Raw genomic sequence first — 229,524 nt, forward strand, 5'->3', positions numbered from 1 at the left:
CTCCGACACCGTGCTCGTGCGGGCCACAGAGGCCGACGCGTACCTCGACGGCATCCGACGTATCGATGTGGCGACGCTCTCCGGGACGGATCTGGCGCGGGTCGGCGCACGCGCGCTCGCGGCCGGTCGCACCCTCGCCGGCGACGAGCCCCTCTACATGCGTCACCCCGACGTCACGCTCCCCGGCGCCCCGAAGAAGGTGGGCACATGACGCTTCGCCACGCCACCGTCGAAGACCTCGACGCGATCATGGCGATCGAGAACCGGTCGTTCCCGTCGGACGCCTGGAGCTCGGAGACCATGGCCGCCGAGCTGGCGAGCCCGCACGGACGGTACCTGGTCGACGAGCATGAGGGGGCGGTGGTCGGGTACGGCGGGGTGCGCGCCCTGCAGGGAAGCGCCGACGCCGACGTCCAGACCATCGCGTTGCTCGCCGAGTACCGCGGCCAGGGGCGGGGCAGGACGCTGCTGCGGGCGCTGCTCGCGGCGGCCTCGGAGCGTGGTGCGCGCGAGATCTTCCTCGAGGTGAGGGCCGACAACCCCTCTGCCGAGGGGCTCTACCGGGCCGAGGGTTTCGAAGAGATCGCCCGCCGCCCGCATTACTATCAGCCCGACGACGTCGATGCGATCGTGATGCGTCGAGAACTGCCAGGTCACCCGGTGCCGGGCACCACGGCCGAGGAGGCGAAGTCATGAGCGAACCGCTGGTCCTCGGCATCGAGACGAGCTGCGACGAGACGGGCATCGGCATCGTGCGCGGACGTACCCTGCTCTCGAACACCATCGCCTCGAGCATGGACGAGCACGCGCGATACGGCGGCGTCGTGCCCGAGGTCGCCGCCCGAGCGCACCTCGAGGCGCTGCAGCCGGCGATCGATGCGGCACTCGCCGAGGCCGATGTGCGCCTGGACGACCTCGACGCGGTCGCCGTCACGAGCGGCCCTGGGCTCGCCGGGGCCCTGATGGTCGGCGTCGGCGCGGCGAAGGGCCTGGCGGTCTCGCTCGACAAGCCCCTGTACGCGGTGAACCATCTGGTCGGGCACATCGCCGCCGACATCCTCACCGCCGACTCCGCTCCGCTCGAATATCCGACCGTCGCGCTGCTCGTGTCCGGTGGACACACCTCGCTGCTGCATGTGCGCGACCTCACCACCGACGTCGAGCTGCTGGGGGAGACGATGGACGACGCGGCGGGAGAGGCCTTCGACAAGGTCGCCCGCCTGCTCTCGCTGCCGTATCCCGGCGGACCGGAGATCGACCGCGCAGCGGCCGACGGCGACCCGAACGCGATCCGGTTCCCCCGCGGGCTGTCCCGTGCCTCCGACCTGGCGAAGCACCGCTACGACTTCTCGTTCTCGGGGCTGAAGACCGCGGTGGCCCGTTGGGTCGAGCGCTGTGAAGCCGAGGGGGTCGACGTCCCGGTCGCCGATGTCGCTGCGAGCTTCCGGGAAGCGGTGGTGGACGTTCTGGTCACGAAGGCGCTGGCCGCCTGCGCCGACCTCGGTGTGCCGCGGCTGCTGCTCGGAGGCGGCGTGATCGCCAACCGGCGTCTGCGTGAGGTCGCTCTGGAACGGGCCGGAGCCGCGGGGGTCACGGTGCGCATTCCGCCACTGTCCTTGTGCACCGACAATGGCGCGATGATCGCGGCGCTCGCCGCCGAGCTGATCTCGTCCGGCCGCCGTCCGTCCACCCTGGACTTCGGTGCGGACTCGACGCTTCCCGTGACCGAGATCCAGATCGCGGAGGCGGTGTCGGCATGAGCGACGTTTCCGGCTCTCCCGAGGCGACACCCTCGACGACGCCGGCGGCGCGCATCGAACGTCCCAGCGGCGAGGTCGAGCATCCGGCCGGGAACGCTCGTCTGCCCGGCGCCCGCCGTGACGGCTACACCAAGATGCCGACCGGGCCTGTCGGCATCGAACCGGTCGTCGCGACCGGTCCGGACATCGATGCGCCCGATGACACGGAGTGGGAGCCGTCGACGGGATCCGTGCCGATCGACGACACCCGTCTCGCTCCCTGGGCGCTGTTGGCCGCGATCGTGGCTCTCGGGGCATCGTTCTTCGTCGGCTGGGGTATCCCCGTCGCGGTGGTCTCGGTGATCGCGGCGATCATGTCGCTGCGTCGCCCTGTCGAGAGCCGGGCGATCGCGCGGTGGGCGCTCGTGCTCGGTCTCTGCGCGACGGTCTACAGCCTGGGCTGGCTGGTCTGGGCCGGCATGCAGTTCGAGAGACTCGGCTGACCGGTGCTGGACGCGGCGGAGCTCGAGGAACTGCGCTCCCTGCAGGCGCGGGCTTATGCCCGGGACTCCTCGCTCACGGGCGCCGACGCGGCCAGACTGCGCGAGCTGGAGGAGCGCCGGGTCGCGCGTCCGATCGCGCCGCGCGGCGAGGCGTCACCCGTCGATGCCGTGACCTCCTCCGCGTCGGAGGCGGCTGGACGATCCCCGGTCGATCTCCCGGACACCGGAACCGAGCGCCAGGGCACACATGCCGCCGAGGTATCGGATGCGGAGACGTCGCTTGCGGCGGGGACGGCTGCCGACGACGCAGCCTCGCACGACATCGCCCCGCGCGTCCTCCCACTGCTGCGCGTGCACTGGCGGGCGGCCGCGATCGCCGTCGCGGTGCTGCTGGTCGTCGGTGTGGGATGCGGCTGGATGCTCTTCGGCAGATCCGGCACCGCTTCGGTCGCCCTGACCGCGCAGCAGCAGGAATGGCAGAGCGCCCTGATCGCGGGTGGGCGCTACGATCAGGGATCCCTGCGCGCCCTCGCGGTGGAACAGGGCGCGGTCATCTGGGCGGCGACCAAGGACGACGGAGAGAGCACGTGCCTGCTCGTGGCGACATCCCCGTCGGCCCTGCCCACCTGCGAGCGTACCGAGTCGGTCGAGAGGACGGGGCTCTTCGGCGCGGTCACGCTGGAGTCGAAGGACGAGATCAGACGCGAGCTCAATGTGCAGCTGATGTTCGCCCCCTCCGGGGAGCCCGCCGTCGCCGTCCACACGTCGGAGTACGGTCCCGGCACCACCAACGGGGTCATCTACGAGAACGCCGAGGAGGCGGAGAAGGCGAAGCGGATCGCCGGGCAGGGGTTCGAGATCAACTCGCTCTGGGTCATCGGCTACGACGGAGAGGTGCCGGTGTGGACGGGGATGGAGCTCGAGGGCTTCCAGACCTGCCTGATCTACGACGGCTCGGACGACCGCTTCCCGCGCGTCTGCGCGGATGCACTCACGATGCAGGAGCAGGGTGCCACGCTGGTGCTGAACGTGCTCGACGATGCGAGCGACGAGCTCGTGCGCCTCGAGCTTCCGACCGCGAGCAACGGGAACTCCTCTCTGACGATCAGGCGTGAGGGGGGTGCTGGCCGTGCAGGGGGAGGCTGACGCCGACGAGCTCCGCGCGCTCCGGCGCAGGGCCTACGCCCGCGACGGTGTGGTGACGGATGACGAGCTCCGGCGGTTGCGTGAGCTCGAGGATGCTCGACGATCCGCGATGTCGACGAGCACGCCGACTCCTGCGGAGCCACTCACGGTGAGCATCGGCCCGGAGCGTCCTCTGTCTGAGTCTGAGCCGGTGGATGCGCCTGAGCCTGAGCCTGAGCCTGAGCCTGAGCCTGAGCCTGAGCCGGTGCCGGTGCCGGTGCCTGAGCTTGAGCCTGCGCCTGAGTCTGAGCCGGTGGATGCGCCACGGTCATGGGGCGCGGTTCGCCGTGCCCTTCGGCGCTATCGGTGGGGCGTGTCGGCGCTCGCCGTCCTGCTTCTGGCGCTCGGTACCGCCATCGGTGGGGCCGTTTTCGCGCCACGAGACGGGAGCATCCCGCTCACGGCAGCGCAGCAGGAACGCCGCGAGGTGCTCGCCGCGGCCGACTTCGACCCCGGCTCGATCCGCGCCGTCGCTCGGGACGAAGAGGCCCTGGCGTGGTACGCGACCAAGGACGACGGCAGCATCGTGTGCGTGATCCTCGATGCGGGCGAACAGTCGCAGTCGAACTGTCTGCCGGTCGCCGACACCGGACGCGGCCTGAGCGTGTCGTTTCCCGTGCCGCTCGCCGCGCCGGACGACGACCCGGACGGCGACCCGCGTGGCGTAGGGGGTGTGAACGCCACGATGCTCGTCTCGACGACGGGGGAGCCGATGGTCGTGCTCCAGCACTGGTCGATGCCCTCCACGGCGCCCTCGCAGTTCGCGGGCGACGAGCGCACGCGGGCAGAGGAACTGGTGGATGCGGGGTTCGCGTTCACGATCGAGATCGTGGGTTACTTCCGCACGGCCCCGGTGTGGGTCGGCGACCGTCTCTCTCACGAGGGCGAGATCGAGAAGTGCCTCGTCGTCGACGCCGTCGATCTGACGGCGTGCGCATCTCTCGACGCGGCAGCGGAATCCGGGATCGAAGCGCGGATCGATGACGTCGACGGGGCTTCCGGCGGGGTCGTCGGCTCCTCGGTGCTCGAGGCGCGGTTCACGAGGTGGCAGACGCCCTATCTGACCATCACCGACGCGCCGGTGACCGGCGCGGAGCCGGGGGATACCGTCCGGGTCGACGCGCCTCCCGGCGACCCCATCGTGGTCGAGCCGCCGGGTCGCGACGCGGAGCGTTGAGCGGGGGTCAGTTCGCTGCGGGCACCCGGTCGGCGAGGATCGCGCGGCGCTGATCGCCGATGCGGGCCAGGATGAGTGTCGCCTCCTGGTCCCCACGCAGCGTGAGCTTCTTGCGGAAAGCGGCGGGATCCACGTCGACTCCGCGCTTCTTGATCTCCAGACGCCCGATGCCCTGCGCCTGCAGGGCGGCGTTGATCGCCTTGGGGTGGGCCGGGAGGGTCTCGCGCACCCGGAAGGACTGCACGAAAGGACTCGTCAACGCCGCGTCGGAGGTCAGATAGGCGATGTGCTCGTCGAGCATCCCCGCCTCCAGGCTCCGGGCGACCTCGCCGATCAGCCGCGCACGGATCACGGCGCCGTCCGGTTCGTGCACGAACGCGCCGAGCTCGCGCACGGGTTCATCGGGGGCGTCCGCCGGCGCCGTCAGCTCGTGCGAGCGCTCGTCGCGGATCACGAGGGCCGCACGCCGCACCCCTTCCCGGGCGAGCGCGCCGCTCCAGACGACCAGTTCGACCACGCTGCCGTCGGCGCTGACCCACTGTGCCTCGGCGTCGTCCGGCAGGGCGTCGCGGTCGTGCGCCGGTCCGAGCTTGATACCGGTCGGATGGTGAGCCGCCACCTCGAATGCCCAGTCCAGCGAGGGGGAGTAGTCGTCGGCCGAGACGCGTCGGGTCTCGCTGTGACCCGAAGTGCGTCTGGCCGGGTCCATCCAGACCGCGCTCCCCGGGTCCAGCGACGAGAAGGCGTCTTCGGCCGTGCGATGGTCGACGACCGCGCTGTCGCCGAACGGGGCCAGGTTGTAGGCGGCGATCGCCGAGGTCACCTCGTCGGCGTCGACGGCGCGCACATCGAGTCCGGCGCCGGCGAAGGCCAGGGCGTCACCGCCGATTCCGCAGCCGAGGTCGGCGACACGGGTGAAACCGGCGTGACGGATCCGCTGCGCATGCCGGGCTGCGACGCCCAGCCTCGTCGCCTGCTCCAGCCCCGCGCGGGTGAACAGCATGCGTGCGGCGAAGGGCCCGAACTTCGCGGTGGCCCTGGAGCGCAGGCGGGCCTGGCCGACGACGGCGGAGACCAGCTCGGGGGAGTGGTCGCCCGCGCGCAGCCGCGAGACGGTGCGGGCGACATCGGCGGTCGATTCGATGGGCCCGACCGCGTCGAGCAGTTCGAGACCGGCGGGGGTCAGCAGGGCGCGCAGCTCGGACATCTCCACCCGCTCAGCCTAATTGCCCGTGCGAGTCGTCGAACTGCGGCGCGCACTGGCACTCGCATTGCGTGAGTGCCAGCCGAGCGCCTAGACTGGATTAGCACTCTCGGGTTGAGAGTGCGAACAAGTCTTTCGTGTCAGCGTCAAGAAAGAAGAGGTAGACCGTGTCGGTTTCCATCAAGCCGCTCGAGGACCGCATCGTCATCAAGCAGGTCGAGGCCGAGCAGACCACCGCGAGTGGCCTGGTCATCCCCGACACCGCCAAGGAGAAGCCCCAGGAGGGCGAGGTCGTGGCGGTCGGCCCCGGCCGCATCGACGACAACGGCAACCGTGTTCCGCTCGACGTCGCCGTCGGCGACCGCGTGCTCTACAGCAAGTACGGCGGCACCGAGGTGAAGTTCGGCGCAGACGAGTTCCTCGTCCTGTCGGCCCGCGACGTCCTGGCGGTCGTCGTCCGCTGATCTGCGGAACCTGATTCCCGTCTCTCCTGAGGGGCGGGCAAGGTCATCGAAGGGGCCCGGATGCGTATCGCATCCGGGCCCCTTCTGCATCCGCCAGCGAGCGTCCGATTCCTGCCGAACTGCGATCGACGGGCCGGCGGCGCCGTTCGCGACGCCGCCGCGGGCATAGGGTTGTGCGGTGCCACCACAGACCACCCGCGCCGCGCAGACCGCCGGCGTCGCCTACGCCGGTGGGGCCTACCTCCTCTGGGGTGTGCTTCCCCTCTACTTCCTCCTCCTGGTTCCGACGGGGCCGTGGGAGGTCGTCGCCTGGCGCGTCCTGCTGTCGTTCGTCTTCTGCCTCCTGCTGCTCACGGTCATGCGCGGCTGGGCGGCGTTCGGCGTCATCATCCGGCAACCCCGGCTGCTGGGCTGGACGGCGCTCGCGGGGCTGCTGATCTACGTCAACTGGCAGGTGTTCCTGATCGGAACCCTCAGCGGCAACGTCGTCGAGACGAGTCTGGGCTACTTCATCAACCCGATCACGACCGTCCTGCTCGGCGTCTTCGTGCTGAAGGAGCGCATCCGCCGATTGCAGTGGGCGGCGATCGGCATCGCCGCGATCGCCGTCGTCGTGATCGTCGTCGCCTACGGGGAGCTCCCGTGGATCGCGCTGTCACTCACCGCGTCCTTCGGGGTCTACGGACTCATCAAGAAGAAGATCGGCCCTGCCGTCGATGCGGTCAGCGGTCTGACGCTGGAGTCGTTCTGGCTGATCCCCATCGCGGTGATGCAGCTGATCGTCGTCGCACAGACCACGGGGATCACGATGGGGGCGAACGGTTGGGCGCATGCGCTGCTGCTGGCCTTCGCCGGTGTCGCCACGGCCGTCCCGCTGCTGCTCTTCGCCGCGGGGACCCGACGCATCAACCTCACCGTGATCGGCATGATCCAGTTCATCACCCCCGTGATGCAGTTCCTCATCGGCGTCCTGGTGCTGCATGAGCCGATGCCGGCCGAACGCTGGGCGGGCTTCATCATCGTGTGGATCGCGATCGGCGTCTTCATCGTCGACCTGCTGCTCGCCGCGCGTCGGGGGCGCAGGATTCCCCGGGCCGAACCCGCCTGATCCCCGGATTCATCCGCCGAGGGACCGGGTGTCGGATCGTTAACGCACCGAGATACTTGCGACCCCTGTGCGCGGGACTCACGCCCTAGTGTTAGAGCACCCGATTGTGGCCACAATCCACGTTCAGTTACGCAAGGGAGCATCATGAACGCATTGAAGGGCTCGCGCACAGCGAAGGTCTTCGCCGGGATCGCACTGATCAGTGCATCCGCCATTGTCATCGCCGGCTGCAGCAGCACTCCGAGCTCGGAGAGCGGCGGCAGCGACAAGCCCGCCGCCGATCTGACGCTCAAGCTCGGTTCGCTGCTTCCGCAGACGGGTTCGCTGGCGTTCCTCGGCCCGCCCATGGAGTCCGGTGTCGGGCTCGCCGTCCAGGAGGTCAACGACGCCGCCGCCGGCGTCACGATCGACCTGACGGCCGAAGACGAGGGCGACACCGACACCAAGGCCTACGAGACGTCGATCACCAAGCTGCAGGGCGCGGGCGTCTCCGCCATCGTCGGCGCCGCGGCGTCGGGCGTCTCCAAGCTCATCCTCGACGGCAACGTGAGCGCAGGCATCCTGCAGATCTCGGCGTCGAACACGTCGCCCGACTTCACCACGTGGGATGACAACGGCCTGTACTTCCGCACCGCCCCCAGTGACCTGCTGCAGGGCGAGGTGCTCGGCAACCTGATCGCCGAGGACGGCGCGAAGACGCTCGGCATCATCTACCAGAACGACGCGTACGGCACCGGCCTCAACGACGCCATCACGAAGACGTTCGAGAGCACCGGCGGCGAGGTCGTCGAGTCGGTCTCGTTCAACGTGGGCGACGCGCAGTTCGACGCGCAGGTCGAGTCGATCAAGGCGCAGAACCCCGACGCGGTCGCGATCGTGTCGTTCGACCAGTTCAAGACCATCGCACCGCTGCTGGTGAACGCCGGCATCTCGGCCGACAAGTTCTACATGGTCGACGGCAACCTGTCCGACTACGGCACGGAGATCCCGGTCTCGCTCGAGGGCGCGCAGGGAACCAAGGCCGGTCCTGCGCTCGCGGACGACTTCACCTCGCGTCTGCAGGACTACTGGACCGGCGAGGGCAACCCCGAGGTCAAGGACTTCACCTACGCGGCTGAGGCGTACGACGCCGTCATCCTCGTGGCTCTGGCGTCGCTGGCGGCGGGCTCCACCGAGGGCGCGGACATCGCGGCCAAGATGCAGGAGGTCTCGGGCGGTTCCGGCGACGGCAAGAAGTGCACCAGCTTCGCCGAGTGCGCCAAGATCATCAACGACGGCGGCACGGCCGACTACGACGGCTACTCCGGCGACATCACCTTCGATGAGGCCGGCGACCCGCAGGGCGCATCGATCGGCATCTACAAGTACGGTGCCGACAACATGATCACCCGCACCAACTGATCAGACGATCACATGACGAAGGCCCCGGATCCGATCCGGGGCCTTTGTCGTGTGATGTCCTGTCGTGGTGTCGCCGCGTCGGCGTCGGCGGTTCAGGCCGCGTCGGTGCCGAGCGTTCCGAGGTAGAGACCGATCACCTTCGGGTCGTTCAGCAGATCCCGCCCGGTGCCCTCGTGGGCATCCTTGCCCTGATCGAGCACATACCCGCGGTCGCAGATCTGCAGGCAGCGTCGGGCGTTCTGCTCCACCATGATCGTCGTGACGCCGGCCTTGTTGATGTCGGACACCCGGATGAACGCGTCATCCTGACGCACGGGGGAGAGGCCGGCCGACGGCTCGTCGAGCAGCAGCACCGACGGATCCATCATCAGCGCGCGCGACATCGCGACCATCTGCCGCTCGCCGCCGGAGAGGGAGCCTGCGCGCTGCTTGAGCCGCTTTCCCAGTTCGGCGAAGATGCCGGTCACGAATTCGAGCCGCTCCGTGTAGATCTTGGGGTTCTGGTAGAGCCCCATCTGCAGGTTCTCCTCGATCGAGAGAGAGGGGAAGACGTTGTTCGTCTGCGGCACGAAGGCGACTCCGCGCCGGACGAGCTTGTCAGCCTTCAGGCCCACGATGCTCTCGCCCTTCACCGTGATGTCGCCGCTGCGCACGTTCACCAGACCGAAGATGGCCTTCAGCAGGGTCGACTTGCCGGCGCCGTTCGGGCCGATAATCCCGATCAGTTCCCCCTGGCGGGCGATGAGGTTCGCACCGTTGAGGATGTTCACTCCGGGGAGGTACCCGGCATGGACATCGGTCAGCTCGACGACGACGTCGTCCTGCGGTATGGCCTGCGGTGCGTTCGTCGGCGTCTCCGCGCTCATGCGCTGCCCTTCCCCTCGGTCCCGGAGACCGGATCGCTCGCTTCGAGCTCGGCCTCCGCTTCTGCTTCGATCTTCTCGCGGAGTCTGATCGCCGCGGCGTCCTCGAGCACGGGGATGCGCCCGGTGACCGCTCCCAGGTCGAGGTCCTGATGCGCACCGAGGTAGGCATCGACGACCGCCGGGTTCTCCATGACCTCGTCGGGAGGCCCTTCCGCGACGACGCGGCCCTCGGCCATCACGATCACCCAGTCCGCGATGTGGCGGACCATGTGCATGTCGTGCTCGACGAAGAGCACGGTCATCCCCTGCTCCTTCAAGTCGAGGATGTGGTCGAGGAGCGACTGTGTGAGGGCGGGATTGACGCCGGCCATCGGCTCGTCGAGCATCACCAGCGTCGGATCGCTCATCAGCGCTCTGGCCATCTCGAGGAGCTTGCGCTGACCTCCCGAGAGCGATGCGGCGAAGTCCTTCTCCTTGGCGTCGAGCTTGAAGCGTGTCAGCAGTTCCCGCGCCTTGCCCTCGATCTCGGTGTCCTGCGCGCGCCAGAGGAAGGGGAACAGGCTCGACCAGAAGCCCTCGCCGCGCTGATGCGGAGCGCCGAGCTTCATGTTCTCGAGGACGGTCAGCAGCGAGAGCGACTTGGTCAGCTGGAACGTGCGCACCTGCCCCATCCTGGCCACCTTGAACGACGGCACTCCGGAGAGGCTGGTGCCGTCGAACGACCAGGTGCCGCTGTTGGGCTTGTCGAATCCGCAGAGCAGGTTGAAGAGCGTCGTCTTGCCCGCGCCGTTCGGGCCGATCAGAGCGGTGATTGCGCCACGGGGCACTTCGAGGTGATCGACGTCGACGGCGGTCAGGCCACCGAAACGACGCTGGACCGCGTCGACGACGAGGATCGGATCCACCTTGGCGACGCCGGGCTTGACCTCTCCCTTGGTCAGGCCGGTCGTCTTCGGGCGGCGGATGCTCCCCGTGGACGGCGCAGCCGTCGCGGCGTCATCGCCGGGGCCGGGGACCTGTTCGGGGGTCAGTTCATTTGACAAAGGTCATCTCCCTCTTGTCGCCGAGGATGCCCTGGGGGCGGAAGATCACGAGCAGCATGAGCGCGATGCCGACGAAGACGAACACCAGCGTCGATGCCTGGCTGTCGGACATCGGCAGCAGCCCTGCTTTCGCCATCGAGGGGAGCAGGTTGGCCATGAAGGCGAACACCACCCAGAACAGCACCGCACCCAGCGTGGGCCCGAACACCGTGGCCGCGCCGCCGAGAAGGAGGATGGTCCACAGGAAGAACGTCAGCGACGTCGAGTAGCTGCCGGGGACGACCGCGGAGGGGAGCACGAAGATGATCCCGCCCGCGGCGCCGATCACACCACCCACCACGAGCGCCTGCATCTTGTAGGCGAAGACGTTCTTGCCGAGCGACCGCACCGCGTCCTCGTCCTCGCGGATGCCCTTGAGTACACGACCCCACGGGCTGCGCATCAACGCCCACACCAGGAGGATGGCGACCGCCAGGACGATCACGCCGAAGACGCGGTTCCAGAGATCGTTCGCGCTGTACATCCAGGGGCCGAACCCGTAGGTGCCCGTGGGGATGGGGTTCGCATCGCGGAATCCGCCGTTGTACTGCGCGAGGCCGTCGGCGCTGTTGGTCCATTCGTCGAACAGCTGCGTCGTGAACAGGAGGCGGACGATCTCACCCGCCGCGATCGTCGCGATCGCGAGATAGTCGGCACGCAGGCGCAGCGTCGGGATGCCCAGGAGGACGGCGAAGAACGCGCCGCCGAGCAGACCGATGAGCATGCCGATCCACCAGGGCAGGCCGAAGCTCAGCACCGAGATGGCGTAGCCGTAGCCGCCGATGGCCATGAAGGCGGCCATGCCGAAGTTGAGCAGACCCGCGTATCCGAAGTGCACGGCGAGGCCGGTCGCCGCGAGGGCGTAGGCGATCGTGACCGGGCTGAACAGGTAGACGGCCGTGTTCGAGAAGATGCTTCCGAAGTCCATGGTGATCAGCCCAGCCTTTCCCTGCGTCCGAGCAGACCCTGCGGTCTCACGAGGAGGATGACGATGAGCACCACGAGGGCGCTCGCATACTTCAGGTCCGACGGGATCCAGAGGGTCGAGACCTCGACCGCGATGCCGACGATGAGGGAGCCGACGAGGGCGCCGAACGCCGTGCCGAGACCGCCCAGCGTGATGGCGGCGAAGATCAGCAGCAGCATCTGCATGCCCATGTCCCACTTCACACCCGGGCGGAAGTAGGCCCAGAGGATGCCGGAGATCGCGGCCAGTGTTCCGGAGAGGATCCAGACATAGCGGATGACCCTGTCGACGTCGATGCCGGAGGCGGCGGCGAGCTGGGGGTTGTCGGAGATCGCTCGCGTCGCCTTGCCGATCCGCGTGCGTGTCAGGAAGAACGCCACCGCCAGGATCACGACGATGCTCACGCCCATCGCGATCATGTCGATGTAGGACAGCGAGATCGGACCGAACTGGATCGGCGTGGGGCTGGCGCCGGGGAGCTGGTACGTGCCTCCGCCGATGATGAACTGGAATGCGTAGCGGAGGGCCAGGGAGAGTCCGATGCTCACGATCATGAGCTGGACGACACCGAGCCCACGTCGCCGCAGCGGACGCCAGATCCCCGCATCCAGCGCCCAGCCGAACAGGCCGCCGCCGATGACGGCCGCGGCGATGCCGAGCCAGAGCGGGAGATGCCAGAACGTGGTCGTGACCAGGGCGACGAGACCGCCCCACGTCACCATCTCCGCGTGCGCGAAGTTCGACAACCGGGTGGTGCCGTAGATGAGCGCGGCACCCATCGAGGCGAGTGCGAGCAGGAGACCGAAGTTCAGTCCGCCGACCAGTCGCGAGAGCAGCTGGTCGATGAAGGAGACCGTGACCCGCTGGCCCTCGCCGAGGAACAGATTCATGATCTTGGTCCCGGTGAGACCGAACTCGACCTCGAAGGAGGCTGTCGTCCCCGCGATCGGCTGCGTTCCCTCCGGCAACTGGGTCGCGTCGACGATCACGCCCTCGGGCAGGGTCGACTCATCGACCGTCAGGGTGTACTTCTCCTTCTCGGGCACGTAGAGACGCCATTTGCCTTCGGCGTCGGTCTCGGTCTCACCCTTGAAGCCCTTGCCTTCGATGGACATGACGACGCCTTCGACAGGTTGATCGTCGAAGGTGACGACACCGGCGAAGTAGAACTCCGTGACCTCCTGCCCGTCGTCCGTCGTCTCGGCCGAAGCCGATGAGGGGGGTAGGAACACGAACGCGGTGAGCGCCATGAGGATAGCGAGCAGCGCGACCACCCAGGGGCGCTTTCGCTGCACGGCGATTGTTGTGGGTCCCACGCAACCTCCACTTTGAGTGCTGTGTCTCCGCGGTGTCGGGTCGACCGCGGGGATGGACGACGCACTTGAGCGTAATGCGCGATCGGCGATTCGCCTACGGTCCCTGCCAACAGTCCGGTAACGACGGGGCTCTGGGAATGTTCTCGGGCGTGTCTCGCTTAGAATCTTCATACGGGCCGCGGCCCCGCACCGGCCGACGTCGACCACCCCCTCGCACTCGGACATGCGCGACTCGCGCAGAAGGAGAATCCATGGAACAGCACGATCCCTTCGGCTTCGTCGGACTGACGTACGATGACGTGCTGCTGCTCCCCGGGCACACCGACGTGATCCCCAGCGAGGCCGACACCTCGTCGCGGATCACGCGCCGCATCTCGGTCGCCACCCCGCTGCTGTCGAGCGCGATGGACACGGTCACCGAATCCCGCATGGCGATCGCCATGGCCCGTGAGGGCGGCATCGGCATCCTGCACCGCAACCTCTCCATCGCCGACCAGGCCGCGCACGTCGACCGCGTCAAGCGCAGCGAGTCGGGCATGATCACCGACCCCATCACGACGACGCAGGATGCGACCGTCGAAGAAGTCGACAACCTCTGCGCGAAGTACCGCATCTCCGGTCTTCCGGTCGTCGACGACGAAGGAAAGCTGGTCGGCATCATCACGAACCGCGACATGCGGTTCGTCTCGGGCTTCGAGCGTCAGACCACCTTCGTCAAGGACGTCATGACGCGGGAGAACCTCGTGACCGCTCCCGTCGGCGTCGCCGCGGGCGAGGTCATCGCGCTGTTCGCCAAGCACCGTGTCGAGAAGCTGCCGCTCATCGACGGCGACGGCAAGCTCGCCGGCCTCATCACCATCAAGGACTTCGACAAGAGCGAGAAGTACCCGCTCGCCACCAAGGACGACCAGGGCCGCCTGCGCGTCGGTGCCGCCATCGGCTTCTTCGGCGATGCCTGGGAGCGTGCGGAGGCGCTGCGCGACGCCGGTGTCGACGTGCTCGTGGTCGACACCGCCAACGGGCAGTCGCAGGGCGTCATCGACCTCGTCCGCCGTCTCAAGGCCGACACCTCGTTCGAGCACATCGACATCATCGGCGGCAACGTCGCGACCCGCGAGGGCGCCCAAGCACTGGTCGACGCGGGCGTCGACGCCGTCAAGGTCGGTGTCGGTCCCGGGTCCATCTGCACCACGCGCGTCGTCGCCGGTGTGGGCGTCCCCCAGGTCACCGCGGTCTACGAGGCGTCGCTCGCCGCGCGTCCCGCGGGGGTTCCGGTGATCGCCGACGGCGGACTGCAGTACTCGGGTGACATCGCCAAGGCCCTGGTCGCCGGTGCCGACGCCGTGATGCTCGGCTCGCTCCTGGCCGGAACCGACGAGTCCCCGGGCGAGATCGTCTTCCAGTCCGGCAAGCAGTTCAAGCAGTACCGCGGCATGGGCTCGCTGGGCGCCATGCAGACCCGTGGCAAGCAGACCTCGTACTCCAAGGACCGCTACTTCCAGGCCGACGTCCCCAGCGACGACAAGCTGATCCCCGAGGGCATCGAGGGGCAGGTGCCGTACCGCGGTCCGCTCTCCGCCGTGGCCTATCAGCTGGTCGGCGGACTGCGTCAGTCGATGTTCTACGTCGGCGCGCGCACCATCGAAGAGCTCAAGACGCGTGGCAAGTTCGTGCGCATCACCTCGGCGGGGCTCAAGGAGTCGCACCCGCACGACGTGCAGATCGTGGTCGAGGCGCCGAACTACAAGAAGTAGCCGCCACAGACGACGAGAGGGACCGGATGCGTGTCGCATCCGGTCCCTCTCGTCTTCTCGTCGGGGGTGGCTCAGCCGCACCGGTAGGTGACGCCGTCGACCTCCCATACGCCGGTGCCCAGCTCGGCACACATGCCGATGAGGCCGGCGATGACCGTCGCGAACAGGATGATCCCGATGATGCCGGCGATGGTCAGGATCGCGCCGATGATGATGCCGGCGATCGCGAGTCCCTTCGGCTGCCCCGCCTTGCCGAGCTTCACGACGGCGACGATGCTCAGGATGAGGCCGATCGGTGCAGCCACGAACGCGAGGACGAGGCCGACGATGGACAGCACGCGTCCAGGAGGGGTCGGTTCCGGCTGCGGATACGCGGGTGCTGCGGGAGCCGGGTATCCGGAGGCGGGTGCCGCGCCCGGAGCGGTATCCCAGGTCGGTGCCGAGGCGGGCGGAGGCGGAGTGGGGGCGGCTGCGGGCGGCGGCACCGGGTTCGAGGAGTCGGGCGCTGGCGGTTCGGGGAACGGGGGGTTGGTCATGTGCTTTCCTGTCGACGAGGCGGGAGGGAACGCACGGGCGGCCCCGGTTGCCCCCGAGCGTAGCGACCGCCCCACGACCGCACCATCCCCTCCGCGCCGTGGACCTCCGGTCGGCCTCTTCCGTCTGCGTGCGGGGCGGCGTAGCGTTCCGGTATGTGTCGGAACATCGTCCCGTTGAACAACCTCGAACCCGCAGCGACCGATGAGGAATGCCACGACGCCGCCCTGCAGTTCGTGCGCAAGATCGCCGGGACCACGACCCCGTCGAGAGCCAACCAGCCGGCGTTCGACAGCGCCGTCGGTGAGATCGCCGTGGTCGTCAGCCGGCTCCTGAGCGAGCTCGTCACCACGGCGCCGCCGAAGAATCGCGAAGACGAAGCGGCGAAGAGGCGGGCCCGATCCGCTGAGCGGTACGAGGCGATCCGGGTCTTCCAGGAGGAGAAGCGCGCGGCCCGCGCCGGAGCATAGGAGAGGCACCGTCGCCAGGACGGTGCCGTATGCCAGAATCGACATACCCCGCTCGACTTTCCCTGCGGACCCGGTGTCGAAGGGCATCGAGATCGCGTGACCGACCCCCATCGGTCAGGGAACCTCCCCAAGGAGAGCTGTACATGGAGGAATCCCCTCGCGTTCTCGTCGTCGATGACGATCCGGACGTCGCCCTGCTCGTGAAGACCGTGCTCGAGCGGCGAGCCGGCTGCATCGTCGACGTCGCCGAAGACGGCCGTTCGGCTGTGGAGCGCGTCGCCGAAGTGCGTCCGGACGTCGTCGTCACCGACATCGAGATGCCGGGACTCAACGGGCTCGAACTGCTCGCCGAGTTGCGGAAGACGGTTCCCTCGGTTCCGGTCGTGGTGATGACCGCCCACGTCTCGGTGGAATACGCCGTCTCTGCTCTGCGGGCGCAGGCGGATGAGTTCCTCACCAAGCCGCTCGACAACGGCAAGCTCGTGGAGGCGGTCACCCGTCTCGTCGAAGAGGGGCGGCGACGCCGTGAAGAGGCGCGCAAGCCCGAGCGGGTGCTCGCGATCGGTGCGCACCCCGACGACGTCGAGATCGGCGTCGGCGGGCTGCTCGCGGCGCACGCCGCGGCTCACGATGAGATCACCATCCTCACGCTCTCCCGTGGGGCCAGAGGGGGCGACGCCGACAGCCGTCAGAACGAATCCCTGGCCGCGGCCGACATGTTGGGCGCCCGTCTGTTCCTGAAGGACCTCGTCGACACGGAGATCTCCGGAGGCGGCTCCACGGTGCGGATCATCGAAGAGGTCGTGCAGGAGATCCAGCCGACGATCGTCTACACGCATTCGAGTCACGACCGCCATCAGGATCACCGCGCCGTGAGCGAGGCCACCATCGTCGCGACGCGGCGCGTGGGCACCGTTGCCTGCTACCAGAGCCCGTCCTCCACGATCGACTTCCGTCCCACGAGGTTCGTGCGCATCGACCACTACCTCGACGAGAAGCTGCGGCTGCTGGAGCGCTTCGGATCGCAGACCGCGAGCCGCGACTACCTGGCGCCCGAGTTCGTCACCGCAACGGCCCGGTACTGGTCGAGGTTCGGCGGAGGCACCGCGGTCGAACCTCTCGAAGTGGTCCGCGAGACCGCCGAGTTCATCGGCGCCCACGAACTCACGCGACGGGAGAGCTGATGACCAAGCGGGTGCTGGTGACCGGTGCCGGGGGACCGGCAGGAGTGGCGGTGATCCGGTCGCTGCTGCGCCGATCCGATCTGACCGTGTTCGCCGCCGACATGGACGGCTGGGCGAGCGGCATCTACCTGGTTCCACCGGCGCAGCGGCGTCTGGTGCCGCCGGGAAGGGACGCCGACTTCGTGCCGGCGATCGCCCGCCTGGTCGCGGAAGACGGCCTCGACCTGGTGATCTCGACCGTCGACGTCGAGCTCATCGCGCTCGCCGAGCGTCGGGAGGAGCTGGCCCCCGCTGTCCTGGCCGCTCCGTCGGCGGACACCCTGAACACCGCGCTCGACAAGCTCGCGCTCGCCGAGCGCTGCGCGCCGACCGGACACACCCCGCGCACGGTTCTCGCCGGACGTGACGCCGAGGCCGTCGACTGGGAGTTCCCGGTCTTCGCCAAACCGCGTCAAGGCGCGGGAAGCCGTGGCGTGCGGCTCGTCCCCGATCGCGCGGCTCTCGAGGCGCTGCCGACGGACGAGGGACTCATCGTGCAGGACTTCCTCCCGGGGGAGGAGTACTCGGTCGACGTCATCGCGGATGCCGCCGGCAACGTCGTCGCGGCCGTGCCCCGGACCCGTGCCCGGGTCGATTCCGGCGTGGCGATCGCCGGGCGCACCGTCCGCGACCCGGAGCTCGAGGAGACGGCGGCATCGATCGCGCGTGCGATCGGACTGGTCGGCGTCGCAAACGTGCAGCTGCGGCGCGATCGCACCGGTCGTGCCGTGCTGCTCGAGGTCAATCCGCGCTTTCCCGGGGCCCTGCCGCTGACGATAGCCGCGGGCGTCGACATCCCGTCGCTCGTGGCCGACCTGTTCCTGGGGCGCGAGCTGCCGGTGCAGGTACCGTTCCGTGAGGTCGCTTCCGTGCGCTTCCTGGAGGACGTGATCGTCGAGATCGAAGACGTGCTGGTCTCCGCCCATGCAGGGCATCAGGAGGAGCTGTGAGCCACGCTCTGCTTCGCGGCGATCACCACGTCCACTCGACGTTCTCGGACGATGCCGTATCGACGCTCGCCCAGAACGTCGAGGCGGCAGCGGCCGCGGGACTCACCACCCTGCGTCTGGTCGATCACGTGCGACAGGGCACCACCTGGGTGCCGGAGTACCTCGCTGCGGTGCGGGCCCTCCGGGTGCCGGATGGTCTCGCGGTGCTCACGGGAGTGGAGGCGAAGATCCTCGACGCCGCGGGAACGCTGGACATCCCGACGCTCCCGGACGGGATCGACCGCATCCTCATCGCCGATCATCAGTTCCCCGGTACGGCCGGTCCTCTCGGGCCCTCGGCGGTCCGGGAGCGGATCGCCGCCGGCTGGGCGACCGACGATGTGCTCGATCAGCTCATCGAGGCGCTCGTCGCCACGATGCGCCGGTACCCGGGGAACCAGCTCGCGCACTGCTTCTCGATCCTGCCGAAGATCGGCCTGTCTGAAGACGATCTCGGCCCGGAGCGGACGGAAGCCTGGGCCCGGGCCGCCGCCGAGACCGACACCCTCGTCGAGGTCAACGAGAAGTGGGGGTGCCCCGGCGTCCCGGCACTGACCGCCCTGCGGCGCGTCGGCGGCGAGATCGTCGCCTCCACCGACAGTCATGACGCCTCGGAGGTCGGCCGATACTCCCGGGTGATCGCGTTGCTCGACGCGATGGAGGTGTCGTGATGACGGATCTCTCGGTGCTGGAGGCCGTGCTGGTCATCGTCCTCCTGCTCTGCGTGCTGGTGGGAACGCTGCCCGTGATCAATACCGGGCTGCAGTTCCTCGTGCTGCCGCTGCACGCGTTCCGCAATCACTACGGCAAGGCGGCGCCGTACCACCCGCACGTCGCCGTCATCATCCCGGCCTGGAACGAAGGCGCGGTGATCGGTCCGGCCATCGAACGACTGCTGCAGCTGGAGTATCCCGCCGAACGCCTCCGGGTCTTCGTCGTCGACGATGCGTCCACGGACGACACCCCGGCGATCGTCGGCGCGAAGGCGCAGGCCCATCCGGGTCGCGTCGTGCACCTGCGTCGCGAGAAGGGTGGCGAGGGCAAGGCGCACACGCTCAACCACGGTCTCGATGTGGTCCTCGCCGACTCGTGGACCGAAGCGGTGCTCATCATGGATGCGGACGTGATCTTCGCGCGCGACTCGCTGCGCAAGCTCACCAGGCACCTCGCCGACGAGAAGGTCGGCGCGGTGACGGCGTACATCGCTGAGGGCAGCCGCGACCGCAACTACCTCACCCGGTTCATCGCGATCGAGTACGTGATCGGCCAGCTCTCCGCCCGCCGGGTGCAGAACGTGGGCGGTGCGATCGCCTGCCTCGCCGGTGGCGCGCAGCTGCATTCGCGGGCGAACCTCGAGGCCATCGGGGGACGCATCCCGACGGGCACGCTCGCCGAAGACACCATGACGACCTTCGAGGGTCAGCTCAAGGGACGTCGGATGGTCTTCGAGCCGCACGCGGTCGTGCTGGCCGAGGAGCCGCGCACGATCGACAGCCTGTGGAAGCAGCGGTTGCGCTGGGCGCGGGGCAACGTGCAGCTGACCTCGATCTACCGCAAGCTCTGGTTCCGCCCGAGCCGCGAACACAACCTGGGCAGCTTCGGTTTCGGGCTGGCCTGGTTCACGATCCTGCTGCTGCCCGCCTTTATGCTGCTCGCGGCTGCGGGGATGCTCGCACTGCTCGTCCTGCACAGCGACATCGCCGAGTTCGTCTTCCGCTTCATGTGGATCTCCGCGGCCTGCATCTACCTCTTCTCGATGCTCTACTCCGTGCAGCTCGACCCGCGGACCGGCAGACATTCCTGGCGCGAGGCGATCATGTTCCCGGGGCTCGGTGCCCTGATCCTGATGGCGATCGCCCTCTTCCCCTGGGCGTTCGAATCGCTCCTGACCGCCGTCGGGCTGGGGCTGACGGATCAATCCCGCTTCGTCTGGGCCGTGATCTTCTACCTGTGGGGCCCGATCTCGATGCTCGGTATCTGGCTGGCGCGCGCGGTGGAGCCTCTTCCCGGTGGACGGTTCTTCGCCGGTCTGCTGCTGTACATCTGCGGCTACGGGTCGCTGCTGTGTGCGATCACCGTGGACTCCTACATCAAAGAATGGCGTCGAGCCGACGCCTCCTGGATCAAGACCGAGAAGATCGGACGTGTCGACTCATGACCGCAACCCCGTCGCACGATGCCGAAGTCGAGGAGATCGCCGCGGACGCCCGACGAGAGCGGCGACTGATCCCTCAAGCCCTGCTCGCCCTGGTCGTCGTCGTCATCATCGTCGTCGTGCGAGAGCTGTTCCTTCGATGACCGGGAGGCCGCTGGCCCTCGTCGTCGAGGACGCTCCCGACCAGGCCGCCCTGCTGCGTCGATACCTCGATCGTGAGGGCTTCGACGTGTTCATCGCCCGCGACGCGGAGTCGGCGATCGCGGCGTTCCCCGAGATCGATCCCGTGCTGGCGGTGCTCGACCTCATCCTTCCCGGCATCTCGGGTCAGGAGTGCGCGCGGCTGGTCCAGGAGCGGTTCCCCGAGTGCTTCCTCGTGATCAGCTCCGTGCTCGACGCCGCCGACTATCCGCCGGCCGATGCCGCCCTGCCGAAGCCGATCACCGGCTCCGACCTGCACGCCATCGTGGGGACGGTGCGGCGATGAGGGCGACTCCGCTCGACCGGGCGGAGAACCGCTGGTATCAGGTCTTCGACAACCCGAGCCCGCTGCTCAAGCAGGCGCCGACGGTCATCGCGACCGTCATCGCGGCGATCTTGACCTGGTGGGTCCCCGACCTGCCGATCACGCACGTCGCACCAGCCGTGGCGGGAATCGCGGTGGTCCTCGCGGCGACCGCGTTCGCCGCGGTGCTCACCGCGCGCGGCACGACCGACGGGTGGGCCGTCCTCCTCATCCCCATCGTCGACATCGCCGGGCTCGGCCTCTTCCGCACCGGCACCGGCGGCGCCACCTCGCTCTTCTCCTCGCTCGTGCTCCTCCCCGTGGTCTGGCTGGCCGCGGCGCCCGGAATCCGCTGGGTGTTCGTGGTCGGCGGGCTGACCTCGATCGCCCTGCTCATGCCGTACTTCACCGACCCGCCCGAGACCTCGGTCGAATGGCTGCGCGGCGTGGTCGGACCGCTCGTGTTCTCGGCGGTGGCGGCGGTCATCAACCAGCTCTCGAGACAGCAGCGCATGCGCGTGGAGCAGGCGGAGGAGCTCGTCGCCGAACGCACCAGGGCGCTGTCGGAGAACGTCGCGATGATCGTGCAGCTGCGCGACAAGGAGCGTCAGTACCGTGAGCTGCTCGACTCGTTCGAGAGCCTCTGGTCGTCCATCACGGCACAGGCGGTGATCGCCACGGATCGGCGCGGCATCGTGACGGCGTGGAACCCCGGCGCGGTGCGGCTTCTCGGGCTGCCGGTCGACGAGGCGCTCCGCGACGTGCGCATCGATCGCTTCTTCTCCACCGCCGTGCTCTCGATGCTCGCCGCGGAGAACGCGCAGGACGCGCAGGTCGTGCGGGGGAATCCTCCGCGGGATGCCGAGCTCGCCGCCGGGATCGAAGCGCTGTTCGCGCAGGCCGATGCCGGGTCGACGGTGGACAGCGACATCGAGGTGGTCACGGCAGGGGGCACCACGGTTCCGGCACGCGTGACGGTCAGCCCGCACAAGGACGGCGCCGGCGCACAGCAGGGCTACCTCTTCGTGCTGACCGACGAGACCAGGGCCGTCGAGGTCGCCCGCATGAAGGATGAGTTCGTGGGGATGATCTCGCACGAGCTCCGCACGCCTCTCAGCGCGATCATCGGCTTCCTCGATCTGCTCCAGAACGATCCGGGGCAGCCGCTCACCGATGACCAGCAGGAGTTCGTCGGCATCATCGAGCGCAACGCGCAGCGTCTGCTCACCCTCGTGGGCGACCTGCTCTTCACGGCGCAGGTCGAGTCGGGGCGGTTCCCGCTCGAGCGCGAGGAGACCGACGTCGCCGAGTTGGTGCGATCGGCCGTGACGTCGGCCGGGCCGCATGCGCAGCGCGAGGGCATCGATCTCGTGGCCGAAGTCGGGACGGATGCGATCCCCGTCTTCGTCGACGCTGGTCGCATCGGGCAGGCCATCGACAATCTGCTCTCGAACGCCATCAAGTTCACGCCGCGAGGCGGTACGGTCACCGCTCGGGTGCGGACGCTCGACGGAGGCGTGGAGTTCTCGATCGCGGACACCGGAGTGGGCATTCCGGAGGACGAGCAGGGGATGCTCTTCACCCGCTTCTTCCGTGCATCGACCGCGACGCGCAACGCGGTGCCGGGGGTGGGGCTCGGCCTCACGATCACCCGGGCCATCGTGCTGGCGCATGGGGGGACGATGGACGTGACGAGTCAGGAGGGTGTCGGGACGGAGTTCCGTTTCTTCCTGCCGGCAGCGCCTCGCACCGAAGTGCTGATGAGCCTGAGCCGGCCCGACTGAGTCCCTCATCGAGCTGGAGGGTGGTACTCTCGGGGCATGGGTACCACATTCGTTGCACCGATGGGCGACCGTGGGCGCCTGGTGGTCCCTGCCGAGCTCCGTGCCCGTCAGCACTGGGAGCAGGGGGTTCCCCTGCTCATGATCGAGACGGCGGGAGGCGTGATTCTCGTCACCCGGGAGCAAGCCAAGGCGCTGGTGAGGTCACAGCTGGAAGGGAAGGACGCTCTCGAGTCCCTTCTTGCAGAGCGACGCAGATCAGCGAACTCCGAGGACGCGGCTGCGTGATGGTGGTCGATGCGTCAGCGCTCCTCGCGTTCCTGCAGGGAGACCCGGGCGCCGATCGGGTCGAGGAAGTCCTCGATGAGTCGGTGATCGGAGCGGCGAACTGGTCGGAGGTCGCGCAGAAGGTGCGCGCATCCGGTGCCGATTGGGGGGTCGCTTCCGGTTTGCTGCTCAGCTATCGAGTGCGTGTGGAACCCGTGTCTCAGCGCGACGCCGAAGCCGCCGCGGAGTCATGGGAGCGCGGGAGCGGACTCTCACTGGGAGATCGGTTGTGCCTCGCACTCGCGCGACGTCTCGACATGCCCGTTCTCACGGCGGACCGCGCGTGGGGCGAGTCCGAGCGCATCGAGCAGCTGCGACGCTGACCCGAGCGGAGAACACCTCGGCGTCGTGACGCTGCGTGTCCCGGTGTGAAGCCGGATGACGAATGGCCGGCAGCGCACGCGGGATGGTCGCTACCGTCGGGCCATGACTCTTCTCCAGGACCAGCTCGCCGGTGTCGCCGATGTCACAACCCACGAGCGCGCGCAGCGCCTCACCGACGCCGGATCGGCGTGGAACGACCGGATCGCGGCGGACGACGCCAATGCCCGGCTGACGTATCGGGTCAGTGGGCGCGGCATCGGCTCCGTGGCGACCGAGATCCGCGCAGGCAAGCACCGCTTCATCGTCGACGAGCCGGGCGCGCTCGCGGGTGACGACGTGGCGGCCAGCCCGGTCGAGTATGCGCTGGGTGCGCTCGTCTCGTGTCAGGTGGTCGTGTACCGGCTCTACGCCCAGGCTCTCGGGCTCACGATCGACGGGATCGAGATCACTGCGGAGGGTGACCTCGACGTGCGCAAGCTGTTCGGCATCGACGAGTCGGGGCGTGCAGGATTCCACGGCGTGCGGGTGGCGGTCGACATCACCGGCCCGAACACCCCCGAGGAGTACGAGAACCTGCGTACCGTCGTCGACGCGCACTGCCCCGTGCTCGATCTCTTCGCCGCTCCCGTGCCGACGTCGAGCGTTCTGGTCTGACCGTTCGGAGCATCTCCGGACGCGGTGTGGAGCATGCCCGCTCCTGCTGATAGCCTGGTCGGCTCGGCATGCGCGGGCGGAAGGACGGCCACGCACCGTGGGCTCTATCGATGTATCCAGCGTCTCCTTGACGCTCCCCGACGGCAGACCTCTTCTCGACGAGGCGAGTTTTCGCGTCGGCGCCGGCTCGACGAGCGCGCTGATCGGCCCGAACGGCGCGGGCAAGACCACCCTGCTCCGCATCATCCGCGGCGATCAGACGGCCGATGACGGCGTGGTGACGATCGACGGCGGACTCGGCGTGATGGACCAGTTCGTCGGTCACGGCGAGGCGGGCGAGACCGTCCAGCAGCTCCTGGTGCGGGTCGCTCCTGCACGCATCCGCACGGCGGCCGAAGGGCTCGAGGCGGCGGAGAACGCGCTGATCGAACGCGATGAGCACGACACGCAGATGGCCTACGCGTCGGCGATCGCCGAGTACGCGGATGCCGGAGGCTACGAGCACGAGACCGTCTGGGACCAGTGCACGATCGCTGCCCTCGGGGTGCCGTACGAGCGGGCGCGGTATCGCGAGCTCACCACGCTCTCCGGGGGTGAGCAGAAGCGGCTCGCGCTCGAGGCGCTGCTGCGGGGGCCCGACGAGGTGCTGCTGCTCGACGAGCCGGACAACTACCTCGACGTGCCCACCAAGCGCTGGCTCGAGGAACAACTGCGTCAGACGCCCAAGACCGTGCTGCTGGTGTCGCACGACCGCGAGCTGCTCGCTCGTGCGGCCGATCGGCTCATCACCCTCGAACCCGGGGGAGCCGGCGCGACGGCCTGGGTGCACGGTGGCGGCTTCGGCACCTACCAGCAGGCGAGGATCGACCGGATGGACCGGCTCGACGAGCTGCGCCGGCGCTGGGACGAGCAGCACGAGAAGCTGCGCACCCTGGTGGCGAACCTCAAGGTGAAAGCCTCGGCGAACGACGGTTTCGCGTCGCGGTATCAGGCGGCGCAGACCCGTCTGCGCAAGTTCGAGGAAGCCGGCCCGCCTGAGGAGCGGCCGCCCGCGCAGGAGTTCGACATGCGACTGCGCGGCGCGCGCACGGGCAAGCGGGCGGTGGTCGCGCAGCGGCTGGAGCTGACCGGGCTCATGCGTCCGTTCGATGCCGAGGTCTGGTACGGCGACCGGGTCGCCGTGCTGGGCTCGAACGGATCGGGGAAGTCGCACTTCCTGCGGCTGTTGGCGCGCGGCGGCAGCGATCCCGATGCGACGCTCGGCCATGTCACCGCGACCGGCGAGCAGCTGAGCGCGGTGGAGCACACCGGCACAGCCGCACTCGGTGCGCGCGTGGTACCCGGCCTGTTCGCGCAGACGCACGCGCATCCGGAGTTCGTCGGACGCACGCTGCTCGAGATCCTGCACCGCGGCGACGATCGACGCGCCGGGATGCCGCGTGATGCCGCGAGCTCGGCGCTCGACCGGTACGGCCTCGTGCGGCAGGCTCAGCAGACGTTCGATTCGCTCTCGGGTGGACAGCAGGCGCGGTTCCAGGTGCTGCTGCTGGAGCTCTCCGGGGCGACGCTGCTGCTGTTGGACGAGCCGACAGACAACCTCGACCTGGAGTCGGCCGAGGCGCTCGAACAGGCGCTCGCACGATTCGAGGGCACCGTGCTCGCCGTCACCCACGACCGCTGGTTCGCGCGGTCGTTCGACCGGTTCCTGGTGTTCGGATCGGACGGGGACGTGTACGAATCCGACGAGCCCGTGTGGGACGAGAAGCGGGTGGCGCGCACACGCTGACTTTCGGCGCGGATCAGGGCAGCCGGAAGGGCGCAGCGGCGCGCGCGGTGGGATCTATCGTGAGGTCGGCGAGGATCCCGCCGACGCCCGGGGCGAACTTGAAGCCATGACCGGAGAATCCGGCGCCCACCACGATCCGGCCTCGGCGATCCAGCACGAACGTCCCGTCGTCGGTCGAGGTGTACGTGCAGCTGATCGGCACGGCGGATGCGGCGTCGAGCCCCGGCATCCACTCGCGCACGTAGTCCGCCAGCGCGCGTTGATGCGTGGGCAGGTGCGGTCGGGCGTCCGGGTCGACCTCATCTCCCACGCGGTGGAAACCCACCTTCACGCCTTCGCCGGGTGTCGGCATGCCGTAGACGGTGGCAGGGTATGCCGCGGGATCGACGTAGTGATTGAACGAGGGCCAGGTCGCGTCGGTGAGCGGCCGGAAGTGCGCCGGCGTCTCTTCGGTGACGGCGAGTCGCGGCAGGCCGAAGCGGGCGAGGAGCTTCTGCGTCCACGCGCCGGCGGTCACGATGACGACCTCCGCACGCAGCCGGCTGCCGTCGGCGAGATCGACCGCGGCGCCGTCCCGGTGCTCGTCGATGTGCGCGACCGGCGTGTTCCAGCGCACCTCTGCGCCCCCGGCGACGATCCGCCGTTCCAGCTCGCGGAGTGTTTCCGTCGCGCGCACGACCCCGGCGTCGGAGGACCACAGCACGTCGCCGTCGAAGCGCATCCCCGGCCACCGGGCGCTCGCCTCGGCGGGGGAGAGTACCGCGCTCGGGATGCCGCGAGCGTCGAGCCCCGCGTGCACCGCGGCGAGGTCGGGGTGGCCATGGGTGACGAGTCCGTGCAGGCGCAGGAGCGGCTCGCCGTCGACGTCGCCCAGTGCATCCCACCCGGCGCGGGCGCGCACGAGCAGATCGAGGTAGTGATCCTCGTCGTACGCGTTGTTGAAGTTGCGGGTCGCCCCGTGCGAAGCGCCCTCATGATGGCCGCGTGCGAACCGGTCGACCACGACGGGACGACGTCCTCGTCGCACCAGCTCCCACGCCGTCGCCAGCCCCATCACGCCGCCGCCCACCACAACGACGTCCACGGTCTCGGTCCTCATGTCGTCCTCCCGGTCTCGGAGCCAGTCTTCCAGCACGGGCCCGTCCGGCCGCCGGGTAGGCTGGTGGGGTGACCATGGAGATCGAGCTCGGCCGAGGAAAGCGTGCACGCCGCGCGTACACGTTCGATGACATCGCGGTGGTGCCCTCGCGGCGCACGCGCAACCCGGAGGACGTGTCCACCGCCTGGACGATCGACGCCTTCGGCTTCGAGATCCCGGTGCTCGGCGCGCCGATGGACTCGGTCGTGAGCCCGCAGACCGCGATCATGCTCGGTCAGCTCGGCGGACTCGGGGTCCTCGACCTCGAGGGCCTGTGGACGCGTTACGAGAATCCCGAGCCGCTGCTCGCGGAGATCGCGGGTCTCGACGATGCCGGGGCGACGGTGCGGATGCAGGAGCTGTACTCCGAGCCGATCAAGCCCGAGCTCATCACCCGTCGCCTCGCCGAGGTCCGCGAAGCGGGCGTCACGGTCGCAGGGTCCCTCACCCCGCAGCGCACTCAGGAGTACTACGACACCGTCGCCGCCGCCGGCGTCGACCTCTTCGTGATCCGCGGCACCACGGTGTCGGCCGAGCACGTGTCGAGTGTCGCAGAGCCCCTCAACCTCAAGAAGTTCATCTACGACCTCGACGTGCCCGTCATCGTCGGCGGTGCCGCGACCTACACCGCGGCCCTCCACCTGATGCGCACGGGCGCCGCCGGTGTGCTCGTCGGCTTCGGCGGGGGAGCGGCGTCGACCACGCGCGCCACCCTCGGCATCCACGCGCCGATGGCGACGGCCGTCTCCGACGTCGCCGCCGCTCGCCGTGACTACCTCGACGAGTCCGGCGGACGCTACGTGCACGTGATCGCCGACGGCGGCGTGGGCACGTCCGGCGACATCGTCAAGGCTCTCGCGATGGGCGCCGACGCGGTCATGCTCGGCGTCGCGCTCGCCCGTGCCACCGACGCACCCGGCCACGGTTTCCACTGGGGGCCCGAGGCGCATCACCCCAAGCTGCCGCGCGGCCACCGTGTCGAGGTCGGCGGCATCGGCACGCTCGAAGAGATCCTCTACGGCCCGGCGCCCGTGGCAGACGGCACCGCGAACCTCATCGGTGCGCTGCGCAAGTCGATGGCGACCACCGGATACTCCGACCTCAAGGAGTTCCAGCGGGTCGAGGTCGTGCTCGCACCGTACGAGGCCTGAGGGTCCTGCGCTCCACCGTGACCACTCCTGCTCTGTTTCCCCCGACTCTCCGCGAGGTCATGCTGCGGGGACGCTGGATCGGGATGCTCCTGCTCTGCCTCCTCGTCGCCGGGATCTTCGCCTGGCTCGGACAGTGGCAGCTGGAGCGCGCGATCGAGACCGATCCGCCCGCTCCCGGTGCCACCGAGCAGGTCCAGCAGCTCACCGACGTCCTCGAGCCGGGCGCCTATCTGCCCGAGCCGCTCGTGGGTCAGCGGGTCGAGACCACCGGCACCTGGGTTCCCGGGGACTTCATCGTGGTGTCGAGCCGCTTCAACGACGATGTCGAGGGCTACTGGGTCACCGGTCAGCTGCGGGTCGCCGAGCGCACCTCCATCGCCGTCGCGATCGGCTGGGCTCCCGATCAGCAGACGGCTGACGCGGCCGTGGAAGAACTGGAAGCCGGCGCCGACGGCTCCGAGGTCGACGTCACCGGACGCATCATCTCGGACGAGGGCCCCCGTGTACCGCCGCACTCCGATCCGCAGCGGCTGGATCGCATGTCGCCGGCCGCGCTCCTCAGCCGTTGGCACGATGTCGAGGAACTCGACGTCTACCGTCCCTACCTCGCCTCGACCACGGCGACGGCAGGATTGGTCGACATCTCCTCGCCGGCACCCGATGAGATGTCTCCCGTCAACTGGCTCAACGTCTTCTACGCGGTCGAGTGGGCGATCTTCGCAGGCTTCGCGTTCTATCTCTGGTATCGCCTCGCGAAGGATGCCTGGGAGCGCGAGGTCGAGGAGTTCGAGGACGAGGCGCAGGGCCACACCGTCGCCTGATCTCACGCGCATCCGCGCGCGTTCATGTGCGCAATTGTGCGCCATCGTGTGTGGGTAGTGACCTTCGTCAGGGGTCGTTCCGGCCATCCGGTGATCGCTCGATGACGAATCGGAAAACTCCGTTGAGGATGTCCGGACCGCTCCGTATGCTCGCAACCATGTGAGCACGCTGGGAGTTTCCCCTGTGTGCCGTGACAGTCCTGAGAAGTGTCGAACCCGACCGAGGAGACCGCACCGATGATGTCCGCTCCAGACGAGGGGAACCGCATGGCTCCCGTCTCGCACCGTAGAAGTCGAGGGCGCATCGGCGCTCTCGCCGTGACCTGTGTCGCCGCGCTGAGCCTCGGCTCGCTGGCCGCCGTTCCCGCCACCGCCGACACCTCGGGCACAGGGGTGGTGATCAACGAGGCGTATCTCTCCGGCGGCAGCGCGGGAGCGGCGTTCAAGAACAAGTTCGTCGAGCTGTACAACCCCACCTCGGCTCCGATCACCCTCGACGGCATGTCGCTGCAGTACCGCTCGGCGAACGGGACGGCCGCGTTCAACGGCGTGGCTCCGCTCACCGGCGTCATCCCCGCCGGCGGCTACTACCTGGTGCAGGGCAACAGCAACGGCGCGAACGGTGCCGAGCTGCCCGCACCGGATGCCGTCAGCACCCTGACCCCGAGCGGTACCAACGGTACGCTCGCGCTCGTCGAGGGCACCGCGGCCGTGAGCCTCACGCCGGGCTCGGCCGTCGGCGTCGACGGCGTCGTCGACCTGCTGGGCTACGGCACCTCGAACACCTTCGAGGGCACGGCGGCCACCGCGCCCTCCGGCAACACCGACGTCAAGTCGCTCAACCGCACGGGCGGCGTCGACACCGACGTCAACAGCGCCGACTTCACGCTCTCGCCCACGATCACCCCGCAGAACTCCGGCGACACCGACCCTGGCACCGGTCCGGGCACGGATCCGACCACGGCCACCATCGCCGAGGTCCAGGGCACGACCGACGTCTCGCCGCTGAACGGGCAGACCGTGCAGGTCGAGGGCGTGGTCACTGCCGACTACCGCACCGGCGGTTACAAGGGCATCGTCATCCAGACCCAGGGCTCCGGCGGCGCGACCGACGCGACGCCCGGTGCCTCGGATGGCGTCTTCGTCTTCCTGAACGCGCTGAACCCCACCCTCGCGATCGGCGACCTCGTCTCGGTGACGGGCTCTGTGAGCGAGTACTTCGGACAGACGCAGATCAACCCGGCCGCGGCCGCCGACGTCTCCGTCGTCACGGCAGGCGTCGGTGTTCCCGCCGTCACACCGCTGCCCGCCGCGGTGCAGGGAGCCGACCGCGAGCAGTTCGAGAACATGTACGTGGCTCCGGAGGGGACCTACCGTCTCGCCTCCAGCCACCAGCTCTTCAACTTCGGCACGCTCTGGCTGAATGCCGGTGACGCACTCGCCGTGAAGAGCACCGAGACCACGCGTCCCGGCGCCGAGGCTGCCGCGATCGCCGCGGCGAACCGGGCGAACCGCATCCTGCTGGACGACGGCTGGTCGATCCAGGTGTCCAACAGCGGCCACCCCGGCGAGCAGCCCTACTTCACGAAGGACACGGTGGTCCGCAACGGCGACACCGTCGACTTCGGCGACAACGGCTACGTGCTGCAGTGGGGCTTCAACGATTGGCGCCTGCAGCCGGTCGTGCCGATCGACGACTCCTCGTCGGCCGACCTCAAGGTCGGCTTCGAGGCGACGAACCCGCGCACCGACAGCGCGCCGTCCGTGGGCGGCGACGTCCAGGTCGCGTCCTTCAACGTCTACAACTACTTCACGACGTTGAAGAGCGAGAACTCCAACGCCCGAGGCGCGGCGAACGCGGCGCAGTTCGCGATCCAGAAGTCCAAGATCGTCGCGGCGATCAACGGGCTCGACGCCGAGATCGTCTCGCTCATGGAGATCGAGAACTCGGTCAAGCTGGGCAAGCCCGTCGACACCGCCCTCAAGGACCTCGTCGCCGGCCTCAACGCCGACGCCGGCAGCGACGTGTGGGGCTACGTGCCCACTCCCGCCGCCTTGAACAACGCGGCGACGACCGACTTCATCACCAACGCGATCATCTACAAGAAGGATGCGGTCAAGCGGGTCGGAGACAGCGTCACCGTCACCGACGAGACCGTGTGGGGCAACGCCCGCGAGCCGATCGCGCAGGCGTTCGACATCGACGGCCGCGTCGTCACCGTCGTCGCGAACCACCTGAAGTCGAAGTCGCCGCCCGAGGGAGCAGGAGCGGAGCCGGCCGACGGACAGGGCTTCTTCAACGCCGACCGCGTGAAGCAGGCGAACGCCATCCTCGCCTTCACCGACCAGCTCGAGCAGACGACCGGCAGCGGTGACATGCTGCTGATCGGCGACTTCAACGCCTATGGCAAGGAAGATCCGATCGACGTGTTCACCTCGAACGGGTGGAGCGACCTGGTCGCCGACAAGGCCTCCGGCCAGTACACGTACTCGTTCGACGGCGAGCTCGGCTCGCTCGACCACGTGATCGCGTCGCCGTCGCTCGCCTCGTCGATCACCGGTGCGGGCGTGTGGGGCATCAACTCCCCGGAATGGAGCGACCGCGGCTACGCGTTCGGCGCCACCGAGCAGGGAACGCCCTACCGCTCCAGCGACCACGACCCCATCATCGTCGGCGTCTCCTCGGAGATCCCGCCGGTGAGCATCGACGTCGTCACGGTCAACGACTTCCACGGTCGGATCGAGGCCGACGGCGCTGCGGCGGGTGCGGCGGTCCTGGCCGGTGCGGTCAAGCAGTTCCGTGAGGCGAACCCGAACACGATCTTCGCCGGTGCCGGCGACCTGATCGGCGCGTCGACGTTCACCTCGTTCATCAACGACGACAACCCCACGATCGACGCGCTCAACGCGGCCGGCCTCGACGTCAGCGCGGCGGGCAACCACGAGTTCGATCAGGGCTGGGAAGACCTGCGTGATCGCGTGCAGGAGCGCGCGGACTGGGAGTACATCTCCTCGAACGTGTTCGTCACCGAGACCGGCGAGCCCGCGCTCGCACCGGCCTGGGTGAAGGAGCTCGACGGCGTGCGGGTCGGCTTCGTCGGTGCGGTCACCGAAGACCTCGATTCGCTCGTCTCGCCCGAGGGCATCAAGGACCTCGAGGTCCGCAGCATCGTCGATTCCGTGAACGCGGTGGCCGACGACCTGCGCGACGGCGATGAGTCCAACGGCGAGGCGGATGTCGTCATCCTGCTCGTGCACGAAGGCGCGTCCAGCGTCGAGCTCTCCAGCATCACGCCCGACTCGCCCCTCGGCGAGATCGTCTACGGGGTCGATGACGACGTGGACGCCATCGTGTCGGCGCACACCCACCTCGCCTACAACCACGTGATCGACGGCCGCCCGGTCGTCTCCGCGGGTCAGTACGGCGAGAACCTGGGCCTGATGAACATCAAGGTCGACCCGAAGACGAAGGACCTGATCTCGATCACCAACGAGATCAAGCCCCTCACCGCTGCGGGCAAGCCGCTCTACCCGGCCGTCCCCGAGGTCGCGGACATCGTGGCCAAGGCGAAGGCCGAGGCCGATGTGCTGGGTGCGATCAAGGTCGGCGACATCACGGCCGACTTCAACCGCGCGCGTCAGACGAACGGATCCGAGAACCGCGGTGGCGAGTCCACCATCGGAAACTTCGTCGCCGATGTGCAGAAGTGGTCCACGGGCGCTGATGTGGCGATCATGAACCCGGGCGGCATCCGGGCGAACCTCACGTACGCGTCGGCCGGCGCGTCCGACCCCGACGGCAACGTCACCTACCGTGAGGCGGCGACGGTCCAGCCGTTCGCCAACACGCTCGTGACGCTGACGCTCACGGGGGCGCAGCTGAAGGGCGTGCTCGAGGAGCAGTGGCAGCCGGCAGGCTCGGCTCGTCCGTTCCTGAAGCTCGGAGTCTCGAAGGGATTGGTCTACACCTACGATCCCGCCGCAGCGCAGGGTTCGCGGATCACCTCGATCACCCTCGACGGCGCCCCGCTCGATCCGGTGAAGAACTACACGGTCGCCGCCAACTCGTTCCTCGCGGCCGGTGGAGACAACTTCTCCACCTTCAAGGAGGGCACGGGCAAGCGCGACACCGGCAAGGTCGACCTGCAGTCCATGGTCGACTGGTTCGACGCGAACAAGACCGCGAGCCCCGACTACGCCCAGCGCGCGGTCGGTGTGGCGGTCAGCCCCGCGGATGCCGACGGATACAGCGCCGGCGACCAGGTGACCGTGTCGCTCTCCTCGCTGGCCTTCAGCGCGGGCGAACCGGCTCCGGGTGAGGTGTCGCTGTCGCTCGGCGGCACGCAGCTCGCGGCCGGTGCGGTCGACCCGGCGGTCGTCGACACCACCGACGAGGGCGGGCGCGCCAGCCTGACCTTCACGGTTCCGTCCGGTGTCTTCGGCGAGCAGGTGCTCACCGTGAACGTCGCCGGTACCGGAACCACGGTGCAGGTGCCGTTCACGATCGCGGGAGAAGCCGAGTTCGCCGGCACGATCGCCCTCGGCTCGTCCAAGGTGACCGCGGGCAAGAGCCTCAAGGTCACCGGTGAGGGCTACGTGCCCGGCGAGACCGTGTCGATCGAGCTGCGCCCGAAGAAGGGCAAGCCGGTGCAGGTCGGCACCGTCCAGGTCGGCGCCGACGGCACGTTCAGCACCTCGGTCACCGTGCCGAAGAGCGCCCCGTCGGGCAAGTACACCGTGGCGGCGTCGCAGGCCGATGGAGACGCGGCGACCGCCACGGTCACCGTCAACCGTGCCGGCGGCATCATCGGTGCGATCCTCGACTGGCTCTGGGAGTTGCTGACCCGGTGGTTCTGATCGGGTAGGGGATGACACAGGCGAAGGCCGTCGGGACTCTCCCGGCGGCCTTCGCCACGTCGTCCGGGATTCAGGCGTCGACTGCGACGGGAGCCCACACGAATCCGTCGGGGTCGACCGCAGCGCCGAGCACGCCGTTGACCGTGATCCGATGCGAGCCGGATCCTTCGGCGGGCACGCCCGCGTCCTTCGCGAGGGATGCGTGCCGGTACAGGCCGAGGCCGATCGGGCCGGCTCCGGTGTCGAACTGCACATAGCTGCGGCCGAAGCTCTTGCCGACCGGGATGCCGCGCTCCGTGTAGAAGGTCTTCGATGCGACGACGTCGTCCGCTCCGAGCAGGAGGATGATCTCGTCGACCGCCCGGCTCGGGGGAGCGGTGTCCTTCTTCGCCGAGGTCGCGACCTTCCAGATAGCGCCGTCCGGGGCCTGGATCGTGCCGCCGACGCCCCACAGCGACTTCGACACGGGCTTGATCACCGTGGCGCCGGCGGTGACCGCGGCATCCACGAGTGCGCGCACATTCGCAGGCTGGGAGACGACGAGCGACAGGGTGTAGCCGCGGAAGCCGGTGGTGTCGGCATCCGCGGTGCGGAATCGCAGGCGATCGCCGAGGTCGAACGCGTGCGCGTAGAACGAGCGGGCGGCGTCCACGTCGGGGACGTCGAGGGTGAGGGAATCGATCGTGGTGTTCATGTCGACGACGCTACGAGCGCGTCTTCCCGCGTGCTTCTCGATTCCTGACCGATGCGCAGCGCTCTCTCCGCACGATGGTGCCCGGAATCGACACGATTTCCCGGCGGCTAGACTGGACGCATGCCCGAACCGAAAGTCGCCAGCTTTCCGGCGATCCGCGGTGCGCTGAAGTTCTACCAGATCGCGTCGATCATCACAGGAGTCATGCTGCTCCTGCTGCTGACCGAGATGGTGCTCAAGTACACGCCGATCCACCTCGAGCTCTTCATGGGAGGCTCCGGAGGACCGCTCTGGTTCGCCGGCGTGCTCGCCGGGCCCGACTGCCAGTGGTGGTCGCTGTTCGCCCCGATGACCAACTCCTGCGAGATGACCTCGCTGGGCGACGGATTCAACCTGTCGCTGTTCATCCTCGTGGCGCACGGTTGGTTCTACGTCGTCTACCTCTTCGCGTGCTTCCGCATGTGGAGCCTGATGCGCTGGCGGTTCCCGCGCTTCATCCTGCTCGCGCTCGGCGGCGTCGTGCCGCTGCTGTCGTTCTTCATGGAGGCCGTCGTCGCCCGTGAAGTCAAGACCTATCTCGCCACCAGAGAGGCCGCCGAGGCCTCCGCCCCCGCCCCGGAAGGTGTCCGTTGACCGAACAGTCCGAGACCCAGCAGCGTCCTGCGCTCGTCGTCGACTTCGGCGCGCAGTACGCGCAGCTGATCGCCCGCCGCGTCCGCGAGGCGGGTGTGTACAGCGAGATCGTGCCGCACACCGCCACGGCTGAGGAGATCGCCGCCAAGAACCCGGTCGCGATCATCCTCTCCGGAGGCCCCTCGTCGGTGTACGAGGAGGGAGCGCCGAAGCTGGACCCGGCGGTCTTCGACCTCGGGGTGCCGACCCTCGGCATCTGCTACGGCTTCCAGTACATGGCCCAGACGCTGGGCGGCGAGGTCGCGAACACCGGTCTGCGCGAGTACGGCGCCACGGATGCCGTGATCACCGGCGACGGCGGGACGCTGCTCGGCGGTCAGCCGGCCGAGCAGAACGTCTGGATGAGCCACGGCGACCAGGTCGCCAAGGCCCCCGAGGGCTTCGACGTGCTCGCGACGACGGATGCGACCAAGGTCGCGGCGTTCGCGAACGAGGAGCGCGGCTTCTACGGCGTGCAGTGGCACCCCGAGGTCAAGCACTCGGACCATGGTCAGCGCGTGCTCGAGAACTTCCTGCACAAGGGTGCGGGCCTCGCGTCCGACTGGAACAGCGGCAACGTGATCGCCGAGCAGATCGAGCGCATCCGCGAGCAGGTGGGTGACGCCCGCGTCATCTCCGCGCTCTCCGGCGGTGTCGACTCCGCCGTCTCCACGGCACTGGTGCACAAGGCCATCGGCGACCAGCTCACCGCGGTCTTCGTCGATCACGGCCTCCTCCGCAAGGGCGAGCGCGAGCAGGTCGAGAAGGATTACGTCGAGTCCACCGGCGTGCGCCTGATCACGGTCGACGCGGCAGAGACCTTCCTCGGCCACCTCCAGGGGGTGACCGACCCGGAAGAGAAGCGCAAGATCATCGGACGCGAGTTCATCCGTGCGTTCGAGAAGGTGCAGCTCGACCTGGTCGCCGAGGCCAAGGCTTCGGGCGGCGCTCCCGTGAAGTTCCTCGTGCAGGGCACGCTCTACCCCGACGTCGTCGAGTCCGGTGGCGGTGCGGGCACGGCGAACATCAAGTCGCACCACAATGTGGGCGGCCTTCCCGATGACCTCGACTTCGAGCTGATCGAGCCGCTGCGCGCCCTGTTCAAGGACGAGGTCCGCGCGATCGGTCGCGAGCTCGGCATCCCCGAGGCGATCGTCGGACGCCAGCCGTTTCCGGGGCCCGGCCTCGGTATCCGGATCATCGGTGAGGTCACCGCTGACCGTCTCGAGATTCTGCGTGAGGCCGACGCCATCGCCCGCGAGGAGCTGACCAAGGCCGGCCTCGACCAGGAGATCTGGCAGTGCCCCGTCGTGCTGCTCGCCGACGTGCGCTCGGTGGGTGTGCAGGGCGACGGCCGCACCTACGGCCACCCGATCGTGCTGCGCCCGGTGTCGAGCGAAGACGCCATGACCGCCGACTGGACGCGTCTGCCGTATGACGTGCTGTCGAAGATCTCGAACCGCATCACGAACGGCGTGCGCGACGTCAACCGCGTCGTGCTCGATGTCACGTCGAAGCCGCCGGGAACGATCGAGTGGGAGTAGGGAGCGCCATGCTCCCCGATGCGGCGCCGGTGCTTCCCGACGCCGAGTACGTGGTGCTGTCCAGTCGGTTGATCCCGGGCATGGACGGCGGCTACACGATCGCGACGCTCACACGTGCCCGGCAGCTCGCCGAGGCCGGGGTCGCGAAGGGGGCGGGTCCGCAGCTGCTCACGTTCGACCCGGGGGTGGCTGCCGATCATGCCGCGCACCGTCGGACCTTCGCGGAGCAGGGGGCGCTCGTCGACCCCTCACGTATGCGCAACCTGTTCGACGAGGCCACGGGTTCCGGCGGGGGAGCGGCCGATTGGCTGCGCGCTGCCGCCGACCCCGCGATGACCGCCGACCCCGCGATGACCGCCGACCCCGACGTCGAGTACCGCGTGCTGACGGATGTCGACGGCCGGCCTTTCGCCGCGCTACCGATCATCCCCGGCAATCCGGACTGGCATCTGACCGAGGAACCCGTTCTCGTCTACGACGCCGCAGGCGAGGTGGTCGGGGCGCTGCACGGGTTCCGCGGGCTCTACCGGGCCTGGCTCGAGCACGTCGCGGACGCGTTCGGTGATCGCCTCATCGTCGTGATCTGCGAATCCCGGCAGCTCGGCGAGCTCATCGCCGACTGGTCCGATCCGCGTGTGCGCATCGTCCACCCGATCCACACCATGCACGTGGAGGCGCCGTACACCCCGGATGCTCCGATGAACACGCTCTGGACGCGCTGGTTCCGGCTGACCGACCGTTTCGACGCCGTCATCTGGCCGACCACCACCCAGCGCGACGATGTCGTGGCGCGTTTCGGCTCCGCGGCTTCTCATGTCGTGGTGCCGAACCCGATCGCCCCGGTGGAGCATCGGGACGACCTCCGCGAAGACGGGCTCGTCGTCGTGCTCGGTCGTCTCGCGCCAGGCAAGCGCATCGATCAGGCGATCCGGGCGTTCCTCGCCGCGGACGTCGCCGGAACCCGGATGGAGATCTGGGGCGGCGGGCCCGAAGAGGATCGGCTGCGCGCGCTGATCGAGGAGCTCGGCGCGGGGGACCGCGTGCTGCTCGCGGGTTACACCGATTCGCCCGGCACCGTGCTCGATCGAGCGTCGATGATCGTCACGGCCACCGCCTTCGAGGGCCAGCCGTTGTCGATCGTCGAGGCGCTCCTGCATGGGACCCCTGTCGTGTCATACGACGCCCGCTACGGCATCCGTGACGTTCTGGAACAGGGCGGTGGCGTCCTGGTCCCGAGCGGCGACGTCGAGGCGCTGGGCGAGGCGATCCGCGCGCTGCTGACCGACCCCGATCGGCTCGCGACGCTGAGCGCCGAGGCCCCGTCGGTCGCTGCGGCCTGGAGCCCGCAGCGTTCGCTCGACGCCCTGACCGCGGCGATCGCCGACGTCGCCGCGCGCCCGTCCCGTCGCGTCTGACCGCGTCGCCTGACCGCGTCGCCTGACCGCTCCGGTCGCACTTTCTGTCGCCTCACGGCGGCCCGCGCGGCAGGAACTGCGACCGGAGCGTGATCTAGAGCAGCTTGAGCGCCTCGCGGCGGGAGAGCGGCGACAGCTCGTGCGACTCGACGAAGGCTCGCACCCACGCCGGGTCGGTCTTGCCGAGCTCGCGCAGTGCCCAGCCGATGGCCTTGCGGATGAAGAACTCGGTGTCGGCGAGGTTCGGTTCGATCACAGTGGCGAGCAGCTCGCGGTCGGTGGCACCTCTGCGTCCGAGCTGGGAGATGATGCTCGCCCGGCGCACCCAGAAGTCGTCGTCGCGCGACCACGTCCGCAGCACCGGCGTCATCTCGGCAGGGTGCGCATCGAGCGTCTCGGTGAGCCGATGCGAGACCTCGTCGACGTGATCCCACCACGCTCCTGTGCGGATCATCTCCTCATGCACATCGAGCATGTCGAGTCGGGCTCGCACCGGACGCAGAGCCATCAGAGCACTGGCGGCGTAGCGCTCCTCGCGAAACGCCGCCTCCCGCCACAGCACGAGTGCCGTACCGCGCAACACCGCCGTATCCGTCACCTCGCGCGCGAGCCCACGCGTCACGGCTCGCACCCCGGGAACACGTACGCCGAGGAAGGGCAGCGCCGACTTCATGTACGCCTGCTGCGCGGGTGCCAGCTCCGGATCGGCCTCATCACGGAGCGCGGATCGGATGCTCTGCACGAGGTCTGCGGCGGTCACGGGAGCGAGTCTACGACCGCCCCGAGAAGTTCTTCAGAAAGAATTCCGGGATGATGTCGATCCGAGTCGTTCCCGTTCGACGTCATTGATGAGAGGGTCGAGAGACGGCCCTTCGAACAAGGAGAACATCATGAAGTTCATGCTCATCATGCGCGCGACCGACGAGGCCGTCGAGGCCTACAAGGACATGCCCTTCGAGCAGGTCATCGAGGCCATGGGCAAGTACAACGAGTCGATGATCAAGGCCGGAGTGCTCGTCGCGGGCGAGGGCCTGACCGATGCGGCCGAGGGTTTCGTGGTCGACTTCAGCACCGAGAAGCCGCTCATCACCGACGGCCCCTACGGCGAGACGAAGGAGTTGTTCAACGGCTTCTGGATCATCGAGGTCCCCACGCGCGAAGAGGCGGCGGAGTGGGCGAGTCGCGCACCTCTCGGACGTGGGTCGTACCTCGAGGTGCGTCGCGTGACCGGCGTCGAGGACTTCCCGGCGGACAACGAGTGGATCCAGAAGGAAGAGGGCTGGCGCGAGGAAGCAGCTCAGCGCGCGGCACGGCAGTGATGGCACGGCAGTGATGGCACAGCAGTGACGGACTCTTCCCCACACAGCGAGACGGCGCGTTCCGCTCCCGATACCGGGTCTGCGGAGCGCGCCGTCGCCGCCGTGTGGCGCATCGAGTCCGCCCGCATCGTCGGAGCTCTGACGCGCATGGTCGGTGACTTCGGCCTCGCGGAGGACCTGGCTCAGGAGGCGCTGGTGGATGCGTTGCGGCAGTGGCCGGTCGACGGCGTCCCGCGCAAGGCCGGGGCCTGGCTGACCGCGGTCGCGAAACGCAAGGCCATCGATCGGTGGCGTCGACAGGAGCGTCTGGACGAGCGGGTCGCCCTTCTCGCACACGACCTGGAGCAGGAGCAGCGGGAGGGGCGAGACCTGCTGTGGGATCCGGACGCCGTCGATGATGACGTGCTGCGCCTGATCTTCATCTCCTGCCACCCCGTGCTCTCGAAAGAGGCGCAGGTCGCCCTGACGCTGCGGGTGGTGGGTGGGCTTTCCAGCGAGGAGATCGCCCGCGCGTTCCTCGTGCCGACCGCCACCGTGCAGCAGCGCATCGTGCGGGCGAAGAAAACGCTCTCCGCCGCCAACGTCCCGTTCGAGGTGCCTTCGCGCGAGGAGCGTGCGCCGCGCATCGGTGCGATCCTCGGCGTGCTGTATCTGATCTTCAACGAGGCCCACGCCGCGAGCAGCGGACCCGACTGGATGCGCCCCGAGCTGAGTGACGAGGCCATCCGTCTCGGGCGCGTGCTCGCCGCGCTGATGCCGCAGGAACCCGAGGTGCACGGCCTGCTGGCGCTGATGGAGCTGACGGCCGCGCGGTTCGGGGCGCGCGTGGATCGACACGGCGACCCGGTGCTGCTGGCCGATCAGGACCGTCGGCGCTGGGATCGTGGCCGCATCTCGCGTGGACGTGCATCGCTGGCGACCGCCGATGCTCTCGGACGCGGGCGCGGTGCCTACGGGCTGCAGGCGGCGATTGCCGAGTGCCATGCCGTGGCGGCGTCTGTCGAGGAGACCGACTGGGAACGGATCGTGCTGCTCTACGAGGCGCTCGGGCGGCTCTCTCCGTCGCCGGTGGTCGAGCTCAACCGAGCGGCTGCGGTGGCGATGGCGACCGGGCCGGCGTCCGCTCTGCTCATCATCGACCAGCTGTCGAGTTCGGGCGCCTTGCACGGCTATCACCTGCTGCCCGCGACACGCGGCGAACTGTTGCGTCGGCTCGGGCGCGAGGAGGAAGCCCGGAGCGAGTTCACCGTCGCCGCCGGACTCGCCGGCAATGATCGGGAGAGATCGCTGCTGGAGCGGAAGGCACGAGGGGCACAGAAATGACCCGCCCCCTTCGGGTGCACGAGGCATCCGAAGGGGACGGGCATCAGGGTGACGCGCGTGGCGTCGACGGCGGATGCCGTCAGCTGCGCGCCTTCTGGCCGCGACCGGCGATCAGGCCGTAGATCAAGAGCACGATGATGGAACCGGCGATGGCGAGGAGCCAGGTGCCGAGGTCCCAGAACTCGGTGAGCGGACGGTTGAGGATCAGACTGCCGAGCCAGCCGCCGAGCAGCGCGCCCACGACGCCGAGGAGCAGCGTGATGAACCAGCCGCCGCCCTGCTTGCCGGGAAGGATCAGCTTGGCGATGGCTCCGGCGATGAGGCCGAGAAGAAGAAAGCCGAGAAAACTCATGGTCAGCTCCTGTGGATCGGGAGCCCCGGGGTGCCGGGGCTTCTGGTATCCAGAGTGCCGACATCGCTGCTCGCGTGCCAACCCCTTGCGCACACATGCCTGGATGTGCGAAGAGGCCCGCCTCCCCAGGGGAGTCGGGCCTCTCGACGCGGTCGGATCGGTTCGCGGTCAGTTGTTGCCGCGGACGATCGCGATGATGCGCAGGATCTCGACGTAGAGCCAGACGACCGTGACCATGATGCCGAAGGCGCCGAGCCAGCCGTACTTGCGGGGAGCGCCGTTGCGGACGCCCTGCTGGATCTGATCGAAGTCGAGCACGAGCGAGTACGCCGCCATGATGACGACGAGCACGCCGATGATGACACCGAGCGGGATGCCGAAGATGTTGGCGCTCAGCAGGCCGAAGGCCTGGCCCTGGGGCAGCACGCCGGTCCACATGAGGACCAGGTTCAGCAGCGAGAAGACCAGGTAGCCGATCATCGCGATCATGAAGATCTTCGTCGCCTTCTTCGACGCGCGGATCTTGCCGCTCGCGAAAAGAGCCAGGGTCACCCCGACGACCGAGACGGTCGCAAGCGTCGCCTGGAAGACGATGCCGGGGTAGATGACCTCGAAGAACGCCGAGATGCCACCGATGAAGAGGCCCTCGAACGCCGCGTAGGCGAAGATCAGCGCGGGCCGGACCTTCTTGCGCGACGTGAAGGTGATGACCATCGCGAGCACGAAGCCGCCGAGGGCGCCGACGATCCACGGCAGCATGCTGACGGGCGCGGGGTTGTACGGGTCATATCGCGGCACGTCCAGGCCGCCGAGCGTCAGCACCCAGCCGATCGCGGCGGTGACGAGCAGGATGCCGAACAGGCCGGCCGTCTTCCAGACCGTGTCCTCGACCGACATGCGGTCGGTCTCGATCGCTCCGGCCGGCGGGGCGGCGTACATGCCCTCGAGCTGTGCGTTGGCCGCAGCGTCCATCGCTCCGTGCTGGAGCGAGGCGTTCTGCGCGCCCTGGGCAGCCTGAGGTCCGCCCGGGTACGTCGCGACGTTGCGCGGGTCCTGCTGCTGGAAAGCAGGGTTGTTGAAAGCGAAGTTGCTCATTGGTGGGCCTCACTCCAAAGGGGGGTAGTAGGTCTCTTTCCTCCACGATACTCGGGAGGGCGCACCGCCGGGGTGTTCTACGCTGAGAGCGTGCCCAGGAAATCACCCCTCGTCATCGGGCACCGCGGTGCGCCCGGCTATCGCCCGGAGCACAGCCGCTCCTCCTATGAGCTCGCTCTCGCCATGGGGGTGGATGCGGTCGAACCCGACGTCGTGGCGACCAAGGACGGCGTGCTCATCGTGCGGCACGAGAACGAGATCTCGGGCACGACCGACGTGGCGGAACATCCGGAGTTCGCCGACCGCAAGACGACGAAGCGCGTCGACGGGCAGGCGCTGACCGGATGGTTCAGCGAAGACTTCACCTGGGACGAGCTGTCGACCCTGCGCATCCGCGAGCGGCTGCCCGAGGTGCGGGCGTCGAGCGCAAGCTTCGACGGCGCCCAGCAGATCCTGCGCCTGCGCGATGTGCTCGACATCGTGCGCGACGGATCGGCGGAGCATGGACGCGAGGTCGGCGTGGTGCTCGAGGTCAAGCACGCCACGTACTTCGCGAGCATCGGCCTGGACCTGGCCCCCCTCATCGACCGCGAGCTGCGCGACGCCGGATGGGCCGAGGGGGAGCTGCCGCTGGTGATCGAGTGCTTCGAGTCGACCGTGCTCGGGCAGCTGCGGGAACGCGAGATCTCCGCATCGTACATCTACCTGATCGAGGCGTCGGGGCGTCCGTACGACCTCCTGGTGGCCGAGGGCACGCACGCCCGCACGTACAGGGAGACCGTCACCCCGGAGGGGCTCGACGCCCTCGTCGGACAGGTCGACGGCATCAGCGTGAGCAAGAAGATGCTGCTCGACCGGGGCAACACGATCGTCGCGGATGCGCATGCACGAGGTCTGCAGGTCTTCACATGGACGTGCCGGCCGGAGAACGCCTTCCTCGCGGCGGAGTTCCGCGGCCGGGGTGGGCGCGGCGCCTACGGCGACTACGAGGCGGAGTGGGGCGTCATCGCACGTCAGGGCGTGGATGGCGTGTTCGTCGATCATCCGGATCTGGGCGTCGCCTTCTTCCGCAGCTGACGCGGTCGCGCAGGTCCGCGGCGTCAGAGCGGTCCGAGCACGCTCTGCACGTCGCTCTCGAGCATCAGGGCGCGCAGGGGCTCGAGGATCTCGCGTTCCTCGAAACGGAAGTGGGATTCCATGATCGCGGCGATCCCGTCGAGGTGACCGCCGATCGTGATCGCATCGTCGCCGCGCTCGGCTGCACCGCGCAGCGAGGCGAGCAGGTGGGCGAGCATCGAGTGGTCCTGCATCAGCTTGTCGATGATCCCGCCGAGCTCCGGATGCTCCGCGCGCAGAGCAGGGAAGAGCTGCCGATCCTCGGCGCCGTGGTGGCCGTCGAGGGCGGCGCAGAATCCGACGCAGTAGAGCACGAGTTCCGATGTGGCATCGGGGACGTCCGTGCCCTGGTCGAGGGCGTCGCGCGTGGCGGCGAGGGCGGCACGCAGACGGGAGTGCGCCGACCGGAGCTCCTGATCCCAGGCGATCAGACGGGCGGCATCCATCGGCCCAGTGTAGAGGGGCCGGTGTGGATGGGGCCGGTGTGGATGGGGCCGGTGTCGGCGGACTCCCGCTCAGAGGGTGCGGTCGAAGGCACCGCGGCGGGTGGAGACGATCTCCTTGCCCAGCGGCATGAGCGAGATCGGGACCATCTTGAAGTCGGCGATGCCCATCGGGATGCCGATGATCGTGATGCAGAGCAGGATTCCGGACACGATGTGTCCGATCGCGAGCCACCAGCCGGCCAGGATCACCCACAGCACGTTCCCGAGGAACGACCCGACACCCGCGGTGGGCTTGCTGATGACCTCGCGGCCGAATGGCCAGATCGCGTAGGCGGCGATGCGGAACGAGGCGATCGCCCAGGGGATCGTGATGATCGGGATGCACAGCAGGATGCCGGCGAGGACGTACCCGAGGAACAGGGCCCAGCCGGCGAGGATGACCCAGATGATGTTGAGGATCGTGCGCATGAGCTGATTGTGTCACCCCTCTGCGGCCGGGCCTGAACATCCGCCCCGAGGTCCCGGAGGCGACGGACTCCGGATGCCAGACTGACCGCATGACCGGAATCGTGGTGCAAGACGTCAGCAGAGCGTTCGGGACGGTGCAGGCGGTGAGGGGCGCCACTCTCCGGGCCGAGCCCGGCCGGGTCACCGGCCTCGTGGGGCCGAACGGAGCAGGCAAGACCACTCTGCTGCTGATGCTCGCCTCCCTCCTCGCTCCCGACACCGGGACGATCAGCATCGGAGGCGTCGACCCCTCCGTCGATCCGCTGGCCGCACGACGCCTGCTCGGATGGATGCCGGACGCTCTCGGTGCGTGGCCGTCGCTCACCGCACGGGAGACCATCGTCACGACCGCCCGCCTGTACGGCATCGAGAAGCCGCAGGCCGCGGTCCGTGCGGAGCAGCTGCTCGCCCTCGTCGGGCTGACCGAACTCGCCGACTCCCCGGCCAAGGTGCTGTCGCGAGGGCAGAAGCAGAAGCTGGGCCTGGCACGCGCGTTGGTGAACGACCCGCAGGTGCTGCTCCTCGACGAACCGGCTTCCGGTCTCGATCCGGAGGCGCGGGTGCAGCTGCGGGTGCTGCTGCGCCGTTTCGCGGCGGAGGGGCGCACCGTGCTGATCTCGAGCCACATCCTCTCGGAGCTCGAAGAGGTCGTCGACGACGCGGTCTTCCTCGTCGCCGGTGCCGTCGTCGATGCCGCACCGGCGCGGAGCATGCTGCGCGCGTGGCGGGTGCGTCTCGCCGGTGCCACCGAGGATCGGATGAAGGCCGATGCCTGGCAGGTGGCCTCGAATCTCGGTATCGCCCCCGAATCCCTCTCGCAGGATCGTGGAGCGGTGCTCGTCGGATTCGAGGGAGAGGATGCCGCAGCACAGGCCCTTCGACATCTGATCGAGGCGGGGCTCCCGGTCGTGGAGTTCGCTCCGGCGCAGAACCAGCTGGAGCACACGTTCCTGAACCTGCATCATGCGACACCACCCCAGGCATCCACCGGAACGGAGGCGGGCGCATGAGCCTCGCGAACATCGGCATCATCGCCCGACTCGAACTGACCCAGCGCCTGCGCAGCGTGGGCTGGTATGTGCTGCTCGGGGTCTTCGCCCTGGTGCTGCTCGGGGTCACGGGGCTCTCGTTCGCCGTGTACTCCTGGGGCGATGCGGTCGGTGCCGGCGTCTACTCGATCGTCGTCAACATCGTGCTGCTGCTGGTCGTGCTGGTGTCGCCGACGCTCAGCGGCAACGCGATCAACGGGGATCGCGATGCCGCGACGCTCGCGGCCGTGCAGGTGACCGCCGCGTCGACCGGCGACATCATGCTCGGCAAGCTCGTCGCGGCCGTGGCGACCGGCGGCGCCTTCCTGGTGGTCGCGGTGCCGTTCCTGGCCCTGTCGTTGCTGGGCGGGGGAGCGAACCCGGCCGTGCTGCTCATCTCCCTGCTCGTGCTCGCGGCCGAGATCATCATCGTGGCCGCGATCGGAGTGGGGTTGAGCGGACTCATCGCGCGTCCGCTGTTCTCGGTCGCGACGACCTACCTGGTCGTCGCCGCGCTCGTGTTCGGAACGCTCATCGTGTTCGGACTCGGCGGCATGGCGGTGCGCAGCGAAGCGACCGTGTACTCGCGCCCGTACGACGCGAACGGCACGCCGGACTGTGATCGCTGGGAGGTGAACAGCACCCAGGATGTGCCTCGGTTCGATCTGGTGTGGTGGACGCTCGCCGCGAACCCGTTCGTCGTGCTCGCCGACGCGACCCCGACCGAGTACGCGACGGGGGGTTATCCCGTCGACATGTTCGGTCAGATCAAGTACGGATTGCGCAGCGCGCAGCTCTCGCCCTTGGAACAGCGCTGGGACGAGTGCGACCCCGGTGGCGGGTACCGCACACCCCAAGAGGTGATCGACTCGACGGTGCCGAGCTGGTTCGTCGGCCTGGGGGTGCAGATCGTCATCGCGGGTTCGCTGTTCGCGGGGGCATGGGCGCGCACGCGGACGCCGGCTCGCCGGCTGCCCCCGGGCACGCGCATCGCCTGAGGCTCTTCCCCTCGGGCACGTTCCGGTCGCACCACCCGCCGTTCCGGACGCTCTGATGCGGCGGCAAGTGCGACCGGGACGGGAACCGGGAACGGCGAAGACGTGGGCAGCGGATGGCCACCTTCCGTTCATCTGCCGTGCACTCGGCGGATCCTCTGCGGCCACGTGGGGTCGGTGGTCTGGGCGGGTACCCGACTGAGTCCCCCCTCCGGTCCGGCCCTGCACCCTGGGGTCTGCCGGCCCAGCCACCCAGGAGTCCTCCATGCCCCGCCTGCACCGTGCAGCGGCGGTCACGGCGGTGTGCGCCTTGAGCGCCGCCGCCCTGCTCGCCACTCCCATCGCCGCGATCGGCGCCGACCCCGGCATCCGCCCGTCCGTGGCGACGTCGACCGCTCCGAGTCTCGTCCTGAACGAGATCGTCTACGACGACGCGGCGACCGGCCTCGCCGACCAGGTCGAGATCTACAACGCCGGGACCGAGGTGGTCGATCTCGCGGGGTGGAAGATCGCGGACGAGAAGCGCGACACCTTCGGCGCGGCCCCGGATGGCACGTCGCTCGCCCCGGGGGAGTTCCTGGTGCTGGTGAAGGACGTCGACTTCGCGTTCGGGCTCGGCAAGGGCGACGAGGTCGTGCTCTTCGACCCGGACGGCACCGAGGTCGACTCCTATGCCTATGCGAACACCGCGCCGCTGTCGGTGTGGGCGCGCTGCCCTGACGGCACGGGTACCTGGGCGCCGGCGACGCAGGTGACGCCCGGCGCTGCGAACGATTGCGAGGTTGCTCCTGTCGCCGGTTCCATCGTGATCAACGAGGTCGACTCGCAGCCGGCCGACTGGGTGGAGTTCTACAACCCCGGCACCGCTGCGCTCGACATCTCGGGCTACGAGATCCGGGACAACTCGGACGATCACCGCTGGCAGTTCCTCCCGGGAACGCAGATCGGCGCGGGACAGTTCCTCGTGGTCGAAGAGGGTACGGTCGGGGTCTCCGGAGGCGTCGAGGCCGCATTCCGCGAGCCGATCGGCATCGGCAGCGCCGACCGCATCCGCCTCTACGACACCTCGGGCGCGATGATCGACGACACGCTCCCGTGGCAGGGGCACGCGGCGATCGACGGCGACTTCGCCGCGGCCACCCTGGCGCGCTGCCCTGACGGCGTCGGCTCCTTCGTGCTCGCGCACCCGACCCCGGGCGCCACGAACTCGTGCGTCATGCCCGACGTCGTGATCAACGAGATCGAGTCGAACGGCGACACCACAGATTGGGTCGAGGTCGTCAACACCGGCAGCACGGCGGTCGACCTCTCCGGCTGGACCGTGATGGACAGCGACCCCGTCGGCCACGCCGGTGAAACCACTCCGTTGCCCGCAGGCACGATCCTGCAGCCCGGAGGCTACTTCGTCTTCGACCAGCCCACGAACTTCGTCTTCGGTCTCGGCAACGGCGATACCGTGTCGATCCGCGACGCGAACGGCAACACGGTCGATGAGCACGTGTACGCCGCGCATGCCGCAGGGGTCCTCGCGCGTTGCGCTGATGCCACCGGCGACTTCGTCGACATCGCGGTCTCGACCAAGGGGCTGCGCAACGCCTGCGGCAACCCCGTGCGCATCAACGAGGTCGAATCCGACGGCGGCTCGCCCGACGACTGGGTGGAGCTCGTGAACCCGACGAGCACGGCGCTCGATGTGTCGGGCATCGTGGTGAAGGACGACGACGACACCCACGCGTACGCGATCCCGGCCGGTACGTCGATCGGTGCGGGGGAGTACCTCGTGATCGAGCGGGCGCAGCTCGGCTTCGGCCTCGGCGCTGGCGATGCGGTGCGGGTGTTCGACGGCGACCTGCTCGTGGACGAGACCACCTGGGGTGCGGGCCACGCCGCCACCACCTGGGGGCGTTGCCCCGACACGAGCGGCGCGTTCGCCGTCACCGCAGCGCCCACGAAGGGCACCGCGAACGTGTGCACCGGTGAGGTTGCCGTGTCGCCGTGGCCCGGCTCTGCCGAGGTGCGCGTGGTGGACAGCATCCCGACGTTCCTCGAGGACAGCTCGGGGCTCGACGTGCAGGAGACCGCCGACGGCGCGTTCCTCTGGGCGGTCGACAACGGACAAGGCCGTATCTGGAAGCTCGAGGCGCACGCCGACGGCTCGGTCGAGAAGGTCGACGGCTGGGATGCGGGCAAGCGTGTGCGCTTCCAGAAGGACGCCGCGAACCCGGGCGCCGCGGGCCCCGACACCGAAGGCATCACGGTCGACGGAGACGGCTTCGTCTACGTGGCGTCCGAACGCGACAACAGCGCCAAGGGCGTGAACCAGAACGTGGTGCTGAAGGTCGACCCCGAGGCCTCGGACGGCGATCTCGTCGCCCAGCAGGAATGGGATCTGACCGCGTTGCTTCCTGCCGTCGGGGCGAACCTCGGCATGGAGGCCGTGCAGTGGGTGCCGGATGCCGCGCTCGCCGGAAAGCTCTTCGATGACAGGACGGGTGCGGCGTACGACCCGAAGGACTATGCCGGTCACGGTGACGGGCTGTTCTTCGTCGCGGTCGAGGACAACGGTCACGTCTACGCATTCGCCCTCGGGGCCGACGGCTCCGCGACGCTCGTGTCGGAGATCGCTCCCGGTCTCACCGGAGTCATGGCGCTCGACTACGACACCGTGCGCAACACCCTGTGGGCCGTGTGCGACGACGGCTGCCAGGGCCGCTCCGCCGAGATCACGCTGAACGGCACCGGGCAGCCGAGCCTCGTGCACTACGCCCGCCCTGCCGGGATGCCCGACATCAACAACGAGGGCTTCGCGACCGCGCCGGCCTCGCTGTCGGTCGACGGACAGCGCCCGGTGTGGTGGTTCGCCGACGGGTTCGCCTCCGAGGCGCTGCGCACGGGAACGCTGCCGGGAGTCGACGACGGCACCCCCGGCGGCGAGACCCCGCCGCTCCCGGGCACCGGCCTCGTCGACGACAATCGCCACGGTCTGACGGTGGACCCGTCGGTCGCGACCCGCGGGCAGAAGGTCACGATCACGGTCGGGGCCGGCGGCACGGGAACGGACGTGTCGGTGTGGATGTACTCCGACCCGACGCGGATCGCGTCGGGGACGCTCACGGACGCGGGCACCATCTCGGTGACCGTCCCGGCGGACGCTCCGCTCGGCGCGCACAGGATCGCGGTGTTCGACGCGAGCGGCGCGCTCCTCGGTTGGGCGGACCTCCGCGTCGCGGCGGGTAACGGGGCCGGGGCCGGGGGAGAGGCCGGGGCAGGGGTCGGTGGGCTGGCGACGACCGGTGCGGAACTCCCCGTCGCCGCCGTCGCACTGGCGCTGATGCTGCTCACCGCCGGTGCGGTGGCCGTGCGGCGCAAGCGCACGGCATGAGCCATGGGAGGGGGCGCGCGCGTGCGCTCGTGTGCGCCCTCCCATGGCCGGACGGTCACGTGCCCGCCGCTCCGCGTGAATCATCTGCAATGGAGGATGCGCGCGGGCCCCGGCACCGCTAGACATGGGGGAGGCGCGGAAGGACCGCACGCGGAGGGCCGTCGATGAGCATCGCATTCCTGCTGACCACCCTGGTGATCGTCGCGACGCCGGGGACCGGTGCCGTCTACTCGATAGCGGCGGGCATCTCGCGAGGACGCCGAGCGGGCGTCATCGCCGCGTTCGGCTGCACCCTCGGTGTCATCCCGCACATGATCGCCGCGATCACGGGGCTCGCAGCGATCCTGAACGCCTCCGCGGTCGCGTTCGAGACCATCAAGTGGCTCGGCATCGCCTATCTGCTGTTCCTCGCCTGGCAGACCATGAGGGACAAGTCGTTGATCCAGGCCGACGAGAGCGTCGCCCCGCTGTCGTCCTGGCGTGTGATCCGCACCGCTGTCCTCATCAACGTGCTCAATCCCAAGCTCACGATCTTCTTCTTCGCCTTCCTGCCCCAGTTCGTCCCGGCCCAGACGCCGAACGGCACCTGGCAGATGGTCGGGCTCAGCCTGGTGTTCATGGCGCTCACGTTCGTGGTCTTCGCGCTGTACGGCGTCTTCGCGGCCACCATGCGCGCCCAGGTGCTGGGGCGACCGAGGGTCATGACGTGGCTGCGCCGCTCCTTCGCCGCGACGTACGTGCTCCTGGCCGGACGTCTCGCGCTGGAGACCCGGTAGCCTGCTCGGGACGCCGCGTCGTGAGCAGGCCTCCGGACGGCGCGAGGCCGTGCCGCGGTGTCGGTGCCGACGCCTAGACTCATAGGGCCATGACCGAAGCTCCTCTCATCGTCCCCTCCACCGCCGGTCCTCGCTCGTCGGGAGCCCCGGGGCAGGACGATCTCCTCGCCGGCCTCAACCCTCAGCAGCTCGAGGCCGTCACCTACCGCGGCCCGGCGCTGCTCATCGTCGCGGGCGCCGGATCGGGCAAGACGAGCGTGCTCACCCGCCGCATCGCCTCGCTGTTGCGGGCCCGAGAGGCATGGCCGAGCCAGATCCTCGCGATCACCTTCACCAACAAGGCCGCGGGCGAGATGCGCGAGCGTGTCGAAGGGCTGATCGGCGATGCCGCCCGTGGCATGTGGATCTCCACGTTCCACTCCGCGTGCGTGCGCATCCTGCGTCGCGAGGCCGAGCAGTTCGGGTACACGAAGTCGTTCACCATCTACGATTCGGGCGATTCGCGGGCTCTCCTCAAGCGCCTGGTCAAAGAGCACGAGGCCGATGCCTACGGGCTCACACCCGCGTCCGTGCAGTCGCGCATCTCGAAGCTGAAGAACGAGCTGTCCGACGCCGAGTCGTATGCGCGTCAGGCCAACATGAGCGACCCGGCCGAGCGCGTCTTCGTCGAGGTCTTCGCCGACTACCAACGGCAGCTGCAGAAGGCCAACGCCTTCGACTTCGATGACCTCATCGGGCAGACCGTGTATCTGTTCCGAGCGTTCCCGCAGGTCGCCGACACCTACCGTCGTCGTTTCCGTCACATCCTGGTCGACGAGTACCAGGACACGAACCACGCGCAGTACTCGCTGATCCACGAGCTCACGCGCCCCGTGTCCGGTGCTGCCGGTGCCGCGCCGGATCCGTATGCCTCCAACGGCATGATGATCTTCGAGCCCGATCCCGCCCCCACCGCAGACGCCGGCGAACCCGGTGCCTCGCTCACCGTGGTCGGCGACTCCGATCAATCGATCTACGCGTTCCGTGGTGCGGACATCCGCAACATCAGCGAGTTCGAGCGTGACTTCCCCGGCGCCCGCGTCGTGCTGCTCGAGCAGAACTACCGCTCGACGCAGAACATCCTGTCGGCGGCGAACGCGGTGATCGGCAACAACTTCGATCGCAAGGACAAGAAGCTCTGGAGCGACAAGGGCGACGGCGATCCCATCATCGGTTTCACCGGCTACTCGCAGCACGACGAGGCGCAGTTCGTGGCTGACGAGGTCGAGGCCCTGCACCGCGCCGGCATGCCCTACTCCGAGATGGCGGTGTTCTACCGCACCAACTCGCAGTCCCGTGCGCTGGAGGAGATCTTCATCCGCTCGGCGGTGCCGTATAAGATCATGGGCGGCACCAAGTTCTACGATCGCGCCGAGATCAAGGACGCGCTCGCCTACCTCGTCGCCGTCGCGAACCCGGCCGACGAGATGTCGGTGCGCCGCATCCTGAACAAGCCCAGGCGCGGCATCGGCGACGTCACGGAGACGGCCATCGCACGGTTCGCCGAGGAGCACGGGATCAGCTTCCGCGATGCGCTGTCGATGCCGGGTCAGCTCGGGGTCGGGCCGAAGATCCAGGCGGCGATCGGGCAGCTCGACGCGGTGCTCGCTGAAGCCGCCGCCATCCTGACCCCCGCGAGCGGCGAACTGCCTCCCCCCACCGCGGTGGCCGACGGCCTGAGCTTGTTGCTGGGCAAGAGCGGATACCTGGACGCCCTGCGTGCGAGCCGCGACCCTCAGGACGAGGCGCGCGTGGAGAACCTCGACGAATTCGTCGCGGTGGCTCGTGATTTCGCGCGCAACAACCCGGAGGGCACGATCGTCGACTTCCTCACCGAGGTCGCTCTGGTCTCGGATGCCGATGACCTCGACGACGAGTCGGGCTCGGTCTCGCTCATGACCATGCACACGGCGAAGGGCCTGGAGTACGACGCCGTGTTCGTCACGGGCGTCGAGGAAGATCTCATCCCGCACCGCATCTCGGCCGGCGAGCCCGGGGGACCGCAGGAGGAACGCCGTCTCTTCTATGTGGGCATCACGCGTGCGCGCAAGCGTCTGCACCTCTCTCTCGCGATGACGAGGGCGCAGTTCGGCGAGGTCACGGTGGCGATGCCCAGCCGCTTCCTGCAGGAGATCCCGGCGGGCCTGATCGACTGGCGACAGTCTCCGGGCGACGTGAACTCGCGCGGGGGGATGCAGTCGCGCGCACTGAACGCGCGTCGCCAGGGCGGCTTCGGCGGCTCGGGCTCGGGCGATCGTTTCGCGGTGAAGTCGCTGCCGGGTCGAGACTCCCTGAAGCCGCTGTCGACGGCGATGGACAAGTTCCCCAACCGGGTCACGGCCAAGATGCGCGACAACGGTGATCTCGAGCTCGCCGCCGGCGACCGCATCCGTCACGTCGACTTCGGCGAAGGGCGGGTGGATGCGGTGACGGGCGAGGGGGCCAAGCGCATCGCTCACGTGCGATTCGACTCGGCGGGGCAGAAGAAGCTCCTCATCAAGGTCGCGCCGATCGAGAAGATCTAGCCCACCGCAGGTGTTTCCGCCTCGGCGAAACACCGAGCGGATTGCCGGTTAGGCTGGCTCATATGGCCCTCTTCTCCCGCCGCAAGAAGTCCGGTGACGATGTCGTCGCCCCCACCGCCGAGGCTGTCGCGAGCGATAGCGCGCCGAACGACACCACACCGAACGACACCACGCCGAACGGTGCGGGCGCGGTCGCCGGAGAGCACACGACGTCAGAGAGCCCGACCGCCGAGCAGCCCGTCGAAGCGCCCTCGATCGGGATCTCGGTGCAGGCGTTCCGGGGCGTCGGTGCTGAGGCCGGCCCCGAGGTCTCCCTTCCGACGTCCGACGGCACTTCGAACTCCGACGCCCCGTCCGTCTCTGCGGCGCCCGCCGCGCCGCAGGCTTCTCCCTCTCCGCCCGTTCAGCCCGAGACGCCCCAGGAGCGGCGCCTGCCTCTGGCCTCCGTGCTGCCGCCGGAGCAGACCGAGACCGTCGCCGGCATGAAGGACAATGTCCTCCTGCGTGAGGCCCTCAGCGAGATCGAGGCGGGCGCGACCAACGACCAGCTCCTCGGCGTCATGCGTCAGGCTCTTCAGGGACACCTCTACATCCGCGTGAACGGCGATGCGCGTGCCCAGATCAGCGAAGGGAAGGCGCTCTCCGTCGCCGTCGTCCGCGACAGTGAAGACAACCAGTACATGCTGGCGTTCAGCTCGGCCGGCGCGGTACGTGATTCCGTGCAGCTCGAAGCGGACCCGTCGTCGACCTCGGCGGTGGCCCAGCCCGTCACCTCGGTCCTGCAGCAGGTCGTGTCCGGAGATTTCGCCGGCCTCATCGTCGACAACGCGTCGGCCCCGCATCGGGTGGTGTTCCCGACGGAGCTGCTGCAGAAGACGCTCGAGCAGGCCGATGTCGACATGACGGTGAAGAGCATCCTCGCCGCTCCCCGGGAACAGGATTCCGTCGTCAAGGTCGGCGAAGCCCTTGCGACCACGCGGATGTGGGTCGCGGTCAACGACGGCTCCGGCGGTGGCCCCGTCGGCATCGCCGAAGCGCAGACGACCGACGGACGTCGGTTCCTGCAGCTGTTCTCGCACCCGCTCGAGGTCATCGCGCTCGGACGCGGTGACCGTCCGCTCCCGTTCGCGCCGGAGCAGCTGGCGAAGGTCCTCACGAGCCACGCCGACATCGCCGGAGTGATCGTGGACTCGGCCGGTCCGTCGATCGTCGTCGAGCGGGCTGCGCTCACGCCGGTCCTCGTGCTCGCGGTCGACCTCGGCGACTGAACCGACCCGGACACGGACGATCCGGACTCCGCGCACTGTCCGCGTCGGCGGGGTTCCGTCTGTCCGGGCGGCGCTCTAGGGTCGGAGCATGGCCTCAGAACGCGTGACCCTGACCGTCGCCGACTCCGATGGAGAACGCGAGGTCGCGCTGTCCAGCCCGAACCGCGTGGTCTGGCCCGACCTCGGCATCACCAAGGCGGAGCTGGCCGAGTATGTGCAGCTCGTCGCGGTGCCGTTCCTGGCGGCGAACGGCAACCGCCCGGTCTCGCTCGAGCGGTTCCGTGACGGCATCGGACCCGCAGGCGGGGCGCGGGCCGAGGGCTTCTTCTCGAAGAACCCGCCCAAAGGTACCCCGGACTTCGTCGACGCGGTGACGGTGACATACAACAGCGGGCGCCAGCATCCGCAGATCGTGTTGAACCGTGCGAGCGCGATCGTGTGGGCCGTGCAGATGAACACGATCGTCTTCCACCCCTGGGCGTCGCTCGCCACTGACGCGGACAACCCCGTCGAGCTGCGCATCGACCTCGATCCGCAGCCCGGTACCGACTTCGCAGATGCGGTCACGGCCGCGCACACCCTGCGCGAGGTGCTGCGCGAGGCGGGTCTGGAGGCGTTCGCCAAGACCAGCGGCAACAGAGGATTGCACGTGTTCGCGCCGATCGAGCCGACCCACGAGTTCCTGGAGGTGCGGCACGCCGTGATCGCCGCCGGGCGCGAGCTGGAGCGACGGATGCCGGAGCAGGTCACGACGAACTGGTGGAAGGAGGAGCGGGGCGCGCGCATCTTCGTCGACTTCAATCAGGCCAACCGCGACCGCACGATGGCCGGTGCCTACAGTCCTCGCGCGCTTCCCGGAGCGACCGTGTCGACGCCGGTGGCCTGGGACGAGCTCGACGGTCTCGATCCGAAGGTGTTCACGGTGCGCAGCATCCCGAAGCGTCTGGGCGAGGTCGGCGACCCGTGGGCGTCGATGCCGCACAACCCTGGCCGCATCGACACGCTGCTGGAGTGGTGGGAGCGTGACACGCAGAACGGTCTCGGCGAACTGCCTTTCCCTCCGGAGTTCCCGAAGATGCCGGGTGAGCCGCCGCGCGTGCAGCCGAGCAAGAAGGTCGCAGCGAATTGGGACGAGGACGGCACCCCGGCCGAGAAGGAGTGAGGGCTCCCGCTCAGCTCAGGACATCGGCGAGGTCGTAGCCTGCGACCGTGTCCAACTGCTCGTAGGTGCAGGAGCGGGCGTCGCGATCGGGGCGCCAGCGCTCGAACTGCACGGTGTGGCGGAAGCGGGATCCTTCGAGCTGGTCGTAACGCACCTCGAGCACCCGTTCGGGGCGCAGCCGTACGAACGACACATCCTTCGATCCGCTGAATCGCGACCGCTCGCCCTCGGCGGTCACGGCGTCGCCCGACTCGTCGCGCTCGACCAGCGGGGAGAGCTCTTCGACGAGCTCCTGCCGACGGGCATCGCTCCACGCGGCCACGCCGCCGACCTGGTGGAGCTCTCCGTCGTCGCCGTACAGCCCGACCAGCAGGGAACCCACTCCCGATCCGGACTTGTGGATGCGATAGCCGAGCGCGACGACGTCGGCGGTGCGGGCGTGCTTGATCTTGAACAGAGCGCGCTTTCCCGGCGCGTAAGGCTGGTCGAGCGGCTTCGCGACGACACCGTCGAGCCCTGCCCCTTCGAACTCGGCGAGCCAGCGCACAGCGGCCTCGCGCTCGCGGGTCGTGCGGGTGATGTGCAGCGGATGTCCGACGCCCTCCATGAGGGTCTCGAGGCGTGCGCGCCTCGTCTCGAACGACTGTCCGAGCAGGTCCTCGATTCCGACGGCGAGCAGATCGAACGCGATGAACATGGCTGGGGTCTCGACGGCGAGCTTCGCGACGCGTGAGGCGGCGGGGTGGATGCGCTGGCTGAGGGCCTCCCAGTCCAGGCGCTGCGAGCCGTCCGGTCCGGTGGCGACGACGATCTCGCCGTCGAGCAGGCACGGTTCCGGAAGCAGCTGGGGGATCACGTCGACCAGTTCGGGGAAGTAGCGGGTCAGGGGCTTGGCGCCTCGTGACCCGATCTCCACCGTCTCCCCGTCCCAGGCGATGAGTCCACGGAAGCCGTCCCACTTCGGCTCGTACAGCAGTCCGCCCGGCGTCTTCGCGGGGTCGGGGACGGCCGGCGCCGCCTTGGCGAGCATCGGCGCGGGGATGTCGTAGCGCATGCTCCCATCCTGGCCGCCGATGATCCGCGGCGGAAGGGGAGGACGATCAGCCGAAGAGGTCGGTCACGGTGGCGGGTTCTCCGGCATCCCGCAGCGCCGTGCGGGCGGCATGCCAACCGGCCATCCCGTTCACGGAGGGGCCGGGGGGTGTCGAGGCGGACGCCAGGTACACGCCACGCATCGGCGTGCGCCACGGGGAGGGGGAGGGAACCGGGCGCCGGAGCGCCTGGCGCATGTCGAAGACGCCACCGGAGATGTCGCCACCGATCTCCGTGGGGTTGATCGCCTCGCGCGACGACGCCGGGACGGCGTGGTGCGCGAGGACGAGGTCGCGGAAGCCCGGAGCGAAGCGCTCGACCTGGGCGGTGATCAGCTCGGTCGGGTCGAGGTCCGAGCCCGGGGGCACGTGGATGTACGCCCAGAGCACGGCCTTCCCCGCGGGGGCGCGTGAGTCGTCCAGTACCGATGGCTGCACGGCGAGCACGTACGGGCGCTCATCCACGCGTCCGGCGGCGACGGCGTTCTCACTCGCCCACACCTCGGCACGGGTGCCGCCCAGATGCACGGTCGGGGCCGCTGCCACGTCGGCGTTCGTCCACGGGATCGGGCCGTCGAGGGCGAAGTCGACCTTCGCGGCTCCGGGCCCGTACCGGTACGAGCGGAGGGCCCGTGCGTAGCCTGCGGGCACGTCGGGATGCGTGAGGGCGAGTCGCGGCGAGGTGTTGAGCAGCAGCAGGTCGCCCTGCTGCGGGTCGCCCCAGTCCAGGGCACCGAGATCGGAGACGGGGGTGCCCGCCTCGATCGTTCCGCCGTGCTGCTCGATGTCGGCGACCATCGCGTCGGCGATGCGCTGCGCACCTCCGCGCGGGTACGGCCAGCCGCCTGCGTGTCCGAGCGCGGCCAGCAGCAGCCCGGCCGCCGCGCCCGCGAGGGAGGGCTGCGGCGAGTTGGCGTGCGCGACCACCCCGGAGATGAGCGCCGCCGCCTCCTCCGTGCGGAAGGCGCGAGCTGCCAGGGGAGTGCCCTGGTCCAGCATCCGGATCGCGAAACGCGCGGCGGTCACCGGGTCGTGGGGGATGCGGAGCAGCTGGTTGCCGGTGAAGTCGACGACCCCGTCGATGTGGCTGCTGAGTGGACGCAGGCGAGAGATCCAGGCGGATCCGTCTACTCCGAGATCCGCCGCCGTGCGCCCGATGTCGCGCCAGGCGATCGCTGCGCGCCCGTCGTCGAGCGGATGCGCGTACGAGGCGTCGGGACGGATCCACTCGATCCGCCGGTCGAGGCCGAACGCCTGGAAGAACGGGGAGGAGAGGGCGGCCGGATGCACGGCGGAGCAGAGGTCGTGCCGGAACCCCGGAAGCGTGGATTCGCGTGTGCGCACCCCGCCGCCGATGGTGTCGGCGCCCTCCAGAACTCGCACCCGATAGCCGGCGCGCGCGAGCGTCACTGCGGCAGCGAGCCCGTTCGGGCCGGAGCCGATGATCGTCGCCTGGGCCATGACGTCAGTTTGGCACGTATACAAGCGGAAAACGGTCGGCTGTACCCCTCTGGGCGTGCGATCCTGGAACTGATGAAAGAAGTACAGGGGCCGACCCCCGCAGGCACCTCCCGTCCATACCGTTCGCTCCCGGAGGCGTTGCGCGCGCACCGCATCGATCCGGCCAACCACGCGTTCATCACCGCCATCGTCGAAGAGATCGGGATCAGCTCGTTCATCGACCGCGGTCGCTACATCGAAGCGATCCGTCGAGGTGAGGGCGCCCCTCTGCACATCGGGCGCACCTACACGAACGGCTTCACCGAGGACGAGCGCCTCGTCGTCGGTTCCGCTCCGCTGCGTCTGCAGCCGAGCGAAGGCCGGGCGCCGTACTTCTACGTGAGCCACCCCAGCGAGTTCATCCCGCTCACCCCGCCGCGCGCGGCCAAGCGCACGACGACTCCTCGCGTCTCCGCCCCGCGGGCCGAGAAAGCTCCGAAGCCGGTCGAGGATCGCGACTACGGCGTGTGCGACGTGTGCTTCATGGTGAAGACGCCGTCCGGCGGCTGCGGCTGCGACTGACCGTGAGCGCCGAGGCGGGATCCGGGCTCGACCGACCGTCGATCCGGCTCGCCGACCTGACCGGACCCGACGCACTCGAGGTCGGTGCGGCTGTGCGTGCGTATCTGCTGCAGACCGAGCGGGAGAAGAGTCTGCAGGAACACGGATCCGAGCGCGATCCCGCCGTGCCGCTGCTCGACCGCTATCTCCGCGAGGTCGATGACCCGGCCGAGGCGTACGCCGCGCATCGAGTGCGGGTCGCGCAGTTCGACGAACGCATCGTCGGGGTCGTGGTGCTGTCCGTGCACGACGGTGTGGCGGAGATCAAGCGATTGTGGGCGCAGCCTGACGTGCGCGGCCGCGGGGTGGGTTCGGCGCTGTTGGACGCGGCGGTGGCCGATGCGGTCGATCTCGGTGCGTCGCAGGTGCGGCTGTCGGTGTGGGAATGGCGGGACGGCCCCGTGCGTCTCTACGAATCGCGAGGCTTCGAGCGGGTGCCCTCGTGGGACGATCGCGAACGCCTCGTGTGCATGGCGCGCGTGGTCTGAGCCGACCGCAGTCGTGGTCCTTTCCCTCACGCGGTCGGTTGCGACAGCCGGTATCGGCCGGGGGTCATCCCGACGAGCGGTGTGAACTGCTCGATGAACTGACTGGTCGTGGCCCACCCGCATGCGGAGGCCGTGTCGGTCACCGTGGCGCCGTCGGCGAGCAGGACAAGTGCCCGATGCACGCGCAGTTGCAGGCGCCACTGCCGGTACCCCATGCCGGTCTCCTGCTGGAACAGGCGGCTCAGCGTCCGCTCGGCGGTGCCGGTGCGTGCGCCGAGTTCTCCGAGCGGCACGGGCAGGGCGAGGTCATCCTCGACGATGCGTGCGGCACGGCGCAGGCGCGGATCGTGGGGCTCCGGGAGATGGAGCGGCTGCTCGGGCGCGGTCACGACTTCGTCGACGATCACGCGACGCAGGTGGTCCAGGGCTTCGTCGCTGCGAGTGCGGTCGGACGTCATCGACAGCACGGCTTCGCGCGCGAGTGGCGTCGCGACGAGCACCGCAGGGGAGGCCGGGAGCAATGCGGCGAGCTCGTCGGTCAGATGGACGATGCGCATGTCCGTGCGCCCGTGCGCGCGATGACGATGCTCGGCGCCGGCGGGCACCCAGGCCATGCGGGTCGACGGCGCGATCCAGGCACCCTCGTCGGTGAGCAGCGACAGCACTCCGGAAGCGGCATGCACCAGGTGTCCGAGCGGGTGGGCGTGGCGGGGGGAGGTCTCGGCGTGCGCGAACCGGTAGGCGCCCTCCATGGGCAGGGCCGCCAGGGAATCGAAGTCGACCAGATTCAGGTCGACCATTCGCGAGGATTGGCGGGTATTCGACATCAAAATGCAGCGTACGTGTTTCCTGACATACCGGGTGAATGCTGGACTCGATGCATGACCACGATGCAGGAACCGTTCGACACCGCGCCGACCCCGTTGACCAGGCCGTCCACCCGGCGCGGCGGCATCCTCACCGGGATCTACGTGGGCACCGGCCTGCTGCTGATCGCGCTGAACCTGCGCATGGGCGTCGCTTCTGTCGGACCCGTCCTCCCCGCGATCGAGCAGGACCTGGGGATCCCAGCAGCCGCGGCAGGGCTCCTGACGACGATCCCCGTGTTCGCCTTCGGCGCCTTCGCGTTCTTGACGCCCGCGCTGACACGCTGGATCGGACTGCATCGGCTGCTCGCGCTGACGATGGTCGTGGTGGCACTCGGCATCGGCATCCGCCTGCTTCCCTCACCCGTGGCTCTCTTCGGCGGCACGGTGTTGGTGGGGGCGGGCATCGCGGTCGCGAACGTCTGCATGCCCGCCGTGATCAAGCAGGACTTCGCGCACCGTCTCGGTCTGATGATGGGGCTGTACTCCACATCGCTGTTCCTGGGTGCCGCCGCGGCGGCCGCATTCACGGTGCCGTTCATGATCGCCCTGGACGGGTCGTGGCGTGGCGCGCTGGGGGTCTGGGCGATTCCCGCCGCACTCGCCCTGGTGGTCTGGCTGCCCCGGGCGATGCGTCGGGTCGTCACCTCCCCGGCGGTGGCGGGCGTTCCCGTCGATGCGATCACGGAACCCATCGACGAGCCGCGGATGTCGGCGCTGTTGCGGGACCCGGTCGCGTGGGCGGTCACCGCGTTCATGGGGTTGCAGAGCCTGAGCTACTACGCGGCCCTGACCTGGATTCCCACGATGCTGCAGGACGGCGGGGTCTCGGTGTCGGATGCCGGGGTGCTGCTGTCGTACTCCAGTTTTCCCGGGATCGCGGCGGCGCTCCTCGTGCCGACGGTGATGCGCCGCATGCGGCCGACGTGGCTCCCCGTCGTGCTCTCCGCGCTGCTCTGCGCGGCGGGGCTGATCGGCCTCCTCGTCGCGCCCGGTGGAGCCGCGCCCTGGCTCTGGATGACGCTGCTCGGTCTCGGGCAGGGGGCCGCCATCTCGCTGTCGCTGACGTACATCGTGCTCCGCGCGCCGGATGCGAGGCACACGGCGCACCTGTCGACGATGGCGCAGGGAGTCGGCTACCTGCTGGCCGGCTTCGGTCCGCTCGGCCTCGGCATCCTGCACGCCGCGGTCGGTGGGTGGGTCGTCCCGGTCCTGGCGCTCGTGCTGCTCCTCGCGGTGCAGGCGGTCGCGGGGTCGGCGGCGAGTCGAGAGCGCCACGTGAGCGCCCGACGCCAGTGAGTCGACTCCGGGGATCCGACCTCAGGCGAACGCGCTCATCCCGGTGATGTCGCGCCCGAGGAGCAGGGCCTGAACGCTCTCGGTGCCCTCGTAGGTGTGGATGGCCTCGATGTCGGCCATGTGCTGCATCACGCCGTTCTCGAGCAGGATGCCGTTGCCGCCGAGCAGATCGCGGGCGGTCGAGGCGATGCGCCGCGCGGCACGCGTGTTGTGGAACTTCGCCAGCGAGGCCTGGGTCGGGCGCAGTTCACCGGCGGTCTCGAGGTCTGCCATCCGCCGGCAGTACAGCTGCATGGCGGTGAGGTCTTCGAGCATGTGGGTCAGACGCTCCTGGACCATCTGGAATCTGGCGAGGGGCTTTCCGAACTGCACCCGCTGGGTGGCGTAGGCGAGGGCGGCCTCGTAGCAGGCGGTCGCGTGTCCGAGCGCCGACCAGGCGACACCGGAACGGGTCGCGTACAGCACGATCGAGGCGTCCTTGAAGCTCTTGGTCCCCGGCAGCACCGCATCGAGGGGCACCCGTACGTCGTCCAGCACGATGTGTGCCTGGTGGATCGCGCGCAGCGAGGCCTTTCCGCGGATGACGCTGCCTGTGTAGCCCGGGGTCTCCTGCTCCACGAGGAAGCAGCGCACGGCGCCATGCTCTTCGGCGCCCTCGTCGTCGATGCGCGCCCAGACGAAGGTGATGCCGCCGGAGGCGCCGTTGCCGATCCACTTCTTCGTTCCGCGGAGGCTCCAGCCGTCGCCGTCGCGGCGGGCCACGGTCTCCAGCGAGACGGAGTCGGAACCGTGATCGGGCTCGGTCAGGGCGAACGATCCCAGCACCGAGCCGTCGGCGAGGCCCGTCAGCCACTTCTCCTGCTGCGCGGGGGAGCCGAACAGGGCCAGGGTGCGCAGTGCGAGTCCGCCCTGCACCGCGAGGATCGTGCCCAGGGAGCCGTCGCCGCGGGAGATCTCCATGTTCACCAGTCCTGCGGCCAGTGGCGACAGGCTCGTGAGCGACGGGTGCTGCACCCCGTCGACGACGAGGTCCATCTCGCCCATCCGACGCGCGGCATCGAGCGGATACTCCGCGCGGTCCCAGGCGTCGGCCATCTGCGGGGCGACCTCGTCGACGTAGGCCTTCGCGCGGTCCCACGCCTCCCGATCGGCGGCGGGGATGTCGGTGAAGACGGCGTAGTAGTCGCTGTCCTGACGTCCGGTGATGTCGTATGACGAGACGCGCTCGCCGGGGAAGGGGGAGGCTGCAGTGCTCATGGGACTCCTTCGTGGCACCAAGTATCGTACTCCTCGATACTCGGTTCCACGACCCGACGGCACGTCGAGCTAGTCGAGCTGTGACTGCAGCCTGCGGCTGACCTCGGCGATCGGCATGGAGCGGGGGAACACCGCGACCACCATGTCATCCGGGGCGGTGGCCGCCTCGCCCGCGACCCCGTAGCGACGGCGGACGTCGGCCAGCGCCGTCTGCAGTGTCGCCAGCGGCACCTTCTTGCGGCCACGCAGCAGCTGGCGCAGCACATGGTTGTGCACGGCCGTCACCAAGGCGGCGAAGCCGACCGCGTCCAGGGGATCCACGCCGGGGAGCGCCCCGCGCAGGTAGTCGTCGAACAGTCGCTCGTAGCGGAAGACCGTGATGATCTCGCGCTCGCGCAGCACAGGGACCTGTCGCACGATCTGATAGCGGCGCCTGGCGAGTTCCGGGTCGTGCGCGAAGTGGGCGAAGACCGACTCCGAAGCCGCGCACACCGCGCCCCACGGGTCATCGTGCCCCTCGTCGAGGAACTCCCTGAGCTGTTCCAGAAGCACCTCGTGATCCGCGAAGACCACGTCCTCCTTGCCGCCGAACTGGCGGAAGAAGGTCGAGCGGGAGACGCCGGCGGCCTTGGCGATCTGCTCCACCGACGTCTGGTCGAACCCCTGGGCGCTGAAGAGTTCGAGCGCTGCGGCGACGACGCCGGTGCGCAGTTCTGCGGATTCGTGCATGGCGAAAGCCTAGACCTCGCCGGGCGGAGACGCCGAGGCGTCGCCGTCATACTGAGGAGCGTGAGAGATGACGGGATTCCGGCCGGCTGGTTCGACACGCGGCGGCGCGGGACGCGGCGCTGGTGGGACGGCACGCGATGGACCTCGCACATCTCGGTGCGCGGGCGCGAGACGACCATGGCCGAGGACAGCGCATCGGTGCGCCGCCAGCTCCTCGTGTGCGAACTTGTGCTCGGTGCCGTCATGATCGGCGCGATCCTCATCGCCCTGTGGGGCTCGTTGCCGGTGGTCGTGGTGCGCCCCGTGATCGTCGCCACGGGCACGGCCCTGGTGGTCATGCCGTTCCTGATCACCCGACAGCTTCGACGGGTCGCCCTCCCCGCGCGTGGAGCCGGAGTGCCGACTCGACGCTGAGCGGTCGAGGCGCCGGGGCCGCAGGAGCGCTCAGTTCGGGGTAGTAGGCTGGGGGACTGGTCGATGTCTCGACATCGAGAGAATTACCAGACAGCAGCCCAGTGAAGGAACCACAGTGGATCTGTACGAGTACCAGGCACGAGACGTTTTCGAAAAGTACGGAGTGCCGGTCCTCGCCGGCATCGTCGCGGACACCCCTGAAGAGGTGAGGGCGGCTGCCGAGAAGATCGGCGGAGTGGTCGTCGTCAAGGCTCAGGTGAAGACCGGCGGCCGTGGAAAGGCGGGCGGCGTCAAGGTCGCCAAGACGCCCGACGAGGCGTACGAAGCAGCGAAGGCCATCCTCGGCCTCGACATCAAGGGCCACATCGTCAAGCGCGTCATGGTCGCGCAGGGTGCGCGCATCGCCGAGGAGTTCTACTTCTCCGTGCTGCTCGACCGCGCCAACCGCTCCTACCTGAGCCTCTGCTCGGTCGAGGGCGGCATGGAGATCGAAGAGCTCGCCGTCGAACGCCCCGAGGCGCTCGCACGCGTCGAGGTCAACCCGCTCACGGGCATCGACAAGGAGAAGGCCGTCGAGATCGCTCGCGCGGCGAACTTCCCCGAAGACCTCATCGAGAAGGTCTCCGATGTCTTCGTGAAGCTCTACGACGTGTACAAGGGCGAGGACGCGACGCTGGTCGAGGTCAACCCGCTGGTGCGCACCGAAGAGGGCGACATCATCGCGCTCGACGGCAAGGTCACGCTCGACGACAACGCCTCCGAGATCCGTCACCCCGAGCACGAAGCGCTCGAGGACAAGGACGCAGCCGACCCGCTCGAGGCCAAGGCCAAGGAGTCGGGCCTCAACTACGTGAAGCTCGACGGCGAGGTCGGGATCATCGGCAACGGCGCGGGTCTGGTCATGTCGACGCTCGACGTGGTCGCCTACGCGGGCGAGAACCACAACGGCGTGAAGCCTGCCAACTTCCTCGACATCGGCGGCGGCGCCTCGGCCGAGGTCATGGCCGCCGGCCTCGACGTCATCCTCGGCGACCCGCAGGTCAAGAGCGTGTTCGTCAACGTCTTCGGCGGCATCACGGCGTGTGACGCCGTCGCCAACGGCATCAAGGGCGCCCTCGAGACACTGGGCGCCACGGCCTCCAAGCCGCTCGTCGTGCGCCTGGACGGCAACCGCGTCGACGAGGGTCGCGCGATCCTCGCCGAGTACGCACACCCGCTTGTGACCCTGGCCGCCACCATGGACGAGGGCGCCGACAAGGCCGCCGAGCTCGCCAACGCCTGAGACTGAAGGACGAGAAGAATGTCGATCTACCTCAACAAGGACTCCAAGGTCATCGTCCAGGGCATCACCGGCGGTGAGGGCACCAAGCACACCGCACTGATGCTCAAGGCCGGCACCCAGGTCGTCGGTGGCGTCAACGCCCGCAAGGCCGGTACCACGGTCTCGCACACCGACAAGGACGGCAACGCCGTCGAGCTGCCCGTCTTCGCCTCGGTCGCCGAGGCCATGAAGGAGACCGGCGCCGACGTGTCGATCGCTTTCGTGCCCGGTGCGTTCACCAAGGACGCGATGATCGAGGCCATCGACGCCGAGATCCCCCTGCTCGTGGTCATCACCGAGGGCGTGCCCGTCGGCGACTCGGCCGAGGCCTGGGCCTACGCGCAGAGCAAGGGCAACAAGACCCGCATCATCGGCCCGAACTGCCCCGGCATCATCACGCCGGGCGAGGCGCTCGTGGGCATCACGCCCGCGAACATCACGGGCAAGGGACCGATCGGCCTCGTGTCGAAGTCGGGCACCCTGACCTACCAGATGATGTTCGAGCTGCGCGACCTGGGCTTCTCCACCGCCATCGGCATCGGCGGCGACCCGGTCATCGGCACCACGCACATCGACGCGCTCGCGGCGTTCGAGGCCGACCCCGAGACCAAGGCGATCGTGATGATCGGTGAGATCGGTGGCGACGCCGAGGAGCGTGCCGCCGACTACATCAAGGCGAACGTCACGAAGCCGGTCGTCGGCTACGTCGCGGGTTTCACGGCTCCCGAGGGCAAGACCATGGGTCACGCCGGTGCGATCGTCTCCGGTTCGGCCGGCACCGCTCAGGCGAAGAAGGAGGCACTCGAGGCCGCCGGCGTCAAGGTCGGCAAGACGCCGTCCGAGACGGCAGACCTGATGCGCGCGATCATCGAAGCGCTCTGATCTGAGCTACGCTTGATCTGAAGGCCCCGGACTCCACTCCGGGGCCTTCTTTCATGCCCGTTCGGTCGGTCCGGCGGCTCGGCGGCGGGCAGCGAGTATCGCTGCCCTCAGGATGTCGAGCTGTCCGGTGTTCCAGCCCAGCTCACTCAACACGTGGACGTAAATCGCGAGCAGGCTGCGCCGGTTCTCGCCGACTTCGTCGTCGAGCCCGCGATCGGTCAGATTGCTGTCAGCGAGGGCGCTGATGCGTCGACACTCTGCCGTGACGGAGGCGATATCGTCGGTGCGCCGCACTTTCCAGGAGTTGGCGGTGGCCACCGGCAGGCCGATCTCGGCCCGGGGGCGCCCGGTGATCCTCTCGTCGAACCAGACGCCCTCCACGTACGCCGTGTGACGCACGACTCCCAGCAGACTCGGAGCGCCGGGGATCGGCGCGGACCGCGCCTCCTCTTCGGTGAGGCCTTCGAGGCTGGCCAGAATGAGCTCCCGGTACTCGAGGAGGCGCCGGTCGACGTCCCGTCTCAGGTCGAACGGGTGGTCGTCGCGGTGTCGGTGATGCACGGGATCTCCTCAGGGTCGGGACTCCACCCTCGACGCCGGTCGGTGCGCTGCGCCGTCGGCGCGCCGCATCGCCCTCAGCTGGGCGGGACCACGGCATCCAGGATGCGCTCGAGTGCCACGTGCGCTTCCGACCGCGCGTCGGCGTCATCGGGGTGCGCGGCGAGCCACAGCGCGAGCTCGTTCATCGCTCCGGAGAGTGCGGCGGTGAGCGGATCCACGAGCGCGGGGGAGACGCCGGCTTCGCGTAGGCCCGTGCGCAGCTCCTGCTCCGGTCCCTCCGCGTCGAGTCGGCGCCACTGCTCCCCGCCGAGCACGGCGGGACCGTCGACGAGCAGCACGCGTGACGCCGCTCCCCGGGTGATCGCGTCGAGGAACGCGTGACTGCCGTCGCGGAGAGCGGCATCCGGAGCACTGTCTTCCGTGGCGTCGCGGATCGCGTCGGCCACGGACTGCTGCTGGGCGGCCGCGACGTCGCGGAAGAGCAGCGGCTTCGACGTGTAGTGGTGGTAGACCGCACCTCGTGTGACTCCGGCAAGGCGGGCGATCTCGTCCACGGATGCGGTGGCGTACCCGTGCGCCGCGAAATGGGTCGTGGCGGTCTCGAGAACTCGTCGCGCGGTCTCGGCGGCGTCGGCCGCGGATGCTCGGGGCATGACTCTTTCCTTACGTACAGGTTGTATGTATCCTAGTCACGCAGAATACAAACACGCTGTATGTAAAGGAGAGACGAATGCGGATCACGAGCTTCTACCCGGTGCTGATGGTCGAAGACGTCGCAGCGAGCGCGCGGTTCTATAAAGAGGAGTTCGACTTCGAGGTGGTGTTCGAGGCCGACTGGTACGTGAGCCTGCGCTTCGATGGCGGTGAGCTCGCGATCCTCGACCGTTCGCACGAGACCATCCCCAAGGGATTTCGTGAGCCCGTGCGCGGGCTGCTGCTCAACGTCGAGGTGCCGGATGCCGCTGCCGAGCATGCGCGCCTGGTGGGGGAGCGGGGTCTGCCGGAACGGCTGCCGCTCCGCGACGAGGCCTTCGGTCAGCGCCACTTCATCGTCGAGGCGCCCGGCGGTGTGCTGATCGACGTGATCGAGCCGATCGAGCCGTCGCCGGAGTTCGCTGCCGCCTACGCCTGAGCCGCGCGAGGTGGCCGTCTTCGTCAGATGCATGACCTCTCAGCGGATGCATGGCCGCTCGGGGCGTGTGTTCCTGCATCCGGCCGATGCACATGCATGTGACGGCCGCGGCGGCGGGAGGTACGGAAGAGGGGCGGATCCCGCAGCACCCGCCCCTCTACCGTGACCTCCGATCGGCGTCAGATCCCGACGCCGAAGAGCGCTTCGATCGGACCTCGGGCGAAGAAGATCAGGAAGCCGGCGCCCACGACCCACAGCAGCGGGCTGATGGACTTGGCCTTGCCGGAGAACGCGTGGATGAGCACCCAGCTGACGAAGCCCGCGCCGATGCCGTTCGCGATCGAGTAGGTCAGCGGCATGACCGAGACGGTGAGGAACACCGGCAGCAGCACGCGGAAATCGCTGAAGTCGATGTAGCGGATCTGCGCCATCATCATCGCACCGACGATGATCAGCGCGGCAGCGGCGATCTCGGTCGGGACGATCGACGTCAGCGGGGTCAGGAACATCGCGATCAGGAACACGACGCCGGTGACCACGTTCGCGAGTCCGGTGCGCGCACCCTCGCCGATACCGGCGCCCGACTCGATGAAGACCGTGCTCGAAGACGAGGAGGTCGCGCCACCGGCGATCGCGCCGACACCCTCGACGACCAGCGCCGACTTGATGCGGGGGAAGTCGCCGTTGTCGTCGGCGAGGTTCGCCTCCTTCGCGAGGCCCGTCATGGTGCCCATGGCGTCGAAGAAGTTCGTGAAGAGCAGCGTGAAGACGATCATCACGATCGCGACGAGGCTGACCTTGCTCAGATCGAAGCTGAAGTCGACGGCGCCGATCAGGCTGAGGTCGGGCACACCCACGGGGGAGCCGTCGAGCGCGGGAACCGTCAGGCCCCAGCCGCCCGGGTTGACCACGTTGCCCTCGTCATCGAAGCCGCGGGCCCCGATGTGCCAGATCGCCTCGACGATGACTGCGAGCACGGTGCCGCCGATGAGTCCGATCAGCATGCCGCCCTTGATCTTGAGGGCGACGAGGATGCCGGTGAGGAGGAGGGTGATGACGAACAGCAGGGTCGGAACGGTCGCGACCGATCCGTTCACGCCGAGGCCGACCGGAGGAGACGAGGCGCCGGTCGCCGTGACGAAGCCGGAGTTGACGAAGCCGATGAACGCGATGAAGAGGCCGATACCGACCGTGATCGCGATCTTCAGCTGGAACGGCACCGCGTCGAAGATCGCCTTCCGCAGCCCGGTGGCGGCGAGCAGCACGATGACGACACCGTTGATCATCACCAGCGCCATGGCCTCGGGCCAGGTCACCTGGCCGACGACCGAGAACGCGACGAAGGCGTTGATGCCGAGGCCGGCGGCGAAACCGAACGGGAGGCGCGTGACCAGTCCGAACAGGATCGTCATCACACCGGCGGTCAGCGCGGTGGCGGCGCCCACGGCGTTGAAGCTGAGCATGTCTCCGGCGACATCGGGCTTGCCGGAGAGGATGATCGGGTTCAGGATCACGATGTAGGCCATCGTGACGAATGTCACCAGACCCCCTCGGATCTCGGTGCCGATCGTGGATCCGCGCTTGCTGATCTCGAAGAAGCGGTCCAGGGAGTTCTTGGGTTCGGTGGATGCCGGGGCGGGCGGGGCAGTTGTCATCGGGAAACCTCCGGAGAAACGCTATCGTGTCGCCGACCCCACGCGCGCCCCCAGGGCTTCGTCGACAACTCGTCGTAGTCTCGAAACGCTATGCAACGCCTCCTCGTCGCGCTCCTCGCCGCCTTCGACGCCGCCATCGCTGCGGCCGTCGGTCTCGTCGTGCTGCTCGCGCCGCTGACGCTGCTGTGGACGCTCGCCTTCGGGGTCACGGCCGACTGGGGCGCGCTCTGGCCGCTCACCGGCACGCTCTGGGAGTTCGGCCACGGCGTGACCCTCGAGGTCACGATCCCGGACGAGCTGCTGGTCGCTCTCGCGATCCCCCCGCAGGCGGCCTCGTTTGCGGTCTCGATCACTCCACTGGCGTTCCTGCTCTTCACCCTGCTTTTCGCCGCCCGCTCGGGTGCCAGGGCCGCGGCAGCCGGAACGTGGCTGCTCGGCTCAGTGTCCGGGACGGTGGTGTTCGCGGCCATCTCCACCGGCGTCGCTTTGACCGCGCGACTGGATGCCGTGCAGACCCCCCTGGCCCTCGCGATCGGGCTCCCCACCGCCGTCTATCTCGTCGGTGCGGTGTGCGGGGCTGTCCGGGTCGCATGGGAAGAGGGGGATGGCGGAGTCCTCGACCGTCTGCACGACCGCATCGACGCCCGCGAGGATTGGGCGCCCGTCCCCGTCGCGATCGTGCGCGGCACGGCCTTCACCCTGGTCGGCGTGATCGGAGCGGCCGCTCTGGCCCTCGCCGTCATCACGCTGTTCCGCGGTGGCGAGGTCGTGGCGCTGTTCCAGGCTGCCCGTGTCGATGCGCTCGGCGCGACCGTGATGACGCTGGCGCAGCTCGTGTATCTCCCGACCCTGATCGTGTGGGCGGCGTCCTGGCTCGCCGGCCCCGGCTTCGCCGTCGGCGTCGGAACCGCGGTCTCGCCCGCCGGTACGCAGTTAGGAGTCGTTCCGGGCATCCCGGTGTTCGGGCTGCTGCCCGAGAACAGTTCGATGTGGATGCTGATCGTGGTGCTCGTCCCGATCGCCGCCGGTGCTTTCGCCGGCTGGGCGGTGCGTTCGCGCCTCGTCTGGGAGGGCACGCCGTTGGGGACGATGCAGCGGGCGGCGATCGCGGTGGGGATCGCCGTCGTCAGCGCAGGGGTCGCGGGCCTCGCCGCGGTGCTCGCGAACGGCTCGATGGGTCCGGGAAAGCTCGCCGATGTCGGTCCCGCGGCTCTTCCGTTCATGCTGGCCCTCGGACTGGAGGTGCTCGTCGGCGCCGCGATCCTGCTGCTGTCACCGCGTCACCGCGATGAGCTGGCCGAGGAGCGTACGGACCGCTGGATCGCCGAGATGACCGAGTTCGACCCGAGCCTCGCATCGGCGCGGACAGCGCCCGGTATCCCCTTCTCCGAGACGCCGACGTTCGACGACACGGCGCCCCTGGACGATGTCCGCGGCTTCGCCCCGCCGCGTCACGAGCGCGATTGACGTCCACCGCCCGTGAGCGGAAGCCGGGCGGAAGAGGGCTTCGCGCCCCGGTAGACTGGGCGCGTGCTCACGGTCGCCGTTCTCATCTCGGGCACCGGCTCGAATCTTCGCGCCCTCCTCGAGGCCGCTCGTCACCCCGATTTCCCCGCCAGGGTGATCGTCGTCGGTGCTGACCGTGAGGCGGACGGACTCGCCCACGCCGAGGAGTTCGGCATCCCCAGCTTCACCGTGCCCTGGCATGAGCACGAGAGCCGCGAAGCCTGGGGGGAGGAGGTCGCCCGCCAGCTCGCCGTCTGGGCCCCCGATCTCGTGGTGCTCAGCGGCCTCATGCGTCTGCTTCCTCCGTCGCTCGTCGCGCAGTACTCGCCACGCCTCATCAACACCCACCCCGCGTACCTTCCCGAGTTCCCCGGGGCACACGGCGTCCGTGACGCCCTCGCCTCCGGCGCGGCCGAGACCGGTGCCAGCGTGATCGTGGTCGACGACGGTGTCGACACCGGGCCGATCCTGGCGCAGGAACGTGTCGCGATCCTCGAGGGCGACACCGAGCACAGCCTGCACGAACGGATCAAACCCGTCGAACGTCGACTCCTCATCGACGTCGTCCGCGGGATCGCCACCGGCGCGCTCGTCCTCGACCCCTCTTCCTGACCCCCTCCACCCGACGCCCCCCCGCACGAAGGAGCCCATCATGGCCGGCCCCCGCCACGACCCCACGCTCTACCGCGATCGCGACACCGTGCCGATCCGGCGCGCTCTCGTCTCGGTGAGCGACAAGACCGATCTCCTGGTCCTCGCCGAGGCTCTCGCCGACGCGGGCGTCGAGATCGTCTCGACCGGCTCGACGGCATCGACCATCCGCGATGCGGGTTTCCCCGTCACCGACGTCGCCTCCGTCACGGGGGTCGCCGAGATGCTCGACGGTCGCGTCAAGACGCTGCACCCGAAGATCCACGGCGGTCTGCTCGCCGATCTGCGCCTCGAGGATCACGAGCGCCAGCTCGCCGAACTCGACATCACCCCGTTCGAGCTCGTCGTCGTGAATCTCTACCCCTTCGTCGAGACCGTCGCCTCGGGCGCCGTCGGCGACGATGTCGTCGAGCAGATCGACATCGGCGGGCCCGCGATGGTGCGTGCCGCCGCGAAGAATCATGCCAACGTGGCGATCGTGGTCTCACCGCAGTCGTACCCCGGCATCATCTCGGCCCTCGCCGACGGCGGCACATCGGTGTCGCAGCGCCGCGAACTGGCCGCCCGCGCCTTCGCGCACACGGCGGCCTACGACACGGCGGTCGCGTCGTGGTTCGCCGAGGGGACGCTGCAGGATGACGGCGACCTCCCGACCCACCTGACGATCCAGGCCGAGCGCCTTGCCACGCTCCGCTACGGCGAGAACTCGCACCAGCGCGGCGCGATCTACACCCGTGCCGGCGGCCACGGCATCGCCCAGGCGACGCAGCTGCAGGGCAAGGAGATGTCGTACAACAACTACGTCGACGCCGACGCCGCGCTGCGTGCCGCCTACGACATGGTCAAGCCGGCGGTCGCGATCATCAAGCACGCCAATCCGTGCGGCATCGCGACCACCGCGCCGAACGCTCTCGACCCGATCGCCAGCGCCCACCTGCGCGCGCACGAGTGCGACCCGGTCTCCGCATACGGCGGGGTGATCGCGGCCAACGGTACGGTCACCCTCAAGATGGCCGAGAACCTCAAGGACATCTTCACCGAGGTCATCGTCGCGCCGTCGTTCGAGCCGGCCGCGCTCGAGGTGTTCAAGGCGAAGAAGAACCTGCGTCTGCTGCAGCTGCCCGAGGACTGGCAGCAGGAGCGCATGGATGTGCGTCTCGTCTCCGGTGGACTGCTGCTGCAGGACGCCGACCGCTTCCCCGACGACATCGTCTCCGTCGCGAAGAACTGGGAGCTCGTCTCCGGCGAGCGTCCGAGCGACGAGGAGATGGAGAACCTCATCTTCGCGTGGAAGGCGTGCCGCGCGGTGAAGTCGAACGCGATCGTGCTCGCGAAAGACAACGCCACGGTCGGCGTCGGCATGGGCCAGGTCAACCGTGTCGACTCGTGCCGGCTGGCGGTCGAGCGCGCAGGCGACCGCGCCGCGGGATCGGTCGCGTCTTCCGATGCGTTCTTCCCCTTCGCGGACGGCGCCCAGGTCCTGATCGACGCCGGAGTCACGGCGATCGTGCAGCCGGGCGGATCCGTGCGTGATGAGGAGGTCGTCGACGCGGCTCGCAAGGCCGGCGTCACGATGTTCTTCACAGGGGAGCGCCACTTCTTCCACTGAGTGCTCTCCGCGCTCGCACCTCGAGACCCACTCTCCACGTCGAGACCCGCACGCGCCGCTCCGGCGACGTGGGGGTGGACGAGGCGGGTGGGTCTCGGCGTTCCCTACTCGACAGCCGTGTCCGATTTCCGCCAGTCGGCGTCGAGGGAGCGTGACAGAGTGGAGGCATGAGCTTCCCCGTGACCGACTTCGACGAGCGCTACCGCGCGATCAGCGCGCGCGACACCCGTTTCGACGGGCAGTTCGTGACCGCCGTCCGCTCGACCGGGATCTACTGTCGTCCGAGCTGCCCCGCCCGCACGCCCAAGCCGCAGAACGTCACCTTCTATCCGACGAGCGCCGCGGCTCACGAGGCCGGGTATCGGGCGTGCAAGCGATGCCTGCCCGAGGCGGCGCCCGGTTCTCCCGCGTGGGACATCCGCGGTGACACCGCCGCGCGGGCGATGCGCCTGATCTCGGATGGCGTGGTGGAGCGCGAGGGCGTTCCCGGGCTGGCTGCGCGCCTGGGATACTCCAGCCGGCACCTCACGCGGCTGCTGACCACCGAACTCGGCGCCGGGCCGCTCGCACTGGCGCGAGCACACAGGGCGCACACCGCGCGCATGCTCCTCGTCGGCACCGACATGCCGATCTCCGATGTCGCGTTCTCCGCCGGATTCGCCAGCATCCGACAATGCAACGACACGATCCGCGAGGTCTTCGGACTCACCCCGGGCGAGCTCAGGGCCCGACGAAGGCTTCCGGCGTCCGCGGTTCCCGGCGCGATCGACCTCGTGCTGCCCTACCGCGGCCCGCTCGACGCGAGCGGCATCTTCGCCTGGATGGCGGCACGCGCCGTTCCCGGTATCGAGGAGACGACGTCGACGTCGTTCTCCCGGCATCTGCGGATGTCGGGAGGACCCGCCTGGTTCGACGTGCGTCAGGACGATGCGTCTCGTCTGCACCTGCGCGCCCGGGTCGCGCGGCTGGGCGACCTGGCCCCGCTCGTGTCGATCGTGCGGCGCATCTTCGACCTCGATGCCGATCCGCAGGCGATCGACGAGGCGCTCTCCGCGCACACCGAACTCGCCCCGCTCGTCGCGCGCACCCCAGGCATCCGGGTGCCGGGTTCGGCCGATCCGCATGAGATGCTCATCCGCGCCATGGTCGGTCAGCAGATCACCGTGGTCGCCGCCCGGACCGCGCTCACAGCGCTCGCCGAGGCGTTGGGGGAGCGCACCGAGAACGGGCTGCTCTTCCCGACGATGACCGCGATCGCCGCCCACGGAGCCGAGGTGCTGCGAGGGCCGGCCGCCCGCATCCGCGCCATCACCGGCGCTGCGGCCGCTCTCGCCGACGGCTCCCTGACGCTCACGGTCGGAGACGACGGTGTCGACCAGCGCGCTGCTCTGCTCGCGATGCCGGGAATCGGACCCTGGACAGCCGACTACGTGCGCATGCGTGTGCTCGGCGATCCCGATGTGCTGCTCCCGGGAGACGTCGCGCTGCGCGCCGGCGCTGCGGCCTCCGGCCTGCCGGGCGAACCACGTGCGCTCACCGCCTGGGCCGAGCGCACCGCCCCCTGGCGGAGCTATCTCAGCGCGCACCTGTGGCGCGCAGCACCTGTACGCCCCGTGGGTCCTCGACGCGCCTCGGCTGCGGCACGTCCCACCCCCGCGGAAGACACGACGACGAAGGAGACCTCATGACCGCCCTCATCCAAACCATCGAGACGCCGGACGGCGCGTTCACGATCCTTGCCGACGACCGGCAGCGCGTACTGTCTTCCGGATGGACCTCAGACGTCGAGGCGATCCTCGGCAGGCTGTCCGCGGCGCACCGACCGGAAGATCTCCGAGACGGTGAGACCGAGGCCGCCGAGGCAGCGCTCGCTTACTACGCCGGCGACCTCTCCGCGATCGACGATGTCGCCGTGAAGCAGACCGGAACAGCCCTCCAACTCGCCGGCTGGTCGGCGCTGCGGTCGATCGAGCCGGGCGAGCCTCTGACGTACACCGGTTTCGCGACGCGGCTCGCCAATCCCCGCGCCGTGCGCGCGGCGGCATCCATCTGCGCGCGCAACGCACCGGCGCTGTTCGTCCCGTGCCACAGGGTGTTGCGCACCGACGGCACCCTCGGCGGATTCGCCTGGGGGATCGATGTCAAGGAGAGCCTGCTCGCGCGCGAGAGTCGCGCGGGTTGAGTCGCAGGCACCACGACGGGCGGTCGACATGGTGCCCGTCGACGAAGCATCCCGACCGACGCGGCCATAGGCTCGTGCCGTGACCGCCAACGATGCACTCGCCCTCCACCGCCGCGCCGTCGTCGCCGACGCACACAACGATCTGCTCTGCTCGGTGGCGAGCCGCCCCGCGGACGAGTGGTCGGACTACTTCCGCGCCCAGTGGCTTCCCCAGCTGCACGAAGGTGGTGTCGGGCTGCAGGTGCTGCCCGTGTTCATCGATGACGTGTATCGCCCGGAGGGGGCGCTGCGTCGCACCCTCCGCATGATCGAGGCCGCGCATCGGCTGGCGGAGGGCAACGCAGACACCGTCGGTCTGTGCGGGGATGGCGACGACATCGATCGGGTGATCGGCGAGGGCCGCATCGCGCTGGTGCTCGCCCTGGAGGGGATGCCCGGCATCGCCGACGACGTCGAGCTCCTCGAGACCGTGCATCGCCTCGGGGTGCGGATCGGCTCGGTGGCGCACTTCGGGCGCAGCGCGTTCGCCGACGGCAGCGGCGAAGACGCCGCAGGCAGCAGGCTGACGCGAACCGGGGTCCGAGCGGTCGCCGAGATGGAGCGCATCGGCATGATCTTCGACATCAGCCACCTCGGAGCGGGCGGGGTCGACCACGTGCTCGAGCTCGCCACGCGCCCGGTCATGGCCACGCATTCCTCGGCCCGTGCGCTGTTCGACCACCACCGCAACCTCACCGATGCCCAGATCGCCGGGGTCGCCGAGAGCGGGGGAGTCGTGTGCGTCAACTTCTTCGCTCCGTACCTGCATGAGAGCGCGTACACGATCGACACACTGATCGACCACTTCGAACGCGTGGTGTCGGTCGCCGGAATCGAACACGTCGGGATGGGGCCGGACTTCGTCCGCGAAGTGCTGGAAGACACCACGGCACCGTGCTGCGTGCAGACGACGATCGAGGGCGTGCCGGCCGATCGATACCTGCCGGGCCTCGAGGGCCCGGCAGGTCTCCCGCTCGTGACCGAGGCGCTGATGCGTCGTGGCTGGCGGGAAGAGGAGATCCTCGCCGTCCTCGGCGGCAACCTGCAGCGGTTCCTCCGATCCGGGCTCGGAGCCGCAGCCCTCGCCTGAGGCTCCCGGCGTCCCCCTCCGCGGTCGTCGAGAGCCGCGGTCGACGAATCGGGAATGACTCTTGCTTTCAGCTGGTTCACAGCAATAGGCTGGTGGGCTGTCGCGCCAACCGGACGACATCGCCGAGCCCCTGAGGAGGACACCATGACCACGATCGCCACCGCGCGGATCGCAGCTCTCGGCTCGACCCCGGCGCGTCCGCTCTCCTAGAGCCACCCCGCCCCTTCTTCGTCGGATACCGGACTCCACGAGTCCGCTCTCGTATCCGTCCCCTTCCGCAATCGCTTTCCATACGAAACTCGTCTGAGAGACATGTCTTCCTCGCCTTCCGTGCAGAATCCCTCGCCTTCATCGACCCTTTCCACTCCGGCCGCACTGTGGCGCCTGAAGCCCTTCGTGAAGCCCGTCATCTGGCGGCTCGCCGGCGGTGCCGCCAGCGCGCTCATCGCCGCCGTCATCGCCCTGATGATCCCGATCGTGCTCGAGCAGATCATCAGCGGACCCGTTCGCTCCGGTGAGATCAGCGCCATCGTCTGGGGTGCCGTCGCCGTCTTCGCTCTCGCCCTCGGCGAGGCCCTGATGGTGTGGCTGCGACGCCAGTTCGTGCTCAACCCCTCGACCGAGGTCGAGTACAAGATGCGCACCGAGCTCTACTCGCGCCTGCAGACCCTTCCGGTGTCGTTCCACGACCGGTGGGGCTCCGGACAGCTGCTCAGCCGCATGATGCAGGACATCGGCCTCATCCGCCGCTGGCTCGCGTTCGGCCTCGTGCTGCTGGTCGTCAACATCCTCACGATCATCATCGGCTCCGTGCTGCTGTTCCGCTGGCACTGGCTGCTGGGCACGATCTTCCTGGTGACCGCGATCCCGCTGTGGATCCGCGGTTACCTGTTCGAGAAGCGCTACGGCGCGCTCACCCGTCGCAGCCAGGACCAGGCCGGCGACCTCGCCACGAGTGTCGAGGAGAGCGTGCACGGCATCCGCGTGCTCAAGGCGTTCGGTCGTGGCAAGCACGCTCTCAGCCGCTTCAGCCGCCAGGCCGAGACGCTGCGCGAGACCGAGATGAGCAAGGCCGGCGCGATCGCGTCGATCTGGTTCTGGCTCGACCTCATGCCGCAGATCGCCTTCGGTCTCAGCCTGATGTCCGGCATCTGGCTGATCTCCGTGGGGCAGATCGACGAGGCACAGCTGTTTGCCTTCTTCGCGATGGCGGTCGTGCTGCGGTGGCCCATCGAGTCGATCGGCTTCCTGTTCTCGTTCATGCTGGATGCGCGCACGGCGACCGACCGCGTGTTCGACATCTTCTCGGAGACCAACACCATCACCGACCCGGAGAACCCGGTGCACATCGAGAACCCGCGTGGGGAGCTCGCGTTCCAGAACGCGCACTTCCGCTATCAGGACGCCGGTGCCCACGAGCGAGATCTGCTCGACGGTATCGACCTGGTGCTGCGCCCGGGTGAGACCATGGCGCTGGTGGGCCTGACCGGCAGCGGCAAGACCACTCTCACCACGCTGCCCACGCGTCTGTACGACGTGACGGGCGGCAAGGTGACGCTCGACGGTGTCGATGTGCGGGATCTCCCTCTCGCCGAGCTCCGTCAGCACATCGCCATGGCGTTCGAGGACGCGACACTGTTCTCGGCGACGGTCCGTGAGAACGTGCTGCTCGGACGTGCCGAACTCGATGTGCACAGCGACGAAGGCGAGCGCGTGCTCCGCGAGGCCCTCGACGTCGCCCAGGCGTCGTTCGTCGACGCGCTGCCCGACGGCGTCGAGACGGTGATCGGTGAAGAGGGGCTCAGCCTCTCCGGCGGCCAGCGTCAGCGGCTCGCCCTCGCCCGTGCGGTCGCGGCGAAGCCGAAGGTGCTCGTGCTCGACGACCCGCTGTCGGCTCTCGATGTCGACACCGAGGCCCTCGTGGAGGAGGCCCTGCGACACGTGCTCGCCGACACCACGGCCATGATCGTGGCGCACCGGCCCTCGACCGTCGCCCTCGCCGACCGCGTCGCCCTGCTCGAGGCGGGTCGTGTGACGGCGGTGGGGACGCACTCCGAGCTGCTCAAGTCGAGCCGGCACTACCGCCACGTCATCTCGAGCCTGGAGGCCGAGGAAGCGGCGCGCACCGGCGCGATCCCCGTGATCCGCGATGAGCAGGCCGAGATCGACGAAGAGGTCCGCGAGGGCCTCGGGATGCAGGCCGCCGACGAAGACCCGACCACCGAGAAGGAGGTGCAGCGATGAGCTCCGCCGTCACCGGAACCCAGAACGAGGATCGTTCCGAGTACACCCGCGAAGAGAGCCGGGAGATCCGTCGTCGATCCCTCCGACTCCTCGGATCCCTGGTCAGCCCGTTGAAGCCGAGGATCGTCCTCGCCGCCGCGGTGCTGATCGTGTCGACCGCTCTCCAGGTCGCCGGCCCTATCCTCATCAGCATCGGCCTCGATCGCGCGCTGCCCGCGGCCATCGATCGGGCCGACTGGATGCCGACGTTCATGATCGGCGGCATCTATCTGCTGGCGGGTGCGCTCGCCGCCGTGCTGATCGCGTGGTACGTGATCATCGCGGCCAAGCTCACCCAGGCGGTGCTGCTCGATCTGCGCAAACGCATCTTCCTGCACACCCAGCGCCTGAGCCTGGAGTTCCACGAGTCGTACACGTCCGGGCGCATCATCTCGCGCCAGACGAGTGACCTCGACTCGATCAAGGAGCTCCTCGACGGCGGTCTGAACGAGCTCGTCTCCGGCGTGCTCTTCGGGCTCTTCACCTTCATCGCGCTGTGCTTCTGGGACTGGCAGTCGGGTCTCATCCTGGCGATCGGCGGCGTGCCGCTGTTCTTCCTGATGAAGTGGTTCTACTCGCGCTCGCAGTTGGTCTACCGCGAGTCGCGGGTGATCAGCGCGAAGGTGATCGTGCAGTTCGTCGAGACGATGACCGGCATCCGGGCCGTGAAGGCCTTCCGCAAGGAGCCGCGCAACGACAAGGCGTTCCAGGAGATCGCCGGTGACTATCGCGACGTCAACCGTCGCTCGATGCTGCTGTTCGGCACGTTCGAGCCCGGGCTCATGGGTGTCGCGGCCCTCGTGCTCGGAATCGTCGTGCTGTGGGGTGGTATCCGCGTCTCAGAGGGGGCGCTGACCGTCGGCGTGCTGCTGTCGGCGGTGCTGTATGTGCGCAACTTCTTCGCCCCGATGCAGGAGATCGCGATGTTCCTGAACTCCTACCAGTCGGCCACGGCCGCGCTGGAGAAGGTGTCGGGCGTGCTCGAGGAGGTGCCGACGGTTCCGGATCCCGAGAAGCCGATCGACCTCTGGGAAGCCCGCGGGCACGTGGAGTTCGACGAGGTGACGTTCGGCTACAACGGAGAGAAGACGATCCTCCCGAACTTCTCCCTCGACATCCCGGCCGGGCAGACGATCGCTCTGGTGGGCACGACCGGCGCGGGCAAGTCGACACTCGCCAAGCTCATCTCCCGGTTCTACGACCCCTCCGATGGGCGGGTCACCCTCGACGGCGTCGACCTGCGCTCGCTGCACCCGAAGGACCTCCGCCGCGCGATCGTCATGGTCACGCAGGAGGCCTACCTGTTCAGCGGGACCGTCGCCGACAACATCGCCCTCGGCAAGCCGGAGGCGACGCTCGACGAGATCAAGGCGGCGGCGCGGGCCGTGGGCGCCGACGGGTTCATCTCGTCGCTCCCCGACGGCTACGGCACCGATGTGAACAAGCGCGGCGGTCGGGTCTCGGCCGGTCAGCGTCAGCTCATCTCGTTCGCCCGGGCCTTCCTCGCCGACCCGGCGGTGCTGATCCTGGACGAGGCCACGGCGTCGCTGGACATCCCGTCGGAGCGACTGATCCAGGATGCCCTGCAGACCCTTCTCAAGGACCGCACGGCGATCATCATCGCGCACCGCCTGTCGACGGTCGCGATCGCCGACCGGGTTCTCGTGATGGAGCACGGACGCATCATCGAGGATGACACCCCTGCCGCGCTCATCGGCGGAACAGGCAAGTTCGCCCAGCTGCACGCGGCGTGGCAGGAGACGCTCGTCTGATCGCCCTCTCGACTGCTGCGACCACGCCCGCCTCATCGTCCCGGCGAGGCGATCGCGGCCGCAGCAGTCGAGACCTCGGGCGAACGTCCGGGGGCGCGCATCGAGCGCGGTGCGTGGGTAGCATCGAGGTATGGACCCGTTGCTGCTCGTTGCCGAGTGGTGGTGGATCGCGCCGAGTGCGGTCGCCGCGGGGACGGTGGGGGTGATGGGAATGCGTCGTCGCAACAGCACGGTGAGCGGACGCCGCCTCGCAGTCGATGCTGCGCGTCATGATCTCAGGGAGGCGCAACTGGCCGCGGCCGAGAGGCGCACCGCCTGGAAGATCGCACGCGCCGACCTGGCTCGCGTCACCGCTGAGCGGGCGGCGCAGCGGGCGACGGCCGAACAGGTGGCCGGTGCGCGACGGATGCTGAAGGAGCGGGAGCGTGATGCGAAGGCCGCCTCGGCCGATGTCCGCGCGCGTCAGGTGCGTCTCAACGCGGCGCGGGCCGCGGTGCCCTCGGCATCGGAGCCCCGTCCCTTGGAGCGGCTGCACGCCGCTCACGATGCTGTGACGGCGCGGTGGATGCGGTACGAGACCGATCCGGCACTGCAGATCTCCTATCCGGCGATGACCGACGTCAAGAGTCCCGAGACGGCGGCCTACTTCCGTGCTGCCGGCCACGCGACGGACATGCGCCGCGCGGCGGCCGGACGCATCACCCCGGCGGAGTTCGCCGCCTATCGCGATGCCGTCGCCGAGCTCGAGCGCGCGTTCGAAGCGGCCGAGCACGCCGCGAAGGTGCAGGCGGGGGAGGCGCCGACCACGGCAGCGTGGCAGGACGCTGCGCAGGACATGCTCAGCCGCTCCGCGGAAGCCCTCGACCGAGCGGCCGGTGCGGCTGCGGCCGCCCTCACGTCGTGGACGAATCGGCGCAAGCCCGGCGGTGGCAAGCCGGACGAACGCCCCTGAGTCACGAGGGGGACGCCACGACAGTGCGTCACGTGAGGAGGTCGTGAGAGCGCTCCCCCGGAACCCCGTGAAAGGGCGACGAGGTCTCGATGGGGGAGGGGATTCGAGACCCCGCCGCCCGGCCTAGGTCGTGACCCGGATCTCGGCGATGACCTCGCCGTAGGCGGTCTCGCCCACGGGGGTGAAGCCGACGCGGTGGAAGAAGGTCTCCGGACCGCCCTCGCCCGCCTCGTAGATCACGTTGACGTGGTCGACGCCGCGCGCGCGGGCCTCATCGACGAGCGCCTCGACGGCGTACCGGCCGACACCGCGGCCCTGGTCGTCGGCATCGACGTTGATGCGCCACAGCACTGAACGGAAGTGCTCTTCCGGTGCCTCCGCGTCGAAGTTGGCGCTGACGAAGCCCACGACCTCGTTGCGGTCCAGGATCACCCGCTGCCAGGAGGTCTGCGGGTTGATGACGGTCGCTGCGATCCCGTACGAGACCGGAGCGAGGAACTGCTCCTGCCCGGGCTTGAGCGACAGGTTGTTCACGGCGACGATCGTCGCAGCGGAGAGTTCGACCATGCGCAGTTCGGACATGGACCCAGGCTAACCCCTCCCGGCAGGCGCGACACCTTTCCGGACAACATTTCGCTGCGCTCTGGCCGTTCGTCGATATGGGGTGGCCACCGGTCGTGGGCCGAGGCCGCAGGGCCAGACCGGCTCAGGTATCTTGGTATCGAGACAAATTTCCCCGCGAACGGAGTACCTCCCGGTGACCGACGACGCCATCATCTACACGTACACAGACGAGGCACCGGCGCTCGCCACCGCCTCGTTCCTCCCGATCATCCAGGCATTCACCGGCCAGGCCGGTATCGAGGTGGAGACGCGCGACATCTCGCTGGCAGGCCGCATCCTCGCCGCCTTCCCGCAGAAGCTCACCCCGGAGCAGCAGGTGGGCGATTCGCTCGCCGAGCTCGGCGGTCTCGCCACGCTCCCGGAGGCGAACATCATCAAGCTGCCGAACATCTCGGCGTCCATTCCGCAGCTGAAGGGGGCCATCGCCGAGCTTCAGAAGCAGGGCTACGACATCCCCGACTTCCCGGACGAGCCGTCCTCGCTCGAGGAGAAGGACGTCCGCGCTCGTTACGACCGCATCAAGGGGTCCGCCGTGAACCCGGTGCTGCGTGAGGGCAACAGCGACCGACGTGCCCCATTGGCAGTGAAGAACTACGCGAGGAAGCACCCGCACCGCAACAAGCCCTTCGCCTCGGGCTCCAAGACGCGCGTCGCGACTCTCGGTCACGACGACTTCAAGCACAACGAGCGCTCCTGGGTCGCCGCACACGACGACGTGCTGAGCTTCCGCCACACGGCGGAGGACGGAACGGTCACGATCCTGAAGGAGGGGCTCAAGGTCCTCCCGCGCGAGATCATCGACGCGACGTTCCTCTCCGCCAAGGAGCTCGACGCGTTCCTCGCCCAGACGCTCGAAGAGGCCAAGGCCGACGACGTGCTGTACTCGGTGCACCTCAAGGCGACCATGATGAAGGTCAGCGACCCGATCATCTTCGGTCACGTCGTGAAGGCGTTCTTCGCAGACGTGTTCGCGCAGTACGGAGACAAGCTGGCCGCTGCGGGCCTCAGCGCGAACGACGGGCTCGGCTCGATCCTCTCGGGTCTCGCGAACGTGGCTGACGGCGCCGAGATCGCCGCGGCCTTCGACAAGGCCATCGCCGAGGGTCCGCGCCTGTCGTACGTGAACTCCGACAAGGGCATCACGAACCTGCACGTGCCGAGCGATGTGATCGTCGATGCGTCGATGCCGGCACTGGTGCGCAACGGCGGCAAGCTCTGGGGCAAGGAGGGCGAAGAGGCCGACACGCTCGCCGTGATCCCCGACTCCTCGTACGCGAGCGTCTATCAGGCTGTGATCGACGACGTGATCGCGAACGGTCCGCTCGACCCGGCCTCGATCGGCACGGTTCCCAACGTCGGGCTGATGGCGCAGGCGGCTGAGGAATACGGCAGCCACGACAAGACGTTCGAGATCGCGGCAGACGGCATCGTCCAGGTGCTCGACAGCGAGGGCACCGTGCTCATCGAGCACACGGTCGGCAAGGGCGACATCTGGCGCGCGACGCAGACCAAGCACATCCCGGTGATGGACTGGGTCAAACTCGCGGTGACCCGTGCCCGTGCGACCGGCGACCCCGCCGTCTTCTGGCTCGACGCGAACCGTTCGCACGACGCGCAGATCATCGCCAAGGTGCACCAGGGTCTCGCGACCCTCGACACCAAGGGCCTCACGATCACCATCCTCGCGCCGGAGGAGGCCACGCGTTACACGCTCGCTCGCATGCGTCACGGGCTCGACACGATCTCGGTCACCGGCAACGTGCTGCGCGACTACCTGACCGACCTGTTCCCGATCCTCGAGGTCGGTACGAGCGCCAAGATGCTCTCGATCGTGCCGCTGCTCGCCGGCGGCGGCCTGTTCGAGACCGGTGCCGGAGGCTCGGCGCCCAAGCACGTGCAGCAGCTCGTCGAGCAGAACTACCTGCGTTGGGACTCGCTCGGTGAGTTCTTCGCGCTGGCTGCCTCGCTCGAGCACTTCGCCGACCGCACCGGTAACGAGAAGGCCCGAGTGCTCGCCGAGACGCTGGACGCCGCGACCGGGACGTTCCTCGAGGAGGACCGCTCGCCCGGTCGTGCTCTGGGCACGATCGACAACCGCGGCAGCCACTTCTACCTGAGTCTGTACTGGGCTCAGGAGCTGGCGAAGCAGACGAAGGACGCCGACCTCGCTGCGGCGTTCGCACCGATCGCCGCGACGCTCGCGCAGAACGAGGAGGCCATCGTCTCCGAGCTCAACGCCGTGCAGGGCGCGCCCGTCGAGATCGGCGGCTACTACCGTCCGGACGACGCGTTGGTCGAAGCGGTCATGCGTCCGTCCGCGACCCTGAACGGTATCGTCGACGCACTACGCTGAGCAGTCGACGCATAAGTCGACAGAAGGGGGCGGACGCCGCGGCGTCCGCCCCCTTCTGCGTACCCGCGCGGAAGCCCGCGTCGTGTCCGCGCGGAAGCCCGCGTCGTGTCCGCGCGGAAGCCCGCGTCGTGTCCGCGCGGAATGCCGCGCCGGGCGCGCGGGTGCTCGGGTGGCGCGTCCTGTCTGCGGACTCGACCTGATCGCGTGATGCCGGAGCGCGACGATGCGGTCGTCGGCAGCGGGGGACGCGTCTGTCCCTCCACGTGCGCAGAGGGACAGCGCTCGTCAGTAGTGGACGGAGACCTCGAGGCCCTTCGGGGACCAGTCGTAGACGTACTTGGCGAGGTCGATCGGCAGGTTGACGCAACCGTGGCTCATCCGCTGGCCGAAGTTGTTGTGCCAGTAGGTGCCGTGGAAGCCGATGTTCGGGGCGAACCAGGTGATCCAGGGCACGTCCTTGGTGCAGTACGGGGCACCTTCGTAGCAGCCCATGTCCTGGATGCGGGTGTGCGCGAAGACCGTGAAGTTGCCGGTGGGCGTCAGCGTTCCGGGAAGGCCGGTCGACACGGCCCACGAGTTCACGACCACGTTGTTCTCGTAGAGAACGGCGCGCTGCGAGCTCAGGTTGATGTCGATGCGGCGGAACAGGCTCACCGTCTCGAACGGCGTCTCGGTGACCGAAAGCGCGAAGGCGCCGTTGCCGGCGGCGAGCTGGTCGGCGAACTTCTCTGCGATGCCGGAGGTGTCTCCGAGCGCTCGCCCCGCGACGCCCTCCTGCTCTGCGCGCAGCACGGTGCCGGCGGAGTTGACGATGTTGGTCGCATTGACCGGCGCGCGGTCGACGAGAGCGGGAAGACCGTCGACGGTCGCCTGGATCGCCTGCGGATCGGCGTGGATGCGCAGCTGACCGTCGTCGTCCGAGACCGTGAGCCAGGTGGCGACGACGGCGGGATCCACCGGTACGGTGCGCTCCTCGCCGACATAGAACCCGACGGTGGGGAGCATGGTGTTGAGAGCCGTGGCCGTGGCGGTGGCATCGTCGTCCGAGACGGCGGGCAGGGCCTCGGCGGCGTCGCCCGAGTACTCGAGCGTGGTACGGCCTTCGCCGACCGCCTCGGTGAAGGCGGCGTTGAGCGCGGTGAGGTCGATGCCGGTTCCGGTTTCGGCCGGGGTGATGACGAAGGTGCCGCTCGCGGCATCGAAGACGACACCCGCGTCCACGGGGTCGTCGAAGCTGGTCGGTACCGCGTCGCGCAGTGCGGTGGTCGCCTTCTCGGCGTCGAATGCGATCTCCGCCGGCACGGGCTCGCCCATCCACGCGCCGAGGTTCCACAGCGGGTGCTCGGCGAAGGCCTTGTCGGCGAGAGCGGTCGCGTCGACGGTGACGCCGAGGTCGGCGCCGGTCAGGACAGTGCCGTCTCCGTCTCCCGTGAGGGCGATCTCGGTCTCGGCCAGGTGGGAGTCGATCGCGTCGGCTGCGGCTCCGGGTGTCATCCATCCGACGGGAATTCCCGCGACCGTGGTGCCCGGTGCGATGAGGATCATGGATGCGGCGCCGGCGCCGAGTGCGACGACGCCCAGGCCCAGTCCGATCCAGAGGCCGAGGCGGCGCTTCTTGGGAGACGGCTCGATGGGCGCCCAGGCCAGGGGCTGGTCGCCTGTGGTCGGTGGAACGGTCTCGGTGGGAGCGTCCGTGGGAGTGAGCACTGCAGTGGGCGCGGAGTCATCTCCACGCGCCTCGGCTGCTGCGCCCGGCGCAGAAATCAGATCGGTCACGAACTTCACCCCCCGGTTCTCAAACGTGTCCTGACGTCCAATGGTACGGGATGGGAGGTAACGGGGAGGCAACGGTCCGTGATAGCGTTCCTCCCCGCTTCGCCCCGGTCAGTCGACGATGGCGATGCCGTCGATCTCGACCAGCATCTCCTCGCGCGGCAGGCCGGTGAAGACGGTGGTGCGCGAGGGCAGCACCCCGTTCGTGGTGTGCGCGGTCACGAACTCCCCGTAGGCGTCGTTCATGATCGGGAAGTCCTCGCGCTTGGTCAGGTAGACGCGCAGCATCACGACATCGTCGAACGTCGCGCCGGAGGCTTCGACGATCGCCTTCACGTTCTCGAGCGTGCGGGTGGTCTGGGCGGCCACGTCGCCGGGGAACAGGTACTCGTTCGTCGTCGGGTCGACGGGGCCCTGACCGGACACCTGCACGAACGGGCCCTTGCGGATCCCCTGCGAGAACGTGTGGGCGGGGGCGGGGGCGGCATCGGTGGAAACGCGGATCTTCTCGGTCATGCCGTCAAGCCTAGTAGCATTGTTAGATGCCTCTACAAATTCCGGATCCCGTTCTCGGCGCCTGGACGAAGGGCTTCCCGGCGCATGCTGCGGGACTGCGTCTCGCCGAGGTGGCCGAGGCCGGCCTGCACCTCTCCGATCTGGTCACCCCGGTCCTGACGGTGCATGAGGGTGCCCTCGCGCACAACGAGGAGACCGTCTTCACCTGGGCGAAAGACCGTGGCGTGCTGCTCGCTCCACACGGCAAGACCACCATGGCGCCGGCCCTGTGGCAGCGGCTGCTCGACGCGGGCGCGTGGGGGATCTCGGTCGCGACGCCCTGGCAGGCCGAAGTGGCCGTGGATGCCGGCGTCTCGACCGTGCTCATCGCGAACGCCGTCACCGATCCCGCGGCGGTGCGCCGACTGGGATCCCTGCTCGGTGCGGACGACGGGCTGCGTGTGCTGTGCTGGGCCGACTCCCTCGACGGCGTCATGATCCTCGCGAACGGCATGCGCGATGCGTCGCGTCCGCTCGACGTGCTGGTCGAGCTGGGCGGCGCACACGGTCGAACCGGCGCGCGCACGGTGGCGGAGGGGGAGCGCATCGCGCAGGCCATCGCCGCCGCCCCGGGACTGCGCCTCGCGGGCGTCACCGGATACGAGGGGCCGTTCGGGCCGGACCGCAGCGATACCTCCGTGGCCGCGGTCGACGCCTACCTGGAGATGCTCATCGAGCTGCACACGCGGCTGGAGTACCCGGACGACGTGCGCCCTGTGCTGAGCGCCGGCGGCAGTTCCTTCCCCGACCGGGCGGCGGCGGTGCTCGGGACGGTGGGCGCCGAGGCGGATGTCGTGCTGCGCTCCGGCGCCTTCCAGATCCACGACGACGGCTTCTACTCCCGTATGTCGCCCTTCGGGCCGCTCACCGGGACCGCACCGCTGCGTTCTGCGATGCACGCCTGGTCGCGCGTGGTGTCGCAGCCCGAGGACGGCCTCGCGCTGCTCGACGCCGGTCGTCGAGACGTGCCCTTCGATCTCGACCTGCCCGTTCCCCAGAGCGTCGCGGGTGCGATCACCGCGCTGAACGACCAGCACGCGTTCCTGAGCCTCGCGGATGACGCGAGGGTCGCCGTCGGCGATGTCGTGCGGCTGGGACTCTCACATCCCTGCACGGCGTTCGACAAATGGCGGGTGGTCGCGGTGATCGACGATCCGGACGCCGCCGACCCGCGGGTGATCGGAGCGGTGGCGACATGCTTCTGAGCGCGGAGAAGGCGGCCGCCGGCCTGGTCCGGGTCTATCGCGGAGCCACCGTCATCGACGGGACGGGCGCGCCGAGGTATGTCGCCGACGTCGCCGTGGAGGGGAAGAGGGTGGTGGCGATCATCCCCGAAGGGGCATCGGAGCCGGTGCTCGCGCTTCCCGACGGGGCTGTGGAGGTCGGAGCCGACGGCCTCGTGCTGGCCCCCGGATTCATCGACATGCATGCGCACAGCGAACTCGCCGTGTTGAGCGGTGCCGCGCACGACGCGAAGATCCGCCAGGGCGTCACGACCGAGGTGCTCGGTCAGGACGGGCTCGGGTACGCGCCCCTCGACGATGCGGCGGCCGCGGTCATCCCCGCGCAGATCGCCGGATGGAACGGCATGCCCGCCGAGGTGCCATGGCGGACGATGGACGATCTGCTCGTGGCGATCGACGCCGCAGCGGTCGCGAACGCCGCTGTCCTCGTACCGCAGGGGAACCTGCGGATGATGGTCGTCGGTCATGAGAACCGTCCGGCGACGTCGGCCGAGGTGTCCGCCATGGCCGACCTCCTGGGCGAAGCGCTGGATGCGGGAGCGTTCGGGATGTCGAGCGGACTCACCTACACGCCGGGGATGTACGCCGACACCGCCGAGCTCGAGGCGCTGTGCCGCGTCGTCGCCGAACGCGGCGGCTACTGGGCGCCGCACACCCGCAGCTACGGGGGAGGGGCGCTCGAGGCATACCGCGAAGCGCTCGACATCGGCCGTCGCACGGGATGCCCCGTGCATCTGACCCATGCCACCATGAACTTCGCTCCGAACCGGGGTCGCGCGCGTGACCTGCTGACTCTGGTCGACGAGGCGATCGCGGATGGCGTGGACGTCACGCTCGACACGTATCCCTATCTTCCCGGCGCCACCACCCTCTCCGCACTGCTGCCCAGCAGGCTCGCAGCCACCGGCGATCTGCTCGGTGCCATCGCCGGGCTCGACAGTGCCGGCCGAGAGGCCGTGCGCGTGGAGCTCGAGGAGGTCGGCTGCGACGGCTTCCACGGTGAGAAGGCCGATTGGACGCAGATCCAGATCTCCGGCACCGCCGATCCGGCCCTGGCCGATCTCGTCGGACGCACCATCGCCGAGATCTCCACCACGACCGGCCGCCGCGCCGTCGATGTGGTGCTCGACACGATCCTCGACGATGCCGGGGCCACCGGGATCCTGATGCACATCGGCGACGAGGAGAACGTCCGCGCGATCATGCGGCATCCGCGGCACGCGGGCGGAAGCGACGGGATCCTGATCGGTGCCCGGCCGCACCCGCGCGGGCGCGGCACATTCCCGCGATACCTCGGGCACTACGTGCGCGAACTCGGCATCCTCACCTGGGAGGAAGCCGTCCGTCACCTCTCCGGAACTCCGGCCAGGCGTCTGGGGCTCGATCGCGGCGATGCACCCCGTGGCATCGTCACGCAGGGTGCGACCGCGGACCTGGTGCTGTTCGATCCGGAGACCATCGCGGCGGGAGCGACCTTCGAGGCGCCTTTCACCGCCCCGCAGGGCATCGTCGAGGTACTGGTCGACGGCGTACCGGTGGTGTCGGACGGTGACGTCACCGGACTCATTCCCGGCCGCGCGCTGCGGATGCCGCCGCCGCCGCACCGTGCAACGGTGCCGCGCGTCGATGCTCGTATCGATCCGGCCGCCCCGGGATTCCTGTGGACGGAACGGACGCCGATCCGCACCGCTTCCGGTATCACCGCTTCCGGTATCACCGCTTCCGGTACCACCGCTTCTGGTCTCACCGCCGCTGATCTCCGCGCATCCGTGGCGCGCCTGGGCGGCGAGGGAGGCGACGGCGAACTCTCGCCGATCCGTCTGGTGATCGACGAGTCCCTCGGCGCGGATGCCGCCGTCGCCGGCCGCATCGGCGACGAGGCCTTCCGGGTGACCGTGAGCGCGTCCGGGATCGAGGTCAGGGGCGCGAGTCCCGTGGGCGTGTTCCGGGGCGCGACCACACTGCGACAGCTCCGGGACTCGGATGCCACGACGGCGCTGATCCCCGCGGGGGTCTGGCAAGGGGCGCCCGCGTACAGCTGGCGCGGAGCCATGCTCGACGTCGCCCGGCACTTCCGGAGCGTCGAGGAGGTCCGCCGGTTCATCGACCTTCTCGCCGACCATCACCTGAATGTCCTGCATCTGCACCTCACCGACGACCAGGGTTGGCGTTTCGAGGTGCCCGGCTTCCCCCGGCTCACCGAGGTGGGCGGGCGGCGGGAGGCGACACAGCTGGGACACGGTCCGTCGTCGACCGTCGTCCCCGGTGTGCACGAGGGGTTCTATACGACGGCGGAACTGCACGATCTGGTCGCTTACGCTCGCGAGCGATTCGTGACCCTCGTGCCGGAGGTGGAACTGCCGGGGCACATCCAGGCGGGCCTCGCCGCGTACCCCGAGCTCGGCAACCTCGACGTCGGGGAGCCGGCGCCCTCCGCCTGGGAGCGCTTCGGGGTGAACCCGCGCACCCTGGCGCCCACGGATGCCGCTCTGGCCTTCGGACGTGCGGCGATCGATGCGCTGTGCGATGCCTTCGATTCGGAGTGGATCGGGATCGGCGGCGACGAGGTGCCGGTCACCGAGTGGGCGCAGAGCGCAGCGGCCGGCGCGCGGATGCGTGAGCTCGGCCTCGCCACGCCGCATGACGTGCAGCCGTGGTTCACCGCGCACTTCGTGGCGCACGTGCGTTCCCGGGGGCGCACCGCGCTTGCCTGGGACGAGGTTCTCGAAGGGGATGTCCCCGAGGGGGTGCGCATCCTCGCCTGGCGCGGCCCGGCGGCGATGCGCGAGGCGCTGCGTCTCGGTATCGAGGTCGTGGCGTGCCCCGACCTCGAGGTCTATCTCGACTACCCGCAGTCGGAGTCCGAGGAGGAACCGATCAGGGTCGGTCCGCCGCTCACGATCGAGCGCGCCTACACGCTGCGCGTCGTGGATGGCGCAGTGGGGGGACAGGCGAACGTGTGGAGCGAGCATCTGCCGACAGCGGATCGCGTCGACTTCGCGGTGTTCCCGCGTCTCTCGGCGATCGCCGAGAGACTCTGGGAAGGAGGCGACGCCGCACCGTATGCCGGCTTCGGACGCCGCCTGCCGACCCATCTGCGCCGGCTCGCCGCCGCCGGGGTGCGGTATCGTCCCCTTGACGGTCCGCAACCCGCTCAGCGCCGTCCCGGCGTGCCGGGGAAGCCGCTCACGATCGAGGCGCGGGAGCAGATCGTCGCGGGCCTGGTGGAGCGTCTCCTCGAGCGCTCGAACACGGTCGCCGAAGACGATCGAAAGTAATGTAACGTTTCGGTAACCCTGCTCGCGCGTCCGCGGGTAGAGGTTGCGCAAATTTTGTTCGTAAGGTCTACTAACAAACATGTCCGTTTCGGATGAACAGCGTTCCGCATCGCCGTCAGAGTACGTCGGTGCGAATGCGCACGCCTTCGGCCCCGGGCGCCACCTGCGCTCACGATCCAAGGTGCTGCCCGAGCACGCACGAGGGCACAACCGCGCCCTCGTGCTGCAGACGCTCTACCACGCCGGCGCGATGAGTCGTGCCGACCTCTCCCGGGAGACCGGACTCACCCGGGTCACCATCTCCGACCTGGTCGCAGAGTTCATCGCCGACGGCATCGTGATCGAGATGGGCGTCCGTGAGGCCGTCGGCCCCGGCAAGCCGCCGATCCTCATCGACATCGACCGCTTCGGGCATCAGATCGTCGGTCTCGACCTCTCCGGACCGGACGCCTTCACCGGTGCGGTGCTGAGTCTCGACGGAGATGTGCTCGAGCGGCGCGAGGTGGCCCGCCCCGCATCGCCCGACGGCGAGGCGGCCTATGCGGCACTGCGTGAGCTGGCGGACGCCCTCGTCGCCGCATCGACCCAGCCTCTGCTGGGTGTGGGAATCGGCACGCCCGGTGTGGTGCGTCCCGATGGCCTCGTCCTCAGCTCGCCCAACCTCGGCTGGACGAACTTCCCGCTCGAGGCGAAGCTCGGCGTCGACCTCGACCTTCCCGTCCTCGCCCGAAACGACGCCAACGCAGCGGTGCTCGCGGAGTACACCTTCGGTGACGCCAAGGCCGACTTCATGCTGATCAAGATCGGCAAGGGCGTCGGCGCCGGTCTCATCACCGGCAGCCAGCCTCTGCTCGGCAGCCGCTTCGCCGCAGGGGAGATCGGTCACGTCGTGGTCGGAACCGACGGCGGACCGCGCTGCGCGTGCGGCAAGGACGGCTGTCTCGAAGCGTGGCTCAGCGTGAGCCGCCTCGGCGCGGCGATCGCTGCGGACCCCGATGCGCGAGACGAGATCCTCCGTGATGCCGGAACGCGGATGGCCATCGCGGTCGCCCCGATCGTCGCGGCGCTCGATCTCTCCGAGGTCGTGCTCTCCGGACCGGCCGAGCTGCTCGACGGCATCCTGATCGACGCCGCCATCGAGACGCTGCACGCGCGGACCCTCGAGGGCGTCTTCGAGGATGTCGTGGTACGGCTGACGCACCAGGAGGACATCGTCCTGCGAGGAGCCGCCGTCATGGTGCTCTCCGGACAGCTGGGAGTGTCGTGATCGTCGACGCCACCATCACCGTCACGGCAGGGAGCAGCATCCGATGATGGGTGCCGGCAGTGCCGACCGCTCCGGTCGGCCCATTCGAGTGGGCCTGGACGTCGGCGGTACGAAGATCGACGCGGTCGCCGTCGATCCGTCCGGAGACATCCGGGGGAGACTGCGCCGACCGACCGGCTGGGGTGACGACGCCGTCGTCGAGAGCATCGTCGCGGCGGTCACCGCCCTCGCCGTCGAGAGCGGATTCGCCCTCGACGACGTCGGATCCGTGGGGATCGGGATCCCCGGACTCGTCGACGCCGAGGCCGGCCGCGTGGATCACGCCGTCAACCTCGGGGTGGAGTCCCTGGACCTCGCTGCCACGGCCGAGCGTGCACTCGGTGTCCCCTTCCGGGTGGAGAACGACGTGAAGGCCGCGGCGCTCGGAGCCGCGGTGCTGAGCGGAGTCGCCGGGTCCATGGCCTACCTGAACCTCGGAACGGGCGTCGCCGCCGGAATCGTGATCGACGGGCGCATCTGGCGCGGCGCGCGGGGAACGGCCGGCGAGGTCGGTCACCTCTCGGTCGATCCGCGTGGACGACTGTGCGGCTGCGGACAGCACGGCTGCGTCGAGACCTTCTGCGGTGGGGGCGCGCTGGCCAAGGCGTGGGGTCGCCCCGGTGCGCTGCCGATCCGGGACATCTTCGACGCGGCGGACGCCGGCGATCCGCTGGCACTCTCCCTTCGCGACGACCTCTACCACGGAGCCGCAGCCGCCGTGCGGGTTCTCGTGCTCTCCGCCGACGTCGAGACGGTGGTCATCGGGGGAGGACTCACCGCTCTCGGAGACCGGCTCGAGAACGGCATCCGCGCCGCCCTGCACGCGGGCGCCGAGGCGTCACCGTTCATGCGGTCGCTCCGCCTGGATGAGAGAATCGAACTGCTCCCCGCGGGTTCTCCCGCCGCCGCATTCGGCGCCGCACTCGTCGGCGCTTCCATCACCGAGAAGGAGATCGTTCCCCATGGCTGAGGTCGTCATCGTCGAGAATGCCGAGGCTGCCGGTGCGTTGGTCGCCACCGAGATCGTGGAGCTGATCGCGCGTCGTGCGGATGCGGTCCTCGGCCTCGCCACCGGATCGACACCGCTGCCGGTGTACCAGGCGCTGCGCACGCAGCTCGCGGGTCACGACGTCTCGCAGGTGCGCGGCTTCGCCCTCGACGAGTACGTCGGGATCGACCCCGCGCACCCGGAGAGCTACCGCTCCGTCATCACCCGTGAGGTCGTCGAGCCGCTCGGCCTCGACCCGCAGCGCATCCATGTCCCCAACGGTGCGCAGGCGACGATCCAGCACGCGGGCGATGACTACGAGGCGGCCATCGATGCCGCCGGGGGCGTCGACCTGCAGATCCTCGGCATCGGCACGGACGGACACATCGGCTTCAACGAGCCCGGATCGTCGTTCGCGTCCCGCACTCGCGTGAAGACGCTCACGGAGCAGACGCGCGAAGACAACGCCCGCTTCTTCGACTCGATCGACGACGTTCCCATGCACTGCATCACCCAGGGGCTCGGAACGATCCTGAGGGCGCGTCACCTCGTGCTGCTCGCCTTCGGCGAGGGCAAGGCCGAGGCCGTCGCCGGAGCGGTCGAGGGACCGCTCACGGCTCTCCTGCCCGGTTCTGCGATCCAGCTGCACCCGCACGCCACGATCGTGGTCGACGAAGCCGCGGCGTCGCGCCTCGCACTCGCCGACTACTACCGCTACACGTTCGCCAACAAGCCCGCCTGGCAGGGCATCTGAGGCCTGCCCGAGCGCCGCGCCGGCGCGCTCAGCTCGCCGGCGCGGGCCAGGCGATCGGGAGCAGGTGCTCGACGCTCAGCGGCGCCAGCGGAAGCGTGGCGACGTCGGCCGGGGTGATCCACCGCAGCTCGGCGAGCTCTGCCTGAACACTCACCGCCCCGGGGTCGACGGAGGTCGCGAAAGCCTCTGCGACGACCCGGTGCCCCGGTTCGTTCGCTGCCGCGGAGACGAACGTGCCGAGAGGCTCGAGGTCGGCTTCGTCGAGGACCAGCCCGAGTTCCTCGTCGAGCTCGCGGATCAGCGTCTGCGCGGCGGACTCGCCGGCCTCGGGCTTGCCGCCCGGCTGCATGAACATGGTCGTGCCCTGCTTGCGGACGACCAGCACGCGTCCGGACTCATCGACGATCACCGCCGCGCTCACATGGATGTCAGGCATCGGAGGCGAACACCTTTCCGGGGTTGAGGATGCCGAGCGGATCGAACACGGCGGCGATCTGACGTTGGAGCTGCCATTGGTCGTCACCCAACTCCTCGGCGAGCCAGCGCCGTTTCAGGACTCCGATGCCGTGCTCGCCTGTCAGGGTGCCGCCGAGACGGATGGCGGCGCGGAAGAGCTCGTCTGCTGCCGCCCACACGTGCGGCGGCGTCTCCGTCCCCTCGAAGATGAAGTTCGGGTGCAGGTTGCCGTCGCCGGCATGGGCGACCGTCGGGATCACGATGCGGTACTCGCGCTCGATGCGCGCGATCTCGTCGAACATCGCCGGCATGGCGCTGCGCGGTACCGAGACGTCTTCGATCAGCGTCGTGCCCAGCGATGCCATCGCTGCGTGCATCGACCGTCGGACGGCGAGGAGGCGCTCGCCCTCGTCGCGGTCATGGGAGACGATCACCGCCCCCTCGTGATCGCGCAGGATCGCGGCGATCGTGTCCGCTTCGGCGGCAGCCGCCGGGCCGTCCGTCTGGATGGTCAGCTGGGCCGCGCCCTCCAGGGAACAGCGAGCGCGAGGAGAGCATGCACGGCGGAGAGGCTCGCGGCGTCCATCAGCTCCATGATCGCCGGCTGGACGCCGGCAGCGGTGACGGCGGCGGAGGCGGCGGCCGCGGTGCGTACGCCGGGGAAGGTCGCGGTGACGGTGCAGATCTCGCCGGGGACGAGACGGCGCAGCTTCAGGGTGGCCCCGACGACGACTCCGAGCGTTCCTTCCGAGCCGACCATCAGTGCGGTGAGATCCAGTCCAGTGACGCCTTTGACGCTGCGGTGCCCGAGGTGCATCAGCCGCCCGTCCGCGAGTACCACGTCGACCCCGAGTACCGCGTCGCGCACGACGCCGTACTTGGCGCAGAGCAGACCGCCGGCGCCCGTGGCGATGTTGCCGCCGACGGTCGAGATGTCGCGACTGGCGGGGTCGGGCGCCCACCACAGCCCGTGCTCGGAGAGTGCGGCGTTGAGGTCGGCGTTCAGGATTCCGGGCTCGACCACGGCGAGCAGATCATCGGGACGGATCTCGTTGATCGCTGTCATCCGGCGCAGCGACAGCACGATCTCGCCGGTTCCTGCGTTCGCGGCGCCCGCCAGCCCGGTTCCGGCGCCGCGGATCACGACCGGAGTGCGGGTGGCGGTGGCGATGCGCATGGTCTGCTGCACATGCTCGATCCGCTCCGCGTGGACGACGGCGAGTGGACGGCCCACTGCGGCATGACCGGAGCGGTCGGCCCTGGCCTGTTCGAGCGAGGCATCGTCGGTGTCGACGAGCGCTCCGAGGGATTCCTGCAGGAGGGAGAGGGCGCTCATGATGGCGTGCTCACGACGGAGTGCTCACGAGAGAAGCCTTAAGACAGCGCGCGTCGGCCGCTGAGCACACCGGCGGCCACCGCGACGAGGGCGAAGGCCGTGCCGATGAGCGCCTGGCCCATCGACCACCAGGCGATGGTGACTCCGACGTAGATCAGCAACTCGACGGCGGCGCGGAGGAAAGGGTGCACGCGCAGGACCGGACGCGGCGACAGGAACAGCGCCCAGATCAGGATCACGACGACGGGGGCTCCGACGCCGATGACGACGTTCCAGGGAAGATCCCAGCTCGCGAAGCCCCAGAGGGCGAGAGAGGCCACGGCGACGATGAGGACGACGGCGCGGACGATGTCGAGAGCGGTGATGACCGGGCGGTCGACGCCGGGGACAGGAGCTGGATCCGAGGACATGGATCCAGTCTATTCGGCGGCGGGGGCGTCCTCAGCCGGGGCAGCGGCGGCCTCGGTCAGAGGCGCAGGTGCGGGTTCGGTCGAGTCTGCGGGGACAGGCGTGGCCTCGACGGGCGTGGCCTCGACGGGCGCGGGATCGACGGGTGCGGGGTCGACGGGTGCAGGTGCGGGAGCCGTCACAGGGTCGGCCACCGACGTCGGCTCGGACGCCGCAGGTGAGGTGGTCGACACATCGCTCGCGGTGTCCGGCGTCGCGGTGGCGGACACGATCGGAGCCTCCTCTTCCGGACCCTCGGGACGGTTGGGCTCGAGCTCGAGCAGTGTGGTGACCGTGGAGGGGCTGGTGCCCGACGCGAGGACGTAACGGAAGGTGACGGTTGTGATGTCCGCGTCGACGAACTGCCAGAAAGTCGGGCGGAGATCGATGACGCCGAAGCCGGACTCGTCGAGCAGGATGCTGTCACCGCCGCCGGTGCTGTCGTCGAGAAGGGCCTCGACCCTTTGACCGGCCATTCCGGTGATCGGAACGCTGTAGTGGACCTGGAGGCCGTTGAACCAAATGGTGGCGGTCTCCCACGCGGGAGCCTCCGTGGGGACACCCGGGTCGACCGGGTCCACGGGGTCGACCGGGTCCACGGGGTCGACCGGGTCCACGGGGTCGACCGGGTCCACGGGTGGCACCGTGACCGGAGGGGGCGTGACGGGAGGGAGGGTGGCGGGAGGCGCGGCGGCGGCCGGACCCACCTCATCTGCTCCCGGCACCGGATCCACGGCCGGCGGCGCAGGAGGCTGCTCCGGTACGGTGACCGGCGGCTCGATGACGACGGGCTCGTCGAGGCTCAGCTTCTCGTCCGGTCCGACGTCCGCCGAGATCGACGACGGGTCCTCGTCCCCCGCGCTCGGAAGCGAGGTCGCCGGGTCGGCGCCGGCGAGTCCGGGAAGGATCGTGGCGGCAGCGACGACACCGGCGACCACCAGAGCGGCCGATCCCACACCGACGAGCGCGCCGATCCCGGTGAACACACCACCCGCGGATCCGGCACCGGCGGATGAGCCGGCGGTGCCTCCCGCCGAGCCGCCGGCCCCGCCACCGGAACCTGAACCACCGGTCGCAGCGAGGCCCGTCGCGGCGTGTGAAGCACCGGGGTCACCGGCGAAGACGGCTCCGGGAATGCTCGACGGCATGGCCGCCAGCGCGACGATCGGCGTGCCGGCGCCTTGCAGCGTGGCGAGGTAGCCGGCGGCGCCGGTGACGCCGAGGACGAGAGGCAGGAGCACCAGGGCGAGACGCTTGGAGACATCTTTCGCCTCGGCCGCGACGATCATGCATCGAGCGCACTCATCGAGGTGCAGCTCGAGCCGCTTGTGGTCGCGCGTGCTGAGGTTGCCACGTGAGTAGGCGCCCAGGTGCTCGATGGTCCACTGGCACTCGGAGCCGTCTTCGGCGCTGCGCAGATGCGCCTGGATCCAGGCTTCGCGCAGACCCTCGCGGGCGCGGAAGGCCAACTGCGACACGGCGCCGGCCTTCATCCCGAGGAGAGGGCCGACCTCCTGCGGCTTCATCTGCTCGATCTCGGTGTACCAGAGCACCTCCTGCCAGCGGGAGGGGAGACTGCGGAAAGCCTGCGCGGTGAGGCTGCGGTCGAGTGCCTCGCTCGCAGCCTGATCGGTGGTGTCGGGGTCGGCGACGGTGTCGAGTTCATCGATCGCGGTCTCGCGGCGGGCGCGTCCCCAGCCTGCCGCCGTGTTGCGGATGCTCGTGAACAAGTAGGCGCGGAAGGATCCGTTCGGCCCGCCCCCTTTGATGATCGCCTGATAGATGCGCGTGTACGACTCCTGCACGAGGTCATCGGGGTCGATCGACGAGGTGACCGAGCGGGCCACGGAGAGACCCGACGGGTAGTGTCGTCGCCAGAGTTCACCGAACGCCTCCGTGTCGCCCGAACGGGTGCGGAGGATCAGGTCGGCGTCGCCGATCGCTTCGTCGTGTGTCGTGTTCTCTTCGTGCACAATCATCCATCTGTCGCCGGGCGCAGGTGCGCCTCCACGGGAAGAGACGCATGAGAGCGCCTCTCATCACGCGACTTCTCCATTCTCTCGCGAATCTCCCAGGGAAGCCACCCTTTCCCGGAACTCCAAGGCGATGCCCGGGTTCGCCAGAGGTGCCGCTGGAGCCGGATGTCGGGGGTCCCCGAAACTCGTACGAAGGAATTTCGAGAAGTCGCGTAATGAATCGGGAGGAGTGTCGTCTCATCCCATGTAGACAGCCGTGAGGATTCCACCGGGGGGCGGGATCCAGGCGCTGGTGCGGGGGGTATTCGCACTGGTCGGGCAGGTCGGGATCCTCGGGGGAGGAGAACCCGGCCGCCCGTCTCACGAGAGGGAACGAGGCCGCCGATCTGGGGAGCGGCGGCCTCCCGCACGTTCGATCCGAGGATCGGGAAGAACTTCTCGAAGGAATTTCGAGAAGTCGCGTAATGAATCGGGAGGAGCGTCGTCTCATCCCATAGAGACAGCCGTGAGGATCCCACCGGGGGGCGGGATCCAGGCACTGGTGCGGGGGGCATTCGCACTGGTCGGGCAGGTCGGGATCCTCGGGGGAGGAGAACCCGGCCGCCCGTCTCACGAGGGGGAACGAGGCCGCCGATCTGGGGAACGGCGGCCTCCCGCCCCGTCACACATGCATGACCGGAGAGCGCAGAGCTGCGCGTCGCGCGCGGCGCCGTCTCAGACGAGCAGCCGGGGTCCTGACCACACGCGCGCGACGCGCAGTTCCGCATCCAGGAGCACGGCGTCGCCGAGCATCCCGTTGCGCAGACCGCCGAGAGCGGAATCGCGGCCGATCGCCCGTGCCGGCGTCTCCGTGAGCGCGCGGACGGCCTCGGGCAGCGACACGCCTGCCTGCACCGTCCGCCGCAGGGCCACGTCCTGCGTCAGCGTCGATCCGGCGATCGATCCGGTGTCGTCAGCCCTCGCCACGCCGTCGCGCACCGTGACGCTCACCGCGCCGAGGTCGTAGTGGCCGTCGGCACTCCCGGCGGCCGCCATCGCATCGGTGATCAGCGCGACCCGCCGGGGGGCGGAGTCGAAGACGAGCTTGACGACGTGCGGGTCCAGATGCACGTTGTCGGCGATGGCCTCGAGCACCACACGATGATCGGCCGCCGCCGCGAGAACCGGCCCCGGAGCGCGGTGATGGATCCCCGGCATCGCGTTGAACGCGTGGGTGAGGATGGAGGCTCCCGCCTCGAACGCGGCGATCGCCATGGCGGCATCCGCATCGGTGTGGCCGACGGCGGCCGCGGAACCCGCTGCCACGATCTGTCGGATCGCGTCGATCCCGCCGGGGAGCTCCGGCGCGATGGTGACCTGACGGACGGTGCCGCGGCCGGCATCCAGGAGGCGGGAGACATCCGCGGCCGCCGGATGGCGGAGAAGCGAGGGTTCGTGGGCTCCGTGATGCCCGGGGTCGAGGAAGGGCCCCTCGAGGTGCGATCCCAGGATGTCGGTATCCGTCTCGGTCAGATCCGCGATGAGCGCGACACTGCGGGCGAGGGAGTCCAGCGACGCGGTCACGAGCGAGATGACCGCGCGGGTGGTGCCGTGCGCGCGGTGCAGGTCTCGTCCGGTGCGGATCGCCTCCATGCCGTCGTCGAACGCGGCACCGGCGCCTCCGTGCCCGTGGATGTCGATGAAGCCGGGAGTGAGCAGGGCGCCCGCGCCGGCGACGGCGGTCGCGTCGACGATCTCGTCCGCCGGCGTCCACTCCGATCCCGTCCCGCGGTCCGTCACGACACCGTCCTCGACCCGGATCCAGCCGTCCTCGACGATGTCGCCGCGATCGATGATCCGCGCGGAGTGGATGACCAGCGAACCGGTCGAAGAGGAGTGGGTGCTCAACGTGCGCTCCAGGGGATCTCGTCTGCGGGGTGGAAATCGACCCCTTCAGCCTTCCACAGCGGCGCCAACGACCCGACCCGCAGGCGGAACGACTCCCACGTGCGCTCCGGTGCCTCTCGTGGCGACCAGGCGACCTCGGCCTGCGCAGCGGCGCGCGGGAAGACCAGCTGCTCGACCTCGTCGATCGTGCGGGTGGTCTCCGACCAGAGAGGGGCCTCCACACCGAGGATCGCGGCCTCGGGGACGTCGAGCACCGCGGTGGGCTCCCACTCGTAGGCGGAGCGGACGTCGATGATCGCCGCCCAGGTGAGTCCGAGGGGGAAGTCCTCCGTGTACTTCATGTCGAGGTAGGTGACGTCAGCCGCCGACATGAGGAGAGCACCGCCCCGCTCGACGAAATGGGCGGCCTCCTCGGCGTGAGTGCCTTCGGGCGTGGTCTTCCCCCAGTACTGCCCGACGGTGCCCTCGGCGATGTTCGCCGCGGAGCCCATCTCGTGCCAGGCCATCGGGATCTTCCCCTCTTCCACGACGATCGAGGTCGCGCGCGCGGCGAACAGATCGAAGTCGTCCTGGGGAGTGCCGAGCGACTCGTCGCCGCCGATGTGGATGTACGGCCCCGGCGTCATCTCGGCCAATTCGCGGACGACGTCGCGCACGAACTCGTACGTGCGCTCCTCGTGGATGCGGACGCTGGAATGGCCGACACCCCAGCCGAGGTAGGTCTCGCCGGCGACGGGCAACGGCTGGCCCAGACGCGCGGAATCCGCGATGAGGTTGTCGTTCAGCACCGGCGCCTCGACGAGCTCGGGGTAGGCCACGCCGATCGCGTGGGTGTGCCCGGGCAGGTCGATCTCGGGGATCACGATCATGTGGCGCGAGGCGGCGTACGCCACGAGCTCGCGGTAGTCGTCTTTCGAGTAGAAGCCGCCGGGGTCGCCGTTCGCCGACGTGCCGGAGGCGCGCTCGGTGAGCAGCGGCCAGGAGTCGATGTGCACGCGCCACCCCTGGTCGTCGCTCAGGTGCAGGTGCAGGTGGTTGAACTTGAGCGCACTCGTGCTGTCGATGAACCTCTTCACATCGTCGACGCCGAAGAAGTGCCGGGCGACGTCGAGCATGACGCCCCGTCGCGGGAAGCGCGGGGAGTCCGCGACGTCGGCGCGGAGCAGCGCCCAACCGGAGTCGTCCTGGCGCAGCAGCTGCAGCAGTGTCTGCACGCCGTAGAAGAGCCCTGCCTCGTCGGCCCCGACGACGATGGCCTGATCGCCGATCTCGAGTGTGTAGCCTTCCGGCGCCGAGGATTCCGGGTCGACGATCAACTCGATGTCGGCGGGGGCCTCGTCGACGACGGAGAGCCGGATGCCACTGCGGCGCTCGACCGCGTCGATCAGCTGGGCGGCTGCGGGGGAGGAACCGCGCACGCGCGTCTTCGCGGTTATCGGCATCCGTCCCTCTCGTGCGACGGCGGACACGGGCACGGGAACGAGCGGAAGAGGATGAGGAAGGACCATGAACAAAACCTACCCGTCGGTGCCGCTCAGCGGAATGGCAGAACTCGAATCGATTCTGTGACCGCCATGAGACGGCAGCGTGCGCGGCGGCTCGCATCGGCTATGCTCGTAACCGTCGCGACTGGCGTCTGGGTGGACTACCACCGGGGAGCGACTGACCACGGAATTCGACCGCGCGCCTGGGCCGATAGGAACACCCCTTTCGAATCCGTTGTCAAAGGAGCACGTCATCATGACCGACCGTTACTTCAACGCCCCGCTTTCCGAGGTCGACCCCGAGATCGCTCAGGTCCTGGATCGCGAGCTGAAGCGTCAGCAGACCTTCCTCGAGATGATCGCGTCGGAGAACTTCGTGCCCGTCTCGGTGCTGCAGTCGCAGGGCTCCGTGCTCACGAACAAATACGCAGAGGGCTACCCCGGACGCCGCTACTACGGTGGCTGCGAAGAGGTCGACGTCGCGGAGTCCCTCGCGATCGAGCGGGCCAAGAGCCTGTTCGGTGCGGAGTTCGCGAACGTGCAGCCGCACTCCGGCGCCTCCGCGAACGCGGCGGTCCTGCACGCGATCGCCCGTCCGGGCGACACCCTGCTCGGTCTGTCCCTCGACCAGGGCGGCCACCTCACGCACGGCATGAAGATCAACTTCTCCGGCCGTCTGTACGACATCGTCGCCTACGGTGTCGACCCCGAGACCTCGACGATCGACATGGCGGAGGTGCGTCGCCTCGCGATCGAGCACAAGCCGAAGGTCATCATCGCCGGCTGGTCGGCCTACCCGCGCACGATGGACTTCGCCGCGTTCCGTGAGATCGCCGACGAGGTCGGCGCGCTGCTCTGGGTCGACATGGCGCACTTCGCCGGTCTGGTCGCCGCAGGTCTGCACCCGAACCCGGTGCCCCACGCACACGTCGTCTCCTCGACCGTGCACAAGACGATCGGCGGCCCGCGCTCGGGCTTCATCCTCACCAACGACGCCGAGCTCGCCAAGAAGATCAACACCGCGGTGTTCCCCGGGCAGCAGGGCGGACCGCTCATGCACGTGATCGCGGCCAAGGCCACGGCGTTCAAGCTCGCCGGCACCCCCGAGTTCAAGGAGCGCCAGGAGCGTGTGCTGCGCGGGGCGAAGCTCATCGCCGAGCGCCTGTCGCAGCAGGACGTGAAGGACGCCGGCATCTCCGTACGCTCGGGCGGCACCGACGTGCACCTGGTTCTGGTCGACCTGCGCGACGCCGAGATCGACGGCAAGCAGTCCGAGGATCTCCTGCACGACATCCACATCACCGTGAACCGCAACGCCGTCCCGAACGACCCGCGTCCGCCCATGGTGACCTCGGGCCTGCGCATCGGCACGCCCGCGCTCGCGACCCGCGGCTTCGGCGATGCCGAGTTCACCGAGGTGGCTGACATCATCGCCCTCGCGCTGCTCCCGGGGGCCGACGTCGAGGCCCTGCGCGCCCGCGTCGACGCCCTGGCCGCCGCGTTCCCGCTCTACCCGGACCTGCAGCAGTAATTCCGCAGCACCTCCCTCTCGCGAGTGCACGGGGTACTGCCGAGCGCACGGCTTGTCGACGTGAACAAGCCGTGCGCTCGACGGGAGACCGTGCACTCGGCGGTGACGACGTAAGGAAGACACCATGACCGCGAAGATCCTCGACGGGAAGGCGGCTTCGGCCGCGATCCGGGCCGAGCTCACCGAGCGCGTCGCCGCGCTGAAGAGCAAGGGGGTGACGCCCGGGATCGCCACCGTGCTCGTGGGCGCCGACCCCGCGTCGCAGCTGTACGTGGGTATGAAGCATCGGCAGTCCGAGGCGATCGGGATGAACTCGATCCAGCGCGAGCTGCCGGCGGAAGCGACCCAAGCCGACGTCGAAGCGCTGATCGACGAGCTCAACGCCGACCCGGCCTGCCACGGTTACATCGTGCAGCTGCCGCTGCCCAAGCATCTGGACACCGACGCGATTCTCGAGCGGATCGACCCGGCCAAGGATGCCGACGGCCTGCACCCGACCAACCTCGGGCGCCTGGTGCTGAACGTCAACAGCCCGATCCACACGCCGCTGCCATGCACGCCGCGCGGGGTCATCGAACTGCTGTTGCGCAACGACTACGACCTCAAGGGCAAGCATGTCGTGGTGGTCGGGCGCGGCGTCACGATCGGACGCTCGATCGGACTGCTGCTCACCCGGCGCGACCTGAACGCCACGGTCACCCTCACGCACACCGGCACCGTCGACATGCCGCGCTACCTGCGTGAGGCCGACGTGATCGTCGCCGCGGCCGGCGTGAAGCACCTGATCCGCGCGGAAGACGTGAAGCCCGGCGCGGCCGTTCTCGACGTCGGTGTGACGCGCGAGACCGACGAGGAGACGGGGAAGAGCCTCGTGTTCGGCGACGTCGCCCCCGATGTCGCCGACGTGGCGGGCTACATCTCCCCGAACCCGGGAGGTGTCGGCCCGATGACGGTCGCGCTGCTCATGACCAACGTCGTGGAAGCGGCCGAACGGTCGCTCTGACGACGACCCTTCGCGCAGGAAAGGCACCCTCCCGGTGACGGGAGGGCGCCTTTCCTCGTTCCGGGCGCGTACCGCCCGGATCAGCCCAGCTCGTCGAGCATCCGTCGCTGCTCGGGCGTCAGCCCGTCACGGAGCTCGTCGCGGGCGGCGCGGGTCTCCGGTGACTCCGGCGGCGCGGCGGGCGCGGAGGATGGGGCCTTCGCGCCTCCCTGCACGCGTGCCTGCACCGAATCGTAGATCTCGCCCGCCTTCGCCCGCAGTCGATCGTCGATCTGGTCGTAGATCATCCAGCCGAACAGCAGTGCGAGCGGCGGCAGCACGAACGCCCAGAAGCCGGAGGCACGCACGCCGCTCAGCCACACCGTGAGCACCCAGATGATGAGCTCGACGAGATACACCAGGACGTACTGCACGACCTTCTCGCTGGTCCTGGTGCGCTCGGCGGCCGACTTCGCGGCCGACGTGCGGAAGGCCCCGGCGAGCAGCGGCTTCACGAACAGGGCGGCGAGGGTCAGGATGACGGACGCCCACAGTGCGTTCAGACCGACCGACACACCGGGCAGCAGCAGGCCGATCAGCAGCAGCACGGCGACGTCGAACACGTAGAGCGCGGCGAACCGGACGATTCCGTTCTTCATGCGCCCAGAATCCCACACATCCAGGGCGGATCACCCCTGAGCCTGCCCGATCACCCCTGACTGTGCCCGGTCACCCCTGAGCGTGCCCGATCACCCCTGCGCGTGCCCGATCACCCCTGCGCGTGCCCGATCACCCCTGACTGTGCAGTGTGCTCTCGATCCCGCTGATGCGGGCCTGCTCGTCGAAGCGGAACGTCGCGGTTCCCGTGGCATCCGACACCGTCGCCCCGGAGAACGCCTCATCGGTCCAGGTGAGCGTCCAGCCCGCGAGGCGGGCGAGGTCCCAGACCGCCGTGCGTGCATCGGGCAGGACGGCGGCGGAGAGCACGCGGGGGAGCGCGATGACCGCGTCGGCCACCGTGAGCGGCGCGAGCGGAGCGTCGAGCAGGAAGACCGCCCGTGTTCCGTTGCCGACCGGGGCGGAATAGTAGGGGGAGCGCCCGGTGAGCTCCACCGCGACGCCGCCGACCGTGTGGGCCGCCTGGGCGATCCATTCGTCGTCGCCGGAGACCTCGGCGGGGAACGCGACCTCGGCGGTGGTGAGTTCGGCGATGCCGTGCTCATTGCCGTATGCGTGCAGCTGAGCGGCGACTCCCTGCGGGTCGCCGCTCGGGTGTGCCCAGGCCCACAGCAGCGACCGGGGTCCCGGTGCGATCGTCGCGATCAGGTGCGCGCGGGCCACGAGCTGGCGGGACGGATCGGCGTCGGCCGTGAAGGTCAGCGTGCCGGCAGCCAGGTCCGCGTCCCAGCGGTGCTCGCCGAGGGCATCGGCGGCGGCGGAGAGAGCATCCTGACGGAGTGCGACGAAGAGGGCGGCACGATCGGCGAGGGGCTGGAGCGCGGCGAAGGTCATGCCGACAGTCTCGCGGTCGATGCTATGAATCCGCTAGTTCACGCGGAGATCGTCGCGGCTTCCGGGCGTCCCATCCGCCAGACGCTCGGCACCATCAGGGTGGCCAGCGCGATCACCGCGTACACGGCACCCGAGGCGATGAGCACGGTCGCGGGGTCGGCATGCGTGATCAGCCAGCCGTACACGAGCGTGCCGATCGGCATCACGACGAAGCTGCCGAGCATGTCGTAGCTCGACACCCGCGAGAGCTTCTCGCCGGGGATGTTCTTCATCATCGCGAGGTTCCACCCCGTGCTGAAGACCTCGGCCCCCGCCCCCGCGATGAACGCGGCCATGGCGAGCAGGACCACCGCGGGATGCACGCCCAGGATCGTCACGGGGATCGCGAAGGCGGCCATGCCGATCATGCCGTAGCGCAGCGGCCGTCGCAGCGGGAACCACATCAGCAGCAGCGTCATCAGCAGCACGCCGGCGCCCTCGGCGCTCACGACCCAGCCCCATCCGGTGATGCCGAGCAGATCGTTGTTCTTCGCGATGTACGGGCCCACGACACCCCAGGCGCCGACGTGGATGGCGTTCATGACCATGAAGGCCAGCACGATCGTCCACAGCCATGAGCGACTCCAGAACTCCCGCCATCCGATGCGGAGGTCGTGGAACATCGTGGTGCCGCCCGCGTGCGACGGGGGAGGGAGCTTCACCAGGGCCAGCACCGGGATCGCGATCACCCATCCGGTCGCCTGCACGACCATCACCCAGGCCGGGCCCGCGGTCGCCACCAGGACGCCCGCGATGATCGGGCCGCCGATGGTCACGGCTGAGCGCACGAAGGACAGCATCGCGTTCGCCTGCTGCAGATGCTCGGGAGTCGTGAGCTGCGGGATGATGCCCTGCATCGCCGGCAGCACGAACGCCGTCGAAGCGCCGTTGACGATCGAGAGCATCACGAGGAGCGGGATCGTGGCGTTGCCGGTGAACAGGAGCGCGGCGATCGTGCCGATCGACAGGATGTCGACCACATAGCAGGCCTGGATGATCAGCGCCCGGGGGAGTCGGTCGGCGATCACGCCGCCGAACAGCACGAACACGATGTTGCTCACCGTGAAGGCGGCGAGCACGAAGGACAGCGATCGCGCGTCGTTGTCGATCTCCAGGACCGCGAAGGCGAGGGCGATCGAGGACATCGACCCGGCGATCATCGTGATCGCCCGGGCGAGGAAGAACCAGCGGAAGTTGCGGTCCTGCATCGCGGCGAGCCCGCGGCTCACCTCACGACCTCGCTCCTGTGCACCCGGCTATCCTGCCACGGGCGGGAGTCGTTCGAATCGCGCAGACGGTTGCATCCAGATCCTGGACACAGCCACGTGCGCGATTCGAAAGGTCAGTAGCTGGCGCGGGAGGAGTCGTCGGTGGCGATGAAGCGCGCGGCCAGAGCCTCGGACGCCCGTGCGAGCAGAGCGACATCCGCCCCGACGGCCACGAAGTCGGCACCGGCGGCGAAGTAGGCGTCGGCGGTTGCAGGGTCGAACGCGTTGACGCCGACGGCTTTACCTGCCGCCTTGACCGCGGCGAAGACCTTCTCGACGGCAGCCGTGACCTCGGGGTGGGTCTGCTGGCCGAGCAGGCCCATCGACGCGGACAGATCGGAAGGGCCGACGAAAACCGCGTCGACGCCGTCGACCGCGGCGATGTCGGCTGCGGCCTCGACGCCCGCCGCCGTCTCGATCTGCACCGTGAGCGAGATGTGCTGCGCCGATTCCTGCAGGTAGCGATCGACACGGTTCCAGCGCGCGCTGCGGGCGAGGGCGCTGCCCACTCCGCGCACGCCCTCGGGCGGGTAGCGGGTGGCCGCGACGGCGGCGCGGGCCTCGTCTGCGGAGGAGACCATCGGCACGATCAGGTTCTGCGCTCCGAGGTCGAGGATCTGCTTGATCGCGACGGTGTCGTTCGACGGCACCCGCACGAGCGGGGCGACCGGGTACGCGGCGACAGCCTGGAGCTGCACGAGCACGGACTCGAGCGTGTTCGCCGAGTGCTCCATGTCGATCAGGAGCCAGTCGAGTCCCGACCCCGCGGCGACCTCGACGAGCAGCGGGCTGCCGGAGCAGACCCACATGCCGACGAAGGGGCGATCGGAGTCCGCGATCTGCTCGCGGAACGAAGGGGCTAGACGAAGCGGCATGCAATTGTTCCCATCGGTCCGTAATCGCACAGCACCTCGTCGCCACGCGACACCCACATCGGGCGTGTGAACGATCCTGCCAGGATGATCTCTCCGGCCTCGAGACGCGCGCCGTGCTGATGGAACTTGTTCGCGAGCCAGGCGACCCCGGTGGCCGGGTGACCGAGCACCCCGGCGGCGACACCGGTCTCCTCGATCTCACCGTTGCGGGAGAGGACACCGGGAACCCAGCGCAGGTCGATCTCATCGGGGCGCTTGCGCACGGTGCCGAGCACCATCGCGCCGTACGCCGCGTTGTCGCTGATCGTGTCGACGATCGTGCGGCCCTCGAGCTCGATGTGCGAGTTCAGCACCTCGAGCGCGGGGACGGCGTAGTCGATCGCCGCGAGAGCGTCGTCGAGGGTGCAGTCGGGGCCCTCGAGCGGGGTCTTCAGCACGAAGGCGAGCTCGACCTCGATGCGCACGTTCGAGAAGTGGTCGACCGGGATATCGGCTCCCGAGTCGTAGACCGTGTCGTCGAACATCACCCCGTAGTCCGGCTCGGTGATGCCCGTGGCCTGCTGCATCGCCTTCGAGGTCAATCCGATCTTGCGACCGACGAGTCGACGGCCCGCGGCGATCTGCGAGTCGCGCCAGACCCCCTGGATCGCGTAGGAGTCCTCGACCGTGGCCTCCGGGTACCGAGCCGTGATGCGCGGGATCACGGAGTGCGTGCGGTCGGCCTCCGCGAGTTCCGCCGCGATCTGCGTGATCGTCTCTGCTGACAGCATCCGTGCCCCCTTAGAGCTGGTGGCCCAGCTTGTACTCGCCCTGCTTGTACTCGGGCATGTCCTTGTCGTCGTCCGCACGCGTGTACGAGAAACCATCGGCGCCGATCGTGACCGCCATCTCGGAGTCGTCGGTACGGGCCACGACCGGCTGCGGGTTGCCGTCGAGGTCGAGGACCAGCGAGGCATCCGTGTACCAGGACGGGACGACGGGGTTGCCCCACCAGTCGCGACGCTGGTTGTCATGGACGTCCCACGTGATGACCGGGTTGTCGGGGTCGCCCGTGTAGTAGTCCTGCGTGTACACCTCGACGCGGTGGCCGTCGGGGTCGCGCAGGTAGAGGTAGAAGGCGTTCGAGACGCCGTGACGCCCGGGGCCGCGCTCGATCGAGTCGGAGCGGCGGAGCGCGCCGAGCTTGTCGCAGATCGCGAGGATGTTGTGCTTCTCGTGGGTCGCGAAGCACACGTGATGCATCCGGGGGCCGTCGCCGCCGGTCATGGCCGTGTCGTGCACCGTGGGCTTGCGGCGCATCCAGGCGGCGTAGACCGTGCCCTCGTCGTCCTGGATGTCCTCCGTGACGCGGAATCCGAGATCCTGCATGAACCCCACGGCGCGCGGCACATCGGGGGTGACCTGGTTGAAGTGGTCCAGCCGCACCAGCTCGCCGGGGATGTGCAGGTCGTAGCGCCATGACATCCGCTCGACGTGCTCGGTCGCGTAGAAGAACTCGTAGGGGAAGCCGAGCGGGTCGACCACGCGCACCGAGTCTCCGATGCCCTTGACGAAGCCGTTCTCATCGCGTCGCACATCGCAGCCCAGCTCGGTGTAGAACTCCACCGCGCGGTCGAGGTCTTCGGGAGTGCGGACCCGGTACGAGAAGGCGGCCACGGCGGCGATCGGGCCCTTGCGCAGCACCAGGTTGTGGTGGATGAACTCCTCCGTCGACCGCAGGTAGATCGCCTCGTCGTCCTCCGCGGTCACGTACAGGCCCAGGATGTCGACGTAGAACTGCCGCGAGGCCGCGAGGTCGGTGACCACGAGCTCCATGTACGCGCAGCGGAGGATGTCCGGCGGCGAGCTCTGCGGCGTCGCGATGGGGTTCTCGGAGCGGATCGGCGCCTCCTGGGAGACGTAGAAGCCGGAGGAGGTCAGGGTCATGTCGTCGCGGTGTGTCATGTCAGCGTCCTTGCGTGAGGTTCCGGTCGCACTCTCTGTCGCATCCGCGTCGGTGGGGCGGCGGAGAGTGCGACCGGAACGAGACAGTGGGTCAGTTCTTGCCGAAGGTCGGGTTGTGGGCGGGCCCGAGCGTGATGTGCACGCTCTGCTGGTCGGTGTAGAAGTCGATCGAGCGGTAGCCGCCCTCATGACCGAGACCCGAGGCCTTCACGCCGCCGAACGGGGTGCGGAGGTCGCGCACGTTGTTGCTGTTCAGCCACACCATGCCGGCCTCGACCGACTGCGCGAAGTTGTGCGCCCGCTTGAGGTCGTTGGTCCAGATGTAGGCGGCGAGTCCGTACTTGGTGTTGTTCGCGAGCGACAGCGCCTCCTCGTCGGAGTCGAACGGCGTGATCGCGACGACGGGTCCGAAGATCTCCTCCTGGAAGATCCGGGCGTCGGGGGAGACGTCGGCGAACACGGTCGGCGCGACGAAGTTGCCCTCCTCGAAACCCTCGGGACGACCGCCGCCGGCGACGAGGCGGCCCTCGGTCTTGCCCATCTCGACGTAGCTCATGACCTTCTCGTAGTGCTCGGGGTGAACGAGGGCACCGACCTCCGTGGCGGGGTCGTGCGGGTAGCCGACCTTGACGCGCTTCGCCTGAGCGGCGTAGCGCTCGACGAACTCCTCGTAGATCGAGCGCTCGACGAGGATGCGGGATCCAGCCGTGCAGCGCTCGCCGTTGAGGGAGAAGACGCCGAAGATCGTGGCGTCCACGGCGGCCTCGAGGTCGGCGTCGGCGAAGACCACGGCGGGCGACTTGCCACCGAGCTCCATCGACAGCCCCTTGAGGAACGGCGCGGCGTTGCCGAAGATGAGCTGTCCGGTCGAGCTCTCACCCGTGAAGGAGATGAGCGGCACGTCGGGGTGCTTCACGAGCGCGTCGCCCGCGTCCTCGCCGAGGCCGTTCACGAGGTTGAAGACGCCCTTCGGCAGCCCCGCCTCCTCGAAGATGCCTGCCCAGAGGGACGCGGAGAGCGGCGTGAACTCGGCAGGCTTCAGCACGACCGTGTTGCCGGTCGCGAGCGCGGGACCGAGCTTCCACGACTCGAGCATGAAGGGCGTGTTCCACGGTGTGATGAGCCCGGCGACGCCGATCGGCTTGCGGTTGACGTAGTTCATCTGGCGCCCTGGCACCTTGAAGGCGTCGTCGGACTGCGCGACGATCAGGTCGGCGAAGAAGCGGAAGTTCTCGGCGGCGCGACGGGCCTGACCCAGTGCCTGCGTGATCGGGAGGCCCGAGTCGTACGACTCGAGCGCGGCCAGACGCGCATCGCGCGACTCGACGATGTCGGCGATCTTGTGCAGCACCCGCGACCGCTCGCGGGGGAGCATGCGCGGCCAGGGGCCCTCATCGAACGCGCGCTTCGCGGCGGCGACGGCGAGCTCGATGTCGGCCTTCTTGCCCGCTGCGGCCGTCGTGTACGCCTGGTTGGTGACCGGGTCGAGCACGTCGAACGTGTCTCCATCGACGGAGTCGACGAATGCGCCGTCGATGTAGTGCTGGATGTGGTCGGGGAGGTCGGCGGGGATGCGCGAATCGGTCATGAGAATTCTCCGGTCGTCTGGGCAGAAGTCGTCTGGTCGGAAGTCGTCTGGGTGGAACGGGCGTGCAGCGCGTCGAGGAACGCGTCCATGGTGCGCCAGCGGTGGTTGCGGGCGGCGAGTTCGATCTCGAGAGGGTCGGCACCCGCGCGGATGAGATCGAGGATCTCGGTGTGCTCCTCGACCGAGTGCTGGGCGCGTCCGGGGATCGATGCGAACGTCGTGTCGCGGATGCCGGAGAGCCGCGACCAGCCGCGGTGCACGAGATCGAGCAGATGCGGGTTGGGGCACGGCTCGAACAGCACCGAATGGAACTGGCGGTTGAGCTCGGTGAAGGCGTGGGCGTCGAGTTGGTCGAGCATCTGCGCCATCCGCTCGTTGATGCGGGTGGCCTCATCGAGGGCGGCGTCGTCGAGAAGGGGAGCGGAGAGCGCGGTGGCGCAGCCTTCGACGAGGCCGAGCGTCTGCATGGTGTGGGCGTATTCGCTCTCGTCGACGAGGGTCACGCGTGCGCCGACGTTGCGCTCGAACGTCACGAGTCCTTCGGCTTCGAGGCGGCGGATGGCTTCGCGCACCGGGACGACGCTCATCTGGAGGTCGTCCGCGATGGATCCCAGCACCAGACGATATCCAGGGCTGAACATATGACCCGTGATGCGGGAGCGGAGCCACTCGTAAGCCACCTCGGACTTGCTGGCCGCCGTCGTGGTCATCGTGCGCTCCGATCGCCGGCGCTCCGGTCCGAGATGGCCTCCTCGTAGCGGGCTCGCCACTCGGCGTTCAGAGGGAACAGCCCGTCGACGGGGTGGCCGGCGGCCACCTGCTCGGCGATCCAGGCGTCTTCGATCTCCTGCGCGACGGCGCTCGCCGCGACCTCGGCAGCCAGCGCCGGGGGGATGACGATCACGCCGTCGCTGTCGCCGACGATGATGTCGCCCGGCTGCACGGTCGCGCCGCCGCAGGAGATCGTGACGTCCACATCCCATGGCACGTGCTTGCGGCCGAGCACGGACGGATGCGCGCCCTGCGAGAACACGGGGAGACCGATCTCGGCCACGGCGTCGAAGTCGCGGACGCCCCCGTCGGTGACGACCCCGGCCGCTCCGCGGACCTTCGCGCGCAGGGCGAGGATGTCGCCGAGGGTGCCGGTCGTGGCATCCTCTCGGGCTTCGATCACGATGATCTCGCCCTCTTCCACGGCGTCGAACGCGCGCTTCTGGGCGTTGTAGCCGCCGCCGTGGGAGGCGAAGAGGTCTTCGCGGAACGGCACGAAGCGCAGCGTCTTCGCGGTGCCGACGATCTTGCTGCCGGGGATGTTCACGGACACGCCGTCGATGAAGCAGGAGTGGTGTCCACGCTTGCGGAGCTGCGCCGACAGACCGGCCGTCGGCGCCTCGAGGAGCTGGGCGCGCAGCTCGGGGGAGAGCCCGTGCGTCTTCTCGAGGGGAGGCAGGCCTGCCTCCTCGCGAGAGCCCCACGCTTCTGTGCGCTGCAGGTCGTCGACGGCGGGGAGCGATCCGAGGTCGCCGTCGAAGGGCATCTCGCCCTGCGTGACGGTGGTGATGAGACGGCCCGAGGTCGGAGCGCCGGGGGCCTCCGGGGCATCCACCTCGACCTCGACGACGTCGCCAGGGACGATGACCGAAGAACCGGCGGGAGTGCCGGTGAGGATCACATCGCCGGGCTCGAGCGTGAAGTGCTGGGACAGGTCGGCCACGAGCTGCGCGAGCGGGAAGATGAGGCCGGCGGTGGTGTCGTCCTGACGGAGCTCTCCGTTCACCCAGGCGCGCACCCGGAGGGCGGCGGGGTCGACCGTGCGGGCGTCGATGAGGTCGGGGCCGAGCGGCGTGTATCCGTCGCCGCCCTTGGAGCGGACGTTCGAGCCCTTGTCGTTCGCGCGCAGGTCGTACAGGCCGAGATCGTTCGAGGCGGTGACCCAGCCGACGTGGTCCCAGGCGTCGTCGAGCGAGACCCGGCGGGCGGGAGTGCCGATCACGAGAGCGATCTCGCCCTCGAAGGCGAGCAGCTCGGTGCCGGCAGGGCGCTCGACGGTGCCACCGGAGACGCCGACCGAGCTGGCCGGCTTGAAGAAGTAGGAAGGGGAGGCAGGGCGCCTGCCGCGCTGGTCGGCGCGCGAGGCATAGCTCAGGTGGATCGCGATGATCTTGCCGGGGCGGGTGATGGGGGCCGTCACGGGGCGCCTCCTTGCGCTCGTCTGCGATGTCGTGCGTGACGCCTTGTGCGTCGTATTCGAAATCATATATCATCGGTTCACCCCTCGGCAAGCACTTCGGATCCGCTCCGCTGCACGCCGTGACAATGCGGTCACAACCAAAGGAGACACCCCATGAGCGGGCAGTCACAGGCTGGGTTCACGCCCACCGGAACCATCGCGACAGCGGCCGATCGGCGCCGTGTCGTGTTCGCCACCGTCGTCGGCACCACGGTCGAGTGGTACGACTTCTTCATCTATGCCACGGCCGTCGGGCTCGTGTTCGGTCAGCTCTTCTTCGCCCCGCTCGGCGAGAACAGCGCCCTGATCGGCTTCGCCACGGTCGGTGTCAGCTTCCTGTTCCGTCCCCTCGGCGCCTTCCTCGCCGGCCACTACGGCGACAAGCTCGGGCGCAAGGCCGTGCTGATGTGGACGCTGATCCTGATGGGTGCGGCCACCGCCCTCATCGGCATCCTGCCCACGTACGAGACCATCGGACTGATGGCGCCGATCCTGCTGGTGCTGCTGCGCATCGTGCAGGGCATCTCGGCGGGCGGTGAGTGGGGCGGTGCCGTGCTGATGGCCGTGGAGCATGCGCCCCGCAAGAAGCGCGGCATCTTCGGTGCGTCCCCGCAGATCGGCGTGCCTCTCGGCCTCCTGCTCGCCTCCGGTGTGATGGCGCTCATGACGGTGATCGCCCCCGGCGACCAGTTCCTCGCGTGGGGCTGGCGTGTGCCGTTCCTGCTCAGCGTGGTGCTGATCCTCGTCGGGTACTACGTGCGCCGCAAGGTCGAGGAGAGCCCGGTCTTCACCGAGCTCGCCGCGCGCAAGGAGAAGGCGCGGATGCCGATCGCGCAGCTGTTCCGCAAGCATCTGCTGCTCGTGATCATCGCCGCGTTCGTGTTCGCCGGCAACAACGCCGTGGGCTACATGACCACGGGCGGATACATCCAGGGGTACGCCACGGACCCCGCCGGCCCCATCGGCCTCGAGCGCGGCCCCGTGCTCTGGGCGGTCGCCGGATCCGCGGTCACCTGGCTGCTCACCACGCTCCTCGCGGGGTGGCTGTCCGACCGCATCGGCCGCCGCACGACGTACATCGTCGGCTGGGCGCTGCAGCTGGTCGGCGTGTTCACGCTGTTCCCGCTGGTCAACACCGGCGAGATCGGCCTGCTGTTCGCCGGGTTGGCGATCCTCACGATCGGCCTCGGATTCACCTACGGTCCGCAGGCGGCGCTGTACGCCGAGCTGTTCCCCGCGAGCATCCGGTTCTCCGGTGTCTCGATCTCGTACGCGATCGGCGCCATCGCCGGCGGTGCGTTCGCCCCGACGATCGCGACGGCCATCGTGAAGGCGACCGGCTCGACGGGGGCCGTCACCTGGTATCTGGCCGGAATGACCGTACTGGGTCTCGTCGCGACCCTGCTGCTCCGCGACCGCTCGGGCATCCCGCTCGGACCGGATCATGAGGAAGAGCAGTCCGTCAGCCCGATCTACGGACTCGCCAAGGCCTGACCTCGCGCGGATGGCATGACGTGCTCCCGTCGCGCTTCCTGTCGTCTGCCATACGGCGACGACAGGAAGCGCGGCGGGAGCTTCGTCTCGAGGGCTGCGCGCGCGTCAGCCGTCGAGAGCGTCGCGGATGTCGGACGCCGCCTGTCGGAGTCGCGCGGCGATCTCGGCATCGTCGAGGTCTGCTGCCACGTGCACGACGGCGATCGCGGCCGGGCGCTGTCCGCGCAGGGTGAGCGGGACCGCGACGGACTGGACGGTGGGGATGACCTCGTCGTGGCTCGTCGCATAGCCGCGGGCACGCGCCGCATCGACGTCGGCAGGAAGCGATGCGGGAACCTCCTCCGGCCATTCCGCGACCGGCACCTGCGCGAGGATCGCTTTCCCTGGGGCGCCGACCGACACCGGGTGTCGGGCGCCGGGGCGTTGGGCGACACTCGCGACCGCGTGCCGAGGCTCGACGCTGGCCAGCGTGATGCACTCGGTGCCGTCGAGGACGGCGAGGAAGCATGTCATGCCGAGTTCGTTGGCGATCGCCGTGAGCTCGGGAAGCGCCTCGGCCTGCAGGTCGTGCGCGACCCCGGCCGCGAGTGCTGCCATGCGCGCCCCGAGACTCACCGCTCCGGAGGCGTCGCGCGTGACCAGCCCGTGGTCTTCGAGCGTGCGCAGCAGGCGATACGCGATGGAGCGGTGCACACCGAGACGGGACGCGATCTCGTCGATCGTCAGGGGGCCGCGGGCATCGGCGAGTACCTCGAGGATGCGGATGCCGCGACTGAGAGTCTGGGAGGCGGGCGAGGGGATCGTGCTGTCGGGCATGCGGGTGCTCCCTTGCGATCGCGGACGGCGCGGTTTAGGCTGTGTTCAATAGTAGAACGGTGTGTTCGAATATAGAACACGATGGCGTCGGGTGCAAGACCCGATGAACCACCTCCGACAGACACACCCGACGATGACGTCCGGAAGGAATCGACGACGATGCAGTTCCACCACCACGGCTACGTCTCCGCTGACCCGCGCGTGCAGGGCGCCGCCGGCATCGGGGTTGCGCGGCCCGCCGACCTCCCCGACGAGATCGATGTGCTCATCGTCGGGTCGGGGCCTGCGGGGATGCTGCTCGCCGCCCAGATGGCGCAGTATCCCGACATCTCCACCCGCATCATCGAGAAGCGCGACGGGCGCCTTCCGCTCGGCCAGGCCGACGGCATCCAGCCGCGCAGTGTCGAGACGTTCCAGGCGTTCGGTTTCGCCGAGCGGATCATCGCCGAGGCGTACAACATCGGCTGGATGAACTTCTGGGGTCCGAACCCGGACAAGCGCGACGAGATCGTCCGCACCTCGCGCACCTCCGACTACGCCTACGACATCTGCGAGTTCCCGCACCTCATCGTCAACCAGGCCCGCGTGCTCGACTACTTCGCCGAGGCCGCGGCGAACGGGCCCGGCCGGATCGTGCCCGACTACGGGGTCGAGTTCACCGGCCTCACGGTGCACGTCGAGGGGGAGTACCCCGTCGAGGTCGGCATCCGCTACGTCGCGGGGGAGCGCTCGGGCGAGGAGCGGACCATCCGTGCCAAGTTCGTCGTCGGCTGCGACGGCGCCCGCAGCGGTGTGCGTCAGGCGATCGGCCGCACGCACGTGGGAGCCTCGGCCGCGCACGCCTGGGGTGTCATGGACGTGCTCGTCAACACCGACTTCCCGGACTGGCGCACCAAGTGCGCGATCAACTCCGAGGCGGGCAACATCCTGCACATCCCGCGGGAGGGCGGATACCTCTCGCGCATGTACATCGACCTGGGCGAGGTCGCAGACGACGATGACCACCGCGTACGGCAGACGCCGATCGAGGAGATCATCCGCCGCGCGAACGAGATCCTGCACCCGTACACACTCGATGTCCGCGAGGTCGCCTGGCACAGCGTGTACGAAGTCGGACACCGGGTCACCGACGGCTTCGACGACGTGATCGACGGTTCGGGACGCACGCCCCGGGTGTTCCTCACCGGCGACGCGTGCCACACGCACAGCGCCAAGGCGGGCCAGGGCATGAATGTGTCGATGCAGGACGGCTTCAACCTCGGGTGGAAGCTCGGCTCTGTGCTCTCGGGCCGTGCCCCGGAAGCCCTGCTGGCCACGTACGGCGCCGAGCGGCGGCCCGTGGCGCAGCAGCTGATCGACTTCGACCGCGAGTGGTCGAGCCTGATGGCGCGGAAGCCCGAGGAGATCTCCGACCCCAACGAGCTGGCGACCTACTACCTCGCCACGGCAGAGTTCCCGTCGGGGTTCATGACGCAGTACACCTCGTCGATGATCACCGGAACCGACCGGCACCAGGATCTGGCCGTGGGTTTCCCGCTCGGGAAGCGCTTCAAGTCCGCCGAGGTCGTGCGCGTGGGCGACGGCAACGTGGTGCACCTCGGGCACCACGCGAAGGCCGACGGCCGCTGGCGGGTGTACGCGTTCGGCGACCGCACCGGTGAAGGGGTCGCCACATGGGCGGAGGCGGCCGAGCCGCTGTTCGCGCGCTTCACGCCGGAGGACGCCGAGGTCGATGCCGTCTTCGATGTCAAGGCGGTCTATCAGCAGCCGTTCGAAGAGGTCGAGGTCACCTCGGCTCCCGCGCTGTTCCAGCCGAAGACCGGGCCGCTCGGACTGACCGACTGGGAGAAGGTGTACGCGGCGGGCCCCAGCAAGTGGACCGAGACCGACATCTTCGCCGCGCGCGAGCTGTCGCGCGACGGCGTGGTGGTCGTGGTGCGGCCAGACCAGTACGTGGCAGCGATCCTGCCGCTGCATGAGACGACCGAGCTGGCCGGCTTCCTCGAGGGGGCGCTGCTTCCGGCGCGTTGAGGTCGCGGGCTCCGCTCCGCGTCGGGCGGAGACCCCCTCGACGGGCGGAGCGTCGGCCCCGGTCGTTCCGCCCGAGGGTGAGTTCTCCTCCCGGGGCGGCGGGGCTCCTGGACATGACATGTGTCACGTCCAGGAGATGACACCGCCCTCCGGCGCCACCGCCCGCATCGGACGAGGCTGGAGGCATGAACAACTCCTCCGTGGACGGGACGGCGACGCGGGCCTCCGCTCGACCGGTAACCGCCGCCCCGACCGATGAACCCGTGGTGCTCGAGCTGAGCGCCGTGAAACGACACTTCGGCACGGGCGACCGCCGGGTGCAGGCTGTCGACGGGGTCGACCTGTCGATCCGACGTGGCGAGGTCGTCGCGCTGCTGGGACCGAACGGTGCGGGCAAGACCACCACGCTCGACATGCTTCTCGGGCTCACCGAGCCCAGCAGCGGCACCGTGCGGGTGCTCGGGACGACACCGCAGCGCGCCACTTCCAGCGGTTCGATCGGGGCGGTGCTGCAGACCGGGGGCCTGCTCGGCGACCTGACCGTCGGAGAGACGGTGCGGCTGATCGCTTCTCTCCACGGTGCCGACGCCCTCGACCGGGTGGACGATGTCATGGCCCGCGCCGACCTGGAGCATCTCGCCCGCCGAAGGGTCTCGAAGTGCTCCGGTGGTGAGCAGCAGCGCGTGAAGTTCGCGCTCGCGATGGTGTCCGACCCCGACATCCTGGTGCTCGACGAGCCCACGGCGGGAATGGACGTCACGGCCCGGCGGCACTTCTGGGATGTCATGCGGGCGGATGCGGATGCCGGGCGCACGATCGTCTTCGCCACCCACTATCTCGAGGAGGCCGAGCAGTTCGCACGCCGCACCGTGGTGATGCATCGCGGGACGGTCGTCGCCGACGCCCCCACCGCGCTGTTGCGCGCCAGTCTCGGAGAGCGGACCGTCTCGGCGACGGTCGACGAAGACGCGGCCGCGCTCGTCGCCGTTCTGAGCGCGGCTGATGGTGTCGCCGGCGTGCGGCTCGACGGCGATCGTCTCAGCCTGCGTACCGCTGACTCCGACGCCGCCGCCCGCATCCTGCTCGACAACGGTGCCCATGACCTGGAGATCGCCGCGCCCACCCTCGAGACCGCCTTCACGGCACTGACGGAGAACTGACATGCTCGTCTCACCCACCATGCTGCGCATCGAAGGCCTCCGCCAGCTGCGCAACCCCTATACGCTCGCGTTCACTCTGGCGATGCCGGTCGCGATGTACCTGCTGTTCGGTGCCGGAATGGGCTACGGCTCGCTCTCTGCCGGTCACGGGAACGTCTCCTTCTACGTGATGACCTCGATGGCGGCCTATGGCACGGCGGTCGCCATGAGCTCGCTCACGTCGCTCGCCGCGACGGAGGCCAAGCAGGGGTGGGGACGCCAGCTCGCGATGACCCCGCTCACGACGGCCGGATACGCGGCGACGAAGCTGCTCACCGCGGTCGCCTTCGCGGCGCTGGCGCTGGTGGCGGTGTTCACCGCCGGGATGATGACCGGTGCCGAGGCGGAAGACGCCTGGCGCTGGGTCGCGACGGCGGGCATCATCCTCGGGATCGGCCTCATGTACGGACTCTTCGGTCTCGGCGTCGGACTGTTCTTCAGCTCCGACTCGGCAGCGGCCCTCGCCTCGATCTCGATGACGTTCTTCGCGTTCTTCGGCAACGTGTTCATGCCGCTCGACGGTGTGATGCTCGACATCGCGCGCTTCACCCCCCTGTACGGCTTCGTCGCCCTGAGCCGGTGGCCCCTCACCGACGGGACGCTCACGACGGGACAGACCGATCCGCTCTGGATGCTGTTCCTCAACGTCGCCGTCTGGCTCGTGCTGTTCGCCCTCCTCGTCATGATGGGGATGAAGCGCTCGCGGGCGCGGCAGTAGCGGCCCCGACGGCGGCACAGGGCGACAGTAGGTTGGACGGATGACGCGACACACGAACCCGGAGAGTCCAGAGACGCCAGGGTCCGCCCGCGAGGCCGCGTCGTTCGCGGCGGCGGGCGCGGCCCCGGCGGCATGGGCGGCTCCCGGAGCGCGCAGCGCTACGGGGAAGGACCCGTGGGCGCGGTTCGGCTGGCTGATGGCCGTGATCTGGCTCGTGTTCCTCGTCTATCCGGTGATCGCGCTGCTGCGCTCGGAAGCGCCGGTCCCGTGGGCCGTGGTGGGGTGGGCTGCACTGGTCGCGTTCGTCGTGCTGTACGTCACCGGTTTCATGCACGGGATGCGGGGCGGCGGCGGACTGGGTCGCGCACCCTCGCGGAGGCAGTGGATCACGTTCGTCGCACTGATCGGGTGCGTCGTGATCTCGATCCCGGCGGAGGGAGGATCGGCGCTCAGCTTCCTGCCGTTCCTCATGTCGTTCGCCTCCTACGGGCTGACGCGCCTGTGGCACTGGATCACGACGATCGCCGCGGTCACGGTGACGGCGTTGTGCGTCTTCCTGCTTCCTGGGGGGATCAGCTATCTGTCCGTGCTCGCGATCGTGGCGCTGCTCGGCGTGGTCAACACGGTGTCGACGTGGCTCATCCTGCGTTCGGCGGAGGCGGAGAGGCTCGGCCTCGAGCTGGCGACGAGCGAGGGGCGTGAAGCGGTGGCCCGCGACGTGCACGACCTGATCGGGCACTCGCTGACCGTCGTCGGGCTCAAGGCGCAGCTGGTGCGGCGGCTGATGGACTCCGATCCCGAGCGGGCCAAGGCCGAGCTGGCCGACATCGAACGGCTCACGGCGGAGGCGATCGCGGGCGTCCGCTCGACGGTGGCCGGCGCGCGAGGGACCACGCTCGTGGAGCAGCTCGCCTCTTCTCGCGACTCGTTCCGTGCGGCGGACATCGCTCTGCAGGTCGAGGGGGAGCCGAGCGCGCTGTCGCCGGTGCAGGCGATCACCGCGAGCTGGATCCTCCGCGAGGCGACCACGAACACGCTCCGGCATTCTCGTGCTCGAACGGTTCGGGTGAGGTTGCTCCCCGGACGCCTGGTGGTGGAGGACGACGGAGTGGGTGTCGGCCTGGTGGAAGGCAACGGCATCCGCGGTATGCGTGAACGCGCGGCGGCGGCCGGTGCGTCGTTCGTCCTGGGGCCCGTCGGCGACGCGGGCACACGCGTGGAGGTGACCTGGTGAACGCATCGAGCCGCGACATCGGCATCCGCTTGCTGATCGCCGACGATCAGGCTCTCGTGCGGGGCGCGCTCGGGGCGTTGCTCGAGTTGGAGCCCGACCTCACCGTGGTCGGCATGGCCGCGGATGGGGCGGAAGCCGTGCGGCTCGCGGAGGAGCTGCGACCGGACGTGTGTCTCATGGACATCCAGATGCCCGGGGTGGACGGAATCGATGCGACGCGGCGCATCCGTGAGGTGAGCACGGGGACGCGCATCCTCGTCGTGACGACGTTCGCGCGTCCCGGCTACCTGCGCTCCGCTCTGGACGCCGGTGCCAGCGGCTTCATCGTGAAGGACACCCCCGCCGAGGAACTGGCCGAGGCGGTGCGACGCGTGCAGTCCGGACTGCGTGTCCTCGATCCGGCGCTCGCCGCAGACAGCCTGTTCGACGGTGCGAACCCCCTGAGCGATCGGGAACGACAGGTGCTGCGACTCGCCGTGGACGGCCGTTCCGCCGCGATGATCGCCGCCGAGGTGTTCCTGTCAGCGGGAACCGTGCGCAACCACCTCTCCGCGGCGATCGGGAAGACCGGGGCGGCGAACCGTGCGCAGGCGGTGCGGATCGCGCTCGACAAGGGGTGGATCTGACGGGCGGTTCGCTCACTGTCGAATGTCGCTGGTCGAATGTCGCTGGTCGAATGTCGCTGGTCGGATGTCGGTGCTCACGCGTACCGTTGGCGGCGACGGGCGACGGCGCCCGACAGGAGGAGCACCTGATGGACTGGAAGATCGAACTCATCTTCGTGCCGGTCACCGACGTGGACCGCTCGAAGGCCTTCTACGAGAAGATCGGCTTCAACGCCGATTGGGACCAGACGCCCACCGAGGGACTGCGCTTCGTGCAGATGACGCCACCGGGGTCGGCATGCTCGATCGCGTTCGGCACCGGCCTGGGCATCGACCTCGAGCCGGGCAGCCAGAACACGATCCAGGTCGTGGTCCCGGATGCCGATGAGGCGCTCGCCCACCTGCAGGGTCTGGGCGTCTCCGCCCGCGGGGTGCAGGAGCTGGACTGGGGGCGGTTCGTGTCGTTCGACGACCCGGACGGCAACGCCTGGACGCTGCAGCAGCTCCCCGACTATGGAGCGTAGGACCCGGCGTCGGCGACGATCTCGATCTTGAAGCCGGAGGCGTTCTCGAGCCACCCGGCGTAGTGCCGGTCGCCGCCGGCGTGCGGATAGCGGTCGGCGTAGAGCGGATCCCAGCCGTGGGCGGGTGCTTGCGCCATGAGCGCATCGACGGCAGCGCGCGCACCGCCGTGGAACGCGAGATGGTTGAGTCCGGGACGTCGGCGGTCGTGCGTCGGGCCCGACAGATTCGGAGACGTCGTGAGAGTGAGGTAGGCGCTGTCGGCGACCCACGATTCACCGCCGGGCCATTCGCTGTCGAGCGTGAAACCGAGGCGCTGCAGGATCCAGCGCCATTCCGCGCGTACCGCGTCGAGATCGACGATCCACAGTTCGACGTGATGGAAACCCGGCATGGTCCGAGTCTGCCAGGGGAGAGCCGGCGGAGCGGACGATGCCCGTGGTGGTTCGAAGCTCCCGCGACGACGCTCCGGCAGCCGTTCTCCGTGGCACCCTCCACCGGCATTCACCTCGAGGTCACGAGCCGGTCATCCGACGCCCGTACCGTCGCGACGGACCGCGCTTCGAAAGGACCTCCTCGCAATGACCTCCCCCTCCCTGCCGAAGCGAGGACGACTCGCTCTCCTCGGCGCCGCCATCGCTCTCGCCGGAATCCTCGTGGCCCCGCCCGCGCATGCGGCGGACGGATCGCTCGCGGTCGACTCCCCGAGCATCGCGATCGACGAAACCGTGACCTTCACGTTCGATGCCGGCACGGCTGTTCACGACCGCAACTGGATCGGGATCTATCGCGACGGCGTGGTGCCCGGTGGTCCGGCGTCCCTGGACTGGCGATACGTACCCACCGCGGCGGGTGAGGTCACCTGGAACCCTTCGACGCGTGAGGGGTGGACCCGCAACTCGTCGACGATGGGAGCGGGGGAGTACGACGTCTATCTCCTCGAGGACGACGGCTACAACGTGCTCGCCGGACCCATCGACCTCACCGTCACGGACGATGACGCCGAGCCGCCCGTCACGCCTGCTGAGCCGAAGCCGGAGATCGAGGGGAAGAGCGGCCTCAACGTGCTGACGTTCAATGTGTGGCACGGCGGCACGCAGGTCGCCGACGGGGCACGGCAGATCGCCGACATCATCACGCAGACCGATGCCGATGTGACGTTCCTGCCCGAGGTGGGTCAGGCTCCCGCCCAGGTCGCGGCACTGCTCGGGTATCAGCACCTCACTGCGACCGACACCGGCATCGTCTCGCGGTATCCGATCCTCTCGACCGACACGGTCGGGCGCTGGTGGTCGAAGGCGGTGCTCGATGTGAACGGCTCCGAGGTGGTCGTCTACGGCGGTCACCTGGAGTACCGCTGGTACACGACCTACCTTCCGCGGGGGTACGGCGGCGAGGTCCTCGGCGACTGGCCGACCGGCTGGAACACCTGGAGCAAGCTCGGCGCTCCCGTGACCGATGTCGAGGCGATCCTGAAGGCGAACGAGCAGTCCGGCCGCCCCGCTGCTGCTGCGGATCTCGTCGCCGACATCGACGCCGAGCGAGCGGCGGGACGACTCGCCATCGTGGGCGGAGACTTCAACGAACCACCCTCGCAGGACTGGACGGCTGCCACCGCCGGTCTCTTCGACCACAACAGCGTCGTCGTCCCCTGGCAGACGACCCAGAGGCTGCTCGACGGGGGACTGGTCGACGCCTTCCGCACGGTGCACCCCGACCCCGTGGCGAACCCGGGCTTCACCTGGCCTTCGGACAACACCCTGTTCCCCACGTCATCGCTCACCTGGGCGCCGGAAGCGGATGAGCGCGACCGTATCGACTACATCTTCGCGACGCCGGACCGGCGGCTCTCGATCGACGGAGCGGCCGTGGTCGGCCCACAGTCGACCATCGTGCGCAACGCCCGCGTCGTCGACGACAGCGCCGATGAGATCTTCACTCCGGATGCCGTCTGGCCCTCCGATCACAAGGCGGTCCTGGCGAACTTCACGGTCTGCGACGAGGGGTGCGCGAAGCCCGAGCCCGAGCCCGAGCAGCCGAACGTGCAGCTCGGCGCGGCCTCGGTCGCTGCCGGAAGCGACGTCACGATCTCGGGTACCGATTTCCCCGCCACGACCGCGCTGCGGATCGAGCTGCGTTCGACTCCGATGCCGCTCGGGACGGCGACGACGGATGCGTCGGGCGCGTTCCGTGCGACTGTCACCGTTCCCGCGGGCGCATCCCCCGGGGCTCACAGCATCGTCGTCATCGACCCCGATGGTGCGGAGACGACCGTCGCGCTCACGGTGACCGCTTCTATCGGTGGCGAATCGCCAGGGGGTACCCCGGGCGGCGCACCCGGCACCGGGGGAGCCGCAGCCCCCGGATCCGGGGGCGGGACGGTGAAGAGTGACAGCCTCGCCACGACCGGCGCCGACAGCACGCCGTTGATCCTCGGCGGAGCGCTGCTGCTCGGCGTGGGGCTGGGCCTCGTCGTGTGGCGACGGCGTCGGCGTCACGGTTGATCCGACGGGCGGTGCCGGCCCGGCCTCGGCGGCGTGCCGGCATCGCCCGATCCCGATCCCGATACCGATCCCGGAGCAAATGCGCCGAGGTCAGGAGTTCACGCGGATGATCTCCTGCTGGTAGGGCGCGATCACGTCGCCGGAGATGCGCAGATCGAGGAGCAGGAAGGGGCGCGTCGCCGGGTCCTCTTCCGCCCAGCTCGCGAGGCGTTCGAGGTCGGAAAGCGCGCGCACCACCACGCCCTCAGCGCCGACCGCAGCGCCGAATGCCGCGAAGTCGACCTCGGGAATGCGCATCGGGCCCTCCGCCAGCCCCTTGAGACCGTAGAGGTTCACCTCGGCACCGTAGGCGGCGTCGTTCCAGACCACGGCCATGCCGCGGCCGCCGGCAGCACGCACCGCGGATTCCAGATCCGCGATCGCCATGAGCCCACCGCCGTCGCCCGATGTCAGCACCACGGTCGATTCCCGTCGTGCCAACGCCGCACCGACCACGCTCGGCCAGCCCTGCCCGATCGACTGGAACGCGGTGCCGACCATCATCATGCGGTCGGGAGCGGCGACCGGCCAGTACATGTTCGCCCACCCGATGAAGTGCCCGCCGTCGGACACCACGACGCGGTCTTCCGGGAGCAGCTCGGCGATGCGGCGGGCGGCGGAGCGCGGGTCGAGGCGTCCGTCCGGCGCGAGCTCGTCGCCGGCATCGTACGTGCGCGCGGACGCGACATCGACCGTCTCGCGCCACGGGCTCGCCGATCCGGCCGACCCGATCCTGGCGGCGAGGTCCTCCGCGGCCAGACGGGCGTCGGCACGCACGAAGCCTCCGACGTGCGCGTGTGTCGCAGCCGGTGCGATGTCGATCTGGAAGACGCGCGTGCCCGGAGCGAACAGTTCGCCGAACCGCATCGTGAACTGGTTCAGCGCGGCACCGAACACGACGACGACGTCGGCGGAGCGCACGAGCTCCATCGCGCCATCGGCACCGAAGCCGCCGGTCACACCGAGGTCGTAGCGCGTGTCGGGGAACACCCCGCGGCCGAGAGCCGACGATGCGGTGAGGGCGCCCGTCACGGCCGCAAGTTCTCCCAGCGCGGCGCTCGCTCCGGACAGCCACGCGCCGCGACCGGCGAGCAGGAACGGCCGCTCGGCACCTGCCAGCGCGGCGGCGATCTCGTCGAGCATCGCGTCGGCGAACTCCCCGCGCGGGGGGAGCGGAGCGGGGATGCGCGGAGACGGCGCCTCCGGGACCTCGCCCGCCTCGAGCGCCGCGACGTCGTACGGGATCGCGAGGACGACGGGCACCCGGTAGGTGAGGGCGTGCTCGATCGCGATGACGGTGGTGGCGGCGGCGTCCGCACGCCCCACGGTATAGGTGCGGGCACCCACGGCAGAGGCGAGAGCGATCTGGTCGACGTCCCAGGGGCGGGGACCGGATGTGGGTTCGTCTCCGACGACGAGGACGAGCGGCACGTGCGCCTGCACGGCTTCTGCGAGCGCGGTCAGGGTGTTCGTGAAACCGGCGCCGTACGTCGACGTGCCGGCGGCGATCCGACCCGACGCCCGGAAATGGGCGTCGGCCGCGACCACGGCGCCCTGTTCATGGCGGACAGCGGTGAACACGGCATCCGTCTGCGTCTCGATCGCATCGAGGAAGTAGGCGTTGCCGTTGCCCATCACCCCGAACACGGCGTCGATGTGCTGGGCGAGAGTGAGGGCGACGTGCGCGGACACGGTGGGCATGCGAAAGCCTTTCGAGACAGGGACGGAGGTAGTGCGGAATCCGTATGTGTCTCGCCTCTGCGTCTTCGCGGAGTGCTTCGTGCCTCTTTTTCAGGCACCGGCCGGGCCGGACCCGCTCAGTCTACCGGCGGGAGACCTTTGCGGAATGCGGGAGAATGCAGGAATGACTGATGCAGAGATCGAGCGCGAGACACTCACCTGGGACGGCTTCGGAGCGGCGACGCGCGATCTGGCACGGAACATCCTCGACAGCGGCTTCATGCCCGAGGTCGTCGTGGCCATCGCGCGCGGCGGACTCCTCCCGGCAGGCGCGATCGCCTACGGTCTCGGCGCCAAGAACTGCGGAGCGATCAACGTCGAGTTCTATACCGGCATCGGCACCGTGCTCGACGCACCGGAGGTGCTGCCTCCCGAGCTCGACATGGCGTACCTGGACGGACGCCGCGTGCTGCTCGTCGACGATGTCGCGGATTCGGGTCGCACGCTCGCCCTGGCCGTGCAGCTGCTGAAGGACAAGGGGGCCGACGTGCGGTCGGTCACGATCTACACCAAGCCGTCGACGATCATCCAGCCCGACTTCGCCTGGAAGGACACCGACCTCTGGATCGACTTCCCGTGGTCGTTCCGTGGAACCGTCCGCGAAGAGGATCAGGGGCTCGCGCCCTCCGCCTGAGCCTGCTGCGCGGGGGTCACGCGTGCAGCAGCGAACGCAGCGTCTGGATCGTGTCGGCCTCGACTGCGGTTTTGTCGGTGCGGTATCCCTTCACGCGAGCGAATCGCAGCGCGATGCCTCCCGGGTATCGCGGTGAGCGCTGCACGCCGTCGATCGCGATCTCCACGACGAGCTCGGGGCGCAGGAACACGGTCGACGCGGTGCGGTGCGACTCGTGCTCGGGAACTCCGCGGTCTGCCACCTCAGCAGTTCATCGGTGAGCCCCTTGAACGTCTTGCCGACCATGACGAACCCGCCGGGCTCGCCGAACTCGCCCTCCGGGTCGCGGGCCCCCAGGTGCAGGTTCGAGAGCCAGCCGCGACGGCGGCCGGAACCCCACTCCGCGCCGAGGACCACCAGATCGAAGGTCAGCACGGGCTTGACCTTGACCCACGACTTGCCTCGGCGACCGGCCGCGTAGGGCGCGTCGATCGCCTTGACCACGACACCTTCGTGGCCCGCAGCGAGGGCCTCGCGCGAGAGACGTTCGGCGGCTTCGGCATCGTCTGTCACTATGCCGGGCATCCGCCAGTCGCCGGCCACGCGTTCCAGTTCGGCCAGCCGCACGGACAGCGGCTCGTCGATCAGGTCGCGTCCATCCACGTGCAGCACATCGAAGAACCATGGCCGCAGCACCAGCTCCCGCGAGACCTCGGCGCCGAACCGTGACATGGTCTCCTGGAACGGGCGCGGCCCGCCGTCCTCGTCGAGCGAGAGCGTCTCCCCGTCGAGGATGACATCCGTGACGGGGAGCGCGCGCACGATCTCGACGAGCTCCGGCACCCGGTGGGTGACGTCGGCGAGGCTCCGCGTGTAGACGCCGACCTCGTCGCCATGACGGTGCACCTGGATGCGGGCGCCATCGAGCTTGTACTCGACCGACGCCTCGCCGGTGATCTCGAGCGCGGCGGAGGGAGTCGGCGCGGTGGCCGCCAGCATCGGGAGGACCGGGCGACCGACCTGTAGCCCGACCGCGTCGAGGTCGCCCACGTCTCCCGTGAGCGCGATGCGGGCGGTCTCGCCGAGGTCGCCGGAGAGCATGGCTGCGCGCCGGACGGTCGCCGGCGCTCGATCGGAGGCCCGGGCGATCGCGTCGAGCAGCACCCCGGACAGAGCGCCGGTGCGCAGCTCGCCGAGCATCGCCCGGACGAGGAAGTCCCATTCGGGGGCCGTGGCGCGGGAGGCGAGTTCGCCGAGGATGCTGCTCCGGGCGGAGGTGGAGCCGGAACCGGACGTCGCCGCCAGCGAGTCCAGGGCCCGGTCGACGTCGAGCACGGACAACGTCGGACTCTCGGTGTGCGTGATGTCGAGGGCGGCGATGCCTCGCCACCCGACCCCGAGCTTGCCCTGGCGGGGAGCCGCGAGGAGAAGACCCATGACCGCGGCGATCTCGCTCGGTTCTGCCTGCGTGAGCAGGTCGGCGAGGGCCTCGATCTTGGCGAGCCGGGACGACGTGGCTCCGACACGGTCGGTGGTGGAGACGAGCTCTGCGAGCAGCATGTGGGCATTCTCGCACCGGGGTACGACACTCGGGTGGCAGGGGGCTCCCACCTGGTGCGCTGACGGGCCCGCTCAGCGCCCGCGGAACTCGGGCTTCCGCTTCTCCTGGAAGGCCGCGAAGCCCTCGAGGTAGTCGTCGGTGTCGCACAGCGCGGCCTGGGCGGCGTTCTCGATGCCGACCGCATCCCACAGCGCGAGCCGCTCGTCGCGGATGCGGGCGATGAGCTCCTTGCTCGCCAGGAACGCCGCCGTGGCGCCGCGCGCCGCCGTCGCTGCAGCATCCGTCGTCGCCTGCACGACCTCGTCATCCGGGAACACGCGCGAGAACAGGCCCGATGCCACGGCCTCCGCGCCACTCATGAGGCGGCCCGTGTAGATCAGGTCGAGTGTCTTGTGCGCCCCGAGCCGATCGAGGAACAGGGCATGGCCGCCGGAGTCGAGTGTCGCGCCGAGTGCCGCGAACGGGGAGCCGATCTTCGCAGACTCGGCTACGTACACGACATCGGTCGCGATCAGGAGGCCGAGGCCGACCCCGAGGCACGCTCCGTGCGCGACGGCGAACGTCGGCGCGGGAAACCGGGACATCCTCTGCAGCAACGGCGTCACGAGGCCGCCGAGGTAGCCGAGCACATCGTCATCCCGCGGGTCGACGCCGGAGATATCCCGCCCAGCGCAGAACCCGCGTCCTTCGCCACGGAGCACGAGGGCCCGCACGCCCGCCGTCGCCGCCTCGATATACGCGGTGTCGAGTTCCGCCAGCGCCTGTTCATCGAGGGCGTTCCGCTTCGACGGCGCGTTCAGCACGATCGTGGCGACGTCGTCGGCGATGGTGAGGTCGATCATGGGCACTCCGGGGTCAGACGTCGTAGTCGACGACCACGCGGTCGCTGGTCGGGTGGGACTGGCAGGTGAGCACGAATCCGCGTTCGAGCTCGTCGGGCTCGAGCGCGTAGTTCTCGGTCATGGTCACGCTGCCCTCGATCACGCGCGCGCGGCACGTGCCGCAGACGCCGCCCGCGCAGGCGAACGGAGCGTCGGGCCGCACGCGCAGCGCCGCGTTGAGCACCGACTCGTGTGCATCCACCGGGCTCTCCACGGTCGAGGAGACACCGTCGAGCGTGACCTCGATGCGCACGGTCTTCTCGCCGGCGCGCACCTGCACCGGCCGGGCCGCACGTGCCGGTTCATCACCGGTCGTGAACAGCTCGAAGCGGATGTGCGAGCGATCGACCCCGACATCGGCCAGCACCTCGCGACAGAGGTCGACCAGCGCGAGAGGTCCGCACAGGAACCATTCATCGACGGTCGCGGGCGGGATGAGGGTGCCGAGGATCGTGCGGAGCTTCTCCTCGTCGATGCGTCCGGACAGCACAGGAGCCGCCCGCTGCTCTCGGGACAGCACGTGGTGGAGCACGAGCCTCGTCGGGAAGCGGTCCTTGAGGTCGGCCAGATCTTCCAGGAACATCACGTCGAGCGTCGCGCGGTTCGTGTAGAGCAGGGTGAACCGCGACGTGTCCGACCGGTTCAGCACCGTGTGCGCGAGTGCCATCAGCGGCGTGATGCCGGAGCCGGCGGCGATCCCCACCACATGGCGGTCGTCGAGGTCGTCGAGCGCCGAGGTGAAGGTGCCCTGCGGGCTCATGACGTCGATCTCGAAGCCGGCGTGCAGGCCTGTCTGCGCCCACGTGGAGAAGAGTCCGCCCTCGTCGCGCTTAACGGCGACGCTCAGCCGGGTGTCCTGTCCGTCGTCGCGATGCTCCGGTGCGCGGCACAGCGAGTAGGAGCGCCGCACCTCGACGCCGTCGAGGGTGGTGCGCAGGGCGACGTACTGACCGGGAAGGTGGTCGTATTCGTCGGCGAGCGCGGCCGGGACCGTGAACGTCACTTCCACGGCATCCTCGGTGAGCGGACGCACGTCTTCGACGACGAGGGTGTGGAAACGGGCGCGCTTCCGGGGGGAGGTCGCGCGTGCGGCGGTCGTCCGCGGCGAGGGCGCGGGCGCCGAGGTGAAGAGCGACATGTCAGTGCACCTTGAAGTGGTCGAAGGGCTCGAGGCAGGCGCGGCACTCGAAGAGCGCCTTGCACGAGGTCGAGCCGAAGTGGGAGACCTCGCGGGTGTCGAGCGACCCGCATCGCGGGCAGCGCACGCTCAGCGCCAGGCGGATCGGCCCGGTCGAGACGGCGGCGCGGCCGGAGGGCGGCGCGATGCCGTACTCCGCGAGCTTCGTCTTGCCGGCTTCCGTCATCCAGTCCGTCGTCCAGGCGGGCGAGAGGACCAGCCGCACATCGACCCGGTCGAAGCCGGCGGCGGTGAGGGCGAGGATCACATCGTCTCGGATCGTGTCCATCGCGGGGCAGCCGCTGTACGTCGGCGTGATGTCGACGTGCACCCGGGTGCCGTCGACCTCGACCGCACGGAGCACGCCGAGGTCCTCGATCGTGAGGACGGGGACCTCGGGGTCGGGAACGGAAGCGGCGATCCGCCAGGCGGCCTGCGTCGGAGTGAGAGTCACCATGTCGCCCCCGGATGCCGTCGCGCGAGCACCTGCATCTCGGCGAGGATGTGGCCGAGGGGGGTCGCGTGCGCGCCGCGACGCCCGCCCGCCGACGACGACATGACGTCGGGAACCGTCAGCTCCGCCTCGGTGAAGACGGTCGCGACCACGCCGTCGAACCCGGGACGCAGGTGCGACGGGGACACGGCCGCATCGCCGAGTCGCTCGATCAGCTCATCGTCGCGGAACAGCTCGTCGACGTACGGCCAGACATCACCGATCGCCCGGATGATGCGGGTGCGGGACTCCTCGGTGCCGCCCGCGAGGCGCAGCATCCACTGCACGGCGTGATCGCGGTGGTAGTCGACCTCCTTGAGCGATTTCTCGGCGATCGCGGCGAAGGTCTCGTCGCTGCTGCCGCGCAACGCCGTGTAGAGCTCGAACATGTAGGTCGCCACGACGAACTGTCGGGCGATCGTCTGGGCGAAGTCGCCGTTGGGCTGCTGCACGATCCACGCGCAACGGAACTCGGGCTCGTCGCGGAAGAAGGCGAGGTCGTCTTCGCTGCGGCCGTCGTACGACCCCGCGTAGTGCAGGAATGAGCGCGCGTGGCCGAGCAGGTCGAGGGCGATGTTGCCCAGGGCCACGTCCTCCTCCAGCTCCGGGGCCCGCGAGATCCAGGCGCCCAGCTGCTGGGAGAGGATGAGGGCGTCGTCTCCGAGGCGCAGTGCGTACTCGGCGATGTCGGCGGACGTGGCCACCGCGCCGGTGCCGGAGAGTTCCTGCGAGAGGTGGAGTTCGTCGACCGAGACGTCGCCGTGGATGTCGCCGTGGACGTCGACGTCCTCGGGCGCGGTGGTCGGGTGCGGTGTGCTCACAGGTGCGGCACTCCCTCGGAGGCCGTGTAGTACACGGCGTGGCGGTAGTTCTTGCCCGCGGGGCTCTCGAAGTATGCGCCCTTGGCGTCGGGATCGCTCGTGGTGATCGCGTCGGCGGGCGCCACCCAGATCGACACGCCCTCGCCGCGGCGGGTGTAGAGGTCGCGCGCGTTGCGGATCGCCATCTCGGCGTCGGGCGCGTGCAGCGAGCCGACGTGCACGTGGCTGAGCCCGCGATTGGCGCGCACGAACACCTCCCACAGCGGCCAGGGTTCGCGCTCATCCGCGCCCGGTGTCGCCATCACGCCACCGCCTTCGTCTCGAGGGACTGCTTGCGGGCATACTCCGCGGCGGCCTCGCGCACCCAGGCGCCCTCTTCGTGGGCCGTGCGTCGGCGCTCGAGTCGCTCGGCGTTGCACGGCCCGTTGCCGCGCACCACCTCGAAGAACTCGTCCCAGTCGATCTCGCCAATCACATACTGGCCGGTCTGCTCGTCGAAGCGCAGATCGGGGTCGGGCAACGTCACCCCGAGGATCTCCGCCTGGGGCACGAGCATGCCGACGAACCGCTGGCGCAGCTCGTCGTTCGAGAACCGCTTGATCTTCCACTTCATCGACTGCGCCGAGTTCGGGGACTGGTCGTCGGGCGGCCCGAACATCGCCAGGCTCGGCCAGTACCAGCGGTTCACGGCATCCTGTGCCATCTCGCGCTGCTCCGCGCTGCCCTGCATCAGCGTGAGCAGGATCTCGAAGCCCTGCCGCTGGTGGAACGACTCCTCCTTGCACACGCGCACCATGGCGCGGCCGTACGGACCGTAGGAGGCCCGGCACAGTGGCACCTGATTGCAGATCGCGGCACCGTCGACGAGCCAGCCGATCGCGCCCATGTCCGCCCAGGTCGGGGTGGGGTAGTTGAAGATCGACGAGTACTTCGCCTTGCCGCTGATGAGCTGATCCATCATCTCGTCGCGCGTGGTGCCCAGGGTCTGCGCCGCGGAGTAGAGGTAGAGACCGTGGCCGGCCTCGTCCTGCACCTTCGCCATCAGGATCGCTTTGCGCTTGAGGCTCGGCGCGCGTGTGATCCAGTTGCCCTCGGGTTGCATACCGATGATCTCGGAGTGTGCGTGCTGGGAGATCTGCCGCACCAGCGTCTTGCGGTAGGCATCGGGCATCCAGTCGCGGGGCTCGATGCGCTGCTCGTTCGCGATGAGCTCGTCGAAGAGACGCTCCTCATCGGAGAGCTCGCCCAACAGGGACAGGTCTGCGGGACTGGTCATCGTCGACTCCTCGGCCTCCGGCCAACTTTACTGACCGATCGTTAGGTAATTCTGACACAGAGCACGGCCGGTTTCAAGGCACCTGCTCAGTGCGAGCGCGAGATCAGCTCGAGGAGCGCCCGGCCGTAGGCCTCCGAGGGATCGGGGTGCTCGAAGGCGATCACATGGCCACCGATCTCGACGTCGACGCGAAAGGCGTCTTCGAGGCGCACCAGCGCGCGGAAGGTGCCCCGGAGCAGGTCGCGCAGCTGATCCTCCCGCGGCAGCCACACCGCATCCGCGAGGGTCACCGCGTCGAGCGCCCATTCCGTGGTGCCGTTGAACGCCAGATCGGTGCCGCTCGGCGTCTGGCGGGCCTCGATCGTCATCTCGCTGACCGTGAAGACCTCGGCCTCCGCTTCGAGCTCGACCTCGTCCGGCAGGTCGAGCTGGAAGCGGTCGCCCTCGGCGGGATGCCAGACGAGTCCGGAGTCTCGCAGGGCGACGGCGAGCTCGCGTGTGATCATCTCCTCACGCTAGACGACCGGACTCGCCGACGGCTCGGCGAACCTGTGGATGACGGCGTCGTCGTGTCGGCGGCGTGGGGCAGAGTGGGGGGCATGACAGCCGCAGCTCCCGCCGACACCCGCGAGGTCGCACGCGCGGCGCTGCGCGAACTCGTCGGCCGCGCCGACGCCGACTTCCATGACGGGCAGTACGAGGCGATCGAGGCGCTGGTCGAGGGGCGTCGGCGCGCGCTCGTGGTGCAGCGCACCGGCTGGGGAAAGTCCGCGGTGTACTTCGTCGCCACCCTGCTGCTGCGTCGACAGGGGGCGGGGCCGACCGTGCTGGTGTCGCCGCTGCTCGCGCTCATGCGCGACCAGATCGCCGCGGCCGAACGTGCGGGGGTGAGGGCGGTCGCGATCAACTCCACCAACGCGCACGAATGGTCCGAGGTGCTCGGGCAGCTCGACCGCGATGAGGTCGATGTGCTGCTGGTCTCGCCGGAGAGGCTGAACAACCCCGCGTTCCGCGAGCAGCAGCTGCCGGCGCTGGTGCGTCGCATCGGCATGCTCGTCGTCGACGAGGCGCACTGCATCAGCGATTGGGGACACGACTTCCGTCCCGACTACCGGCGGCTGCGCGACCTGATCGCGCAGATGCCCGCCGACGTGCCGGTGCTGGCGACCACCGCGACGGCGAACAGCCGGGTCGTGGCAGACGTCGCCGAGCAGCTCGGCAGTCTCCAGAGCGGTGACCGCGACGCCGAGCCGGTGCTCACCATCCGCGGCCCGCTCGCCCGCACCTCATTGCGTCTGGGGGTGCTCCGCCTGCGCGATTCGGCGAGTCGTCTCGCGTGGCTGCTCAGCCACATCGACGATCTTCCCGGATCCGGCATCATCTACACGCTGACCGTCGCGGCCGCCGTCGACACCGCCCGGCTGCTGCGAGACCACGGACACGACGTGCGGGCCTACACCGGACAGACCGACACCGATGAACGCGCCGAGTCCGAGGGGATGCTCAAGCGCAACGAGGTGAAGGCGCTCGTCGCCACGAGTGCGCTCGGCATGGGCTTCGACAAGCCCGATCTGGGATTCGTGCTCCACCTCGGTGCGCCCTCGTCGCCGGTGGCCTACTACCAGCAGGTCGGCCGTGCCGGTCGCGCGAGTGAGAGCGCCGACGTGCTGCTGCTCCCCGGCGTCGAGGATCGCGATATCTGGCATTACTTCGCGACGGCGTCGATGCCCGACAAGGAGCGGGCGGAGCGGGTGATCGGTGCGCTCGGCGATGCTCCGATCTCGACGCCGGCGCTCGAAGCGATGGTCGACATCCGCCGCACGCCGCTCGAGCTGCTGCTGAAGGTCCTCGACGTCGACGGCGCGGTGCGGCGCGTGCAGGGCGGCTGGGTCGCGACCGGCGAGCCGTGGACCTACGACGCCGAGCGCTACGAGCGCATCGCCGCCGAGCGTCTCGCCGAGCAGCAGCACATGATCGAATACGAGCAGACCGACGGCTGCCGTATGGAGTTCCTGCAGCGTGCCCTCGACGACGACACGGCCGCGCCCTGCGGAAGGTGCGACAACTGCGCGGGCGGATGGTTCCCTCGTGAGATCGGAGAATCCGCGAGCTCGCAGGCCGCGGAGTCGCTCGACCGTGTCGGTGTGCCGATCGAGTCTCGTCGTGCCTGGCCGACCGGAGCCGATCGGCTCGAGGTGCCGGTCAAGGGGCGCATCCCCGCCGACGAGCAGGCTGCCGAGGGGCGAGCACTGGCGCGCCTCACCGACCTGGGCTGGGGAGGGGCGCTGCGCGAGATCTTCGCCGCGGGCGCGCCCGACGCCGCGGTGACACCGCAGCTGCTCCAGGCCTGCGTCCGCGTGCTCGCCGGATGGGGCTGGGAGGAGCGCCCGGTGGCTGTCGTCGCCATGCCCTCGCGTTCGCACCCGCTCCTGGTCGACTCGCTCGCCCGCGGGCTCGCCGACGTCGGCCGTCTGCCCTCCCTCGGCGCGCTCGAACCCGTCGGTGGCGGGCCCTCCGGTGGGCCGGGCGGGAACAGCGTCTTCCGTCTCGCCGGACTCTGGGACCGCTTCAGCGCGCAGCACCTCGACGTGCCGTCGGGGCCGGTGCTGCTCGTGGACGATCTTGTCGACAGTCGATGGACGATGACGGTCGCGGCCCGGGCGCTCCGTCAGGCCGGGGCGACCGCGGTCCTGCCGTTCGCCCTCGCGCTTCGCGGCTGAGTGGATTCGCGGCTGAGTGGATTCGCGGCTGAGCGGATTCGTGGCTGGGTGGAGGAGGCGTCGGCGAGCGCCGGTCCGTCGGGCGAGTGCTGATCCGCCGCACCGGATCGGACGCGCGGATGTCAGTCGTCGGCGGGCGCCACGCGCGGTGGCCAGGTGGTCGCGCCGAGTTCGCGGGAGACGTTCCGTGCCGTCTCGCGCAGGGCATTGAGGATCGCGTCCGAGGCGGGTGTCTGCGATGTGGGCAGCACCACGGCGACCGCGGCGACGATGTCGTTCGACGCGTCGGCGACGGGGGCGGCGATCGAGGACTCGCCGAGCACCGCCTCGTCGAACTCTCCGGCCGTGCCGCGTTCGGCGATGGCCGGCAGCTCGAGGGTCAGCCGAGCGACGTCGGTGATCGTGTCGCCGGTGAGGCTGCGCAGCGGCTGTTCGAACACGCTCTGCTGGAAACCCAGGTCGTAGGCGAGGAGGACCTTGCCCATCGCCGAGGCATGGGCGGGGATGGCCACCCCGGTCTCGAGCATCTGCTGGCTGTCGTCGGGTCGCAGGTTGTGATGGATGACGAGCACGTCGGTGAAGTGCGGTGCGCCCAGCCGTACCGAGAGGTTGGTGCGGCGCGCGAGTTCCTGCGTCCATCTCATCGCCCTGGCGCGTACGTCGAGGGTGTCGAGGTAGACGTTGCTCAGGCGCAGGAGAGTCGGACCGAGCATGTAGCGCTGGCCGCCCCGCTCCTTCGCGACGAGTCCGTGCGACCGCAGCGACTTCACGATCCCGTGCACGGTCGACGGCGGCAGGCTGAGTGCCGCCGCGAGGTCGGTGATGCCGAGGTGGCGTGCTCCCTGGAGCAGTTCGAGGATCTTCGCCGCGCGGTCGATCGCCTGGATCACGGGGAGGCCTCCTTCCGGTGCGTCGTCGAGCCGGAGCCGATGGAGCCGGGCTTCACGATTGATCTTGACAACCCGGCAGGGTCCGAGCATATTCGACATTAACGAATTGCTTTCGGATTTTTTGCGAAAGAGACCTCGAAGGATCAAAGGAGATCGAATGATGAAGAAGCTCATCAACGCCCCGGAAGACGTTCTCGTCGAATCGTTGAAGGGTGTCGCCCTCGCTCATCCGGAGCTCTCCGTCGACCTCGAGAACCATGTCATCACCCGAGCCACGCCCAAGGCCCAGGGCAAGGTCGCGATCGTCTCCGGTGGCGGCTCCGGCCATGAACCGCTGCACGGCGGGTTCGTCGGCACCGGGATGCTGGATGCGGCGGTCGCCGGCGAGGTCTTCACCTCCCCGACCCCCGATCGCGTGCAGGTGGCCACCCAGGCCGTGGATCGCGGCGCAGGTGTGCTGCACATCGTGAAGAACTACACCGGCGACGTGTTGAACTTCGAGATGGCCGCCGAGCTCGCCGCGATGGACGGGATCGAGGTCGGGAGCATCACCGTGGATGACGACGTCGCCGTGCAGGACTCGCTGTACACCGCCGGTCGCCGCGGGGTGGGCCTCACCGTGCTGCTCGAGAAGATCGTCGGAGCGGGCGCGGAAGAGGGGCGGGATCTCGCCGCCGTCGTCGAGCTGGCCAAGAAGGTCAATGGACAGGGGCGCTCGATGGGCATGGCTCTCACCAGTTGCACCGTGCCCGCCGCAGGCAAGCCCACGTTCGACCTTCCGGACGATCAGATGGAGATCGGCATCGGCATCCACGGCGAGCCCGGGCGTCACCGCGAACCCCTCGCTCCGGCATCCGAGATCGCCCGGCAGCTGGTCGAGCCGATCCTCGCCGATCTCGACGCCGCAGGACCCGCGATCGTGATGCTCAACGGCATGGGGGCTACGCCGCTCATCGAGCTCTACCTCATGTACGGCGAGGTCGCGGCGATCCTCGAGAAGTCGGGCGTGCAGATCGCCAGGAACCTCGTCGGCAACTACATCACGTCGCTCGACATGGCCGGGTGCTCGGTCACCCTGCTCAAGGCGGACGATGAGCTGCTTCGGTTGTGGGATGCCCCGGTGAACACCCCCGGTCTGCGGTGGGGCGTCTGATGGGCGCGGTCGACACCGTCGTGCTCGCCGACTGGGTCTCCCGGTTCGGTGCCGCCGTCACCGAGAAGCGCGACTGGCTCACCGAACTCGACTCGGCCATCGGCGACGCCGACCACGGAGCCAACATGGCTCGCGGTATGAGTGCCGTCGGCGAGAAGCTCTCCGCGGGCGCTCCCGGAAAGGTCGACGAACTGCTCAAGACCGTCGGCATGACCCTGGTGAGTTCCGTCGGCGGGGCCAGCGGACCCCTCTACGGCACCTTCTTCCTGCGGACGGGAATGGCGGCCGGGCCGGTGTCCGAACTCGACGGCCCCGCTCTTGCGGCTGCGTTGCGGGCAGGACTCGACGGCATCGTCGCACGCGGTAAGGCGGAAGCGGGGGACAAGACCATGTTCGACGCGATGGCGCCGGCGGTGGACGCGATGGACGCGGCACTCGCCGCGGGATCCTCCGTCGCCGAGGCGACCAGGGCCGCCGCGGACGCCGCGGCAGCCGGACGCGATGCCACGCTGCCGCTGGTGGCCCGCAAGGGCAGAGCGAGTTACCTCGGGGAGCGCAGCGCGGGGCACCTCGACCCGGGGGCGGCCTCCACGGCGATCCTCTTCGACACGCTCGCCGCAGCGGTCGCGGGCACGGCCTGATGATCGGCATCGTCGCCGTCTCCCACAGCGCACGGCTCGGGGAGGCGGCACTGGAGCTTGCCCTGCAGATGGTGCACGACGGCGGAGTGCGCGTGCAGGTCGCGGCCGGAGCGGGAGTCGACGCCGAGGGGGCACCGATCCTCGGCACCGATGCCGTCGCGGTGGCAGCGGCCATCGATGAGCTCGCGGCGGAGTGCGAGGGCGTGCTCGTGCTCATGGATCTGGGATCCGCCGTGCTCAGCGCCGAGCTCGCCCTCGAGCTGCGATCGAGTGCGGTGCCGGTGCGGCTCGCCCCGGCACCGTTCGTGGAGGGACTGCTCGCCGCCGTCGTGTCCGCTGCTGCGGGCGGGACGCTGGATCAGGTGGCTGCCGAAGCCACGGCGGCGCTCGGGGTGAAGACCGGCGCGCTCGGCGCCGGGGAAGACCAGATCGCCGACGCACCGGCTGTGCCGCAGGCGGATGGTGACGTGCAGGTGCGTCGGGTGCGCGTCCGCAATCCGCTCGGCGTCCATGCGCGTCCCGCTGCCCTGATCGCCCGGGCCGCCGCCGGGGCCGACGTACGCCTGCGACGGCTTCCCGACGGCCCCGATGCGGCCGCCGCGAGCCTGACGCGCCTGCTCGTGCTCGGCGCGCGCCAGGGCGATGAGCTGGAGCTGACCGCTCGCGGCGATGACGCGACGGAGGCACTGGATCGGCTGGTCGCTCTGTTCGACGACGGGTTCGGCGAGGGGACGGAGCAGGCACCACCCGAGACGGCGGTCGCACCGCCTTCCGGGGTGACCGGAGCCGCAGAGGCATCCGCGGTCGATGCGCCGTCGTCGCGGGAGGGGGAGCCCGCGCGTGCGGTCCCGCCCGGCACGGTACTTCGCGGACGAGGAGTGAGCTCCGGCCGCGTCGCCGCGCCCGTGGTCCACCTCGCGCCCCCGCTTCCCGAGCCCGACCCGACCACGGTCGTCCCCGAGGCCGACCGGGACTCCGAGGTCTCCGCGATCGAGTGGGCGGCCGTCGCCGTGGCCGATCAACTCCGCTCGCGCACCGCGCAGGCGACGGGGGAGACCAGGGCGATCCTCGACGCTTCCCGGCTCCTGGCGTCCGATCCGGAGCTGGTGTCCGAGGCCACGGCGCTCGTGCGATCGAAGGGACGCAGTGCGGCCCGTGCGGTCTGGGAGGCTGCTGTCGTCCATGAGAAGGCGCTCGCCGCGCTGGGAGGACGGATGGCCGAGCGCATCGCCGACATCCGTGATGTGCGCGACCGGATCATCGCCGAGATCCTCCAGGTCGACATGCCGGGCGTGCCCGAGCGCGATGAGCCCTTCGTGCTGGTGGCGACGGATCTCGCCCCCGCCGACACCGCGCTGCTCGCGGGTGGAGGATGCATCGCCCTCGTCACCGCGCAGGGCGGGCCGACCTCGCACACCGCCATCATTGCGCGCTCCCTCGGTCTTCCCGCCGTGGTCGGTCTCGCGGACGCGGAAGCGATCCCGGCCGGAGTCACGGTGCTCGTCGACGGTGACCGGGGAACGGTCGAGGTCGAGCCTGCGCCGTCCCGTGTCGCCGAGGCGCGAGCGTCGGCGACGGTCGTCGAGTTCGACGGGGCAGGCGCGCTCGCCGACGGGCAGCGCGTCCCGCTCCTCGCGAACGTCGGGGGTGCGGCGGACGCGACGAACGCCGCTTCGGCCCAGGCGGAGGGCATCGGCCTCTTCCGCACGGAGTTCTGCTTTCTCGATCGCACGGACGCCCCGAGCGTCGACGAGCAGATCGCCGCCTATCGAGGGGTGCTGGCGGCCTTCCCCGGACGCAAGGTCGTGGTGCGCACCCTCGACGCCGGCAGCGACAAGCCGCTGCCCTTCGCCAACGCGGACCGCGAGGACAACCCGGCGCTCGGGGTCCGCGGTCTGCGGATCGCCAGACGTCGGCCGCAGCTTCTCGACGACCAGCTGCGGGCTCTCGCACGGGCCGCCGCCGAGGAGGAGGCCGTGGTCGAGGTGATGGCGCCGATGGTCGCGACGGTCGATGAGGCCGCGGAATTCGCCGACCGGTGCCGGGCGGCGGGGCTGGGCCGGGTCGGCATCATGATCGAGACCCCGTCGGCGGCTCTGCTCGCGGCCGAACTCTTCGAGGTCGTCGACTTCGTGAGCCTGGGTACCAACGACCTCGCGCAGTACACGATGGCGGCCGACCGACTGCTCAGCGAGTTGGGGGATCTGAACGATCCGTGGCAGCCCGCGGTGCTTCGTCTCATCGCCGCCGTCGGCGAGGCAGGCCGTGCGGTGGGCAAGCCGGTGGGGGTGTGCGGCGAAGCCGGCGGTGACCCGGCACTTGCTCCCGTACTGGTCGGACTGGGCGTGACCTCGCTATCGATGGCTCCACGGTCGCTGGGTCGGGTGGCGGCGAAGCTGAGCGAGCTGTCCTCGGTGGAGTGCGCACGGGCCGCGGCCGCCGCGGTCGGCGCTCCTTCGGCCGATGCGGCACGTGCGGCTGCTGCCGCCGCGCTCGTCGACGGGTGAGCGAACGACGCCATGACCTGCCGACCCGTTGACTAACTGAACGATCGGTCGGTTAGTATGAGCGGATCGGGTGCTGCAGGTGCGCATCCGACCCGCTCGACGAGGAGGTCGACGATGACGAAAGCGACGACGCAGACGCCGGATGCCGTGCGCCCGAATCGAGCCATGATGGAACGTGACCGCGCATCGGCCGCACTGGGGCTCGTCGTCGAACGAGACGATCCGGGCCATGCGGTCGTGTCGATGCGCGTGCGGGATGACATGACGAACGGCTTCCACATCACGCACGGCGGCTTCGTGTTCGCCCTCGCCGACACTGCCTTCGCGATCGCGTGCAACGAGGACGACCGGGTGACGGTCGCGGCGGGTGCGGACATCTCCTTTCTCAAATCGACCGTCTCCGGCCAGACGCTCACCGCGACGGCGGTCCGACGGACGCGCACGGGCCGCTCCGGCATCTATGACGTGAGCGTCGTCGACGAGCAGGGTGATCCCGTCGCCGAGTTCCGCGGACGCTCCCGCACCACCAACCAGACCTTCTGATCCCCACCTCCGGAGCCCCTCGTGTCGACGACGACCGCAACGCCCTCCCGTGTCCGCCCTCCCGCAGCCGACGAGCTCGACGCCGAAGAGCGTATGAGTCGCGAGGAGATCGCGGCTCTCCAGCTCGAACGGCTTCAGCAGACCGTTCGCCATGCGTACGCGAACGTCCCTCTCTACACGCGCAAGTTCGATGATGCGGGTGTGCATCCGGATGACATCCGCACCCTGGATGACGTGCAGCGGCTGCCGTTCACGACCAAGGCGGATCTGCGCGAGACCTATCCGTTCGGGATGTTCGCGGTGCCGATGTCCGACGTCGCCCGCATCCACGCATCCAGCGGCACCACGGGCCGGCCGACGGTCGTCGGCTACACGAGGGGCGATCTCGACCGGTGGGCTTCTCTGGTGGCGCGTTCGCTGCGGGCGAGTGGCATACGCGCCGGCATGAAGGTGCACAACGCCTACGGATACGGACTGTTCACGGGGGGACTCGGCGCGCACGCGGGCATCGAAGCGCTCGGTGCGACCGTCATCCCGATGTCCGGTGGCCAGACGGCCCGTCAGGTGCAGCTGATCCTCGATTTCGAGCCGGATGCGATCCTGTGCACTCCGAGCTATCTGCTCACGATCGCCGACGCGATGGCGGCGCAGGGGGTCGACCCGCGCTCCACGTCGTTGAAGGTCGCTGTCCTGGGCGCCGAGCCGTGGTCGAACGAGATGCGCCACGAGCTCGAACAGCGTCTGGGAATCGACGCTCTGGACATCTACGGACTCAGCGAGGTCATGGGGCCCGGGGTGGGAAATGAATGCCTCGAGACGAAGGACGGCCCGCATCTGTGGGAGGACCACTTCCTGCCGGAGATCATCGACGGCGAGAGCGGGGCGGTGCTGCCGGACGGGGAGCTCGGCGAACTCGTGTTCACCTCGCTGACGAAGGAGGCCTTCCCCGTGATCCGCTATCGCACCCGCGACCTCACCCGTCTGCTGCCGGGGACCGCGCGTGCGGGGATGCGCCGCATGGAGAAGATCACGGGCCGCAACGACGACATGATCATCCTGCGCGGGGTGAACCTGTTCCCCACCCAGATCGAGGAGCTGGTGCTGGGGATCGAACAGCTGACGCCGCACTTCATCCTCGAGCTGTCGAAGGACGGCCGGATGGACACGTTGAAGGTGCGGATCGAACGCCACCCCGACCTGTCCGTCGAGACCTGCCAGAGCGCCGCGGAGGTGCTCGCGCAGCGCATCAAGATCTTCGTCGGGTCGACGGTCGCCGTCCAGCTGGAAGAGCCGGGGATGCTGCCGCGAAGCGAGGGGAAGTACAAGCGGGTGTACGACCTGCGGTGACGACGGACGACACCCGGATCGCCTCGCGGCCGGCGATCCGGCCTGTGCGGCTGATCGAGTGCGAGACTGTGGGGTGATGTCCGAGATGCAGAGCACACGACGCGGCCGCCCCGGCTACGACCAGCAGGGGATCCTCGGCGTCGCCGTCGCCGCCTTCAACGAGCACGGGTACGACGCGACGTCGATCGGCATGCTCGCCGAGCGGCTCGGCCTGTCGAAGTCGGCGATCTATCACCACTTCGGATCGAAGGACGAGATCCTCGACCTCGCGCTCGACGCGGCGCTCAGCGGCCTGGAAGCCGTGGTCGAGAACCCGCTTCCGGAATCGGAGGATGGACCGGAGGCCTCGAACGCGGTGGACCGCCTCGAGCATGTGCTGCGCGGTGCCGTCCGTGTGCTCGTGGAGCAGCTGCCGGCCGTGACGCTGCTGCTGCGCGTACGGGGCAACACCGACGTGGAGCGCAAGGCGCTGATCCGCCGTCGGGCCTTCGACCGTCGGATCACCGCGCTGGTGTCGGAGGCGCAGAGCGAGGGCGCGTTGCGTGCCGACATCGATGCGAGCGTGGTCGCGCGTCTCGTGTTCGGGATGATCAACTCGATCGTCGAGTGGTACCGACCCGGGGGGCGCGAGGGCGCCGACCGTCTCGCCGACGACGTGGTCGCGATCGCCCTCGACGGGCTGCGCACGAACGACGACGCCGGAGTCCCTGCCGTCTGACCGGGATCCGGCGGTCGTTGCGACGCCGCCGTCAGACCTGCGCCTTCTCCTTCGCGACCAGCGTGAGCACATCGTAGGTGGCCACGATGTCGTCGTGCTGGTTCTTCAGCACGGCATCCCAGCGCACCTCCCCGTACTCGTCGGTCTCCCGCGGAGTGATCTGCTTGGCGGTGAGCTCGACGCGGATGTCGTCGCCGGGGGAGACCGGCGTCACGAACCGCAGGTTCTCGAGCCCGGAGTTGGCGAGCACGGGGCCGGGCGCCGGGTCGACGAAGAGCCCCGCAGCCCACGACACCAGCAGATAGCCGTGGGCGACGCGTCCCGGGAAGAACGGGTTCGCTGCGGCCGAGGTCTCATCCATGTGGGCGTAGAACGTGTCGCCGGTGAATGCGGCGAACGTCTCGATGTCCTCGAGGGTGACGGTGCGGGAACCGCTCGCCACCTGGTCGCCCACATGGAGCTCGGCCAGCGACTTGCGGAAGGGATGCACTCCGTCGCTCTGCTCGTACGGGCGTGAGGTCGCTCCCTGATGCCAGACGCCGGTGAGGGCGGTCATCATCTCGGGCGAGCCCTGCACCGCGGTGCGCTGCATGTGGTGCAGCACGGCGCGGATGCCGCCGAGCTCCTCGCCTCCGCCCGCGCGCCCGGGGCCGCCGTGCACGAGGTTCGGGAGCGGGGAACCGTGCCCGGTCGAGCTGCGCGCATCATCGCGATCGAGGAAGAGCACGCGCCCGTTGTACGCGGCCATGCCGGTCGCGAGTGCGACAGCGACCTCGGGGTCGTGCGTGGCCACACTCGTCACGAGCGACCCTCCGCCCCGGGCCACGAGGGCGCTCGCCTCATCGAGGGTGCGGTAGCCGACGATGCTCGACACCGGGCCGAACGCCTCGATCTCGTTGACCGCCGCGCTTTCCGGGTCGGGGAACCGCAGCAGCATCGGCGCCACGAACGCACCGTCGGGGGCCGGCCCTTCGCTGCCGTCGCCGTGCCGGACGGTCGGTGCATCGGTCGTGCCGATCACGAGCTCTCCTCCGCCGGCCTGCAGGCGGCCGACCTGACGCAGCACCTCCTCGCGCTGCGCGATCGAGGCGAGCGGACCCATCGTCACGCCCTCGGCGCGGGGGTCGCCGAGGACGACACGTGTCGAGAGGCGTTCCCGGACTGCGGCGATGACGTCGTCGACGGCAGTCGTCGGCACGATCGCGCGGCGGATCGCCGTGCACTTCTGGCCGGCCTTGGTGGTCATCTCGGCGACGAGCTGCTTGACGTACGCGTCGAACTCGGGCGTGCCGGAGACGGCATCCGTCCCGAGGATCGAGGCGTTGATCGAATCGGTCTCGCTCGTGAAGCGCACACCTCCCGTCTGCACGGAATCGTGAGCGCGCAGCTGCTCGGCCGTCGATGCCGAACCGGTGAAGGCCACGAGGTCGCCCAGCCGCAGCTCGTCGAAGAGATCGGGCACGCTGCCCGAGACGAGCTGCAGCGAGCCGTCGGGAAGGAGCCCCGACTCCACCATCACGCGCACCATGGCTTCGGCGAGGTACCCGGTGGGGGTGGCGGGTTTCACCAGGGTCGGGACGCCGGCGAGGAACGCGGGCGCGAACTTCTCGAGCGATCCCCAGACCGGGAAGTTGAAGGCGTTGATCTGCACGGCGACGCCGCGGAGCCGCGTGTAGATGTGGCGGCCGAGGAAGGAGCCGTCCTTGGACAGGTTCTCCACGCCTCCGTCGACATACACCTTCGCGTTCGGCAGCTCGCGTCGGCCTTTGCTCGAGTACGCGAACAGCACGCCGATCCCGCCGTCGATGTCCACCCAGGAATCCTGCGCCGTGGCACCGGTGCGGCTGGAGAGCTCGTACAGCTCGGCCTTGCGCTCCGTCAGGGCGAGAGCCAGCTGCTTGAGGCGCACGGCACGCTGATGGAAGGTGAGCTCTCCCAGCGAGACCTGGCCCACGGTGCGGGCGTGCTCGAGTGCGGCGCCCAGATCGAGTCCGTCGGTCGAGACACGGGCCACGACCTCACCCGTCGACGCATCCCGGACCTCGGTGGTCTTCGCGTCGGACGACGGCGTCCACCACTCTCCCTGGACGTAGCTGGGGAGGGTCTCGATCATCTCTGTTCCTTTCATGTGGGTTCCTTTCATCAGGGTTCCCTTCATGAGGCGTCCCATTCGTAGAAGCCGCGTCCGCTCTTGCGGCCGAGGTGTCCCTCGGCGACCAGTCGACGCAGCAGGGCGGGAGGTTCGAAGCGCTCGCCCAGATGCGCGGCGAGGTACTCGGCGATGCCGAGCCGCACGTCGAGGCCGACGATGTCGGTGAGCCGGAGCGGGCCGACCGGGTGCTTGTATCCGAGCGTCATCGCGGCGTCGATGTCCTCGGCGGAGGCGACGCCTTCCTCGAGCATGCGGATCGCCTCGAGGCCGACGGCGACGCCGAGTCGGGAGGACGCGAATCCGGGGGCATCTGCCACCACGATCGGGGTCTTGCCCAGCGCCTCCACCCAGCTGCGGGCGGAATCGAGGAGCGGGGGAGCGGTGGTCGCACCCCGCACGATCTCGACGAGCGTGGAGGCCGGCACGGGGTTGAAGAAGTGCATGCCGAGGAAGCGTGAGGGGTGATCGAGCACGGCGGCCAGCTCATCGATCGAGATGGAGGAGGTGTTCGAGGCGATCGCCGCGTCGGGCGTGATCGCCGCCTCGACGCGTCGGAGCGCATCGATCTTGAGGGCGAGGTCTTCCGGCACCGCCTCGACGACGAGCGCGCTCGACGCGAACAGCGCCGGATCCGTGCCCGTGGCGAGACGCTCCCGGTACCGGTCGACGGATTCGCCCGCCGTGCCTCTGGCGATCGAGGAGTCGACGGATTCGAGCACGCGGGCCGATGCCGATCTGGCCGCATCGGGATCGCGTTCGACGACGGTGACGCGGGAGCCTGCCAGCAGGAATGCGTGGGCGATCCCGGCGCCCATGCGTCCGCCGCCGAGCACCCCCACGTGTCGCGGGGCCGGGGAACTGCTCTCGGTCATCGGTCTCTCCGCTCCAGGAAGTCGGTCATCCGCCGGAACTTCTCCGGACTCTCGAAGAGCTCGGCCTGCGCTTCCAGGTCGACGGCGGGGTGGTGGTCGCGCGGCGCGCGGAAGACACGCTTGGTCGCGATGGTGGCTGCCCGGTCGTTGCGGGCGATGCGATCGACGAGGGCATGGGCGGCGGGCAGCAGCTCCGCGGTCTCATGGATCGCCGATACGAGACCGATGCGCAGCGCCTCATCGGCCTTCACGGTGCGACCGGTGAGCAGCAGCTCGATGGCCCTGGCGTCGCCGATGATCTCCTTCAGGCGCCACCCTGCCCCCGCTGCGGCGAGGATGCCCAGCCCGGTCTCGGGGTTGCCGATGGCGAGCGATGGCGTGGCGATGCGGATGTCCGCGGCATAGGCGAGTTCGGCTCCTCCACCGAGGGCGTACCCGTCGATCGCGGCGATGACCGGCATCGGCAGCTCGGCGAGCCGGATGAACGCGTGGGCGTTGATCCCACGAAGCGCATCGGCCGCACGGCGCTCGCGCAGCTCGGCGATGTCGGCGCCCGCGGCGAACACTCCTCCGGCCCCGGTGAGGATCAGCGGGCGCGGCACGGCTTCGAGTTCGGCGCACAGCACGTGGATCGCGTCGATCGTGGCCTGGTCGATCGCGTTGCGCTTGTGCGGTCGGTGGAGCGTCGCCACCACGCGGTCGTCGTGACGCTCGACGACGAGCGGTCCGCTGTCGAGGGGGCCGGCGGCCATCAGACCTTCTCCACGATCACGGCTGCGCCCTGCCCCACGCCGACGCACATGGTGGCGAGTCCGTATCGAGAGCCTTCGCGCTCCATGCGGCCGAGGAGGGTGACGAGCAGACGGGATCCGGAGGAGCCGAGTGGGTGGCCGAGGGCGATGGCTCCGCCGTCGGCATTCACGCGCGCCTCATCGAGGCCGAGGCGTCGGATGCAGGCGATGGACTGGGTGGCGAACGCCTCGTTGAGCTCGATCGAGCCGATGTCGTCGATGGAGAGCCCGGCCCGTCGCAGCGCCTTCTGCGTCGCAGGAACCGGGCCGAGGCCCATGATCTCGGGAGCGAGGCCCGCGCTGGTGCCGGTGACGATGCGGGCGCGCGGGACCAGACCGTAGCGTTCCACGGCCTCCGCACTCGCGACCGTGATGGCGGAGGCGCCGTCGTTGAGGGCGCTGGAGTTGCCGGCGGTGACGACCTGACCGCCGGCCACGACGGGACGCAGGCGCGCAAGCCCCTCGAGGGTCGTCTCCGGACGGGGGCCCTCGTCCACGCGGACCTCCGCACCGGCGCTGACGGCGGCGTCGAGGGGGACGCCGACGATCTCCGCCTCGAAGCGTCGGTCGGCGATCGCCGCGGCGGCGCGCTGCTGCGATCGCAGTGCGAACGCATCCGCTTCTTCGCGGGTGATGCCGTCGACGCGAGCGACCTCCTCTGCGGTCTCCGGCATCGTGAACGTCGCCTTCTCTCGTGCGAGCAGGCGGGGGTTCGGGAATCTCCAGCCGATCGAGGTGTCGAAAGCAGCGCCCGGCTTCGCCCAGGCCTTCTCCGGTTTGGCCTGCACCCAGGGGGCGCGTGTCATCGACTCGACGCCGCCGGCGACGATGAGGTCGGCATCACCGGCGCGGATGGCCTGCGCTGCCATCGTGACGGCCGACATCCCCGAGGCGCACAGCCGGTTGACCGTGATGCCGGGCACGGTGTCGGGGAGGCCCGCGAGCAGGACGGCCATCCGGGCGACGTTGCGGTTGTCTTCCCCGGCCTGGTTGGCCGCACCGAGGATCACCTCGTCGATCTCCGCCTGCAGGGGGTCGATCCCCGCGCGCCGCACCGCTTCGCGCACGACGATCGATGCGAGGTCGTCGGGGCGCACGGAGGCGAGGGCGCCGCCGTAGCGTCCGACCGGGGTGCGTACGCCTCCGACGAGATATGCCTCGGTCATGCGGAACTCCTGACTTCGTTGTCTCGACGGCGACCGTCGTCCGGCTGATCGGTCTGTCCGGACGATCGGCCCGAATTACTGACCGATCGTCCGGTAATTATGGCACAGGCGCGGTGACCACCGCGATCCCGCGTCGTCGATCGGCTCGTCAGGTGTGCAGATCCACGCCCTTCGTCTCTTTGACGAGCGAGACGCCGATGAGCGAGATCACGGCGGCCACGGCGATGTAGACGCCGATCGTCCATGCCGCGTGGAACTGGTTCATCAGAGCCTCGGCGATCATCGGTGCGAAGGCTCCGCCGAGGATGGCGCCGAGGGCGTACCCGATCGAGACGCCCGAGTAGCGCACGTTCGCGGGGAACATCTCCGCGTAGAGGGCGGCCTGAGGGCCGTACGACAAGCCGAGGGCGAACGTCATCACGAACAGCGCCACGAAGTACCAGAGGATGTTCGCGGTATCGATCAGGAACCACATCGGCACCGCCCAGAGCGCGAGCGCCACGTAGCCGATCTGGAAGGTGCGGATGCGGCCGAGTCGATCGGAGAGATGTCCGCCCCACAGGGTGAAGATGAGCCAGCCGAACGAGGCGAGCGTCGTCGCCAGCAGCACCGGCGGACGTTCCATGCCCAGCGTCGTGACGGCGTAGGTCGCGAAGAAGGCGATGAGCAGGTAGCCCGCCGCGTTGTTCGCGATGAAGATGATCGCGGTCAGGACGACCTGCTTGGTGTTCTGGCGGAACAGGCGGCTCAGCGGGGCGGAGGCCTCCTTGCGGCGACGTCGCAGATCCTCGAAGACCGGGCTCTCGTCGACCGCGCGACGGATCACGTAACCGACAGCGATGAGCACGATCGAGAGCAGGAACGGGATGCGCCACCCCCACTCGAGGAAGGCCTCCGGCGACATCGAGCTGGTGAGCACCCACAGTGTCGAGGTCGCGAGGATCATGCCGACAGGCACGCCGATCTGCGGAAAGGCCCCGAAGAGCCCTCGTCGGTTGTTCGGTGCATGCTCGACTGCCATCAATGCCGCGCCGCCCCACTCGCCACCCGCGGAGAACCCCTGCACGATGCGGAGCAGGATGAGCAGGATGGGCGCGGCCACGCCGATGGCCGCGTACGTCGGCAGGAGACCGATCAGAGACGTGGACAGTCCCATCATGATGAGTGTGAGCACGAGCATCTTCTTGCGCCCGAGCTTGTCGCCGAGGTGGCCGGCGACGATCGCCCCCAGGGGGCGGAAGAGGAACGAGATGCCGATCGTGGCGAAGGAGAGCACCTGCGCGAAGCCGGGACTCTCCTCGGCGATGGGGGCGAGGAACAGGGGCGCGAGGACCAGCCCTGCGGCCTGGGCGTAGATGAAGAAGTCGTACCACTCGATCGACGTACCGACGAGGGTGCCGGCGAGCACCCTCCGTTCTTCGGCGGGCATTCGTGCGGACGAGGTGCGGTCGGACACTGCTGACGTCATGCGAACTCCGTTGTTCTGCGATTCCGGGGGGAGAGGGCGATGAAGCACTCCGGTTATTCATGACCGAATGGTCGGTCAGTAATCGCCGAGCGTACCGCATAGCGCGCAGTGTCGGAGGGTGAGTGGTCTGGTCGGTATATGTCCGATAGGGCATGCGACTTATATCGTTCTGATCTCGACCCGCTCCTCCGTATTACGCCATCGAGTGGGGAAACTCTACGATCGCTGTCAGGGGCACCAGGGCGGTGGTCAGTACAACTTGACGGAGGTTCGCATGGCGCGCTCCAGGTTCGCACGCATCAAATTCAGTGGTGTCGTTCTGACCGCACTTCTCGCGCTCACGGCATGCACCCCGGGGATGGATCCGGAACCGACACCGACAGCTGCTCCGGAGACGCCATCACCGGAGCCGTATGCCGGACCAGCCATCTTCACCGGCGATGAGTTGAACGCACTTCTGTTCACGTCCGACGAGATCGCTGCTCTGCTCCCCGGTTCGACGGAGATCGGCGAACCCTCCTCTGTTCTTGCGCAGATTTCCGACGGCGGGGGTCCGCTGCCGATCCCGGAGATCTGCAGCGTCCTCTTCGTCGAGCAGTCGCTGTGGAGCATCGGGTCGCGCAATGTGCGCTGGACGACGACAGCTGATTCGGACTATCGCTTCGGCGCCATGATGGCTCTGCAGTTCGCCGACGAGGCCCACGCCCAAGCGCGCATGGACCAGCTCGTCGAGGCATCCTCGCAGTGCGCGAACTTCGATTTCGCCGGCGCCGCGACATTCGAATCGGTCCGGCCTGTGGAATCGGACGACGTGCGAGCGGTTGCCGGCACGGTGACGCTGCCGGAGAGCGAGGGCGGAAACTCGACATTCCTGGGATATGCGGCCGTGGGCAACGTGCTCGTGCAGGTGTCTCAGTCGATCAACGGTGAGGCCATCCCCGACGCTGAGGTGATCACGAAGAAGCTCCACGAACGTGCGGAGGAAGCTCGGGCCGCGCTCACGCAGGAATTCACCGCGAACCCTCCGACACCCGATGCCGAGGCTGAGACCGATGAATCGGCGCCGTGGAGCGAGTGGGCGATCTCGGCTGGTGGTGTCGGGCTGATCCACCTGGGAGATCCGATCGCCGATGCGGTCGCCGCAGGGCAGGCCGCTCGGGTTATCGAACCCGCAGGCGCGGGCTATCCGTGGAAGCTTGTGAACGCAGAACGTACCGGGTCGATACTGGTCGCCACGACGGATGACGGTTCCGCCGTGGCATCGATCACCGTCGGCAATGAGCGTATCTTCGACGAGGATGCCCAGGACGGCGCCGCGCTCCCCCTTCGAGGCGGCGTTCGGGTGGGTGCTCCGATCGCCGACGCGATCGCGGCATTTCCCGGTGGGACGACGGTCACCGTCGCCTCGTCCGGAGACGACTGGTACGACGTTGCGACGCGCGACGGCCGTCTCTTCCGATTCCACACCGATCGTGACGTCGTCGACCCCGGTGCGGTGATCATCGGAATCACGGTGGAGGACGCGACAAAGCGCCCTCTCAGGTTCTCGTGATCGGAGTCTGAGTCCACCGCACTGCGGCAGACTCAGACCCTCCCGAACGCGCGCAGCGGATGCTCGATGAGCTCGGTCACCCGCCGCAGGAAGCCCGCGGCGTAGCCGCCGTCGCACACCCGGTGGTCGAACGCGAGGGAGAGCTGCATGATCCGGCGCGCCACGATCGCCCCCTCCACGACCCACGGTCGCTCGATGATCCGCCCGATGCCGAGGATCGCCACATCGGGGTGGTTGATGATCGCGGCCGAGCCGTCGACCCCGAGGCCGCCGTAGTTGTTGAGGGTGAACGTCGATCCCCGCAGGCGCTCCGGCGGCATCGTCCCGGAGCGCGCCGTGGCGGTGAGCTCGCGCAGCGCCGTGTCGAGCTGCGCGACCGTGAGCGCGTGCGCGCGGGGGACCACCGGAACAAGGAGCCCCCGTTCGGTGTCTGCCGCGATGCCGAGGTTCACGCCGTCGAACGAGATGATCTCGTCCCCGCTCTCGCTGAGGCGCGATGCGAGCACGGGATAGTCCTCGAGGGCGAGCAGGACGAAACGTGCGAGGAGCGCGGTCACCGACGGAGCCTTGCCTCCCGCCGGTGCCATCTGCGAACGCAGGTCCCACAGCGCGGTGGCATCGACGTCGACCCAGACGGTGGCCTCGGGGATCTCGGAACGACTGCGGGAGAGTTTCGCGCTCACGGCCTTGCGCAGTGGCGACATCCGCTCGCGGGAGCGCACGCCGAGACCGTCGACCGTCTCGGCGAGCGGGTGTCCGGGCGTGCCGCCGCCTGCGGTGGAGCCGTCATGGTGTGCAGCGGCAGCGTCCACGGCAGCGTCCACGGCAGTGTCCACGGCAGTGTCGACGGCGTTCTCGACGGCGGCCCGCAGCACGTCTGCGCGCGTCACGGCGCCGTCGGTGCCGGTCGCGGCGATCGAGTGCACGTCGAGACCGAGGTCCCGAGCGAGTCGGCGAACGAGCGGGGAGCGGACAGCGACAGGTCTGCGGTCGGCCGATCGCGACGGAGGAGGAGTCGCGGGGGTGCTCGGGGCGGAAGGGACCGCGGTCGGCATGGGGATCGATGCTGTCGCCGGTGCCCGAGACGCAGACACCGAGGCGGCTGACGGACGGCGTCGCCCCATGGCGGGACGCGCGGTGGTGCCGTAGCCGATGAGCACGTTCCCCGAACCCGCGCGCTCCTCTTCGCGGTAGGCCTCGTGCTCGGGCTGCGCCGGTCCGGCGGTGGGCGCGGCCGGAGACGGCAGGGAGTCCGCCACCTCGAGCACGGGGGCACCGACGTCGATCGTGTCGCCGGCGATGCCGTGCAACGCGGTGACGATGCCGGCGAACGGCGACGGCAGCTCGACGATGCTCTTCGCGGTCTCGACCTCGGCGATCGGCTGATCGGTCGTGATGGTGTCTCCCACCGACACGAGCCACTGCACGAGTCCGGCCTCGGTGAGGCCTTCGCCGAGGTCGGGCAGGAGGAACACCTGCGTGCCGGCATGCGGCTTCAGCGGGGTGCTCATGCGTCGTCCTCCCAGTGCAGCGTGTCGATCGCGTCGAGCACGCGATCGACGTCGGGCAGGTACCAGTGCTCGAGCTTCGGCGGGGCATACGGAGTGTCGAAGCCGGTCACCCGTCGCACGGGAGCTGCGAGGTACTCGAAGCAGCGCTCGAAGACGCGAGCCTGGATCTCGGATGCGACGCTCACGTATCCCGGGGCCTCGGCGATGACCACGGCGCGGCCGGTCGACTTCACGGCGGCCGTCACCGTCGCATCGTCGAACGGCGAGAGCGAGCGCACGTCGACGACCTGCACGCTGCGCCCCTCGGCGGCGGCGACGTCGGCGACGTCGAGCGCGAGCGGAACCGATGACCCGTATGCCAGGAGCGTCACGTCGGAACCCTCACGGGCGATTCGGGCCGTTCCGAGGTCGGCGGTGACCGAGGTGTCGACCTCCCCCTTGGCCCAGTAGAGCTTCTTCGGTTCGAGGAAGACCACAGGGTCGGGGGAGGCGATCGCCGCACGCAACAGCGAGTAGGCATCCTGCGGAGTGGACGGGCTGACGACCGTGAGGCCGGGCGTGTGCGCGTAGTAGGCCTCCGACGAGTCGCAGTGATGCTCCACCCCGCCGATGCCGCCGCCGAAGGGGATGCGGATCACCAACGGCATCCGCATGCCGCCCCGGGTGCGGTTGCCGAGTTTGGCGACGTGGCTGACGACCTGCTCGAAGGCGGGGAGGGCGAACGCATCGAACTGCATCTCGACCACGGGACGAAGGCCGTTCATGGCCATGCCGACAGCGGTGCCGACGATGCCGGATTCCGCGAGCGGGGTGTCGAAGCAGCGCTCTTCGCCGAACCGGGCGGTGAGACCGTCGGTGATGCGGAAGACACCGCCCAGCGCGCCCACGTCTTCGCCGAACACCACGACATCGGGATCGGACTCGATGGCATCGGCCAGGGCACGGTTCAACGCGGCGGCCATCGTCATCGTCGTCACCGTGGCGGCTTCGCTCTCGGTGCGGGTGTCGTCCTGTGCGATCGTCATCGGCGTGCTCCGTTCATCGCGGCTCCGGCTCCGGCTCCGGCTCCGGCATCGGTGAGACGCGACCGTTCGATCTCGCCGCGCAGCAGGTCCCACTGCTCGTCGAGCTGAGAGGATCGGGTCTCGGTCACGAAGCGGAACAGGTCTTCAGGGTCGAGAACGGTGTCGGTGTTCAGCGCGGTCCGCATCGCTGCGGCGATCTCCTCGGCTCCCGAAGCGAAGCGCTCCTCGGTCGCGGTGTCGAGCGCACCGGTGGCGGTCAGGTGCGCCCGAAGGCGCAGCAGCGGGTCACGGGCGATCCAGGCCTGCACCTCGTCGCGCTCCCGGTAGCGGGTGTCGTCGTCGGCGTTGGTGTGCGCCTGCATCCGATATGTGTGCGCCTCGACGAGGCTCGGCCCTCCGCCGGCGCGGGCGCGAGACATGGCCTCGTCGAGCACGGCGACCACGGCGGCGACGTCGTTGCCGTCGACCCGCTGCCCGGGCATCCCGTAGCCGATGGCCTTGTGGGCGAGCGAGGGGGCGGCCGTCTGGCGAGAGAGCGGGACCGAGATCGCGAACTCGTTGTTCTGCACGAAGAAGACCACGGGGACGTGGAACACCGCGGCGAAGTTCATGGCTTCGTGGAAGTCGCCCTCACTGGTGGCGCCGTCGCCGCAGAGCGCGAGGACGACCGTGTCCTCGCCCCGATGCTTCGCCGCCTGGGCGAAGCCGACGGCGTGCAGCAGCTGGGTGGCGAGCGGAGTGGCCTGCGGGGCGACGCGGTGGGCGCGCACGTCGTACCCCGAATGCCAGTCGCCCTTGAGGAGCACCATCGCATCGGCGGGGTCGACACCGCGCGCGATGACGGCGACCGAGTCGCGATAGGTGGGGAACAGCCAATCCGTGGCGCCGAGCGACATGGCGGCACCGACCTGGCAGGCTTCCTGCCCGTGCGACGACGGGTAGACGGCGAGGCGGCCCTGGCGCACGAGGGCTCCGGCCTGATCGTTGATGCGCCGGCCCTCGACGAGCCCGCGGTACGCCGCGAGCAGCGTGTCCGAATCGGGGAGCGCATACCGCTCGTCGGCGACGGCCGTTCCGTCTTCGTCGATCAGTTGCACCGCGGTGTCGCGCGGGAGCAGGTCGGTGTGCAGCATGCGTTCGCCCTCCTTGCCGAACTCGATGAGGACAGCATGCCTCTGGGGCGTCACTCATCCAAGATCTTTTGCGGAATCGTGGATGAAAGCTCGTCACATGAGGCATTCTTGAGCGAAGTGTCAGAAATTCTGCATCGAGGAAGGGGTCGCATGGTCGCTCTGGATGAGACGGATCGGGCAATCCTCGAGGAACTGCGTCAGGATGCGCGCGCGTCGATGACTGCGATCGCGGATGCCGTGCACATCTCGCGCGCCGGTGCGCACGCGAGGATCAAACGGCTCACCGACACAGGCGTCATCACGGGGTACACGGTGCGCACCGACCCTGTGCTGCTCGGGCACCACGCCAGTGCCTACGTGACTCTCGCGATCGAGCAGGCGACCTGGCAGGCGGTAAGCGAACGGCTGCGCTCGATACCCGAGATCGAGCACATGGCGCTGGTCGGTGGCGACTTCGACGTGATCCTGCTGGTGCGCGCGAACGACGCCCGCGATCTGCGTCGCATCGTGCTGGAGGACATCCAGGCGATCCCCTCGATCCGCTCGACGAGGACGACGCTGATCTTCGAGGACTATCCGCGGAACTGAACGAACGACGACACGACGACGATCCCGATGCACAGGACCCCGAATGCCGTTGCGAGAGCGGTGAGGGCGACGAGCAGCCCTCCGCCGGGCGCCGTGATCCGCGCCGAGCCCGGCGGCGTCGCGCCCGGAAGTGTCGAGTGCAGCCATGCGGTCATCCGCAGCTGACGTCGGCGTGCCGCGAACCAGAGGGCGCAGGCCGCCACGAGGCCGACAGCACCGGGGACGAACCCCCACGCGGTGAAGGCGGGCGGTAGCAGCAGAGGGAAGACGCGCAGCGACACCAGCGAGCCGATGGCGATCGCGAGGGCCGTGCGGCGCCAGGCGAGTTCGGTGCGCTCGGGTTGCAGGCCCGGATCGAAAGGCCCCTGTGCGTGTCGCCCCGGAGCATCCGGTCGTCCGGCATCCGACCTGCGAGCCGTCACCGCCAGAGCACCCCGGCCAGGACGAGCAGGCCGACGACCGTCACCACGATCGCGAGCACCACGGCAGAGAATGCTCCGGGCAGTGGGCGGGAGCGACGCATCGCACGTTCGGCGCGCATCCACTCCCACCAGGCCAGCGGTGCGACGGCAGTGCCGGTGACGATCAGCACCAGCGAGGCTGCGAGACGGAAGCCGGCGTGGAGGTCGAGGCCGAGCACCTCGAGGGCGACGCCACCGGCGATCAGCGCGAGCCCGGTGCGCGTCCAGGCGAGAAACGTCCGCTCGTTCGCGAGGGAGAAGCGCGGATCGGGCTCCTCACCGGTTTCGTAGACCGAGGCGGGGAAACGTCGCATCGCCTCATCGTAGCGGCGCGGGCAGATCGTGAAGGGTCGGCGGGAGGAGCGGGCGACGTCAGCCGATCGTGAGCTCGAACCCGTCGGCCGTGGGGGAGACAGCGACCTGGGAGAGGTCCGTGACCAGGACGGTCGGGTGGTGGACCGCGGCGTGCGTGCCCACGCCGACGACGCGCATTCCCGCAGCGAGGCCCGCCTGGATTCCCGCACCGGAGTCTTCGAACACGACACAATCCGCCGGAGCGATCCCGAGCAGTTCTGCCGCGCGGAGGAACCCTTCGGGGTCGGGCTTGGAGGCGGACACATCCTCGGCCGTGACCTTCTGTGCGGGAACGGTGAGGCCCGCGGCCCGCATCCGTGCGGTCATGAGTGCGACGTTCGCGGAGGTGACGATCGCGTGTGGGAAGGGCAGCAGCGCATCGAGCAGCGCACGTGCGCCGGGGATCTCGATCACTCCGTCGACGTCACCCGCCTCGTTCGCGAGCATGATGTCGTTCTCGTGGAGGTTGATCGCATGATCGCGCTCCGGAAGCATGATCGCCATGCTCTGATGGCCCTGTCGCCCGTGCACGGTGCGCAGCACCGTCTCCGGATCGATGCCGTGCGGCTCTGCCCATGCGAGCCACAGCCGTTCCACGACGGCGGTCGAGTCGACGAGGGTGCCGTCCATGTCGAGGAGGGCGGCGCGGGCGGCGATGGTCTGGGTCACCCGTCCAGGCTAGTCGCACACGCGACGAACGCCCGGGCGCGCAAGCCGGTGCGCGGCGTGCGCGGCTTCTAGGATGTGGACCGGGAAGGACGAGGATGAACGCACTCGCGAGCAGGGTGATGCAGGTGCTGCGTCAGGTGCGCGGCCCGGCGACGGCGGAGGCCGTCTTCGAGGCGACGGCGCTGATCGTCGGCGCCGGTTTCTTCGTCTCAGGATTCCTGATCGGACTCCCGGTCTTCTGGGGCCACGACCTGGCGATCAGCGGCAGCGGCTCGATCGGAGTCTTCGCGGCGTACGGGGGCGCGATCACCGCCGTCATCGCCTTCACCCTCGGGCGCGTCGCCGTGCGACCCGCGCAGCCCGACCCCCGCGCGGCGCGCGACGGTTTCAGCGTGCCGGGGGATCGGCTGCGGTGGTACGACCTCACCGCCATCGCCTTCGCGCATGCGGCCATCGCGTACCTCGGCTGGCTCGGCGTCGCCGAGCTCCTCGAGCGGAGCTTCACCGATGCCCCGGTGTTCCCGTTCCCCGGCGCCATCCTGGTGGCGGTCGCCTTCGCGCTGACCGGATACGTCTGTTTCCTCAGTGCCGTCGCCCTGACCCCGATGGTGCTGTCGCTGGTGCTCGCCGTCTTCCTCGTGGTCGGCGCATTCGCCAGCATGCTCGCCTCCAGCGACGTGCACTGGTGGCGCGACAACCTGTCAGCGCTCGGCATGAGCACCAACAGCGCATCGGTCGCGTTCAATGTGACGCTGGTCATCGCCGGGGTGATGATCACGACGATCTCCCGCTACGCGACCGCGGGGCTCCCGGCCGAGAGCCCGGAGGAACGGCGAGGACGCTTCATGGTGCGCGGCGGACTGATCCTGATGGGCATCTTCCTCGCGTGCGTCGGTATCTTCCCGGTGGACGAGTTCTTCCTCCTGCACAACACCGTCGCGACGGGTATGACCGTGGTGTTCGGGATCGTCGTGGTCGGCCTGCCGTGGTTCCTGCCGACCATCCCTCGTGTGTTCGTGGCCTTCGGGTGGATCTACGTGCTGGTGATCATCCTGCTCGCGGCCTTCTTCGCGGTCGGCTACTACAACCTCACCGCTGTCGAGCTGATCGCCGCCGTGCTGATCTTCAGCTGGATCATCGTGTTCCTCCGCACGGCGGGGTCGGTCACCGCACCGGCCGTCTCGGCCGATGCATCGACCGAGACGGGCTGACGAGACGGGCTGACGAGGCGGTCGCGCCGGGGCTAGTCCCAGATCGGATCGTCGGGGTCGGGGGAGTCCGTGCCGTCGGCGTCGGTCATGATGCGCGCTTCGGCGATCCACGACGTCAGAGAATCGTCGTGGAGCATATGAGGTCGTGGCGGGCCGAGAAGCTCGGGGATCGTCACGATGCTCAGCGGCTCGTCGCTCGCGAAGATGACGACGTTGCCCAGTGGCCCTTCATCATCCTCCGGTTCGGCGTCGAGGACGACGGCGACGTGGTCGAACACGGTGCGCAGGGTGGCCGCCTGTCGCCGTGAGTACTCGAACGGGTGCCCGTCGAGCAGGTTCACGGCCACGACGCCCGCCGCGGCGGAGCGTGCGGCGACGCGGCGGTAGAACTCCTGGCTGGCCACACGATGTCGGATGACCGCGGCATCCCACAGATCCACGACGGTGAACTGCGCATCCACCCAGTCGGTGTCGATCGCGGTGCTCTCCGCTGCAGCCGCGGCGACCGCGGGGACAGAGGACGAGGGCGCCGACGAGCGCTTCTCGTCGGGGAGATCCGCGTCTGCGACCGCTCGTGCATCGCCGAAGATGACGCGCAGATCGGTGCCGGAGGGCAGCGGCAGGGCGGCGACCACCGCGGTGTAGAGGGCGGGTTCGAACTCCACCGCGAGCTGCGGGGACCCGGCACGCGTGGCCGCGACGTAGCGAGCCAGCGTGAGTGCTCCGGCGCCCAGATGCACGGTGAACAGCGGGGCACCGGGCTCCGCCGCGGCGTCCATCGCTCTGGCGATGTGCTGGATGTAGGCGTATTCGAGCGCGGTGGGATCGGTCATCGAGACGACGGACTGCGGAATCCCATCGACGCTGAGCTCGAAGCGACCGGGTCGTCTCTTCGACTCCATCAGCTTCGCCTTGCGATTGTCGAGCATGAGCGAGAACACCCGGCGATTCCTTGGCACCCGTCGATCCTAGATCGGGCGACGTCCGTCGGAGGCAACCTTCCGGGCAACGGCCGGACGGTTCGTCGCACGCGGCTACCCTGGAAGGAACATGGCACATCTTCTCGGGGCTGAAGCCCTCCACCTCGAATATCCGACCAGGGTCGTCTTCGACTCCGTGACCCTCGGCATCGAGGAGGGCGACCGCATCGGCATAGTCGGCCGCAACGGCGACGGCAAGTCGAGCCTGCTCGGAATGCTGGCAGGCATCAAGGAACCGAACTCCGGACGCGTCACGGTGCGCGGAGGAACGCGGATCGGCGTGCTCGATCAGGCCGACAACCTGCCAGACGACCTCACCATCAGTGCGGCGGTCGTCGGCGACACCCCGGAGTACGAGTGGGCGGGCGATGCGCGGATCCGCGACGTCATCGAAGGGCTGCTCACCGACCTCCCGTGGGATGCCGAGATCGGTTCTCTCAGCGGTGGGCAGCGGCGTCGGGTGTCGCTCGCGAAGCTCCTCACCGGAGACTGGGACGTCATCGCCCTCGACGAGCCGACCAACCATCTCGACGTCGAAGCGATCACCTGGCTCGCCGGACACCTCAAGAAGCGCTGGTCGCCGAACTCGGGCGCCCTCATGGTCGTGACGCACGACCGATGGTTCCTCGATGAGATCAGCACCGAGACCTGGGAGGTGCACGACCGCATCGTCGAGCCCTTCGAGGGCGGCTACGCGGCGTACATCCTGCAGCGCGTCGAGCGCGACCGGATGGCGGCCGCCACCGAGGCGAAGCGTCAGAACCTCGCCAAGAAGGAGCTCGCGTGGCTCCGCCGTGGCGCTCCGGCCCGCACGGCCAAGCCGAAGTTCCGCATCGACGCGGCCAATGAGCTCATCGCCGACGTCCCCGAGATCCGCGACAAGGTGTCGCTGCAGTCGCTCGCCGTCTCGCGACTCGGGAAGGACGTGGTCGACCTGCTCGACGTCGGGGTGACCTACCCGACGGCGGACGGCGGCGAGAAGGTCGTGCTGCGCGACATCGAGTGGCGCATCGCACCGGGGGAGCGCACCGGGATCCTCGGTGTGAACGGCGCCGGCAAGTCGACGCTGCTCGGCCTCATCTCCGGCACCGTGGAGCCGACCGTCGGACGGGTCAAGCGCGGCACGACGGTGAAGGTGCAGACCCTCACACAGCGGCTCGACGAGCTCACCCAGCACTGGAACGACCCGGTGCGTGTGATCATCTCGGGCCTGCGCACCTCCTACACGATGGGGGCCGGCTCCAAGGCGCAGGACCTCACGCCCGGGCAGCTGCTCGAACGGCTCGGGTTCGACTCCGCCCAGCTCTCCACTCCGGTCAAGGATCTCTCGGGTGGACAGCAGCGTCGCCTGCAGCTGCTTCTCGTCCTGCTCGACCAGCCGAACGTGCTGATTCTCGACGAGCCGACCAACGACCTCGACACCGACATGCTCGCCGCGATCGAGGACCTTCTCGACTCCTGGTCGGGCACGCTCCTGGTCGTCAGCCACGACCGGTACTTCCTGGAGCGCGTCACCGACCAGCAGTACGCGATCCTCGACGGTCACCTGCGTCACCTCCCCGGCGGGGTCGACGAGTATCTGCGACTGCGTCACCTGCAGTCCTCCACCGGGTCGAAGCAGACCGCGACGGCCGCAGCGACGGCGACGGCCACAGCTGCCGCGAAGGGGCTCGACGGTGCGGCACTGCGCACGGCGCAGAAGGAGGTGTCCGCCCTCGAGCGACGCATCCAGAAGCTCACGCAGCAGGTGAACGCCGCCAAGACCGCGCTGGCGGACCACGACCAGTCCGACTATGCGGGTCTCGGCGACCGGATGAAGAAGATCAGCGACCAGCAGGCCGAGATCGAGGAGCTGGAGCTGCGCTGGTTCGAACTCACCGAGGAGATCGGCTGACGGAGGAATATCCTTCTCCCAACGCTGTTGGGAGGTAGGGATGGAAGGCCTCGAAGTAACTGTCCTGCTCGGACTCACGATTCTCGTCGGAACCCTGATCGCCCCGCGCGTGCGTCTCGCGCTGCCCCTCGTCCTCGTCATCTTCGGACTGCTGCTGGGCTTCGTGCCTCAGCTGCGCGAAGTGCAGCTGCCTCCCGAGACGGTGCTGCTGCTGTTCCTGCCGGTGATGCTCTTCTGGGAGAGCCTCACCACGTCTCTGCGGTCGATCCGCCGTGACTTCCGCTACATCCTGCCGATGAGCACAGTGCTGGTCGTCGCCTCGGCGTTCGCGGTCGCCGGTATCGGAGTGCTGTTCGGGATGCCGTGGGAGATCGCCCTCATCCTGGGTGCCGCGGTCGCGCCGCCGGATGCCACGGCCGTCGCCGCCCTCGGGCGTCTGCTGCCGCGCCGCATGTTCATGAAGCTCAAGGCCGAGAGCCTGACCAACGACGGCACGGCGCTGGTGCTTTACGCGATCGCGGTGTCGCTGGCGCTCGGCGGCCAGATCACCCCGCTGTCGGTCACGCTCGACGTGCTGGTCTCCTATGTCGGCGGCATCGCGGCCGGTGTCATCGTCGCGGCTCTCGGGTACCTGCTGCTGCGGCGCACGTCGTCGACGATCGTGATCAACGTCGCTCTGCTCCTGATCCCCTTCACGGCGTTCCTCGTCGCCGAGATGGTGCACGCCTCCGGTGTGCTGGCGGTCGTGGTCGGGGGTCTCATCGTCGCCTACGTGTCGCCGAGGGTCACGACGGCCTCTTCCCGGCGGCAGGCCGATGCGGCGTGGCCGTTCGGCGTCTTCCTGCTCAACGGCGCCCTGTTCGTCCTGATCGGGCTCGAGGTGCAGTACGTCGTGCATGAGATCTCCGCGGCGGCGATCGGTCGCCTGGTGCTCATCACGCTCGCCGTCTGGGCGACGCTGCTGGCCGTGCGCTACCTGTTCCAGCTGGTGAACGTGCTGTTCCAGCGTCAGGCCGGGCCGAGACCCGCACGCGGCGCCAGGGCACGGGCCAGAGTCGTCTCCACCGTCGCCGGTATGCGCGGCGCCGTCTCGCTCGCGATCGCGCTGTCTGTCCCCACGAGCATCACAGAGGGTGGGGCCATCAACGGACGCGATGAGATCGTGTTCGTGACCGCCGGCGTCATCCTGCTGAGTCTGCTCGTGCAGGGGCCGCTCCTGCCCGCGATCGTGCGGTGGGCGCGGTTCCCCGTCGACCACGTCGAGGACGAGGAATACGAACTCGCCGAGCGGGCGATCTCCGGGGCGGCGCTCGCCGCTCTCGACGACCTCGCGGCTGAGCACGGCGTGGGTCAGGAAGTCCTCGATCGCGTGCGGTCGGAGGGCTATCAGATGCTCGAGTTCGCGAACGCCCGGTCGTTGGCCCGCGAGCAGGCCCTCGTCGACGCGGAAGCCGATGCTCTCGACGAGATGCTCGGCGAGCCCGACCCCCTCGGTGCCGGAACCGCCGACATCGGAGACGACCCCACCACGGGAGGCGGAACCTCGCAGGCGACGGAGGGGGAGGGCACCGACGGCACGGTGCTGCAGATGATCGCGACCTCGACCGATGTCGACCTCGCGCAGCGCTCGCCGCTGATCCGGCATGAGGAGCACACGCGACTCAAGCTCGCCCTGATCGACCGCAAGCGTGAGGTCCTCCTCGGGCTGCGCGGCGCCGGCACGGTCGACGACATCGTCGTGCGCCGCATCTCCGCCCGACTCGACCTCGAGCAGGTGCGCCTGCAGGGGATCGAGGAGTACGACTGAACACCCGAGCGGACGACACCGCCGTCGGAGCGCATCGAGACGACGGCGCGCACCCGCCAGAACGATCCGCCTGAGAACGAGGAGACCGATGCCCACCATGATGAGAGCCATCATTCTCGATCGATTCGGCGACGAGGGGGAGCTGCGTGAACAGTCGGTTCCGATCCCCGCGGTCGGCGAAGGTGATGTACTCATCCGCATCGATGTCGCCGGCATCGGGTCATGGGATCGGGAGGAGCGCGAAGGCCACTACGAGGGAGCTTTCGGCGTGCCGTCGACCTTCCCCTACATCCTCGGGTGGGAAGGGGCGGGAACGGTCGAGGCGGTCGGCGCCGACGTGACGCGCTTCGCCCCGGGGGATCGGGTGTACGCCGCGTCGACCCCCGTCCCGCGAGGCGGGTTCTACGCCGAGTATGCGGTGGTCGACCAGGAGCATGTCGCCCCGGTGCCCGCGCGGCTGACCGACGAGCAGGCCGGAGTGCTCGCCTGGGACGCACTGACGGCCACGAGCGGACTCGACACGATCGATGCGCGCCCCGGAGACGCCGTGATGATCTTCGGCGCGAGCGGAGGGATCGGTCACCTCGCGGTGCAGCTCGCCAAACACCGTGGACTCCGGGTGTTCGCGGTCGCCTCAGGACAGGACGGCGTGTCGCTGGCCGGGGACCTCGGCGCCGATGTCGTCGTCGACGGGAGGCGGGACGACGTGATGGCGGCCATCGAGAGCTTCGCTCCGGAGGGCCTCGACGGCGCACTCGTCACCGCCGGAGGTCGGGCGGCCGAGGATGCGCTGCGCGGGGTGGCACCGTCGGGGCGCATCGCGTGGGCGCACGGTGTGAATCCGCCACCGTCGGCCGAGGTCGTCGAGCGTGTGTCGTTCTACGACGGCGACCGCAGCCGAGCGGCGCTGCAGCGTCTGAACGAGGTCATCGAGTCCAGTCTCATAGCCCCGCACGTGGCGCAGGTGTTCGACGCGGCCGAGGTCGCCCAGGCGCACCACGCGCTGCGAAGCCATTACGTGGGAAAGCTGGCGTTGCGCGCACCGCGCTCTTCGCGCCAGCTGTGACGCTGTGTGCCGCACGCTTCCGCGTGTGAGGTGAGAGAAGGGTCCGAGTGTGCGAACACTGCTCGGACCCTCCTCACCACGGGATCAGATACCGGACAGGTCGACCCAGTGCGTCAGCTTCAGCCACGCACTGCCCGTCCCCGAGAGCTGGTACTTCACCTCGGCCAGCACCCGTGGGGAGGTGAGAGAGTTCTGCGGTGGCTTGATCTGGAAGCCCCATCCGGTGTTGTAGCTATAGCTGTTCGCCGTCGGCGCCTTCTTGATGATCGACGGCACTCCACCGCCGCTGTAGATCTCCACCTTCCGCTCTTTGAGTCCGAACCCCGGGTCGGGCGTCCAGCTGCCCGTGACCTTCTCTGTCCGAATCTGATCGCCCTTCAAGGTGTACTGGATCGTGATCGACGACTTGACCGAACCGTTGTCGTGATTCCCGCCGACGGAGGACCGCGGGGCGATGATGCCCGGCTCAGTTGGAGCAGCTGATGATTCGGTCGAAGGGATCCGCGCCTCGATCGTGGCCGACGTGCCGTTCGTATCCACAGGGATCTGCTCCGACTGCTGATACACGATCGCTCCGGTCCTCACATCCGTGACGACGACTGTCGAGTTCGCGTACAGATGCTCCTCTGTCGCCGCGTGAGCGGCGGCGGGCAGCGAGAAGGACAGAAGTACCGCGGTGGCCGTGGCGAGTGCGACTTTCTTTCGTGTTTTCATGACGTCTCCGGTCGTTGGATCGGTGCCGGACGGCACCGACACTCTTTCGAGTGCGTCGAGCAGAACACACGGTGCGATTGCTGTCGCCGACTGTGTCCTGCTGTCGCCGACTGTTTCTCGCCGTCGCCGACTGTGTCGTTCGATGACGCACGGCCAGGGCACAGGCGTGCGCGGTCGATCCGAGTCGGGTGAAGACGGTCGACCTGTCGCTGTGACGCCGTGTGACACTCGATTCCGCGTGCGTCGCGCGGCCTGCCTAACGTATTCGAGTCCCCCAAGAGAGGAACTCCTTCACATGTCACGCCGTACCACTTCCATCCTGGCCGCGCTCGCCGCGGTCCCGCTCTTCGTCGCACTCACCGGGTGCGCCACGGGGTCGTCCGATGCCGGATCCGGCAGTGAGGGATCGTCCGAGAACGAGGTCGTCAAGATCGGCGTCGTCGGCGAGAGCGATCCGCAGTGGCCCGCGTTCGTGGATGCGGCTGCGGCGGAAGGCATCACGGTCGAGCTCGTCGATTTCGGTTCGTACGAGCTTCCGAACCCTGCGTTGAGCGAGGGCGAGGTGGACCTCAACCAGTTCCAGCACATCGTGTATCTGGCTCAGTACAACGAGGCATCGGGCGATGATCTCGCGGCGATCGGATCGACGCAGATCTACCCGCTGGGTCTCTATTCGACGAAGTACGATTCCGTGAAGGACATCCCGGAAGGCGAGACCGTCGCTGTACCCGATGATGCTTCGAACCAGGCCAGGGCGCTGCTGGTGCTGCAGGCCGCCGGACTCGTCGATCTGAAGGACGGCGGCACCGCCTTCTCGGATCTCGCTGACGTCGATGAGAGCACGTCCAAGGTCAAGGTCACAGCGCTGGAAGCGGCCCTCACCCCTGAAGCCCTGCCCGATGTCGCAGCAGCCGTCATTAACAACGACTTCGTGGAGGACGCGGGGCTCTCGTTCGACGACGCGCTCTTCACCGACGACCCCGAGGACCCGAGTGCGCTCCAGTACGTGAACATCTTCGCGTCGCGCGCCGAAGACGTCGACAACGAGACCTACCTCAAGCTGGTCGAGATCTTCCAGACCGACAAGAACGTGCAGGAGGGCCTGGCGAAGTCGTCGGGCGGCACCGGCGTCACGTTGCAGACGCCGGCCGACGAGCTGGCCTCGCTGCTCAAGGACGTTCAGAAGGACGTCGCGGCGAACAGCTGATCAGGTCGACCTGAGAGAATCGGGCGACGCGCGAGCGTCGCCCGATTCGTCGTCTGCAGGTCGACCACGCCCTTCCTTTCCCCTTCAAGACCGGAGCACTCCATGCCCATCGTGTCCCTCGAGAACGTATCGAAGAGATACCCGTCCCCGGCTGGGGCTGACGAGCAGATCACGGCGGTCGACGGCGTCACGTTGCAGATCGATCAGGGAGATGTCTACGGCATCATCGGATACTCCGGCGCAGGCAAGTCGACGCTCGTGCGTCTCATCAATGCTCTGGAGCCTGCCTCCGAGGGGCGGATCACTGTCGATGGCGTGGAGATCACGGCTCTCGCGGAGCGCGAACTGCGCCGGGTGCGCAGTGGAATCGGAATGGTCTTCCAGCAGTTCAACCTCTTCTCGTCGAAGAGCGTGCGGGCGAACGTCGCGTATCCCCTCAAGCTGGCCGGGTGGTCGAAGCTCGACATCGAGGCGCGTGTCACCGAGCTGCTCAGCTTCGTGGGGTTGAGCGACAAGGCGCGCTCATACCCCGAACAGCTCTCCGGCGGTCAGAAGCAGCGTGTGGGCATCGCCAGAGCCCTCGCCACGAGGCCGGCCATCCTCCTCGCAGACGAGGCGACCAGCGCACTCGACCCGGAGACCACGCACGAGGTGCTGGCACTGCTCAAGAAGGTGAACGAGGAACAGGGCGTGACGATCGTCGTGATCACACATGAGATGGATGTCATCCAGACGATTGCGACGAAGGTCGCCGTCATGGACCGCGGTCGCGTCATCGAGCACGGCGACGTGTTCGAGGTCTTCTCCAACCCACAGCACGCCGCTTCGCAGCGGTTCGTCGGCACGGTCGTGAAGGGGGTGCCCTCTCCGTCTGAACGGGCGGTGCTCCGTGAACGTCACGATGGACGCCTCGTGACGTTCTCGTTCCGTGACGGCGGTCCGTCCCAGGCGCAGGTCTTTCTCCAGCTCGCCGACGCGGGACTGGAATTCGAGCTCGTGTTCGGGGGCATCAACGACATCCGCGGGCGTGCCTTCGGACACCTCACTCTCGCGATCCGCGGTGAGGACGGTGTCATCGAGCAGACGCTCGCGAGCATCGCCCCACATGTCGACGTGTCCGACATCGACAGCGAGGAGGTGCGCTGATGGATCGTCTCATCGAGCTGGGGCCCGAGTTCTGGACGGCTGCTGTCGAGACTCTCTACATGGTCTCTCTCACGCTGGTGCTGGGCGGCCTGCTGGGCGGTCTGATCGGCGTCGGTCTGTACCTCACCAGGCCGGGAGGGATGCTGCAGAATCGGGCGGTCTCCGCAGTCCTGAACCTCTTCATCAACTTCTTCCGCCCCATCCCGTTCGTGATCCTCATCACGGTGCTGATCCCGTTCTCGCGTTTCATCGTGGGCAGCGGCATCGGCACGAACGCCGCAATCGTGGCGCTCGTCGTGGCCTCGATGTTCGCGATCGGCCGCATCGTCGAACAGCATCTCGTCGGGGTCTCACCCGGAGTGATCGAAGCCGCACGCGCCATGGGGGCCGGCCCCTGGCGGACGCTCTTCACCGTCGTGATCCCGGAGGCCCTGGGGCCGCTCATCCTCGGGTACACGTTCGTCATCGTCGCCCTCATCGACATGACCGCGATGGCGGGTTACATCGGTGCAGGCGGTCTCGGAAACTTCGCACTGACCTACGGACGTCGCCAGTTCGAGCCCGTGGTGATGTGGGCGGCCGTGCTGCTCATCGTCGTCTTCGTGCACGTGGCGCAGACGCTCGGAACCCGCCTGGCCCGCAAGGTCATGCGCCGCTGACGGGGCTCTCGACCGGGTTCTCGTCGGCAGGCGCCTCCTGCAGGGTGCGACGAGTGGTGAACACCCGCTCCGTCCCGCTCAGCGGATCGATGAAGCGCAGTTCACGAGCGAGCAGCTGCAGCGGGCGGTCGAAGTCGTCGGGCAGGTCGTCGAGCAGCTCCGGGTAGAACCGGTCGTTCAGGATGCCGATGCCGAGGGCGGCCAGGTGCACGCGCAGCTGATGCATCTTGCCGCTGTGCGGGCGGAGCAGCGTATGCACCACGCGATCGTCGCTGCCGATCAGCGCGATCAGCGTCTCGGCGTTCGGCTCCCTGGCATCGTCGACCTGCACACGCACCTGGGCGCGGGGCTTCTCGATGTGGTTGCGGTAGACGAGTGGGAACGAGGGGAGCTCGCCGTGATCGGGGAGCGCCGACACCGCCTCGTACACCTTCTGCACCTGCCGCTTCTCGAACATCAGCTGGTAGGCGCCGCGGGTCGCCGGTCGTGTCGAGAACATCAGCAGGCCGGCGGTCGCGCGATCCAGCCGGTGGATCGGCGCCAGGTCGGGATTGTCGAGGAGGTTGCGCAGGCGCACCAGCGCCGAGTTCTGCAGGAACTTGCCGCCGGGAGTCGTGGGCAGGAAATGCGGCTTGTCGACGATCACGAGATGCTCGTCCTGGTGCAGGATCTCGATCTCGAACGGGATCCGCGTCTCCACGGCGGGTTCGCGGTAGTACCAGACGAATTCGACGCTGCCGAGCGGGGCGTCGCGAGGGACGGGGGAGCCGTCGGCCCGCACGATCTCGCCGCGGTCGAACCGCTGGAGAAGACGCTCGGGGTCGAGGTGGAAGAAGCGCTCGACCATGTAGGCGGCGACGGTGGGCCACGAGCCGGAGAGGGGCACGTGCAATCGTGTCGCTCCCACGCCGTCGCGCACGGGGAGGGGGGAGGGCATGCCCATCAGATGCGGCCGGTCACGAGTCGAAGCTCAGGCTCAGCTTGCGCAGCAGCCCCGCGAGGCGATCCCGATCCGAGCGCGAGAGGGCCTGCAGCAGGTCGGCCTCCACGTCGACGAGACGCGTGATGGCGGCATCCACGCGGATGCGCCCATCGTCGGTGAGCGTCACCAGCACGCTGCGCCCGTCGCCGGGGTCGGCCTCGCGGCGCACGAAGCGGCGGCCGACCAGACGGTCGATCCGGTTGGTCATCGTGCCGCTCGAGACCAGAGTCTGCTGCAGCAGCTGCTTGGGGGAGAGCTGGAACGGCGCCCCTGCTCGGCGCAGCGCCGAGAGCACATCCCACTCCCAGTGCTCCAGGTCGCTGCGGCGGAACACGTCGCGTCGGGCACGGTCGAGGTGGCGTGACAGTCGGTCCATCCGCGACAGCACCTCGAGCGGGGAGAAGTCGAGGTCGGGGCGCTGGGTGTTCCACGCGCCGACGATCCGGTCGACCTCATCCACCTCGCTCATCCGCCCATTATCGCGTGTGCGGCTCGGGATCAGGACGCCGCCGGCAGGTCGATCGTCATGAAGGTGCTGTGCGGGTCGAGGACGTAACCGCCGAAAGGGCCGCATTCGCGGAAGCCGGCGGCGGAGTAGAGGGCGCGCGCCGGGACGAAGAACTCGGCGCTCCCGGTCTCGAGCGAGACGCGGCTGATGCCGCGCGCGTCGGCATCCTCCAGGAGGAAGGCGAGCATGGTGCGTCCGAGCCCGCGCCCGCGCAGCGCGGGGTCGGTGCGCATCGACTTGATCTCCTCGTGCCCTTCCTCCACCGTCGCCAGGGCGCCGGTGGCGACAGGGCGGCCGTCGAGGTGCCCGGCGAACAGCCGCACTCCCGGGGCGAGCAGACGCTCGAACACCAGGGCATGACGGCTCTCCGGTGGAGCCGTGTGCTCCAACTCGGCGTGGTGGGCGATCAGGAACTCGGCGAGGGCGGGGTCTGCGGTCTCCACCCGTTCGATCACGATGCTCATGACGCCAGCATCCCAGAGCGGTGTTTCGGGTGGATGACGCACGGGGTGTCAGCAGAACCGGGGCTCGGGCATGGCAGACTTGATGCCGCGGCGCCCTCGTGGGCGGCGCGGTCCGCCGTGGTGTAATGGCAGCACGACAGCCTTTGGAGCTGTGAGGTCTAGGTTCGAGTCCTGGCGGCGGAGCATGACTGGGAACAATCTCGCCATCATCGTCCTCGCCGCAGGCCAGGGCACTCGCATGAAGTCGCGCCTGCCGAAGGTGCTGCATCCGATCAGCGGACGTCCACTGGTGGGGCACGTGCTCACCACCGCGGGGCGGCTGCAGGCCGCGCACGTCGAGGTTGTCGTCCGTCACGAGCGCGACCAGGTGGTCGCGGCGCTCGCGGTCGATTACCCCGATGCGGTCTTCGTCGACCAGGACGACATCCCCGGAACCGGTCGTGCGGTGCAGGTGGCCGTCGATGCCCTCCCCGCCGACTTCGACGGCGACGTGCTCGTGCTCTCTGGCGACTGCCCGCTGGCCGATGTCGACACCCTCTCCGCGTTCCTGGCGGAGCACCGCGCCTCCGGCGCACCGGCCACGCTGATGACGGCGCTGGTCGACGATCCGACCGGCTACGGACGCGTCGTCCGCGATGCCGACGGGGGAGTCGACCGAATCGTCGAGCAGAAGGACGCCACCGCCGAGGAGGCCGCCGTCCGCGAGATCAACGCCGGGATGTACGTGTTCCGTGCGGCGACGCTTCGGGCCTACCTTCCGCGGGTCGGCGTCGACAACGCCCAGGGCGAGATGTACCTGACCGACGTGCCCGGCCTGCTCCGCCGTGACGGCGACCGGGTGGCGGCATCCGTCGTCTCCGATATCTCGGTCACCTTCGGCGTCAACGACCGCGCCCAGCTGGCCGAGGTCGGGCGCCTGCTCAACCAGCGGATCGTGCGTCGCTGGCAGCTCGAGGGCGTGACCGTGATCGACCCCGCCACCACCTGGATCGACGACGACGCGAAGCTCGCACCCGACGTCACGATCCTCCCGAACACGCAGATCCTCCGCGCCACGGTGATCGCCTCCGGTGCCGTCATCGGTCCGGACACGACACTCGTGGACTGCGAGGTCGGGGAGGACGCGATCGTCCGCCGCACCGATGCCACGCTGGCCGTGATCGGTGCCGAGGCGACGGTCGGCCCGTTCTCGTTCCTCCGCCCCGGCACGATCCTCGGAGTCCGGGGCAAGATCGGCGCCTACGTCGAGACCAAGAACGCCGAGATCGGCGAGGGCAGCAAGGTTCCGCACCTCTCCTACGTGGGCGATGCGACGATCGGCCGCGGGGTGAACCTGGGCGCGAGCACCATCACGGCGAACTACGACGACGTGAACAAGCACCGCACCGAGATCGGTGACGAGGTGCACACCGGGTCGCACACGGTGCTCGTCGCGCCCGTTAGGCTGGGAGCCGGTGCGAAGACCGGTGCAGGCGCCGTCGTCCGCAAGGACGTCCCCGCCGGCGCGCTGGCCATGAGCGTCGCCCCCCAGCGCAACATCGAGGGCTGGGTCGAGAAGAACAGAGCAGGGACGGGCGCGGCGGATGCTGCGTCCCGCGAGAATTCGGCGGAATAGGCGGACATGGCGCGCAAGAAGAAGACGGTCGATCTGGATCGCGACAACGGCGTGGCCCCCGGGATCATCGCGAAGACCAAGAAGCGGCTCGTCGTCGCCGGTGGACGTTCGCATCCCGAACTCACCGCAGCGGTCGCCGAGGCCCTCGGCACGGAGATCGCACCGGTCGAGCACCGGACGTTCGCCTCGGGCGAGATCTACGCCCGCTTCGAGGTCTCGATCCGCGGTGTGGATCTCTTCCTGATCCAGACCTTCGGCGAGCCGGTCAACGAGTGGCTCATGGAGACGCTCATCATGATCGACGCCGCCAAGCGCGCGTCGGCCAAGCGCATCACCGTCGTCGCGCCGTACTATCCGTATTCGCGTCAGGACAAGAAGGGCCGCGGTCGTGAGCCGATCAGCGCCCGTCTCGTCGCCGACCTGCTGAAGACCGCGGGCGCCGACCGGGTCATGAGCGTCGATCTGCACGCCGCGCAGATCCAGGGCTTCTTCGACGGTCCCGTCGACCACCTGTTCGCCAAGCCCGTGCTCCTGGACTACTTCGAGCGCACGCTGTCGCCCGAAGACCGTGAGATCCTCACCGTCGTCTCGCCCGACATGGGCCGCGTGCGCGTCGCCGACACCTGGTCGGACAGCCTCGGTGCACCGCTGGCGATCATCCACAAGCGGCGCGACCCGAAGGTCGCGAACCAGGTCTCCGTGCACGAGATCGTCGGTGCCGTCGACGGCCGCACCTGTCTCCTCGTCGACGACATGATCGACACCGGTGGCACGATCGTCAAGGCCGCCCAGGCGCTCAAGGCGAACGGCGCCCACCGCGTCATCGTCGCAGCGACGCACGCGATCTTCAGCGACCCGGCGTCCGATCGGCTGCAGGACTCGTCCATCGACGAGGTCGTCATCACCGACACGATCCCGCTCACCGAGTCGCGTCGCTGGGACAAGCTGACCATCCTCCCGATCGCCCCGCTGCTGGCGCGCGCGATCCACGAGGTGTTCGAAGACGGCTCGGTGACGAGCATGTTCGGCGGCGACGCGTAACGCATCGTCACGGCACAGCCCGCGCATAGCCGGGGTGCTTACGGTCGAATGGCCGACGAGCGCGTCGGCCGACACCGAGCCGGGAGGACCACCATGATCCGCACGACCGTACCGACCTCTGTCCGCAAGGGAACCGCACTCCTCGGGATCGCGGGACTCTTCGTCCTCGCCGGATGCTCCGGAAACGCCGACGCCGAGGCGCCCGCCGACAACAGCAGCACCCCGGACGCCGGTTCCTCCTCGTCCTCCGGTGGCGACTCCACGGGAACCTACGCCGACGGCACCTACACCGCCGAGGGCTCGTACCAGACGCCCGAGACGGTGGAGCAGATCTCCGTCACCCTGACCCTCGCCGACGGCGTCGTGACCGATGTCGAGGTGACCGGCGACCCGCAGGCCCCAGAGAGCAAGCAGTACCAGGGGCAGTTCATCGACGGGATCGCCGAGCAGGTCGACGGCAAGGCTCTCGACGACCTGAACGTCAGCCGCGTCGCCGGCTCGTCGCTCACCAGCGGTGGGTTCAACAAGGCCGTCGAGGCGATCAAGGAGCAGGCCGCCGCCTAGGCGCCTGATCCACCATGGCCAGTTGGCGTTTCGAGGCCATCGGGACGCAGTGGGAGATCGAGACGACGGAACCCCTGCCGGAGTCGGCACGCGCCGCGGTGATGGCGGAGATCGACCGCTTCGACCGCGAGTGGTCCCGATTCCGTGCAGATTCGGAGGTCGTGCGCCTCGGACGTGAGGGGGGCGGCTTCGCCTCCGTCGATGCCCGGCCGATGCTCGACGCGTACCGTGGGCTCTCCGCCGCGACCGGAGGCGCCGTCAACCCGCTCGTCGCGGACAGCCTCGACGCGCTCGGGTACGACGCCGACTACTCCCTCGTGCCGGGTGAACCTGTGCGCGCCCCGGCGGCCTGGGAACAGGACGTGTCCTGGACGGATACCGATGTCACGGCCTCGGCGCCTGCCCTGATCGATGTCGGCGCGCTCGGCAAAGGGCGTCTCGTCGACCTCGTGGCGGCGGCGTTGGCCGCGGTGCCCGGAGACCTCGTGGTCGACGCCGGTGGTGACATCCGGGTCCGCGGCTCCGGTGTGCGCATCGGCCTCGAGCACCCGTACGATCCGACGAAGGCGATCGGGGTCGTCGATGTGCACGACCAGGCGCTGTGCGCCTCGGCGATCAACCGGAGGGCGTGGGGGAGCGGGCTGCATCATGTGCTGGATGCCCGCACCGGGATGCCCGTGCGCACGTGGGCCGCGACCTGGGCATGGGCGCCGGAGACGATGACGGCCGACGCCGTGGCGACGGCTCTCTTCTTCGACGGCGGTGTCGAGCTCGCAGCGATGTGGAACGTCGAGTGGGTGCGCATGAGCACCGACGGGCGCGTGCAGCGCTCGCCCGGATGCCCGGCCGAACTGTTCGTCACCGCGGGGCCGTCGCACCCCTCAGGTCGGAATTAGGGAAGAGTGGAGAAGTGATCACCTCATTCGCCGCCGCACGACAGCGGGTCCTCGCGGTGCTGGGATCGTTGTCGATGTACCGCCTCGTGCTGTTCGCGCTCGTCGCTCTCGCGGTCATCGCCTTCGTCCTGTCGCTCTTCGGCGTGATCGTCTCGCCGACCCCGCTCGAGCTCGTGGCCTCGTTCCTCGTGCTCGCGGTCGTCATCTCCGCCGTCGACGCGGTGGCGCAGCGCATCCTCCGGCTGCCCTGGCGCGTCGAATCGTCACTGGTGACCGCACTCATCCTCCTGTTCGTCCTCCGGCCGGGCATCGAGCCTGGCGCGCTCCTCGGCCTCGCCCTCGCCGGTGCCGTCGCGAGCGTCTCGAAGTATCTGATCGCATGGCGTGGGCGGCACATCTTCAACCCCGCCGCGTTCGGGGCGGCCGTGGTCTCGATCCTCGGCGCTTTCGGAGCGTTCGAGTGGCTGGGGACCTCGTCGTCGTGGTGGGTCGGCACGCCGGTGCTCACGATCCCCGTGGCGGTGCTGGGCCTCGCCGTGCTGTGGCGCACCGAGAAGATCCGGATCGTGCTGGTGTTCCTGCTCGTCGCCGTCGCCACGTCGGTCGTGCGTCAGATGGTGCAGGCCACAGAGTTCGACATCACGTTCGACATCGTGACCGCCCTGCAGTTCGCGGTGCTGCAGTCGCCTTTCCTGTTCCTCGGGGCGTTCATGCTCTCGGAGCCGCTGACCCTCCCGCCGCGCCGTCGGCAACAGCTCGTCGTGGCCGTCGTGGTGGGTCTGCTCGCGGGGTGGCCGATCTCGGTGGCCGGGCTGTTCACCCTCGGTCAGGAGCGTGCGCTGCTGATCGGCAACCTGGTGGCGTTCGCGTTCGCCCTGCGCGGTTCGGTGCGGCTCGTGCTCGAACGGCGTGAGTTCATCACCCCGACCGCGCAGGAGCTGACGTTCCGTGCCAAGGGGCGCGTGCGCTTCCTTCCGGGGCAGTACCTCGAGCTCGACGTTCCGCATCATCGCCCCGACGCCCGCGGAACCCGGCGGGAGTTCAGCATCGTGTCGGCACCCGCCGATCTTCCGACGTTGCGCATCGCGTACAAGAACGGCGACCAGAAGCATCCGTCGAGCTACAAGCGCGCTCTCGCCGCCGCAGAGCCGGGGGCGACCTTCGCGGTGACCGGCACCTGGGGGGATTTCATCCTTCCTCGCGGAGACCAGCCGGTGCTCATGGTCGCGGCCGGCATCGGAGTGACACCGTTCGTCTCGCAGCTGCGGCAGTTGCAGGCGACTGGTCAGCGCCGCGATGTGGTGCTCGTGTATGTCGCCTCCGACGCCTCCGAACTCGCCTTCCGCGATGAGCTCGCCGCGACGGGGGTGCCCACCGTGGTGTTCACGCGTGACGAGCCTGGCGACCTGCCCGCGCACTGGTCCTGGGCGCGAGGCGCACGTCTGGATGCGGAGACCCTGGAGCGCGCCGTCGCCGACCTGGCCATGCGTCATGCGTTCATCTCGGGCCCGCCGCGGCTCATCGCCGACCTCGCCCCTGCCCTGCAGAAGGCCCGCAGCCTCACCACCGACGCGTTCGCCGGATACTGAGCCGAGGGACCCGTCGGGTCAGGCCTCGGCGGTGTCGTCGTCGGCTGCCGCCGGGTTACGCGGGATGCGGACGGTGAAGGTCGTGTCACCGGGTTCGCTGGTGACGGTGATGAAGCCATGGTGCCCTTCGACGATGGCCTTCGCGATCGCGAGTCCGAGGCCCGTGCCGCCGGTCTGCCGGGCCCGCGAGCTGTCTCCACGGGCGAAACGGGCGAACAGCTCGTCACGGATGGCGGGGTCGATGCCCGGACCGTCGTCGTGCACGCGCAGCACGGCATCCTCACCCTCCTGCGCGACGCTCAGTGTCACGGTCGTGCCGGCTGGCGTGTGGGTGCGGGCGTTCGCGAGCAGGTTCGCGACGACCTGATGCATGCGTCCGGCGTCTCCCACGATCGTGACGGGTTCGTCGGGCACGTCGATGTTCCAGTGGTGGTCGGCCGCGGTCGGGCGTGCGTCCGAGAGGCCTTCGAGGGCCAGCTGGGTCAGGTCGACCGTGCCGTAGACGAGCTCCTGGCCTTCGTCGAGTCGGGCCAGCAGCAGCAGGTCCTCGACGAGGCGGGTCATCCGCAGCGACTGGGCCTGGATGCGCTCCAACGACGAGGTCGTGCCCTCGATGACCTCGGGACGCTCCGCCTGCGCGTTCGACTGACGCAGCGCGCGCAGCGACAATTCCGAGTATCCACGGATGGAGGCGAGCGGGGTGCGCAGTTCGTGGCTGGCGTCGGCGACGAAGCGCCGCATCCGCTCCTCGTTCTTCTGGCGGGAGGCGAGCGACGTGTTCACATGATCGAGCAGCTTGTTCAGGGAGGCGCCGACGATCCCGGTCTCGGTGCGCGGATCCGCCTCGGACGCCGGCACGCGCTCGGTGATCGTCACCTCGCCGCGATCGAGCTGCTGGTTGGCGACCCTGGTCGCGGTCATCGCGACAGCACGCAGCGGTCGCAGACTCACTCTGATCGTGATCGCAGTGGTCAGCGCCAGCAGGATGAGCCCGCCGATGGTCGCGAGGGCGATGACGGTGAGCAGTTGCGTGAGCTGGTTCTGGATCTCGTCACGGGGGAGTCCGGTGACAACCACGACGCCCGTGCTCGCAGGGTTTGCGACGACCCGGTAGGAACCGAGCCCCGCGAGCGAGACGGTCGCCGGCGTGCCGCTGCCCAGAGCGCTGATGAGTTCGTGCAGCTGATCCGCTGTGAGAGCCTGGGATGTTCCGCCGAGGTCGCCGTTCGAGTTGTCGAAGGCGATACCGGTTGCCCCGGTGACAGGACTCGCGACGGCGAACAGCAGGCCGGGAATCTGCGGGTTGCCGCCCTTGAGGATGTTGTCGACCGTGGCTCGTTCAGCCGGGACCTGTTGGACGAGCTGCTTCGTGATGCCCGCGGCATAGCTCTCGACCTTCTCGTCGAGCTGCCGCTCCAACGTGCTGCCCAGCGTCGCGCTGGTGATGACGGCGACGATGATGAGGATCAGCGAGACGAATCCGATCACGGCGGTCATCAGCCGTGTCTGCAGGCTCATCGGCCGTCTCATCACCGTCGCTGAGCTCACTGCGGAGCCTTGATCATGTAACCGACGCCCCGGACGGTGTGCAGCAGCGGTGTGCGGCCGGCATCGATCTTCTTGCGCAGGTAGGAGATGTACAGCTCGACGACCGACGACTTGCCGCCGAAGTCGTAGCTCCACACCCTGTCGAGGATCTGCGCCTTCGAAAGCACACGGCGTTCGTTGCGCATCAGATAGCGCAGCAACTCGAACTCGGTCGCGGTGAGCTCGATCTCGGTGCCGTCGCGCACGACCTCGTGGCTGTCCTCGTTCAGGGTGAGGTCGGCGACGCGCAGGATCGACTGCCCGTCGTCGGCCGTGGCGTGACCGGTGCGCCGGATGATCGCGCGCAGGCGGGCGATCACCTCTTCCAGGCTGAACGGCTTCGTGACATAGTCGTCGCCGCCCGCGGTGAGCCCGGCGACGCGATCGCCCACGGCGTCCTTCGCGGTGAGGAAGAGCACGGGGACGAGGTTGCCGGACTCGCGGAGCCGCTTGAGCACGGACATCCCGTCGAGATCGGGCATCATGATGTCGAGTACCAGCGCGTCGGGCTCGAACTCGCGCGCCACCTGGAGGGCTTCCATCCCGGACGAGGCCGTGCGCACCTCCCAACCCTCCATGCGCAGGGCCATGGCGAGGAGATCGGTGAGCATCTGCTCGTCGTCGACGGCGAGGATGCGCAGGGGGGAGCCGTCGGGGCGGCGCAGTTCGGGCAGGTCGCTGGTCATGTCCCTATTCTGCGGAATCTCCTATGCGATTTCTATGGAGAATGCTATGTGTTCTCTGAGAAATGCCGCGTCGGCGAGGAGATGACATGCTCACGCGATGCGCTCGTCGGGAAGCGCGAGGAAATCCATGCCGTCCTGCAGGGCGAGTCGGTCGGACAGGACGCCGACCGGTCCGTCGAGGTGACCGCCTGCGCGCACCCCGAGCCTCTTCGGGCCCGACAGCGCGTGATAGACCGCGAACTGCCCGCGCGGGTCCACCGCGGGGTCGAGCACCGCCGCGCTGACGTGCACGGGTATGCGCAGGCGCCGTGCGGCGGTCGCCGCATCGAAGTAGTCGAGCACCGGCCGCACCTCCGGGTGGTGACGGAGGTGCTGGCGAACGGCCTCTCCGCTCCCGGTGCAGTGCCGCGAGAGGCGCACATCGTGGTTCCCGAAGCTCGGCACGTCGAGAGCCGCACGGCGGAACCGGGCATCCCAGGGGAGCGCCAGGGCGCCGATGCCACCGCCGAAGCTGCCGCCGCTGAAGTCGAGAGCTGTCGCCGCCGACGGCGCCATCTCGAGGAGGACCGTCGCCGCCCGCCAGATGTCGGCTGCGCTGAACCGATGCGAGTACGTGTCGCGGTGTGCGATTCCGGCCAGCACGTGTTCGTCGGGCGAGGCGGGGAAGCGGCTGGCGGTGCCGACGTGCGTCCCGGGGGCGACGGGGAAGATCGCCGCGGTGCGGGCGGGCACCCGTTCGATGTCCGGTCCGGTCCGACCGCCGTATCCGTGTCCGACGACGAGGCCGCTGCGGACGTCGGCGGTGGCGTGCGGCAGCATCACGAAGGCGGTGGCGTCGTCCCCGGCCGAGGAGCGGAAGCGGATCTCCGTCACGCGATGCGTCGCGGTCGCGGGGTGCTCCAGTGCGACCTTCCACGCCACCGGTCCGACGCCGAACTCCTGGAATGTCGCCTGCCAGAAGTCGTCGAAGTCCTCGGGCTCGTCCGGCGATGCGAGCGGCGTGAGCAGGGCGCCCAGCGAGTACTCGGTCATCTCCTCGGGAGGGTTGTGGGTCACCGCGGGCGTCCTTTCGAGATGGTCTGCCTCGATGACGCTACCGGCGCCGACAGGGGGAGAAGCGCGCGTGATCGGCGAGGCGGATCCATTGACATGATCGCATATGAATTGCATTATGTGCATCATGGATTCAATAGATGGCAACGGAGCCGAAGACCATCCCCTGCTGTGGAGCCGCCGCTCCGTGCTGCGCATGCTCGTGATCGCCGGTGTGCTTCCTCCGGTGCTGGGCTCGCCCTACGGCTCGGCCCCCGCCGCCGCGACAGAACTCACGACGTCGGGAGGGGTCTACGCCGATGCCCTCCGTCGCCTGGACAAGCCGAACCTGGCATTCACCCAGGTCGCACAGCTGGTCGGGGACGACCACCGCATGACGTTCTTCCAGGCCACCTGGGACGGCGGGGCGACGATCGTGCGCGATCTCGAGGTCAAGCGCAACGACGGCTGGCTGGCGATCACCGATCCCGCCCACCGGTTCGACGAGCAGTGGCTGGTGCTGGAGGGGACGCTGCCGTCGGGGAGCGCGCCGGAGCTGTACGGACCGCTCACGCCCAGCTGGCTCGGATTCACCTCGTTCCAGGTGCTCGGGCCGCAGGCGATCGAGCTGACCACGAGCACCGACGATGTCGACCTGGTCGTGCGGTGGCGCCTGGAGGGCGCCCATCCTGAAGCGCACTACGTGGTGACGGCCAAGACCGCGGGGGACTACATCGTCGGCTATCAGAGCCAGGATGCGAAGTCGCTCGACGACCTCGACGAGGTGCTGTGCGGTTCGTACCAGCACGCGCTCTCGGTGCTCGACGGTTCCGCGCCCCTGGGAGCGTGGGAGCTCTTCGCTCCGATGGCGCTGACGCAGTATTCCGTGGGCGACGTCGCCGTCACCTCGGGTGTGTACCTGCCGTCGGAGGTGGCCGAGTTCGTGCACGAACGGCAGCTCATGTCGGATCGGCAGCCGTACGGCATGAGCCTGCGCAACGACAGCCTCGACATCGTGCCGTCCATGTACTCGCCGCAGCCCGGGCTGCGCACGGCCATGACGGTCGGACAGCAGCGCGGCTTCGCCTTCGGCATCGCCGCTCGAGCCGACACCCTGTACGGCACGTACACGCAACTGTGCCGGAACGAGTACGGCCTCACCGCGTATCGGCGCAATGTGTACGACCGATCGCTGACCGACGCGGTGCACGCGATGACCGCCCTGATCGCGGTCGAGCCGAGCGGCGACGATTCCGTCGACTACGTGCCTTCGTACTCGGGTTGGTGGAACCGCGCCAAGGGATTCGTCGACGTCGAGAACGAGGATGCGGTCCGCACGGCGGCCAGCGGAGTCGTGCTCGCCGCGCACTACCTGACCGGGACCGCCGACAGCACGCTCTACGACCGTCGTGCGCGTCCGCTCGTGGAGTACCAGCTCTCCCGCAAGGGCATCGGGCATACGCCGATGATCGGCAGCCCGGTGTACAACGACAAGACGCAGTACCGGATCGGGAAGATCCCCACCGATGCCGTGAACCTCGCGTCGCTCTACCAGCTCACGCACGGCCGCAACGCCGGCATCCAGCGGCTTGCGGTGCAGGCGACCAAGGCGGGCGTGGTCGGGCAGAGCAGGGCGCCGTTCTCGAACGCGCTGGCGACCTACCGCGTCACGGGGGATCCCGCCTATCTGGCGGAGGCGACGCTGATCGCCCGGAGGTATGCGCAGGAGCAGATCCTCACGCCGTATCGCAGCAACGGCCAACCGCCGGGAGGCTTCGCCTACAGCTTCTCGAAGTACTGGGTCGACCTTCTGGAGATGTTCGAGGCGACGGGCGAGACCGAGTTCCTCGACGGGGCATATCGCGAGGTGCAACGGTTCATCACGCAGACGGCGGTGCGCCCGGTTCCCGACACGAACGTCACGGTCCCGGTCGGAGCCGTCATCAAGCAGCAGTACGACTGGGAGTCGCGTTCGTCGCTCCCGTCCTACCCGACGACGAACGTTCCGACGGAGACGGTGCCGGCCTGGTACGTCTCGCCCTCCGGCCTGACGTTCGAGGCGCTGTCGTCGTTCAAGCTCGGCGTCAGCACCCTGACCAACCCGGGCGGCGGCTACGTGTTCAACCCGTGCTGGGCCGGAGCTCTGCTGCGGCTGGCGCATCACACCGGAGACGAGCTGCTCGCTGACATCGCGCACAACATGGTGATCGGACGGTTCACCACGTATCCCGGCTACTACGGGCGGCAGTTCCAGGTCGCGCACATGAAGCCCGACTTCGCGACGAGCGGTCCGGTGGGGATCACGGGGTACTACTTCCACCACGCGCCCGCCCAGCTCGGACTCGCGATGGACTACCTGATCAGTGAGAGCTTCTACCGCAGCGCCGGCGCGATCGAGTTCCCGCACGTGTTCGAGGCCGACTTCGCCTACTTCAAGTTCTTCGCCTACGGTCATGCGCCGGGAACGTTCTTCGGCGAGGACGGCGTGTGGCCGTACTTCCCCGAGGGGCTCATCGGGGTCGACAACCCTCTGGTCAACTGGATCGGCGGCGTCGGCAACGGTGCCCTGTACGTGAGCCTCACCAACTCCGCGGGCACCGCGCAGCAGGTGCTCGTCGACCTCTCCACCGATCTCACCGGCCTGCCCCGCAGCTCGTCGACCGCGGTCGAGGTGGTCGCCGCGAACGGCGCCCGCTCGACCTCGGCGGCCCAGAACGGTCGCGTCACCGTCACGGTGCCCGCGCGCGGACTGCTGGCCCTGGTGGTGCGGAACGTCACGGTGCAGCGGCCGGGGCTGCCGTTCGATGACGTCGTCGATCACGGGCGCGACAGCTTCCACGAGATCGACTCCGACCCCGCCACCGAGTACGGGGTCGCGCGCGGGATGCTTCTGGTGCGTCCCGACGGGCAGGGGTACGACGCCTACGTGCAGATCGACACCGAGCAACAGGCCACGCTGTCGTACCGCATCGGTGCGCAGGCGGTGCAGCAGGCTCCGCAGAAGGCGTACCCGTTCGAGTGGACGATCCCCGTCGACGACCTCACCAAGACGTTCCGGTACACGATCACCTCCGGGGGCACGACCACGCCCGAGGTCACCCTCCAGCTGCCGTCGCGGATCAGCGGGGCCAACCCCGGGCTGGCGGGCGATGTGATCGCGCAGGCGACCGGAACCGCCGGAGACCGGGTTCCCTTGATCATCGAAGTGCGCAATGCGACCGACGACCCCGTCACCGGCACCGTGGCTGTGACCCTGCCGTCTGGCTGGAGCCTCGACGGTGCCGTCCCGGCGATCTCCGTTCCCGCGCAGGGCTCCGCGCGGGTCGAGTCCGCGGCCGTCATCGCGACCGCAGCGGCGCTCGGCGAGGTCGAGGTGAAGGCGAAGCTGACGGTCACGGGCGAGGACCCCGTGACGCTGCGCCCCGCCGCGATCGAGGTGATCGACCGTCGCCGCCTGGTGTCGCTGACCTCCGACGTCGAGATCGTCAGCGGTCCCGGCGCGGTCGCGAAGCTGACGGCACTCGTCATCAACACCGGGGTCACCCCGCTGCAGGGCACGCTCGCGCTCTACGGCCTCACCGGGTGGAGCGTCGGGCAGCAGAGTGCGACGATCACGGTGCCGCCGAGGTCGGATCTGACCCACACCTGGACGGTGACGGCAGGGGCCGGTGTCGCGCCGGGATCGTCGACCCGATTCGAGGCGCGCCTGGACCAGACTCTGCGACGCGGAGTGCTCGTGCGCGTCGCCGATGAGGGCGTGATCGCACACACGCAGTCGCCGTGGCCGGGCTACCTGGAATCGGGCAACTGGTACCCCAGTGGACTCTCCGGCTGGAACGGCACGCGCACGCGCTACAGCGACTCCGACTCCGTGGGCAGCACCGTGACGTGGAACGTCGACCTTCCGCAGGCGGGGCTCTACCGCGTCTCGGTCTGGTACCCGACGAACCCCACGACCACGACCGCGGCCGCCTACGTCGTCGAGCATCAGAACGGCAGCTCCGAGGTGATCGTGGATCAGACCCAGGGCGCGGCAGCGTGGCGATCGCTGGGTTCGTTCCGCTACACGGCCGGTGCGACCGGAACAGTGCGGCTCGAGGTCCGCAACACCAGCATCCACCGCGTCAGCGCGGCGCAGTTCGTGCGCATCGGGGACTGACATGACGAAAGGGGTGGGCCGGTCGGAGAGATCCGGCCGGCCCACCCCTTCGTGGTGGGTGCGGAGGGGCGTCAGTGCCGCACGTACTCCTTGATCGCGTCCTCGTCGACGGTCACGCCGAGGCCGGGACCGGTCGGGACCAGGAACCCGCCGTCGGCACGCACCTCGAGCGGTGTCGTGAGCAGGCGGTTGGCGACCGGGAGCGTGAACGGCTGGTACTCGAACGCGAGGAGCGAGGCGGCGCTCGCCGCGACGTGCACACCGGCGGCCATCGCGATGCCGAAGGCCGCGGAGTGGTGAGGCGCGACCTGCACGTGGAACGCATCGGCGACAGCCGCGATCGCGAGGCCCTCGGTGATGCCCGTGCGGCCGATGTCGGGCTGCGTGAGGCCGACCGCGCGGCGGGTGAGCCAGTCGGTGAACTCGAAGCGGCTGCGCATCGCCTCGCCGACCGCGATCGGCGTGGCGAGCGCGGTCGCGAGGTCGCGGTGGCCCTCCACGTCTTCGGGAGCCAACGGCGCTTCGAAGAACCACGCCCTCCGGTCGTCGAGCTCCCGACCGAGGGCCCGCGCCTCGCCGAGCCGGTAGGTCCAGTGCGCGTCGAGCGCGACGTCGAGGTCGGGGTGCACACCCCGGACCGCGTCGTAGGTGGCGAGGTCGGTGCGGATGTCGACGCCGAGGTGCAGCTTGATGCGGCGCACGCCGCCCTCGACGAGCTCGGCCGCCTTCTCCGCCCGCTCGACGTCGTCGACACCGCGGATCCCGGAGACATAGGTCGGCAGCACTTCGTGGAAGCGTCCCCCGGCGAGCTCGGAGACCGAGAGGCCGGTCGCATGGCCCCAGAGATCCCACAGGGCGATGTCGACGGCTGCCATGGCGTCGGCCTGGTGGCCGGTGAGGTGCCCGCGCTCGCGCATCGACTCGGTCATGCGGTGCCAGAGCGAGCGCACCGAGCGTGGGTCCTCACCGAGGATGAGGGGGGTGAGCAGGTTGTCGACGATCGCCGCGGCGACGACGGGAGCGACCGGCGCCAGCGCCTCGCCCCAGCCCACGAGACCCTCGTCGGTCTCGATCTTCACCAGCAGGGTCTCGTAGCCGGGGGAGTAGAGGCTCCGCCACGGCGGGCGGATCACGTAGCCGCGGTGGTCGACTGCGGTGTCGCCGGCGTAGGAGTTGTTCGCCTCCTCCTTCGACAGGTAGAGGGGGAAGGTCTGGACGCGCGTGATTCTCACAGGGGTCTCCAAAGACATCGAGGGGCGAGCGGCCGGCGGCTGGTGCCGCGGTCAGGGATCAGGATCGGATCAGAGGGCCGCGTCGCGGCGGAGGAGTCAGAGCGCGGCGAAGGCCGACGCGGTGCGGGACGGGCTGTAGCCGAGAGCCACGGAGATCTCGTCGGCCGCTTCGATCAGCTGCAGCGCGAGTTCCTGGTGCGGGGCGTGCAGATCGAGCACCGAGAGGGGACCGCTCGCGGAGAGCCCGGCGACGATCTCACCCGCGCGGTTGCGGATGGGGGCGGCGATGCACGCGCGTCCGAAGGCGAGCTCCTCGATCTCGGTCGCATAGCCCCGGCTGCGGGTCTCGTCGAGGGCGAGCTGCATGGCTGCACGGTCGACGATCGTATGAGGGGTGAAGCGCTGAGGCGTCTGGGCGAAGTACTCGTCCACCTGCTCATCGGTCATGCCGGAGAGCAGGGCCTTGCCGAGGCCGGTGGCGTGCAGAGGGCCGGTGCGTCCGGCCATCGCGAAGGACTTGGGCGCGAGCGCGCCTTCGAAGTTGCAGAGGTAGGTGAAGGTGAAGCCGCTGAGCTCGGCGACGTTCACGCCGATCTCGATCTTGCGGGCGAGGTTCTGGGCGATCTGCCGCGACGCGCGGAAGATGGGGGAGCCGTTGAGGGCGATCGTGCCGAGCGCCACGGCTGCCGGTCCCAGGCGGTAGAGGCCGGTGCGGGCGTCCTGCACCACGAACTTCATGCGGTCGAGTGCCGACATCATGCGCGAGACGGTGGACTGGCCGAGCCCGGTGAGCGTGCAGAGCTCGGAGACCCTCAGCTCGCCGGACTCCTCGGTGAAGCATGCGAGCAACGACATCGCCCGTTCGACGGTCTGGGTGCCGCCCACCGATTCCGATGCCATGGTCACTCCTCCTCAGTACTGCCGCCGCGGATGCGACGCTGCGGCTGGTCGCCGCTGCCAGTCATCTTATGCAGTGAAATGGCTTCGAGCAACACAAATGTGGGTGTCTTATGCATTTTGTGGATTTCGCATCCGCATTGTGGTTAACTGGCCGCACGTCGACGTTGACGACTGTGACGACGACGCGCAGGGCCCCCGGGGGTCGTCTCTACTGGAAAGTGACTGCAATGCAACAAGCCATACTCGAGCGGCCCGCGGAGAGCGAGCAGAAGGCCGTCGAGCCACGCTCCGGGCGACGCTCTACGCTGGGCGCGAAGGATCGCACCTTCGGTTTCATGATCGCACTTCCTGCGGTCCTTCTGTTCCTCGTGATCGCGATCTTCCCCCTCGTGTCGAGCATCTTCACGAGCCTGTTCGATCAATCGCTCCTGCGTCCCGAGCGCACCTTCGTGGGTCTGGACAACTATGCGGCCGTGTGGGAGGAGTTCTTCGCCCGGCTCGGCACGACCCTCGTGTTCGCGTCGCTCTCCACGGTCTTCCCCCTCGTGCTCGGTGTGGCTCTCGCCCTGCTGCTGAACGCCCGCATGCGCGGACGCAACATCCTGCGCGGCGCTCTCATGCTGCCCTGGCTGCTCCCCGGCGTGGTCGTCTCCTTCCTCTGGGCGTGGATCTTCAACGACAGCTACGGCGTCGTCAACCACGTGCTCTCGGTCTTCGGCCTGCCGGAGGTCAGCATGCTCGGCACCCCGACCGGCGCGATGGCCGCCGTGGTCATCGCCAAGACCTGGCACTCGTTCCCGTGGATCATGGTCGTCGCCCTCGCGGTGCTCCAGACCCTCCCGAGCGAGCAGATCGAGGCGGCCACGATCGACGGTGCGACGCGTGCGCAGCGGTTCCGCCACATCTCGCTGCCGCACATCGCCGGCCCGGTCACCCTCGTCGCGGTGCTCGAGTTCATCTACAACTTCGGCAACTTCGACACGATCTTCGTCATGACCGGCGGCGGGCCCGGCAATTCGACCACGACGCTCGCGGTCAGCCTCTACGACCTGGCCTTCGGCAGCTACGAGCTCGGCAAGGCCTCGGCCATGGGCACACTCTGGCTCGTCCTGCTCGCGATCATCACGACCGGATACCTGTTCCTCAACCGACGGCTGGAGAAGTGATGCGCCGTAGTCGCGATGTGGGGGAGTCGATCATCCGCCCCCACCTGTCCATCCCGGGGCGCGTGCTGCTCCTGCTCCTCGCTCTGTTCGGCCTGCTGCCGGTGTACTGGCTCACGGCGACCGCGTTCACGAAGAAGGAGGACGTCTTCTCCCTGGACCGTCCGTTCTTCCCGGTCGACCCGACTTTCGAGAACTTCGTCGGCTTCTTCCAGAACGACCTGCTGCTGAAGAACCTCATGAACAGCATCATCGTCTCCACCGGAACCGCCCTGCTCGCGGTCCTGGTCGGCGGCCTGATGGCGTACTCGCTGTCGAAGTTCCGCTACCGCGGCCGGAACGCCGTCATGTTCATGTTCCTCATCGGCCAGCTGATCCCCGGCGCCCTTCTGCTCATCTCGCTGTACCTGATGCTGAGCTCGGCCGGGCTGCTGTACACCTACGCTGCGCTGATCATCTCGTTCACGACGTTCACACTGCCGCTCGCGGTGTTCCTGTTGAAGGGCATCATCGACGCCCTCCCCGACGACATCATCGAGGCGGCGAAGGTCGATGGCCTGTCGCGCACGGGCACGATGTTCCGCATCGTGTTCCCGCTCGTGGTCCCCGGTCTCATCACCGCGGGCATGTTCGCGTTCATGCGCGGCTGGAGCGATCTGCTCTTCGCCCTCACGCTCGCCGGACCCGACAAGCAGACCCTGCCCGCCGGACTCACCCAGGCGTTCATCCGCGAGGGCACGGCCGACTGGCCGGCACTCATGGCGGCGTCCCTCATCACCTCCCTCCCGCTCGTCATCATCTTCATCCTCCTGCAGCGCTACTTCGTCTCCGGCCTCGCCGCCGGAGCGGTCAAGGGCTAGCGATGCACCGCAGAACAGCTCGTCCCCCTCATCCCGAAGGAGCAGTCTCATGAACATCTCGAACTCGCAGCTGAGCCGCCGAGCCTTCCTCGGAGGCGGCACGGTCCTCGCCGCGTTCGGCGCTCTCGCGCTCGCCGGCTGTGCCACTCCCGCCGCCCCCGGCACCGGTGCCGGAGCCACGGCCGCCGGGGCCACGAAGGCCAAGACCATCAACTTCTACGGCAACTCGCTCGGCGAGGAGGCCCTGAAGTCGGCATGGCAGGGCATCCTCGACGGATTCTCGAAGCAGGAGGGCGTCAAGGTCGCCCCCGTGATCTACCCGTACGATCAGGCGGCCACCCAGCTGGCGCTGACCGGACGCTCCGGCAACCTCATGGGCGTCGGACAGTCGGGCGGGTGGCAGGTGCTCACCCCCATGAACGTGCTCGCCGACCTCTCCGACCTCGCGAAGGGGCTCGGCATCCCGCAGGGTGTGCTCGACTCGTACACGATGGACGGCAAGCTGCTCGTGCTGCCCCTGACGGCCGCCGGCATCGGCATCATCACCAACGGAGAGATCGCGAAGAGCGTCGGCATCAAGTCGGGCATGACCGTGGAGCAGTTCGCCACGGCGCTCGAGAAGATCAAGAAGCAGGACTCCTCGTTGATCCCGTACGCCGCCGTCACCAAGAACCCCGACCTCAAGGACGCCGTCCCGTGGATGTGGGGCTTCGGCAGCGACGTCGTCACCGACGATCTGAAGTGCACCCTGGGCGACGCCGAGAGCGTCAAGGCCGTCACCTGGTACAAGTCCCTGCAGGACGCAGGGCTGACACAGACGAACGTGGCGCGCAGCGATGCCCGTATCCTGTTCGCGAGCGGACGGGCGGCCCTGTACGACGACGCCCCGCTCGCATCGACCTTCGTCAAGACGAACGGTGCCGCCCAGAACATCATCGACAACATCGGCGCGATCTCGCGTCCGACCGCCGGGGGCAAGGACTCCTTCAACCGGGCCTGGGGCAGCGGTGTCTTCGCGACGGCGGGCGAGGGAGAGCTCACGAGCCGTGACTTCATCCTCTACGCCGCGACCAATGTCGAAGCGGCGACCGCGCTGTACGAGAACTCCGCGGTGGCACCTGCCGCCAAGAGCGTCGCCGACAAGATCCCGGCCCTCGCGGCAGACAAGTTCCAGGGCGCGTTCCGCACCGAGGTCTCCGAGCACGCCCGTGGCGCCGCCTGGGACCGCGTCGCGGTCACCGCGCAGATCGATGCGGCCATCGGAGCGGGGGTCGCGACGATCCTCGCCGGTCAGGTCGAGGTGCAGGCCGGCCTCAACGCGCTGAAGAAGGAAGTGCAGGGTCTGCTCGACGCGAACGCCTGAGCGGATCGCAGAGTCAGAAGGCCGCGTCCCGATGGGGACGCGGCCTTCTTCGTGGGAACGAGCGGCTCAGAGCCAGCGTTCCCGCAGCACCGGCTTCAGCCAGGCGGCGGGCGAGGAGATCGACAGACCGCCGTCGACGGCGATCGAGGTGCCGGTGACGAAGGATGCGGCGTCGGAGGCGAGGAACGCCACGACCGAAGCCACCTCCTCCGGGCGCCCGATGCGCCCGAGCGGGTAGCCCTCGCTCTCTCCGGTGTCGACGGCCGAGATGCTGCCAGGCTGCACGGCGTTGACGCGGATGCCGCGGGGGCCGTAGTCGAGGGCGAGCTGGCGGATGAGGCCGTCCACACCGGCCTTCGCGGCCGCATAGGCCGGGAGGGCAGGAGCCGCGAGGGACGAGTTGACCGAGGTCACCGCGACGATCGACGACCCCGATGCGAGGCGGGGGAGAGCGGCTCGTGCCACGAAGAACGCCGAGTCGAGCGTGGCGCCGAGCGCGCCGCGCCAGTCTTCGTCGCTCGTGGCCTCCGCGCGGGCGATCGGCATGCGGCCGGCCGCGAGCACGACGACGTCGAGTCGGCCGAGCGCCTGCTCCGCATCCGCGACGGCGCGGTCGGCGGCCTCCGGTCGGCTGCAGTCCGCGACGAGGTACCGCTCGAAGACGGGATCGTCGGAGTCTTCGAGCCCCACCCCGACGACGGCGTCTCCACCGTCGACGAAGGCGCGGGCGATCGCGAGACCGATGTCGGAACTGCCGCCGATCAGCAGCACGCCGCGGCGGGTCACACGCGCACCGTGGTGGGGATGGGCGGAAGGGCGAGCTCGTCGATGACCAGCTTGACCGATGCACGGCTGCCGGCGTCCAGGCGCGAAGCCGGATAGCGCACCGTCGCGTGGTCGATCACGCCGCGCGCGACGAGGACCTCCTTGTGCACCGCCCACGCGATGCCGCCCTGCAGACCGATCAGCACGAGAGGGAGCATACGACGGAACTCGGCACGGGCTTCGTCGACGCGCCCCTCCGTGAACTGCGCGAGCACCGGACCGAGGAGGTCGGGGAACTCGCAGGCCGGCATCGTGCCGACGGCGCCCCTGGCATACTCCTCCAGGCAGAATTGCGCATTCTGTCCACCGAGCACCGCGAAGTTCGGATCGTCGATCGCCGAGACGACCGCGCCGACCTTGGGCGCGGTCGGCGGGGCTTCGACCTTGACGGAGTCGACGCCCTCGAGGCGGGCGATCTCGGCGATCAGCGCAGGGGCCATCACGACGCCGGTGACGCCGGGGGCATCCTGCACCATGACCGAGAGGGAGGTGGCGTCGGCGACATCTCCGTAGAAGTCGACGAGCGTCCCGGCGGGCGGCTTCACCATGAACGGAGGAAGCACCATGAGGGCATCAGCGCCCCCTTCCTCCGCGAGGAGGGCCTGCTCGATCGAGGTCGCCGTGGACGTGCCGTTGACGCCGGCGATCACGGGCACCCGGCCCTCGACCACACGGACGACATCGTCCAGGATCGTGCGGCGCTCCTCGGTGGTGAGCGCGAAGCCCTCGCTCGCCATTCCGAAGACGGCGACGCCGTCGACTCCGGACGCGAGCTGGAACTCGACCAGTCGGCGCAGGCTCTCGCGGTCGAGGGCACCCGACTCGTCGAAAGGTGTCGCCAGGATGGGCATCAAGCCGTGGAGTGTCGGAGCCATCAGCTGTTTCCCCGCTTCATCATCGTGTATCCACATTTCTCGCAAGTGTTATGCATATTGTGAGATAGTCTGCCACATAACGGTTATGACCTACCAGAGAAGGATGACCCGGATGTCGCACCCTCAGGCCGCCCGCACCGTCGAGATCCTCTCCGACGCCCGCTACGTCCAGGCCGAATCTCCACGCTGGGATGCCCGTGACGGCAGCCTCCTCTGGATCGACATGGCGACGGGTTCGCTGCACCGCGGACGCATCGAGGGCATCACGGTCGTTCCCGAGGCCGCGGTCGTCGTCGGCGCGCAGATCGGTGCCCCGATCCCGCTCGCGCAGCCGGGCACAGGGTGGCTGGTCGGCGTCGACCGCCGCGTCGTCCACGTGAGCGACGATGGCGTCGTCTCGCCGATCACCGACGACATCGCGGGACCCGGCGACTACATGAACGATGGCGGGGGCGATCCGTCCGGGCGCTTTTGGGTGGGGAGCCAGGCCATGCCCCGCGACCCGCACTGCACACTGTGGAGCCTCGGTCCCGACGGGGAGCCCGTCGCGCGCCTCGGCGGCATCACCGTGTCGAACGGCCTCGCCTTCGACCGCACCGGTGCCACGCTCTACTACATCGACACGCTCCCGCATCGCCGCATCGAGGCGTTCGATGTGGCGCCGGACGGAGAGCTCTCGAACCGCCGCACGGTGTGCCGGGTCGAAGGAGGCAACCCCGACGGCATGACGATCGACCTCGACGGTATGCTCTGGGTCGCGGTCTGGGATGCGTCCGAGGTGCGCCGCTACTCGCCGGCCGGGGAGCTCCTGGAGACGATCGTCCTTCCGGCGAAGCGGCCGACAGCCGTGGCTCTGGTCGACCGGCTGCTGGTGATCACCACCGCGAGCATCGGACTGACCGATCCCGCCGACGCCGACGGGGCACTGCTCGGCGTGGAGGTGGAGGTCGGCGGCGCACCCGCGTTCCCCTGGCGAGGCGCGGTGCCGGCGACGACGGCGGCCGGTTCGATCGAGGAGGGGGCCTCGTGAGCACCGTGGACAACGCGCAGCTGCAGGAACGCCTGCGCCGCACCCGACTCGTCGCGATCCTGCGGGGGACGGATGTCGACGCCACGGTCGGCGCGGCGCGGACGCTGCTCGCGGCGGGCGTGCTCACCCTCGAGATCGCACTCACCCTGCCTGACGCGGAGGAGGCGATCGCCCAGGTCGTGCAGGACGCGCCGAACGGAGCGCTGATCGGCGCCGGTACCGTGCTCGATGAGGCGGATGTCGAACGCGCCGTCGCCGCCGGAGCGCAGTTCATGGTGACGCCCACCCTCAGTGCATCCGTCCCGTATGCGGTCAGTCAGGGCATCGGCGTGCTCCCGGGCGTGTACACGCCCACCGAGATCCAGCGCGGCCACGACCTCGGCAGTGCAGCGGTGAAGCTGTTCCCCGCATCGGCGCTCGGGTCTGGTTTCATCCGCGCCGTCCGCGATCCTTTCCCGCAGGCGCGGATCATCCCCGTGGGAGGGGTGCGCGTCGACACTGTCGCCGAGTACCTCGCCGCCGGGGCGTTCGGCATCGGGGTGGGCGGGCCTCTCGTCGGCGATGCGGCGAGTCCCGGCGGCGATCTCGACGCGCTCGCCGTCCGCGCCGGGGCATTCATGCAGGCCGTGCGCGCGGGGTGACCGGCGCACTCCATAGGTTCCTCATCATCGGCCCCTCGATCTCGCATATGCGCGATTCCTAACGTCGATCTCGCCCCGCGATGGCCGCGGCGGAAGGAGAGAGATGTACGGAACGTATCTGCGGCGCGAACTCGCCGGCCGCAAGAAGCAGACGATGATCGTCGCGATCGGGTTGGCGATCGCGATCGCCCTCGTGATCGTGGTCAACGCCCTCACGGCGGGAGTGCGGGACGCGCAGGCGCAGGCCCTCGCCTCCGTCTACGGCGTCGGCACCGATCTCACCGTGACGGGCGAGCCCGCCGAACCCGGCCAAGGCGAAGGGCCGCGCTTCGACTTCGACGCGGATGCAGGTCAGAGCGACGGCGAGACCACCACGCTCGCGCAGTCCACGCTGCGGACCGATTTCCTGCGCGGCACGCTCGACTCATCGGTGCTCGACACCGTCACCGCCACGGACGGGGTCGCCGCGGCATCCGGGGCGCTCAGCCTCACGAACGCCACCTTCTCCGGTGAGGTGCCCAGCGGTGGATTCGCTCCGCAGGACGGCGAGCAGCCGGCCGCGCCCGAGGAGGGGCAGACCGCACCGGACGCCGGACAGGGCGGCGGAGGAGGATCCTTCGGAGTCGACTCCTTCTCCGTGCTCGGCATCGACCCCGCAGCGACCTCGGTCGGTCCGCTCGCGTCGGCCGAGGTGACGGACGGACGCGGGTTCGACGCCGATGATGCCGAGGCGCTCGTCGCCCTCGTCGACAACACCTACGCGGGTACCAATGAGATCGCGGTGGGAGACACGATCGATGTCGCCGGCTCCGATGTGGAGGTCGTCGGCATCCTCGGTTCGACCTCGGACAGCGCGGATACGGCCGCGAACGTCTATCTGCCGCTGCGCACCGCGCAGACGCTCGCCGGAGTGGACGACGTCATCTCCACCGTCTACGTGCAGGCGGATTCGGCCGATTCGATCGAGGCCGTGCAGTCCGCATTGGCCGACGCGCTCCCCGATGCGACCGTCACCTCGCAGTCCGAGCTCGCCGCAACCGTCTCCGGTTCGCTCTCCAGCGCGACCGCACTGATCACGAACCTCGGCACCTGGCTCTCGATCATCGTGCTCGCCGTCGCCGTGCTGCTCTCGGTGCTGCTCACCCTGTCGGGCGTCGGGCGTCGCACCAGGGAGTTCGGAACGCTCAAGGCGATCGGCTGGTCGAACGGCAGGGTCGTCCGTCAGGTCGCCGGAGAGTCCATGGTGCAGGGGCTGATCGGGGGAGCGGTCGGCCTCGTCCTGGGTATCGCCGGCATCGTGCTGATCAACGTCCTGAGGCCCACGGTCGCTGCGAGCGGTGCGAGCCAGGGCGCGGGTCCCGGTGCCATCGGCGGGGGCATGGGCGGGGGACCGACCGGAGGTGGAGGGATGCTCCAGACCGCCGCGGCGGATGTCGTGCTCCAGGCGCCGTTCACCCCCGGGGTGCTGGTCGCCGCCGTCGGTCTCGCGGTGCTCGGCGGACTCGTCGCCGGAGCGTTCGGCGGCTGGCGCGCCGCGCGTCTCAGCCCGGCGGAAGCCCTGCGGTCGGTCGCATGATCACCGCACGCGCGGGCGACGTCCGGCACGACCCGCCACCCCCGATCCGAACAACCCGGAAGCCGACGACCCACGAGCAGGAGACGCACATGACCATCGCAGACCTCGAGCAGACGGCGCCCCGAGGCGGGCACGAGCAGCCGATCTACCGCGTCACGGGCGTGACCCGGACGTACACGCAGAAGGGGCGCATCGTGAAAGCGCTGACCGGTGTGGACCTCGACATCATGCCCGGCGAGTTCGTCACGATCCAGGGCCCCACCGGCGGCGGCAAGTCCACGCTCCTGCAACTGCTCGGTGCGCTCGACACGCCGACGACGGGTTCCCTCCTGCTCGACGGCCGCGAACTCGCGTCGGCCTCGGCGAAGGAACTCGGACGCCTCAGGGCGGAGGAGCTCGGATTCGTGTTCCAGGGGTTCAACCTGATCCCTACGCTCACGGCCACGGAGAACGTCGACATGGCGCTCGAGCCCCTCGATCTCGACAAGGGAGAGCGGCGCATGAGGGTCGCTGAGGCTCTCGCCCACGTCGGTCTCGACGACAGAGGCGACCATCGGCCCGCTGAGCTCTCCGGAGGTCAGCAGCAACGCGTCGCGATCGCGCGCGCCCTCGTCAAGAGGCCGCGGGTGCTCCTGGCCGACGAGCCGACGGGCAACCTCGATGAGAGCATGCGCGACGAGATCCTGACGCTTCTCGAATCGCTGTGCGCCGAGGGGATCACGATCATCGTGGTGACGCACGACTCGGCGGTGGCGCGACGCGCGACACGGCGTCTGCGCCTCACGAAGGGTGTCGTCCAGGACATCACGAGGTAGGCGGTGGGATGGCACCACCATGGTGCACGAAGGGCCGGGTACCGCGCGGTATCCGGCCCTTCGACGACGGGACGTCAGTGCGTGTCTTCCGCCTCGATCTCGGTGCGGTCGCCCGACCACAGCGTGTGGAACGTGCCCGGCTTGTCGATGCGCTTGTAGGTGTGCGCACCGAAGAAGTCGCGCTGTCCCTGCACGAGCGCGGCGGGGAGGCGGTCGGCGCGGATGCCGTCGTAGTACGACAGCGACGACGAGAACGCCGGAGCCGGGATGCCCGCCTGGGCCGCGGTCACGACGACGCGACGCCACGATGCCTGGCCACGCGTGAGCGCCTCGGCGAAGTACGGTGCGGTCATCAGCACGGGCAGGTCGGGGGTCGCCGCGTAGGCGTCGGCGATCCGGTTGAGGAACTGGGCGCGGATGATGCAACCGCCGCGCCAGATCTTCGAGATCGCGCCGAGGTCGATGTTCCAGCCGTACTCGGCCGCCCCCGCCCGGATCTCGTCGAAGCCCTGCGAGTAGGCCACGATCTTGGAGGCGTAGAGCGCCAGGCGCACATCCTCGATGAACTGCTCGGTGTCCTCGGTCGAGACCGTGAACTCCTCGTCGGGGCCGGGGAGGCCGCCGGCGACGGCGCGCTGCTCGGGGTGCGACGAGAGCGAGCGGGCGAAGGTCGCCTCGGCGATGCCGGAGACGGGGACACCGAGTGAGAGCGCGGTCTGCACGGTCCAGGCTCCGGTGCCCTTGGCGCCGGCCTGGTCGAGGATCACGTCGACGAGCGGCTTGCCGGTCTCGGCGTCGATCTGGCGGAGCACCTCTGCGGTGATCTCGATCAGGTACGACTCGAGCTCGCCCTTGTTCCACTCGGCGAAGATCTCGGCGATCTCGGCCGGCGACTTGCCCGTGCCACGGCGGATGAGGTCGTAGGCCTCGGCGATGAGCTGCATGTCGGCGTACTCGATGCCGTTGTGCACCATCTTGACGAAGTGCCCGGCGCCGTCGTGGCCGACGTGCGTGACGCACGGCTCGCCCTCGGCGATCGCGGCGATCGACTTCAGGATCGGTCCGAGCGTGACCCACGACTCGTCAGAGCCGCCGGGCATGATGGAGGGGCCGGTGAGGGCACCCTCCTCGCCGCCGGAGATGCCGGCGCCGACGAAGTTGATGCCGGTCTCGCGGACCGCCTTCTCGCGACGGATGGTGTCGGGGAAGTACGCGTTGCCGCCGTCGACGATGATGTCGCCCGGCTCGAACACCTCGACCAGCGCGTCGATCACCGCATCGGTCGGGCCGCCGGCCTTGACCATGATGATCGCGGTGCGCGGCTTCTGGAGCGAGTCGGCGAACTCCTGGTAGGTGTGGGCCGGGACGAATCCGGCCTCGGGGTGCTCGTCGAGGAGCGTCTGGGTCTTCTCGTAGCTGCGGTTGAAGATCGCCACCGTGTTTCCTTCGCGGCTGGCGAGGTTGCGGGCGAGGTTCGATCCCATGACGGCGAGTCCGACGACTCCGATGTTCGCTGATGCTTCGGGCACAGAAGGCTCCTCGATCGTGAAGAAGGGGTGGTTTCAGCGTATCGCTGTACGGGAGGTCAGTGGCCACCTGTGTCACGAGAGGCGATGAAGCGTCGTGACACCGCGATGTCGCGGTCCCCGAGCCCGGCGGCGACCAGTTCGTCGAAGGCCGCACGCAGGGTGGGCAGCAGGACGGGCGAGGTGCCGGTGGCTTCGGCGATGTCGGCCGCGAAGCCGAGGTCCTTCACCATGTACTGCGCGATGCCGCTGGGGGAGTCGTCGCCGGTGACGAGCTTCTCGCGACGACTGTCGAGCAGGCGCGAGCCGGCGTAGCCGCCCGAGAGCAGCGACCAGAGCGCATCGAGGTCGAGTCCGGAGCGCTCGGCCAGCACGGTGGCCTCGCCGAGCGCCATGATCGTCGCCGACACCACGAGCTGGTTGCAGGCCTTGGCGACCTCGCCGGCCCCGAGTGGTCCGAGCAGCACAGGGGTTCCGCAGGGCGCGAGCACCTCGGCGGCGACGGCGGCATCGTCCGGGTCGCCGCCGAGCATGATCGAGAGGGTCCCGGCGACCGCTCCGTCTTCCCCACCCGAGACCGGGCAGTCCACGATCCTGACCCTGCCGCCCGTCTGCGCTCCGACGCGGTCCGCGAGCGCACGGACGGCGGGAGCAGACGAGGTGGACCCGATGAGGATGAGCAGGTCTCCGGCGTCGGCGAGCAGCCCGTCGGGACCGTCGAGCATGGCTTCGAACGGGGGGAGGTCGGGCAGCATCATGAGCAGGACGTCTACTCTGGAGGCGAGCTCGCGTGGTGTCGGCGCCCACGAGGCGCCGGCGGCCAGCAGTTCCGGCTGCGGGCGGCGCGCATGGATGACGAGCCCCCCGCGGGCGGCGAGCAGGCGGTCGGCCATGGGGCGGCCCATGGCGCCGAGGCCCACGACGCCGACGGTGACGGATGAGATGCTCATGCGCACACGGTAGCAACAATCCAACAGATAGAACAGTGTCCAACAGGATGGAACTGGGCTAAGGTGAGGGATCCAGACTTCCCGAGGGAGGGGACCAGTATGACGGGGACCGAGAAGAAACTGCGCGCCGTCGTGGCGGTGCCGCTGCCGGAACGCCTGTGTCGACTGATCGAGGAACTCGAGCCTCGCCTCGAGGTGGTCCGCGATCACACGCTCGTGCCGCCTATGCGCGGACCGGCCGACTGGTCCGGCGACCCGGAGTACGTACGCACGCCGAGCGCGCAGCAGGCGTTCGATGAAATGATCGACTCCGCCGACGTGCTGTTCGGGATCCCCGACGTGGACGCCGCGGCGCTGGCCCGCACCGTGGCCGCGAACCCGCGTCTGCGCTGGGTCATGACGACTGCCGCCGGTGGCGGGGCCTCGGTCAAGGCCGCGGGTCTCGAACGGGCGCAGCTCGACCGCGTCGTGTTCACCACCAGTGCCGGTGTGCACGGGGGCCCGCTCGCGGAGTTCGCGGTGTTCGGTGTGATGGCGGGCACGAAGAACCTCCCGCGCCTGCTCGCCGATCAGGGGACGCGTACCTGGCCGGACCGCTGGGAGATGCGTCAGCTCGACGAGATGACGGTGCTGGTCGTCGGTCTGGGCGGCATCGGCACGGAGTGCGCGCGACGCTTCCATGCGCTCGGCGCACGGGTGTGGGGGACGACGCGCTCCGGGCAGCCGGTGGCGGGAGTGGATCGCCTGGTGCCGCTGGACGAGCTGACCGACGCGGTGGCCCACGTCGACGCGATCGTCGTCACCCTTCCGGGCACGGCGCAGACGCACCATCTGATCGGCGCCGACGTGTTCGATGCGGTCAAACCCGGCGCGATCATCACCAACGTCGGCCGCGGCACCGTGATCGACGAGAGTGCTCTGCTCGGTGCGCTCGACGACGGCCGCGTGGCCTTCGCCGCGCTCGACGTCTTCGAGCAGGAGCCCCTCGACGGTGCGTCGCCGCTGTGGTCGCATCCGAACGTGCTCGTGAGCCCGCACACCGCCGCCCTCAGCTCCAAGGAGGAGGAGCGGATCGCCCGTCGCTTCGCGGAGAACGCGGCGCGCCTGCTCGATGGCGAGCCGCTGACCGCCGTGGTCGATACGGTCGAGTTCTACTGATCGGCCCACAGGTGATCGAGCGCCTGTGGCTCCCCGCTGTCGGAAGGTGCGGCCATGGATGATGACACCCGCGAAGGGCGCGACCCCGCACCTGCCGTGACCCGCAGCATCCGCCTGCTCGGCATCCTCGCCGAGTCCGGGGGTCCACGAACGCTCACCGAGCTCGCGGGGGAACTCGGGCTGGCGAAGTCGTCGACGGCGAACCTCTGCCTGGCGCTCGAGGCCGGGGGCATGATCGATCGCACCCCGCAGGGCTATCGTCTCGGGGTGCGCACGGCCGAGCTCGGTGGTGCGTTCGCTGCCCAGTTCAACCAGGTGCGGGAGTTCTACAGCGTGTGCGAGGCCTCGCCGCAGCTCGCCTCCGAGCTGGTCCAGGTCGCGATGCTCGATGGCACCGATGCGCTGTATCTCGCGCGACATGAGGGGTCGCGCTCGCTCCGGCTGGGCACCCCGCTCGGCTCGCGGCTTCCGGCGCCGCTGTCGGCCACGGGGCGCGCGCTCCTGGCGGCGATGAGTGACGCGGAAGTAGTCGAGCTCCTCGGTGAGGATGCCGTCTTCCCGCAGCTCACCGAGCGGAGCGCGACGACCATGCCGGGGCTGCTGGAGGTGCTGGCGACCGCCCGTCGACGGGGCTGGGCGCTCGATGCCGAGGAGTCCTTCCGCGGCATCGTCGGCGTCGCGGTGCCCCTGGAAGGCTGGGCGCCGACGGACCCGCCGCTCGCGCTCGGTGTTGCGATCCGTGCCGCCGAGGCCGACTACGAGCGCATCGAGCGGGTGGGTGAGGCGCTGCGGGACGCCGCCGCCGCGCTGACGAACCCCTTCAGCTCAGCCGTTCGGCACTGACGCCCTCCTGCGCCCCATCGCGCCCGCAGGGCGCGGTAGTCCTTTTGCGTGCCTGCAGCGGGACGCGAAGTCGGTCCAAAGGGTTGAACGCAATCCAACGGGCTGGTACAGTCGGGGAGCGCCGCAGGCGAAGCCGATCGAAGGAGATGGCCGTGACAGACCCCCGCACCTCACCCCGAGCAGCGTCCGATGACCCGGAATACGCGGCGAACCTGCGCCGCGCGACCCTCGCGTCGAGCATCGGCAGCGCGCTGGAGTACTTCGATTTCGCGCTCTACGGCCTCTCCACGGCGCTGATCTTCAATGTGCTGTTCTTCCCGCAGGATGACCCGGCGATGGCGACGGTCGCCGCGTTCGCGACCTTCGGCGTCGGATTCCTCGCGCGTCCGTTCGGCGGCCTGTTCTTCGGCGTCCTGGGTGACAAGCTCGGGCGCAAGTGGGTCCTGGTCGCGACCATCGTGCTGATGGGCGGCGCCTCCACCGCGATCGGACTGCTGCCCACCTACGCGGCGATCGGTGTGTGGGCACCGATCCTGCTGGTGCTGATGCGGCTGCTGCAGGGTTTCGGAGCGGGTGCCGAGCAGGCGGGGGCGACGGTGCTGATGGCCGAGTATGCGCCGGTGAAGCGCCGGGGCTTCTTCTCGGCACTCCCGTTCGTCGGCATCCAGGCGGGCACACTGCTCGCCGCGGTGGTGTTCGGCCTGATCACGCTGCTCCCCGAGGACCAGCTGCTGAGCTGGGGATGGCGCGTGCCCTTCCTCGCCTCCTTCGCGCTGATCCTGCTCGCGCTGTTCATCCGGATGCGGCTGCGCGAGACGCCGACGTTCATCGAGCTCGAGAAGCACGAGCAGATCGCCGACCGCCCCATCAAGGAGATCTTCACCCACGGCCTGCCCGGCGTGATCGTCGGCGTGGGGCTGCGGATGGCCGAGAACGGCGGCTCGTACATGTTCCAGACGCTCGGTCTCGCCTTCTTCGTCACGGTCGTCGGCGACAACGCCGACAAGAGTCTGCTCACCTGGGGCGTCACCCTCGGCTCGCTGATCGGCGTCTTCTCGGTGCCGTTCACCGGCCACCTCTCCGACCGCTTCGGGCGCCGTACCGTCTACCGCTTCGGAGCGGTCTTCATGCTGGTCTACACGTTCCCCGCGTGGTGGCTGCTGTCGCTCGGGAACTACGCCGTGGCCATCGGTGTGATCGCGATCGGCATCGGCGTCGCCGTGAACAGCATGCTCGGACCGCAGTGCGCCATGCTTCCCGAGCTCTTCGGAAACCGTCACCGCTACCTGGGCGTGGCGATGGCCCGCGAGATCTCGGCTGTGCTCGCCGGTGGCCTCGCCGGTGTCCTCGGTGCCTACCTGATCGCGGTGAGCGACGGCAACTGGGTGCTCCTGGCCATCTACATGGCTGTGCTGGCCCTCATCACCACCGCGTCGACATTCCTCGCTCCCGAGACCCTCCGCCGTGACCTCACCCGTGTCGACGACGCGATCAAGGTCTCGCGCGGGAGGGCGGCGACGACGTGTTCGCCACCACGGTGTCGATCAAGGCCGTCGGACGATGACGGCGCTGCCGGCGGGACTCGCCGCTTTCGATCTGACCGGGCGCACGGCGCTCGTCACCGGATCGAGTCAGGGCATCGGCAGGACCCTCGCCGAGGGCCTCGCCGGTGCAGGAGCGACCGTCGTCGTGCACGGACGGGATGCCGCGAAGGCGCAGGCGGCGGCGGGAGTGATCGCACAGGGCACGGGAGCCGTCGTGCACAGCGTCGTCTTCGACGTGACCGAGGCGGCGGCGGTGGATGCCGGTATGGGCGAGGTGGAGCATCTGGTCGGCACTCCCGACATCCTCGTGAACAACGCCGGTGTCCAGCGCCGTGCGCCGATCGCCGAGTTCGCGGACGAGGATTGGGATGCCCTCGTGCAGACCAACCTCTCCAGCGTCTTCCACCTGTCGCGACGGGTCTCCGCCGGGATGATCGCGCGCGGCTCGGGCAAGATCATCCAGATCGGCAGTGTGCAGTCGCAGCTCGCCCGTCCCTCGATCGCGGCGTATGCGGCGACCAAGGGCGCGATCGTGATGTTCACGAAGGGGTTGTGCGCCGATCTCGCCCCGCACGGTATCCAGGCCAATGCGATCGCGCCCGGATACTTCGCCACCGAGCTCACGAAGGCTCTCGTCGCCGACGAGCCGTTCTCGGAGTGGGTGCGCGGACGCACGCCGGCCGGCCGGTGGGGAGACACCAGGGACCTCGTCGGCGCGCTGCTGTTCCTGGCGAGCGGCGCGAGCGACTTCGTCAACGGGCAGACGCTGTTCGTCGACGGCGGTATGACGGCGGTCGTCTGATGCGCCTCGGACGCGTCGCCACCACGGGAGGCCCCCGGTGGGTACGGCAGGCGGCCGACGGCTTGATCCCGGTGACGGATCCGTTCGTCGCCTTCGCCGACGGGCAGGAGCCGGAGGATGCCGGGCCGCGCATCGAAGGCACGGTCATCGCGCCGGTGGATCCGCTGGTGATCGTCGGCATAGCCCAGAACGGACCCGCCCACGTCTCTCCCGTGCAGGCGTGGCTCAAGAGCCCGCGGACGGTGACCGCCGGCGGTGTCGACGTCGTCCTGCGCCGCGATGCGGGCGGCCAGGTCGCCGAGGGGGAGATCGCGGTCGTGATCGGCCGCCCGACCCGGGGGCTGACCGCGCAGACCGCGCACGAGTACGTGCTCGGGGTCACTGCGGTGAACGACCTCTCGAGTCCGGAGCGCGCGGCGTTCGATCCGCGAAATTTCGAATCGAAGTCGGGGGAGGGGTACACGCCGCTCGGCCCCTGGATCGACACCGCAGCCGGGATCGACGATGTGCGCCTCCAGGTGGAGGTCGACGGACGCCCGGTCGCCGAGACCGGAAGCCGGCAGTTGCCGATGTCGATCCGCGACTGCCTCGCCTACGTGGCCGCGTGGTCGCCGCTCGGCCCGGGCGATGTCGTCATGACGGGTGCTCCGCACTCGCAGGCGCCCGTGGGGCCGGGGCAGATCGTGACCGTCAGAGTGGCGGGGATCGAGTTGGTCACGGCTTTCGTGTGACCGAGGAAGGAGCGCGGTGAACAACCTCGCCGTGGTGGCGCACGCCGCCGAAGACCTGCGGATCGAAGACATCGGCGCCCCGGCGCCCCGATCGGACGAGGCCGTCGTGGGCATCGCCTACGGGGGCATCTGCGGATCCGACCTCCACTACTGGCAGCACGGCGCGGCCGGTGCATCCGTGCTGCGCGAGCCGATGATCCTCGGGCACGAGGTGTCCGGGGTCGTGGCCGTCGCTGCGGCCGACGGCACGGGACCGGCCGTCGGCACCCCCGTGGCCGTCCATCCGCTCACCGCGCACGGCGACGGTCGCACGCCCTGGCCCCCCGAGCATCCGAATCTCGCACCGGCCTCGACGTATCTCGGGTCGGCGATGCACCTGCCGCACACGCAGGGAGCCTTCGCGCGGCGCGTGGCGCTCCCTGCGCGCATGCTGTATCCGCTTCCTTCCGGCCTCGACCTGCAGACGGCGGCGCTGGCAGAGCCCGCCGCCGTCGCCTGGCACGGGGTGCAGAGGGCGGGGGATGTGCGCGACCGGCGAGTGGTCGTGATCGGCGCCGGACCCATCGGTCAGCTCGTCGCCGCCGTCGCCCAGCGTGCCGGCGCGTCCTCCGTGACCGTCACCGACCTGCAGCAGCGGCCGAGGGAGATCGCCGAGGCGCGCGGGATCCGAGCCATCGATGCGCGGGCCGAGACCGAGATCTCCGAGCTGTATGCCGATGTCGTGATCGAGTCGAGCGGAACGGTTCCGGGGCTCGACGCCGCCGTCTCCGCTGCTGTCCGCGGGGGCACGGTGGTGATGCTGGGGCTCCAGCGCGGGGGCGCGGTTCCCGCGCCGATGGCCACGGCGATCACTCGCGAGCTCACGCTGCGGGGGTCCTTCCGCTTCGGCGCGGAGTTCGGCGAGGTCATCGCCGCCCTCGCCGATGGCAGCCTCGACGTGCGCGGTATCATCAGCCAGGTGGTGCCTGTGGACGACGCGCTCGACGCGTTCGCACTGGCCGCCGACCCCGCGAGTTCCTGCAAGGTGCTCGTCGACTTCGGCCGGGAGGCATGAGCGTGCGCGTCGTCGTGATGGGCCCGAGCGGTTCGGGCAAGTCGACCGTGGGTGCGTTCCTTGCCGAGAGTCTCGGTGCGCGCTTCATCGACGGCGATGATCTGCATCCGGCCGCGAACGTCCGCAAGATGGCGGCCGGGGTGCCTCTGGACGACACGGATCGGCTGCCCTGGCTCCGTCTGGTCGGCGAGACGCTGCAGAGTGAGGACCGCGTCGTCGTGGCGTGCTCGGCGCTCAAGCGCGTCTATCGCGACGTCATCCGGACCGGAGCGCCCGAGACGTTCTTCGCCGAACTCGCGATCGGTCGCGCGGTGCTCGAGGAGCGGGTGCGGCTGCGGGCCGATCACTTCATGCCGGCGGCGCTCCTGGACTCGCAGCTTCAGACGCTCGAATCGCTCGAGGCCGATGAGGCCGGAATCCGGGTGGACGAGTCGGCGGACGTCCGGACCGCGGCTGCCGTCATCGCCGAAGCGGCACAGCGGCGCTGAGAGTTCAAACCAGAGCGTGCGGAGACGGCTCTGCGACCGGCGGTCAGTCCTTGCGGTATCCCGAGCGTCCCATCGCGAACAGCGCGATGAACGAGGTGACGGCTGCGCACACGGTCATGGCGCCGATCAGCCAGAGGAGTGCGTGCGAGAGGAAGGCGCCGTCGAGCATGGGGGTTCTCCGTGTTCTGCAGAAAAAGGACCGGTGTCCTCAGCCTATCGGGTCATCCGGTACCATTGAGGCTGTACCTCGGCGAGGGATGCTTCTGCGCGTGCGCGAACATCCGTTATCGACGCGGCGAAGCAAGCCCGGTGGCTTTCCTCCTGCGTCAGCGAGTTCGAAAATTCCAAGACCACCGCGCGGCGCCTTCGCTGCGTGCCCCGAAGGAGAACCCCATGTCTGAAGACACCAAGGTCCAGGCCGAGCTCCGCGAGAGCTTCGGCAAGGGCTTCGCCCGCCGCCTCCGCGCCGCCGGCAAGATCCCCGCCGTCATCTACGGCCACGGCACCGAGCCGGTGCACGTCGCGCTGCCGGGCCACCAGGTCTCGCTCATCATCCGTCGCGCCAACGCGCTTCTCGAGCTCGACATCGAGGGCAAGGGCCAGCTCGCCCTCGTCAAGGACGTCCAGCGCGACCCGGTGCACCAGATCATCGAGCACATCGACCTGCTCGTCGTGAAGAAGGGCGAGAAGGTCGCCATCGACGTCCCGATCGTCGTCACGGGCGAGTCCGCTGCCGGCACCATCGTCAACCTCGACGCGACCACGCTGTCGATCGAGGCAGAGGCCACGCACATCCCGCAGAACATCGAGGTCTCCGTCGAGGGCCTGGAAGAGGGCGCGCACATCACCGGCGCCGACGTGAAGCTCCCCAAGGGCTCCACGCTGCTCTCCGATCCCGAGGTCCTCGTCGTGGCGATCTCGGTCCCGGCTGCACCCACCGAGGATGACGAAGAGGCCGCCGAGGCCGGCGAGGCCACCGAGGCTGCCGAAGAGGCCGCCGCGGAGTGACCTCCGACTGATTCATCACAGAGGGGACGCGATCCGATCGCGTCCCCTCTGTCGTATCCTGACCGGGGCTGCGCACCCGGCGGGGAGAGGACGACGACATGGCATCGACCTGGCTCGTGGTGGGGCTCGGCAACCCCGGCCCGCGATACGAGGCCACGCGACACAACATCGGGCAGATGGTGGTCGACGAGCTGGCATCGCGGCGCGGCGAAGCCTTCCGTGAGCACAAGGGCGGAGCCCGCGTCGTCGAGACGTGGGTGCGCCCCGGCGCGGACAAGCTCGTGCTGGCCAAGCCGAACACCTTCATGAACGTCTCGGGGACCCCGGTGGCGGCGCTGGCCCGGTTCTACTCGGTGCCGCCAGAGCAGGTGATCGTGGTACACGATGAACTCGACATCCCGTTCGACACGGTCAAGCTCAAGACCGGGGGAGGACACGGCGGACACAACGGTGTCCGTGATGTCGCACGGGCGCTGAGCACTGCCGACTTTCCGCGTGTGCGGGTGGGCATCGGACGTCCGGTCGGGCGTCAGGATCCCGCGGACTGGGTGCTCGCCCCGTTCGGCAAGGAAGAGCGGCCGAACCTGCCGATCCTCATCGCGGACGCCGCCGACGCGGTCGAGCTGCTGGTCGACGAAGGCCTTCTCGCGGCACAGCAGAAGCACCACGCGCCGCGCTGAGACGGCCGCTGCGGGGTCGTGGCCCGGTCAGGCCGTATAGGTCGACAGGCCCGTCGCAGCGCCCGCGGTCAGCGCGACGACCAGGGCGATGAAGAAGATCACCGACGCCAGGACCGCGACCACGAGAGCGGCGATTCCTGCGCCGCGGCCACGCTTCTTGGCGATCGCGACGATACCGAGCACGATCGCTGCGATGCCGACGAGGGTCCCGAGCCAGAAGGAGAGCTCCGCCCAGAGCACCTGGTCCCGTACCGGGGTGAGCACGCGGAGGTCGTCGGCGGTGACCGATGCGCCGTTCGGGAGGAACCGACCGATCTCGAACGCGCTGATGCCCACGACGATCGCCGGCACCACCGCCGCGACGAGCGCGAGAACCAGCGCAAGTGTTCCGAAGAGTCCGGAGGTGGACGGTGTCGCGGCGTCGGGCACCTGATAGGCGCCGGCCGGGGTCGCGTAGCCGCCGACAGGCACCTGGTAGGCCCCGGGAGGGGCTGCCGGATACCCGGGCGCGGGCGTTGCCGGAGGATACGGGGCACCCGCCGGGGGATACGCGGGAGCTGCAGGGGGATACGCGGGAGCTGCCGGAGGGTACCCGGGGGCGGTCGGCGGCGGGAACGCGCCGGTCGCGGGCGACGCAGACGGGTCGGAGGGCACGGCACCGGGCGGGGGAGGCAGCTGCGGATCAGTCACGCCCCCATCCTAAGGCGAGGCTCAGACGCGCCGGAGCAGACCCACCCGGTCGTACACGTCGGAGAGGGTCGCGTCGGCGACGGCGTCAGCGCGCGCGGCGTTCTCCGCCAGGATGCGATCGAGCTCGGCAGGATCGTCGAGCAGCTCGAGGGCCCTGGCACGCACCGGCTCGAACTCGTTCACGACGACCTCGGCAAGACCCTTCTTGAAGTCGCCGTAACCGCGACCCGCGTATTCGTCCTCGATCGCGGCGACCTGGCGCCCGGTGAGGGCCGCGTAGATCGTGAGCAGGTTCGAGACGCCGGGCTTGTTCTCGCGGTCGAACCGCACCGATCCCTCGTTGTCGGTCACCGCACGCATGATCTTCTTCGCCGACTTCGCCGGGTCGTCGAGCATCCACAGCACGCCGGCATCGCTTTCGGCCGACTTCGACATCTTCGACGTCGGGTTCTGCAGGTCGTAGATGCGCGCGGTCTCCTTCTGGATGACCGGCATCGGCACGGTGAAGGTCTCGCCGAAGCGCGAGTTGAAGCGCTCGGCGAGGTCGCGCGTGAGCTCGACGTGCTGCTTCTGGTCGTCACCCACCGGCACCACGTCGGTCTGGTACAGCAGGATGTCGGCGGCCATCAGCACCGGGTACGTGAACAGTCCGACGCTGGTCGAGTCCGCGCCATACCGGGAGGACTTGTCCTTGAACTGGGTCATCCGGCCGGCCTCGCCGAAGCCCGTGATCGTGCTGAGGATCCACGCGAGCTCAGCGTGTGCTCGCACGTGCGACTGCACGTACAGCGTCGACAGCGACGGCTCGATGCCGGCCGCGATGTACTGGGCGGCCGTGCGACGCGTCTTCTCGCGGAGCTCGGCCGGATCCTGCGCGACCGTGATCGCGTGCAGGTCGACGACGGAGAAGAACGCGTCGTAGGAGCTCTGCAGGTCCCGCCACTGGAGCAGCGCGCCGATGTAGTTGCCGATCTGGAGGGAGTCGGCGGAGGGCTGCATTCCGGAGTAAAGGCGAGGTTTCGTCACGGAGTCAATCCTATGGGGTGCGTGCCGTGCCCCTACGATGGGCGCATGGCCTCCGTATCCCCGCGCTCACGGTCGCGAGGGGATCGGGCCCTCTATGTCGAGATCCTCATCGTCGCGCCCCTCGACGAGGTGTGGCGGCTGACGCAGGATCCGGCCTCGCACGTGCGCTGGGATGCGCGTTTCAGCGACATCGTGCCGCAGCGCACCCGAGCAGACGGTGCGCAGGACTTCCGCTACGAGCTCGATCTCGTGGTGCACACGATCCGCGGGACCGGCGTATCGCACGCCACGAAGGAGAGCTCCACGGGAGAGCGCACCTCCGCGCTGCTCTTCGACACCGACGACGCGCTCTCGCCGCTCGGAACCGGGCGCGGCTACTGGCGCTACGTGCCGACGGAGAAGGGCGTGCGATTCCTCACCGGCTACGACTACGCACCGGGATGGGGATGGCTGGGACGCGTTCTCGATCCGCTGGTGACCCGACGGTTCGTCTGGTGGCTCACCGCCCGCAGCTTCGATCGTCTCCGGTTGTGGGCCGAACTGGGCATACCTCCGGAGGAGACCAGCGGCTGGCGGTCGCTCCGGCGCGGGTACCGACCACGCGCACGCAACTGCCTCTCGCGCCCCCGGCGCACCGGGCGGACCATCATGGAGGACGCACCGGTATCCCTCGAGGAGATCGCATGACGACCGGGACCGGGATCTTCGAGCGCGCACTGGGAGACGACTTCGCGCGCCTCCATCCGCAGCTGCAGCGCCGCTTCGGGGTCGGCGTGGACGCCGGATACGGCTGCATCGGACGCGGGGTGATGTCCGAGGTCCGGCGAGGCCCGTGGTGGACCCTGCCTTTCCTGCTGATCGGCACGTTCCGCAACATCCTGTTCCCCGAGCGGGGGCGGGATGTGCCGTTCCGGATCGACAACCTGGCCTACGTCGACGACTTCGGTCGCGAGACCGTGACCTTCGTGCGGACGATGGACGTGCGCCCCGGCCGCCGCCGCCGATTCGACGCGACCATGATCTACAGCGACGCACGTCGACGGGTGGTCGACTATCTGGGTACGCACCAGCACCTGGCCGTCGACCTCGATCTGGCCGTCACCGACGACGGCGGGCTCCTGCTCACCTCGGGCGCACAGCGCTTCTACGAGGGGCCCATCGCCTTCCGCTTCCCGATGCTCTTCAGCGGGCGTGCTCGGCTCATCGAGCGCTACGACGACGAGCAGGAGCGGTATCTGATCGACCTCGAGATCCACAACGATGTCTTCGGGTTCCTGTTCGGCTACCGCGGTGCCTTCACCTGCGAGTTCGTCGGCGGACCGGCTCCGGAGACCGTCAAGCCGTACCGCGAGGAGATCCGCGAGTGACCGCGCGCGGAGCCGCCTTTCTCGAAGCGCTGGGGGAGGAGGCGGAGAGGCTTCATCCCGAGATCCTGGCGCAGATGCGCGTCGAGGCGAGGAACGACGGAGCCGAGGGGATCTTCGCGGTCGCCGGCAGCCGGTTCGGGCGCCTCGCCGCCCTCGCGTCGCCCCTCGTCGGGCCGCGGCTGCTCGTCACGCGGTTCGGCCGCGACGTGCCCTTCCGGATCGATACCGTGTCCGGTCGATCGCCCTCGGGACGGCCGACGCTCGACACGGTCCGTGAGTTCCGTTTCGCCGACACGACACAGCACGTCGTCGACCGGCTCTTCGCGACGGGACATCCCGGCCTCGTCCAGAATGCGCTGGGGTCGAGGGGGCGGGTCGAGATGCTCGAGGAGTGCTCGGTGACCGACGACGGTGCGCTGCGTATGCGCACGCGGGCCGTCGCGCTGCGTCTCGGCCGATGCAGGATCGCGTTGCGCGGGATTCTCCGCATCGACGTCGATCTCGTCGACGGCTGGGACGACACCCACGACCGACGCACCATCGAGATGCGCGCGACGAGTCCCGTGCTCGGGACCGTCCTGGAGTACCGGGGATGGTACCGCTACGCGGATGCCACCCTCGGCGCCGCTCAGTAGCGGTAGTCGACGACGACGGGCGCGTGGTCGCTCCAGCGCTGGTCATAGGCCGCAGCGCGTGCGACGTGGTAGGTCTCCACACGCTCGGCGAGTGCAGGCGTCGCCAGGTGGTAGTCGATGCGCCACCCGGAGTCGTTGTCGAACGCCTGCCCGCGCATCGACCACCAGGTGTACGGCCCGTCGACCTCGCCGTGGAACTTCCGCCCCACGTCGATCCAGCCGAGGCCGGTGCCCACCGTGCCGTCGACACCGGAGACCTCCGCGCCGGCCTCGCCGAGGAACCGATCGAAATACGCGCGCTCGCGGGGAAGGAAACCGGCCTTCTTGCGGTTGCCTCGCCAGTTCTTGATGTCGAGCTCGCGGTGTCCGACGTTCAGGTCGCCGGTCACGAGGGCGAGGGCGCCTTCGGCGCCGAGTTCAGCGAGCCGCGTGCCGAACGCGTCGAGGAACTTCCACTTCTCATCCTGCTTCGGGGTGTCGGCCTCGCCGGAGTGCACGTAGGCGCTCACCACGGTCAGCGGACGGTCGCCGATCAGGTAGTCGGCCTCGATCCATCGCCCCTTGGAGTCGAAGTCGTCGGGGCCGAAGGCGGTGCGCGAGGCCAGCGCAGGCGTGCGACTGGCGATGGCGACTCCGGCACGTCCCTTCGCGGTGGCCTCGTCGTGGACGAATGACCAGCCGGGGAGCGCGGCCTCGAGATGCTCGTCCTGTCCGCGCACCTCTTGCAGCGTGAGGATGTCGACTCCGGCGTCGTCGAGCCAGGAGCTCATCCCGTTGCGAGCCGCCGCTCGGATTCCGTTGACATTGACCGTGGCGATACGCAGATGAGGCATGGTCACAAGCCTAACGAGCGCTGCCGACATCCCGTCCCGGTCGGTGCAGTTCGGAGAGCAGACGCTGGGCGAGCGGCGTGCTCGGATCGGGCGGCGGGGGAGGAGAGGCTTCGAGGTCGGCGAGCTCCTGCTCCGCATCGCGCACGGCCTTCGCCGCGCTCCACGCGCGGTACCAGGGCGCGGCTTCACGTGCGGCATGGGCTTCGCGCACGCGGATGCGCGCGGCCGTCAGCAGGGCCTGATACTCCGCCATGCGGCGCTCGGCCTCGGTCAGCGTGAGGAGGGGCAGGTCGCGGTCCTGTGCAGCGACCGCGATCCAGGAGGAGGCCACCAGCATCACCACGCCGTTGATGCGGAACCAGAGCAGCAGACCGATGAAGATCGCGAACGTCGCGAGCAACGGGTTGGACGGGGTGTAGCTGAGGAGGAACCCCGCACCGAACTGCAGGATCGTCATCGCGCCGCCGCCCAGGAGAGCGCCGGGCCAGATCGTCTGCCAGTGCAGGGAGGTCCCGGTGAGGAATCGGACCATCGCCGCCAGGGCGCCCGACATCAGCGCGAAGGAGACGATGACGGCGCCGATGCGGATGAGGATCACCCCGTTCGAGCTGGAGTCCCAGCCGAGCAGACCGAGGAACCAGCTCAGGATCGCGGCGCTCGCCGAGCTGAGGACCGAACCGGCCACCAGGGAAGCTCCGAAGATCACCGCCGCGAGCAGGTCGCGCGCCTTCAGGATCACGTAGCTGCGGCGATCGGGCGGCAGACCGAAGATGTCTCTGGTCGCACGACGCGAAAATGTGACCCAGCCGATCGCGGTCCAGACCACGGTGCCGAGCGCGATCAGACCGGTGACGCTCAGCACTCCGGTGGTGCTCGCCGCGATGTCCTTCACCTGATCGGGCGTGACCACACCACCCTCGGGAAGGATCAGATTGGGGATGTAGCTGTTGATCATCGCGATGAGGGCGTCGACGGCTTCATCGCTGCCGCCGAGCCAGAGTCCGGCGATCGCGAAGGCCAGGTAGATCGCGGCGAAGATCGCGAAGAGGGCCTGGTAGCTCACGCCCGCGGCGAGGAGGAATCCGTTGTGCTGCAGGAAGTGGCGCCAGACGCGCACGGTGAACAGCCCGAGGGTGCGCTGCGTCAGCGCGGTCGCGCGCTCGACGGCCGCATCGAGGCGACCGGGGTCGGTCGCAGAGCCATCGGGTTCGGACACCTCCCCACCCTATCCAAGAGCGGAACGGGCGTGAGCAGGGCAGGAACGCAGAACAGGCGGCCCCGGAAGGGGACCGCCTGTTCTCGCGTTGTTGCCTGTCGCGGCGTCAGGGGCGACCGCGGAGCACGGCCTGCTTGACCTCGGCGATCGCCTTGGTCACCTCGATGCCACGGGGGCAGGCCTCGGAGCAGTTGAAGGTGGTGCGGCAGCGCCACACGCCTTCCTTGTCGTTGAGGATGTCGAGGCGGACAGCCGCGTTGTCGTCACGGGAGTCGAAGATGAAGCGGTGCGCGTTGACGATCGCCGCTGGCCCGAAGTACTGGCCGTCGGTCCAGAACACGGGGCACGACGAGGTGCACGCGGCGCACAGGATGCACTTGGTGGTGTCGTCGAAGATCTCGCGGTCGGCGATGGACTGGACGCGCTCCTTGCCCTTCTCCGGGACGGAGCTGGCGACGAGGAACGGCTGCACCTCGCGGTACGACGCGAAGAACGGCTCCATGTCGACGACGAGGTCCTTCTCGAGCGGCAGACCCTTGATCGCCTCGACGTAGATCGGCTTCGAGATGTCGAGGTCCTTGATCAGCGTCTTGCAGGCCAGGCGGTTGCGGCCGTTGATGCGCATGGCGTCGGAGCCGCAGATGCCGTGGGCACACGAGCGCCGGAAGGTGAGCGAGCCGTCGACCTCCCACTTGATCTTGTGCAGGGCGTCGAGCACACGGTCGGTGGAGTAGAGCTCCACGTCGTAGTCGACCCAGTGCGGCTCGGAGTCGACCTCCGGGTTGAACCGGCGAATGTTGAACGTGACGATGAAGGACTGGATGCCGGTCTCTTCGGTCGTATCGGCAGGTGCCTCTGCGATGGCGGTCGACATGCTCAGTACTTCCTCTCCATCGGCGGGTAGTTGAACTCGCCCTGATCGTTCTTCGTGAAGACGACCGGCTTCCAGTCGAGCTTGATGTGGTCGCTCGGCGTGGAGGAGTGCGGATCACCGGTCAGGTAAGCCATGGTGTGCTTCATGTACTTCTCGTCGTTGCGCTTCGGGAAGTCGTCGCGCATGTGGCCGCCGCGGCTCTCCTCGCGGTTCTGCGCGGCGTAGACGACGACCTCGGCGATGTCGAGGAGGAAGCCCAGCTCGACGGCTTCGAGCAGATCGGTGTTGAACCGCTGACCCTTGTCGTCGACGTGCACGTTCTTGTAGCGCTCACGCAGCTCGGCGATGACGCCGAGCACGTGCTGGAGGGAGTCGTGCGTGCGGAACACCTGCGCACCCTTATCCATCTCGTCCTGCAGCGTCTTGCGCAGGACGGCGATGCGCTCGGTGCCCTGGTTGTTGCGCAGGTCCTCGAGCATGCCCGACACGAACCCGGCGGGGTTCTCGGGGAGGGGGACGAACTCGGCGGTCTTGACGTACTCGACGGCGTTGCGGCCGGCGCGCTTGCCGAAGACGTTGATGTCGAGCAGCGAGTTGGTGCCGAGGCGGTTGGCGCCGTGCACCGAGACGCATGCGCACTCGCCCGCGGCGTAGAGGCCGGGGACGACGGTGGTGTTGTCCGCGAGGACCTCGCCGTCGTTGTTGGTCGGGATGCCGCCCATCGCGTAGTGCGCGGTGGGCATCACGGGCACGGGCTCGACGACCGGGTCGACACCGAGGTACGTGCGGGCGAACTCGGTGATGTCGGGGAGCTTGGTCTCGAGCACCTCGGCGCCCAGGTGCGTGCAGTCGAGCAGCACGTAGTCCTTGTGGGGGCCGGCGCCGCGCCCGTCCAGGACCTCCTGCACCATGCAGCGCGCGACGATGTCACGCGGGGCGAGGTCCTTGATGGTGGGGGCGTAGCGCTCCATGAAGCGCTCGCCGGAGGCGTTGCGCAGGATCGCGCCTTCGCCTCGTGCGCCCTCGGTCAGGAGGATGCCGAGACCGGCGAGCCCGGTCGGGTGGAACTGGAAGAACTCCAGGTCCTCGAGGGGAGTCCCTTGCGCCACACGATGCCGACGCCGTCACCCGTGAGGGTGTGCGCGTTCGAGGTGGTCTTGAAGATCTTGCCGAAGCCGCCGGTCGCGAAGATCACGGCCTTGGCCTGGAAGACGTGCAGCTCGCCGGTGGCCAGGTCATATGCGACGACGCCGGAGACCTGGGTCTTGCCGTCGGCGTCCTTCACCGTCAGCAGGTCGAGCACGTAGAACTCGTTGAAGAAGTTGATGCCGAGCTTGACGCAGTTCTGGAACAGCGTCTGCAGGATCATGTGGCCGGTGCGGTCGGCGGCGTAGCAGGCCCGGCGGACCGGGGTCTTGCCGTGCTCGGCCGTGTGTCCGCCGAAGCGACGCTGGTCGATCTTTCCCTCGGGCGTGCGGTTGAACGGGAGGCCCATGTTCTCGAGGTCGATGACCGCGTCGATGGCCTCCTTCGCGAGGATCTCGGCGGCGTCCTGGTCGACGAGGTAGTCGCCGCCCTTCACGGTGTCGAAGGTGTGCCACTCCCAGGAGTCCTCTTCGACGTTCGCGAGGGCTGCCGCCATGCCGCCCTGCGCCGCACCGGTGTGCGAGCGCGTGGGGTACAGCTTGGAGATCACCGCGGTCTTCGCGCCAGGGCCCGCTTCGATGGCGGCACGCATGCCCGCTCCACCGGCTCCCACGATCACGATGTCGAACTGGTGGTAGTGCACGCCGTCACGGACGACGGAATCCTGCGTCTCGGTAGTCACTTCTCGTATGCCTTCTTCTAGTTCCCGACGATCGCGGCGCATTCGGACCAGAGGACGCTGTCCTCGGTCACACCCAGGCACGGGTCGAACGTGAAGACCACGAGCGTGCCGAGGATGATGAGCAGGCCGGCGGCCAGCCCGAGCGCCCAGACCAGCGCCTTGCGCGCCGTGCTGTTCGTCACGTAGTCGTTCACGATGGTGCGCATGCCGTTGGCGCCGTGGATGAGTGCGAGCCACAGCATCAGCACATCCCACCACTGCCAGAACGGCGTGGCGAACTTGCCCGCGATGAACGCGAAATCGAGGGCGTGGATGCCTTCGCCGACCATGAGGTTGACGAACAGGTGACCGAAGATCAGCACGACGAGCACGACGCCCGAGACGCGCATGAAGATCCAGCCCCACTTCTCGAGATTGACGCCGCGGCGGCGACGAGCCGGGGCGGCGGCGATGGTCTGTGCAGACATCAGTGTCCCCCTCCGAATCCGGCGAACGCGAGCATCAGGTGGCGGGGCACGAAGCCGGCCATGATGATGCCCCACACCAGCAGGACGCCCCAGAACAGCTGGCGCTGGTACTTGGCGCCCTTCGACCAGAAGTCGACGGCGATGATGCGCAGGCCGTTCATCGCGTGGAACACGATGCCGGCGACGAGCACGACCTCACCGAGGGCCATGATCGGGTTCTTGTATGTCCCGATGACGGCGTTGTACGCCTCCGGTGACACCCTGATCAGCGCCGTGTCGAGCACGTGCACCAACAGGAAGAAGAAGATGGCGACTCCGGTGATGCGGTGAAGCACCCACGACCACATGCCTTCGCGACCCCGGTAGAGGGTGCCGCGGGGGGTCTTGGACGTGGTTTCCGAAATCGACGGTGTCAAGCGGGCGCTTGTGGACACGGTCGTCCTCCCTGGATCGATGTGACTCGGTCGCGTGCGCTGCGCTTGTCCAAGTGTGAGCCTGTCGAAGTGTCAGGCACGCCCGATCGGTGACCATCCTATTCCTGTCAGATCACTGGGAGCGACGAAGGGGAGCCTAAGTGTCTCGATGTCGAGATGATCGCTGCGGCTACCCTGGGCAGGGTGAGCACACCCATCGAGGACTTTTACGCAGTGATCCCCGCCGGCGGCATCGGCAGCAGGCTGTGGCCGCTCTCTCGTGCGGATGCACCGAAGTTCCTGCATGACCTGACGGGATCCGGACACTCCTTGCTGCGCGACACCTGGGATCGGCTCGTGCCGCTCGCCGGTGCGGATCGGATCGCCGTGGTCACCGGCCGGGCTCACCGGGCGGCCGTCGAGGCGGAGTTGCCGGGGATCCCCGACCTGAACGTGTTCCTGGAGTCGGAGCCGCGCGAGTCGGCAGCCGCGATCGGGCTCGCCGCGGCCATCCTGCACCGTCGCAATCCCGACGTGATCATCGGCTCCTTCAGCGCGGACCACGTGATCCGCGGCACCCGGGTGTTCGAGTTCGCCGTGCGCGATGCGGTCGAGGTGGCGCGTGAGGGCTACATCTGCACGATCGGCATCACGCCGACCGAGCCGGCGATCGGCTTCGGCTACATCAAGATGGGACCCGAGCTCGTCGTCGACGGTGCGCGTGAGGCCGCACTGGTGGAGAGCTTCGTGGAGAAGCCCGACCTCGAGACCGCCAAGGCGTACATCGCCGACCGCGGCTACCTCTGGAACGCGGGCATGTTCATCGCCAAGGCCGGTGTGCTGCTGGAAGAGCTGGCCGTGAACGAGCCTGAGCTGCACGCGGGACTGCTCGAACTCGCCGAGGCCTGGGACGATCGCGACCGTCGTGGCCCCGCGGTCGATCGGATCTGGCCGCGACTGAAGAAGATCGCCATCGACTACGCCGTCGCCGAGCCCGCCGCCCGACGGGGACGCCTCGCCGTGGTCCCCGGTCACTTCGACTGGGACGACGTGGGGGACTTCGCGTCGCTGACGAAGCTCATCACCAACGGTCGCAAGAACGACCTCGCCGTGCTCGGCCCGAACGCGCGGGTGCTCACGGATGGTGCGAGTGGGATCCTCGTCAGTCAGACGTCCCGCGTCATCAGCCTGGTGGGGGTGCAGGACATCGTCGTGGTCGACACCCCCGACGCGCTGCTGGTCACGACGGTGCAGAATGCGCAGCGGGTGAAGAGCGTCGTCGAGTCGCTCAAGCTCACCGGTCGCGGGGACGTGCTCTGACGTCTGCTCCGATGAGCAGGCGGGGACGCTCATCGGCTGTCTTGATTTCAGCTTGGTAACCATTGGCCAGCACGTGCGGCACGGGCGTGCACAAAAGCCGAAACAGTAGGTAACTTTGATCGATCCGCGATGGCCGCGGTTTCGTTGAGGGAGGCATCAGTTGACCATCTCCACCACCAAGAAGCTGCTCGGCGTCACCGTCGCCGCTGGCGTCGTCTTCGCACTCGCCGGTTGCGGCCAGGCTCCGACAGACAAGCCCGCCGGCTCCGGCGAGCCGGTTGCCTCCGACTTCCTTCCCTGCCTCGTCTCCGACGCCGGCGGATGGAACGACAAGTCGTTCAACCAGTCCGCCAAGGAGGGCATGGACAGCGCCGCCAAGGAGCTGGACATCAAGCCGCTCGAGTTCGAGTCGGCCAATGACAACGACTACGCGCCGAACCTCGAGACCGCGGTCTCGGAGGGCTGCTCGCTCATCGTCTCGGTCGGCTTCAAGCTGTCGGCCGCCACGGTCGAGTCGGCTCTCGCGAACCCCGACATCGACTACGCGATCATCGACGACTGGGCCGACAACGACTTCGACGGCAACGTCGATGCTCCCAACATCAAGCCCCTGGTCTTCGACACGGCTCAGGCCGCGTACCTCGGTGGCTACGCTGCCGCGTCCTGGTCCGCGCAGAGCGGCGTGAACAAGGTCGGCACCTTCGGCGGAATGCAGATTCCGTCGGTCGCCGTGTTCATGGACGGCTACCAGCTCGGTGTCGAGAAGTACAACGAGGACAAGTCCGCTGCGGTCGAGGTCTTCGGCTGGGACGAGGCCACGCAGAAGGGCTCGTTCACGGGCGGCTTCGACGCGAACGACACCGCCAAGCAGACCGCACAGGGTGTGCTCGACCAGGGCGTCGACGTCATCCTCCCGGTCGGCGGCCCCGTCTACCAGAGTGCGGCTGCGGCGATCGCCGACAGCGGCAAGGACACCCTGATGCTCGGTGTCGACAGCGACCTCGCCGTCGCCGACCCGAGTGTCGCCGGCATCACGCTCGTCTCGATCATGAAGGCGATCGACGTCGCCGTGAAGGACGCGACCATGGCCGCGGCCCAGGGCGAGTTCGACCCGGCCCCGTACGTGGGCACGCTCGAGAACGAGGGCGTCAAGCTCTCCGGCTTCGGCGACTTCGAGTCGAAGCTCCCGGAAGGTCTGACCGACGAGCTCAAGACTCTGCAGGAGCAGATCATCTCGGGCGACATCAAGGTGGAGTCCCCGAACTCCCCGACCTCCAAGTAAATCCGTCGCAGTTCCCGCACGGGGCGAGTGGTGAGCAGGATGCCACTCGCCCCGTGTCGTGGACGCACGATGATCCCCCTGGAAGACTCGTCTGGATGGCTCTTCTGGATGACTCTTCTGGATAAGGTGCAGATATGAAGCTCGAACTTCGCGGCATCACCAAGCGATTCGGCACCCTCGTTGCCAACGACCACATCGATCTGGTGGTCGAACCGGGTGAGATCCACGCGCTGCTCGGTGAGAACGGCGCAGGCAAGTCCACCCTCATGAATGTCCTCTACGGCCTGTATCAGGCCGACGAGGGCGAGATCCTCCTCGACGACGAGGTGCAGCGCTTCCGCGGTCCCGGTGACGCGATGGCTGCGGGGATCGGCATGGTCCACCAGCACTTCATGCTCGTCCCGGTGTTCACCGTGGCCGAGAACGTCATGCTCGGACATGAGCAGACCAAGGCCCTCGGCACGCTCGACATCGCGAAGGCGCGAGAGCACGTGCGATCGGTCGCGGCCCGCTTCGGCTTCGACATCGACCCCGACGCGCTGGTCGGAGATCTTCCCGTCGGCGTGCAGCAGCGCGTCGAGATCATCAAGGCGCTGTCGCGTGATGCGAAGGTGCTCGTGTTCGACGAGCCCACCGCGGTGCTCACTCCGCAGGAGACGGACGAGCTGATGGGCATCATGCGTCAACTGCGTGACGAGGGCACGGCGATCGTGTTCATCACGCACAAGCTCCGTGAGGTCCGCGAGGTCGCGGACAAGATCACGATCGTGCGCCTCGGCAGGGTCGTGGGTGAGGCTTCGCCCACAGCGACGAACTCCGAGCTGGCATCGCTCATGGTCGGCCGCGCGGTCGAGCTCACCGTGCACAAGGAGCCGCCGCGCCTGGGCGAGGGCGGCTTCGAGGTCACGGGTCTGCGCGTTCTGACGCCCACCGGCGCCATCGTCGTCGACGGGGTCGATTTCGCCGTCCGGCCGGGGGAGGTGCTCGCGATCGCGGGCGTCCAGGGCAACGGTCAGACCGAGCTGGTGGAGGCCATCGTCGGTCTCGCCGCCCGTGTCGAAGGCAGCATCCGACTCGACGGCAACGAACTCGTCGGCAAGAGCGTGCGGGCGATCCTCGACGCCGGCGTCGGCTTCGTGCCGGAAGACCGGACGGAAGACGGCCTGGTGGCCGGGTTCTCCGTCGCCGAGAACCTGATCCTCGACCGTTCGGACGACCCGGCGTTCAGCCGCGCCGGCACGCTGCGGCGTGGAGCACTCGACGAGTTCGCCCGTGCGCGCATCAAGGAGTACGACATCCGCACGCAGGGTCCCGAGACCCCCGCCGGCACGCTGTCCGGCGGAAACCAGCAGAAGGTCGTCATCGCCAGGGAGATGAGCCGCGATCTGCGCCTTCTCGTCGCGGCGCAGCCCACCCGCGGCGTGGACGTCGGCTCGATCGAGTTCATCCACAAGCGGATCATCGAGACGCGTGACGCGGGTGTGCCCGTGATCGTGGTCTCCACGGAGCTCGACGAGGTCGCAGCTCTCGCCGATCGGATCGCGGTCATGTACCGCGGCACGATCGTCGGCATCGTCCCCGGCGACACGCCTCGGGAGACGCTCGGACTCATGATGGCCGGAGCGGCCGAAGGGGAGGTGGCCGCGTGAGCGGAGCGACGCCCGGCGCAGGAGATGTGACCAAGGGGATCCCGCCGCAGGAGCTCGCCACGAGCACCGGCACGGTCCCGCGCGACCCTTCCGACGTGCCGCCGCCCCCGCGCGGCAACGTCATCCTCAAGGAGATCCTCCGCGGCAGCGCCGTGACCACGATCCTCGCGATCGTGCTGGCGCTCATCGTCGGCGGCATCCTCATCGCGCTGACGAACGAAGACGTCCAGGCGGCATCCGTCTACTTCTTCGCGCAGCCCGGTGACACGTTCGTCGCCGCCTGGAACGCCGTCTACAACGGATACGAGGCGCTGTTCCGCGGGGCGATCTTCAACGCCCGTGGCGCGGACTTCGCGGCGCAGATCCGACCCCTCACCAACACGCTCGGCTTCGCGGCACCGCTCATCGCGGCCGGCCTCGGCGTCGCGCTGGCGTTCCGCGTCGGGCTGTTCAACATCGGTGCCCGCGGTCAGATGCTGATCGGCGTCGCCGTCGCCGCGCTGCTGACGTTCTCGCTCGACCTCCCGATCTGGCTGCACATCCCGGTCACGCTCATCGCCGGTATCGCGGGCGGTGCGCTCTGGGGTGCGATCGCGGGACTCATCAAGGCGCGCACCGGTGCGCATGAGGTGATCCTCACGATCATGCTCAACTACATCGCGTACTACCTGCTGCTCTGGATGATCCGCACCCCGGGTCTGCTGCAGAAGCCGGGCACCAACCAGGCCCTCGGATCGGCGACGCCGGAGAGCGCGCAGTTCCCGACGCTGCTCGGACCGCAGTTCCCCCTTCTCGACCTCGGCTTCGTGATCGTGATCGTGGCGACCCTGTTCGTCTGGTGGCTCATCGAGCGCTCGTCGCTCGGCATGCGGATGCGCGCCGTGGGCGAGAACCCGCACGCCGCGCGGGCCGCGGGCATCAGCGTGCAGCGCATCTACGTGTACGCCATGCTCTTCGCGGGCGGCCTCGCGGGCCTCGCGGGCATGAATCAGATCCAGGGAGCGGTGACCACGGGTGTCACCGAGACGATCGATGCCGGTATCGGCTTCGACGCCATCACCGTCGCCCTCCTCGGGCGCAGTCGCGCCTGGGGCACGTTCGCTGCCGGCATCCTGTTCGGCGCGCTCAAGGCGGGGTCGTTCTCGATGCAGGCGCAGGACATCCCGGTCGACATCGTGCTCGTCGTGCAGTCGCTCGTCGTGCTGTTCATCGCCGCGCCGCCGCTGCTGCGCACGGTGTTCTTCCTCCCCAAGACCGATATCGAGAAGGCGGCACGGCTCAGAGCCAAGGCCGCGAAGAAGGCGGTGGCGGCATGATGTCCCTCGTGCAGACCCAGGCCGCCGACGGCACGGTGCAGCTCGCGACCGTGAAGGAGCGGCACCTCAAGGCGCCGATCGTGCTGGCCGGAGCGACCGTGCTCCTGGCCCTGCTGTTCCTGCTCGTGCCGCGCGACGGCATCAGCACGTTCCGCCTTTCCGACCAGTCCTCGGCGCTCGCGCTGCCGGATGTGGCGCTGCCGACGGCCTCGACCTTCTGGGTCGTGTTCGGCATCCTCGTGGTGCTCACGGTGGGGGCGTTCCTGCGGGCATGGACCTACCGTCCGCCGTCCCTGTGGCTCGTGATCGCCTTCAGCGTGCTGGCCGTCTTCGCGTTCCTCGTCTGGGCCTCCGCCGGCGGACTCGTGCCGGTCACGAGCCTGCTGTTCGGCGCGGTCTCGCTCTCGGTGCCCCTGGTGTTCGGCGCTCTGGGCGGTGTCATCGGCGAGCGTGCCGGCGTCGTGAACGTCGCGATCGAGGGGCAGCTGCTTCTCGGTGCCTTCTCGGCAGCGCTCCTGTCGAGCATCACCGGGAACCCGTTCGTCGGCCTGGTCGGGGCGATGATCGGCGGCGTCCTGGTGGCGAGTGTCCTCGCCGCGTTCGCGATCAAGTATCTGGTCGAGCAGGTCATCGTCGGTGTCGTCCTCAACGTGCTCGTCACCGGTCTCACCGGCTTCCTCTACGGCGCACTCCTCGCTCCGAACGAGGCGACCCTGAACACGCCCGTGCGATTCCCGCGCGTCGAGATCCCGGTGCTCAGCGACATCCCGATCATCGGGCCGGTGCTGTTCAACCAGACCTTCATCGGGTACCTGATGTTCATCACGGTCGCCGTGGTGGCCTGGGGCCTCTACCGCACCCGGTGGGGTCTGCGGCTGCGTGCCGTCGGGGAGCACCCGCAGGCGGCCGACACCGTGGGTATCAAGGTGAACCCGACCCGGTTCTGGAACGTGCTGCTCGCCGGCGCGATCGCCGGCATGGGAGGCGCGTACTTCACCCTCGTCTCGGTGCCGCAGTTCGGCAAGGACATGACGGCCGGGCTCGGCTTCATCGCCCTCGCCGCTGTGATCTTCGGCCGATGGGATCCCATCCGTGCGACCCTCGCGGCGCTGCTGTTCGGTTTCGCGACCAACCTGCAGAACCTGCTGTCGATCCTGAAGACGCCCATCCCGGGCGAGTTCATGCTGATGCTGCCGTATGTCGTGACGCTGCTCGCGGTCGCCGGATTCGCCGGGCAGATCAAGGCCCCTGCCGCAGACGGCAAGCCCTACATCAAGTCGTAGCCCTGCCGGAAGAGAGAAACATCGCAATGACCGACATCGACTGGGATGAACTGCGCCAGGTCGCCACGGATGCCATGACGAAGGCGTACGCGCCGTACTCGCGCTACCGCGTGGGTGCGGCCGCCCTCGTCGGCGACGGCCGCATCGTGGCCGGCTGCAACGTGGAGAACGCGTCGTACGGTGTGACGCTGTGCGCGGAGTGCGCCCTGGTCGGTGACCTGCACATGTCCGGCGGCGGCCAGCTCGTCGCGTTCGTGTGCGTCAACAACGAGGGGCAGACGATCATGCCGTGCGGACGCTGTCGCCAGCTGCTGTTCGAGCATGCGATGCCCGGGATGCTCCTGGAGACCGTCTCCGGCATCCGCACGATCGACGAGGTGCTGCCCGATGCGTTCGGGCCGCGCGACCTGGAGGAAGCACGATGACCGCTGGACAGGCTCAGGGAGCCATCGAACCGTTCGACGCGATCGATGTGATCCGCGCCAAGCGCGACGGGGGTGCCGTGCCCGAGGCGGAGCTGCGGTGGATGGTCGATGCCTACACCCGCGGCTATGTCTCGGACGCGCAGATGGCGTCGTTCGCGATGGCGATCTTCCAGCGCGGCATGGAGCGCGACGAGATCCGCGTGCTGACCGACGCGATGATCGCGTCGGGGGAGCGGATGAGCTTCGCCTCCCTCGGCAAGCGCACGGTCGACAAGCACTCCACCGGTGGCGTCGGCGACAAGATCACGCTGCCGCTCGCCCCGCTGGTCGCCTCGTTCGGCGTGGCCGTGCCGCAGCTGAGCGGTCGCGGGCTCGGTCACACGGGCGGCACGCTCGACAAGCTCGAGTCGATCCCCGGATGGCGCGCTGCTCTGAGCAACGAGGAGATGTTCGCGCAGATGCAGGGAGACGTGGGTGCGGTCATCTGCGCCGCCGGCTCCGGCCTCGCACCCGCGGACAAGAAGCTGTATGCGCTCCGCGACGTCACCGGCACCGTCGAGGCGATCCCGCTGATCGCGTCGAGCATCATGTCGAAGAAGATCGCCGAGGGCACGGACGCTCTCGTGCTCGATGTGAAGTTCGGCTCCGGTGCGTTCATGCAGGACATCGATCGCGCCCGCGAGCTCGCCCGCACCATGGTCGCTCTCGGCACCGACTCCGGGGTCGCGACGACGGCCCTGCTGACCGACATGAACGTCCCGCTCGGCCTTGCGATCGGCAACGCGAACGAGGTCCGTGAATCCGTCGAGATCCTCGCCGGTGGCGGACCCTCCGATGTGCGCGAGCTCACGATCGCCCTGGCACGCGAGATGCTCGCCCTCGCAGGACAGCCGGACGCCGACGTGGAGGCCGCTCTCGACGACGGCCGCGCCATGGACACCTGGAAGGCGATGATCCGCGCTCAGGACGGAGATCCGGATGCCGCGCTCCCGACGGCGCGCGAGACCCACCAGGTGCTCGCCCCCACCGACGGAATCATCACGCGCATGGATGCCCTCCCGTTCGGGGTCGCTGCCTGGCGTCTCGGCGCGGGGCGCGCCAGGGCGCAGGACCCGGTGGTCTTCGAGGCAGGCATCGATCTGCATGCGAAGCCGGGCGATCGCGTCGTCGCCGGCCAGCCGCTCTTCACCCTCTCAGCCGCCGACGATGCCCGGTTCGGCAGGGCTCTCGACGCCCTCGATGGTTCGTGGGAGATCGGGGATGAGGCGCCGGTGACCGGCCCCATCGTCCGTGAGCGCATCACGGCGTGACGGCGGACCGCTAGCCTGAACTGAGCACATCCGCGACCGAGAGGATCACCATGTCGATCGATGCGAACGGCGACGTCACACTTCAGGGGGTCTCCCTGCGGAGCCTTCCCAAGGTGTCGCTGCACGACCACCTCGACGGCGCGCTGCGGCCCGCCACGATCATCGAGCTCGCGGACGCGATCGGCCTGGAGATTCCGGAGTCCGACCCGAAGGCGCTGGGATCGTGGTTCGCGAAGCAGAGCGATTCCGGTTCGCTGGTCGAGTACCTCAAGACGTTCGACCTCACGACCGCCGTGATGCAGACGCAGGAGGGCCTCACCCGTGTCGCACGGGAGTTCGTCCAAGACCTCGCCGCCGACGGCGTGATCTACGGCGAGGTGCGCTGGGCGCCCGAGCAGCACCTGGCTCGCGGCCTCACGCTCGAACAGACGGTGGAGGCGGTGCAGCAGGGCATCGAAGAGGGTGAGGACGCCGCGGACCGCTCGGGACGCAGCATCCGCGTCGGGCAGCTGATCACGGCGATGCGGCACACCGATCGCGCCCTCGAGATCGCCGAACTCGCGGTCGACTTCCGCGGACGCGGTGCCGTGGGCTTCGACATCGCCGGTCCTGAGGATGGCTTCCCGCCGTCGAACCACCGCAAGGCGTTCGACTACCTCGCCGAGAACTTCTTCCCCGTCACCGTGCACGCGGGAGAGGCGGCGGGTCCCGCCTCCATCCGCTCGGCTCTGCTGGACGGACGCGCGCTGCGGCTCGGCCACGGTGTGCGCATCGCCGAAGACCTCGAGGTCATCACCCAGGAGGGCGACGAGGTGCAGGTGCAGTTCGGCGACCTCGCGCGCTGGGTCCGCGACCGCGAGATCCCGCTCGAGCTCTCGCCTTCGTCGAACCTGCAGACCGGGGCCATCGCCGCGTGGGGCAACACCATGGTGGACCACCCCTTCGACCTGCTCTACCAGCTCGGGTTCGCGGTGACCGTGAACGTCGACAACCGCACCATGAGCGCCACGTCTCTCACGCGTGAGCTCGCCCTGCTCGTCGAGGCGTTCGAGTACGACCTCGACGACCTCGAGACCTTCCAGTTCAACGCCGCCGCCGCGGCGTTCCTCCCCGTCGAGGAGCGCGAGGAGCTCGTGGAGATGATCGCCGAAGGCTTCGACGCCTGACCATGGCTTCCGGGGGGAAGAAGCGCCGCACGCGCGCCGCGATCATCGTCAGCGCCGTCGTGACCGCCGTCGTCGTCGGAGGTGGCGCTGCCGCCTTCGTCTGGCTGAACCGTGCGCAGGAGAACACGATTCCGAAGGCGCAGTCCGCCACGATCGAGCATCCGCTGACGCCGGCGGAGCAGATCGTGGCGGATGCGAACGATCCGCGCGCCTGTGCGGTGACCTTCTCGGGCGACGGGGCTCCTGCCGACCCGATGCTGCAGTTCCAGGACGCCCTGTACCAGGGCCTTCCGATCCCGCAGCTGGAGGGTCGGGTGTTCGCCGGCTGGTACGCGACGGCGGCGGACGCCGGAGCGTTGACGGTCGCGGCCCGCGTGAACGGCGCCGACCCCGTGGTGTGCACGGACCAGCAGGTCGAGCTCTTCGCCGCCTGGAAGACGCCGGAGCAGAACGCCGCGGAGAACGTGCGAGTGCCCATCCTCATGTATCACCAGTTCACGGCGAACCCCGAGGGGGAGAAGGGCTGGCTGCGCGGCAACTACGCCTACATCGGTGACTTCGATGCACAGATGAACCACATCGCGACGACGGGCTTCTATCTGCCGACGTGGGACGAGCTCAGCGCCTTCATCGACGGTCGTCTCTCGCTGCCCGCCAAGAGCGTGATCATCACCGATGACGACACCGACCAGTCGTGGTTCGATCTCGCGGTGCCGGTCGTGGACAAGTACAAGCTGCTCAGCACGTCGTTCATGATCACGGCCGCTCGGCAGGACCCGGCGCCGTCCATCTACGTGCAGCGCCGCTCGCACACGCATGACATGCACCAGGCGGGCGACAACGGCAAGGGGCGGATGGTCAACTGGACGGCCGATCAGATCGCGGCAGACCTGACGACGTCGGCTCAGATCCTCGGTGTGGGTCAGGTCGTGGCGTATCCGTACGGGCACTACAACGACACCACCAAGCAGGGTGTTGCGCAGGCCGGCTACGAGATGGGTCGCACCATCGAACCCGGATATGTGACGATCGGCACGGACAAGCTCGCCCTTCCCGTCGTGCGCATCGACTACGGCATGGGGCTGGACGCGCTGGTCTCGCGCATCGGCTGAGAGACGGTCGAGACGAGGCACGGCAGGATGGTCCCATGCCCTCCTCCTCAGAGTCCGCAGCGGAATCCGCCTCCGTCGTCATCGTCGGGCCTGCATCGTGGAACACGATCATCGTGCTGGATCGGCTTCCTGAGCCGGTGCCGCACATGCAGTTCGCCGAGGACACGTGGGAGACGGTCGGAGGGACCAGCGCGGGCAAGGCGCTCAGCCTGACCGCGCTGGGCCGGACCACACGGCTGCATGCCATCTCCGGGACGGATGCGGAGGGCGGGCGCGTGCGCGACGCACTGCGCGCCGCCGGCGTGCAGACCTCCTGGGACGACGGGGTCACCGAACGGCATCTGAACCTGATGACGCGTGAAGGCGGTCGCGTCTCGCTGTACCTGTCGACCCCGAGCACGGCCGAGGGCACGCGCGACGACCGGATGCGCGACCGGATGGTCGCTGCCGATGCGGTCGTGCTCGACCTCGCCGCGGAACCCCTGCGCCTGCTGCCTCTCGCCCGATCGACCGGCACGCCGATCTGGGTGGATGTGCACGACTACGACGGCAGGGCGCACTACCACCGGCCGTTCCTCGACGCCGCTGATGCGGTGTTCTGCAACGCCGACCGGCTGGACGACCCGGTCGTGTTCCTGCAGTCCCGCATCGCGGCGGGAGCGCGCCTGGCCGTGTGCACCCTGGGAGCGGAGGGGGCCGTGGCGGTCGACGAGCACGGCGTGGTGCATCGGGTTCCTGCGGTGCCCGTCGAGGTCGTCGACACGAACGGCGCGGGTGATGCGTTCCTCGCGGGCGTGCTCGACGCGCGGCTCGACGGGGCGGGCGTCACCACTGCGCTCGAGGCGGGGGCGCGTTCGGCGGCGGCGGTCCTGCGCACCCGGCACCTCCATCCGCTGCTCGACCCGGTCCTCGGGGCCGTGGGGAGGTGACGCTCAGGGCGAGAGCGGTGCGAGGAACTCGTCGGTCAGACGCGTGACCTCCGCGTGCATCTCGTCGCGGGAGATCGTCGGAGTGCCGTCGCCGTCCTGCGGTCCGTAGTCGCCGAAGGACGCGTGCGACGCCCCTTCGATCTCGACCATGTCGGCATCGGCGGGCAGCTGATCGCGCGCATCGGCGATCTTCTCGGGGGTGGACAGCCCGTCTTCGCTGCCGGACAGGCTGAGGACGGGAAGCCCACTGCCGGAGAGATCGTTCGCGCAGTAGGAGGCGAACAGGACGAGCGCATCGGCGTCGTCCGCGAGCTGGCATGCACGCACGCCGCCCAGGGAGTGCCCGCCGACGCCCCAGACATCGACGTCGGGGGCCGCCGAGGTGAAGGCGTCGAGTCCGCGCGGGTCGAAGAACGCCAGGTTCAGCCACGGGCGTGTGATCACGACCGTGACCCCCTCTTCGGCCAGCCCCTGCAGGATCGCGGCATACGCCCACGGATCCACCTTGGCCCCGGGGATGAAGACGAGGCCGAGGTCCGATCTCCCGTCGGCGGGGGCGAGCACGATGCCCTGGTCGGCATCGGTCACGGTGATGGCCGGGTTCTCCCGCACGGAGGCGAGCGGCTCCGGCTCCGCGGCCATGACGCCGATCTGGGTCCAGGCGAGTACGCCGCCGACGGCGACGACCAGCACGATCGCGACGCTCCACAGCACGCGCTTCAGGATCCGGCGGGGCTTCTTCTGCACGAGACAACGCTACTCCGCCCGGTCGACGGTCGCTCGTCACCGAGGGGTGCTACGCCCGTGACTCCAGAATGCGCTTCTCGTTCCGGACGGCACCGCGGTAGGCGTCCTTGTTGACGTAGTAGGCCATCCGATCCAGGCCCAGGTAGCGGTAGCCGCCGGTCACATCGGGCCAGGGGCTTCCGGTCACACGATCGCGGAATCGCGACGCGCGCTCCGGATCCTGCTCGACCGCGTTCAGGTAGGCCGCGAGCAGCTCCGCCTGCTCGTAGCGGCCCTGCCAGCCGATGCCCGAGGCCTCGATCATGCCCATCACGTAGAGGCCGTTGAACGAGGCGGGGAAGACGTTCAGGAACAGCCGCGGCGCGGCACCGCGCCAGTGCAGGTGCTCGCGGTCGACGAACGGATAGTCGAGGGTGTAGCCGGTGGCGAGCAGCACGAGGTCGTAGTCGTCGGCGCTGCCGTCACGGAAGTGCACGCTCGCGCCGTCGAAGCGCGAGACGTCGGGACGGATGCGCAGATCGCCCTGCCCGAGGTGGTTCAGGACCATGGTGTTCACGATCGGGTGCGACTCGTAGATGCGGTAGTCGGGCTTCGGGAACCCGAACCGCACGGGGTCGCCGGTGAAGGCCCGCAGCACACGACTGTCGATGGCCTGCTTGATGCGCGCGGGGAGCGGTCGCCCCTGGTTGAGAGTGTCGCTCGGCCTGCCGAACAGATACCGCGGAACGAAGTAGTACCCGCGGCGGACGCTCATGTCGACGGATACCGCATGATGCACGGCGTCGACCGCGATATCGCAGCCGGAGTTGCCCGCGCCGATCAGCAGCACGCGCCGGTCCTTGAGCTGCTCGGGCGACTTGTACGCGTGCGTATGCAGCAGTTCGCCGGTGAACTCACCAGGGAATGCCGGGATGTTCGGCTCGGCGAGCGTCCCGTTCGCGAGAACGACGCCCGCGTACCAGTGCGTCTCGTCTCCCCTGGGGCCGGAACTGGTCAGATCCCAGCCGCCGTCGCGCGGCTCGAGACGCGCGACCCGCGTGTCGAAGAGGAAGAGGTCGGTGAGCCCGAAGTGCCGGGCATAGTCGTCGAAGTAGTCCTTGAGTGCCCGGTGTCCGGGGTAGTCGACCCGGGACCGCATGGGGAACTCGGTGAACTCGGTCGTCGTGCGGGAGGAGATGAGATGCGCGGACTCGTACATCGTGCTGCGGGGATTGCTGATGTCCCACAGCCCGCCGACGCCGTGCGAGGCCTCGTATCCGTCCACGGAGATCCCGCGCTTCTGCAGGGCGCGCGCTGCGGCGAGGCCGGACGGACCAGCGCCGATCACGGCATATCTGTTCATGTGGCTCCCGGATACCTGTGTGTTCTCGCACCTCGTCGTGCGCGAAACGCCCCCGCCCACCGATCGTATCGGCAGGCGAGGGCGTCGACGGGTCGCGGCTCAGGCCCTCTCGATGTGCTGCTGGCGGGCGGTGACGGCATCCCGGATCAGCGGGAACAGCGGATGCTCGGGGTCGAGGCCCGTCGTCCGCGTGGTGAACCCTGCGGCCTCCTCCGCGCGCAGCAGCTGCTGCAGCTCGACCGACTGCTCGTCGGCCGGGTCGTCGAACTCGAGCGCTGCCGAGACGGCGGCGACCAGGGCCTCGGTGGACAGTCCGCGCTCCGCGGCCATGGCTGCGGGGCCCACGAACCGCTCGTGACGCGAGATCTTGCGCAGCGGCTGACGTCCGACCCGCTGCACGGTGTCGACGAGTGCGGGGTTGCGGAACCGGTCGAGGATCTTCGCGCGATAGGCGGCGAGATCCTCCGGGTCCAAGCCGTGCTCGGCGACCAGCACGGCCGACGTCTCTTCGAGGGCAGCCGAGACGCTCGCGGCGATCGTCGGATCGGCCAGGGCATCCGAGATGCGCTCGATGCCCGCACGGGCCCCGAAGTATGCCGTCGCCGCATGCCCCGTGTTCACGGTGAACAGCTTGCGCTCGATGTACGGCGCCAGGTCGTCGACGAAGTGCGCGCCGGGGATTCTCGGCAGCTCTCCGCCGAACGGTCCCGACTCGATCGCCCATTCGAAGTAGGGCTCGACCGTCACGTCGACGCCCGATCCCTCCGGCTGCGCCGGCACGATGCGATCCACGGCGGTGTTCGCGAAGACCGCTCTGGTCAGCAGCGTCTCGGCATCGGCTCCTGCTGCGGCGACGATCTCGCGGCGCAGCAGGTCGGTGGCGCCGATCGCGTTCTCGCATGCCATCACCTGCAGCGGTGCGGCGGCGGGAGAGCGCAGGGCCAGTCCCGCGACGATCGACGGGGCCACGAACCGCAGCACCGTCGGTCCGACGGCGGTGGTGACGACGTCGGCCGACGCGACCTCTTC

At 69.0% G+C, this 229,524-nt stretch carries 206 protein-coding genes, 1 tRNA gene, 4 pseudogenes and 1 riboswitch (2 of these 212 only partly in view); of the genes and pseudogenes, 123 read left to right on the forward strand and 88 right to left on the reverse strand.

What is annotated here, in order from left to right; all coding sequences use genetic code 11:
* The 6 genes from tsaB to MST3598_RS18365 form a co-directional block, all read left to right on the forward strand.
* Positions 1-211 carry the final stretch of a tRNA (adenosine(37)-N6)-threonylcarbamoyltransferase complex dimerization subunit type 1 TsaB gene (gene tsaB, locus MST3598_RS04825; protein ID WP_029258614.1) on the forward strand. It extends 413 nt beyond the left edge of the window, so 211 of the gene's 624 nt are visible here — the last part of the coding sequence; the start codon falls outside the window, past its left edge; it ends in the stop codon at positions 209-211.
* Positions 208-696 carry a ribosomal protein S18-alanine N-acetyltransferase gene (gene rimI, locus MST3598_RS04830; protein WP_029258613.1) on the forward strand — a complete coding sequence of 163 codons (489 nt, stop codon included), beginning with the start codon at positions 208-210 and terminating at the stop codon, positions 694-696. Before tsaB ends, rimI begins: the two co-directional genes overlap by 4 nt.
* Positions 693-1,760 (forward strand): tRNA (adenosine(37)-N6)-threonylcarbamoyltransferase complex transferase subunit TsaD, encoded by a 1,068-nt coding sequence (gene tsaD, locus MST3598_RS04835; protein ID WP_029258612.1) that lies wholly within the window; start codon positions 693-695, stop codon positions 1,758-1,760. The genes rimI and tsaD overlap by 4 nt, the downstream gene beginning before the upstream one ends.
* Positions 1,757-2,242 carry a hypothetical protein gene (locus tag MST3598_RS04840; protein ID WP_029258611.1) on the forward strand — a complete coding sequence of 162 codons (486 nt, stop codon included), beginning with the start codon at positions 1,757-1,759 and terminating at the stop codon, positions 2,240-2,242. Before tsaD ends, MST3598_RS04840 begins: the two co-directional genes overlap by 4 nt.
* A gap of 3 nt (positions 2,243-2,245) precedes the next feature.
* The gene (locus tag MST3598_RS04845) at positions 2,246-3,388 is read left to right on the forward strand and encodes a hypothetical protein (RefSeq protein WP_029258610.1); all 1,143 of its coding nucleotides are present in this window, start codon (positions 2,246-2,248) and stop codon (positions 3,386-3,388) included.
* Positions 3,389-3,680: 292 nt separating this feature from the next.
* A complete protein-coding gene (locus MST3598_RS18365) occupies positions 3,681-4,604 on the forward strand; it encodes a hypothetical protein (RefSeq protein ID WP_157749857.1) in 924 nt (307 codons plus the stop codon).
* Positions 4,605-4,611: 7 nt separating this feature from the next.
* Here the strand turns inward: MST3598_RS18365 and MST3598_RS04855 are convergent, their stop codons facing one another.
* Complete coding sequence (locus tag MST3598_RS04855; protein ID WP_029258609.1) at positions 4,612-5,817, reverse strand: class I SAM-dependent methyltransferase; 1,206 nt, start codon at positions 5,815-5,817, stop codon at positions 4,612-4,614.
* A gap of 158 nt (positions 5,818-5,975) precedes the next feature.
* Here MST3598_RS04855 and groES point away from each other — a divergent pair, with 158 nt between their 5' ends.
* From groES to MST3598_RS04870, 3 genes are all read left to right on the forward strand, one after another.
* Positions 5,976-6,272, forward strand: a complete 297-nt coding sequence (gene groES, locus MST3598_RS04860) for a co-chaperone GroES (RefSeq protein ID WP_017203655.1) — start codon at positions 5,976-5,978, stop codon at positions 6,270-6,272.
* 178 nt (positions 6,273-6,450) lie between these two features.
* On the forward strand, positions 6,451-7,380 hold the full coding sequence (gene rarD, locus MST3598_RS04865) for an EamA family transporter RarD (protein WP_096359470.1): 930 nt from the start codon (positions 6,451-6,453) through the stop codon (positions 7,378-7,380).
* A gap of 144 nt (positions 7,381-7,524) precedes the next feature.
* The gene (locus tag MST3598_RS04870) at positions 7,525-8,781 is read left to right on the forward strand and encodes an ABC transporter substrate-binding protein (protein ID WP_021198914.1); all 1,257 of its coding nucleotides are present in this window, start codon (positions 7,525-7,527) and stop codon (positions 8,779-8,781) included.
* A 92-nt stretch (positions 8,782-8,873) separates the two neighbouring features.
* Here MST3598_RS04870 and MST3598_RS04875 read toward each other — a convergent pair whose 3' ends face one another.
* The 4 genes from MST3598_RS04875 to MST3598_RS04890 form a co-directional block, all read right to left on the reverse strand.
* The gene (locus tag MST3598_RS04875) at positions 8,874-9,647 is read right to left on the reverse strand and encodes an ABC transporter ATP-binding protein (RefSeq protein ID WP_029258607.1); all 774 of its coding nucleotides are present in this window, start codon (positions 9,645-9,647) and stop codon (positions 8,874-8,876) included.
* Positions 9,644-10,612 (reverse strand): ABC transporter ATP-binding protein, encoded by a 969-nt coding sequence (locus MST3598_RS04880; RefSeq protein WP_051668050.1) that lies wholly within the window; start codon positions 10,610-10,612, stop codon positions 9,644-9,646. Before MST3598_RS04880 ends, MST3598_RS04875 begins: the two co-directional genes overlap by 4 nt.
* 67 nt (positions 10,613-10,679) lie before the next feature.
* Complete coding sequence (locus tag MST3598_RS04885) at positions 10,680-11,657, reverse strand: branched-chain amino acid ABC transporter permease (protein ID WP_021198911.1); 978 nt, start codon at positions 11,655-11,657, stop codon at positions 10,680-10,682.
* Positions 11,658-11,662: 5 nt separating this feature from the next.
* A complete protein-coding gene (locus MST3598_RS04890) occupies positions 11,663-12,946 on the reverse strand; it encodes a branched-chain amino acid ABC transporter permease (RefSeq protein ID WP_036271499.1) in 1,284 nt (427 codons plus the stop codon).
* Between the two features lie 317 nt (positions 12,947-13,263).
* On the opposite strand from MST3598_RS04890, the gene guaB reads away from it, so the two are divergent.
* Positions 13,264-14,766 (forward strand): IMP dehydrogenase, encoded by a 1,503-nt coding sequence (gene guaB / locus MST3598_RS04895; protein ID WP_021198909.1) that lies wholly within the window; start codon positions 13,264-13,266, stop codon positions 14,764-14,766.
* Between the two features lie 71 nt (positions 14,767-14,837).
* On the opposite strand, the gene MST3598_RS04900 is transcribed toward guaB, so the two are convergent.
* On the reverse strand, positions 14,838-15,302 hold the full coding sequence (locus MST3598_RS04900) for a hypothetical protein (RefSeq protein ID WP_081860083.1): 465 nt from the start codon (positions 15,300-15,302) through the stop codon (positions 14,838-14,840).
* Between the two features lie 153 nt (positions 15,303-15,455).
* On the opposite strand from MST3598_RS04900, the gene MST3598_RS04905 reads away from it, so the two are divergent.
* From MST3598_RS04905 to MST3598_RS04955, 12 genes are all read left to right on the forward strand, one after another.
* Positions 15,456-15,770, forward strand: coding sequence for a DUF2277 domain-containing protein (locus MST3598_RS04905; protein WP_029258604.1), 315 nt, complete (start codon positions 15,456-15,458; stop codon positions 15,768-15,770).
* A gap of 143 nt (positions 15,771-15,913) precedes the next feature.
* The gene (locus MST3598_RS04910) at positions 15,914-16,954 is read left to right on the forward strand and encodes a response regulator (RefSeq protein WP_029258603.1); all 1,041 of its coding nucleotides are present in this window, start codon (positions 15,914-15,916) and stop codon (positions 16,952-16,954) included.
* Entirely contained in the window at positions 16,954-17,943 is a 990-nt protein-coding gene (locus MST3598_RS04915) for an ATP-grasp domain-containing protein (protein WP_029258602.1), read from the forward strand. The genes MST3598_RS04910 and MST3598_RS04915 overlap by 1 nt, the downstream gene beginning before the upstream one ends.
* The gene (locus tag MST3598_RS04920) at positions 17,940-18,653 is read left to right on the forward strand and encodes a PHP domain-containing protein (RefSeq protein WP_029258601.1); all 714 of its coding nucleotides are present in this window, start codon (positions 17,940-17,942) and stop codon (positions 18,651-18,653) included. Before MST3598_RS04915 ends, MST3598_RS04920 begins: the two co-directional genes overlap by 4 nt.
* The gene (locus MST3598_RS04925; protein WP_021198903.1) at positions 18,653-20,140 is read left to right on the forward strand and encodes a glycosyltransferase family 2 protein; all 1,488 of its coding nucleotides are present in this window, start codon (positions 18,653-18,655) and stop codon (positions 20,138-20,140) included. Before MST3598_RS04920 ends, MST3598_RS04925 begins: the two co-directional genes overlap by 1 nt.
* Positions 20,137-20,280 carry a hypothetical protein gene (locus MST3598_RS18515; RefSeq protein WP_021198902.1) on the forward strand — a complete coding sequence of 48 codons (144 nt, stop codon included), beginning with the start codon at positions 20,137-20,139 and terminating at the stop codon, positions 20,278-20,280. The genes MST3598_RS04925 and MST3598_RS18515 overlap by 4 nt, the downstream gene beginning before the upstream one ends.
* Entirely contained in the window at positions 20,277-20,624 is a 348-nt protein-coding gene (locus MST3598_RS04930; protein WP_021198901.1) for a response regulator, read from the forward strand. Before MST3598_RS18515 ends, MST3598_RS04930 begins: the two co-directional genes overlap by 4 nt.
* On the forward strand, positions 20,621-22,426 hold the full coding sequence (locus MST3598_RS04935) for an ATP-binding protein (protein ID WP_029258600.1): 1,806 nt from the start codon (positions 20,621-20,623) through the stop codon (positions 22,424-22,426). The genes MST3598_RS04930 and MST3598_RS04935 overlap by 4 nt, the downstream gene beginning before the upstream one ends.
* Positions 22,427-22,462: 36 nt before the next feature.
* A complete protein-coding gene (locus MST3598_RS04940; RefSeq protein ID WP_021198899.1) occupies positions 22,463-22,711 on the forward strand; it encodes an AbrB/MazE/SpoVT family DNA-binding domain-containing protein in 249 nt (82 codons plus the stop codon).
* Positions 22,711-23,073, forward strand: a complete 363-nt coding sequence (locus MST3598_RS04945) for a type II toxin-antitoxin system VapC family toxin (RefSeq protein WP_036271487.1) — start codon at positions 22,711-22,713, stop codon at positions 23,071-23,073. The genes MST3598_RS04940 and MST3598_RS04945 overlap by 1 nt, the downstream gene beginning before the upstream one ends.
* 103 nt (positions 23,074-23,176) lie before the next feature.
* A complete protein-coding gene (locus tag MST3598_RS04950) occupies positions 23,177-23,728 on the forward strand; it encodes an OsmC family protein (protein WP_029258598.1) in 552 nt (183 codons plus the stop codon).
* Between the two features lie 97 nt (positions 23,729-23,825).
* On the forward strand, positions 23,826-25,514 hold the full coding sequence (locus MST3598_RS04955; protein ID WP_029258597.1) for an ABC-F family ATP-binding cassette domain-containing protein: 1,689 nt from the start codon (positions 23,826-23,828) through the stop codon (positions 25,512-25,514).
* 13 nt (positions 25,515-25,527) lie between these two features.
* Here the strand turns inward: MST3598_RS04955 and MST3598_RS04960 are convergent, their stop codons facing one another.
* The gene (locus MST3598_RS04960) at positions 25,528-26,613 is read right to left on the reverse strand and encodes an FAD-dependent oxidoreductase (RefSeq protein WP_029258596.1); all 1,086 of its coding nucleotides are present in this window, start codon (positions 26,611-26,613) and stop codon (positions 25,528-25,530) included.
* A gap of 74 nt (positions 26,614-26,687) precedes the next feature.
* Here MST3598_RS04960 and MST3598_RS04965 point away from each other — a divergent pair, with 74 nt between their 5' ends.
* The 3 genes from MST3598_RS04965 to MST3598_RS04975 all read left to right on the forward strand — a co-directional run bounded on the left by MST3598_RS04965 (position 26,688) and on the right by MST3598_RS04975 (position 33,481).
* A complete protein-coding gene (locus MST3598_RS04965) occupies positions 26,688-27,803 on the forward strand; it encodes a GuaB3 family IMP dehydrogenase-related protein (protein WP_021198895.1) in 1,116 nt (371 codons plus the stop codon).
* Between the two features lie 59 nt (positions 27,804-27,862).
* Positions 27,863-28,624 carry an SURF1 family protein gene (locus tag MST3598_RS04970; RefSeq protein ID WP_051670942.1) on the forward strand — a complete coding sequence of 254 codons (762 nt, stop codon included), beginning with the start codon at positions 27,863-27,865 and terminating at the stop codon, positions 28,622-28,624.
* A 267-nt stretch (positions 28,625-28,891) separates the two neighbouring features.
* Positions 28,892-33,481, forward strand: a complete 4,590-nt coding sequence (locus MST3598_RS04975) for an ExeM/NucH family extracellular endonuclease (RefSeq protein WP_231494421.1) — start codon at positions 28,892-28,894, stop codon at positions 33,479-33,481.
* Between the two features lie 70 nt (positions 33,482-33,551).
* Here the strand turns inward: MST3598_RS04975 and MST3598_RS04980 are convergent, their stop codons facing one another.
* Positions 33,552-34,175, reverse strand: coding sequence for a glyoxalase (locus tag MST3598_RS04980; RefSeq protein ID WP_029258593.1), 624 nt, complete (start codon positions 34,173-34,175; stop codon positions 33,552-33,554).
* A gap of 120 nt (positions 34,176-34,295) precedes the next feature.
* On the opposite strand from MST3598_RS04980, the gene MST3598_RS04985 reads away from it, so the two are divergent.
* The 3 genes from MST3598_RS04985 to MST3598_RS04995 are packed head-to-tail and all read left to right on the forward strand — an operon-like array spanning position 34,296 to position 37,806.
* Positions 34,296-34,808, forward strand: a complete 513-nt coding sequence (locus MST3598_RS04985) for a DUF3817 domain-containing protein (RefSeq protein WP_021198891.1) — start codon at positions 34,296-34,298, stop codon at positions 34,806-34,808.
* Complete coding sequence (gene guaA / locus MST3598_RS04990; RefSeq protein WP_021198890.1) at positions 34,805-36,391, forward strand: glutamine-hydrolyzing GMP synthase; 1,587 nt, start codon at positions 34,805-34,807, stop codon at positions 36,389-36,391. Before MST3598_RS04985 ends, guaA begins: the two co-directional genes overlap by 4 nt.
* 8 nt (positions 36,392-36,399) lie before the next feature.
* Positions 36,400-37,806, forward strand: coding sequence for a glycosyltransferase (locus MST3598_RS04995; RefSeq protein WP_029258592.1), 1,407 nt, complete (start codon positions 36,400-36,402; stop codon positions 37,804-37,806).
* Between the two features lie 94 nt (positions 37,807-37,900).
* Here MST3598_RS04995 and MST3598_RS05000 read toward each other — a convergent pair whose 3' ends face one another.
* Positions 37,901-38,566: a DNA alkylation repair protein gene (locus MST3598_RS05000; RefSeq protein ID WP_021198888.1), complete on the reverse strand. Its 666-nt coding sequence runs from the start codon at positions 38,564-38,566 to the stop codon at positions 37,901-37,903.
* Between the two features lie 130 nt (positions 38,567-38,696).
* Here MST3598_RS05000 and MST3598_RS05005 point away from each other — a divergent pair, with 130 nt between their 5' ends.
* Positions 38,697-39,125 carry a YciI family protein gene (locus MST3598_RS05005; RefSeq protein ID WP_029258591.1) on the forward strand — a complete coding sequence of 143 codons (429 nt, stop codon included), beginning with the start codon at positions 38,697-38,699 and terminating at the stop codon, positions 39,123-39,125.
* Between the two features lie 24 nt (positions 39,126-39,149).
* Positions 39,150-40,448 carry an RNA polymerase sigma factor gene (locus tag MST3598_RS05010; protein WP_036271485.1) on the forward strand — a complete coding sequence of 433 codons (1,299 nt, stop codon included), beginning with the start codon at positions 39,150-39,152 and terminating at the stop codon, positions 40,446-40,448.
* Positions 40,449-40,527: 79 nt separating this feature from the next.
* On the opposite strand, the gene MST3598_RS05015 is transcribed toward MST3598_RS05010, so the two are convergent.
* Together MST3598_RS05015 and MST3598_RS05020 are read right to left on the reverse strand one after the other, a co-directional pair.
* Entirely contained in the window at positions 40,528-40,800 is a 273-nt protein-coding gene (locus MST3598_RS05015; RefSeq protein WP_021198885.1) for a GlsB/YeaQ/YmgE family stress response membrane protein, read from the reverse strand.
* A 168-nt stretch (positions 40,801-40,968) separates the two neighbouring features.
* Positions 40,969-41,895 (reverse strand): Bax inhibitor-1/YccA family protein, encoded by a 927-nt coding sequence (locus MST3598_RS05020; RefSeq protein ID WP_021198884.1) that lies wholly within the window; start codon positions 41,893-41,895, stop codon positions 40,969-40,971.
* A 90-nt stretch (positions 41,896-41,985) separates the two neighbouring features.
* Between MST3598_RS05020 and MST3598_RS05025 the strand changes: the two genes are divergently transcribed.
* Complete coding sequence (locus MST3598_RS05025) at positions 41,986-42,972, forward strand: glycerophosphodiester phosphodiesterase family protein (RefSeq protein WP_029258589.1); 987 nt, start codon at positions 41,986-41,988, stop codon at positions 42,970-42,972.
* A 23-nt stretch (positions 42,973-42,995) separates the two neighbouring features.
* On the opposite strand, the gene MST3598_RS05030 is transcribed toward MST3598_RS05025, so the two are convergent.
* Positions 42,996-43,457: a hemerythrin domain-containing protein gene (locus tag MST3598_RS05030; protein ID WP_029258588.1), complete on the reverse strand. Its 462-nt coding sequence runs from the start codon at positions 43,455-43,457 to the stop codon at positions 42,996-42,998.
* Positions 43,458-43,526: 69 nt separating this feature from the next.
* Positions 43,527-43,925 (reverse strand): YccF domain-containing protein, encoded by a 399-nt coding sequence (locus MST3598_RS05035; protein ID WP_021198881.1) that lies wholly within the window; start codon positions 43,923-43,925, stop codon positions 43,527-43,529.
* An 89-nt stretch (positions 43,926-44,014) separates the two neighbouring features.
* Between MST3598_RS05035 and MST3598_RS05040 the strand changes: the two genes are divergently transcribed.
* The 7 genes from MST3598_RS05040 (at position 44,015) to ligD (ending at position 55,139) form a co-directional block, all read left to right on the forward strand.
* Positions 44,015-44,974 carry an ABC transporter ATP-binding protein gene (locus MST3598_RS05040; protein ID WP_021198880.1) on the forward strand — a complete coding sequence of 320 codons (960 nt, stop codon included), beginning with the start codon at positions 44,015-44,017 and terminating at the stop codon, positions 44,972-44,974.
* Complete coding sequence (locus MST3598_RS05045; protein WP_021198879.1) at positions 44,971-45,990, forward strand: ABC transporter permease; 1,020 nt, start codon at positions 44,971-44,973, stop codon at positions 45,988-45,990. Before MST3598_RS05040 ends, MST3598_RS05045 begins: the two co-directional genes overlap by 4 nt.
* 262 nt (positions 45,991-46,252) lie before the next feature.
* On the forward strand, positions 46,253-49,369 hold the full coding sequence (locus MST3598_RS05050; RefSeq protein WP_029258586.1) for a lamin tail domain-containing protein: 3,117 nt from the start codon (positions 46,253-46,255) through the stop codon (positions 49,367-49,369).
* Between the two features lie 164 nt (positions 49,370-49,533).
* Positions 49,534-50,145, forward strand: a complete 612-nt coding sequence (locus MST3598_RS05055; RefSeq protein WP_029266964.1) for a LysE family translocator — start codon at positions 49,534-49,536, stop codon at positions 50,143-50,145.
* Positions 50,146-50,234: 89 nt separating this feature from the next.
* The gene (locus MST3598_RS05060) at positions 50,235-52,709 is read left to right on the forward strand and encodes an ATP-dependent helicase (protein WP_029258584.1); all 2,475 of its coding nucleotides are present in this window, start codon (positions 50,235-50,237) and stop codon (positions 52,707-52,709) included.
* 62 nt (positions 52,710-52,771) lie between these two features.
* A complete protein-coding gene (locus MST3598_RS05065; protein ID WP_029258583.1) occupies positions 52,772-53,977 on the forward strand; it encodes an SseB family protein in 1,206 nt (401 codons plus the stop codon).
* Positions 53,978-54,065: 88 nt separating this feature from the next.
* Positions 54,066-55,139 carry a non-homologous end-joining DNA ligase gene (gene ligD, locus MST3598_RS05070; protein ID WP_021198874.1) on the forward strand — a complete coding sequence of 358 codons (1,074 nt, stop codon included), beginning with the start codon at positions 54,066-54,068 and terminating at the stop codon, positions 55,137-55,139.
* A 10-nt stretch (positions 55,140-55,149) separates the two neighbouring features.
* Here the strand turns inward: ligD and MST3598_RS05075 are convergent, their stop codons facing one another.
* Together MST3598_RS05075 and MST3598_RS05080 are read right to left on the reverse strand one after the other, a co-directional pair.
* Positions 55,150-56,193: an ATP-dependent DNA ligase gene (locus MST3598_RS05075; protein WP_029258582.1), complete on the reverse strand. Its 1,044-nt coding sequence runs from the start codon at positions 56,191-56,193 to the stop codon at positions 55,150-55,152.
* A 46-nt stretch (positions 56,194-56,239) separates the two neighbouring features.
* Positions 56,240-57,691 (reverse strand): phytoene desaturase family protein, encoded by a 1,452-nt coding sequence (locus MST3598_RS05080; protein ID WP_036271484.1) that lies wholly within the window; start codon positions 57,689-57,691, stop codon positions 56,240-56,242.
* Positions 57,692-57,763: 72 nt separating this feature from the next.
* Between MST3598_RS05080 and MST3598_RS05085 the strand changes: the two genes are divergently transcribed.
* Both MST3598_RS05085 and MST3598_RS05090 read left to right on the forward strand, forming a co-directional pair.
* A complete protein-coding gene (locus tag MST3598_RS05085; protein ID WP_136024551.1) occupies positions 57,764-58,252 on the forward strand; it encodes a hypothetical protein in 489 nt (162 codons plus the stop codon).
* A 2-nt stretch (positions 58,253-58,254) separates the two neighbouring features.
* Positions 58,255-58,779 (forward strand): GNAT family N-acetyltransferase, encoded by a 525-nt coding sequence (locus MST3598_RS05090; protein WP_197703115.1) that lies wholly within the window; start codon positions 58,255-58,257, stop codon positions 58,777-58,779.
* A gap of 26 nt (positions 58,780-58,805) precedes the next feature.
* Here the strand turns inward: MST3598_RS05090 and MST3598_RS05095 are convergent, their stop codons facing one another.
* On the reverse strand, positions 58,806-59,579 hold the full coding sequence (locus tag MST3598_RS05095) for an AraC family transcriptional regulator (protein ID WP_021198869.1): 774 nt from the start codon (positions 59,577-59,579) through the stop codon (positions 58,806-58,808).
* An 81-nt stretch (positions 59,580-59,660) separates the two neighbouring features.
* Here MST3598_RS05095 and MST3598_RS05100 point away from each other — a divergent pair, with 81 nt between their 5' ends.
* A complete protein-coding gene (locus tag MST3598_RS05100) occupies positions 59,661-60,944 on the forward strand; it encodes a CynX/NimT family MFS transporter (protein ID WP_029258577.1) in 1,284 nt (427 codons plus the stop codon).
* A gap of 21 nt (positions 60,945-60,965) precedes the next feature.
* Here the strand turns inward: MST3598_RS05100 and MST3598_RS05105 are convergent, their stop codons facing one another.
* On the reverse strand, positions 60,966-62,201 hold the full coding sequence (locus MST3598_RS05105; protein ID WP_021198867.1) for an acyl-CoA dehydrogenase family protein: 1,236 nt from the start codon (positions 62,199-62,201) through the stop codon (positions 60,966-60,968).
* A 69-nt stretch (positions 62,202-62,270) separates the two neighbouring features.
* Positions 62,271-62,930: a TetR/AcrR family transcriptional regulator gene (locus tag MST3598_RS05110; protein ID WP_029258576.1), complete on the reverse strand. Its 660-nt coding sequence runs from the start codon at positions 62,928-62,930 to the stop codon at positions 62,271-62,273.
* A gap of 60 nt (positions 62,931-62,990) precedes the next feature.
* Between MST3598_RS05110 and MST3598_RS05115 the strand changes: the two genes are divergently transcribed.
* The 3 genes from MST3598_RS05115 to sucD all read left to right on the forward strand — a co-directional run bounded on the left by MST3598_RS05115 (position 62,991) and on the right by sucD (position 65,547).
* Positions 62,991-63,344 (forward strand): DUF2510 domain-containing protein, encoded by a 354-nt coding sequence (locus tag MST3598_RS05115; protein ID WP_021198865.1) that lies wholly within the window; start codon positions 62,991-62,993, stop codon positions 63,342-63,344.
* Between the two features lie 115 nt (positions 63,345-63,459).
* Positions 63,460-64,626, forward strand: coding sequence for an ADP-forming succinate--CoA ligase subunit beta (gene sucC, locus MST3598_RS05120; protein WP_021198864.1), 1,167 nt, complete (start codon positions 63,460-63,462; stop codon positions 64,624-64,626).
* A gap of 18 nt (positions 64,627-64,644) precedes the next feature.
* The gene (gene sucD, locus MST3598_RS05125) at positions 64,645-65,547 is read left to right on the forward strand and encodes a succinate--CoA ligase subunit alpha (protein WP_021198863.1); all 903 of its coding nucleotides are present in this window, start codon (positions 64,645-64,647) and stop codon (positions 65,545-65,547) included.
* A gap of 51 nt (positions 65,548-65,598) precedes the next feature.
* Here the strand turns inward: sucD and MST3598_RS05130 are convergent, their stop codons facing one another.
* Positions 65,599-66,108 carry a mycothiol transferase gene (locus tag MST3598_RS05130; protein WP_036271483.1) on the reverse strand — a complete coding sequence of 170 codons (510 nt, stop codon included), beginning with the start codon at positions 66,106-66,108 and terminating at the stop codon, positions 65,599-65,601.
* Positions 66,109-66,182: 74 nt separating this feature from the next.
* Complete coding sequence (locus tag MST3598_RS05135; protein WP_029258573.1) at positions 66,183-66,761, reverse strand: TetR/AcrR family transcriptional regulator; 579 nt, start codon at positions 66,759-66,761, stop codon at positions 66,183-66,185.
* A gap of 77 nt (positions 66,762-66,838) precedes the next feature.
* Here MST3598_RS05135 and MST3598_RS05140 point away from each other — a divergent pair, with 77 nt between their 5' ends.
* Positions 66,839-67,240 carry a VOC family protein gene (locus MST3598_RS05140; protein WP_029258572.1) on the forward strand — a complete coding sequence of 134 codons (402 nt, stop codon included), beginning with the start codon at positions 66,839-66,841 and terminating at the stop codon, positions 67,238-67,240.
* Positions 67,241-67,419: 179 nt separating this feature from the next.
* Here the strand turns inward: MST3598_RS05140 and MST3598_RS05145 are convergent, their stop codons facing one another.
* The gene (locus tag MST3598_RS05145; protein WP_021198859.1) at positions 67,420-68,895 is read right to left on the reverse strand and encodes an NCS2 family permease; all 1,476 of its coding nucleotides are present in this window, start codon (positions 68,893-68,895) and stop codon (positions 67,420-67,422) included.
* A 90-nt stretch (positions 68,896-68,985) separates the two neighbouring features.
* Between MST3598_RS05145 and MST3598_RS05150 the strand changes: the two genes are divergently transcribed.
* The 9 genes from MST3598_RS05150 to MST3598_RS05190 all read left to right on the forward strand — a co-directional run bounded on the left by MST3598_RS05150 (position 68,986) and on the right by MST3598_RS05190 (position 80,979).
* Entirely contained in the window at positions 68,986-70,362 is a 1,377-nt protein-coding gene (locus tag MST3598_RS05150; RefSeq protein ID WP_029258571.1) for a cell division protein PerM, read from the forward strand.
* A gap of 63 nt (positions 70,363-70,425) precedes the next feature.
* The gene (gene purN / locus MST3598_RS05155) at positions 70,426-71,013 is read left to right on the forward strand and encodes a phosphoribosylglycinamide formyltransferase (protein WP_029258570.1); all 588 of its coding nucleotides are present in this window, start codon (positions 70,426-70,428) and stop codon (positions 71,011-71,013) included.
* Positions 71,014-71,053: 40 nt separating this feature from the next.
* Positions 71,054-72,661 carry a bifunctional phosphoribosylaminoimidazolecarboxamide formyltransferase/IMP cyclohydrolase gene (gene purH, locus MST3598_RS05160; RefSeq protein ID WP_029258569.1) on the forward strand — a complete coding sequence of 536 codons (1,608 nt, stop codon included), beginning with the start codon at positions 71,054-71,056 and terminating at the stop codon, positions 72,659-72,661.
* 167 nt (positions 72,662-72,828) lie between these two features.
* Positions 72,829-74,349 carry a DNA-3-methyladenine glycosylase 2 family protein gene (locus tag MST3598_RS05165; protein WP_029258568.1) on the forward strand — a complete coding sequence of 507 codons (1,521 nt, stop codon included), beginning with the start codon at positions 72,829-72,831 and terminating at the stop codon, positions 74,347-74,349.
* Positions 74,346-74,843, forward strand: a complete 498-nt coding sequence (locus tag MST3598_RS05170) for a methylated-DNA--[protein]-cysteine S-methyltransferase (RefSeq protein WP_029258567.1) — start codon at positions 74,346-74,348, stop codon at positions 74,841-74,843. The genes MST3598_RS05165 and MST3598_RS05170 overlap by 4 nt, the downstream gene beginning before the upstream one ends.
* Before the next feature lie 79 nt (positions 74,844-74,922).
* Positions 74,923-75,972 (forward strand): dipeptidase, encoded by a 1,050-nt coding sequence (locus tag MST3598_RS05175; RefSeq protein WP_029258566.1) that lies wholly within the window; start codon positions 74,923-74,925, stop codon positions 75,970-75,972.
* Positions 75,973-76,284: 312 nt separating this feature from the next.
* Positions 76,285-78,216, forward strand: a complete 1,932-nt coding sequence (locus tag MST3598_RS05180; protein WP_096359472.1) for an ABC transporter ATP-binding protein — start codon at positions 76,285-76,287, stop codon at positions 78,214-78,216.
* Positions 78,213-80,027 (forward strand): ABC transporter ATP-binding protein, encoded by a 1,815-nt coding sequence (locus MST3598_RS05185; protein ID WP_021198851.1) that lies wholly within the window; start codon positions 78,213-78,215, stop codon positions 80,025-80,027. Before MST3598_RS05180 ends, MST3598_RS05185 begins: the two co-directional genes overlap by 4 nt.
* Before the next feature lie 130 nt (positions 80,028-80,157).
* A complete protein-coding gene (locus MST3598_RS05190) occupies positions 80,158-80,979 on the forward strand; it encodes a hypothetical protein (protein WP_051668037.1) in 822 nt (273 codons plus the stop codon).
* A gap of 123 nt (positions 80,980-81,102) precedes the next feature.
* Here the strand turns inward: MST3598_RS05190 and MST3598_RS05195 are convergent, their stop codons facing one another.
* Positions 81,103-81,561, reverse strand: coding sequence for a GNAT family N-acetyltransferase (locus MST3598_RS05195; protein WP_021198850.1), 459 nt, complete (start codon positions 81,559-81,561; stop codon positions 81,103-81,105).
* 175 nt (positions 81,562-81,736) lie between these two features.
* Here MST3598_RS05195 and MST3598_RS05200 point away from each other — a divergent pair, with 175 nt between their 5' ends.
* Positions 81,737-83,956 (forward strand): NADP-dependent isocitrate dehydrogenase, encoded by a 2,220-nt coding sequence (locus tag MST3598_RS05200; protein WP_029258563.1) that lies wholly within the window; start codon positions 81,737-81,739, stop codon positions 83,954-83,956.
* Positions 83,957-84,241: 285 nt separating this feature from the next.
* Here the strand turns inward: MST3598_RS05200 and MST3598_RS05205 are convergent, their stop codons facing one another.
* On the reverse strand, positions 84,242-85,741 hold the full coding sequence (locus tag MST3598_RS05205; RefSeq protein ID WP_029259526.1) for a L,D-transpeptidase family protein: 1,500 nt from the start codon (positions 85,739-85,741) through the stop codon (positions 84,242-84,244).
* 99 nt (positions 85,742-85,840) lie between these two features.
* Complete coding sequence (locus MST3598_RS05210; protein WP_021198847.1) at positions 85,841-86,245, reverse strand: RidA family protein; 405 nt, start codon at positions 86,243-86,245, stop codon at positions 85,841-85,843.
* A 26-nt stretch (positions 86,246-86,271) separates the two neighbouring features.
* Between MST3598_RS05210 and MST3598_RS05215 the strand changes: the two genes are divergently transcribed.
* The 5 genes from MST3598_RS05215 to nagB all read left to right on the forward strand — a co-directional run bounded on the left by MST3598_RS05215 (position 86,272) and on the right by nagB (position 93,854).
* Entirely contained in the window at positions 86,272-87,489 is a 1,218-nt protein-coding gene (locus MST3598_RS05215; protein ID WP_231494453.1) for an alanine racemase, read from the forward strand.
* Positions 87,480-90,806, forward strand: a complete 3,327-nt coding sequence (locus tag MST3598_RS05220; RefSeq protein WP_029259528.1) for a family 20 glycosylhydrolase — start codon at positions 87,480-87,482, stop codon at positions 90,804-90,806. Before MST3598_RS05215 ends, MST3598_RS05220 begins: the two co-directional genes overlap by 10 nt.
* Positions 90,807-90,885: 79 nt before the next feature.
* Positions 90,886-92,073, forward strand: coding sequence for an ROK family transcriptional regulator (locus MST3598_RS05225; RefSeq protein ID WP_021198844.1), 1,188 nt, complete (start codon positions 90,886-90,888; stop codon positions 92,071-92,073).
* Positions 92,074-92,116: 43 nt separating this feature from the next.
* Positions 92,117-93,082 (forward strand): ROK family protein, encoded by a 966-nt coding sequence (locus tag MST3598_RS05230; protein ID WP_021198843.1) that lies wholly within the window; start codon positions 92,117-92,119, stop codon positions 93,080-93,082.
* Positions 93,075-93,854, forward strand: coding sequence for a glucosamine-6-phosphate deaminase (gene nagB / locus MST3598_RS05235; RefSeq protein ID WP_021198842.1), 780 nt, complete (start codon positions 93,075-93,077; stop codon positions 93,852-93,854). Before MST3598_RS05230 ends, nagB begins: the two co-directional genes overlap by 8 nt.
* A 28-nt stretch (positions 93,855-93,882) precedes the next feature.
* On the opposite strand, the gene MST3598_RS05240 is transcribed toward nagB, so the two are convergent.
* From MST3598_RS05240 to MST3598_RS05265, 6 genes and pseudogenes are all read right to left on the reverse strand, one after another.
* Positions 93,883-94,290, reverse strand: a complete 408-nt coding sequence (locus tag MST3598_RS05240) for an NUDIX hydrolase (protein WP_021198841.1) — start codon at positions 94,288-94,290, stop codon at positions 93,883-93,885.
* Positions 94,283-95,646, reverse strand: a pseudogene (locus MST3598_RS05245) (FAD-binding oxidoreductase). Before MST3598_RS05245 ends, MST3598_RS05240 begins: the two are co-directional and overlap by 8 nt.
* Before the next feature lie 38 nt (positions 95,647-95,684).
* Positions 95,685-96,056 carry a YrdB family protein gene (locus tag MST3598_RS05250; RefSeq protein ID WP_029259531.1) on the reverse strand — a complete coding sequence of 124 codons (372 nt, stop codon included), beginning with the start codon at positions 96,054-96,056 and terminating at the stop codon, positions 95,685-95,687.
* Between the two features lie 9 nt (positions 96,057-96,065).
* Entirely contained in the window at positions 96,066-98,066 is a 2,001-nt protein-coding gene (locus MST3598_RS05255; RefSeq protein ID WP_168436361.1) for a sigma-70 family RNA polymerase sigma factor, read from the reverse strand.
* A 717-nt stretch (positions 98,067-98,783) separates the two neighbouring features.
* Positions 98,784-99,956, reverse strand: a complete 1,173-nt coding sequence (nagA, locus tag MST3598_RS05260; protein ID WP_096359476.1) for an N-acetylglucosamine-6-phosphate deacetylase — start codon at positions 99,954-99,956, stop codon at positions 98,784-98,786.
* Positions 99,953-101,464: a family 20 glycosylhydrolase gene (locus tag MST3598_RS05265; protein WP_081860195.1), complete on the reverse strand. Its 1,512-nt coding sequence runs from the start codon at positions 101,462-101,464 to the stop codon at positions 99,953-99,955. The genes nagA and MST3598_RS05265 overlap by 4 nt, the downstream gene beginning before the upstream one ends.
* A gap of 107 nt (positions 101,465-101,571) precedes the next feature.
* Positions 101,572-101,656: riboswitch (ZMP/ZTP riboswitch) on the forward strand.
* A 40-nt stretch (positions 101,657-101,696) separates the two neighbouring features.
* Here MST3598_RS05265 and glyA point away from each other — a divergent pair.
* Positions 101,697-102,971 (forward strand): serine hydroxymethyltransferase, encoded by a 1,275-nt coding sequence (gene glyA / locus MST3598_RS05270; RefSeq protein WP_021198835.1) that lies wholly within the window; start codon positions 101,697-101,699, stop codon positions 102,969-102,971.
* 124 nt (positions 102,972-103,095) lie between these two features.
* Positions 103,096-103,974 (forward strand): bifunctional methylenetetrahydrofolate dehydrogenase/methenyltetrahydrofolate cyclohydrolase, encoded by an 879-nt coding sequence (locus MST3598_RS05275; RefSeq protein WP_021198834.1) that lies wholly within the window; start codon positions 103,096-103,098, stop codon positions 103,972-103,974.
* A gap of 80 nt (positions 103,975-104,054) precedes the next feature.
* On the opposite strand, the gene MST3598_RS05280 is transcribed toward MST3598_RS05275, so the two are convergent.
* The 9 genes from MST3598_RS05280 to MST3598_RS05320 form a co-directional block, all read right to left on the reverse strand.
* A complete protein-coding gene (locus MST3598_RS05280; protein WP_029260482.1) occupies positions 104,055-104,612 on the reverse strand; it encodes a hypothetical protein in 558 nt (185 codons plus the stop codon).
* A gap of 130 nt (positions 104,613-104,742) precedes the next feature.
* Positions 104,743-105,465, reverse strand: coding sequence for a DUF6882 domain-containing protein (locus MST3598_RS05285; protein ID WP_021198832.1), 723 nt, complete (start codon positions 105,463-105,465; stop codon positions 104,743-104,745).
* A 38-nt stretch (positions 105,466-105,503) separates the two neighbouring features.
* A complete protein-coding gene (locus MST3598_RS05290) occupies positions 105,504-106,733 on the reverse strand; it encodes an MFS transporter (protein WP_029260483.1) in 1,230 nt (409 codons plus the stop codon).
* 113 nt (positions 106,734-106,846) lie between these two features.
* Positions 106,847-107,647 carry an HpcH/HpaI aldolase family protein gene (locus MST3598_RS05295; RefSeq protein ID WP_029260484.1) on the reverse strand — a complete coding sequence of 267 codons (801 nt, stop codon included), beginning with the start codon at positions 107,645-107,647 and terminating at the stop codon, positions 106,847-106,849.
* The gene (locus tag MST3598_RS05300) at positions 107,632-108,417 is read right to left on the reverse strand and encodes a fumarylacetoacetate hydrolase family protein (RefSeq protein ID WP_029260485.1); all 786 of its coding nucleotides are present in this window, start codon (positions 108,415-108,417) and stop codon (positions 107,632-107,634) included. Before MST3598_RS05300 ends, MST3598_RS05295 begins: the two co-directional genes overlap by 16 nt.
* A gap of 10 nt (positions 108,418-108,427) precedes the next feature.
* Positions 108,428-109,591, reverse strand: coding sequence for a 3,4-dihydroxyphenylacetate 2,3-dioxygenase (hpaD, locus tag MST3598_RS05305; protein WP_029260486.1), 1,164 nt, complete (start codon positions 109,589-109,591; stop codon positions 108,428-108,430).
* Between the two features lie 91 nt (positions 109,592-109,682).
* Positions 109,683-111,179 (reverse strand): 5-carboxymethyl-2-hydroxymuconate semialdehyde dehydrogenase, encoded by a 1,497-nt coding sequence (gene hpaE / locus MST3598_RS05310; protein ID WP_029260487.1) that lies wholly within the window; start codon positions 111,177-111,179, stop codon positions 109,683-109,685.
* Positions 111,176-111,889, reverse strand: a complete 714-nt coding sequence (locus MST3598_RS05315; RefSeq protein ID WP_021198826.1) for a GntR family transcriptional regulator — start codon at positions 111,887-111,889, stop codon at positions 111,176-111,178. The genes hpaE and MST3598_RS05315 overlap by 4 nt, the downstream gene beginning before the upstream one ends.
* Complete coding sequence (locus tag MST3598_RS05320) at positions 111,886-113,370, reverse strand: fumarylacetoacetate hydrolase family protein (RefSeq protein WP_036271924.1); 1,485 nt, start codon at positions 113,368-113,370, stop codon at positions 111,886-111,888. Before MST3598_RS05320 ends, MST3598_RS05315 begins: the two co-directional genes overlap by 4 nt.
* Positions 113,371-113,523: 153 nt before the next feature.
* Here MST3598_RS05320 and MST3598_RS05325 point away from each other — a divergent pair, with 153 nt between their 5' ends.
* Complete coding sequence (locus MST3598_RS05325; RefSeq protein ID WP_021198824.1) at positions 113,524-114,903, forward strand: MFS transporter; 1,380 nt, start codon at positions 113,524-113,526, stop codon at positions 114,901-114,903.
* A gap of 105 nt (positions 114,904-115,008) precedes the next feature.
* Here the strand turns inward: MST3598_RS05325 and MST3598_RS05330 are convergent, their stop codons facing one another.
* The gene (locus tag MST3598_RS05330; RefSeq protein ID WP_029260489.1) at positions 115,009-115,719 is read right to left on the reverse strand and encodes an IclR family transcriptional regulator; all 711 of its coding nucleotides are present in this window, start codon (positions 115,717-115,719) and stop codon (positions 115,009-115,011) included.
* 159 nt (positions 115,720-115,878) lie between these two features.
* Here MST3598_RS05330 and MST3598_RS05335 point away from each other — a divergent pair, with 159 nt between their 5' ends.
* The 6 genes from MST3598_RS05335 to MST3598_RS05360 all read left to right on the forward strand — a co-directional run bounded on the left by MST3598_RS05335 (position 115,879) and on the right by MST3598_RS05360 (position 122,030).
* On the forward strand, positions 115,879-117,750 hold the full coding sequence (locus MST3598_RS05335; RefSeq protein ID WP_029260490.1) for an FAD-dependent monooxygenase: 1,872 nt from the start codon (positions 115,879-115,881) through the stop codon (positions 117,748-117,750).
* Between the two features lie 185 nt (positions 117,751-117,935).
* Positions 117,936-118,910 carry an ABC transporter ATP-binding protein gene (locus MST3598_RS05340; protein ID WP_029260491.1) on the forward strand — a complete coding sequence of 325 codons (975 nt, stop codon included), beginning with the start codon at positions 117,936-117,938 and terminating at the stop codon, positions 118,908-118,910.
* Between the two features lies 1 nt (position 118,911).
* Complete coding sequence (locus MST3598_RS05345) at positions 118,912-119,667, forward strand: ABC transporter permease (protein WP_029260492.1); 756 nt, start codon at positions 118,912-118,914, stop codon at positions 119,665-119,667.
* Positions 119,668-119,707: 40 nt separating this feature from the next.
* Complete coding sequence (locus tag MST3598_RS05350) at positions 119,708-120,901, forward strand: sensor histidine kinase (RefSeq protein ID WP_029260493.1); 1,194 nt, start codon at positions 119,708-119,710, stop codon at positions 120,899-120,901.
* Positions 120,898-121,527, forward strand: a complete 630-nt coding sequence (locus MST3598_RS05355) for a response regulator (RefSeq protein WP_399553092.1) — start codon at positions 120,898-120,900, stop codon at positions 121,525-121,527. The genes MST3598_RS05350 and MST3598_RS05355 overlap by 4 nt, the downstream gene beginning before the upstream one ends.
* A 128-nt stretch (positions 121,528-121,655) precedes the next feature.
* Positions 121,656-122,030 (forward strand): VOC family protein, encoded by a 375-nt coding sequence (locus tag MST3598_RS05360; RefSeq protein WP_029260495.1) that lies wholly within the window; start codon positions 121,656-121,658, stop codon positions 122,028-122,030.
* Here the strand turns inward: MST3598_RS05360 and MST3598_RS05365 are convergent.
* On the reverse strand, positions 122,018-122,422 hold the full coding sequence (locus MST3598_RS05365) for a VOC family protein (protein ID WP_029260496.1): 405 nt from the start codon (positions 122,420-122,422) through the stop codon (positions 122,018-122,020). The two genes, MST3598_RS05360 and MST3598_RS05365, sit on opposite strands and share 13 nt — an antisense overlap.
* A 187-nt stretch (positions 122,423-122,609) precedes the next feature.
* On the opposite strand from MST3598_RS05365, the gene MST3598_RS05370 reads away from it, so the two are divergent.
* Positions 122,610-124,532 carry an endonuclease/exonuclease/phosphatase family protein gene (locus MST3598_RS05370; RefSeq protein WP_136053606.1) on the forward strand — a complete coding sequence of 641 codons (1,923 nt, stop codon included), beginning with the start codon at positions 122,610-122,612 and terminating at the stop codon, positions 124,530-124,532.
* A 90-nt stretch (positions 124,533-124,622) separates the two neighbouring features.
* Here the strand turns inward: MST3598_RS05370 and MST3598_RS05375 are convergent, their stop codons facing one another.
* Entirely contained in the window at positions 124,623-126,272 is a 1,650-nt protein-coding gene (locus MST3598_RS05375; protein ID WP_029260498.1) for a thiamine pyrophosphate-binding protein, read from the reverse strand.
* Between the two features lie 163 nt (positions 126,273-126,435).
* Here MST3598_RS05375 and MST3598_RS05380 point away from each other — a divergent pair, with 163 nt between their 5' ends.
* Positions 126,436-126,945, forward strand: a complete 510-nt coding sequence (locus MST3598_RS05380) for a phosphoribosyltransferase (protein WP_021198813.1) — start codon at positions 126,436-126,438, stop codon at positions 126,943-126,945.
* Positions 126,946-126,961: 16 nt separating this feature from the next.
* Here MST3598_RS05380 and MST3598_RS05385 read toward each other — a convergent pair.
* From MST3598_RS05385 to MST3598_RS05420, 8 genes and pseudogenes are all read right to left on the reverse strand, one after another.
* Positions 126,962-128,484 (reverse strand): annotated as a pseudogene (locus tag MST3598_RS05385) (ATP-dependent DNA ligase).
* Positions 128,485-128,556: 72 nt separating this feature from the next.
* Positions 128,557-129,327 (reverse strand): enoyl-CoA hydratase/isomerase family protein, encoded by a 771-nt coding sequence (locus MST3598_RS05390; protein WP_029260500.1) that lies wholly within the window; start codon positions 129,325-129,327, stop codon positions 128,557-128,559.
* A 13-nt stretch (positions 129,328-129,340) separates the two neighbouring features.
* Positions 129,341-130,504 carry a 1,2-phenylacetyl-CoA epoxidase subunit PaaE gene (gene paaE, locus MST3598_RS05395; protein ID WP_021198810.1) on the reverse strand — a complete coding sequence of 388 codons (1,164 nt, stop codon included), beginning with the start codon at positions 130,502-130,504 and terminating at the stop codon, positions 129,341-129,343.
* A gap of 1 nt (position 130,505) precedes the next feature.
* Positions 130,506-131,000, reverse strand: coding sequence for a 1,2-phenylacetyl-CoA epoxidase subunit PaaD (gene paaD, locus MST3598_RS05400; RefSeq protein WP_029260501.1), 495 nt, complete (start codon positions 130,998-131,000; stop codon positions 130,506-130,508).
* A complete protein-coding gene (gene paaC / locus MST3598_RS05405; RefSeq protein ID WP_029260502.1) occupies positions 130,994-131,857 on the reverse strand; it encodes a 1,2-phenylacetyl-CoA epoxidase subunit PaaC in 864 nt (287 codons plus the stop codon). Before paaC ends, paaD begins: the two co-directional genes overlap by 7 nt.
* Positions 131,854-132,159, reverse strand: coding sequence for a 1,2-phenylacetyl-CoA epoxidase subunit PaaB (paaB, locus tag MST3598_RS05410; protein ID WP_017828375.1), 306 nt, complete (start codon positions 132,157-132,159; stop codon positions 131,854-131,856). Before paaB ends, paaC begins: the two co-directional genes overlap by 4 nt.
* Complete coding sequence (gene paaA / locus MST3598_RS05415) at positions 132,159-133,133, reverse strand: 1,2-phenylacetyl-CoA epoxidase subunit PaaA (RefSeq protein WP_029260503.1); 975 nt, start codon at positions 133,131-133,133, stop codon at positions 132,159-132,161. Before paaA ends, paaB begins: the two co-directional genes overlap by 1 nt.
* Before the next feature lie 86 nt (positions 133,134-133,219).
* Positions 133,220-133,639 carry a hypothetical protein gene (locus MST3598_RS05420; protein WP_021198806.1) on the reverse strand — a complete coding sequence of 140 codons (420 nt, stop codon included), beginning with the start codon at positions 133,637-133,639 and terminating at the stop codon, positions 133,220-133,222.
* 93 nt (positions 133,640-133,732) lie between these two features.
* Between MST3598_RS05420 and MST3598_RS05425 the strand changes: the two genes are divergently transcribed.
* A complete protein-coding gene (locus tag MST3598_RS05425) occupies positions 133,733-135,853 on the forward strand; it encodes a RecQ family ATP-dependent DNA helicase (RefSeq protein ID WP_029260504.1) in 2,121 nt (706 codons plus the stop codon).
* A gap of 122 nt (positions 135,854-135,975) precedes the next feature.
* Here MST3598_RS05425 and MST3598_RS05430 read toward each other — a convergent pair whose 3' ends face one another.
* On the reverse strand, positions 135,976-136,743 hold the full coding sequence (locus tag MST3598_RS05430; RefSeq protein ID WP_029260505.1) for an IclR family transcriptional regulator: 768 nt from the start codon (positions 136,741-136,743) through the stop codon (positions 135,976-135,978).
* Positions 136,744-136,903: 160 nt separating this feature from the next.
* Here MST3598_RS05430 and dhaK point away from each other — a divergent pair, with 160 nt between their 5' ends.
* The 6 genes from dhaK to MST3598_RS05460 all read left to right on the forward strand — a co-directional run bounded on the left by dhaK (position 136,904) and on the right by MST3598_RS05460 (position 143,652).
* The gene (gene dhaK, locus MST3598_RS05435) at positions 136,904-137,896 is read left to right on the forward strand and encodes a dihydroxyacetone kinase subunit DhaK (RefSeq protein ID WP_029260506.1); all 993 of its coding nucleotides are present in this window, start codon (positions 136,904-136,906) and stop codon (positions 137,894-137,896) included.
* Positions 137,896-138,537 carry a dihydroxyacetone kinase subunit DhaL gene (dhaL, locus tag MST3598_RS05440; RefSeq protein WP_029260507.1) on the forward strand — a complete coding sequence of 214 codons (642 nt, stop codon included), beginning with the start codon at positions 137,896-137,898 and terminating at the stop codon, positions 138,535-138,537. Before dhaK ends, dhaL begins: the two co-directional genes overlap by 1 nt.
* Complete coding sequence (gene ptsP, locus MST3598_RS05445) at positions 138,537-141,044, forward strand: phosphoenolpyruvate--protein phosphotransferase (RefSeq protein ID WP_081860196.1); 2,508 nt, start codon at positions 138,537-138,539, stop codon at positions 141,042-141,044. The genes dhaL and ptsP overlap by 1 nt, the downstream gene beginning before the upstream one ends.
* A gap of 114 nt (positions 141,045-141,158) precedes the next feature.
* Positions 141,159-141,587 carry a hydroxyphenylacetyl-CoA thioesterase PaaI gene (paaI, locus tag MST3598_RS05450; RefSeq protein WP_029260509.1) on the forward strand — a complete coding sequence of 143 codons (429 nt, stop codon included), beginning with the start codon at positions 141,159-141,161 and terminating at the stop codon, positions 141,585-141,587.
* A gap of 21 nt (positions 141,588-141,608) precedes the next feature.
* Complete coding sequence (gene paaK / locus MST3598_RS05455; RefSeq protein WP_029260510.1) at positions 141,609-142,934, forward strand: phenylacetate--CoA ligase PaaK; 1,326 nt, start codon at positions 141,609-141,611, stop codon at positions 142,932-142,934.
* A gap of 76 nt (positions 142,935-143,010) precedes the next feature.
* Positions 143,011-143,652, forward strand: a complete 642-nt coding sequence (locus MST3598_RS05460; RefSeq protein ID WP_021198797.1) for a TetR/AcrR family transcriptional regulator — start codon at positions 143,011-143,013, stop codon at positions 143,650-143,652.
* Positions 143,653-143,683: 31 nt separating this feature from the next.
* Here MST3598_RS05460 and paaZ read toward each other — a convergent pair whose 3' ends face one another.
* The 5 genes from paaZ to MST3598_RS05485 form a co-directional block, all read right to left on the reverse strand.
* Positions 143,684-145,765, reverse strand: a complete 2,082-nt coding sequence (paaZ, locus tag MST3598_RS05465; RefSeq protein ID WP_029260511.1) for a phenylacetic acid degradation bifunctional protein PaaZ — start codon at positions 145,763-145,765, stop codon at positions 143,684-143,686.
* Positions 145,766-145,806: 41 nt separating this feature from the next.
* The gene (locus MST3598_RS05470) at positions 145,807-146,676 is read right to left on the reverse strand and encodes a 3-hydroxyacyl-CoA dehydrogenase family protein (RefSeq protein WP_029260512.1); all 870 of its coding nucleotides are present in this window, start codon (positions 146,674-146,676) and stop codon (positions 145,807-145,809) included.
* Positions 146,673-147,428 carry an enoyl-CoA hydratase/isomerase family protein gene (locus tag MST3598_RS05475; protein WP_029260513.1) on the reverse strand — a complete coding sequence of 252 codons (756 nt, stop codon included), beginning with the start codon at positions 147,426-147,428 and terminating at the stop codon, positions 146,673-146,675. Before MST3598_RS05475 ends, MST3598_RS05470 begins: the two co-directional genes overlap by 4 nt.
* On the reverse strand, positions 147,428-148,633 hold the full coding sequence (locus tag MST3598_RS05480; RefSeq protein ID WP_029260514.1) for an acetyl-CoA C-acyltransferase: 1,206 nt from the start codon (positions 148,631-148,633) through the stop codon (positions 147,428-147,430). The genes MST3598_RS05475 and MST3598_RS05480 overlap by 1 nt, the downstream gene beginning before the upstream one ends.
* A gap of 148 nt (positions 148,634-148,781) precedes the next feature.
* Positions 148,782-150,101, reverse strand: a complete 1,320-nt coding sequence (locus MST3598_RS05485; protein ID WP_029260515.1) for an MFS transporter — start codon at positions 150,099-150,101, stop codon at positions 148,782-148,784.
* A gap of 274 nt (positions 150,102-150,375) precedes the next feature.
* Here MST3598_RS05485 and MST3598_RS05490 point away from each other — a divergent pair, with 274 nt between their 5' ends.
* On the forward strand, positions 150,376-151,653 hold the full coding sequence (locus MST3598_RS05490) for a sensor domain-containing protein (RefSeq protein ID WP_029260516.1): 1,278 nt from the start codon (positions 150,376-150,378) through the stop codon (positions 151,651-151,653).
* 32 nt (positions 151,654-151,685) lie between these two features.
* On the opposite strand, the gene MST3598_RS05495 is transcribed toward MST3598_RS05490, so the two are convergent.
* Genes MST3598_RS05495 through MST3598_RS05505 form a run of 3 tightly spaced genes read right to left on the reverse strand, consistent with a single transcriptional unit; the run spans position 151,686 to position 155,322 of the window.
* Positions 151,686-153,164, reverse strand: coding sequence for a dihydrolipoamide acetyltransferase family protein (locus MST3598_RS05495; protein ID WP_029260517.1), 1,479 nt, complete (start codon positions 153,162-153,164; stop codon positions 151,686-151,688).
* Positions 153,161-154,189: an alpha-ketoacid dehydrogenase subunit beta gene (locus tag MST3598_RS05500; protein ID WP_051667895.1), complete on the reverse strand. Its 1,029-nt coding sequence runs from the start codon at positions 154,187-154,189 to the stop codon at positions 153,161-153,163. Before MST3598_RS05500 ends, MST3598_RS05495 begins: the two co-directional genes overlap by 4 nt.
* Complete coding sequence (locus MST3598_RS05505) at positions 154,186-155,322, reverse strand: thiamine pyrophosphate-dependent enzyme (protein WP_029260519.1); 1,137 nt, start codon at positions 155,320-155,322, stop codon at positions 154,186-154,188. The genes MST3598_RS05500 and MST3598_RS05505 overlap by 4 nt, the downstream gene beginning before the upstream one ends.
* Before the next feature lie 150 nt (positions 155,323-155,472).
* Between MST3598_RS05505 and MST3598_RS05510 the strand changes: the two genes are divergently transcribed.
* Positions 155,473-155,910 carry an Lrp/AsnC family transcriptional regulator gene (locus tag MST3598_RS05510; RefSeq protein ID WP_021198788.1) on the forward strand — a complete coding sequence of 146 codons (438 nt, stop codon included), beginning with the start codon at positions 155,473-155,475 and terminating at the stop codon, positions 155,908-155,910.
* Here MST3598_RS05510 and MST3598_RS05515 read toward each other — a convergent pair.
* Genes MST3598_RS05515 through MST3598_RS05525 form a run of 3 tightly spaced genes read right to left on the reverse strand, consistent with a single transcriptional unit; the run spans position 155,895 to position 157,394 of the window.
* Positions 155,895-156,332 carry a DUF202 domain-containing protein gene (locus tag MST3598_RS05515; RefSeq protein WP_081860197.1) on the reverse strand — a complete coding sequence of 146 codons (438 nt, stop codon included), beginning with the start codon at positions 156,330-156,332 and terminating at the stop codon, positions 155,895-155,897. The genes MST3598_RS05510 and MST3598_RS05515 overlap by 16 nt on opposite strands.
* Positions 156,329-156,685, reverse strand: a complete 357-nt coding sequence (locus MST3598_RS05520; RefSeq protein WP_021198786.1) for a YidH family protein — start codon at positions 156,683-156,685, stop codon at positions 156,329-156,331. The genes MST3598_RS05515 and MST3598_RS05520 overlap by 4 nt, the downstream gene beginning before the upstream one ends.
* Positions 156,686-156,743: 58 nt before the next feature.
* On the reverse strand, positions 156,744-157,394 hold the full coding sequence (locus MST3598_RS05525) for an HAD-IA family hydrolase (RefSeq protein ID WP_096359478.1): 651 nt from the start codon (positions 157,392-157,394) through the stop codon (positions 156,744-156,746).
* Between the two features lie 95 nt (positions 157,395-157,489).
* On the opposite strand from MST3598_RS05525, the gene MST3598_RS05530 reads away from it, so the two are divergent.
* A complete protein-coding gene (locus tag MST3598_RS05530; protein WP_029260522.1) occupies positions 157,490-158,605 on the forward strand; it encodes a DUF998 domain-containing protein in 1,116 nt (371 codons plus the stop codon).
* A gap of 32 nt (positions 158,606-158,637) precedes the next feature.
* On the opposite strand, the gene MST3598_RS05535 is transcribed toward MST3598_RS05530, so the two are convergent.
* Positions 158,638-159,564, reverse strand: coding sequence for a hypothetical protein (locus MST3598_RS05535; protein WP_136053605.1), 927 nt, complete (start codon positions 159,562-159,564; stop codon positions 158,638-158,640).
* Positions 159,565-159,655: 91 nt separating this feature from the next.
* Between MST3598_RS05535 and MST3598_RS05540 the strand changes: the two genes are divergently transcribed.
* The 3 genes from MST3598_RS05540 to MST3598_RS05550 all read left to right on the forward strand — a co-directional run bounded on the left by MST3598_RS05540 (position 159,656) and on the right by MST3598_RS05550 (position 164,352).
* Positions 159,656-161,479: an ABC-F family ATP-binding cassette domain-containing protein gene (locus MST3598_RS05540; protein WP_021198782.1), complete on the forward strand. Its 1,824-nt coding sequence runs from the start codon at positions 159,656-159,658 to the stop codon at positions 161,477-161,479.
* Between the two features lie 40 nt (positions 161,480-161,519).
* Positions 161,520-163,286, forward strand: coding sequence for a Na+/H+ antiporter (locus MST3598_RS05545; RefSeq protein ID WP_029260523.1), 1,767 nt, complete (start codon positions 161,520-161,522; stop codon positions 163,284-163,286).
* An 88-nt stretch (positions 163,287-163,374) separates the two neighbouring features.
* Complete coding sequence (locus tag MST3598_RS05550) at positions 163,375-164,352, forward strand: NADP-dependent oxidoreductase (protein WP_029260524.1); 978 nt, start codon at positions 163,375-163,377, stop codon at positions 164,350-164,352.
* An 84-nt stretch (positions 164,353-164,436) separates the two neighbouring features.
* Here the strand turns inward: MST3598_RS05550 and MST3598_RS05555 are convergent, their stop codons facing one another.
* Entirely contained in the window at positions 164,437-165,066 is a 630-nt protein-coding gene (locus tag MST3598_RS05555) for a hypothetical protein (protein ID WP_136053604.1), read from the reverse strand.
* 295 nt (positions 165,067-165,361) lie between these two features.
* Between MST3598_RS05555 and MST3598_RS05560 the strand changes: the two genes are divergently transcribed.
* The 3 genes from MST3598_RS05560 to MST3598_RS05570 all read left to right on the forward strand — a co-directional run bounded on the left by MST3598_RS05560 (position 165,362) and on the right by MST3598_RS05570 (position 168,078).
* Entirely contained in the window at positions 165,362-166,273 is a 912-nt protein-coding gene (locus MST3598_RS05560; protein ID WP_021198778.1) for a MetQ/NlpA family ABC transporter substrate-binding protein, read from the forward strand.
* Positions 166,274-166,375: 102 nt separating this feature from the next.
* Positions 166,376-167,419 (forward strand): methionine ABC transporter ATP-binding protein, encoded by a 1,044-nt coding sequence (locus tag MST3598_RS05565; protein WP_029260526.1) that lies wholly within the window; start codon positions 166,376-166,378, stop codon positions 167,417-167,419.
* Positions 167,419-168,078, forward strand: a complete 660-nt coding sequence (locus tag MST3598_RS05570; protein WP_021198776.1) for a methionine ABC transporter permease — start codon at positions 167,419-167,421, stop codon at positions 168,076-168,078. The genes MST3598_RS05565 and MST3598_RS05570 overlap by 1 nt, the downstream gene beginning before the upstream one ends.
* On the opposite strand, the gene MST3598_RS05575 is transcribed toward MST3598_RS05570, so the two are convergent.
* Genes MST3598_RS05575 through MST3598_RS05585 form a run of 3 tightly spaced genes read right to left on the reverse strand, consistent with a single transcriptional unit; the run spans position 168,065 to position 170,032 of the window.
* Positions 168,065-169,015: a pseudouridine synthase gene (locus MST3598_RS05575; protein WP_197024863.1), complete on the reverse strand. Its 951-nt coding sequence runs from the start codon at positions 169,013-169,015 to the stop codon at positions 168,065-168,067. The genes MST3598_RS05570 and MST3598_RS05575 overlap by 14 nt on opposite strands.
* Before the next feature lie 19 nt (positions 169,016-169,034).
* Positions 169,035-169,529: a MarR family winged helix-turn-helix transcriptional regulator gene (locus MST3598_RS05580; protein ID WP_029260528.1), complete on the reverse strand. Its 495-nt coding sequence runs from the start codon at positions 169,527-169,529 to the stop codon at positions 169,035-169,037.
* A gap of 29 nt (positions 169,530-169,558) precedes the next feature.
* Positions 169,559-170,032, reverse strand: a complete 474-nt coding sequence (locus tag MST3598_RS05585) for a GNAT family N-acetyltransferase (protein WP_029260529.1) — start codon at positions 170,030-170,032, stop codon at positions 169,559-169,561.
* Positions 170,033-170,143: 111 nt separating this feature from the next.
* Here MST3598_RS05585 and MST3598_RS05590 point away from each other — a divergent pair.
* The 6 genes from MST3598_RS05590 (at position 170,144) to MST3598_RS05615 (ending at position 175,737) form a co-directional block, all read left to right on the forward strand.
* A tRNA-Gln gene (locus MST3598_RS05590) sits at positions 170,144-170,215 on the forward strand.
* A gap of 1 nt (position 170,216) precedes the next feature.
* A complete protein-coding gene (gene glmU, locus MST3598_RS05595) occupies positions 170,217-171,647 on the forward strand; it encodes a bifunctional UDP-N-acetylglucosamine diphosphorylase/glucosamine-1-phosphate N-acetyltransferase GlmU (RefSeq protein ID WP_029260530.1) in 1,431 nt (476 codons plus the stop codon).
* Between the two features lie 6 nt (positions 171,648-171,653).
* Complete coding sequence (locus tag MST3598_RS05600) at positions 171,654-172,688, forward strand: ribose-phosphate diphosphokinase (protein WP_021198771.1); 1,035 nt, start codon at positions 171,654-171,656, stop codon at positions 172,686-172,688.
* A gap of 93 nt (positions 172,689-172,781) precedes the next feature.
* Positions 172,782-173,252, forward strand: coding sequence for an FMN-binding protein (locus MST3598_RS05605; RefSeq protein WP_021198770.1), 471 nt, complete (start codon positions 172,782-172,784; stop codon positions 173,250-173,252).
* A 14-nt stretch (positions 173,253-173,266) separates the two neighbouring features.
* A complete protein-coding gene (locus MST3598_RS05610; protein ID WP_036271927.1) occupies positions 173,267-174,148 on the forward strand; it encodes an FAD:protein FMN transferase in 882 nt (293 codons plus the stop codon).
* 14 nt (positions 174,149-174,162) lie between these two features.
* The gene (locus MST3598_RS05615; RefSeq protein WP_029260532.1) at positions 174,163-175,737 is read left to right on the forward strand and encodes an FAD-dependent oxidoreductase; all 1,575 of its coding nucleotides are present in this window, start codon (positions 174,163-174,165) and stop codon (positions 175,735-175,737) included.
* An 18-nt stretch (positions 175,738-175,755) separates the two neighbouring features.
* Here the strand turns inward: MST3598_RS05615 and MST3598_RS05620 are convergent, their stop codons facing one another.
* The 3 genes from MST3598_RS05620 to MST3598_RS05630 all read right to left on the reverse strand — a co-directional run bounded on the left by MST3598_RS05620 (position 175,756) and on the right by MST3598_RS05630 (position 179,066).
* Positions 175,756-177,255 carry a sensor histidine kinase gene (locus MST3598_RS05620; RefSeq protein ID WP_021198767.1) on the reverse strand — a complete coding sequence of 500 codons (1,500 nt, stop codon included), beginning with the start codon at positions 177,253-177,255 and terminating at the stop codon, positions 175,756-175,758.
* A gap of 26 nt (positions 177,256-177,281) precedes the next feature.
* Entirely contained in the window at positions 177,282-178,010 is a 729-nt protein-coding gene (locus tag MST3598_RS05625; RefSeq protein ID WP_017828429.1) for a response regulator transcription factor, read from the reverse strand.
* Positions 178,011-178,100: 90 nt separating this feature from the next.
* Positions 178,101-179,066, reverse strand: coding sequence for an acetylxylan esterase (locus tag MST3598_RS05630; protein WP_051671216.1), 966 nt, complete (start codon positions 179,064-179,066; stop codon positions 178,101-178,103).
* Between the two features lie 124 nt (positions 179,067-179,190).
* Between MST3598_RS05630 and MST3598_RS05635 the strand changes: the two genes are divergently transcribed.
* The gene (locus MST3598_RS05635) at positions 179,191-183,201 is read left to right on the forward strand and encodes a golvesin C-terminal-like domain-containing protein (protein WP_136053603.1); all 4,011 of its coding nucleotides are present in this window, start codon (positions 179,191-179,193) and stop codon (positions 183,199-183,201) included.
* A 71-nt stretch (positions 183,202-183,272) separates the two neighbouring features.
* On the opposite strand, the gene MST3598_RS05640 is transcribed toward MST3598_RS05635, so the two are convergent.
* Together MST3598_RS05640 and MST3598_RS05645 are read right to left on the reverse strand one after the other, a co-directional pair.
* On the reverse strand, positions 183,273-184,433 hold the full coding sequence (locus MST3598_RS05640) for a mandelate racemase/muconate lactonizing enzyme family protein (protein ID WP_029260535.1): 1,161 nt from the start codon (positions 184,431-184,433) through the stop codon (positions 183,273-183,275).
* A gap of 96 nt (positions 184,434-184,529) precedes the next feature.
* On the reverse strand, positions 184,530-185,333 hold the full coding sequence (locus MST3598_RS05645) for an IclR family transcriptional regulator (protein ID WP_021199741.1): 804 nt from the start codon (positions 185,331-185,333) through the stop codon (positions 184,530-184,532).
* 335 nt (positions 185,334-185,668) lie between these two features.
* On the opposite strand from MST3598_RS05645, the gene MST3598_RS05650 reads away from it, so the two are divergent.
* From MST3598_RS05650 to MST3598_RS05660, 3 genes are read left to right on the forward strand one after another with little or no spacing between them, the layout of a single operon-like run.
* The gene (locus MST3598_RS05650) at positions 185,669-186,499 is read left to right on the forward strand and encodes a carbohydrate ABC transporter permease (RefSeq protein ID WP_231924911.1); all 831 of its coding nucleotides are present in this window, start codon (positions 185,669-185,671) and stop codon (positions 186,497-186,499) included.
* Positions 186,499-187,356, forward strand: a complete 858-nt coding sequence (locus tag MST3598_RS05655) for a carbohydrate ABC transporter permease (RefSeq protein ID WP_051671217.1) — start codon at positions 186,499-186,501, stop codon at positions 187,354-187,356. The genes MST3598_RS05650 and MST3598_RS05655 overlap by 1 nt, the downstream gene beginning before the upstream one ends.
* 49 nt (positions 187,357-187,405) lie before the next feature.
* Complete coding sequence (locus tag MST3598_RS05660) at positions 187,406-188,719, forward strand: extracellular solute-binding protein (protein ID WP_021199738.1); 1,314 nt, start codon at positions 187,406-187,408, stop codon at positions 188,717-188,719.
* A gap of 66 nt (positions 188,720-188,785) precedes the next feature.
* Here MST3598_RS05660 and MST3598_RS05665 read toward each other — a convergent pair whose 3' ends face one another.
* Both MST3598_RS05665 and MST3598_RS05670 read right to left on the reverse strand, forming a co-directional pair.
* Positions 188,786-189,505 carry an SDR family NAD(P)-dependent oxidoreductase gene (locus tag MST3598_RS05665; RefSeq protein ID WP_029260539.1) on the reverse strand — a complete coding sequence of 240 codons (720 nt, stop codon included), beginning with the start codon at positions 189,503-189,505 and terminating at the stop codon, positions 188,786-188,788.
* On the reverse strand, positions 189,502-190,419 hold the full coding sequence (locus MST3598_RS05670) for a dihydrodipicolinate synthase family protein (protein ID WP_029260540.1): 918 nt from the start codon (positions 190,417-190,419) through the stop codon (positions 189,502-189,504). Before MST3598_RS05670 ends, MST3598_RS05665 begins: the two co-directional genes overlap by 4 nt.
* Positions 190,420-190,531: 112 nt before the next feature.
* Here MST3598_RS05670 and MST3598_RS05675 point away from each other — a divergent pair, with 112 nt between their 5' ends.
* From MST3598_RS05675 to MST3598_RS05690, 4 genes are all read left to right on the forward strand, one after another.
* Positions 190,532-191,449 carry an SMP-30/gluconolactonase/LRE family protein gene (locus tag MST3598_RS05675; RefSeq protein WP_021199735.1) on the forward strand — a complete coding sequence of 306 codons (918 nt, stop codon included), beginning with the start codon at positions 190,532-190,534 and terminating at the stop codon, positions 191,447-191,449.
* Complete coding sequence (locus MST3598_RS05680) at positions 191,446-192,090, forward strand: bifunctional 4-hydroxy-2-oxoglutarate aldolase/2-dehydro-3-deoxy-phosphogluconate aldolase (protein ID WP_231494492.1); 645 nt, start codon at positions 191,446-191,448, stop codon at positions 192,088-192,090. The genes MST3598_RS05675 and MST3598_RS05680 overlap by 4 nt, the downstream gene beginning before the upstream one ends.
* Positions 192,091-192,193: 103 nt before the next feature.
* Complete coding sequence (locus tag MST3598_RS05685; protein WP_029260543.1) at positions 192,194-193,666, forward strand: ABC transporter permease; 1,473 nt, start codon at positions 192,194-192,196, stop codon at positions 193,664-193,666.
* Positions 193,667-193,755: 89 nt separating this feature from the next.
* On the forward strand, positions 193,756-194,481 hold the full coding sequence (locus tag MST3598_RS05690) for an ABC transporter ATP-binding protein (RefSeq protein WP_172889133.1): 726 nt from the start codon (positions 193,756-193,758) through the stop codon (positions 194,479-194,481).
* A gap of 74 nt (positions 194,482-194,555) precedes the next feature.
* Here the strand turns inward: MST3598_RS05690 and gndA are convergent, their stop codons facing one another.
* Together gndA and MST3598_RS05700 are read right to left on the reverse strand one after the other, a co-directional pair.
* Positions 194,556-196,010, reverse strand: a complete 1,455-nt coding sequence (gene gndA, locus MST3598_RS05695) for an NADP-dependent phosphogluconate dehydrogenase (protein ID WP_029260545.1) — start codon at positions 196,008-196,010, stop codon at positions 194,556-194,558.
* A 56-nt stretch (positions 196,011-196,066) separates the two neighbouring features.
* On the reverse strand, positions 196,067-196,957 hold the full coding sequence (locus MST3598_RS05700; protein ID WP_029260546.1) for an NAD(P)-dependent oxidoreductase: 891 nt from the start codon (positions 196,955-196,957) through the stop codon (positions 196,067-196,069).
* Positions 196,958-197,056: 99 nt separating this feature from the next.
* Here MST3598_RS05700 and MST3598_RS05705 point away from each other — a divergent pair, with 99 nt between their 5' ends.
* The 7 genes and pseudogenes from MST3598_RS05705 to MST3598_RS05735 all read left to right on the forward strand — a co-directional run bounded on the left by MST3598_RS05705 (position 197,057) and on the right by MST3598_RS05735 (position 203,577).
* Positions 197,057-198,115, forward strand: coding sequence for a D-2-hydroxyacid dehydrogenase (locus tag MST3598_RS05705; protein WP_029260547.1), 1,059 nt, complete (start codon positions 197,057-197,059; stop codon positions 198,113-198,115).
* 54 nt (positions 198,116-198,169) lie between these two features.
* On the forward strand, positions 198,170-198,958 hold the full coding sequence (locus tag MST3598_RS05710) for an IclR family transcriptional regulator (RefSeq protein ID WP_029260548.1): 789 nt from the start codon (positions 198,170-198,172) through the stop codon (positions 198,956-198,958).
* Positions 198,959-199,104: 146 nt separating this feature from the next.
* A pseudogene (locus MST3598_RS05715) lies at positions 199,105-200,522 on the forward strand (MFS transporter).
* Positions 200,519-201,304, forward strand: a complete 786-nt coding sequence (locus MST3598_RS05720) for an SDR family oxidoreductase (RefSeq protein ID WP_029260550.1) — start codon at positions 200,519-200,521, stop codon at positions 201,302-201,304. The pseudogene MST3598_RS05715 and the gene MST3598_RS05720 overlap by 4 nt, the downstream one beginning before the upstream one ends.
* The gene (locus MST3598_RS05725) at positions 201,304-202,035 is read left to right on the forward strand and encodes a fumarylacetoacetate hydrolase family protein (RefSeq protein ID WP_029260551.1); all 732 of its coding nucleotides are present in this window, start codon (positions 201,304-201,306) and stop codon (positions 202,033-202,035) included. Before MST3598_RS05720 ends, MST3598_RS05725 begins: the two co-directional genes overlap by 1 nt.
* 16 nt (positions 202,036-202,051) lie before the next feature.
* Complete coding sequence (locus MST3598_RS05730; protein WP_029260552.1) at positions 202,052-203,089, forward strand: zinc-binding dehydrogenase; 1,038 nt, start codon at positions 202,052-202,054, stop codon at positions 203,087-203,089.
* Positions 203,086-203,577 (forward strand): gluconokinase, encoded by a 492-nt coding sequence (locus MST3598_RS05735; protein WP_029260553.1) that lies wholly within the window; start codon positions 203,086-203,088, stop codon positions 203,575-203,577. The genes MST3598_RS05730 and MST3598_RS05735 overlap by 4 nt, the downstream gene beginning before the upstream one ends.
* Before the next feature lie 43 nt (positions 203,578-203,620).
* On the opposite strand, the gene MST3598_RS18755 is transcribed toward MST3598_RS05735, so the two are convergent.
* Positions 203,621-203,746: a hypothetical protein gene (locus MST3598_RS18755; RefSeq protein WP_017828452.1), complete on the reverse strand. Its 126-nt coding sequence runs from the start codon at positions 203,744-203,746 to the stop codon at positions 203,621-203,623.
* Between the two features lie 224 nt (positions 203,747-203,970).
* On the opposite strand from MST3598_RS18755, the gene MST3598_RS05740 reads away from it, so the two are divergent.
* Both MST3598_RS05740 and pth read left to right on the forward strand, forming a co-directional pair.
* Positions 203,971-204,585, forward strand: a complete 615-nt coding sequence (locus tag MST3598_RS05740; protein WP_021199722.1) for a 50S ribosomal protein L25/general stress protein Ctc — start codon at positions 203,971-203,973, stop codon at positions 204,583-204,585.
* Positions 204,586-204,683: 98 nt separating this feature from the next.
* Positions 204,684-205,265 carry an aminoacyl-tRNA hydrolase gene (gene pth / locus MST3598_RS05745; RefSeq protein WP_021199721.1) on the forward strand — a complete coding sequence of 194 codons (582 nt, stop codon included), beginning with the start codon at positions 204,684-204,686 and terminating at the stop codon, positions 205,263-205,265.
* A gap of 27 nt (positions 205,266-205,292) precedes the next feature.
* Here pth and MST3598_RS05750 read toward each other — a convergent pair whose 3' ends face one another.
* Together MST3598_RS05750 and trpS are read right to left on the reverse strand one after the other, a co-directional pair.
* Entirely contained in the window at positions 205,293-205,955 is a 663-nt protein-coding gene (locus tag MST3598_RS05750) for a hypothetical protein (protein ID WP_231494493.1), read from the reverse strand.
* Between the two features lie 21 nt (positions 205,956-205,976).
* Positions 205,977-206,981, reverse strand: a complete 1,005-nt coding sequence (trpS, locus tag MST3598_RS05755; protein WP_081859695.1) for a tryptophan--tRNA ligase — start codon at positions 206,979-206,981, stop codon at positions 205,977-205,979.
* A 45-nt stretch (positions 206,982-207,026) separates the two neighbouring features.
* On the opposite strand from trpS, the gene MST3598_RS05760 reads away from it, so the two are divergent.
* From MST3598_RS05760 to MST3598_RS05770, 3 genes are read left to right on the forward strand one after another with little or no spacing between them, the layout of a single operon-like run.
* Positions 207,027-207,668, forward strand: coding sequence for a hypothetical protein (locus MST3598_RS05760; protein ID WP_081860201.1), 642 nt, complete (start codon positions 207,027-207,029; stop codon positions 207,666-207,668).
* Complete coding sequence (locus MST3598_RS05765; RefSeq protein WP_029260557.1) at positions 207,665-208,348, forward strand: DUF4166 domain-containing protein; 684 nt, start codon at positions 207,665-207,667, stop codon at positions 208,346-208,348. Before MST3598_RS05760 ends, MST3598_RS05765 begins: the two co-directional genes overlap by 4 nt.
* Positions 208,345-208,983, forward strand: coding sequence for a DUF4166 domain-containing protein (locus tag MST3598_RS05770; protein WP_051671218.1), 639 nt, complete (start codon positions 208,345-208,347; stop codon positions 208,981-208,983). The genes MST3598_RS05765 and MST3598_RS05770 overlap by 4 nt, the downstream gene beginning before the upstream one ends.
* Here the strand turns inward: MST3598_RS05770 and MST3598_RS05775 are convergent.
* From MST3598_RS05775 to sdhC, 6 genes and pseudogenes are all read right to left on the reverse strand, one after another.
* A complete protein-coding gene (locus MST3598_RS05775; protein WP_029260559.1) occupies positions 208,977-209,816 on the reverse strand; it encodes an exodeoxyribonuclease III in 840 nt (279 codons plus the stop codon). The two genes, MST3598_RS05770 and MST3598_RS05775, sit on opposite strands and share 7 nt — an antisense overlap.
* A gap of 10 nt (positions 209,817-209,826) precedes the next feature.
* Entirely contained in the window at positions 209,827-211,032 is a 1,206-nt protein-coding gene (locus MST3598_RS05780; protein ID WP_096359480.1) for a YihY/virulence factor BrkB family protein, read from the reverse strand.
* Between the two features lie 106 nt (positions 211,033-211,138).
* Positions 211,139-211,906, reverse strand: a complete 768-nt coding sequence (locus MST3598_RS05785) for a succinate dehydrogenase iron-sulfur subunit (RefSeq protein ID WP_021199713.1) — start codon at positions 211,904-211,906, stop codon at positions 211,139-211,141.
* Positions 211,907-211,908: 2 nt separating this feature from the next.
* A pseudogene (sdhA, locus tag MST3598_RS05790) lies at positions 211,909-213,734 on the reverse strand (succinate dehydrogenase flavoprotein subunit).
* Positions 213,735-213,751: 17 nt separating this feature from the next.
* Positions 213,752-214,201 (reverse strand): succinate dehydrogenase hydrophobic membrane anchor subunit, encoded by a 450-nt coding sequence (locus MST3598_RS05795; RefSeq protein WP_029260561.1) that lies wholly within the window; start codon positions 214,199-214,201, stop codon positions 213,752-213,754.
* Positions 214,201-214,635 (reverse strand): succinate dehydrogenase, cytochrome b556 subunit, encoded by a 435-nt coding sequence (gene sdhC, locus MST3598_RS05800; RefSeq protein ID WP_072591539.1) that lies wholly within the window; start codon positions 214,633-214,635, stop codon positions 214,201-214,203. The genes MST3598_RS05795 and sdhC overlap by 1 nt, the downstream gene beginning before the upstream one ends.
* A 183-nt stretch (positions 214,636-214,818) precedes the next feature.
* Here sdhC and MST3598_RS05805 point away from each other — a divergent pair, with 183 nt between their 5' ends.
* From MST3598_RS05805 to MST3598_RS05850, 10 genes are all read left to right on the forward strand, one after another.
* Positions 214,819-215,934 (forward strand): mannose-1-phosphate guanylyltransferase, encoded by a 1,116-nt coding sequence (locus MST3598_RS05805; protein WP_029260562.1) that lies wholly within the window; start codon positions 214,819-214,821, stop codon positions 215,932-215,934.
* Between the two features lie 160 nt (positions 215,935-216,094).
* Positions 216,095-217,216 carry a BMP family lipoprotein gene (locus MST3598_RS05810; protein WP_021199708.1) on the forward strand — a complete coding sequence of 374 codons (1,122 nt, stop codon included), beginning with the start codon at positions 216,095-216,097 and terminating at the stop codon, positions 217,214-217,216.
* 134 nt (positions 217,217-217,350) lie between these two features.
* On the forward strand, positions 217,351-218,865 hold the full coding sequence (locus tag MST3598_RS05815) for an ABC transporter ATP-binding protein (RefSeq protein ID WP_029260563.1): 1,515 nt from the start codon (positions 217,351-217,353) through the stop codon (positions 218,863-218,865).
* Positions 218,862-220,181, forward strand: a complete 1,320-nt coding sequence (locus tag MST3598_RS05820) for an ABC transporter permease (RefSeq protein WP_029260564.1) — start codon at positions 218,862-218,864, stop codon at positions 220,179-220,181. Before MST3598_RS05815 ends, MST3598_RS05820 begins: the two co-directional genes overlap by 4 nt.
* Positions 220,178-221,464, forward strand: a complete 1,287-nt coding sequence (locus MST3598_RS05825) for an ABC transporter permease (protein WP_021199705.1) — start codon at positions 220,178-220,180, stop codon at positions 221,462-221,464. Before MST3598_RS05820 ends, MST3598_RS05825 begins: the two co-directional genes overlap by 4 nt.
* 2 nt (positions 221,465-221,466) lie before the next feature.
* Complete coding sequence (locus MST3598_RS05830) at positions 221,467-221,889, forward strand: cytidine deaminase (RefSeq protein ID WP_269320236.1); 423 nt, start codon at positions 221,467-221,469, stop codon at positions 221,887-221,889.
* On the forward strand, positions 221,886-223,199 hold the full coding sequence (locus MST3598_RS05835; protein WP_021199704.1) for a thymidine phosphorylase: 1,314 nt from the start codon (positions 221,886-221,888) through the stop codon (positions 223,197-223,199). Before MST3598_RS05830 ends, MST3598_RS05835 begins: the two co-directional genes overlap by 4 nt.
* Before the next feature lie 50 nt (positions 223,200-223,249).
* A complete protein-coding gene (locus MST3598_RS05840) occupies positions 223,250-224,365 on the forward strand; it encodes an adenosine deaminase (RefSeq protein ID WP_021199703.1) in 1,116 nt (371 codons plus the stop codon).
* Positions 224,366-224,367: 2 nt separating this feature from the next.
* Complete coding sequence (locus MST3598_RS05845) at positions 224,368-225,477, forward strand: polysaccharide deacetylase family protein (protein WP_096359482.1); 1,110 nt, start codon at positions 224,368-224,370, stop codon at positions 225,475-225,477.
* A 35-nt stretch (positions 225,478-225,512) separates the two neighbouring features.
* Complete coding sequence (locus MST3598_RS05850; protein WP_029260567.1) at positions 225,513-226,406, forward strand: carbohydrate kinase family protein; 894 nt, start codon at positions 225,513-225,515, stop codon at positions 226,404-226,406.
* A 3-nt stretch (positions 226,407-226,409) separates the two neighbouring features.
* Here MST3598_RS05850 and MST3598_RS05855 read toward each other — a convergent pair whose 3' ends face one another.
* From MST3598_RS05855 to MST3598_RS05865, 3 genes are all read right to left on the reverse strand, one after another.
* Positions 226,410-227,153 (reverse strand): alpha/beta hydrolase, encoded by a 744-nt coding sequence (locus MST3598_RS05855; RefSeq protein WP_029260568.1) that lies wholly within the window; start codon positions 227,151-227,153, stop codon positions 226,410-226,412.
* Between the two features lie 49 nt (positions 227,154-227,202).
* Positions 227,203-228,495: a flavin-containing monooxygenase gene (locus MST3598_RS05860; protein ID WP_029260569.1), complete on the reverse strand. Its 1,293-nt coding sequence runs from the start codon at positions 228,493-228,495 to the stop codon at positions 227,203-227,205.
* 99 nt (positions 228,496-228,594) lie between these two features.
* Positions 228,595-229,524, reverse strand: partial view of a mannitol-1-phosphate 5-dehydrogenase gene (locus MST3598_RS05865; protein WP_029260570.1) — the 3' portion only. Its footprint extends 228 nt past the window's final position; the window shows 930 of its 1,158 coding nt (coding positions 229-1,158); its start codon lies off the right edge, out of view; it ends in the stop codon at positions 228,595-228,597.

Source organism: Microbacterium sp. TPU 3598 (assembly GCF_002356155.1).
In the GTDB taxonomy this organism is placed as follows: Bacteria; Actinomycetota; Actinomycetes; order Actinomycetales; family Microbacteriaceae; genus Microbacterium; species Microbacterium maritypicum_A.

Coding starts and splice junctions, on each gene's coding strand:
- rimI (WP_029258613.1), top strand. CDS start 208: ATGACGCTTCGCCACGCCACCGTCGAAGACCTCGACGCGATCATGGCG.
- tsaD (WP_029258612.1), top strand. CDS start 693: ATGAGCGAACCGCTGGTCCTCGGCATCGAGACGAGCTGCGACGAGACG.
- MST3598_RS04840 (WP_029258611.1), top strand. CDS start 1,757: ATGAGCGACGTTTCCGGCTCTCCCGAGGCGACACCCTCGACGACGCCG.
- MST3598_RS04870 (WP_021198914.1), top strand. CDS start 7,525: ATGAACGCATTGAAGGGCTCGCGCACAGCGAAGGTCTTCGCCGGGATC.
- MST3598_RS04875 (WP_029258607.1), bottom strand. CDS start 9,647: ATGAGCGCGGAGACGCCGACGAACGCACCGCAGGCCATACCGCAGGAC.
- MST3598_RS04885 (WP_021198911.1), bottom strand. CDS start 11,657: ATGGACTTCGGAAGCATCTTCTCGAACACGGCCGTCTACCTGTTCAGC.
- MST3598_RS04890 (WP_036271499.1), bottom strand. CDS start 12,946: ATGGCGCTCACCGCGTTCGTGTTCCTACCCCCCTCATCGGCTTCGGCC.
- guaB (WP_021198909.1), top strand. CDS start 13,264: ATGGAACAGCACGATCCCTTCGGCTTCGTCGGACTGACGTACGATGAC.
- MST3598_RS04900 (WP_081860083.1), bottom strand. CDS start 15,302: ATGACCAACCCCCCGTTCCCCGAACCGCCAGCGCCCGACTCCTCGAAC.
- MST3598_RS04905 (WP_029258604.1), top strand. CDS start 15,456: ATGTGTCGGAACATCGTCCCGTTGAACAACCTCGAACCCGCAGCGACC.
- MST3598_RS04910 (WP_029258603.1), top strand. CDS start 15,914: ATGGAGGAATCCCCTCGCGTTCTCGTCGTCGATGACGATCCGGACGTC.
- MST3598_RS04915 (WP_029258602.1), top strand. CDS start 16,954: ATGACCAAGCGGGTGCTGGTGACCGGTGCCGGGGGACCGGCAGGAGTG.
- MST3598_RS04925 (WP_021198903.1), top strand. CDS start 18,653: ATGACGGATCTCTCGGTGCTGGAGGCCGTGCTGGTCATCGTCCTCCTG.
- MST3598_RS18515 (WP_021198902.1), top strand. CDS start 20,137: ATGACCGCAACCCCGTCGCACGATGCCGAAGTCGAGGAGATCGCCGCG.
- MST3598_RS04930 (WP_021198901.1), top strand. CDS start 20,277: ATGACCGGGAGGCCGCTGGCCCTCGTCGTCGAGGACGCTCCCGACCAG.
- MST3598_RS04935 (WP_029258600.1), top strand. CDS start 20,621: ATGAGGGCGACTCCGCTCGACCGGGCGGAGAACCGCTGGTATCAGGTC.
- MST3598_RS04940 (WP_021198899.1), top strand. CDS start 22,463: ATGGGTACCACATTCGTTGCACCGATGGGCGACCGTGGGCGCCTGGTG.
- MST3598_RS04945 (WP_036271487.1), top strand. CDS start 22,711: ATGGTGGTCGATGCGTCAGCGCTCCTCGCGTTCCTGCAGGGAGACCCG.
- MST3598_RS04950 (WP_029258598.1), top strand. CDS start 23,177: ATGACTCTTCTCCAGGACCAGCTCGCCGGTGTCGCCGATGTCACAACC.
- MST3598_RS04960 (WP_029258596.1), bottom strand. CDS start 26,613: ATGAGGACCGAGACCGTGGACGTCGTTGTGGTGGGCGGCGGCGTGATG.
- MST3598_RS04965 (WP_021198895.1), top strand. CDS start 26,688: ATGGAGATCGAGCTCGGCCGAGGAAAGCGTGCACGCCGCGCGTACACG.
- MST3598_RS04970 (WP_051670942.1), top strand. CDS start 27,863: ATGCTGCGGGGACGCTGGATCGGGATGCTCCTGCTCTGCCTCCTCGTC.
- MST3598_RS04975 (WP_231494421.1), top strand. CDS start 28,892: ATGGCTCCCGTCTCGCACCGTAGAAGTCGAGGGCGCATCGGCGCTCTC.
- MST3598_RS04980 (WP_029258593.1), bottom strand. CDS start 34,175: ATGAACACCACGATCGATTCCCTCACCCTCGACGTCCCCGACGTGGAC.
- MST3598_RS04985 (WP_021198891.1), top strand. CDS start 34,296: ATGCCCGAACCGAAAGTCGCCAGCTTTCCGGCGATCCGCGGTGCGCTG.
- MST3598_RS04995 (WP_029258592.1), top strand. CDS start 36,400: ATGCTCCCCGATGCGGCGCCGGTGCTTCCCGACGCCGAGTACGTGGTG.
- MST3598_RS05005 (WP_029258591.1), top strand. CDS start 38,697: ATGAAGTTCATGCTCATCATGCGCGCGACCGACGAGGCCGTCGAGGCC.
- MST3598_RS05015 (WP_021198885.1), bottom strand. CDS start 40,800: ATGAGTTTTCTCGGCTTTCTTCTTCTCGGCCTCATCGCCGGAGCCATC.
- MST3598_RS05020 (WP_021198884.1), bottom strand. CDS start 41,895: ATGAGCAACTTCGCTTTCAACAACCCTGCTTTCCAGCAGCAGGACCCG.
- MST3598_RS05030 (WP_029258588.1), bottom strand. CDS start 43,457: ATGGATGCCGCCCGTCTGATCGCCTGGGATCAGGAGCTCCGGTCGGCG.
- MST3598_RS05035 (WP_021198881.1), bottom strand. CDS start 43,925: ATGCGCACGATCCTCAACATCATCTGGGTCATCCTCGCCGGCTGGGCC.
- MST3598_RS05040 (WP_021198880.1), top strand. CDS start 44,015: ATGACCGGAATCGTGGTGCAAGACGTCAGCAGAGCGTTCGGGACGGTG.
- MST3598_RS05045 (WP_021198879.1), top strand. CDS start 44,971: ATGAGCCTCGCGAACATCGGCATCATCGCCCGACTCGAACTGACCCAG.
- MST3598_RS05050 (WP_029258586.1), top strand. CDS start 46,253: ATGCCCCGCCTGCACCGTGCAGCGGCGGTCACGGCGGTGTGCGCCTTG.
- MST3598_RS05055 (WP_029266964.1), top strand. CDS start 49,534: ATGAGCATCGCATTCCTGCTGACCACCCTGGTGATCGTCGCGACGCCG.
- MST3598_RS05060 (WP_029258584.1), top strand. CDS start 50,235: ATGACCGAAGCTCCTCTCATCGTCCCCTCCACCGCCGGTCCTCGCTCG.
- MST3598_RS05065 (WP_029258583.1), top strand. CDS start 52,772: ATGGCCCTCTTCTCCCGCCGCAAGAAGTCCGGTGACGATGTCGTCGCC.
- ligD (WP_021198874.1), top strand. CDS start 54,066: ATGGCCTCAGAACGCGTGACCCTGACCGTCGCCGACTCCGATGGAGAA.
- MST3598_RS05075 (WP_029258582.1), bottom strand. CDS start 56,193: ATGCGCTACGACATCCCCGCGCCGATGCTCGCCAAGGCGGCGCCGGCC.
- MST3598_RS05080 (WP_036271484.1), bottom strand. CDS start 57,691: ATGGCCCAGGCGACGATCATCGGCTCCGGCCCGAACGGGCTCGCTGCC.
- MST3598_RS05085 (WP_136024551.1), top strand. CDS start 57,764: ATGAAAGAAGTACAGGGGCCGACCCCCGCAGGCACCTCCCGTCCATAC.
- MST3598_RS05095 (WP_021198869.1), bottom strand. CDS start 59,579: ATGGTCGACCTGAATCTGGTCGACTTCGATTCCCTGGCGGCCCTGCCC.
- MST3598_RS05100 (WP_029258577.1), top strand. CDS start 59,661: ATGACCACGATGCAGGAACCGTTCGACACCGCGCCGACCCCGTTGACC.
- MST3598_RS05105 (WP_021198867.1), bottom strand. CDS start 62,201: ATGAGCACTGCAGCCTCCCCCTTCCCCGGCGAGCGCGTCTCGTCATAC.
- MST3598_RS05110 (WP_029258576.1), bottom strand. CDS start 62,930: ATGCACGAATCCGCAGAACTGCGCACCGGCGTCGTCGCCGCAGCGCTC.
- sucD (WP_021198863.1), top strand. CDS start 64,645: ATGTCGATCTACCTCAACAAGGACTCCAAGGTCATCGTCCAGGGCATC.
- MST3598_RS05135 (WP_029258573.1), bottom strand. CDS start 66,761: ATGCCCCGAGCATCCGCGGCCGACGCCGCCGAGACCGCGCGACGAGTT.
- MST3598_RS05140 (WP_029258572.1), top strand. CDS start 66,839: ATGCGGATCACGAGCTTCTACCCGGTGCTGATGGTCGAAGACGTCGCA.
- MST3598_RS05145 (WP_021198859.1), bottom strand. CDS start 68,895: ATGACAACTGCCCCGCCCGCCCCGGCATCCACCGAACCCAAGAACTCC.
- MST3598_RS05150 (WP_029258571.1), top strand. CDS start 68,986: ATGCAACGCCTCCTCGTCGCGCTCCTCGCCGCCTTCGACGCCGCCATC.
- purH (WP_029258569.1), top strand. CDS start 71,054: ATGGCCGGCCCCCGCCACGACCCCACGCTCTACCGCGATCGCGACACC.
- MST3598_RS05165 (WP_029258568.1), top strand. CDS start 72,829: ATGAGCTTCCCCGTGACCGACTTCGACGAGCGCTACCGCGCGATCAGC.
- MST3598_RS05170 (WP_029258567.1), top strand. CDS start 74,346: ATGACCGCCCTCATCCAAACCATCGAGACGCCGGACGGCGCGTTCACG.
- MST3598_RS05180 (WP_096359472.1), top strand. CDS start 76,285: ATGTCTTCCTCGCCTTCCGTGCAGAATCCCTCGCCTTCATCGACCCTT.
- MST3598_RS05185 (WP_021198851.1), top strand. CDS start 78,213: ATGAGCTCCGCCGTCACCGGAACCCAGAACGAGGATCGTTCCGAGTAC.
- MST3598_RS05190 (WP_051668037.1), top strand. CDS start 80,158: ATGGACCCGTTGCTGCTCGTTGCCGAGTGGTGGTGGATCGCGCCGAGT.
- MST3598_RS05195 (WP_021198850.1), bottom strand. CDS start 81,561: ATGTCCGAACTGCGCATGGTCGAACTCTCCGCTGCGACGATCGTCGCC.
- MST3598_RS05210 (WP_021198847.1), bottom strand. CDS start 86,245: ATGACCGAGAAGATCCGCGTTTCCACCGATGCCGCCCCCGCCCCCGCC.
- MST3598_RS05215 (WP_231494453.1), top strand. CDS start 86,272: ATGCCTCTACAAATTCCGGATCCCGTTCTCGGCGCCTGGACGAAGGGC.
- MST3598_RS05220 (WP_029259528.1), top strand. CDS start 87,480: ATGCTTCTGAGCGCGGAGAAGGCGGCCGCCGGCCTGGTCCGGGTCTAT.
- MST3598_RS05225 (WP_021198844.1), top strand. CDS start 90,886: ATGTCCGTTTCGGATGAACAGCGTTCCGCATCGCCGTCAGAGTACGTC.
- MST3598_RS05230 (WP_021198843.1), top strand. CDS start 92,117: ATGATGGGTGCCGGCAGTGCCGACCGCTCCGGTCGGCCCATTCGAGTG.
- nagB (WP_021198842.1), top strand. CDS start 93,075: ATGGCTGAGGTCGTCATCGTCGAGAATGCCGAGGCTGCCGGTGCGTTG.
- MST3598_RS05240 (WP_021198841.1), bottom strand. CDS start 94,290: ATGCCTGACATCCATGTGAGCGCGGCGGTGATCGTCGATGAGTCCGGA.
- MST3598_RS05250 (WP_029259531.1), bottom strand. CDS start 96,056: ATGTCCTCGGATCCAGCTCCTGTCCCCGGCGTCGACCGCCCGGTCATC.
- MST3598_RS05265 (WP_081860195.1), bottom strand. CDS start 101,464: ATGGTCCTTCCTCATCCTCTTCCGCTCGTTCCCGTGCCCGTGTCCGCC.
- glyA (WP_021198835.1), top strand. CDS start 101,697: ATGACCGACCGTTACTTCAACGCCCCGCTTTCCGAGGTCGACCCCGAG.
- MST3598_RS05275 (WP_021198834.1), top strand. CDS start 103,096: ATGACCGCGAAGATCCTCGACGGGAAGGCGGCTTCGGCCGCGATCCGG.
- MST3598_RS05280 (WP_029260482.1), bottom strand. CDS start 104,612: ATGAAGAACGGAATCGTCCGGTTCGCCGCGCTCTACGTGTTCGACGTC.
- MST3598_RS05285 (WP_021198832.1), bottom strand. CDS start 105,465: ATGACCTTCGCCGCGCTCCAGCCCCTCGCCGATCGTGCCGCCCTCTTC.
- MST3598_RS05295 (WP_029260484.1), bottom strand. CDS start 107,647: ATGCCGCTTCGTCTAGCCCCTTCGTTCCGCGAGCAGATCGCGGACTCC.
- MST3598_RS05300 (WP_029260485.1), bottom strand. CDS start 108,417: ATGCTGTCAGCAGAGACGATCACGCAGATCGCGGCGGAACTCGCGGAG.
- hpaD (WP_029260486.1), bottom strand. CDS start 109,591: ATGACACACCGCGACGACATGACCCTGACCTCCTCCGGCTTCTACGTC.
- hpaE (WP_029260487.1), bottom strand. CDS start 111,179: ATGACCGATTCGCGCATCCCCGCCGACCTCCCCGACCACATCCAGCAC.
- MST3598_RS05315 (WP_021198826.1), bottom strand. CDS start 111,889: ATGACCACGACGGCGGCCAGCAAGTCCGAGGTGGCTTACGAGTGGCTC.
- MST3598_RS05325 (WP_021198824.1), top strand. CDS start 113,524: ATGAGCGGGCAGTCACAGGCTGGGTTCACGCCCACCGGAACCATCGCG.
- MST3598_RS05330 (WP_029260489.1), bottom strand. CDS start 115,719: ATGCCCGACAGCACGATCCCCTCGCCCGCCTCCCAGACTCTCAGTCGC.
- MST3598_RS05335 (WP_029260490.1), top strand. CDS start 115,879: ATGCAGTTCCACCACCACGGCTACGTCTCCGCTGACCCGCGCGTGCAG.
- MST3598_RS05340 (WP_029260491.1), top strand. CDS start 117,936: ATGAACAACTCCTCCGTGGACGGGACGGCGACGCGGGCCTCCGCTCGA.
- MST3598_RS05345 (WP_029260492.1), top strand. CDS start 118,912: ATGCTCGTCTCACCCACCATGCTGCGCATCGAAGGCCTCCGCCAGCTG.
- MST3598_RS05350 (WP_029260493.1), top strand. CDS start 119,708: ATGACGCGACACACGAACCCGGAGAGTCCAGAGACGCCAGGGTCCGCC.
- MST3598_RS05360 (WP_029260495.1), top strand. CDS start 121,656: ATGGACTGGAAGATCGAACTCATCTTCGTGCCGGTCACCGACGTGGAC.
- MST3598_RS05365 (WP_029260496.1), bottom strand. CDS start 122,422: ATGCCGGGTTTCCATCACGTCGAACTGTGGATCGTCGATCTCGACGCG.
- MST3598_RS05370 (WP_136053606.1), top strand. CDS start 122,610: ATGACCTCCCCCTCCCTGCCGAAGCGAGGACGACTCGCTCTCCTCGGC.
- MST3598_RS05375 (WP_029260498.1), bottom strand. CDS start 126,272: ATGCCCACCGTGTCCGCGCACGTCGCCCTCACTCTCGCCCAGCACATC.
- MST3598_RS05380 (WP_021198813.1), top strand. CDS start 126,436: ATGACTGATGCAGAGATCGAGCGCGAGACACTCACCTGGGACGGCTTC.
- MST3598_RS05390 (WP_029260500.1), bottom strand. CDS start 129,327: ATGATCGACCTCACCATCGCCGACGACGTCGCCACGATCGTGCTGAAC.
- paaE (WP_021198810.1), bottom strand. CDS start 130,504: ATGTCGCTCTTCACCTCGGCGCCCGCGCCCTCGCCGCGGACGACCGCC.
- paaD (WP_029260501.1), bottom strand. CDS start 131,000: ATGGTGACTCTCACTCCGACGCAGGCCGCCTGGCGGATCGCCGCTTCC.
- paaB (WP_017828375.1), bottom strand. CDS start 132,159: ATGGCGACACCGGGCGCGGATGAGCGCGAACCCTGGCCGCTGTGGGAG.
- paaA (WP_029260503.1), bottom strand. CDS start 133,133: ATGACCAGTCCCGCAGACCTGTCCCTGTTGGGCGAGCTCTCCGATGAG.
- MST3598_RS05420 (WP_021198806.1), bottom strand. CDS start 133,639: ATGATCACACGCGAGCTCGCCGTCGCCCTGCGAGACTCCGGACTCGTC.
- MST3598_RS05425 (WP_029260504.1), top strand. CDS start 133,733: ATGACAGCCGCAGCTCCCGCCGACACCCGCGAGGTCGCACGCGCGGCG.
- dhaK (WP_029260506.1), top strand. CDS start 136,904: ATGAAGAAGCTCATCAACGCCCCGGAAGACGTTCTCGTCGAATCGTTG.
- dhaL (WP_029260507.1), top strand. CDS start 137,896: ATGGGCGCGGTCGACACCGTCGTGCTCGCCGACTGGGTCTCCCGGTTC.
- ptsP (WP_081860196.1), top strand. CDS start 138,537: ATGATCGGCATCGTCGCCGTCTCCCACAGCGCACGGCTCGGGGAGGCG.
- paaI (WP_029260509.1), top strand. CDS start 141,159: ATGACGAAAGCGACGACGCAGACGCCGGATGCCGTGCGCCCGAATCGA.
- MST3598_RS05460 (WP_021198797.1), top strand. CDS start 143,011: ATGTCCGAGATGCAGAGCACACGACGCGGCCGCCCCGGCTACGACCAG.
- paaZ (WP_029260511.1), bottom strand. CDS start 145,765: ATGATCGAGACCCTCCCCAGCTACGTCCAGGGAGAGTGGTGGACGCCG.
- MST3598_RS05470 (WP_029260512.1), bottom strand. CDS start 146,676: ATGACCGAGAGCAGTTCCCCGGCCCCGCGACACGTGGGGGTGCTCGGC.
- MST3598_RS05475 (WP_029260513.1), bottom strand. CDS start 147,428: ATGGCCGCCGGCCCCCTCGACAGCGGACCGCTCGTCGTCGAGCGTCAC.
- MST3598_RS05480 (WP_029260514.1), bottom strand. CDS start 148,633: ATGACCGAGGCATATCTCGTCGGAGGCGTACGCACCCCGGTCGGACGC.
- MST3598_RS05485 (WP_029260515.1), bottom strand. CDS start 150,101: ATGACGTCAGCAGTGTCCGACCGCACCTCGTCCGCACGAATGCCCGCC.
- MST3598_RS05490 (WP_029260516.1), top strand. CDS start 150,376: ATGGCGCGCTCCAGGTTCGCACGCATCAAATTCAGTGGTGTCGTTCTG.
- MST3598_RS05495 (WP_029260517.1), bottom strand. CDS start 153,164: ATGAGCACCCCGCTGAAGCCGCATGCCGGCACGCAGGTGTTCCTCCTG.
- MST3598_RS05500 (WP_051667895.1), bottom strand. CDS start 154,189: ATGACGATCGCACAGGACGACACCCGCACCGAGAGCGAAGCCGCCACG.
- MST3598_RS05505 (WP_029260519.1), bottom strand. CDS start 155,322: ATGCTGCACACCGACCTGCTCCCGCGCGACACCGCGGTGCAACTGATC.
- MST3598_RS05510 (WP_021198788.1), top strand. CDS start 155,473: ATGGTCGCTCTGGATGAGACGGATCGGGCAATCCTCGAGGAACTGCGT.
- MST3598_RS05520 (WP_021198786.1), bottom strand. CDS start 156,685: ATGCGACGTTTCCCCGCCTCGGTCTACGAAACCGGTGAGGAGCCCGAT.
- MST3598_RS05530 (WP_029260522.1), top strand. CDS start 157,490: ATGAACGCACTCGCGAGCAGGGTGATGCAGGTGCTGCGTCAGGTGCGC.
- MST3598_RS05540 (WP_021198782.1), top strand. CDS start 159,656: ATGGCACATCTTCTCGGGGCTGAAGCCCTCCACCTCGAATATCCGACC.
- MST3598_RS05545 (WP_029260523.1), top strand. CDS start 161,520: ATGGAAGGCCTCGAAGTAACTGTCCTGCTCGGACTCACGATTCTCGTC.
- MST3598_RS05550 (WP_029260524.1), top strand. CDS start 163,375: ATGCCCACCATGATGAGAGCCATCATTCTCGATCGATTCGGCGACGAG.
- MST3598_RS05555 (WP_136053604.1), bottom strand. CDS start 165,066: ATGAAAACACGAAAGAAAGTCGCACTCGCCACGGCCACCGCGGTACTT.
- MST3598_RS05560 (WP_021198778.1), top strand. CDS start 165,362: ATGTCACGCCGTACCACTTCCATCCTGGCCGCGCTCGCCGCGGTCCCG.
- MST3598_RS05565 (WP_029260526.1), top strand. CDS start 166,376: ATGCCCATCGTGTCCCTCGAGAACGTATCGAAGAGATACCCGTCCCCG.
- MST3598_RS05570 (WP_021198776.1), top strand. CDS start 167,419: ATGGATCGTCTCATCGAGCTGGGGCCCGAGTTCTGGACGGCTGCTGTC.
- MST3598_RS05575 (WP_197024863.1), bottom strand. CDS start 169,015: ATGCCCTCCCCCCTCCCCGTGCGCGACGGCGTGGGAGCGACACGATTG.
- MST3598_RS05580 (WP_029260528.1), bottom strand. CDS start 169,529: ATGAGCGAGGTGGATGAGGTCGACCGGATCGTCGGCGCGTGGAACACC.
- MST3598_RS05585 (WP_029260529.1), bottom strand. CDS start 170,032: ATGAGCATCGTGATCGAACGGGTGGAGACCGCAGACCCCGCCCTCGCC.
- glmU (WP_029260530.1), top strand. CDS start 170,217: ATGACTGGGAACAATCTCGCCATCATCGTCCTCGCCGCAGGCCAGGGC.
- MST3598_RS05600 (WP_021198771.1), top strand. CDS start 171,654: ATGGCGCGCAAGAAGAAGACGGTCGATCTGGATCGCGACAACGGCGTG.
- MST3598_RS05605 (WP_021198770.1), top strand. CDS start 172,782: ATGATCCGCACGACCGTACCGACCTCTGTCCGCAAGGGAACCGCACTC.
- MST3598_RS05610 (WP_036271927.1), top strand. CDS start 173,267: ATGGCCAGTTGGCGTTTCGAGGCCATCGGGACGCAGTGGGAGATCGAG.
- MST3598_RS05620 (WP_021198767.1), bottom strand. CDS start 177,255: ATGAGCCTGCAGACACGGCTGATGACCGCCGTGATCGGATTCGTCTCG.
- MST3598_RS05625 (WP_017828429.1), bottom strand. CDS start 178,010: ATGACCAGCGACCTGCCCGAACTGCGCCGCCCCGACGGCTCCCCCCTG.
- MST3598_RS05635 (WP_136053603.1), top strand. CDS start 179,191: ATGGATTCAATAGATGGCAACGGAGCCGAAGACCATCCCCTGCTGTGG.
- MST3598_RS05645 (WP_021199741.1), bottom strand. CDS start 185,333: ATGGCATCGGAATCGGTGGGCGGCACCCAGACCGTCGAACGGGCGATG.
- MST3598_RS05650 (WP_231924911.1), top strand. CDS start 185,669: ATGATCGCACTTCCTGCGGTCCTTCTGTTCCTCGTGATCGCGATCTTC.
- MST3598_RS05655 (WP_051671217.1), top strand. CDS start 186,499: ATGCGCCGTAGTCGCGATGTGGGGGAGTCGATCATCCGCCCCCACCTG.
- MST3598_RS05660 (WP_021199738.1), top strand. CDS start 187,406: ATGAACATCTCGAACTCGCAGCTGAGCCGCCGAGCCTTCCTCGGAGGC.
- MST3598_RS05670 (WP_029260540.1), bottom strand. CDS start 190,419: ATGGCTCCGACACTCCACGGCTTGATGCCCATCCTGGCGACACCTTTC.
- MST3598_RS05675 (WP_021199735.1), top strand. CDS start 190,532: ATGTCGCACCCTCAGGCCGCCCGCACCGTCGAGATCCTCTCCGACGCC.
- MST3598_RS05685 (WP_029260543.1), top strand. CDS start 192,194: ATGTACGGAACGTATCTGCGGCGCGAACTCGCCGGCCGCAAGAAGCAG.
- MST3598_RS05690 (WP_172889133.1), top strand. CDS start 193,756: ATGACCATCGCAGACCTCGAGCAGACGGCGCCCCGAGGCGGGCACGAG.
- MST3598_RS05700 (WP_029260546.1), bottom strand. CDS start 196,957: ATGAGCATCTCATCCGTCACCGTCGGCGTCGTGGGCCTCGGCGCCATG.
- MST3598_RS05705 (WP_029260547.1), top strand. CDS start 197,057: ATGACGGGGACCGAGAAGAAACTGCGCGCCGTCGTGGCGGTGCCGCTG.
- MST3598_RS05710 (WP_029260548.1), top strand. CDS start 198,170: ATGGATGATGACACCCGCGAAGGGCGCGACCCCGCACCTGCCGTGACC.
- MST3598_RS05720 (WP_029260550.1), top strand. CDS start 200,519: ATGACGGCGCTGCCGGCGGGACTCGCCGCTTTCGATCTGACCGGGCGC.
- MST3598_RS05725 (WP_029260551.1), top strand. CDS start 201,304: ATGCGCCTCGGACGCGTCGCCACCACGGGAGGCCCCCGGTGGGTACGG.
- MST3598_RS05735 (WP_029260553.1), top strand. CDS start 203,086: ATGAGCGTGCGCGTCGTCGTGATGGGCCCGAGCGGTTCGGGCAAGTCG.
- MST3598_RS18755 (WP_017828452.1), bottom strand. CDS start 203,746: ATGCTCGACGGCGCCTTCCTCTCGCACGCACTCCTCTGGCTGATCGGC.
- MST3598_RS05740 (WP_021199722.1), top strand. CDS start 203,971: ATGTCTGAAGACACCAAGGTCCAGGCCGAGCTCCGCGAGAGCTTCGGC.
- pth (WP_021199721.1), top strand. CDS start 204,684: ATGGCATCGACCTGGCTCGTGGTGGGGCTCGGCAACCCCGGCCCGCGA.
- MST3598_RS05760 (WP_081860201.1), top strand. CDS start 207,027: ATGGCCTCCGTATCCCCGCGCTCACGGTCGCGAGGGGATCGGGCCCTC.
- MST3598_RS05765 (WP_029260557.1), top strand. CDS start 207,665: ATGACGACCGGGACCGGGATCTTCGAGCGCGCACTGGGAGACGACTTC.
- MST3598_RS05775 (WP_029260559.1), bottom strand. CDS start 209,816: ATGCCTCATCTGCGTATCGCCACGGTCAATGTCAACGGAATCCGAGCG.
- MST3598_RS05785 (WP_021199713.1), bottom strand. CDS start 211,906: ATGTCGACCGCCATCGCAGAGGCACCTGCCGATACGACCGAAGAGACC.
- MST3598_RS05795 (WP_029260561.1), bottom strand. CDS start 214,201: ATGTCTGCACAGACCATCGCCGCCGCCCCGGCTCGTCGCCGCCGCGGC.
- MST3598_RS05815 (WP_029260563.1), top strand. CDS start 217,351: ATGAAGCTCGAACTTCGCGGCATCACCAAGCGATTCGGCACCCTCGTT.
- MST3598_RS05825 (WP_021199705.1), top strand. CDS start 220,178: ATGATGTCCCTCGTGCAGACCCAGGCCGCCGACGGCACGGTGCAGCTC.
- MST3598_RS05835 (WP_021199704.1), top strand. CDS start 221,886: ATGACCGCTGGACAGGCTCAGGGAGCCATCGAACCGTTCGACGCGATC.
- MST3598_RS05840 (WP_021199703.1), top strand. CDS start 223,250: ATGTCGATCGATGCGAACGGCGACGTCACACTTCAGGGGGTCTCCCTG.
- MST3598_RS05845 (WP_096359482.1), top strand. CDS start 224,368: ATGGCTTCCGGGGGGAAGAAGCGCCGCACGCGCGCCGCGATCATCGTC.
- MST3598_RS05850 (WP_029260567.1), top strand. CDS start 225,513: ATGCCCTCCTCCTCAGAGTCCGCAGCGGAATCCGCCTCCGTCGTCATC.
- MST3598_RS05860 (WP_029260569.1), bottom strand. CDS start 228,495: ATGAACAGATATGCCGTGATCGGCGCTGGTCCGTCCGGCCTCGCCGCA.